202 protein-coding genes, 3 tRNA genes, 1 pseudogene and 2 riboswitches (1 of these 208 cut by a window edge) are annotated in these 225955 nt (G+C 67.2%); of the genes and pseudogenes, 104 read left to right on the top strand and 102 right to left on the bottom strand.

Annotation, left to right across the window (positions count from 1 at the left end; all coding sequences use genetic code 11):
• From gcvP to AC1RCS_RS09165, 6 genes are all read right to left on the bottom strand, one after another.
• Positions 1-83 carry the 5' portion of an aminomethyl-transferring glycine dehydrogenase gene (gene gcvP / locus AC1RCS_RS09190; RefSeq protein WP_492244843.1) on the bottom strand. It extends 2827 nt beyond the left edge of the window, so 83 of the gene's 2910 nt are visible here — the first part of the coding sequence; its start codon is at positions 81-83; its stop codon lies beyond the left edge, outside the window.
• A 69-nt stretch (positions 84-152) separates the two neighbouring features.
• Positions 153-527: a glycine cleavage system protein GcvH gene (gene gcvH, locus AC1RCS_RS09185; RefSeq protein WP_218295223.1), complete on the bottom strand. Its 375-nt coding sequence runs from the start codon at positions 525-527 to the stop codon at positions 153-155.
• An 83-nt stretch (positions 528-610) separates the two neighbouring features.
• Positions 611-1744: a glycine cleavage system aminomethyltransferase GcvT gene (gene gcvT / locus AC1RCS_RS09180; RefSeq protein WP_492244842.1), complete on the bottom strand. Its 1134-nt coding sequence runs from the start codon at positions 1742-1744 to the stop codon at positions 611-613.
• A 46-nt stretch (positions 1745-1790) separates the two neighbouring features.
• Positions 1791-1912: riboswitch (glycine riboswitch) on the bottom strand.
• A gap of 13 nt (positions 1913-1925) precedes the next feature.
• Positions 1926-2024, bottom strand: a riboswitch (glycine riboswitch).
• A 30-nt stretch (positions 2025-2054) separates the two neighbouring features.
• Positions 2055-3350: a TRAP transporter large permease gene (locus tag AC1RCS_RS09175; RefSeq protein ID WP_492244841.1), complete on the bottom strand. Its 1296-nt coding sequence runs from the start codon at positions 3348-3350 to the stop codon at positions 2055-2057.
• Positions 3347-3859, bottom strand: a complete 513-nt coding sequence (locus AC1RCS_RS09170; protein WP_218295220.1) for a TRAP transporter small permease — start codon at positions 3857-3859, stop codon at positions 3347-3349. The genes AC1RCS_RS09175 and AC1RCS_RS09170 overlap by 4 nt, the downstream gene beginning before the upstream one ends.
• Positions 3860-4064: 205 nt before the next feature.
• On the bottom strand, positions 4065-5039 hold the full coding sequence (locus AC1RCS_RS09165) for a TRAP transporter substrate-binding protein (RefSeq protein ID WP_218295219.1): 975 nt from the start codon (positions 5037-5039) through the stop codon (positions 4065-4067).
• Positions 5040-5496: 457 nt separating this feature from the next.
• On the opposite strand from AC1RCS_RS09165, the gene AC1RCS_RS09160 reads away from it, so the two are divergent.
• The 9 genes from AC1RCS_RS09160 to AC1RCS_RS09120 all read left to right on the top strand — a co-directional run bounded on the left by AC1RCS_RS09160 (position 5497) and on the right by AC1RCS_RS09120 (position 17744).
• The gene (locus AC1RCS_RS09160; RefSeq protein WP_218338721.1) at positions 5497-5955 is read left to right on the top strand and encodes an Lrp/AsnC family transcriptional regulator; all 459 of its coding nucleotides are present in this window, start codon (positions 5497-5499) and stop codon (positions 5953-5955) included.
• Between the two features lie 300 nt (positions 5956-6255).
• On the top strand, positions 6256-7194 hold the full coding sequence (locus AC1RCS_RS09155) for a LysR family transcriptional regulator (RefSeq protein WP_492244840.1): 939 nt from the start codon (positions 6256-6258) through the stop codon (positions 7192-7194).
• A gap of 335 nt (positions 7195-7529) precedes the next feature.
• Positions 7530-8330: a putative hydro-lyase gene (locus tag AC1RCS_RS09150; protein ID WP_255594713.1), complete on the top strand. Its 801-nt coding sequence runs from the start codon at positions 7530-7532 to the stop codon at positions 8328-8330.
• 15 nt (positions 8331-8345) lie between these two features.
• Positions 8346-9314 (top strand): TRAP transporter substrate-binding protein, encoded by a 969-nt coding sequence (locus AC1RCS_RS09145; RefSeq protein WP_492244839.1) that lies wholly within the window; start codon positions 8346-8348, stop codon positions 9312-9314.
• A 67-nt stretch (positions 9315-9381) separates the two neighbouring features.
• Positions 9382-9930, top strand: a complete 549-nt coding sequence (locus AC1RCS_RS09140) for a TRAP transporter small permease subunit (RefSeq protein WP_218295339.1) — start codon at positions 9382-9384, stop codon at positions 9928-9930.
• A gap of 11 nt (positions 9931-9941) precedes the next feature.
• Positions 9942-11252 (top strand): TRAP transporter large permease, encoded by a 1311-nt coding sequence (locus tag AC1RCS_RS09135; RefSeq protein ID WP_218295215.1) that lies wholly within the window; start codon positions 9942-9944, stop codon positions 11250-11252.
• An 82-nt stretch (positions 11253-11334) separates the two neighbouring features.
• Positions 11335-12297: a TRAP transporter substrate-binding protein gene (locus tag AC1RCS_RS09130; RefSeq protein ID WP_218295214.1), complete on the top strand. Its 963-nt coding sequence runs from the start codon at positions 11335-11337 to the stop codon at positions 12295-12297.
• An 18-nt stretch (positions 12298-12315) separates the two neighbouring features.
• A complete protein-coding gene (locus AC1RCS_RS09125; protein ID WP_492244838.1) occupies positions 12316-15978 on the top strand; it encodes a hydantoinase B/oxoprolinase family protein in 3663 nt (1220 codons plus the stop codon).
• Between the two features lie 101 nt (positions 15979-16079).
• Complete coding sequence (locus AC1RCS_RS09120; protein WP_218338717.1) at positions 16080-17744, top strand: methyl-accepting chemotaxis protein; 1665 nt, start codon at positions 16080-16082, stop codon at positions 17742-17744.
• A 71-nt stretch (positions 17745-17815) separates the two neighbouring features.
• Here AC1RCS_RS09120 and AC1RCS_RS09115 read toward each other — a convergent pair whose 3' ends face one another.
• Positions 17816-19516: an electron transfer flavoprotein-ubiquinone oxidoreductase gene (locus AC1RCS_RS09115; protein ID WP_492244837.1), complete on the bottom strand. Its 1701-nt coding sequence runs from the start codon at positions 19514-19516 to the stop codon at positions 17816-17818.
• A gap of 140 nt (positions 19517-19656) precedes the next feature.
• Here AC1RCS_RS09115 and AC1RCS_RS09110 point away from each other — a divergent pair, with 140 nt between their 5' ends.
• Both AC1RCS_RS09110 and AC1RCS_RS09105 read left to right on the top strand, forming a co-directional pair.
• Positions 19657-20439, top strand: a complete 783-nt coding sequence (locus AC1RCS_RS09110) for an SDR family oxidoreductase (RefSeq protein WP_218295210.1) — start codon at positions 19657-19659, stop codon at positions 20437-20439.
• A 142-nt stretch (positions 20440-20581) separates the two neighbouring features.
• Positions 20582-21001: an acyl-CoA thioesterase gene (locus tag AC1RCS_RS09105; RefSeq protein ID WP_218338716.1), complete on the top strand. Its 420-nt coding sequence runs from the start codon at positions 20582-20584 to the stop codon at positions 20999-21001.
• Positions 21002-21025: 24 nt separating this feature from the next.
• Here AC1RCS_RS09105 and AC1RCS_RS09100 read toward each other — a convergent pair whose 3' ends face one another.
• Genes AC1RCS_RS09100 through AC1RCS_RS09090 form a run of 3 tightly spaced genes read right to left on the bottom strand, consistent with a single transcriptional unit; the run spans position 21026 to position 23190 of the window.
• A complete protein-coding gene (locus tag AC1RCS_RS09100; RefSeq protein ID WP_492244836.1) occupies positions 21026-21736 on the bottom strand; it encodes a hypothetical protein in 711 nt (236 codons plus the stop codon).
• A 4-nt stretch (positions 21737-21740) separates the two neighbouring features.
• Positions 21741-22322: a peroxidase-related enzyme gene (locus tag AC1RCS_RS09095; protein ID WP_218295207.1), complete on the bottom strand. Its 582-nt coding sequence runs from the start codon at positions 22320-22322 to the stop codon at positions 21741-21743.
• A gap of 52 nt (positions 22323-22374) precedes the next feature.
• The gene (locus AC1RCS_RS09090) at positions 22375-23190 is read right to left on the bottom strand and encodes an IclR family transcriptional regulator (protein ID WP_255594671.1); all 816 of its coding nucleotides are present in this window, start codon (positions 23188-23190) and stop codon (positions 22375-22377) included.
• A 133-nt stretch (positions 23191-23323) separates the two neighbouring features.
• Between AC1RCS_RS09090 and AC1RCS_RS09085 the strand changes: the two genes are divergently transcribed.
• From AC1RCS_RS09085 to AC1RCS_RS09065, 5 genes are all read left to right on the top strand, one after another.
• Positions 23324-24331: a Bug family tripartite tricarboxylate transporter substrate binding protein gene (locus AC1RCS_RS09085; RefSeq protein WP_369643992.1), complete on the top strand. Its 1008-nt coding sequence runs from the start codon at positions 23324-23326 to the stop codon at positions 24329-24331.
• A 272-nt stretch (positions 24332-24603) separates the two neighbouring features.
• Complete coding sequence (locus tag AC1RCS_RS09080) at positions 24604-25290, top strand: RraA family protein (protein WP_492244835.1); 687 nt, start codon at positions 24604-24606, stop codon at positions 25288-25290.
• The gene (locus AC1RCS_RS09075) at positions 25287-26231 is read left to right on the top strand and encodes an NAD(P)-dependent oxidoreductase (protein ID WP_492244834.1); all 945 of its coding nucleotides are present in this window, start codon (positions 25287-25289) and stop codon (positions 26229-26231) included. The genes AC1RCS_RS09080 and AC1RCS_RS09075 overlap by 4 nt, the downstream gene beginning before the upstream one ends.
• Before the next feature lie 275 nt (positions 26232-26506).
• Positions 26507-28717: a catalase/peroxidase HPI gene (gene katG, locus AC1RCS_RS09070; protein ID WP_492244833.1), complete on the top strand. Its 2211-nt coding sequence runs from the start codon at positions 26507-26509 to the stop codon at positions 28715-28717.
• A gap of 119 nt (positions 28718-28836) precedes the next feature.
• Positions 28837-29226, top strand: a complete 390-nt coding sequence (locus AC1RCS_RS09065) for a carboxymuconolactone decarboxylase family protein (RefSeq protein WP_218295202.1) — start codon at positions 28837-28839, stop codon at positions 29224-29226.
• A gap of 4 nt (positions 29227-29230) precedes the next feature.
• On the opposite strand, the gene AC1RCS_RS09060 is transcribed toward AC1RCS_RS09065, so the two are convergent.
• Positions 29231-29773, bottom strand: a complete 543-nt coding sequence (locus tag AC1RCS_RS09060) for a PAS and helix-turn-helix domain-containing protein (RefSeq protein WP_218295201.1) — start codon at positions 29771-29773, stop codon at positions 29231-29233.
• Between the two features lie 77 nt (positions 29774-29850).
• Here AC1RCS_RS09060 and AC1RCS_RS09055 point away from each other — a divergent pair, with 77 nt between their 5' ends.
• Together AC1RCS_RS09055 and AC1RCS_RS09050 are read left to right on the top strand one after the other, a co-directional pair.
• On the top strand, positions 29851-30558 hold the full coding sequence (locus AC1RCS_RS09055) for a CoA transferase subunit A (RefSeq protein ID WP_218295200.1): 708 nt from the start codon (positions 29851-29853) through the stop codon (positions 30556-30558).
• A gap of 2 nt (positions 30559-30560) precedes the next feature.
• Positions 30561-31199 (top strand): 3-oxoacid CoA-transferase subunit B, encoded by a 639-nt coding sequence (locus tag AC1RCS_RS09050; RefSeq protein WP_492244832.1) that lies wholly within the window; start codon positions 30561-30563, stop codon positions 31197-31199.
• A 139-nt stretch (positions 31200-31338) separates the two neighbouring features.
• Here the strand turns inward: AC1RCS_RS09050 and AC1RCS_RS09045 are convergent, their stop codons facing one another.
• From AC1RCS_RS09045 to AC1RCS_RS09020, 6 genes are all read right to left on the bottom strand, one after another.
• Positions 31339-31632, bottom strand: coding sequence for a DUF4148 domain-containing protein (locus AC1RCS_RS09045; RefSeq protein ID WP_218338710.1), 294 nt, complete (start codon positions 31630-31632; stop codon positions 31339-31341).
• A gap of 281 nt (positions 31633-31913) precedes the next feature.
• On the bottom strand, positions 31914-32756 hold the full coding sequence (locus AC1RCS_RS09040; protein ID WP_218295197.1) for a class I fructose-bisphosphate aldolase: 843 nt from the start codon (positions 32754-32756) through the stop codon (positions 31914-31916).
• Between the two features lie 50 nt (positions 32757-32806).
• Positions 32807-33814: an aldo/keto reductase gene (locus AC1RCS_RS09035; RefSeq protein ID WP_218295196.1), complete on the bottom strand. Its 1008-nt coding sequence runs from the start codon at positions 33812-33814 to the stop codon at positions 32807-32809.
• A complete protein-coding gene (locus AC1RCS_RS09030; RefSeq protein ID WP_492244831.1) occupies positions 33811-34845 on the bottom strand; it encodes an ABC transporter permease in 1035 nt (344 codons plus the stop codon). Before AC1RCS_RS09030 ends, AC1RCS_RS09035 begins: the two co-directional genes overlap by 4 nt.
• Positions 34842-36362 carry a sugar ABC transporter ATP-binding protein gene (locus tag AC1RCS_RS09025; protein WP_492244997.1) on the bottom strand — a complete coding sequence of 507 codons (1521 nt, stop codon included), beginning with the start codon at positions 36360-36362 and terminating at the stop codon, positions 34842-34844. Before AC1RCS_RS09025 ends, AC1RCS_RS09030 begins: the two co-directional genes overlap by 4 nt.
• Before the next feature lie 11 nt (positions 36363-36373).
• Entirely contained in the window at positions 36374-37420 is a 1047-nt protein-coding gene (locus AC1RCS_RS09020) for a substrate-binding domain-containing protein (protein WP_218295194.1), read from the bottom strand.
• Between the two features lie 181 nt (positions 37421-37601).
• On the opposite strand from AC1RCS_RS09020, the gene AC1RCS_RS09015 reads away from it, so the two are divergent.
• Genes AC1RCS_RS09015 through AC1RCS_RS09005 form a run of 3 tightly spaced genes read left to right on the top strand, consistent with a single transcriptional unit; the run spans position 37602 to position 41675 of the window.
• A complete protein-coding gene (locus AC1RCS_RS09015; RefSeq protein ID WP_492244830.1) occupies positions 37602-39146 on the top strand; it encodes an FGGY family carbohydrate kinase in 1545 nt (514 codons plus the stop codon).
• Entirely contained in the window at positions 39143-40918 is a 1776-nt protein-coding gene (locus AC1RCS_RS09010) for a glycerol-3-phosphate dehydrogenase/oxidase (protein ID WP_492244829.1), read from the top strand. Before AC1RCS_RS09015 ends, AC1RCS_RS09010 begins: the two co-directional genes overlap by 4 nt.
• Position 40919: 1 nt before the next feature.
• Positions 40920-41675 (top strand): GntR family transcriptional regulator, encoded by a 756-nt coding sequence (locus AC1RCS_RS09005; RefSeq protein ID WP_218295192.1) that lies wholly within the window; start codon positions 40920-40922, stop codon positions 41673-41675.
• 130 nt (positions 41676-41805) lie between these two features.
• On the opposite strand, the gene AC1RCS_RS09000 is transcribed toward AC1RCS_RS09005, so the two are convergent.
• Both AC1RCS_RS09000 and AC1RCS_RS08995 read right to left on the bottom strand, forming a co-directional pair.
• Entirely contained in the window at positions 41806-42102 is a 297-nt protein-coding gene (locus tag AC1RCS_RS09000; protein ID WP_218298038.1) for a DUF4148 domain-containing protein, read from the bottom strand.
• Positions 42103-42194: 92 nt separating this feature from the next.
• On the bottom strand, positions 42195-42482 hold the full coding sequence (locus AC1RCS_RS08995) for a DUF4148 domain-containing protein (protein WP_492255560.1): 288 nt from the start codon (positions 42480-42482) through the stop codon (positions 42195-42197).
• A gap of 473 nt (positions 42483-42955) precedes the next feature.
• On the opposite strand from AC1RCS_RS08995, the gene AC1RCS_RS08990 reads away from it, so the two are divergent.
• Positions 42956-44266, top strand: a complete 1311-nt coding sequence (locus AC1RCS_RS08990; RefSeq protein WP_218295190.1) for an HD-GYP domain-containing protein — start codon at positions 42956-42958, stop codon at positions 44264-44266.
• Positions 44267-44332: 66 nt separating this feature from the next.
• Here the strand turns inward: AC1RCS_RS08990 and AC1RCS_RS08985 are convergent, their stop codons facing one another.
• A complete protein-coding gene (locus AC1RCS_RS08985; RefSeq protein WP_218295189.1) occupies positions 44333-44953 on the bottom strand; it encodes an IPTL-CTERM sorting domain-containing protein in 621 nt (206 codons plus the stop codon).
• Between the two features lie 167 nt (positions 44954-45120).
• Here AC1RCS_RS08985 and imuA point away from each other — a divergent pair, with 167 nt between their 5' ends.
• Genes imuA through AC1RCS_RS08970 form a run of 3 tightly spaced genes read left to right on the top strand, consistent with a single transcriptional unit; the run spans position 45121 to position 50805 of the window.
• A complete protein-coding gene (gene imuA / locus AC1RCS_RS08980) occupies positions 45121-45999 on the top strand; it encodes a translesion DNA synthesis-associated protein ImuA (RefSeq protein ID WP_492245923.1) in 879 nt (292 codons plus the stop codon).
• Positions 45962-47485: a DNA polymerase Y subunit UmuC family protein gene (locus AC1RCS_RS08975; RefSeq protein ID WP_492245924.1), complete on the top strand. Its 1524-nt coding sequence runs from the start codon at positions 45962-45964 to the stop codon at positions 47483-47485. Before imuA ends, AC1RCS_RS08975 begins: the two co-directional genes overlap by 38 nt.
• 20 nt (positions 47486-47505) lie before the next feature.
• Positions 47506-50805 (top strand): error-prone DNA polymerase, encoded by a 3300-nt coding sequence (locus tag AC1RCS_RS08970; RefSeq protein WP_492245925.1) that lies wholly within the window; start codon positions 47506-47508, stop codon positions 50803-50805.
• Between the two features lie 53 nt (positions 50806-50858).
• Here the strand turns inward: AC1RCS_RS08970 and AC1RCS_RS08965 are convergent, their stop codons facing one another.
• Positions 50859-53231: an AsmA family protein gene (locus AC1RCS_RS08965; protein ID WP_492245926.1), complete on the bottom strand. Its 2373-nt coding sequence runs from the start codon at positions 53229-53231 to the stop codon at positions 50859-50861.
• A 300-nt stretch (positions 53232-53531) separates the two neighbouring features.
• Here AC1RCS_RS08965 and AC1RCS_RS08960 point away from each other — a divergent pair, with 300 nt between their 5' ends.
• A complete protein-coding gene (locus AC1RCS_RS08960; protein WP_218338701.1) occupies positions 53532-54446 on the top strand; it encodes a pseudouridine synthase in 915 nt (304 codons plus the stop codon).
• Between the two features lie 101 nt (positions 54447-54547).
• Here the strand turns inward: AC1RCS_RS08960 and AC1RCS_RS08955 are convergent.
• Positions 54548-54621, bottom strand: a tRNA-Gly gene (locus tag AC1RCS_RS08955).
• A gap of 166 nt (positions 54622-54787) precedes the next feature.
• Here AC1RCS_RS08955 and AC1RCS_RS08950 point away from each other — a divergent pair.
• Positions 54788-55753 carry a sulfurtransferase gene (locus AC1RCS_RS08950; RefSeq protein WP_492245927.1) on the top strand — a complete coding sequence of 322 codons (966 nt, stop codon included), beginning with the start codon at positions 54788-54790 and terminating at the stop codon, positions 55751-55753.
• 173 nt (positions 55754-55926) lie between these two features.
• Positions 55927-57153 (top strand): YeeE/YedE family protein, encoded by a 1227-nt coding sequence (locus tag AC1RCS_RS08945; RefSeq protein ID WP_492245928.1) that lies wholly within the window; start codon positions 55927-55929, stop codon positions 57151-57153.
• Positions 57154-57236: 83 nt separating this feature from the next.
• Here the strand turns inward: AC1RCS_RS08945 and AC1RCS_RS08940 are convergent, their stop codons facing one another.
• The 6 genes from AC1RCS_RS08940 to gabT all read right to left on the bottom strand — a co-directional run bounded on the left by AC1RCS_RS08940 (position 57237) and on the right by gabT (position 64601).
• Complete coding sequence (locus AC1RCS_RS08940) at positions 57237-58727, bottom strand: NAD-dependent succinate-semialdehyde dehydrogenase (RefSeq protein ID WP_304505089.1); 1491 nt, start codon at positions 58725-58727, stop codon at positions 57237-57239.
• Positions 58728-58911: 184 nt separating this feature from the next.
• On the bottom strand, positions 58912-59733 hold the full coding sequence (locus AC1RCS_RS08935; protein ID WP_218338699.1) for an ABC transporter permease: 822 nt from the start codon (positions 59731-59733) through the stop codon (positions 58912-58914).
• A 21-nt stretch (positions 59734-59754) separates the two neighbouring features.
• Entirely contained in the window at positions 59755-61020 is a 1266-nt protein-coding gene (locus AC1RCS_RS08930) for an ABC transporter permease (RefSeq protein ID WP_218295183.1), read from the bottom strand.
• 34 nt (positions 61021-61054) lie between these two features.
• Positions 61055-62086, bottom strand: coding sequence for an ABC transporter substrate-binding protein (locus tag AC1RCS_RS08925; RefSeq protein WP_218338697.1), 1032 nt, complete (start codon positions 62084-62086; stop codon positions 61055-61057).
• A 78-nt stretch (positions 62087-62164) separates the two neighbouring features.
• Complete coding sequence (locus AC1RCS_RS08920) at positions 62165-63265, bottom strand: ABC transporter ATP-binding protein (protein WP_218295181.1); 1101 nt, start codon at positions 63263-63265, stop codon at positions 62165-62167.
• Between the two features lie 43 nt (positions 63266-63308).
• Positions 63309-64601, bottom strand: coding sequence for a 4-aminobutyrate--2-oxoglutarate transaminase (gene gabT / locus AC1RCS_RS08915; RefSeq protein WP_218338696.1), 1293 nt, complete (start codon positions 64599-64601; stop codon positions 63309-63311).
• A 188-nt stretch (positions 64602-64789) separates the two neighbouring features.
• Between gabT and AC1RCS_RS08910 the strand changes: the two genes are divergently transcribed.
• Positions 64790-66208 carry an aminotransferase-like domain-containing protein gene (locus AC1RCS_RS08910; protein ID WP_218295179.1) on the top strand — a complete coding sequence of 473 codons (1419 nt, stop codon included), beginning with the start codon at positions 64790-64792 and terminating at the stop codon, positions 66206-66208.
• 84 nt (positions 66209-66292) lie between these two features.
• Positions 66293-66382: transfer RNA gene (locus AC1RCS_RS08905), tRNA-Ser, on the top strand.
• A 195-nt stretch (positions 66383-66577) separates the two neighbouring features.
• Here AC1RCS_RS08905 and AC1RCS_RS08900 read toward each other — a convergent pair.
• Both AC1RCS_RS08900 and AC1RCS_RS08895 read right to left on the bottom strand, forming a co-directional pair.
• Positions 66578-67510 carry an alpha/beta fold hydrolase gene (locus tag AC1RCS_RS08900; RefSeq protein ID WP_492245929.1) on the bottom strand — a complete coding sequence of 311 codons (933 nt, stop codon included), beginning with the start codon at positions 67508-67510 and terminating at the stop codon, positions 66578-66580.
• Between the two features lie 209 nt (positions 67511-67719).
• On the bottom strand, positions 67720-68652 hold the full coding sequence (locus AC1RCS_RS08895; protein ID WP_492245930.1) for a helix-turn-helix transcriptional regulator: 933 nt from the start codon (positions 68650-68652) through the stop codon (positions 67720-67722).
• Between the two features lie 147 nt (positions 68653-68799).
• Here AC1RCS_RS08895 and AC1RCS_RS08890 point away from each other — a divergent pair, with 147 nt between their 5' ends.
• The 3 genes from AC1RCS_RS08890 (at position 68800) to AC1RCS_RS08880 (ending at position 72261) form a co-directional block, all read left to right on the top strand.
• On the top strand, positions 68800-69276 hold the full coding sequence (locus AC1RCS_RS08890; RefSeq protein WP_492245931.1) for a DUF3237 domain-containing protein: 477 nt from the start codon (positions 68800-68802) through the stop codon (positions 69274-69276).
• Between the two features lie 68 nt (positions 69277-69344).
• Positions 69345-70364: a Bug family tripartite tricarboxylate transporter substrate binding protein gene (locus AC1RCS_RS08885; RefSeq protein WP_492245932.1), complete on the top strand. Its 1020-nt coding sequence runs from the start codon at positions 69345-69347 to the stop codon at positions 70362-70364.
• A gap of 187 nt (positions 70365-70551) precedes the next feature.
• Positions 70552-72261, top strand: a complete 1710-nt coding sequence (locus AC1RCS_RS08880) for a tannase/feruloyl esterase family alpha/beta hydrolase (RefSeq protein ID WP_492245933.1) — start codon at positions 70552-70554, stop codon at positions 72259-72261.
• A 16-nt stretch (positions 72262-72277) separates the two neighbouring features.
• On the opposite strand, the gene AC1RCS_RS08875 is transcribed toward AC1RCS_RS08880, so the two are convergent.
• On the bottom strand, positions 72278-72778 hold the full coding sequence (locus tag AC1RCS_RS08875) for a hypothetical protein (RefSeq protein ID WP_218295063.1): 501 nt from the start codon (positions 72776-72778) through the stop codon (positions 72278-72280).
• 80 nt (positions 72779-72858) lie between these two features.
• Positions 72859-73110, bottom strand: a complete 252-nt coding sequence (locus tag AC1RCS_RS08870) for a GlsB/YeaQ/YmgE family stress response membrane protein (protein ID WP_218295062.1) — start codon at positions 73108-73110, stop codon at positions 72859-72861.
• Between the two features lie 257 nt (positions 73111-73367).
• On the opposite strand from AC1RCS_RS08870, the gene AC1RCS_RS08865 reads away from it, so the two are divergent.
• Entirely contained in the window at positions 73368-73754 is a 387-nt protein-coding gene (locus tag AC1RCS_RS08865; protein WP_218295061.1) for a hypothetical protein, read from the top strand.
• Between the two features lie 63 nt (positions 73755-73817).
• Here AC1RCS_RS08865 and AC1RCS_RS08860 read toward each other — a convergent pair whose 3' ends face one another.
• Positions 73818-74393 carry a C40 family peptidase gene (locus tag AC1RCS_RS08860; protein WP_218295060.1) on the bottom strand — a complete coding sequence of 192 codons (576 nt, stop codon included), beginning with the start codon at positions 74391-74393 and terminating at the stop codon, positions 73818-73820.
• A 218-nt stretch (positions 74394-74611) separates the two neighbouring features.
• Here AC1RCS_RS08860 and AC1RCS_RS08855 point away from each other — a divergent pair, with 218 nt between their 5' ends.
• Together AC1RCS_RS08855 and AC1RCS_RS08850 are read left to right on the top strand one after the other, a co-directional pair.
• The gene (locus AC1RCS_RS08855; RefSeq protein ID WP_492245934.1) at positions 74612-75751 is read left to right on the top strand and encodes a PQQ-dependent sugar dehydrogenase; all 1140 of its coding nucleotides are present in this window, start codon (positions 74612-74614) and stop codon (positions 75749-75751) included.
• Positions 75752-75825: 74 nt separating this feature from the next.
• Complete coding sequence (locus AC1RCS_RS08850; protein ID WP_218295058.1) at positions 75826-76431, top strand: isochorismatase family protein; 606 nt, start codon at positions 75826-75828, stop codon at positions 76429-76431.
• A 118-nt stretch (positions 76432-76549) separates the two neighbouring features.
• Here AC1RCS_RS08850 and chrA read toward each other — a convergent pair whose 3' ends face one another.
• The gene (gene chrA / locus AC1RCS_RS08845) at positions 76550-77926 is read right to left on the bottom strand and encodes a chromate efflux transporter (protein ID WP_218338611.1); all 1377 of its coding nucleotides are present in this window, start codon (positions 77924-77926) and stop codon (positions 76550-76552) included.
• 338 nt (positions 77927-78264) lie between these two features.
• On the opposite strand from chrA, the gene AC1RCS_RS08840 reads away from it, so the two are divergent.
• Positions 78265-80160 carry a propionate--CoA ligase gene (locus AC1RCS_RS08840; protein ID WP_492245935.1) on the top strand — a complete coding sequence of 632 codons (1896 nt, stop codon included), beginning with the start codon at positions 78265-78267 and terminating at the stop codon, positions 80158-80160.
• 215 nt (positions 80161-80375) lie between these two features.
• A complete protein-coding gene (locus tag AC1RCS_RS08835; RefSeq protein WP_492245936.1) occupies positions 80376-81542 on the top strand; it encodes a pyridoxal phosphate-dependent aminotransferase in 1167 nt (388 codons plus the stop codon).
• 96 nt (positions 81543-81638) lie between these two features.
• Here the strand turns inward: AC1RCS_RS08835 and AC1RCS_RS08830 are convergent, their stop codons facing one another.
• The 4 genes from AC1RCS_RS08830 to AC1RCS_RS08815 all read right to left on the bottom strand — a co-directional run bounded on the left by AC1RCS_RS08830 (position 81639) and on the right by AC1RCS_RS08815 (position 88810).
• A complete protein-coding gene (locus AC1RCS_RS08830) occupies positions 81639-85493 on the bottom strand; it encodes a sensor domain-containing protein (protein WP_492245937.1) in 3855 nt (1284 codons plus the stop codon).
• A gap of 163 nt (positions 85494-85656) precedes the next feature.
• Complete coding sequence (locus AC1RCS_RS08825; protein ID WP_218295053.1) at positions 85657-86592, bottom strand: DMT family transporter; 936 nt, start codon at positions 86590-86592, stop codon at positions 85657-85659.
• Entirely contained in the window at positions 86589-87158 is a 570-nt protein-coding gene (locus AC1RCS_RS08820) for a methylated-DNA--[protein]-cysteine S-methyltransferase (protein WP_492245938.1), read from the bottom strand. The genes AC1RCS_RS08825 and AC1RCS_RS08820 overlap by 4 nt, the downstream gene beginning before the upstream one ends.
• A 62-nt stretch (positions 87159-87220) precedes the next feature.
• Positions 87221-88810, bottom strand: coding sequence for a DNA-3-methyladenine glycosylase 2 family protein (locus AC1RCS_RS08815; protein ID WP_492245939.1), 1590 nt, complete (start codon positions 88808-88810; stop codon positions 87221-87223).
• Positions 88811-88954: 144 nt separating this feature from the next.
• Here AC1RCS_RS08815 and AC1RCS_RS08810 point away from each other — a divergent pair, with 144 nt between their 5' ends.
• From AC1RCS_RS08810 to AC1RCS_RS08800, 3 genes are all read left to right on the top strand, one after another.
• A complete protein-coding gene (locus tag AC1RCS_RS08810) occupies positions 88955-90343 on the top strand; it encodes a phosphomannomutase/phosphoglucomutase (protein WP_492245997.1) in 1389 nt (462 codons plus the stop codon).
• 75 nt (positions 90344-90418) lie between these two features.
• Positions 90419-91204: a carbon-nitrogen hydrolase family protein gene (locus AC1RCS_RS08805; protein ID WP_492245940.1), complete on the top strand. Its 786-nt coding sequence runs from the start codon at positions 90419-90421 to the stop codon at positions 91202-91204.
• A complete protein-coding gene (locus AC1RCS_RS08800) occupies positions 91201-92562 on the top strand; it encodes a 3-deoxy-D-manno-octulosonic acid transferase (RefSeq protein WP_492245941.1) in 1362 nt (453 codons plus the stop codon). Before AC1RCS_RS08805 ends, AC1RCS_RS08800 begins: the two co-directional genes overlap by 4 nt.
• Here the strand turns inward: AC1RCS_RS08800 and AC1RCS_RS08795 are convergent.
• From AC1RCS_RS08795 to AC1RCS_RS08770, 6 genes are all read right to left on the bottom strand, one after another.
• Positions 92555-93889, bottom strand: coding sequence for a TolC family outer membrane protein (locus tag AC1RCS_RS08795; RefSeq protein WP_492245942.1), 1335 nt, complete (start codon positions 93887-93889; stop codon positions 92555-92557). The two genes, AC1RCS_RS08800 and AC1RCS_RS08795, sit on opposite strands and share 8 nt — an antisense overlap.
• 84 nt (positions 93890-93973) lie before the next feature.
• Entirely contained in the window at positions 93974-94315 is a 342-nt protein-coding gene (locus tag AC1RCS_RS08790; protein ID WP_218295047.1) for a rhodanese-like domain-containing protein, read from the bottom strand.
• A gap of 47 nt (positions 94316-94362) precedes the next feature.
• Positions 94363-95076 carry a protein-L-isoaspartate O-methyltransferase family protein gene (locus AC1RCS_RS08785; protein WP_218295046.1) on the bottom strand — a complete coding sequence of 238 codons (714 nt, stop codon included), beginning with the start codon at positions 95074-95076 and terminating at the stop codon, positions 94363-94365.
• A 25-nt stretch (positions 95077-95101) separates the two neighbouring features.
• On the bottom strand, positions 95102-98302 hold the full coding sequence (locus AC1RCS_RS08780) for an efflux RND transporter permease subunit (protein WP_369642438.1): 3201 nt from the start codon (positions 98300-98302) through the stop codon (positions 95102-95104).
• A 15-nt stretch (positions 98303-98317) separates the two neighbouring features.
• Positions 98318-99484, bottom strand: a complete 1167-nt coding sequence (locus AC1RCS_RS08775) for an efflux RND transporter periplasmic adaptor subunit (protein WP_492245943.1) — start codon at positions 99482-99484, stop codon at positions 98318-98320.
• Positions 99485-99486: 2 nt separating this feature from the next.
• Complete coding sequence (locus tag AC1RCS_RS08770) at positions 99487-100209, bottom strand: TetR/AcrR family transcriptional regulator (RefSeq protein WP_218295043.1); 723 nt, start codon at positions 100207-100209, stop codon at positions 99487-99489.
• A gap of 93 nt (positions 100210-100302) precedes the next feature.
• Between AC1RCS_RS08770 and msrA the strand changes: the two genes are divergently transcribed.
• On the top strand, positions 100303-100842 hold the full coding sequence (msrA, locus tag AC1RCS_RS08765) for a peptide-methionine (S)-S-oxide reductase MsrA (protein ID WP_218295042.1): 540 nt from the start codon (positions 100303-100305) through the stop codon (positions 100840-100842).
• A gap of 32 nt (positions 100843-100874) precedes the next feature.
• On the opposite strand, the gene AC1RCS_RS08760 is transcribed toward msrA, so the two are convergent.
• The gene (locus tag AC1RCS_RS08760; RefSeq protein ID WP_492245944.1) at positions 100875-101849 is read right to left on the bottom strand and encodes a class I SAM-dependent methyltransferase; all 975 of its coding nucleotides are present in this window, start codon (positions 101847-101849) and stop codon (positions 100875-100877) included.
• Positions 101850-102012: 163 nt separating this feature from the next.
• On the opposite strand from AC1RCS_RS08760, the gene AC1RCS_RS08755 reads away from it, so the two are divergent.
• From AC1RCS_RS08755 to AC1RCS_RS08690, 14 genes and pseudogenes are all read left to right on the top strand, one after another.
• Positions 102013-102849 carry a DUF6597 domain-containing transcriptional factor gene (locus AC1RCS_RS08755; protein ID WP_492245945.1) on the top strand — a complete coding sequence of 279 codons (837 nt, stop codon included), beginning with the start codon at positions 102013-102015 and terminating at the stop codon, positions 102847-102849.
• 219 nt (positions 102850-103068) lie between these two features.
• The gene (locus AC1RCS_RS08750) at positions 103069-103494 is read left to right on the top strand and encodes a Fur family transcriptional regulator (protein ID WP_218295321.1); all 426 of its coding nucleotides are present in this window, start codon (positions 103069-103071) and stop codon (positions 103492-103494) included.
• Positions 103491-104171: an ABC transporter ATP-binding protein gene (locus AC1RCS_RS08745; protein WP_218295039.1), complete on the top strand. Its 681-nt coding sequence runs from the start codon at positions 103491-103493 to the stop codon at positions 104169-104171. Before AC1RCS_RS08750 ends, AC1RCS_RS08745 begins: the two co-directional genes overlap by 4 nt.
• Positions 104168-105406, top strand: a complete 1239-nt coding sequence (locus AC1RCS_RS08740; RefSeq protein ID WP_492245946.1) for an ABC transporter permease — start codon at positions 104168-104170, stop codon at positions 105404-105406. The genes AC1RCS_RS08745 and AC1RCS_RS08740 overlap by 4 nt, the downstream gene beginning before the upstream one ends.
• Before the next feature lie 37 nt (positions 105407-105443).
• Positions 105444-105698 (top strand): hypothetical protein, encoded by a 255-nt coding sequence (locus tag AC1RCS_RS08735; RefSeq protein ID WP_218295037.1) that lies wholly within the window; start codon positions 105444-105446, stop codon positions 105696-105698.
• 221 nt (positions 105699-105919) lie between these two features.
• Entirely contained in the window at positions 105920-106516 is a 597-nt protein-coding gene (locus tag AC1RCS_RS08730; protein WP_218338597.1) for a DUF3299 domain-containing protein, read from the top strand.
• A gap of 56 nt (positions 106517-106572) precedes the next feature.
• On the top strand, positions 106573-107076 hold the full coding sequence (locus tag AC1RCS_RS08725; RefSeq protein WP_492245947.1) for a hypothetical protein: 504 nt from the start codon (positions 106573-106575) through the stop codon (positions 107074-107076).
• 259 nt (positions 107077-107335) lie between these two features.
• The gene (locus tag AC1RCS_RS08720) at positions 107336-109465 is read left to right on the top strand and encodes a TonB-dependent receptor domain-containing protein (protein WP_492245948.1); all 2130 of its coding nucleotides are present in this window, start codon (positions 107336-107338) and stop codon (positions 109463-109465) included.
• Positions 109466-109625: 160 nt separating this feature from the next.
• Positions 109626-111809, top strand: a complete 2184-nt coding sequence (locus tag AC1RCS_RS08715; RefSeq protein WP_492245949.1) for a TonB-dependent receptor — start codon at positions 109626-109628, stop codon at positions 111807-111809.
• Complete coding sequence (locus AC1RCS_RS08710; protein WP_218338594.1) at positions 111809-112546, top strand: ABC transporter ATP-binding protein; 738 nt, start codon at positions 111809-111811, stop codon at positions 112544-112546. The genes AC1RCS_RS08715 and AC1RCS_RS08710 overlap by 1 nt, the downstream gene beginning before the upstream one ends.
• The gene (locus tag AC1RCS_RS08705) at positions 112543-113946 is read left to right on the top strand and encodes a DUF3526 domain-containing protein (protein WP_492245950.1); all 1404 of its coding nucleotides are present in this window, start codon (positions 112543-112545) and stop codon (positions 113944-113946) included. The genes AC1RCS_RS08710 and AC1RCS_RS08705 overlap by 4 nt, the downstream gene beginning before the upstream one ends.
• Before the next feature lie 35 nt (positions 113947-113981).
• Positions 113982-115286, top strand: coding sequence for a DUF3526 domain-containing protein (locus tag AC1RCS_RS08700; RefSeq protein ID WP_492245951.1), 1305 nt, complete (start codon positions 113982-113984; stop codon positions 115284-115286).
• A 97-nt stretch (positions 115287-115383) separates the two neighbouring features.
• Positions 115384-115506 (top strand): annotated as a pseudogene (locus AC1RCS_RS08695) (IS481 family transposase); the annotation flags it as partial.
• 340 nt (positions 115507-115846) lie between these two features.
• Complete coding sequence (locus AC1RCS_RS08690; RefSeq protein WP_492245952.1) at positions 115847-117469, top strand: PAS domain-containing protein; 1623 nt, start codon at positions 115847-115849, stop codon at positions 117467-117469.
• A 694-nt stretch (positions 117470-118163) separates the two neighbouring features.
• Here AC1RCS_RS08690 and AC1RCS_RS08685 read toward each other — a convergent pair.
• A complete protein-coding gene (locus AC1RCS_RS08685) occupies positions 118164-118700 on the bottom strand; it encodes a hypothetical protein (RefSeq protein WP_492246000.1) in 537 nt (178 codons plus the stop codon).
• Here AC1RCS_RS08685 and AC1RCS_RS08680 point away from each other — a divergent pair.
• From AC1RCS_RS08680 to AC1RCS_RS08655, 6 genes are all read left to right on the top strand, one after another.
• Positions 118675-118755: a hypothetical protein gene (locus AC1RCS_RS08680; protein WP_492255611.1), complete on the top strand. Its 81-nt coding sequence runs from the start codon at positions 118675-118677 to the stop codon at positions 118753-118755. The two genes, AC1RCS_RS08685 and AC1RCS_RS08680, sit on opposite strands and share 26 nt — an antisense overlap.
• Before the next feature lie 77 nt (positions 118756-118832).
• Complete coding sequence (locus tag AC1RCS_RS08675) at positions 118833-119231, top strand: hypothetical protein (RefSeq protein ID WP_492245953.1); 399 nt, start codon at positions 118833-118835, stop codon at positions 119229-119231.
• Positions 119232-119402: 171 nt separating this feature from the next.
• Positions 119403-120119: a response regulator transcription factor gene (locus tag AC1RCS_RS08670; RefSeq protein WP_218295027.1), complete on the top strand. Its 717-nt coding sequence runs from the start codon at positions 119403-119405 to the stop codon at positions 120117-120119.
• On the top strand, positions 120116-121486 hold the full coding sequence (locus tag AC1RCS_RS08665) for a sensor histidine kinase (protein ID WP_492245954.1): 1371 nt from the start codon (positions 120116-120118) through the stop codon (positions 121484-121486). The genes AC1RCS_RS08670 and AC1RCS_RS08665 overlap by 4 nt, the downstream gene beginning before the upstream one ends.
• Before the next feature lie 140 nt (positions 121487-121626).
• Positions 121627-122700, top strand: a complete 1074-nt coding sequence (locus AC1RCS_RS08660; protein WP_218295026.1) for an ABC transporter ATP-binding protein — start codon at positions 121627-121629, stop codon at positions 122698-122700.
• A gap of 7 nt (positions 122701-122707) precedes the next feature.
• Complete coding sequence (locus tag AC1RCS_RS08655) at positions 122708-123400, top strand: HAD family hydrolase (protein WP_492245955.1); 693 nt, start codon at positions 122708-122710, stop codon at positions 123398-123400.
• A 25-nt stretch (positions 123401-123425) separates the two neighbouring features.
• On the opposite strand, the gene AC1RCS_RS08650 is transcribed toward AC1RCS_RS08655, so the two are convergent.
• Positions 123426-123968, bottom strand: a complete 543-nt coding sequence (locus AC1RCS_RS08650) for a DUF1697 domain-containing protein (protein ID WP_492245956.1) — start codon at positions 123966-123968, stop codon at positions 123426-123428.
• Between the two features lie 228 nt (positions 123969-124196).
• Here AC1RCS_RS08650 and AC1RCS_RS08645 point away from each other — a divergent pair, with 228 nt between their 5' ends.
• Positions 124197-125168, top strand: a complete 972-nt coding sequence (locus AC1RCS_RS08645) for an AEC family transporter (protein ID WP_492245957.1) — start codon at positions 124197-124199, stop codon at positions 125166-125168.
• A gap of 33 nt (positions 125169-125201) precedes the next feature.
• Here the strand turns inward: AC1RCS_RS08645 and AC1RCS_RS08640 are convergent, their stop codons facing one another.
• Together AC1RCS_RS08640 and pdxH are read right to left on the bottom strand one after the other, a co-directional pair.
• Positions 125202-125597, bottom strand: coding sequence for a VOC family protein (locus AC1RCS_RS08640; RefSeq protein WP_492245958.1), 396 nt, complete (start codon positions 125595-125597; stop codon positions 125202-125204).
• A gap of 41 nt (positions 125598-125638) precedes the next feature.
• Entirely contained in the window at positions 125639-126277 is a 639-nt protein-coding gene (gene pdxH / locus AC1RCS_RS08635; protein WP_492245959.1) for a pyridoxamine 5'-phosphate oxidase, read from the bottom strand.
• A 93-nt stretch (positions 126278-126370) separates the two neighbouring features.
• Between pdxH and AC1RCS_RS08630 the strand changes: the two genes are divergently transcribed.
• The 5 genes from AC1RCS_RS08630 to AC1RCS_RS08610 all read left to right on the top strand — a co-directional run bounded on the left by AC1RCS_RS08630 (position 126371) and on the right by AC1RCS_RS08610 (position 130698).
• Positions 126371-126943, top strand: coding sequence for a TetR/AcrR family transcriptional regulator (locus AC1RCS_RS08630; protein ID WP_192425053.1), 573 nt, complete (start codon positions 126371-126373; stop codon positions 126941-126943).
• A gap of 183 nt (positions 126944-127126) precedes the next feature.
• Positions 127127-127588 carry a (2Fe-2S)-binding protein gene (locus AC1RCS_RS08625; protein ID WP_192425055.1) on the top strand — a complete coding sequence of 154 codons (462 nt, stop codon included), beginning with the start codon at positions 127127-127129 and terminating at the stop codon, positions 127586-127588.
• A gap of 15 nt (positions 127589-127603) precedes the next feature.
• A complete protein-coding gene (locus tag AC1RCS_RS08620; RefSeq protein ID WP_492245960.1) occupies positions 127604-129898 on the top strand; it encodes a xanthine dehydrogenase family protein molybdopterin-binding subunit in 2295 nt (764 codons plus the stop codon).
• A 38-nt stretch (positions 129899-129936) separates the two neighbouring features.
• Positions 129937-130065, top strand: coding sequence for a hypothetical protein (locus AC1RCS_RS08615; protein WP_492245961.1), 129 nt, complete (start codon positions 129937-129939; stop codon positions 130063-130065).
• 69 nt (positions 130066-130134) lie between these two features.
• Positions 130135-130698 carry an NTP transferase domain-containing protein gene (locus AC1RCS_RS08610; RefSeq protein WP_218295318.1) on the top strand — a complete coding sequence of 188 codons (564 nt, stop codon included), beginning with the start codon at positions 130135-130137 and terminating at the stop codon, positions 130696-130698.
• Between the two features lie 100 nt (positions 130699-130798).
• Here AC1RCS_RS08610 and AC1RCS_RS08605 read toward each other — a convergent pair whose 3' ends face one another.
• Positions 130799-131329 carry a superoxide dismutase family protein gene (locus AC1RCS_RS08605; RefSeq protein ID WP_218295017.1) on the bottom strand — a complete coding sequence of 177 codons (531 nt, stop codon included), beginning with the start codon at positions 131327-131329 and terminating at the stop codon, positions 130799-130801.
• A gap of 95 nt (positions 131330-131424) precedes the next feature.
• Positions 131425-132012, bottom strand: a complete 588-nt coding sequence (locus AC1RCS_RS08600; protein WP_218295016.1) for a gamma-glutamylcyclotransferase — start codon at positions 132010-132012, stop codon at positions 131425-131427.
• Positions 132013-132117: 105 nt separating this feature from the next.
• Between AC1RCS_RS08600 and AC1RCS_RS08595 the strand changes: the two genes are divergently transcribed.
• Positions 132118-132636 (top strand): OmpA family protein, encoded by a 519-nt coding sequence (locus tag AC1RCS_RS08595; RefSeq protein ID WP_218338581.1) that lies wholly within the window; start codon positions 132118-132120, stop codon positions 132634-132636.
• Positions 132637-132767: 131 nt separating this feature from the next.
• On the opposite strand, the gene gloA is transcribed toward AC1RCS_RS08595, so the two are convergent.
• Together gloA and AC1RCS_RS08585 are read right to left on the bottom strand one after the other, a co-directional pair.
• Positions 132768-133181 (bottom strand): lactoylglutathione lyase, encoded by a 414-nt coding sequence (gene gloA, locus AC1RCS_RS08590; RefSeq protein ID WP_010458830.1) that lies wholly within the window; start codon positions 133179-133181, stop codon positions 132768-132770.
• Entirely contained in the window at positions 133178-133729 is a 552-nt protein-coding gene (locus AC1RCS_RS08585; protein ID WP_218295014.1) for a PaaI family thioesterase, read from the bottom strand. Before AC1RCS_RS08585 ends, gloA begins: the two co-directional genes overlap by 4 nt.
• Positions 133730-133808: 79 nt before the next feature.
• Here AC1RCS_RS08585 and AC1RCS_RS08580 point away from each other — a divergent pair, with 79 nt between their 5' ends.
• The 4 genes from AC1RCS_RS08580 to AC1RCS_RS08565 are packed head-to-tail and all read left to right on the top strand — an operon-like array spanning position 133809 to position 137567.
• Positions 133809-134300, top strand: a complete 492-nt coding sequence (locus AC1RCS_RS08580) for a MarR family winged helix-turn-helix transcriptional regulator (RefSeq protein ID WP_218295013.1) — start codon at positions 133809-133811, stop codon at positions 134298-134300.
• Positions 134290-135606 (top strand): MFS transporter, encoded by a 1317-nt coding sequence (locus tag AC1RCS_RS08575; RefSeq protein WP_492245962.1) that lies wholly within the window; start codon positions 134290-134292, stop codon positions 135604-135606. Before AC1RCS_RS08580 ends, AC1RCS_RS08575 begins: the two co-directional genes overlap by 11 nt.
• Positions 135607-135652: 46 nt before the next feature.
• Positions 135653-136159, top strand: coding sequence for a MaoC family dehydratase (locus tag AC1RCS_RS08570; RefSeq protein WP_218338579.1), 507 nt, complete (start codon positions 135653-135655; stop codon positions 136157-136159).
• The gene (locus tag AC1RCS_RS08565; protein ID WP_492245963.1) at positions 136143-137567 is read left to right on the top strand and encodes an MATE family efflux transporter; all 1425 of its coding nucleotides are present in this window, start codon (positions 136143-136145) and stop codon (positions 137565-137567) included. The genes AC1RCS_RS08570 and AC1RCS_RS08565 overlap by 17 nt, the downstream gene beginning before the upstream one ends.
• 75 nt (positions 137568-137642) lie before the next feature.
• Here the strand turns inward: AC1RCS_RS08565 and AC1RCS_RS08560 are convergent, their stop codons facing one another.
• From AC1RCS_RS08560 to AC1RCS_RS08540, 5 genes are all read right to left on the bottom strand, one after another.
• Positions 137643-138446 carry an SDR family NAD(P)-dependent oxidoreductase gene (locus AC1RCS_RS08560; protein ID WP_492245964.1) on the bottom strand — a complete coding sequence of 268 codons (804 nt, stop codon included), beginning with the start codon at positions 138444-138446 and terminating at the stop codon, positions 137643-137645.
• Between the two features lie 196 nt (positions 138447-138642).
• The gene (locus tag AC1RCS_RS08555; protein WP_218338576.1) at positions 138643-139083 is read right to left on the bottom strand and encodes a response regulator; all 441 of its coding nucleotides are present in this window, start codon (positions 139081-139083) and stop codon (positions 138643-138645) included.
• Positions 139070-140596 carry a sensor histidine kinase, YfiR-like protein-associated gene (locus AC1RCS_RS08550; protein ID WP_492245965.1) on the bottom strand — a complete coding sequence of 509 codons (1527 nt, stop codon included), beginning with the start codon at positions 140594-140596 and terminating at the stop codon, positions 139070-139072. Before AC1RCS_RS08550 ends, AC1RCS_RS08555 begins: the two co-directional genes overlap by 14 nt.
• The gene (locus AC1RCS_RS08545) at positions 140597-141172 is read right to left on the bottom strand and encodes a TOL_0243 family YfiR-like periplasmic protein (protein ID WP_218295007.1); all 576 of its coding nucleotides are present in this window, start codon (positions 141170-141172) and stop codon (positions 140597-140599) included.
• Positions 141169-143043: a TOL_0244 family TonB-dependent receptor gene (locus AC1RCS_RS08540; RefSeq protein WP_492245966.1), complete on the bottom strand. Its 1875-nt coding sequence runs from the start codon at positions 143041-143043 to the stop codon at positions 141169-141171. The genes AC1RCS_RS08545 and AC1RCS_RS08540 overlap by 4 nt, the downstream gene beginning before the upstream one ends.
• A gap of 247 nt (positions 143044-143290) precedes the next feature.
• Here AC1RCS_RS08540 and AC1RCS_RS08535 point away from each other — a divergent pair, with 247 nt between their 5' ends.
• Positions 143291-146311 carry an EAL domain-containing protein gene (locus tag AC1RCS_RS08535; protein ID WP_492245967.1) on the top strand — a complete coding sequence of 1007 codons (3021 nt, stop codon included), beginning with the start codon at positions 143291-143293 and terminating at the stop codon, positions 146309-146311.
• A gap of 55 nt (positions 146312-146366) precedes the next feature.
• Here AC1RCS_RS08535 and AC1RCS_RS08530 read toward each other — a convergent pair whose 3' ends face one another.
• The 7 genes from AC1RCS_RS08530 to AC1RCS_RS08500 all read right to left on the bottom strand — a co-directional run bounded on the left by AC1RCS_RS08530 (position 146367) and on the right by AC1RCS_RS08500 (position 154047).
• Entirely contained in the window at positions 146367-146900 is a 534-nt protein-coding gene (locus tag AC1RCS_RS08530; protein WP_218295004.1) for a response regulator, read from the bottom strand.
• A 16-nt stretch (positions 146901-146916) separates the two neighbouring features.
• On the bottom strand, positions 146917-148254 hold the full coding sequence (nosR, locus tag AC1RCS_RS08525) for a response regulator c-di-GMP phosphodiesterase, NosR family (protein ID WP_492245968.1): 1338 nt from the start codon (positions 148252-148254) through the stop codon (positions 146917-146919).
• Between the two features lie 3 nt (positions 148255-148257).
• Positions 148258-149175, bottom strand: a complete 918-nt coding sequence (locus AC1RCS_RS08520) for an ATP-binding protein (protein ID WP_218295315.1) — start codon at positions 149173-149175, stop codon at positions 148258-148260.
• A gap of 50 nt (positions 149176-149225) precedes the next feature.
• On the bottom strand, positions 149226-150068 hold the full coding sequence (locus AC1RCS_RS08515; protein ID WP_218295003.1) for an HDOD domain-containing protein: 843 nt from the start codon (positions 150066-150068) through the stop codon (positions 149226-149228).
• Positions 150065-150394, bottom strand: coding sequence for a hypothetical protein (locus AC1RCS_RS08510; protein ID WP_218338568.1), 330 nt, complete (start codon positions 150392-150394; stop codon positions 150065-150067). The genes AC1RCS_RS08515 and AC1RCS_RS08510 overlap by 4 nt, the downstream gene beginning before the upstream one ends.
• Positions 150395-150409: 15 nt before the next feature.
• Positions 150410-153340 (bottom strand): EAL domain-containing protein, encoded by a 2931-nt coding sequence (locus AC1RCS_RS08505; RefSeq protein ID WP_492245969.1) that lies wholly within the window; start codon positions 153338-153340, stop codon positions 150410-150412.
• Between the two features lie 362 nt (positions 153341-153702).
• Positions 153703-154047 carry an ArsR/SmtB family transcription factor gene (locus tag AC1RCS_RS08500; RefSeq protein WP_218295000.1) on the bottom strand — a complete coding sequence of 115 codons (345 nt, stop codon included), beginning with the start codon at positions 154045-154047 and terminating at the stop codon, positions 153703-153705.
• Between the two features lie 279 nt (positions 154048-154326).
• Here AC1RCS_RS08500 and AC1RCS_RS08495 point away from each other — a divergent pair, with 279 nt between their 5' ends.
• Genes AC1RCS_RS08495 through AC1RCS_RS08485 form a run of 3 tightly spaced genes read left to right on the top strand, consistent with a single transcriptional unit; the run spans position 154327 to position 159143 of the window.
• Positions 154327-154857, top strand: coding sequence for a putative pterin-binding protein (locus AC1RCS_RS08495; protein ID WP_492245970.1), 531 nt, complete (start codon positions 154327-154329; stop codon positions 154855-154857).
• 31 nt (positions 154858-154888) lie between these two features.
• Positions 154889-157963 (top strand): hybrid sensor histidine kinase/response regulator, encoded by a 3075-nt coding sequence (locus AC1RCS_RS08490; protein ID WP_492245971.1) that lies wholly within the window; start codon positions 154889-154891, stop codon positions 157961-157963.
• The gene (locus tag AC1RCS_RS08485) at positions 157956-159143 is read left to right on the top strand and encodes a response regulator (protein WP_218294998.1); all 1188 of its coding nucleotides are present in this window, start codon (positions 157956-157958) and stop codon (positions 159141-159143) included. The genes AC1RCS_RS08490 and AC1RCS_RS08485 overlap by 8 nt, the downstream gene beginning before the upstream one ends.
• Here AC1RCS_RS08485 and bioB read toward each other — a convergent pair.
• The 8 genes from bioB to scpA all read right to left on the bottom strand — a co-directional run bounded on the left by bioB (position 159140) and on the right by scpA (position 169080).
• Positions 159140-160231: a biotin synthase BioB gene (gene bioB, locus AC1RCS_RS08480; RefSeq protein WP_492245972.1), complete on the bottom strand. Its 1092-nt coding sequence runs from the start codon at positions 160229-160231 to the stop codon at positions 159140-159142. The two genes, AC1RCS_RS08485 and bioB, sit on opposite strands and share 4 nt — an antisense overlap.
• A 409-nt stretch (positions 160232-160640) precedes the next feature.
• Positions 160641-161111 (bottom strand): VOC family protein, encoded by a 471-nt coding sequence (locus tag AC1RCS_RS08475; protein WP_492245973.1) that lies wholly within the window; start codon positions 161109-161111, stop codon positions 160641-160643.
• 158 nt (positions 161112-161269) lie between these two features.
• Positions 161270-163318, bottom strand: a complete 2049-nt coding sequence (locus AC1RCS_RS08470; RefSeq protein ID WP_492245974.1) for an acetyl-CoA carboxylase biotin carboxylase subunit — start codon at positions 163316-163318, stop codon at positions 161270-161272.
• Between the two features lie 23 nt (positions 163319-163341).
• Complete coding sequence (locus AC1RCS_RS08465; protein ID WP_218294994.1) at positions 163342-163797, bottom strand: PH domain-containing protein; 456 nt, start codon at positions 163795-163797, stop codon at positions 163342-163344.
• 22 nt (positions 163798-163819) lie between these two features.
• Positions 163820-165352, bottom strand: coding sequence for an acyl-CoA carboxylase subunit beta (locus AC1RCS_RS08460; protein WP_492245975.1), 1533 nt, complete (start codon positions 165350-165352; stop codon positions 163820-163822).
• Between the two features lie 37 nt (positions 165353-165389).
• A complete protein-coding gene (meaB, locus tag AC1RCS_RS08455; protein WP_218294993.1) occupies positions 165390-166406 on the bottom strand; it encodes a methylmalonyl Co-A mutase-associated GTPase MeaB in 1017 nt (338 codons plus the stop codon).
• Positions 166403-166831, bottom strand: a complete 429-nt coding sequence (locus AC1RCS_RS08450) for a GNAT family N-acetyltransferase (protein ID WP_218294992.1) — start codon at positions 166829-166831, stop codon at positions 166403-166405. Before AC1RCS_RS08450 ends, meaB begins: the two co-directional genes overlap by 4 nt.
• A gap of 77 nt (positions 166832-166908) precedes the next feature.
• On the bottom strand, positions 166909-169080 hold the full coding sequence (gene scpA, locus AC1RCS_RS08445) for a methylmalonyl-CoA mutase (RefSeq protein WP_492245976.1): 2172 nt from the start codon (positions 169078-169080) through the stop codon (positions 166909-166911).
• A gap of 129 nt (positions 169081-169209) precedes the next feature.
• Here scpA and AC1RCS_RS08440 point away from each other — a divergent pair, with 129 nt between their 5' ends.
• Complete coding sequence (locus AC1RCS_RS08440) at positions 169210-169845, top strand: GntR family transcriptional regulator (RefSeq protein ID WP_218338561.1); 636 nt, start codon at positions 169210-169212, stop codon at positions 169843-169845.
• Positions 169846-169957: 112 nt separating this feature from the next.
• On the opposite strand, the gene AC1RCS_RS08435 is transcribed toward AC1RCS_RS08440, so the two are convergent.
• The 5 genes from AC1RCS_RS08435 to nirB all read right to left on the bottom strand — a co-directional run bounded on the left by AC1RCS_RS08435 (position 169958) and on the right by nirB (position 177630).
• Positions 169958-171712, bottom strand: coding sequence for a bifunctional protein-serine/threonine kinase/phosphatase (locus AC1RCS_RS08435; RefSeq protein WP_492245977.1), 1755 nt, complete (start codon positions 171710-171712; stop codon positions 169958-169960).
• Positions 171713-171856: 144 nt separating this feature from the next.
• Complete coding sequence (locus AC1RCS_RS08430; RefSeq protein ID WP_369642346.1) at positions 171857-172666, bottom strand: formate/nitrite transporter family protein; 810 nt, start codon at positions 172664-172666, stop codon at positions 171857-171859.
• A gap of 390 nt (positions 172667-173056) precedes the next feature.
• The gene (locus tag AC1RCS_RS08425) at positions 173057-174367 is read right to left on the bottom strand and encodes a nitrate regulatory protein (RefSeq protein WP_218297534.1); all 1311 of its coding nucleotides are present in this window, start codon (positions 174365-174367) and stop codon (positions 173057-173059) included.
• Between the two features lie 165 nt (positions 174368-174532).
• A complete protein-coding gene (gene nirD / locus AC1RCS_RS08420) occupies positions 174533-174889 on the bottom strand; it encodes a nitrite reductase small subunit NirD (protein ID WP_369642344.1) in 357 nt (118 codons plus the stop codon).
• Positions 174890-175095: 206 nt separating this feature from the next.
• Positions 175096-177630: a nitrite reductase large subunit NirB gene (gene nirB / locus AC1RCS_RS08415; protein WP_492245978.1), complete on the bottom strand. Its 2535-nt coding sequence runs from the start codon at positions 177628-177630 to the stop codon at positions 175096-175098.
• 620 nt (positions 177631-178250) lie between these two features.
• On the opposite strand from nirB, the gene AC1RCS_RS08410 reads away from it, so the two are divergent.
• Positions 178251-178454, top strand: a complete 204-nt coding sequence (locus AC1RCS_RS08410; protein ID WP_218338793.1) for a hypothetical protein — start codon at positions 178251-178253, stop codon at positions 178452-178454.
• A 180-nt stretch (positions 178455-178634) separates the two neighbouring features.
• Here the strand turns inward: AC1RCS_RS08410 and AC1RCS_RS08405 are convergent, their stop codons facing one another.
• From AC1RCS_RS08405 to AC1RCS_RS08355, 11 genes are all read right to left on the bottom strand, one after another.
• Positions 178635-178934 carry a single-stranded DNA-binding protein gene (locus tag AC1RCS_RS08405; protein ID WP_218297538.1) on the bottom strand — a complete coding sequence of 100 codons (300 nt, stop codon included), beginning with the start codon at positions 178932-178934 and terminating at the stop codon, positions 178635-178637.
• 245 nt (positions 178935-179179) lie between these two features.
• Positions 179180-179256: transfer RNA gene (locus AC1RCS_RS08400), tRNA-Pro, on the bottom strand.
• Between the two features lie 30 nt (positions 179257-179286).
• Positions 179287-179721: a MerR family transcriptional regulator gene (locus tag AC1RCS_RS08395; protein ID WP_218297539.1), complete on the bottom strand. Its 435-nt coding sequence runs from the start codon at positions 179719-179721 to the stop codon at positions 179287-179289.
• Between the two features lie 97 nt (positions 179722-179818).
• Positions 179819-180145 carry an integration host factor subunit alpha gene (locus AC1RCS_RS08390; protein ID WP_218297540.1) on the bottom strand — a complete coding sequence of 109 codons (327 nt, stop codon included), beginning with the start codon at positions 180143-180145 and terminating at the stop codon, positions 179819-179821.
• 23 nt (positions 180146-180168) lie between these two features.
• Positions 180169-182616 (bottom strand): phenylalanine--tRNA ligase subunit beta, encoded by a 2448-nt coding sequence (pheT, locus tag AC1RCS_RS08385; protein WP_492245979.1) that lies wholly within the window; start codon positions 182614-182616, stop codon positions 180169-180171.
• A gap of 128 nt (positions 182617-182744) precedes the next feature.
• Positions 182745-183797, bottom strand: a complete 1053-nt coding sequence (gene pheS / locus AC1RCS_RS08380; protein WP_218297542.1) for a phenylalanine--tRNA ligase subunit alpha — start codon at positions 183795-183797, stop codon at positions 182745-182747.
• A gap of 101 nt (positions 183798-183898) precedes the next feature.
• Positions 183899-184258, bottom strand: coding sequence for a 50S ribosomal protein L20 (gene rplT, locus AC1RCS_RS08375; protein ID WP_492245980.1), 360 nt, complete (start codon positions 184256-184258; stop codon positions 183899-183901).
• Between the two features lie 24 nt (positions 184259-184282).
• The gene (gene rpmI, locus AC1RCS_RS08370) at positions 184283-184486 is read right to left on the bottom strand and encodes a 50S ribosomal protein L35 (protein ID WP_056645539.1); all 204 of its coding nucleotides are present in this window, start codon (positions 184484-184486) and stop codon (positions 184283-184285) included.
• 184 nt (positions 184487-184670) lie between these two features.
• A complete protein-coding gene (gene infC, locus AC1RCS_RS08365; protein ID WP_370627732.1) occupies positions 184671-185279 on the bottom strand; it encodes a translation initiation factor IF-3 in 609 nt (202 codons plus the stop codon).
• Positions 185280-185359: 80 nt separating this feature from the next.
• On the bottom strand, positions 185360-187279 hold the full coding sequence (gene thrS, locus AC1RCS_RS08360) for a threonine--tRNA ligase (RefSeq protein WP_218338795.1): 1920 nt from the start codon (positions 187277-187279) through the stop codon (positions 185360-185362).
• A 785-nt stretch (positions 187280-188064) separates the two neighbouring features.
• The gene (locus AC1RCS_RS08355; RefSeq protein ID WP_492245981.1) at positions 188065-188988 is read right to left on the bottom strand and encodes a LysR family transcriptional regulator; all 924 of its coding nucleotides are present in this window, start codon (positions 188986-188988) and stop codon (positions 188065-188067) included.
• Between the two features lie 444 nt (positions 188989-189432).
• Between AC1RCS_RS08355 and AC1RCS_RS08350 the strand changes: the two genes are divergently transcribed.
• The 11 genes from AC1RCS_RS08350 (at position 189433) to mmsB (ending at position 199420) form a co-directional block, all read left to right on the top strand.
• On the top strand, positions 189433-190269 hold the full coding sequence (locus AC1RCS_RS08350) for a hypothetical protein (protein ID WP_218294910.1): 837 nt from the start codon (positions 189433-189435) through the stop codon (positions 190267-190269).
• A complete protein-coding gene (locus AC1RCS_RS08345) occupies positions 190266-191114 on the top strand; it encodes an aspartyl/asparaginyl beta-hydroxylase domain-containing protein (protein WP_492245982.1) in 849 nt (282 codons plus the stop codon). Before AC1RCS_RS08350 ends, AC1RCS_RS08345 begins: the two co-directional genes overlap by 4 nt.
• Complete coding sequence (locus tag AC1RCS_RS08340) at positions 191102-192130, top strand: sulfotransferase family protein (protein WP_492245983.1); 1029 nt, start codon at positions 191102-191104, stop codon at positions 192128-192130. Before AC1RCS_RS08345 ends, AC1RCS_RS08340 begins: the two co-directional genes overlap by 13 nt.
• The gene (locus AC1RCS_RS08335; protein WP_492245984.1) at positions 192127-193317 is read left to right on the top strand and encodes a type 1 periplasmic-binding domain-containing protein; all 1191 of its coding nucleotides are present in this window, start codon (positions 192127-192129) and stop codon (positions 193315-193317) included. Before AC1RCS_RS08340 ends, AC1RCS_RS08335 begins: the two co-directional genes overlap by 4 nt.
• 12 nt (positions 193318-193329) lie before the next feature.
• Positions 193330-193872, top strand: a complete 543-nt coding sequence (locus AC1RCS_RS08330) for a phage tail protein (RefSeq protein WP_218294906.1) — start codon at positions 193330-193332, stop codon at positions 193870-193872.
• Positions 193873-194150: 278 nt separating this feature from the next.
• Positions 194151-195674: a CoA-acylating methylmalonate-semialdehyde dehydrogenase gene (locus AC1RCS_RS08325; RefSeq protein ID WP_492245985.1), complete on the top strand. Its 1524-nt coding sequence runs from the start codon at positions 194151-194153 to the stop codon at positions 195672-195674.
• A gap of 198 nt (positions 195675-195872) precedes the next feature.
• On the top strand, positions 195873-196253 hold the full coding sequence (locus AC1RCS_RS08320) for a lysozyme inhibitor LprI family protein (RefSeq protein ID WP_492245999.1): 381 nt from the start codon (positions 195873-195875) through the stop codon (positions 196251-196253).
• A 45-nt stretch (positions 196254-196298) separates the two neighbouring features.
• Positions 196299-197465 carry an acyl-CoA dehydrogenase family protein gene (locus AC1RCS_RS08315; RefSeq protein WP_369642527.1) on the top strand — a complete coding sequence of 389 codons (1167 nt, stop codon included), beginning with the start codon at positions 196299-196301 and terminating at the stop codon, positions 197463-197465.
• A gap of 71 nt (positions 197466-197536) precedes the next feature.
• Positions 197537-198001 carry a TfoX/Sxy family protein gene (locus AC1RCS_RS08310; protein ID WP_369642528.1) on the top strand — a complete coding sequence of 155 codons (465 nt, stop codon included), beginning with the start codon at positions 197537-197539 and terminating at the stop codon, positions 197999-198001.
• Between the two features lie 30 nt (positions 198002-198031).
• Positions 198032-198421 carry a DUF488 domain-containing protein gene (locus AC1RCS_RS08305; RefSeq protein ID WP_218294902.1) on the top strand — a complete coding sequence of 130 codons (390 nt, stop codon included), beginning with the start codon at positions 198032-198034 and terminating at the stop codon, positions 198419-198421.
• 105 nt (positions 198422-198526) lie between these two features.
• Positions 198527-199420 carry a 3-hydroxyisobutyrate dehydrogenase gene (gene mmsB / locus AC1RCS_RS08300; protein ID WP_492245986.1) on the top strand — a complete coding sequence of 298 codons (894 nt, stop codon included), beginning with the start codon at positions 198527-198529 and terminating at the stop codon, positions 199418-199420.
• A gap of 50 nt (positions 199421-199470) precedes the next feature.
• Here mmsB and AC1RCS_RS08295 read toward each other — a convergent pair whose 3' ends face one another.
• The 4 genes from AC1RCS_RS08295 to icd all read right to left on the bottom strand — a co-directional run bounded on the left by AC1RCS_RS08295 (position 199471) and on the right by icd (position 206961).
• On the bottom strand, positions 199471-203112 hold the full coding sequence (locus tag AC1RCS_RS08295) for an EAL domain-containing protein (RefSeq protein WP_218338507.1): 3642 nt from the start codon (positions 203110-203112) through the stop codon (positions 199471-199473).
• 18 nt (positions 203113-203130) lie between these two features.
• Positions 203131-203526, bottom strand: coding sequence for a response regulator (locus tag AC1RCS_RS08290; RefSeq protein ID WP_218294899.1), 396 nt, complete (start codon positions 203524-203526; stop codon positions 203131-203133).
• Positions 203523-205373 carry a PAS domain S-box protein gene (locus AC1RCS_RS08285; RefSeq protein ID WP_218338506.1) on the bottom strand — a complete coding sequence of 617 codons (1851 nt, stop codon included), beginning with the start codon at positions 205371-205373 and terminating at the stop codon, positions 203523-203525. Before AC1RCS_RS08285 ends, AC1RCS_RS08290 begins: the two co-directional genes overlap by 4 nt.
• Positions 205374-205698: 325 nt before the next feature.
• Positions 205699-206961, bottom strand: a complete 1263-nt coding sequence (icd, locus tag AC1RCS_RS08280; RefSeq protein WP_492245987.1) for an NADP-dependent isocitrate dehydrogenase — start codon at positions 206959-206961, stop codon at positions 205699-205701.
• 193 nt (positions 206962-207154) lie between these two features.
• Here icd and AC1RCS_RS08275 point away from each other — a divergent pair, with 193 nt between their 5' ends.
• Positions 207155-207385, top strand: a complete 231-nt coding sequence (locus tag AC1RCS_RS08275; RefSeq protein ID WP_218294896.1) for a hypothetical protein — start codon at positions 207155-207157, stop codon at positions 207383-207385.
• A gap of 208 nt (positions 207386-207593) precedes the next feature.
• On the top strand, positions 207594-208118 hold the full coding sequence (locus AC1RCS_RS08270) for a DUF192 domain-containing protein (RefSeq protein ID WP_492245988.1): 525 nt from the start codon (positions 207594-207596) through the stop codon (positions 208116-208118).
• Positions 208119-208220: 102 nt separating this feature from the next.
• Here the strand turns inward: AC1RCS_RS08270 and AC1RCS_RS08265 are convergent, their stop codons facing one another.
• Both AC1RCS_RS08265 and xseA read right to left on the bottom strand, forming a co-directional pair.
• Positions 208221-208802, bottom strand: coding sequence for a superoxide dismutase (locus AC1RCS_RS08265; protein ID WP_218338504.1), 582 nt, complete (start codon positions 208800-208802; stop codon positions 208221-208223).
• Between the two features lie 181 nt (positions 208803-208983).
• Positions 208984-210309: an exodeoxyribonuclease VII large subunit gene (gene xseA, locus AC1RCS_RS08260; protein WP_492245989.1), complete on the bottom strand. Its 1326-nt coding sequence runs from the start codon at positions 210307-210309 to the stop codon at positions 208984-208986.
• Positions 210310-210422: 113 nt separating this feature from the next.
• Between xseA and AC1RCS_RS08255 the strand changes: the two genes are divergently transcribed.
• The 7 genes from AC1RCS_RS08255 to adk all read left to right on the top strand — a co-directional run bounded on the left by AC1RCS_RS08255 (position 210423) and on the right by adk (position 214947).
• Positions 210423-210599 carry a hypothetical protein gene (locus tag AC1RCS_RS08255; RefSeq protein ID WP_218294892.1) on the top strand — a complete coding sequence of 59 codons (177 nt, stop codon included), beginning with the start codon at positions 210423-210425 and terminating at the stop codon, positions 210597-210599.
• A 62-nt stretch (positions 210600-210661) separates the two neighbouring features.
• Complete coding sequence (locus tag AC1RCS_RS08250) at positions 210662-211306, top strand: MotA/TolQ/ExbB proton channel family protein (protein ID WP_218294891.1); 645 nt, start codon at positions 210662-210664, stop codon at positions 211304-211306.
• A 172-nt stretch (positions 211307-211478) separates the two neighbouring features.
• Complete coding sequence (locus AC1RCS_RS08245; RefSeq protein WP_218294890.1) at positions 211479-211913, top strand: ExbD/TolR family protein; 435 nt, start codon at positions 211479-211481, stop codon at positions 211911-211913.
• 6 nt (positions 211914-211919) lie between these two features.
• Positions 211920-212966, top strand: a complete 1047-nt coding sequence (gene lpxK, locus AC1RCS_RS08240) for a tetraacyldisaccharide 4'-kinase (protein WP_492245990.1) — start codon at positions 211920-211922, stop codon at positions 212964-212966.
• Between the two features lie 80 nt (positions 212967-213046).
• Entirely contained in the window at positions 213047-213229 is a 183-nt protein-coding gene (locus AC1RCS_RS08235) for a Trm112 family protein (RefSeq protein WP_056062396.1), read from the top strand.
• On the top strand, positions 213226-214053 hold the full coding sequence (gene kdsB / locus AC1RCS_RS08230; protein ID WP_492245991.1) for a 3-deoxy-manno-octulosonate cytidylyltransferase: 828 nt from the start codon (positions 213226-213228) through the stop codon (positions 214051-214053). The genes AC1RCS_RS08235 and kdsB overlap by 4 nt, the downstream gene beginning before the upstream one ends.
• A gap of 237 nt (positions 214054-214290) precedes the next feature.
• On the top strand, positions 214291-214947 hold the full coding sequence (gene adk / locus AC1RCS_RS08225) for an adenylate kinase (protein ID WP_218338501.1): 657 nt from the start codon (positions 214291-214293) through the stop codon (positions 214945-214947).
• Positions 214948-215098: 151 nt separating this feature from the next.
• Here adk and AC1RCS_RS08220 read toward each other — a convergent pair whose 3' ends face one another.
• From AC1RCS_RS08220 to AC1RCS_RS08210, 3 genes are read right to left on the bottom strand one after another with little or no spacing between them, the layout of a single operon-like run.
• Positions 215099-215569 (bottom strand): DUF6152 family protein, encoded by a 471-nt coding sequence (locus AC1RCS_RS08220; protein ID WP_218294887.1) that lies wholly within the window; start codon positions 215567-215569, stop codon positions 215099-215101.
• A 19-nt stretch (positions 215570-215588) separates the two neighbouring features.
• Positions 215589-216008 (bottom strand): hypothetical protein, encoded by a 420-nt coding sequence (locus tag AC1RCS_RS08215; RefSeq protein WP_218295306.1) that lies wholly within the window; start codon positions 216006-216008, stop codon positions 215589-215591.
• Between the two features lie 19 nt (positions 216009-216027).
• A complete protein-coding gene (locus tag AC1RCS_RS08210) occupies positions 216028-216984 on the bottom strand; it encodes an asparaginase (RefSeq protein ID WP_492245992.1) in 957 nt (318 codons plus the stop codon).
• An 83-nt stretch (positions 216985-217067) separates the two neighbouring features.
• On the opposite strand from AC1RCS_RS08210, the gene lexA reads away from it, so the two are divergent.
• The 3 genes from lexA to AC1RCS_RS08195 all read left to right on the top strand — a co-directional run bounded on the left by lexA (position 217068) and on the right by AC1RCS_RS08195 (position 219667).
• Complete coding sequence (gene lexA / locus AC1RCS_RS08205; protein ID WP_218294885.1) at positions 217068-217742, top strand: transcriptional repressor LexA; 675 nt, start codon at positions 217068-217070, stop codon at positions 217740-217742.
• A 156-nt stretch (positions 217743-217898) separates the two neighbouring features.
• The gene (locus AC1RCS_RS08200; RefSeq protein ID WP_492245993.1) at positions 217899-218396 is read left to right on the top strand and encodes a hypothetical protein; all 498 of its coding nucleotides are present in this window, start codon (positions 217899-217901) and stop codon (positions 218394-218396) included.
• A gap of 263 nt (positions 218397-218659) precedes the next feature.
• A complete protein-coding gene (locus AC1RCS_RS08195; protein WP_218294883.1) occupies positions 218660-219667 on the top strand; it encodes a D-2-hydroxyacid dehydrogenase family protein in 1008 nt (335 codons plus the stop codon).
• A 133-nt stretch (positions 219668-219800) separates the two neighbouring features.
• On the opposite strand, the gene AC1RCS_RS08190 is transcribed toward AC1RCS_RS08195, so the two are convergent.
• The 4 genes from AC1RCS_RS08190 to AC1RCS_RS08175 form a co-directional block, all read right to left on the bottom strand.
• Entirely contained in the window at positions 219801-220928 is a 1128-nt protein-coding gene (locus tag AC1RCS_RS08190; protein WP_218294882.1) for a branched-chain amino acid ABC transporter substrate-binding protein, read from the bottom strand.
• Positions 220929-221058: 130 nt separating this feature from the next.
• Complete coding sequence (locus AC1RCS_RS08185) at positions 221059-221631, bottom strand: hypothetical protein (RefSeq protein WP_492245994.1); 573 nt, start codon at positions 221629-221631, stop codon at positions 221059-221061.
• Complete coding sequence (locus AC1RCS_RS08180) at positions 221631-222065, bottom strand: DNA polymerase III subunit chi (RefSeq protein ID WP_492245995.1); 435 nt, start codon at positions 222063-222065, stop codon at positions 221631-221633. Before AC1RCS_RS08180 ends, AC1RCS_RS08185 begins: the two co-directional genes overlap by 1 nt.
• Before the next feature lie 7 nt (positions 222066-222072).
• Positions 222073-223602, bottom strand: coding sequence for a leucyl aminopeptidase (locus AC1RCS_RS08175; protein WP_369642536.1), 1530 nt, complete (start codon positions 223600-223602; stop codon positions 222073-222075).
• A gap of 73 nt (positions 223603-223675) precedes the next feature.
• Here AC1RCS_RS08175 and lptF point away from each other — a divergent pair, with 73 nt between their 5' ends.
• The gene (gene lptF, locus AC1RCS_RS08170; RefSeq protein ID WP_218294878.1) at positions 223676-224779 is read left to right on the top strand and encodes an LPS export ABC transporter permease LptF; all 1104 of its coding nucleotides are present in this window, start codon (positions 223676-223678) and stop codon (positions 224777-224779) included.
• Entirely contained in the window at positions 224776-225882 is a 1107-nt protein-coding gene (lptG, locus tag AC1RCS_RS08165) for an LPS export ABC transporter permease LptG (protein WP_492245996.1), read from the top strand. The genes lptF and lptG overlap by 4 nt, the downstream gene beginning before the upstream one ends.
• The last annotated feature ends 73 nt before the right edge of the window (positions 225883-225955 follow it).

Here is a 225955-nt window from a genome sequence, read left to right as displayed (position 1 = left end):
GCGTCGATGCCAATATGGCGGGGCAGGAATTCGGTGGCGTTCTCGAGCGCGGCGAGGGTGGGCAGGGGGGCTTGGGAGGTCATCGGCGGCGGCACAGTGCAAGGAAACACATTGGCCCGGCGGGGAGGTGCCGGGCCGCGGGCATCGGAGGGTCAGGCGTTCTTGGCGAACTCGGCGTAGGCGGGTTCGTCCATGAGCGCATCGAACTGCAGCATGTCCGTCACATGGACCTTGAAGAACCAGCCGGCACCCATGGGATCGCTGTTGGCCAGCGAGGGGTCGGCGCGCAGTGCTTCGTTCACTTCGACGACTTCGCCGGTGACAGGCATGTACACGTCGGCCGCGGCCTTCACGGACTCGACCACGCCGGCCACGTCACCCTGGGTGAAGGTCGTGCCGACCTCGGGGAGGTCCACGAAGACCACGTCGCCCAGGGCGTCCTGGGCATGCAGCGTGATGCCCACGGTGGCGGCTTCGTGGTCGGAGATGTCGATCCACTCGTGGTCCTTGGAATACTTGATGGTCATGGGGGAAGCTCCAAAAAAGGGGAAAACAGAAAAAGTGCCGATGCCAGCCGCCACTTTAGCCGGGCTGGGGCGGTTGCAGAGGGTCAGCCGCGGTGGTAGCGCGCAGGCGTGAACGGCATGGACACCACCTCCATGGGCACGGCCTTGCCGCGCACGATGGCGTTGACGCGCGTGCCGATGGCGGCAAAGGCTGGCGCCACGTAGCCCATGGCCACCGGCTTGTCCACGGTGGGCCCCAGCAGGCCGCTGGTCACTTCGCCGATCTTTTGACCGTCGGGGCCTTGCAGTTCGGTGTGCTCGCGCACGGGCACGCGTTCCAGCGCGACCAGGCCCACGCGCTTGCGCTGCAGGCTGGCGGGGTTGTCGATCTGCGACAGCACCTTGTCGGCACCGGGGAAGCCGCCCGCGCGCGCGCCGCCGGTGCGGCGCACCTTCTGGATGGCCCAGTTCAGCGCCGCCTCGGGTGGGGTGGTCGTGGTGTCGATGTCGTTGCCGTACAGGCACAGGCCGGCTTCCAGGCGCAGCGAGTTGCGGGCGCCCAGCCCGATGGGCTTGACCTCGGGCTGGGCCAGCAGCGCGCGCGCCAGGGTTTCGGCCTGGGACGCGGGCACCGAGATCTCGAAGCCGTCCTCCCCGGTGTAGCCGCTGCGGGTCACGAAGCAGTCGCAGCCCGCAATGGAAAAGTCGCCACCCGTCATGAATACCAGCTTTTCGACGCCGGGTGCCAGGCGCGCCAGGGCGGTGACTGCCTGCGGGCCTTGCAGCGCCAGCAGGGCGTGGTCGGGCATGGGGATGACGTCGCAGCGCTGGCCGATGCGTGCCTGGATGTGCGCGATGTCGCCTACCTTGCAGGCGCCGTTGACGATGACGAACAGGGTGTCATTGCCCTGATTGAAGAACATCAGGTCGTCGATGACCGTGCCTTCGTCGGTGAGCAGCAGGCCGTAGCGCTGCTTGCCTACGGGCAGGTCGATCACGTCGACGGGCATCAGGGTTTCGAACGCGGCAGCGGCGCCGGGGCCGACAAGCTTGAGCTGGCCCATGTGCGAGACGTCGAACAAACCCGCCGCGTTGCGCGTGTGCAGGTGCTCGGCCATCAGGCCGGCAGGGTACTGCACGGGCATGGAGTAACCCGCAAACGGCACCATGCGGGCGCCCAGCTCGGTGTGCAGGGCGTTGAGGGGGGTGGTCAGCAGCGGGGCGGTAGGGGTGGTCAAGGCGGACTCCGGGGCAAATGGTGGCCGCGGCCCTATGGGTCGCGGGATTTGCCCTGCTGTCCGCTTTACCTGAGAGATTCACCGCAGCGCCCTGGCTGGCCGCGCGGCTTGCTCCTTCGGTGGATGGGTGCCGTGCTGCACGGTCCATCTCTCTCCAGCAAGGGAACGCCCGCATCACTGCGGGCGGTTGCCAGTCCTTTTGCCTGAGCGTTCGGCTGCTGCCTGCGCCTTCGGCGGCCCCTTTCGTTGATGGGAAGGGGCTCTCTCCTGACGGCCGCCAGTATATCCGCTGGAAGAAGCCGCGCAGACGCTATTTGATGAACCCGAGCACCTTCGGCAGCCAGGTCGACAGCTGCGGGATGAAGGTCAGCACCACCAGCACCACGCCATGCGCCCAGAGGAAGGGCACCAGCTCGCGCACCAGCTGCGACATCGGTACGCGCGAGACGTTGCAGGTGACGAACAGCAGCCCGCCCACGGGCGGCGTGATCATGCCCAGCGTGAGGTTGTAGATCACCACCATCGCGAAGTGGATGGGGTCGATTCCCAGCTTCACGGCCACGGGCGCGAGGATGGGCGCCAGCACCATCACGCCCGGCAGCGGCTCGATGAAGATGCCGAACAGCAGCAGGAAGATGTTCACGATGATGAGGAACATCCACGGCGAGAGGTTCATGCCCACCAGCCAGTCGGCCATCTGCTGCGGAATGCCCTCGATGGTCAGGATCCACGCGAACGCGGCCGACAGCCCGATGATGATCAGCACCGAGGCCGACAGCAGGGCCGAGCGTGCCAGGATGTCGGGCAGCGCCTTCCACTGCAGCGTGCGGTAGACGAACTTGCCGCACACCAGCGCATAGAACACCGCCACCACCGAGGCCTCGGTGGGCGTGAACCAGCCGGCGCGCATGCCGCCCAGGATCACCACCGGCAGCAAAATGGCGGGCAGCGCCTTCCAGGTGGTCTGCAGGATATCGGCCAGCGGCGGCATCCGGCCGTCGCCCTTGTAGTTGCGCTTCTTGGAGACGTGGAAGTTCACGACGCACATGGCCACCGCGATCAGCAGGCCCGGCAGCAGGCCGGCCACGAACAGCGCACCCACCGACACCGTTTCATCCTGCAGCGCATAGATGATCATGATGATGGACGGCGGGATGATGGGCCCGACGATGGCCGTCGAGGCCGTGAGAGCCGCCGCGTACGAACGGTCGTAGCCGGCCTTGTCCATCATGCGGATCAGCATCGACCCCGGCCCCGCCGCATCGGCCAGCGCCGAGCCCGAGATGCCTGAGAAGAAGGTCAGCGAGACCACGTTGGTGTAGCCCAGCCCGCCGCGCTTGTGGCCCACGAACTGCCCGGCAAACCTCAGCAGCACCTCGGTCAGCGAGCCGCCGCTCATGAGTTCGGCCGCGAGGATGAAGAAGGGCACGGCCATCAACGGAAAGCTGTCGATGCCGGTGAAGGTCTCCTTGAGCAGCACCATCAGCGGGTAGCTCTCGGCCAGGATCAGCGTGGCCGCGGTGGCCAGGCCCAGCGCAAACGCCACGGGCACGCCCATGGCCAGGAACAGGCAGGCCGAAACGATGAGGATGATGGACGCGCTCATAGGGAGGCACTCGCATTCGCATCGAAGTGTTCATCGGCCGCAAAGTTGCGGTCGAGCACGTAGCCGCGCACGATGAACAAAAAGTGCACGATCAGCAGCACGCCGCCGATCAGCATGGCGCTGTAGATGTAGGCGAACGGGATCTGCGTCACGGCCGTCATCTGGAACATGGTGCGCTGCATGTACAGCCAGCCGTACCAGACCATGAAGCCGAAGAAGGCGAACAGCAAGGCCGCGACCACGGCACGCAGGGCGATGGCGCCCGCGCGGGGCAGGGCATCCTGCAGGTTCTCCACCGCGATGTGGCCGCCATAGCGCAGCACGGGGCCGGCGCCCAGGAAGGTCAGCCAGATCATCATGTGGCGCGACACCTCCTCGGCCCATTCGAGCGAGTTGTGGGTGACGTAGCGCATCACCACGTTGGTGAAGATGATGATGGACATGGCCGCCAGCAGCAGGATCAATGCCCAGCGGTTGGCGGCCAGAAAATAGCGTTCGAAGGTTTTCACGGGACGGTCTTGGACAAGGGCGTGCAGGGTCAAAGCAAAAGCGCCCGGCGCCTTGTGTGGGCCGGGCGATGCGGGGCGCGGGTCAAGAGCGGCTCACACAGCCCAGCGAAGCGGTCCTGGTTAGGCGTTGCGTCGCAGACAGTACAACCAGTACGGCAAGACGCAACAACGACGCCAGGAGGGCTGTGCGAGTCGCTCAAAAGAGTTAACGAACGTCCTGGATCTTCTTGATGTTGTCGGCGCCGAACTCCTTGGCGTAGCCCACATAGGCGGGCTTGAGGGCTTCGCGGAAGGCGGCGCCGTCCACCGTCTTGGTGACCTTCATGCCTTGCTGCTCCAGCAGGGCGATGCCGTTGTTCTCGTCGTCGTTGACCTTCTTGCGCTGGGCCACCGAGGCGCTCTTGGCGGCGTCGGTGAAGACCTTCTTGTCCGCGTCGTTGAGCTTGTTCCACACCTTGGGCGAGAGCAGCAGCAGCGCCGGCGAGTACACGTGGCCCGTGAGCGACAGGTGCTTTTGCACCTGCGAGAACTTGGCCGACAGGATCACGGGGATGGGGTTCTCCTGGCCGTCCACCGTGCCCTGCTGCATGGCGCCGAACAGCTCGGGGAAGGCCATGGGCGTGGGCAGGATGCCGAAGGTGCGGTAGCCGTCCATGTGCACCTTGTTCTCCATGGTGCGCATCTTCAGGCCCTTGGCGTCCTCGGGCTTGACGATGTCGCGCTTGCTGTTGGTCATGTGGCGGAAACCGTTCTCCGTCCAGGCCAGCGCGATGATGCCCTTGCTCGGGAACTTGGTCAGGATGTCCTGGCCGATGGGGCCGTCCATCACCTTGCGCGCATGGTCGTAGTCGCGGAACAGGAAGGGGATGTCCACGATCTTCACTTCGGGCACGAAATTGCCCACGGGGCCGGTGGAGGTGTTCACCAGGTCCTGCGTACCGAGCTGGATGGCCTCGATCTGCTCGCGCTCGCCGCCCAGCGCGGAGTTGGGGAAGTACTGGCACTTGTAGCGCCCCTGCGTGCCCTTCTCGACTTCGTCGCAGAAGACCTTGGAGCCCACGCCGTAGTGCGAATCGGGCGCCGTGGCGTAGCCGATCTTGAGCGTGGTGGTCTGCGCGCTGGCGGTGGCCATCAAGCCGAGCGCAAGGCCCAGGCCCGCAGCGAGGGAAGTCAATTGCATGGTGTCTCCTGTGAGTATGTTTCTTGCCGCGCCCCCTTGCACGCACCAGCGGAAAGGGTGCTGGCAGCATGGGTTGGCGGTCCTGAAAATTATGGCGCTGCAGCATGGCCCCGAGCATCGGGGTTTGTGCTGGTAAGCGTGCTTATTAACGCGCTGGAAGGAGGCAATCGTCGCCGGGGCGACAAAGGCAGGCTGCTGGCCTGGGCCAGGCAAGGGGGAGGGGGAAGGGGGGCAGCCGGGCGGCCGGGCGGCCGCGAAGGTAGGTGCTTGCTTGTCAAGCGCCCCGGTCTGGCGGTAACCAGTCCGGGGCCCTGTCAGTTTGTGCGCTCCGGTAAGAGCGCCTTGATGTCCAAAGTATGCGCTGCGAGGCGCAGCAGTTCTTTCCATGTTTCGCTTGAATTTTCAAATTTGCAGAAAAATTTGCTGCATATGATGATATTCATGAATAATTGTGGCCATGGATCGTCTTGACAGAAAAATTCTCGCTGTGCTTCAGGGCAACGCCCGTGCCAGCCTGCAGGAGATCGGCCAGGCGGTGGGCCTGAGCGCTTCGCCGTGCTGGGGCCGCATCAAGAAGATGGAGGAGGCCGGTGTCATCCAGGGCTACACCGTGCGCATCAACCCGCAGTCGCTGGACCTGGCGGACACGGTGCTCGTGCAGGTCACGCTGGACAGCCATTCGGACAACACGCTTGAAAAGTTTGGCGAAACGCTGGCCAGCATTCCCGAGGTGATCGAGGCGCATCTGGTCTCCGGCGACTATGACTATCTGCTGCGCATCGTGGTCAAGGACACGCGCGACTACGAGCGCCTGCTGCGCGAGAAGCTCTACAAGATCAAGGGCATACGCCACAGCCGCTCGAGCTTCGTGCTGCGCACGCTCAAGAAGGCAGACCTGCCACTGTTTGCGGGCTGATTCGCCTCAGCGTGGCGCTGCAGTGCAGAGGGAGGGGTTCGGACATCGATGGTCCTGATCCGTGTCGTCCATGCACCGCGCTGGCGGCGCGCACGGCGCGCCATGCCCTGGGTCACCAGGCGTTGCCCCGTGGCCTCTTTTTTCCTGCCGGCAAAAAGTGCTGTGGAGTCGGCCGTTGCAGAATGGCGCCGTTTTTGCACCGGACGGCATGACGCCACCCAGCCTGGCGCGCTCCTGCGCACCACGGCGGTGCGCGCGCCCCGTCAGCCATTCGTCAGTGATGCCCTGGGACCCCTCGCCATGAACCTGCGTTTCGTCGAAGCCTTCTACTGGGTGGCCTCCCTCAAAAGTGTCACGCGCGCCGCGGAAAAGCTGTTTCTCACGCAGTCGGCCATGTCCAGCCGCATCGCCGCGCTGGAGGAGGAGCTGGGTGTGTTGCTGCTGGACCGGCGCGACAAGCACTTCAAGCTCACCGTGGCCGGCACACGGTTTCTGACCTACGCCAAGCGCATGCTGGAGCTGCAGCGCCAGCTCAAGACCGAGATGGGATCGGGCGGGCCGCTGGAGGTGTCGATCCGGCTGGGCGCCATCGAATCGGTGCTGCACTCCTGGCTCATTCCATGGGTGGAGCAGCTGCGCAAGGACAACCCCTTGCTGGAGCTCGAGCTCACGGTCGAGTCCACGCCCGTGCTGCTCGATCAGATCCGGCGGGGCTCGCTCGACGTCGTGTTCGCGGCGCTGCCTGCATCGGCCGACGGCATGCGCAGCCAGGCGGTGACGCCCATGGAGATGGTGTTCGTGGGCAACGGCAATATCCACCGCAAGCGCCACTATGTGCTCGATGATTTTGCCGACACGGACATCCTCACCTTCCAGCGCGGCTCGCAGCCGCACGTGTACCTGCTCGACACCTTTCGCAATGCGCAGGTGGAGCCGCGCCGCGTGCACACGGTGTCGTCCATTTCGGCGATGGTGCAGCTGGTGCAGGGCGGCTTCGGCGTGGCCACGCTGCCGCGCCTGGCGGTGGAACGCATGCTGGCGTTTCCAGACCTGCGCGCCCTGGCGTGCGACACCGTGCTCAAGCCCCTGCCCATCCACGTGAGCTACCGCGAGGATCCTTCCTCGCCCGCGATGGAAGCCATCGTTCGCTCCTCGATCGACTTCATCGAGAACATCCAGCCGGGGCCCAAGGGGCCCACCCGCACTCCCCGCAAAAGAAGCAGCGCCCCGCGGTCCTGAGAGGCACAGGGCACCCGAGCACAGGCGTGCCACTTCACGGCCCAGGGCCATGCATCTGCGGATGCCGCAGTGCCTCGGTGTCGCCATCGCAACCGTCCCCGTGGCGGGCGCTCCACAACACCCTGGGGTTAACCCTGAAGCGGATATCAGGGTAATCCCTTGGCACCAACTTGGTTCCCCTTGCCCCAATGAAGTGCATCGAAAAAATCGATGACCTGAGCAAAATTTTTTGAATTTGCCAGCGCCTGCCACCCCCCAACACAATCCGCCCAACGCCAGACGAATGGCATTTCCCACGACAAGGAAACACGGTGGATTCAGTTCAAGAAAAAGCGCTGGCGGTTTTTGGGTCCGAGGGCATCGACGACCCCGTCCATGTGCGCAGCGTGATCCGGCGAGGCGGCTGGGCATCACACACCAGCGGCCTGGCCCATGGCCGGGTGCAGGGCAACCTGGTGATCCTGCCTGAAGTGCAAGCGGGCGACTTCCTGCGCTTTTGCCAGCGCAACCCCAAGCCCTGCCCGGTGCTGGCGGTGAGCGAGCCCGGCCAGTTCGCGCTGCCCACGCTCGGGGGCGGCATCGACATCCGCAGCGATGTGCCGCAGTACCGCGTCTGGCGCCACGGCGAGCTCACGCAGGAGGTGCCAGACATCGCCGACCTGTGGCGCCCCGACCTCGTGACCTTCATCCTCGGCTGCTCGTTCTCGTTCGAGTCCGCGCTGCAGGAGGCCGGCATCAGCCTGCGCCACATCAACGAAGGCAAGAACGTGGCGATGTACCGCACGAACATTGCCACGCAGCCGGCAGGGCCCTTCGGGGGCGCCATGGTGGTCTCCATGCGGCCCATGCCTGCGGCCGACGTGATCCGTGCGGTGCAGGTCACATCGCGCTTTCCCAACGTGCATGGCGCGCCGGTGCACATCGGCGACCCTGCGCTCATCGGCATTGCGGACATCGCAGAACCCGACTACGGCGACGCCGTGCCGCTGATGCCCGGCGAGATCCCTGTCTTCTGGGCCTGCGGCGTCACGCCACAGTCCGCCATCCTGAACGCCCAGCCCGCGTTCTGCATCACCCATTCCCCAGGGTGCATGTTGGTCACCGACCTTCTCAATCACCACCTCGCCAGCTTTTAACCAAGGAGTTTCCCCATGAAGAAAATGATGTTCGGCCTGTGCGCCGCGGCCGCCGCATGCCTGGCCCATGCCGAGACCAGGTGGGACCTGCCCTCGGGCTATGCCGTCAACACCTTCCAGGTGCAGAACCTGCAGCAGTTCGTGCAGGACGTGGGCAAGGCCAGCGGCGGCAAGCTCAAGATCACGGTGCACCCCAACGCATCGCTGTTCAAGGCCAATGAAATCAAGCGCACCGTGCAGTCCGGGCAGGTGGCGATCGGCGAGTTCATCCTTTCCGGCGCTGCCAACGAGGCGGCGGTCTACGGTGTGGACTCCATTCCGTTCCTTGCCACGAGCTATGCGGACTCCAAGCGCCTGGACCAGGCCTCGCGCCCGCTGCTGGTCAAGACGCTGGGGGCACAGGGCATGAAGCTGCTCTACACCGTGCCATGGCCGGCGCAGAGCCTGTATTCGGTGAAGCCTGTCACGGCCCTCAAGGACCTCAAGGGCACCAAGATGCGGGCCTACAACCCGGCCACGTCGGTCATCGCCAACCTCATCGGCGCGCAGCCGGTGACGATCCAGCTGGCCGAGCTGTCGGCGGCGCTGGCCACGGGCACCGTGGACAACTTCCTCACCTCCAGCGCCAGCGGCGTGGACAGTAAGCTCTACGAAAGCGTGAAGTACTTCTACGGCGTGGCGGCCTGGCTGCCGCGCAATGCCGTGGTGGTGAACCAGAAGGCCTTCGACAGCCTGGACAAGGCCAACCAGGACGCGGTGCTGGCGCAGGCCGCGATTGCCGAGCAGCGCGGCTGGGCGCTGAGCGAGCAAAAGGACCAGGAGTACCTCAAGGAACTGGCCGCCAAGGGCATGCAGGTGGACGTGAGCGCCGAGAACCTCAAGAAGGAGCTCAAGACCGTGGGTGAGCGCATGACGGCCGACTGGATCAAGACCGCGGGCGATGACGGCAAGGCTGTCATCGATGCCTACAACGGCAAGAAGTGAGCAGGCCGCCATGTCCCTCATGCCTCCTACATCGGCCATTGCGGGCGATGCGCCCCCGGCCCTGGCCATGCCCCCGCACGTGCTGCGGCGCGCGCTGGACGGCGCGTACCTGGCCGCCGGCGCCGTCGGGGCTGCCTGCATCGCCGTTATCTGCGTGCTGATGGTGGTCCAGTCGCTCGGGCGCCAGTTCGGCTTTCCGACCGGCGCCATCAACGACGTGGTGGCTTGGCTGTGTGCCGCAGCGGCCTTCCTGACCATGGCCCATGCCTTCAAGCACGGCGATTTCGTGCGCGTGACGCTGGTGCTGGAGAAGCTGTCTCCCGCCACGCGCCGCAAGTACGAAGTAGCCTGCCTGACCGTCGCGGCCGTGGCCATCGGCTACCTCACCTGGTGGGCCTGTGTCTTCACCTACGAAAGCTGGCAGTTCAAGGAACTGGCCCAGGGCCTGTGGGCGATTCCCATCTGGATCCCGCAGATGAGCTTTGCGCTGGGCTCCGTGCTCTTTCTCGTCGCCGTGGTCGATGAGTGGTGGATCGTGGTGCAGGGCGGCGTGCCTACCTTTGTGCGGCTGGTGGAAGAGCGCCACGCCAAGGGCGACTTTTCTTCGGATCTTTAAGGAGCATCCCCATGGACATTCTTTCCATCGGCGCCTTCCTGCTGTTGCTCATGCTGCTCATGCTGTCCGGCGGTGTCTGGATCGCCATGACGCTGGCCATCTGCGGCTGGGTCGGCCAGGCCTTCTTCACCAGCAGCCAGCCCGGGCTGAACCTCTTTTCGGCCTTCTGGGAGAGCAACGCGAGCTGGGAGCTGGCGGCGCTTCCCCTGTTCATCTGGATGGGGGAGATCCTGTTTCGCACCCGGCTGAGCGAGGACATGTTCAGCGGCCTCGCCCCCTGGCTGAGCCGTGTGCCCGGCCGGCTGTTCCACACCACCATCCTGGGCTGCGGCATCTTCGGCTCGGTGTCGGGTTCGTCGGCGGCCACCTGCGCCACCATCGCCAAGGTCTCGCTGCCTGCGCTCAAGAAGCGCGGTTACAACGAGAGCATCGCGATCGGTTCGCTGGCCACGGCAGGCACGCTCGGTATCCTGATTCCGCCGTCCATCACCATGGTGGTGTACGCCGTGGCGGCCGATGCCTCCATCATCCGCATCTTCCTGGCGGGCTTCTTGCCCGGCTTGCTGCTGATGCTGCTGTTCTCGGGCTACATCGCCTGGTGGTCCGTGCGCAACAAGCAGCTCATGCCTGCCGACGAGCCGCCCACCACCTTCCGCGAAAAGCTGTATCTGTCGCGCAACCTGATTCCCTGTGCGCTGCTGATCGTGTTCATCTGCTGGTCCCTGGTGGCCGGCTGGGCGACGGCCACCGAGTGCGCGGCCTACGGTGTGGTGGGTGCCCTGGCACTGGCCGCATGGTGCAGGGCGCTGACCTGGCAGAACTTCAAGGAAGGCCTGGCGGGCTCGGCGCGCACCAGCTGCATGATCATGTTCATCCTGGCGGGCGCCGCGTTCCTCACCAAGACCATGGCCTTTACCGGCATACCGCGCGAGCTGGCCGAATGGGTCGATTCGATGCACCTGTCGCCCTACGCGCTGATCGCCTGCCTGGTGGGCGTGTACCTGGTGCTGGGCACCGCGCTCGACGGCATCAGCATGATCGTGCTGACCGCTGCGGTCGTGATGCCCATGGTCGAGAAGGCCGGGTTCGATCTCATCTGGTTCGGCATCTTCGTGATCCTGCTGGTCGAGATCGCCGAGGTCACGCCGCCCGTCGGGTTCAATCTCTTCGTGCTGCAGAACATGACCGGCAAGGACAGCAACCTGATCGCCAAGGCGGCCATACCGTTCTTCCTGTGCCTGGTGGTGTGCATCGGCCTGATCACGGTCTTCCCGCAGATCGTCACCATCGTCCCTGACCTCGTGATGGGCCAGCCGAAGTAGCAACCGCGGCCTGCGTCGGCCCGTTTTCCCCTGTGTCTGCCGGCCCCCGCGCCGGCCCCTCATCCCCCAACAGGAGCTTGCCATGAAGATGGTCTTGCTGGCCGCGCTCGCCGTGGCCCCGGCGCTGCACGCCCAGACACAGTGGAAGCTGGCCACCGGCTACCGGGTGGAGTCGTTCCACACGCGCAACATCGTCCAGTTTGCGCAGGATGTGGAGCGCGCATCCTCAGGCGCCCTGCGCATCGAGGTGCACGCCAACAACACGCTGGCCAGGCTGGCGGACATTCCGGCCGCAGTGCAGGGCGGCAAGGCCCAGGCGGGCGAGACCATCATGACCAGCCTGGTGGCAGACATGCCCATCGCCGGGGCCGATGCCGTGCCCTTCGTGGTGCACAGCTATGCCGATGCGCGCCGCCTGTGGGACCTGCAGCGGCCTCTGATCGACACGCACCTTGCGGCCAAGGGCATCAAGGCGCTGTACGCCGTGCCCTGGCCGCCGCAGGGGCTCCTGAGCGTTGCACCCGTGCGCTCATCGGCCGATTTCAAGGGCACCCGCATGCGCACGTACAACCCCGCCACGGTGCGCATCGCGCAAATGCTGGGTGCCACGCCGGTGGATGTGCCCATGGTCGACGTCAACAAGGCGCTGTCGGCGGGCAAGCTCGACTCCATGATCACCTCGGCCCTGACCGGGGTGGAAAACCAGGTCTGGGGCCAGATCCGGCAGTACTACGGCATCAACGCCTGGTTTCCCAAGAACATCGTTTTTGTCAACCAGCAGGCCTTCGATGCGCTGCCCGCCAGCGTGCGCGAGGCGGTGGTCCAGGCCGCCGCGCAGGCCGAGGCGCGCGGCTGGGCCCTGAGCGCGGCGGTGGCCGAAGAGTCGGTGGCCGAACTTCAGCGCAGGGGCATCAAGGTGGACCGCGCCCCTGCCGAGCTGGACTCCGAACTCCGGCGCCTGGGAGAACGCTTCTCCCGCGAGTGGGTGCAGTCCGTCGGCAATGAGGCCAACAAGATTTTCATTCCGTACTACTTTCAACGTTAACCAGTGAGTCTCATCACCATGCAAGTTCCCTCTACAGTGACCACCGCACCGGCTGGCAACCGCTGGCAGTTCTGGATCGACCGGGGCGGCACTTTCACCGACATCGTGGCCAAGCGGCCCGATGGGTCGCTCACCACCCACAAGCTGCTGTCCGAAAACCCCGAGCAGTACAAGGACGCGGCGGTGGCGGGCATACGGCACCTGCTGGGGCTGAAACCCGGCGAGCCGGTCACGCCAGCGCAAGTGGAGTGCGTGAAGATGGGCACCACGGTGGCCACCAACGCGCTGCTGGAGCGCAAGGGCGAGCCCACGCTGCTGGTCACCACGCGCGGCTTTCGCGACGCGCTGCGCATCGCGTACCAGAACCGCCCACGCCTCTTCGACCGCCACATCCAGCTGCCCGAGCTGCTGTACAGCGACGTGATCGAGGCCCGCGAGCGCATGGGCGCCCGGGGGGACGTGCTGCAGCTGCTGGATGAAGCCACGCTCCGGGGCGACCTGCTGGCCGCCTATGGGCGCGGCCTGCGCAGCGTGGCCATCGTGTTCATGCACGGCTACCGCTACGCGCAGCACGAAAAGGCGGCGCAGCGCATCGCCCTGTCGGTGGGGTTCACGCAGATCAGCACATCGCATGAAACCAGCCCCATGATGAAGTTCGTGAGCCGGGGCGATACCACCGTGGTGGATGCGTACCTGTCGCCCATCCTGCGCCGCTATGTGGACCAGGTGGCCAGCCAGATGCCAGGGGTCAAGCTGTTCTTCATGCAGTCGTCGGGCGGGCTGACCGATGCGGGCACCTTCCAGGGCAAGGACGCGATCCTGTCCGGCCCCGCGGGCGGCATCGTGGGCATGGCGCGCACCGCCGGGCTGGCGGGGCACGCCAAGGTGATCGGCTTCGACATGGGCGGCACCTCCACCGACGTGAGCCACTACGCGGGGGAGTTCGAGCGCGAGTTCGAGACTCATGTGGCGGGTGTACGCATGCGCGCGCCCATGATGAGCATCCACACGGTGGCGGCCGGCGGCGGCTCGGTGCTGGCGTACGACGGCTCGCGGTTCCGCGTGGGCCCGGAGAGCGCGGGTGCCAACCCCGGCCCCGTCAGCTACCGCCGGGGTGGCCCGCTGGCCGTGACGGACGCGAACGTGATGGTCGGCAAGGTGCAGCCACGCTACTTCCCCAGCGTGTTCGGCCCGGCCGCCAATGAGACGCTGGACGCCGACGCGGTGCGCGAACGTTTTCAGGACATCGCCACGCAGACCCGGCGCAAGCCCGAGGAAGTGGCCGAAGGCTTCATCCAGATCGCCGTGCAGCAGATGGCCAACGCGATCAAGAAGATCAGCGTGGCGCGCGGCTACGACGTCACGCGCTACACGCTGCAATGCTTTGGCGGCGCGGGCGGCCAGCATGCTTGTTTGGTGGCCGATGCCCTGGGCATGACGCGGGTGTTCGTGCACCCGCTGGCGGGCGTGCTCAGTGCCTACGGCATGGGCCTGGCGGACCAGAACGTGATCCGCGAGCAGGCGGTGGAGATGCCGCTGGCCGCCGAGGTGCTGCCTCTGATCGCCGAGCGCCTGGACACGCTGGGCTCTGCCGCCCAGGCCGAGCTGGAGCGCCAGCAGGTCAGTGCCAACCCGGTGCAGGTGCGCCACAACGTGCATGTGCGCTACGAAGGCACCGACTCCGCGCTGGTCGTGCCCTTTGGCGACATGGCGGCCATCCAGTCCGCCTTCGAAGCGGCGTACCGCCAGCGCTTTGCCTTCCTGATGGTGGGCAAGGGCCTGGTGGTGGAGGCCGTGTCGGTCGAGGCGGTGATCGCCGGCGATGCGCCCGCAGAGCCGCGCCTGCCGGTGCACGCCCACCGCAAGCACCCGCTGCGCGAAACGGTGAAGATGTATTCGGGCAGCGAGTGGCACGACGCAGCCCTGGTGGTGCGCGAGGACCTGCGCCCCGGCGACGTGGTCCCCGGCCCCGCGATCATTGCCGAGAAGAACACCACCACCGTGGTGGAGCCGGGCTGGTCGGCGCGCCTGACCGACCTGGACCACCTGGTGCTGGACCGCGTGACCGCGCGCAAGGTGCAGTACGCCGCCGGCACCACGGTGGACCCGGTGCTGCTGGAGGTGTTCAACAACCTGTTCATGAACATCGCCGAGCAGATGGGCCTGCAGCTGCAGAACACCGCGTACTCGGTGAACATCAAGGAGCGGCTGGACTTCAGCTGCGCGCTGTTCGATGCCACCGGCAACCTGATCGCCAACGCGCCGCACATGCCGGTGCACCTGGGTTCGATGGGCGAGAGCATCAAGACCGTGATCCGCGAGAACACCGGCAAGATGCACCCCGGCGATGTGTTCATGCTCAACGACCCCTACCATGGCGGCACCCATCTGCCCGATGTGACGGTGATCACGCCGGTGTACGTGGCCGAAGGCGCGGAGCCCACGTTCTACGTCGGCAGCCGGGGCCACCATGCGGACATCGGCGGCACCACGCCGGGCTCCATGCCGCCGTTTTCCACGCGCATCGACGAAGAGGGCGTGCAGATCAACAACGTGAAGCTGGTGGACCGCGGCATCTTCCTGGAAGAGGAGGTGCGCACCCTGCTGGCCACGGGCGGCGGCACCACGGCGTACCCGAGCCGCAACCCAGAGCAGAACCTGGCCGACCTGCGCGCGCAGATCGCGGCCAACGAAAAGGGCGTGCAGGAGCTCGCGAAGATGGTGGAGCAGTTCGGCCTTCCCGTCGTGCAGGCCTACATGCGCCATGTGCAGGACAACGCCGAAGAATCGGTGCGCCGCGTGATCACGCAGCTCAAGGACGGGCAGTTCACCCTGCCGCTCGACAACGGCGCGCAGATCAGCGTATCGGTCAAGGTCAACGTGGCCGAGCGCAGCGCGGTGATCGACTTCGCGGGCACCAGCGCGCAGCAGACCAACAACTTCAACGCGCCGCGTGCAGTGTGCATGGCCGCGGTGCTGTACGTGTTCCGCACGCTGGTGGACGACGACATTCCGCTCAATGCCGGGTGCTTGAAGCCCTTGCAGGTCCTCATCCCGCAGGGCTCCATGCTCAACCCCAACCCGCCGGCCTCGGTGGTGGCGGGCAATGTGGAGACCTCCACCTGCATCACCAATGCGCTGTTCGGCGCCTTGGGCGTGATGGCGGGCAGCCAGCCCACCATGAACAACTTCACCTTTGGCAACGCGCAGTACCAGTACTACGAAACCATCGCCGGCGGCAGCGGCGCGGGCGCGGTGTTCGATGCCTCGGGCCGCACGGTGCGCGGGTTCGACGGCACCAGCGTGGTCCAGACCCACATGACCAACTCGCGCCTGACCGACCCCGAGGTGCTGGAGTTCCGCTTCCCGGTGGTACTCGACAGCTACGAGATCCAGCGCGGGTCCGGCGGCGCCGGGCGCTGGGCCGGCGGCGATGGCGGCGTGCGGCGCGTGCGCTTTCTGCAGGCCATGACCGCCAGCATCCTGTCCAACGGCCGGCTCAATCCCGCCTTTGGCATGGCAGGCGGCCAGCCGGGCCGTGCCGGGTCCAACCGGGTGCTGCGCGCCAATGGCCAGGTTGAGGAACTGGGCCACATCGGCGCCGCGCTCATGGAGCCGGGCGATGTGTTCGAGATCTCCACGCCCGGCGGCGGCGGCTATGGGGAATGTGCGGCGCATTGAGCCGGGGCAGGAACGCCGCGGCCAGGGGCAGGCACGGCGCTTGCGTTCCTGCACGCCAGCCGCCCCCGTGGGGCGCATGTTGAACCAGGGAAGGGATTTTCATGAGCTATCTGCCTGCCACCACCGCGTCGGCATTGCCCGCCCAGGCAAGGGCTTCGCCACGGGCCCAGGCGTCGGCGCGCACCGCCGGCGGCGGCGGCACCGCGGCGCCCCCCCGGCGGCGCAACCTGAGCGTGGGCCAGAAGCTCGCCACCAGCTTTGGCCTGCTGGGCTGCGCGGTGGCCCTGCTGGGTGCGATGACCTGGATGACAGGCGAGGGCACCCGCCGCCAGGCCGCTCTGCTTGCGGGTGAGCAGCTGCCCATCGAGCGCTCGGTGCGCGACTGGAAGACGCAGTCCGTCACCATCGGCCAGATCGCGCTGCGCGCCACGGTGTCGTCCGACGTTTTCCCCCTGGTGGCCGAGCTGCGCAAGCAGCTGGCGGATGAAGACGCCATGCGCGGGCGCATCGAGGCGGCGCTGGCCGGTGCTTCCACCGCCGAGCACACCAAGCCCCTGTGGGCGGCGGCCCAGGCGCAGCGCCAGCAGTACGCGGCACTGCGCGACACGCTGGTGCAGAACGCCCTGGAGTCCAAGGTGATCAGCCAGAAGGAGCTGCAGGACCATGCCGCAGCGCTCACGCGCTACCTGCAGGCGATCGACCTGTTGCTCGATGCGTCGGAGCAGTCATCGCTGGCGGCGGCCGACACCATGGTCGCCGACGCATTGCGCGCGCAATGGATCAGCGCCATCGCCGTGCTGGTGGTGGTGGGCCTGTCGGGGTTGTTCGGGTGGCTGCTGCGGCGCTCCATCGTGCTGCCGCTGCGCCAGGCGTGCGAGGCCGCCGCGCAGGTGGCGAACGGCGATCTCACGGTGCACCTGGAGACCCGCCGCACGGACGAGATCGGGCAGTTGCTCACCGCGCTCAACGCCATGGTCGAGTCCTTGCACTATGTGGTGACCGAGGTGCGCGATGCGGGCGATTCCATCCACGTGGCCAGCTCCGAGGTGGCGGCGGGCAACACCGACCTGAGCGCGCGCACCGAGCATGCGGCCAGCAGCCTGCAGCAGACGGCGGAGAGCATTGCCCAGCTGGCGCAGATGGTGGCGGCCAATGCCGACAGCACCGGTCAGGCCCATGCGCTGGCGCGCAATGCCAAGGGGGTGGCCAGCAAAGGTGGCGAGGTGGTCGGCCAGGTGGTCACGACGATGGAAGAGATCAATGCCAGCAGCCAGAAGATCGCCGACATCGTGGGCATCATCGACGGCATCGCGTTCCAGACCAACATCCTGGCGTTGAACGCGGCGGTGGAGGCGGCCCGTGCCGGTGAGCAGGGCCGCGGATTCGCCGTGGTGGCCAGCGAGGTGCGGGGCCTGGCCGGGCGCAGCGCCAACGCGGCGCGCGAGATCAAGGCGCTGATCGCCGACAGCGTGGACAAGGTGAGCGACGGCGCGAGGCTGGTGGTGACCGCGGGCTCCACCATGGACGACATCGTCCGCAGCGTGGAGCGCGTGACCGCGCTGATGTCCGAGATCAACGAGGCCAGCACCGAACAGAGCACGCAGATCGGCCAGGTGAGCCAGGCGGTGGACCAGCTCGACCACATGACGCAGCAGAACGCCGCGCTGGTGGAAGAGGGCGCGGCGGCCGCGCAGAGCCTCCAGGACCAGGCGCACCGGCTGGCGCAGGCCATGGGGCAGTTCCAGCTCGTCCGTGCAGCGGTTTGATTTTGGAAAATCCAATAAAAAAGGGCCTGCAGCGCAGGCCCATCAAGCGCAAGGCGCTATGATTTTTATAGTTACATGCCCGAGTAGTTGGGGCCGCCGCCGCCCTCGGGCGTGACCCACACGATGTTCTGCGTCGGGTCCTTGATGTCGCAGGTCTTGCAGTGCACGCAGTTCTGCGCGTTGATCTGCAGGCGCTGCGCACCGCCGTCCTTGGCGGTGTCGGGCACGAACTCGTACACACCCGCCGGGCAGTAGCGGGCCTCGGGGCCGGCGTACTTGGCCAGGTTGATGTTGACCGGCACGCTCGCATCCTTGAGCGTCAGGTGGGCGGGCTGGTTTTCTTCGTGGTTGGTGTTGCTGATGAAGACGCTGGAGAGGCGATCGAAGGTCAGCTTGCCGTCGGGCTTGGGGTAGACGATGGGCTTGCACTCGGCCGCGGGCTTCAAGTAGGCATGGTCGGGCTTGTCGCGGTGCAGCGTCCAGGGGATGTGGCCGCGCAGCACGAACTGCTCGAAACCGTTCATCAGCGTGGCCGTGGTCAGGCCGTACTTGAACCAGTTCTTGAAGTTGCGGTCCTTGTTCAGCTCGGTGTAGAGCCAGCTGGCCTCGAATGCCTCGGGGTAGGCCTTGAGTTCGTCGTGCTGGCGGCCGGCCACGATGGCGTCGTAGGCAGCCTCCGCGGCCAGCATGCCGGTCTTGATGGCGGCGTGGCTGCCCTTGATGCGGCCCACGTTCAGGTAGCCCGCGTTGCAGCCCACGAGCGCGCCGCCCGGGAAGATGGTCTTGGGCAGGGCGTTGATGCCGCTGGCGTTGATGGCGCGCGCGCCATACGACAGGCGCTTGGCGGTGATCTCGCCCTTGTCGTTCTCGAAGTAGTAGCGGACGTTCGGGTGCGTCTTCCAGCGCTGGAATTCCTCGAACGGGCTGAGGTAGGGGTTCTGGTAGCCCAGGCCGGTCACGAAACCGAGCGCGACCTTGTTGTCGTCCAGGTGGTACAGGAATGCGCCGCCGTAGGTGTCGTTCTCCATGGGCCAGCCGGCGGTGTGCATCACGAAGCCGGGCTGGTGCTTCTTGGGGTCGATCTCCCACAGCTCCTTCACGCCGATGCCGAAGCTTTGCGGGTCGCGGTCTGCGTCCAGCTTGTAGCGCGCGATCAGCTGGCGGCCCAGGTGGCCGCGTGCGCCTTCGGCGAACACGGTGTACTTGCCCAGCAGTTCCATGCCCAGCTGGAAGTTCTCGGTGGGCTCGCCGTCCTTGCCGACACCCATGTTGCCGGTGGCCACGCCCTTGACGGAACCGTTGTCGTTGTAGAGCACCTCGGCGGCCGCGAAGCCGGGGAAGATCTCCACGCCCAGCGCCTCGGCCTGCTCGGCCATCCACTTGGTCACGTCGCCCAGGCGAACGATGTAGTTACCGTGGTTCTGCGCGAACGGCGGCAGGAAGACGTTGGGGACACGAAAGCCCGACTTTTCCGACAGGAAGATGTAGGCGTCATCGGTCACCGGCTGGTTCAGCGGGGCGCCGCGCTTTTTCCAGTCGGGGATCAGCTCGGAGAGCGCCTTGGGGTCCATGATGGCGCCCGAGAGGATGTGCGCGCCGGGCTCGGAGCCTTTTTCCAGCACCACCACCGAGACATCCTGGCCTTTTTCAGCGGCCAGCTGCTTCAGGCGGATCGCGGTGGCCAGGCCGCCGGGGCCGCCGCCAACGACCACCACGTCGTATTCCATCGATTCACGGGGACCATACTGGGCGATGATTTCTTCGTTTGTCATGGGCTTCTCGTCGGGCGTTTGATAATGGGCTATTTTCTACAGAGCAGGGTGCAATGCCCTGTCTGGCTGGCGACTGATTGTATTCACGGAATAGAGACAATCGAACGACCGTTCTATTTTGATCAGTGGGGAAACTCTAAATGGCTTACAGCATCGACTTGTCCGGCCGCGTGGCCTTCATCACGGGCGCCTCCAGCGGCCTGGGCGCGCAGTTCGCCCGCACGCTGGCCCGCGCCGGCGCCGGGGTGGTGCTGGCCAGCCGCCGGGTCGAAAAGCTCAAGGAACTGCGCGCACGCATCGAAGGCGAGGGCGGCGATGCCCATGTGATCGAACTCGACGTGACGGACCATGCCTCGATCAAGTCCGCCGTGGCGCATGCCGAGACGGAGATGGGCTCCATCGACATCCTCGTGAACAACTCGGGCGTGAGCACCACGCAGCGCATCCAGGACGTGACGCCCGAGGACTACGACTTCATCTTCGACACCAACGTGAAGGGTGCGTTCTTCGTCGCGCAGGAGGTGGGCAAGCGCATGCTGGCCCGCTCGCGCGGCGCCGCGCCAGGCAGCTTCACGGGCGGGCGCATCATCAACATCGCCTCGATGGCCGGACTCAAGGTGCTGCCGCAGATCGGCGCCTACTGCATGAGCAAGGCCGCCGTGGTGCAGATGACCAAGGCCATGGCCATGGAGTGGGGCAAGTTCGGCATCAACGTGAACGCGATCTGCCCCGGCTACATCGACACCGAGATCAACCACCACCACTGGAACACCGAGCAGGGCAAGAAGCTCATCGACATGCTGCCCCGCAAGCGCGTGGGCAACGCGCAAGACCTGGATGCGCTGCTGGTGATGCTGGCCAGCGACCAGAGCCATTTCATCAACGGCGCGGTCATTGCGGCGGACGACGGTTTTGCGGTATAGGTTCCCCCTGAGTCGCTGCGCGCCTTCTCCCTGAGGGAGACTCCACCCCGCGGTCTGGCAGGGCCAGTTCCACGGTGGCACGGGTGTTGGGTGGGGCGCGCCAGCTGCGTAGGCCGTGATCGTGCAAACAACTGAGTCAACGATGAAGATCGAAATCCCTGAGGTCAAGAAACTCGTCCATGAAATGCGCTTTCCCGTGCGCTGGGGCGACATGGACGCCATGGGCCATGTGAACAACACCGTGTATTTCCGCTACCTGGAAACGGCGCGCATCGACTGGATGGTGTCCGTGGGCTGCAACCCCGACCCGCACGGGCAGGGTCCGGTGATCGTCAACGCCTTCTGCAACTTCTACCGCCAGCTCGAATACCCGGCCGACGTGCTGCTCAAGCTCTATGTGAGCGATCCGGGCCGCACCACGTTCGAGACCTGGGGCACGATGGAGCGGGCGGACCAGCCGGGCGTGGTCTGCGCCGCGGGCGGCGCCACGACGATCTGGGTGGATTTTCCGCAGCAGAAGGCCACGGAACTGCCTGACTGGATGCGGGCGCTGGTCAGCTGAGGCGGTGGCGGACGGCCCGCGGGCTCAATCGGCCGGCAGCGCGATGCAGTGGGCCAGCGCCGCGCCGCGCTCCTGCGCTGCGCCCAGCAGCAGCACCCGCCGCAACTCGGGCAGGTAGCGGACCGCGGTCTGTGGTGCGCTGTAGCCATTGGTGTCGGACAGGCTTTCCTGCATGCGCAGCATCCGGCCCGTTGGCCGGTGTTCGATGGCCAGGGTGCGCACGCCCGTATAGAAAGTGCTGTCGATGCGGCCTTCGGTGCCGAAGAAGCCGCCGCCCACGCGGGCCTTGCGGTGCGTGCCCTGGAACGCGGTGGCGATGCGCAGCTGGCCGTCGCGGCTGATGCAACTGCCCTCGAATGCGGCCGCGCAGTCCATGGGCAGCGGGTTCTGCCGCACCATGACGGGCTGCACGGCCGGTGCCTGCAGCGCTGCGACGGGCACCGGTTCCAGGTGGGCGCAGTCCGTGTCAGGCACCACCTTCCATGCCGTGGCGCCGGGGGAGTCCGCGATCTGCAGCCGTGGTATGCCCACGCCCGCGCCCAGGTAGTAGGCCGGTGCCGCGTCCCCGCTGCGGTAGAGCGTGGACGACAGCAGCGGCGACAGCGCGCCGGGGGGCACGGCCAAGGGCAGTGGGTGCACGGCCAGCGTTCCGGCGGGAGGCCCGAACCCGGCGCACCGCGCCGCACCCGCCGTGAAGGCGAGCGCCAGCAGCAAGACCCCGGGCGCGGCGCGCATGGCGTCAGGCGGCCGGCTTGGCCTTGGGCACGCGGCCCATCAGGTAGAACTCGGGATTGGGCAGCATGCCCGCGAAGCTGGCCATGCGGTTGGACAGGCCGAAGAACGCGGTGATGGCCGCGATGTCCCAGATGTCCTCGTCGTCGAAGCCGTGGGCGTGCAGCGCGGCGAAGTCGGCATCCTCGATCTCGTGCGAGCGTTCGCAGACCTTCATCGCGAAGTCGAGCATGGCGCGCTGGCGCGGCGTGATGTCGGCCTTGCGGTGGTTGACCGCCACCTGGTCGGCCAGGAAAGGCTTCTTTTCGTAGATGCGCAGGATGGCGCCATGCGCCACCACGCAGTACAGGCACTGGTTGGCGGCGCTGGTGGTGGTGACGATCATCTCGCGCTCGCCCTTGGTGAGGCTGCCTTCTTCCTTGAGCATGAGCGCATCGTGGTACGCAAAAAACGCGCGCCACTCGGCCGGGCGCCGGGCAAACGCCAGGAACACGTTGGGGATGAAGCCAGCCTTCTCCTGCACTTCGAGGATGCGGACGCGGATGTCTTCGGGCAGGCTGTCGAGCGAGGGCACAGGGTAGCGGGTCACAGGGGTCTCCTTGTCGATTTTTCAGTAGGTGGCAGGCATCAGTATCCGGGATTCAGGGATGCCACTGCGTGGCGCGCACGGGGCTTTGCGCGGGCGCTGCCGTGTTGCCCGCCAGCGCATACGACAGCTGCGTCGCGGCGCCGATCACCGTCTGGGCCAGGGCTTCGAGCTTTTCGGCCGGCAGGCGCGATGCGGGGCCGGAGATGCACACCGAGCCCATCAGGCGCCAGTGCATGCCGAACACCGGCGCCGACACCGTGGCCACGCCTTGCTCGCGTTCGCCGATGGACCAGTGGTAGCCCTTCCTGCGGATGTCTTCATAGGCCTTGCCTGGCTCGCCCGAGAACGCCAGGATCACGCGGCCCGGCGAGCCCTTGTCGAGCGGCAGGCCTTCGCCCATGCGGGCGTGGTGGCGCAGCGCCTGGGGGCCCTCCACGCGCACCAGGCAGGTCCGCACGTTCCCCTCGCGCACGTAGAAAGCCGCGCTTTCGCCCGTGGCGTGGGTCAGTTCGCGCAGCGCGGGCTCCAGCACGTTCTGCACGTCAAAGCCCGCCTGGTAGCGCGCGCCCAGCCAGCCCGCGGCCGGGCCCAGGCGCCAGTCGCCGTCCTCGCGCTGCACCATGAAGCCCGACTGCGCCAGCGTGCGCGCCAGGCGCAGCACCGTGGTCTTGTGCAGGCCGCAGCGGCGGCTCAGCTCGGCCAGCGGCAGGCTGGACTCGCCCAGGGCAAAGGCCTCCAGCACCTGCAGGGCCCGGGTGACGGCGATGACGCCCCCGGAGGGCTCGGCCTCGCCTGCGGAGGCCGGTGCGGCAGGCTGGGGCGCGCGGGGCAGCGGAGGGTGTGCGGGCTGGCGGGGGCTGTTGCTCATGGTGCCATTCGTTTCACTGTATGCAACTGCATTGTATGGGTTGAAACGTCTGCGTAAAGTCGCGGCCACGGCGCCGGGCCCTCGCAGGTTCTGCGGACCGGCGTGAAGCACCACCATAAACGGAGACAAATCCATGCCAGCTTTTTCATCGCTTTCGCGTGCCGTCGGCGCGCACCTGTGCCATGCGGTGCTGGGCCTTGCCGCCCTGGCCGCACCCGCAGGCGCAGCCCTGGCGCAGGCCGCTTACCCGAACAAGCCCATCCGCCTGATCGTGCCGTTCCCGCCCGGCGGCGGCACCGACATGATCGCGCGCACCGTGGCGCAAAAGCTCACGGACCAGAACAAGTGGAATGTGATCGTGGACAACCGCCCCGGCGCGGGCGGCAACCTGGGCGTGGACGCCGCGGCCAAGTCGGCCCCCGATGGCTACACGCTGGTCATGGGCCAGACCAGCAACCTGGCCATCAACCCCACGCTGTACCCCAAGCTGCCCTACGACCCCATCAAGGACCTGGTGCCCGTGGCGCTGGTGTCGTCGTCGCCCATCGTGATCGCCGCGCCGGCCAATTCGCCCTACAAGACCTTTGCCGATGTGGTGGCTGCATCCAAGGGCAAGCCCGATGCACTCACGCTGGGCTACTCGGGCAACGGCACGGTGGCCCACCTGGCCGGCGAGCTGGCCGAGAACGCGGCGGGCATCAAGCTGCGCCACATCCCCTACAAGGGCGCGGCCCAGGCCATGACCGACCTGGTGGGCGGGCAGATCGATCTGTACATGTCCTCCGTGCCCACGCTGCTGGGCCAGGTGCGCAACGGCAAGCTCAAGGTGTTGGCCATCACGTCGGCCAAGCGCTCGTCGCAATTGCCGGACGTGCCCACGCTGGCCGAGTCCGGCTACAAGGGCTTCGAGGCCGTGACCTGGTTCGGGATCCTGGCGCCCGCCGGCACGCCCGCACCCATCGTGGCGCAGCTGAACAAGGCCATCAACCAGGCGCTGCAGCATGCCGAGGTGGCCGACAAGCTGCGCTCCGAAGGTGGCGACGTGCTGGGCGGCCCGGCCGATCAGTTCGGCCAGCTGCTGCGCACCGAGGTTCCGCGCTGGGGCAAGATCGTCAAGGACTCGGGCGCCAGCCTGGACTGATACGGCTTGCCTTCAACAGGCCTGTCTCCTTGGGGAGCTTTGCCGTGTACCGCACTGCCTGCGGCTCCCCGCCCAGCGATCCGTTGAAATGCCAAGCGCGCCCCACGCCCGGGCCCCACACGTCGCCCGTCCATCTTTTTCCAACCGCATTGCCTGCAGCCGCTCCACGTCCGCGGTCGCGCTGCGGCATGGGCATTGCGCAGCTGACACCGTGCCACCGCCGCAGCCGCGCAGGCCCCACCGTTTTTCGTGCTCTCTACAAGGAATTCACCATGAGCCAACCCCCCGACATCATCCGTGACATCGACCGCGTGAGCGCCGAGGTCGTGCACAAAGCCGCGACCTTCCAGGCCGCCATCCTGGCCGACGTGGCGGGCCGCCGCGGCACGATGCATGGCCGCGTGGCCCCGGTGCACCAGGGCATGAAGGTGGCCGGCCCGGCCTTCACCGTGGAAGTGCGCCCCGGCGACAACCTCATGATCCACGCCGCCATCGCGCTGGCCCAGCCGGGCGACGTGCTGGTGATCGACGGCAAGGGCGACCTGACCGCCGCCCTCATGGGCACGCTGATGCTCAGCGCCTGCAAGAAGCGCGGCCTGGCCGGCGTGATCGTGGACGCGGCCATCCGCGACAAGCTCGAGATCCTGGAACTGGACTTCCCCGTGTTCAGCGCGGGCTTCAACCCCGCCGGGCCCACCAAGTACGTGCCCGGCCGCATCAACCACCCCATCTCCGCCGGCGGCGCCACGGTGAACCCCGGCGACCTGGTGGTGGGCGATGCCGACGGCGTGGTCGTGATCGAGCGCGCCAAGGCCCCCGGCATGATGGCCCTGGCCGACAAGAAGGTGGCCGACGAGGCCGCCCGCATCGACGCCATCGCCCGGGGCGACACGGCCTCCAAGTGGCTGCCCGCCGCGCTGCGTGCGGCAGGTGTCCTCCAGGAAGGGGAGTCGCTGTGAGCACCAACCCCACCATCATCGTCACGGGCGCCGACCTGGCGCAGCAGGCGCTCGGCCTGCTCACCGGCTACGAAGTCATCTACGCTGGCAAGACGCCGACCGAAGACGACATGGTCGCCCTGGCCAGGCAACACGACCCCGTGGCCATCATCGTGCGCTACGGCAAGGTGGGCCCGGCCGTGATGGACGCGGCGCCTTCGCTCAAGGTGATCTCCAAACACGGCAGCGGCACCGACACCATCGACAAGGTGGCGGCCCAGGCGCGCGGCATCGAGGTGGTGGCTGCCGTGGGCGCCAATGCCGCGGCCGTGGCCGAGCAGGCGCTGGCGCTGCTGCTGGCCTGTGCCAAGTCGGTGGTGCAGCTGGATGCACGCATGCACGCCGGTCACTGGGACAAGGCCACGCACAAGAGCCTGGAACTGGGCGGTCGCACCGTGGGCCTGGTGGGCCTGGGCGCCATTGGCCTGCGCTTTGCCAAGATGGCCGACGCCCTGGGCATGCGCGTGATCGGTTTCGACCCGTTCGCCAAGAACCTGCCCGGCTACGTGCAGAGCGTTCCGCTCGAAACGATCTGGCGCGAGGCCGATGCCGTGTCCCTGCACTGCCCGCTGACCGACGAGAACCGCGGCATGCTGAACGCCGCCACGCTCTCACAGTGCAAGCGCGGCGTCATCGTGGTGAACACCGCCCGCGGCCGCCTCATCGACGAAGCCGCGCTGCTGGCGGCCGTGCGCTCGGGCCAGGTGATGGCGGCGGGCCTGGACAGTTTTGCAGTGGAGCCCATGGTGGCCGGCCACCCGTTCCAGGGCGAGAAGAATTTCATCCTCAGCCCGCACATCGGCGGCGTGACGAGCGACGCCTACGTGAACATGGGCGTGGGCGCGGCCCAGAACCTGCTCGCCGTGCTGGCCCGTGAGGCGGCAGCCGCCCCAGCCGCGTAGCCAGGGCGGGGGACATGCTCGTGAGCACAATTTTCAAGCAAAAATGGCCTCTAGCGCTTACCTGCAAAGCGCTGGAAGCTACGCTATTGATAGCGCCTGCAGCATGCTTGGCGCAGGCTGGCGACTACCCATCCAAGCCCGTGAAGCTACCGGCCTTTGTGGTTTGATAAATATTGACTATCAATCGAATTCAATCGATTCAATTTACGTGTCATGGATTGCTTCCTACCATTGGTCTCGCCAAGTGCCTGAACCGCTTACACAAGGAGAGACCCATGACGACAGAAGCCCAATGCCCTTTCGACCACGGTAAGGCCGCCGCGCCCAAGGGCCGTGGCAACGCGGACTGGTGGCCCAACCAGCTCAACCTGCGCCCGCTCAACCAGAGCTCTCCGCTCGTCGACCCCATGGGCGACGGCTTCAATTACGCCGAAGAATTCAAGAGCCTGGACCTGGCCGCCGTGAAGGCCGACCTGCACGCGCTGATGACCGACTCGCAGGACTGGTGGCCGGCCGACTTCGGCCACTATGGCCCGCTGTTCATCCGCATGGCCTGGCACAGCGCCGGCACCTACCGCCTGGCCGACGGCCGCGGTGGCGCGGGGGCCGGGCAGCAGCGTTTTGCGCCGCTCAACAGCTGGCCCGACAACGCCAACCTGGACAAGGCGCGGCGCCTCCTGTGGCCCATCAAGCAGAAGTATGGCCGCAAGATCTCCTGGGCCGACCTGATGATCCTCACCGGCAATGTGGCGCTCGAGTCCATGGGCTTCAAGACCTTCGGCTTCGGCGGCGGCCGCCCCGACGTGTGGGAACCCGATGAAAACGTGTACTGGGGCGCAGAGACCACCTGGCTGGGCGGCGACAAGCGCTACAGCGGCGAGCGCGACCTGGCCAAGCCCCTGGCCGCCGTGCAGATGGGCCTGATCTATGTGAACCCCGAGGGTCCCAACGGTAACCCCGACCCGATCGCGGCGGCGCGCGACATCCGCGACACCTTTGCCCGCATGGCCATGGACGATGAAGAGACCGTGGCGCTGATCGCCGGCGGCCACACCTTCGGCAAGACCCACGGCGCGGGCGACGCGGCCCTGGTGGGCAAGGAGCCCGAAGGCGGCGGCATCGAGGACCAGGGCTTCGGCTGGATCAGCAAGCACGGCAGCGGCTTTGGCGGCGACGCCATCACCAGCGGCCTGGAAGTGACGTGGACCACCACGCCCACGCAATGGAGCAACAACTTCTTCGAGAACCTGTTCGGCTTCGAGTGGGAACTGACCAAGAGCCCGGCTGGCGCGCACCAGTGGACGGCCAAGGGCGCCGAGGCGACGATTCCCGATGCGCACGATCCCTCGAAGAAGCGCGTGCCCACCATGCTCACCACCGACCTGTCGCTGCGCTTCGATCCGGCCTACGAGAAGATCTCGCGCCGCTTCCTCGCGCACCCCGAGCAGTTCGCCGACGCGTTTGCGCGCGCCTGGTTCAAGCTCACGCACCGTGACATGGGCCCCCGCGTGCGCTACCTCGGCCCTGAGGTACCGGCCGAAGTGCTGATCTGGCAGGACCCGATTCCCGAGGTGGACCACGCGCTGGTGGACGCGCAGGACGTGACCGTGCTCAAGGCCAAGATCCTGGCGTCGGGCCTGTCGGTTGCGGAGCTGGTGTCCATCGCCTGGGCCTCGGCCTCCACCTACCGCGGGGGCGACAAGCGCGGCGGGGCCAACGGTGCCCGTGTGCGCCTGGCACCGCAGAAGGACTGGGAAGTGAACCAGCCTGCCCAACTGGCCAAGGTGCTGGGCAAGCTCGAAGCGATCCAGCAGGACTTCAATGCCGCGCAGAGCGGCGGCAAGAAGGTCTCGCTGGCCGACCTGATCGTGCTGGGCGGTGCTGCGGCCATCGAGTCGGCCGCCCGCAGCGCAGGCCAGGAAGTGGTCGTGCCTTTCACGCCAGGCCGCATGGACGCCTCACAGGAGCAGACCGATGTGCCTTCGTTCGAGGTCATGGAGCCGCTGGCCGATGGCTTTCGCAACTATGTGCGCCCCGGCCTCGAAGGCGCGGTGGCCGAGCTGCTGATCGACCGCGCCAACCAGCTCACGCTGACCGGCCCCGAGATGACCGTGCTGGTGGGCGGCCTGCGCGCCCTGGGCGCCAATGCAGGGCAGGGCGGGCACGGCGTGTTCACGCAGCGTCCCGGTGTGCTCACGAACGATTTCTTCGTGAACCTGCTGGACATGCGCACCCGGTGGCAGAAATCGGCCTCCGAGGCCGGCGTGCTGGAGGGCGTGGACCGTGCGAGTGGCGCTCCGAAGTGGACGGGCACGGTGGCCGACCTCGTGTTCGGCTCCAACTCGCAGCTGCGCGCGCTGGCCGAGGTGTATGGCAGCAGCGATGCGCAGGCGGTGTTCGTGCAGGACTTCGTGAAGGCATGGACCAAGGTCATGAACCTGGACCGCTTTGATCTCGCGCCCGCGGCACATCCAGCACAGGCCTGAGCCCCCCGGACTGACGACGCCACCGGCCTGGCCTCCTTGGGGAAGGGCTGGTGGCGTTGTGCTTTTCGGGCGGGCAGGGCGGCTACCATGGCGGCCCCAAACCGAACCGGAGAGCCCGCATGACGCAACCCCCATCCTCCAAGGATTTCGACAAAGGCCTGGCCACGCGCAAGCAGGTCATGGGCGAGGACTTCGTGGCCAATGCCTTTGGCAATGCCACGGAGTTCACCCAGCCGATCCAGGAGTTCATCACCCGCAATGCCTGGGGCGATGTCTGGCAGCGCCCGGGGCTGGACATGAAGACGCGCAGCCTGATCACCGTGGCGTTCCTCACCGCGCTGGGCAAGCAGCACGAGCTCAAGGGCCATGTGCGCGGTGCACTCAACAACGGCGCCACGGCGGCCGAGATCCAGGAGGTGCTGCTGCATGCCAGCATCTACTGCGGACTGCCCACCGCCGTGGAGGCTTTCCGCACGGCCGCCGACGTGATCGACGGGCCGAAAAAATAAGGCTTCAGCCCGCCAGGAGCTTGTGCACGAGATCGGCTGCGGTCGACGCGTTGTACTTGCGCATGAGGCGGGCGCGGTAGATCTCCACCGTGCGGTGGCTGATCTCCAGCGTGCGGCCGATCTCCTTGGAGGTCAGGCCTTCCAGCAGGCGTGCCGCCACTTCGCGTTCGCGGCCTGTCAGCTCCGCTTTCACGGGGCGCTGGGAACTCAGGTCCTCGAAGCTCCAGATGCCCGATTCATGCGGTGCATTGCGATTGAGCGCGCGCCCCGACACATGGCACCAGAAGACCTCGCCGTTGGCGCGCTTCATGATGCGGTTGTCGGCGTAGTGGCCCTTGGCGTTCAGGATGGGCTCCATGTGGGCGCCCAGGCGCTCATACTCGTCGGCGCTCGGATAAAGTACCTGGAAGGACTGGCCGATCAGCACCTCGCGCGAGGCGCCGAACATCTCGCAGACCTGCCGATTGCAATCGACCATGGTGCGGTTGCGTGACAGCACCAGGCCCACGGGAGCCATGTCGAAAGCGAGTCGGTAATCAACGTCCATAGTGCAAATCTTTAGGGGATACTACTTATTCGGGTACGTAGTATCGTAGCGCATCCAAAATTCACAAGGAGATCGTGGTGAACAAGATATTCCCCTCCGCGGCCGAGGCCCTCCGGGGTGTGGTTGCAGACGGCCAGCTCATGGCTGTGGGCGGTTTCGGGTTGTGTGGCATTCCGGAGGCGCTGATCGATGCGCTGCGCGATTCGGGTGCCAAGAATCTCACCGTGATCTCCAACAATGCGGGCGTCGACGGCTTTGGCCTGGGCAAGCTGCTCGAGACCCGCCAGATCAAGAAAATGATCTCTTCGTACGTGGGCGAGAACAAGGAGTTCGAACGCCAGTACCTCGCGGGCGAACTGGAACTGGAGTTCACGCCCCAGGGCACGCTGGCCGAGAAGCTGCGCGCCGGCGGCGCGGGCATTCCGGCCTTCTTCACCAAGACCGGCGTGGGCACCATCGTTGCGGACGGCAAGGAGCTGCGCGAGTTCGACGGCGAAACCTATGTGATGGAGCGCTCCCTGGTACCCGAGGTGTCGCTCATCAAGGCGGATGTGGCGGACAAGTCCGGCAACCTGCGCTTCAACCTCACCGCGCGCAACTTCAATCCCGCCGCGGCCACGGCCGGCAAGGTCTGCATCGTGGAGGTGGAGCGCATCGTGGAAACGGGCGAGCTCGCGCCCGATGACGTCCATCTGCCCGGCATCTACGTGCACCGGATCGTGCTCAACGCCAACCCTGAAAAGCGCATCGAAAAACGCACCATCACCGAGAAAGCAGGAGCCTGACCATGCCGTGGACCCAAGACCAGATGGCCGCACGCGCGGCGCAAGAACTCGAAGACGGCTTCTATGTGAACCTGGGGATCGGCATCCCCACGCTGGTGGCCAATTTCACGGGCGACAAGGAAGTGTGGCTGCAGTCCGAGAACGGCATGCTGGGCATCGGCCCTTTCCCTACCGACGACAAGGTGGACCCCGACCTCATCAATGCCGGCAAGCAGACCGTCACCACGATCAAGGGCTCGTCGATCTTTGGCAGCGACCAGTCGTTCGCCATGATCCGCGGCGGCAAGATCAACCTGTCCATCCTGGGTGCCATGCAGGTCAGCGAGAAGGGCGACCTGGCCAACTGGATGATCCCTGGCAAGATGGTCAAGGGCATGGGCGGCGCCATGGACCTGGTGGCTGGCGTCAAGCGCGTGATCGTGCTCATGGAGCATGTGGCCAAGAAGAAGGACGGCACTGAAGACCTCAAAATCCTGCCCCAGTGCACGCTGCCCCTGACGGGCGTGGGCGTGGTCGACCGCATCATCACCGACCTGGCCGTGCTGGACGTGACGCCCGAAGGCCTCAAAGTCATTGAACTGGCACCCGGCGTCACCTTCGAAGCCCTGCAGGGCAAGACGGGCGTGACGCTGCTGCCGTAAGGCGTTGCTTCATGCGCCGCCGCATGCGGCGGCGGGTTGACCCTTCAGGCATGCAAGACAAAAAGGCCGGAGCCCTTCACGGGGCTCCGGCCTTTTGCGTGGCGGCTGCGGTGCGCCTGCACCGCATGGCGGTGGCCTTTTACATCGCGCCGATTTCACCAGCGGGGATCTGGCCGGTGCGCACGGCTTCAGCAGCCTGGGCACGCACGGCGGCGCGGTCGGCGGTGGATTGGTAGGTCACCACGCGCGAACCTGCGGGTTCGATGGAGCGGGTCTGGGCCACGGTGGCGGCTTCGGCGGCCACTTCGGCGCGGGTGCGGTTCGTCTCGAACTTCGTGGCGAACTGCGAGGCATCGGCCTCGTCGGCCTGGGCACCGAAAGAAGCGAAAGCAGCCACGGCGGCGATGGAGAGGAAGCGGGCGGTCTTGTTCATGATGAAATCCTTCAGGAAGAAAAAAGCGTCTCAGAAAAACCGGGACAAAAACCATTTCTGAACCGGGTTCGGTGAGTCGCCTTGCGGGTTCGGCTCATCGATGGGATGAACTGTACGTGGATGGGGCGCGAAGAAAAACCATCGGGTCGCAAACTAACTGTTCCAGTTTTGGCAACAGTTGACGGGCGCATGGCGGCACACGCCGCGTCCTGCGCCGGGGCAACAAAAAAGGGCCTGTGGGCGTCTGGCGACCACAGGCCCTCCGGTTTCAGGGATTCATCTCACGCCGCTGTGTAGAGCTCCCAGGCCTCGGATGCGCTCGCGCCGCGGTGGATCATCGCCATCAGTGCGTTGACCACCGCCGACGGGTTGGCGTGCTGGTACACGTTCCGGCCATAGACCATGCCCACGGCCCCCTGGTCCAGCAGCACGCGCGAGCGCGCGAACACCTGCTGCAGGTCTTCGCGGCCGCCGCCGCGCACCAGCACCGGGCAGCGCGCTGCCTGCACCACGCGGTGGAATTCGGCGGGGTCGGTGGTGGGGTCGGCCTTCACGATGTCGGCGCCCATCTCGCGCGCCAGGCGCACCAGGGTCACGATCTTCTCGGCGTCGCCATCGACCATGTAGCCGCCTTGCTCGCTGTGCGGGCGCATCACCAGCGGCTCGATCATCAGCGGCATGCCGTAGCGGTCGCAGTCGGCGCGCACGCGCGCGATGTTCTGCACGCACTGGCGAAACAGGTCGGGTTCATTGGGCAGCATGAACAGGTTGACCACCACGCAGGCGGCATCGCGCTGCACGGCCGGCAGCACCGGGTCGTGCTCGTTCTGCAGCACGGCCCACATCACGCGGTGGGCGGTGGCGTTGTAGGGGTTGCCCATGTCGATGCGCATCACCAGCGCCGGCTTGCTGCGGCCCGGGCGGTCCTGCAGCAGGTCGGCCTGGCCGTAGTTGAGCTGGATGGCGTCGGGCGCGGCGGCCACGAGCTTGTCCATCACGCCGGGCATGTCCTCCAGCCCGTTGAGGAACGAGGGTTCGTTGCACACGCCGTGGTCCAGGGCGATGTCCAGGCAGCGCCCGTGGGTCAGCAGGCGGTTCAGGCGTGCGGTCTTGTCCTTCGACATACGAAGAGGTCCTTGGTTGGTGGGAGTAAGAAAAAGGGGGAAGAGGTTCGTCAGGCCAGCGCCTTCAGGTGCCGGGCGGCGGCCGTGTCGATGCGCAACACGGCCTCCTCGGGCAGGTCCAGCGCGCCGGCGGTGGCGTTCTCGGTGGCCTGTGCCCGCGTGCGTGCACCGCACAGCGCCACCGATACATTGCCGCTGGCCAGCGTCCAGGCGATCATCAGCTGACCGAAGGAGCAGCCCAGTGGCCGGCGCACTGGTTCGAGTTCGTCGAAGAAGGCCTTGAGCCTGGCGCGGTTGGCCGCGCTGAAACGCGGGTTGCTCGCGCGCTGGTCGTCGCCCGTGAATTCGCGCGCCGGGTCGATGGGGCCGGCGAGCAGGCCCAGCGCCAGCGAGGAGTAGCCCAGCATGGCCACGTTATGGCGGCTGCACAGGGGCAGCAGCGTCTGCTCGATCTCGCGGTCGATCAGGCTGTAGCGCTCCTGCGCCGCGTCCACGGGGCCGTACTGCAGGTACTCGGCCAGCGTCTCGGGGCTCGCGTTGCTCACACCGATGGCGCGGATCTTGCCCTGCTGCTTGAGCGTGAGCAGGGCGTCCATGGTCTCCTCGACCGGCGTGGTGGCGTCCTGCCAGTGGGTGATGTACAGGTCGATGTAGTCGGTCTGCAGGCGTTTCAAGCTCTCCTCGGCCTCGTGGAAGATCGATTCGCGGCCCAGGTGGCGGTACACGGGGTGGCCGTCTTCGTCGAAGAAGTGCGTGCCCTTTTGCGTGTGCCACACCAGGCCGCACTTGGTGGCGATCACCGCCTCGTGGCGGCGGCCCTTGAGGGCGGCGCCAACGATGTTTTCGGAGGCGCCCAGGCCATAGGCCGGCGCGGTGTCGATCAGCGTCACCCCGGCGTCGAGCGAGGCGGCTATGGCGTCGGTGGCGGCGGCACTGTCCTGGCCGCCCCACATCCATCCGCCCATGGCCCAGGTACCGAGGCCGATGGCCGAGCACTGGATGCCCGACGGGCCCAGGGTGGTGGTCTTCATCGCTGCGTTCATCATCACGGCATTCATCGTTGGGTCTTTCGGGTGTTCATGAGGTGGTCGATGGTCACGGCGGCCAGCAGGATCAGGCCCTTGATCACGTCCTGCCAGTACGGCGAAACGTCCAGCAGGATCAGCGAGCTGGTCACCACCGAGAGCAGGGCCAGGCCCAGCACGGCACCGAGCACCGTGCCCGAGCCGCCCTTCAGGCTGGCGCCGCCGATCACGGCCGCGGCGATCACGTTGAGCTCCATGCCCACGCCGAAGGTGGGCGTGGCCGCGCCGAAGCGCGCGGTGTAGATCACCCCGGCCAGGCCGGCGGATGCGGCGCACAGCACCGTCACCCAGAACTTCACGTGGCCCACGCGGATGCCCGAGTACAGCGCCGCCTTCTCGTTGCTGCCGGTGTAGAACACGCGGCGCATCAGGCTCGCGCGGCGCAGCACGAAATCGCTGACCACCACGATGAAAAGGAAGATCAGGATCACCGCCGGGATGCCGAACAGCGTACCCTGGCCGATGAACTTGAACGAGGCCGGCAGCGAGAACAGCGACTGGGGCGTGCCCTGGGTGAGCGCCAGGCACAGGCCGCGCACGATGACCATGAAGGCCAGCGAGGCGATGAAGTGGTTGAGCCCGATGCGCACCACGCAGCCGCCGATCATGGCGCCGATGAGCGCGCTGGCGGCGATCGCGATGAGCCCGGCCGTCCAGGGATCGAACCCCATCAGGAACAGCTTGCCCGTGACCACCATCGCAAAGCACACCACCGAGCCCACCGACAGGTCGATGCCGCCCACGATGAGCAGGATGGTCATGCCCACGACCACGATGCCTTCGATGGAGAAGGACAGCAGCATGGCGCGGATGTTGTCCCAGGTCAGGAAGTAGGGCGACGCGAAGCTCATGCCCACGCACAGCGCGAGGATGATGACCAGAAGGCCCATCTCGCGCATGCTGGTGAGCTTGGGGGCGCCGGGCTTGCCCGGCCTCCCGGGCGCCTCGCGCGGCGGCTGCAGGCCGGCGACGGAGCCGGCGTCCAATTGTGCGGGGTGATTCATGCGATTTCCTCTTGCTGTCGTTCCAGTCCCGAGGCCAGCCGCAGCAGGGCCTCTTCCGTCATGTCCTTGCCTTGCACCTCGCCCGCCACGCGCCCGTCGCGGATCACCAGGGCCCGGTCGCACAGGCCGATGATCTCGGGCAGCTCCGAGGAGATCACCACCACGCCCACGCCCTGGCAGGCCAGGTCGCGCAGGATGTGGTGGATCTCCGACTTGGCGCCCACGTCCACGCCGCGCGTGGGCTCGTCCATCAGCAGCACCGACGGGTTGGTGGCCAGCAGTTTGGCGATGGCCACCTTCTGCTGGTTGCCGCCCGACAGGCTCGCCACCTCGATCTGCACGCCGTCGGACTTGAGCTTCAGGCGCGCGCCCAGCTCCTGCGCCAGCCGGTGCTCGGTCGCACGCTGCAGCAGGCCCAGGCGCGAGCTCACGCGCGCCAGCGCCATGGACGCGATGTTCTGCGCGATCGGCAGGTCCAGGTACACGCCTGCGGCCTTGCGGTCCTCGCTGAGGTAGGCGATGCCTTCGCGCAGCGCGTCGCTGTACTTGCGGATGGCAAGCTGCTTGCCGTTGAGGCGCACGCTGCCGCCAGTGGCGGGGCGCAGGCCGCACAGGGTCTGCGCCAGCTCGCTGCGGCCGGCGCCCATGAGCCCGGCGATGCCCAGGATCTCGCCGCGCCGCACGGTGAAAGAGACTCCGTGCACGCGCTCGCCGTCGGCCAGGTCGCTCACTTCGAGCACGTGCTCGCCGGGGTCTGCGTCCTGCTGCTTGGGCGGGTAGTAGTTGCCCAGGTCGCGCCCGACCATGCGCCGCACCAGGCCGTCGGCATCGAGCTCGGCCAGCGGCCCCGAATGTACGTTGCGGCCATCGCGCAGCACCGTCACGCGGGTGCAGTGCGCAAAGATCTCGGCCATGCGGTGGCTGATGTAGATGATGGCTATGCCCTGGTCCTTGAGGTCGTGCAGCACCCGAAAGAGGGCGGCCGACTCGTTGTCCGTGAGCGCGGCGGTCGGTTCGTCCAGGATCAGCACCTTGCAGTCAAGCGTGAGCGCCTTGGCGATCTCGATCAGTTGCTGGCTGCAGATGGGCAGGTCCCCCACGCAGGCGGCGGGGTCGATGTCCTGGCCCAGCCGCTGGAGCACCTTGGCGGCGCGCGCGTTGAGGTCGGCGTAGTCCATCCACGCCTGCCGGCCGGCATTGATCTCGGGCATGAAGATGTTCTCGGCCACGGTGGCGTCGGCGCACAGGGCGATCTCCTGGTGCACCAGGCCGATACCCAGGCGCATGGCCTGGGCCGGACCATCGATGGCCACCACGCGGCCGTCCAGCAGGATCTCGCCTGCGTCCGGCTGGTGGATGCCATCGATGATGTTCATCAGCGTGGACTTGCCCGCGCCGTTCTCGCCGCACAGGGCGTGGATCTCGCCCGCCTGCAGCGAGAAGTCCACGCCCGAGAGCGCATGCGAAGCGCCGAAGCGCTTGCAGATGCCGCGCAGCGCGAGCAGGGGAGCGCCCATGGTGGTGGTGCTCACTCGCTGATGCCCTTGGTGCCGCGGCGCGCGAGGTACTTGTCCCAGTAGAAGTCGTCGGCGTTGGCCTTGCTGACCACGGCCAGGCCGTTGTCCAGGAAGGGCACGGCCATGGGGTTGGTGCCGTTGCGCTTGGCGTCATTCATCGGGTCGATGAGGCCGGGGTTCTTGGCCAGGAACAGCATCATCATGCCCATGTAGCCCTGCATGCCCTGGTTGGGGTTGATGGCGCCGAACACGTCGCCGGACTTGATCATGTCCAGGATCTTGGCGTTCACGTCGCAGCACATCACCTTGATGTTCTTCTTGGTCTCCACCTTGGCCTGGGCCGCACCGAGCGCCGAGTTGGCCTCGGGCATGAACAGGGCGCCCAGGTTGGGGTTGGCCTGCGCCAGGCTCTGCACGGCCTGGTAGGCCTTGTTCGGGTCCTGGTTGCTCGCGGCGCGGCCCACCAGCTTCATGCCCGGGTGCTTGGTCTTCATGCGGTTGATGAAGGCGGCGATGCGGCGGTCGTGGTTGTCCTGGCCGGGGTTTTCCAGCACGGCGAACTCGCCCTTGCCGCCCAACGATGCGGCGATCGCGTCGGCGGCCTGCGCGCCTTCGCGGTCATTGTCCGAGGTGATGAACGAGGTGCGCTTGGAGTTGGGCGAGTCGGCCGCGAAGGTGACGACCGGGATGCCCATGGCTGCTGCGCGGTTGATGGGCTCGATGAACGGGTCGGGGTTCATGGGGTGCAGCAGGATGCCGGCGGGCTTGCGTGCCAGCTCCTGCTCGAACGAGGCCAGCTGCTTGTTCACGTCGTACTCGGGGGTGCCGGTGTAGCGGGTGCGGACACCCAGCGTGCGGCCCAACTGCTTCATCATCTCGTAGACCGGAAACCAGTACTCCACGCCCGAGACCATCACGTTCATCACGTAGACGTCGCTGGGGTTGCCGCGCAGGCCACCCGCGGCGGCGGGGGTTGCTGCAGGTTGCTGCGCGAACGCGCTGGTGCCGGCCAGGCCGATACCGGCGGCGGCTGCGGACTTCAGGAAATTACGCCTCATTGATGTCTCCTCTTGTTGAACGGAGCAGCGTGTGATTGCTGCTTTCTCCAGGGCTGTGATGGGGTGCTTGGTGTCACGACTGTTGTTATGACAGGTAGAATGTAATCTTGGATCGAAGCGCCAGATAGTTAGGGGAAACACTACTGGATATGCCGGCTGGTTCGGTGGAAGCTGTTATGACATGAAGACCCAACTACTGATTGGCATCGACCTCGGGTCGAGCAGCCTCAAAGCCCTGGCCCTGGAGGCCGCGAGCGGCCGCACCGTCGCCCTGTCCCGCATGCCCCTGCAGCACGACCGCCTGCCCGGTGGTGGCTGCGAAGTGGGGGCATCCATGATCCGCTCGGCCCTGTCCACCGTGCTGCGCGATGTGGCGCACCAGCTCGGCGACCGCGTGGCCGATGTCCGTGCCATCGGCTGCACGGGGCATGGAGCGGGCCTGTATGCGCTGGATGCCCGCAATGAACTGGCCGGCGGCCGCGCCGTGGCCTCGACCGACCAGCGCGCCGGCGCGCGGGCCGAGTCCCTGGCAAGCAGCCATGGCCTGCAACTGCGCGCCGAGGTCGGCTGCCAGCCCTGGCCGGGCCAGCCCACCGTGATCGCGGCCGAGTTGCTGGGCAGCGACGCTGTGCGCAGCGGTGCCTTGCAACGCCTCATGTTCGCCAAGGACTACGTGGGCTTTCTGCTCACGGGCGAGATCGCCACCGACGCCAGCGACGCCAGCACGGCGGGCCTGCTCTCGGTGGCCACCGGCACATGGTCGCCGCTGGCCTTTGCGGCCTCGGGCGTCGCCGATCTTTCACCGAAGGCCTTCGGGCCGCTGGTGGACAGCGGCGAGGTGATCGGCACGCTGCACACTTCGGCGGCCGAGGCGCACGGCCTGCCAGCGGGCATCCCGGTGGCCATGGGCGCCATCGACCTGCTGGCGTCGATGACCGCCATCCGTGCCGAGGAGCGCGGCCGCGCCGTCTCGGTGTTGGGCACCTGGTGCGTCAATGCCGTCATCGGCCCGGTGGTGGAACCCCGGCCCGACGTGGTGGCCGTCGTGAATTTCGGGCCGAGCGACCGGCGCCTGTACATGGAGAACAGCCCCTCGTCGATGGCTAATATCGGCTGGCTGGCCGGGGTGCTCGGCCTGCCCGATGCGCGGGCCGTGGTCGACCTGGCGATGTCGGTGCCGTTCGGGGCCGGAGGACTGCGCTTTCTGCCTTTCGTGAACGGCGGTGCGGGCGTCTCGGCCGGCTTTGTCGGCCTTCAGAGCCACCACACACGCGGCGACATGGCGCGTGCCGTGGTCGATGCGGTCGCGGCGCTGCATGCACGCCATACGGCGCGCCTGGCGGCCGGCGGGCTGCCGGTGTCGGCCTCCACCGTGCTCGGTGGCGGCGCCAGCGACACGCGCCTGGTGCGCCTGCTCGCGGGCCTGCTCGGGCACCCGGTGGAGCGCTGCGCCGACGACGAGACCGGCGCGCGCGGCGCGGCGATCTACGCGGCGATGTCGCAAGGCATCGACACCCACCCCTTGCGCGCGCCCTGCGACACGGTCGAACCCGATGCCAGCCAGGCGCGGGCCCATGCGGACTTCAATGCCAACTTCAACGAACTGATAGCCACCATGTCCCCTGTATTCGGCCATCTGGCGGGCACATCGCCGGGCATTGCTGCGCCGCTGCCAGCGCTTGCGCCCACCCCCACACCCGCGCAGCGCGTGGAGGCCTTGCCATGAGCACGCCTGCACCATTGCCTTTCGTGCGTCCGGCCGCCGTGTCGGGGCACCATTTTTCGACCGTGATCGTGGGCGCCGGCATCAACGGCGTGGGCGTGTTCCGCGACCTCTCGCTGCAGGGCGTGGACTGCCTCATCGTGGACAAGGGCGACTTCAGTGCGGGTGCCAGCAGCGCGCCCTCGCGCATGATCCACGGCGGCCTGCGCTACCTGGAAAGCGGCAGCTTCTCGCTGGTGGCCGAGGCCACGCGCGAGCGCAACCTGCTGCTGCGCAACGCGCCGCACCTGGTGCAGCCGCTCAAGACCGTGGTGCCGCTGTCGAGCTTCTTCGGCGGGCTGATGAGCAGCGCGCTCAAGTTCCTGGGCCGCACGCCGCCCCAGCGCACGCGCGGCCTGCTGGCCGTGGCCACCGGGCTGCGCCTGTACGACCTGCTGGGCCGGCGCCAGCGCGTGATGCCCAACCACCGCATCAGCCGCGTGCAGCCGGCCGACCGCCTGCTGTTCCGGGCGGCCGTGCGCTGGACGGCGACCTTCTTCGACGCCTGGATCAGCCACCCCGAATGGCTGGTGCTGGAGCTGGTGCGCGACGCCTGCCGCGACCAGCCCCGCTCGGCGGCCGTCAACCACTGCCGCGTGACGGGCTGCGCGGGCAAGACCCTCACGCTGCGCGACGAAGTCACGGGCGAGGTGGTGCAGGTGACGGCCGACACGGTGGTCAATGCCAGCGGCGCCTGGCTGGACCGCAGTACCGAACTGCTGGGCGGCCCCGGCCCGCGCGTGATGGGCACCAAGGGCTCGCACCTGGTGCTCGACCACCCCCTGCTGCGCGACGCGCTGGGCGGGCGCATGGCCTATTTCGAGGCGCTGGACGGGCGCGTGTGCATCGTCTACCCCTTCCTGGACCGGGTGCTGGTGGGCTCCACCGACATTCCGGTGGACGACCCCGACCAGATCGCCACCGAACCTGCCGAGGTGGACTACCTGCTGGAGGTGCTGGGCGAGGTGTTTCCCAACCTCTCCTTCGGCCGCGGTAACGTGGTCTACACCTATGTGGGCGTGCGGCCGCTGGCGCGCTCGGACGCCGACAAGCCGGGGCAGATCTCGCGCGACCATTCGGTGGTGATCGATGCACCGTCCCCATCGCGCGATATCCCGGTCGTGGGCCTGGTGGGGGGCAAGTGGACCACCTTTCGCGCGCTGGCCGAGGAGGCCACCGACGAGGTGCTGCGCCTGTTGGGGCGCGGGCGCACGGCCTCGACCCGGCAGCTGCCCATTGGCGGCGGCACTGACATGCCGCAGGGCGGGCCGGCGACCGAGCGCTTCATCGACCGCATCGCCCAGGATTCCAGCCTGGGCCGTGTCCGCGCCCAGGCACTGCTGCGCCGCTACGGCACCCAGGCCCTGGGCATGGCCCCGCATTTCAAGGTGGCGGGGGACCTGCCGCTGCAGCATGCACCCGATTACTCGGCGGCGGAGGTGGCCTGGCTGTGCACCGACACCGGCGTGATCCACCTCGACGACCTGGTGATCCGGCGCACGCTGCTGGCCATCCGCGGCCTCGTCACGGACGCGGCGCTGGCCGAAATGGCGGGCATCGCCGCACGGGCGCTGGGCTGGGATGCGGGGCGCGAACGGCAGGAACTGCACAATTGCACCACCGCACTGCGCGAACGCCATGGCGTGCGCCTGGCTCCCGCAGTCCCTGATCACACCGATGCAGCGCCGGCTTTCCATGCATCATTGACCATCCACCCGGCCCTGAGCCCGTCCTGACGTGAATTCACCGACCGAACTCCAGCCCCTGCTCGACCGCAACTCCGAATCGCCCCTGTGGGCGCAGTTCCGCGATGCCCTGCGCCTGCAGATACTGCAGGGCGAACTGGCCATCGGGGCCAAGCTGCCCTCCGAGGCCGAGCTCGGCGAGCAGTTCGGCATCTCGCGCATCGTGGTGCGCGAGGCGCTGGCCGACCTGGTGCGCAACAACCTGATCTACAAGATCAAGGGCCGCGGCGCGTTTGTCGCGGCGCGCGAGCGCGACGAGGATTTCGTTTCCACCGTGCTCGGCTTCTCCGACGAGATGGAGCGCAAGGGCCGTTCGGTGCGCACCCAGGTCCTTGGTCAGCAGTTGCGCGCACCCACGCCGCAGGAGATCAGCGCGCTGGGCCTCACGGACGACACCCAGGTGGTGGCCTTGAAACGGCTGCGCAGCGTGGACGGCGAGCTGCGCCTGCTGGTGGAAACCGTGGTGCCCGCCGACCTGGCGCCCGGCCTGCACCGCATGCGCCTGGACGATCGCTCGCTCTACGACGTGTTGCGCCGCCAGTACGGCGTGCGGCTGGTGCGCGCCGAGCGCTGGATCGACGCCGTGCTGCCCGACGCCGAGACCTGCGAACTGCTGCAGCTGGCAAGCCCCGAGCCGCTGCTGCGCATCGAGTCCATCGCCTATGGCGCCAACGGCCGCCGCCTGGAGTACTACAACGCCTTGCACCGCTGCAAGTCGAGCCGCCTGCACGTGCAGACAACGACATGATGACCCCCTGAGGCGCGGGCAGTCTCTCCAGGCAAAACGGGCTCCCGCAGGAGCCCGTTTGTCATTCATGCCTTCATGGCAACCACCGCGCGGAAGGAACGGGGGGCATGGCCGCCCCGCCGCACGGCAATTACATGGCGTTGCCGATTTCGCCCGCCGAGATCTGGCCGGTGCGCACGGCTTCAGCAGCCTGGGCACGCACGGCGGCGCGGTCGGCGGTGGACTTGTAGGTCACCACGCGCGAACCTGCGGGCTCGATGGAGCGGGTCTGGGCCACGGTGGCGGCTTCGGCGGCCACTTCGGCGCGGGTGCGGTTCGTCTCGAACTTCGTGGCGAACTGCGAAGCATCGGCTTCATCAGCCTGGGCACCGAAAGAAGCGAAAGCGGCCACGGCGGCGATGGAGAGGAAACGTGCGGTCTTGTTCATGGTGAAACTCCGGTGAAATTCAAAAAAATGAGGGCGATGTACTGGGAAATACGCAGCAGGAGAGGGCCTGGATTCAGCGAATCAAACGCTGATCAACCACGCTCGCCCGAAGGGATCTGGCCGGTGCGCACGGCATCGGCGGCCTGGGCACGCACGGCGGCGCGGTCGGCGGTGGATTGGTAGGTCACCACACGCGAACCTGCGGGCTCGATGGAGCGGGTCTGGGCCACGGTGGCGGCTTCGGCGGCCACTTCGGCGCGGGTGCGGTTCGTCTCGAACTTCGTGGCGAACTGCGAGGCATCGGCTTCGTCGGCCTGGGCACTGAAAGAAGCGAAAGCAGCCACGGCGGCGATGGAGAGGAAGCGGGCGGTCTTGTTCATGATGAAATCCTTCAGGAAGAAAAAAGCGTCTCAGAAAAACCGGGACAAAAACCATTTCTGAACCGGGTTCGGTGAGTCGCCTTGCGGGTTCGGCTCATCGATGGGATGAACTGTACGTGGATGGGGCGCGAAGAAAAACCACCGGGTCGCAAACTAACTGTTCCGGTATTGGAAACAATGAGGGTGTGATCAGGCAGGGTTTACCCATATTTTTGTGGCAGCAATGGGGTTTTGGCGCCTCGAATCCTGGCGAGTAGGGCGTTTTTCAGGAACGATGGGAAACCGGGGCAATGCCCATGCCAAGGACGGCTGGCGCGAGTTCCGCCTACGTGGCGCCCCCAGGATTGCGCCCGGCATCCGCGTACTGCCGCCAGGCGCTTGATCTGCATCAAGGTACCGCATGCCCAAGGCGGCCGGGGCGATACACAGGGAGGGAACGTCATATAGTCCAAGGTAACCCTTTGTGTTCTTGCATGACAGACTCTCTTGTACCTGCGGGCATCGACACCGCGGACAGCCCCCACTACCTGCGCGCGTTGACCGACATGGCCGATCGGCGCATGGTGGTCGCTGACGCCGCCATCTATACTGACAACGGCATCAAGCTGGTCGAGAAGGGGGCCCGCATCGATGGCCGCCTGTACGACCGCCTGGTGCAGCACAAGCTGCGCGAGCCGATTGACCGGCACCTGTCCATCGACAATCCCGTGGATGTGCCTGCCTTGCTGGCTGCGGGGCAGGCCTTGGTGGAGCGGGAGGTGCTGCCCCGGCTGCTGGCCGAAACGCTGGGTTCGGCTGCCCGGCTGCTGGCGCCGCTGCGCTCGCTGCCCTTGCCTCCCTCCATGGCCTGCAAACTCACCGTGATGCGCGAGCAGCGGCCTGAACTTTTCCAGCACAGCCTGCAGATGATGACCGTGGCCGTGTTTCTGGCCATCAAGAGCGAGCTGGGCGAGCGCGACTGCGCCAACCTCGCCGCCGCAGCCTTGCTGCACGACCTGGGCGTGCTGCACATGGACCCGGCCTGGAGCGATCCCGACCACAAGGTCGTTGGCGTGCAGCGCAAGCACCTGGTGGCGCACCCCATCACCGCCATGCTCATGATCCGCGACACCCAGGCCTACCCCCGGCCGGTGGAGGTGGCGGTGCTGGAACACCACGAGCGCATGGATGGCAGCGGCTATCCGCGCGGGCTGGCGGGTGCGGATATCTCGGTGCTGGGCCGCATCCTGCTGCTGGCCGAAGTGGTGGCTGCGTTCTACGAGAAATACGACGACATGCCCGCGCAGCGCCTGTCACTGGTGCTGCGGCTGAACCATCGCAAGTTCCCATCGGCGCTGGTGGCGCATCTCCTGCCCCTGCTGCAGGAGGAGGTCGCCCGCGACTCCGCGCTCATGCCCCTGGGCAACGATGCCCCACGCCAGATGGACCTTCTCGCCGAGGCCTTTGCCTGCTGGGACCAGCTCAAGGCCGCATTGCCCCCCGGAACCAGCGCGAAGACGCTGCCGGGGAGCGCCCTCGCATTTGTCGATGCCCGCCTGCTGGCCCTTCAGAAAGCCCTGACGGAAGCTGGTTCGCACCCCCAGCAGCAGGGCGAGTTCATGGCGCAGCTGCGGGGCGACACCATGGGCATGGCCGAAGTGGCCCTGGTGGGGCGCGAGGCGCTGTGGCAGCTCCAGAGCATCCTGAATGCCAGCCACCGCCGTTGGCCGCAACTGGCGCAGCGCGCCACGCCCGCGGATGGGGCGGTGGCGGATTGGTGTGATTGGGCCCTCCGAAAGCTCTGAGAACCTGCTCAGGATTTTTTCGGGGGCGCGCAAGCGCCTTGCCGGGGCCCGTGAGTCAACGTGTTTTCAGGCCGCCTTGTTGCGGCGCCGCGGGAGGCGATGGCGCATCGCCCATCCCGCCATGAGGGCCGAGAGGATCGCCAGGCCCCATTCGGACAGCGTTGGAATGGAGGCCGGGGCGGCGGGTGGCGCGATGCCCACGTGGACCGTGAACGAATCGGCGGTGGGGCCCGCGCCCCAGGTCCAGGTGTAGGAGCCTGGCGTGAGCCCCAGGCTGGCCAGCGAGGTCCCCGTCCAGGTGGCCGAGGAAGCGAGCGCCGATCCGGAGACGTAGCCCAGGGGGGCGAAGACAAACCCCGGTGCCATCATGCCGTCCAGTCCCACCATGTCGCCCGACGATGTATCGGCGAGGACAGGGCCTCCCGCCCCCAGCATGGGAGGCCCGGAGACGCCCATGTAGGCCTCCACCGTCCCGGCCGTGCCGGTGAAAATCAGCGCAGCCGAGGGGATGACCACGGAGAAAAGAGGCCCGTTGCCGGCCGGGGTGAGGGCTGCCATGTTCATGCGGCCGCTGCCGCTGGCGACCACATTGCCGCCACTTTCGAAAACGTAGACCGCATAGGCGGCGAACGTGTTGCCCGACAGGAGAAGCAGCAGGGCGACTGCTGCCGACTGGATTGCCTTCATTGAACGACTCCCTCTGTTTCCTTTTGCGGTCCATTGTAGGGAGCGCGGCGTGTGCCGCACAGCTCTGAATGGCAGGGCCTTCCCGGGCCTTTCCGAGGTTTTCATGCTGTTGGCAAAATACTGGTTATATTTACAGTATTCGTGTTTTCGGACCCTCTCTTCCCACCATGCCTGCGCAACGCCACTCCCTGCGGGTTGTCGCCTCCGATCTGCCATTTGCCGTGCCTGGCGTCTGGCACGCGGACGGGCTGGTGGGCACGGGCCAGCACCAGGCGCAACCCACGGGGTATGCGCTGCTGGATGCGCAGCTACCGGGTGGAGGGTGGCCTGTCGGGGCGCTGAGCGAGGTGTTGCAGCCTTTGGCGGGCCTGCATGAATGGCAGCTGGTGCTGCCCGCCCTGGCCCAGGCCACGGCCGCGCGGCATGGGGCCGTGGTCGTGGTGGCGCCCCCGTGCGAGCCTTTTGGCCCGGCGCTCCAGGCCCAGGGGCTGCCCCCCGGGCGGCTGGGCCTGGTGCGGGCGGATACGGCCATGTCGGCGCTGTGGGCCGCCGAGCAGGCGCTGCGGTGCCGGGATGTGCTGGCCGTCATGGCCTGGCTGCCGCAGGCACAGCCGGCGGCCTTGCGCCGGCTGCAGCTGGCCGCGGCCCAGCAACAGCAGCTGCTGTGGGTGTTTCGGCCCGTCAGCGCGGCCCCCCAGGCGTCGCCAGCCTTGCTGCGGCTGCAAGTCCAGGGCATGCCCATGCCCGCGGGCACGCCCGTGTTCCCCGGGATGCAGGTGCACATTCTCAAGCGCCGGGGGCCGCCCCTGGCGCAGGGGCTGCCATTGCCCGGATGCCACCTTCTGCTGGCGCAGGTGCTGGCGGCGCAGGCCGAACGGCGGCGTGCTGCCCAGGCCGCGGCGGTGGGCATGATGGAGGAAGGCCGGGGCGCATTGGCCGTTGCACTCCCCGCCGGGGGCGCCGTGCCGCGTCGGGCGCCCGCGCCCGCATCGCCAGGGGGGAGGGGGCATGCACTGGATCGCGCTGCCATGGCCACGGCCGGATGAGGGGGAGGGCGGTTCCACGGCGCTGGCAGGAGCCGCCGTGGCGATGGAGCCGTCGGCGGGCTGGTGGGCGCTGCGTTTTACACCGCGCGTGGCGCTGGTGGACGATGAGGCCGTGCTGCTGGAAGTGTCCTCCACCGAACGGCTTTGGGGCGGGCGCGATGTCTTGCTGGCGCAGGTGCTGCAGGCCTGGGCCGTGGCGGCTTCCACCTCGGGCGGGCAAGGAGAGCCTGTTTTTTCTGAAGGAAGTAGGCCCTGTGCGCAGCCGCCGTGGGGCTGCGGCCCCACGGCGCTGGTGGCGCACGGCTTTCTGAGACTGGCCCTGGCGGGCCGGGCGCCGCCTGCGCAGGGGCCGCCAGGGCTGCCCTTGCATACGCTGACCGCCTTGCGCCCGCATGTGGCCAGCCTGGAGCGCATGGGCTGCCGCACCTGGGGGGCGCTGCGTGCGCTGCCGCGCCCGGGGGTCTCGCGGCGTTTTGGCGCGGGGGTGCTGCGGGCCCTGGACCAGGCCTTTGGCGATGCCCCCGAAGCGCATGCGTGGCTGGAACTGCCCGAACAGTTCGCGCTGACCCTGGAGCTGCCCGCGCTGGCGGCGTCGGCCGATGCGCTGCTCTGGAGCGCCCACCGTGGCATCGCGGCCCTGTATGGCTGGCTGCAGGCACGCCAGCAAGGTGTGCTGGGGCTGGAGCTGGCGTGGCGCCACGACCTGCGGCGCATCGACGGCGTGGTGATCGCGCCCGTGCAGGCGCTGCAGGTGCGCACGGCGCAGGCCACGCAGGACATGGCGCATCTGCGGCGGCTCCTGGCGGAAAACCTGGCGCGGACCACGCTGGCCGCGCCAGCGAACCAGATCACGCTGCGCCTGCTGGATGCGGCCCCGCTGGCGCACCGCAGCGCCAGCCTCCTGCCGCCGGATGGCCGTGGGGGCAGCGACCCGGGCCTGCCGGGTGGCGTGCAAGGCGAGGCCTTGCACCAGCTGCTCGAGCGCCTGTCCGCCCGGCTGGGGGCCGAGCATGTGCAGGCGCCGGTGCTGCAGGCCGACCACCGCCCCGAGCGCATGCAGCAGTGGCGCCCGGCGGCCGAGGTGCTGCGCGTGGCGGCGCCCCCCCGCCCCGCGGCCCGGGGTGCATCCGCCAGCGCTTCCGGCGCGGCCCTGGACGCCACGCCCGGCGGGCTGCTGCAGCCCACCTGGCTGCTGAACCCGCCACGGCGCCTGGCCGTGCAGGGCAACCGCCCGTGCCACCACGGCCTGCTGCGCCTGCTGGCCGGTCCCCACCGTTTCGAGGCGGGCTGGTGGTCCGGGGCCGGCAGCGACGATGCAGACCCGGCCCATCCCTGCGCCGGCCTGGCCTTGCGCGACTACTTCGTCGCGCACAACGATGTGGCGGGGCTGGTGTGGGTGTTTCGCGAGCGCCTGGCATCCGTGCCGGAGGGCGCGCAGGCCGCGGCGCGCCCCCACCGCTGGTTCCTGCATGGAATCTTCGGGTGATGGCGCCAGGGAGTTTCACGATGTCTTCGCCCATGCCAGGGAATGCCGCTGTGGCCGGGTTGCCGGACTACGCCGAGCTGCATTGCCTGTCCAACTTCAGCTTTCAGCGCGGGGCATCGCACCCGCAGGAACTCGTGGCGCGTGCGCTGGAACTGGGCTACCGGGCGCTGGCACTGACCGATGAATGCTCCGTCGCGGGCGTGGTGCGGGCCTGGGAGGCGGCCCTGGAATGCGGCTTGCACCTCATCGTGGGCAGCGAGTTTGTGTGGGGCGATCTGCGGGTGGTGGTGCTGGCGCGGGATGCCGAGGGCTGGGGCAACCTGTGCGAGTTCATCACCGCCGCCCGCGCGGCCGCGCCCAAGGGGCAGTACCACGTGGGCGCGGCCAGCCCATGGGCGGCTTTGAAGGGGTGCGAATTGTTGCTGTCCCCCTGCCGGCATGGCTTTGATGCTTCTGATTTGATAGTTGTCAGCGCTTGCCTATCCAGCGCCAAAGGCCAATTTGGCTCATATTTTGACGGCCATCTCTGGCTGGCGGTCGAGCTGCACCTGGCTCCGGACGACAGCCTGTGGCTGGCCACGCTGCAGCGTGCGGGCGCGGCGCTGGGCTTGCCACTGGTGGCAGCGGGCGATGTGCACATGCACGCCCGTTCGCGCAAGCCGCTGCAGGACGTGATCACCGCCGTGCGCCTGGGCTGCAGCGTGGGTGAATGTGGTTTTGCGCTGCAGCCCAATGCCGAGCGCCACCTGCGCCGGCGCGTGCGGCTGGCGGGCATCTACCCGCCCGAGTTGCTGGACGCCACGCTCACGGTGGCGAGGCGCTGCGCTTTCCGCCTGGATGAAATCAAGTACCAGTACCCGCTGGAGACCGTGCCCGCCGGCATGACGCCCGCACAGGCCCTGGCCTGGCTGGTGGATGCGGGCGTGCGAGGTGAATACCCGCAAGGCGCGCCAGAGAAGGTGTGGGTGCAGATCCGCAAGGAGCTGGATCTGATCGCGCACTGCCAGTACGAGATGTACTTCCTCACGGTGCATGACATCGTGCGCTACGCGCGCAGCCAGGGGATCCTGTGCCAGGGGCGCGGTTCGGCGGCGAACTCGGTGGTCTGCTACATGCTGGGCATCACGGCCGTCCCGCCCGAGAACACCAACCTGCTGTTCGAGCGCTTCATCAGCAAAGAGCGCAAAGAGCCGCCCGACATCGACGTGGACTTCGAGCACGACCGGCGCGAGGAGGTCATCCAGTACATCTACGAAAAATACGGCCGCGAGCGCGCCGCCATTGCTGCCGTGGTCACCACCTACCGCACGCGCAGTGCCCTGCGCGATGTGGGCAAGGCACTGGGCGTGGCGCCGGCCTTGGTCGATGCCTTCGCCAAGGACCACCACTGGTTTGACGAACAGTTCGCCACCGACCGGCTGCAGGAACTGGCTGAAAGCCTGGGCGCACCGCTGCACCGGCACACGGCCCAGCTGTGGCTGGAACTGGCGGCGGACCTGAAAGGCTTTCCGCGCCACCTGAGCCAGCATGTGGGCGGTTTCGTGCTCACGCATGGCAAGCTCACGCGCCTGGTGCCGGTGGAGCCGGCGAGCATGGAGGATCGTTCCGTCATCCAGTGGGACAAGGACGACCTGGACACCATGGGCTTGCTCAAGGTCGATGTGCTGGCCCTGGGCATGCTCAGTGCCTTGCGCCGCTGCCTGGATCTGCGCGATGCCTTGCGGGGTGAGCGCTGGGATCTCAAGGGCATCCCCCGCGAAGACCCTGCCACCTACGACATGATCTGCGCCGCCGACACCGTGGGCGTGTTCCAGATCGAGAGCCGCGCGCAGATGAGCATGCTGCCGCGCCTGCGGCCGCGCAAGTTCTACGACCTGGTGGTGGAGGTGGCCATCGTGCGGCCCGGGCCCATCCAGGGTGGCATGGTGCATCCGTACCTGAAGGCGCGAGAGGTCGAGCGGCAGATGCGCAGTGCGGGCAGCACGGAGCCTTTTCCGTTGGAGTACCCGGAGCTGCGCAACGCGCTCGAACGCACGCTGGGTGTGCCCATCTTCCAGGAACAGGTGATGCAGATCTCCATCGATGCCGCCGGTTTCACGCCGGGCCAAGCCGATGACCTGCGCCGCTCAATGGCGGCCTGGAAGCGCAAGGGGGGCGTGCACCGGTTTGAAAAGCCGTTGAAAGACGGCATGGTCGCCCGTGGTTATGCCGCCGAATTCGCCGACCGCATCTTCCAGCAGATGCTGGGCTTCGGCGAATACGGCTTTCCCGAAAGCCACGCCCACAGCTTTGCCTTGCTGGCCTATGCCAGCAGCTGGCTCAAATGCCACGAGCCCGCGTGTTTTCTGGCCGCGCTGCTCAACTCGCTGCCCATGGGTTTCTACACCGCCTCACAACTGGTGCAGGACGCGCGCCGCCACGGCGTGCGCGTGCTGCCCATCGACGTGACCCTCAGCCACCACGATTGCACGCTGGAAGGTCCGGCCGAATACTTGCGACCTGCCAAGGGGCTGCCCACGCCGCTGCTACCGCAGCCTGCTGTGCGCCTCGGCCTGCGGCTGGTGGGCAGCCTGCAGGAAGAGGCTGCCAAACGCCTGGTGCAAGTCCGCGTCGCAGGCCCTGCCTTTGCCAATACCGAAGACCTGGCCCTGCGGGCCCGCCTGAGCCCGCAGGACCTGCAGGCCCTGGCCGCTGCCGATGCCCTGGCCAGCCTTTCGGGCCACCGGCGCCAGCAGATGTGGGACGCTGCCGCGCACCACCCCGCCCCCGCGTTGCTGCGCGATGTGCCCGTGCACGAAGCGCCGCTTGCCTTGCCAGCCGCGCCCGAAGGGGAGGAAATCCTGTTCGACTACGCCGCCACCGGCCTCACGCTGCGCCGCCACCCGCTGGCCCTGCTGCGCCCGCGCCTGGACCGCTGGCGCCTGCTGAGCGCGCTGCAATTGAATGCCGTGCCCCATGGCCGCAAGGTGCGCGCCTGCGGCATCGTCACCGTGCGCCAACGCCCCGGCACGGCCAAGGGCACGATGTTCGTCACGCTCGAAGACGAGACCGGCCCCGTGAATGTGATCGTGTGGCCCGCGCTGGTGGACACCTGGCGCAACGCGCTGCTGCGCTCGCAGTTGCTGGCGGTGGAAGGCATGTGGCAGTGCAGCGTGCCGGAAGGCGGCGGCGCGCCCGCCCCGGGTTCCATTCCGCCATCGTCCCCGCAGGCGCCGGCACCCACGGTGGTGCGCCACCTGGTGGCCCAGCGTTTCAAGGACCTGACCCCGCTGCTCGGCCGCATGGCCCATGCGCTGCAGGGGAGCCGCGATTTCCATTGATGAAGGAGGGTGGCCCCCCTGACCCGCAATTGAGCGGGCGCCGTCCGGTCAGGTCAGCGCGCGGGCGATGCTTTGCTGGCGGCCTGCCGCGCGGGTTGCGAGGCGGTGCCCGCGGCCCCCTGGGCGCCGGGCCTGACGGGTTCCCTGGCGAGATCCAGCAGGGGCTTGCAATGCGTGTCGTCGTCGGCCGCGGGCACGGTGATGGGCACCAGCGCCAACGCGGCGGGAGCCACGGCCGCTGCCACCACCGCCGCGCCCGCGCGCAGCAGCAGCGGGCCGGCTTCCACGCCGACCTTCGGGTCGCCGAACGTGCCTTTCACGTACAAGGGCGAGCGCAGCGAGAAGAACTTCCATTGCAGCGACTCGGGCTTGATGCGCAGGTTCATCTCCTCGGTGCCCAGGTCGATGGTGCCGGTGGCCTCGACGATCGCGTCTTCGGTGCTCATCTTCACCACGCGCGTGGTCGCCAGGCCGTCCACCACCGTGAAATCGGCCACCGCGCAGCGCAGGTGCACTTCCTTGTTTTCACCAAAGAGCTTGCCCACGATGATGCTGCCCACGTTCAGCGCGGCCAGGTCCAGCATCTGCTTGCTCAGCGTGCCGTCCCGCACGTACAGGCGCATCTCGCCCGTGCCCTGGCCCAGCAATCCGGCCAGGCTGTTGCCGCGGCTCTCCAGTGCGATGGCGCCGTCCATGTGGCCAAAACTCTTCTGCATGAGCTGCACCTTGGGGAACAGCGCCGAAAGCTGCAAGCCCTGCACGGTGCCGCGTATCTGCGCCTTCAAGGGCGCGGCGCGCCCGTCGATGCTCACCTGCGATTCGATCTTGCCCTGCGCCACGCCAAACGTGAGGGGCGCGAGCTTGAGCTGCGCGTTTTCCATCACCGCCCGCACGCTCAGGTCTTCCAGCGGCAGGCTCTCGGGGCGGATGATGTGGCGGCCCTTGAACACGATGTCCATGTCCATGGCATTCCAGCGCTCGGCCGCGAACTTGGAGTCCGGCAGCACCTTGCCACGCTGGTCGCGGCCACGGTGCGTGTTGTCGGGCTTGGTGGTCCCGATGGTCGGCCCCAGGTCCGCCAGGCGCAGCTGGTTGGACGCCATCGTCCCGGTGAGCCGTGGGCGCGGCTTGCCCGACGTGTACTTGAGCGACCCCTGAAGATCGCTCTGGCCCACCTTGCCTCGGAAGCCGTTGTATTCCCAGACCGCCCGTTCGGGCTCCAGGCTCCCGGTCAGCCGGCCGGTGGTCTCGAAGGGCGGGGTGTTGGGCAGCACCAGCCCGGTCAGGTCGTACAGGTCGGCCATGCTGCCGCCCTTGAGCCGGACCTGGAAGTCCAGGCCGGACAATGCGCCCGGGTTGGCCAGAATTCCTTGCGCCGACAGCGACACGCTGCCGGCGCTGGCGTCGATCTGAAGGGGGTAGTTCACCACCTTGTTGCGCAGGCTGATGACCTGGCCCGCTCGCCCCTGGCCCCTGACCTGCGCCTTGGCATACCGGCCCTGCAGTTCGAAGCGCAGGCCATAGGGCACCGGCCCCGCCGCCGCACCGGGCGTTTCGGACGCCGCCCGCGCAGCGGGCGCTGCCCCGGAGGCAGCGGCGCTCGCGGATGCGGACGCCCGCGCCAGCGCGGGCTGCGCCGGGGCCGATGCGGCGGCGGAGGTGCCGGATGGCGTGGCCGCCGGCCCGCCGGGGAGCACCGGCTCGGTGGTGTCAATGCGGGCCTGCAGGTCCAGGTCCTTCATGCCGTCGGCATAGGCCAGGACGCCCTGGTGGACCACCAGCCGGTCCACGTCGAAGCTCCATCCGCTCCTGGGCCCGTCCTTGCGCTCGAAGGTCCAGTTGCTCGCACCGCTGGCCGTGCGGGCCAGCGCCACCTGGGGGCCGGTGAGCGCCACGGTGTCGATGGAAAGATGCCGCCCCAGCAGGGGCAGCAGGCGCACGGTGGCGGTCGCGCTGCCGATGCGGGCCATGGTGGCTGGGCTGCCGTCGGTCTTGCCGGCCGTCTCGGCCGGGCCGGCTGCGCCTTTTGAAACCGCTTTGCCATTGGCACGCTGGAAGGGGGGCGTGAATCCGGAGGGGTTGTCCATGACCAGGCGTTCGGCCTTCACCGTGACGCCCGGCACCCAGCGCTGCCACCCTTCTTCCAGGGGCTGGGGCCAGCGCCATTGCGCGGACAAGTCACCTTCGATCGCAAAGTGCCGGCCCGTGGCTTCGCTCACTTTTTCATTGACCCAGGGCTTTGCGCGGTTCCAGTCGATCCAGGCGAGCAGGACCCCCAGCAGCACCAGCACCATCGCCACCAGCCCGACGGCCCACAAGGTCCACACCACAAGGCGCCTCCCGATGCCGGGTGCAGGCCGCTGGCGGGCCTGGGCCACGGCGGGGCTAGGCATGTCGGTGGAAGGCGCGGCAGGTGTGGATGGCATGAAGGCAGTCGGCGGGCAGCGTGGGGGTGGAGTGGGGCTGTTGGGCGTGTTTTCAGCGGTAAGCGCATCCGGCCCAGGGGGAGCGGTGTGCGCGTCCACGGGGCCTTTTGGCGTTCATGCTAGCCCGCATCGGCGCGTATCGCAGCAGCACGGGCGCAACTGCCGCCCTTGTCCTACAGGGGCAAGAACCCCGCATGCCCGTGGGCCCCGGCGGGTCCGCGCAAGGTCAAGGGGGCTGCCTTCTCGGGCGCAGACGGGTTGTGCGGCATCGAAGGAGAGGGTTCATAAAATGTGCTCACCATGCACAACCCCCGCCATACCCATGCCCCTGCCGTGCGCGATGGCGTGGGGCCCAGCTGCGTGGTGCTGCCCAGCCAGGGGCAGGGCAGCATGCTCGACTTCCTGGCGCGGCGGCTCCCGGCGGTGGCCCGTGAGGAGTGGCTGCGGCGCATGCAGGCGGGCGACGTGGTGGATGAGCGCGGCGACCCAGTGGCGCCCGCTCGCCCTTTTGAAGGCGGCCTCAGGCTGTACTACTACCGCAGCCTGCCCGCGGAGCCCGCGCTGCCCTTCACGGAAACGGTGCTTTACCAGGACGAGCACCTGGTAGTGGCCGACAAGCCGCATTTCATGCCCGTGACACCGTCCGGCCGCTACCTTCACAACACGCTGCTCGTGCGGCTAAAACGCCAGCTGGGCCTGCCGGAGCTTTCGCCCCTGCACCGCATCGACCGGGACACCGCGGGCCTGGTGCTGCTGTCGGTGCACCAGCGCACGCGCGGGGCCTACCAGGCGCTGTTCCGCGACCGCCAGATCACCAAGCACTACGACGCGATCGCCCCCTGGCGCGCGGATGTCGCCTTTCCGCGGGAGCACATCAGCCGGCTGGAGGAAAGCCCGCAGTTCTTTCGCATGCAGGAAGTCCCTGGCGAGCCCAACAGCCACACGCGCATCGAGGTGCTGGACGTGGCAGGCGCGAGCGGGTGGGCGCGCTACCGCCTGTCGCCGGTCACGGGCAAGCGCCACCAGCTGCGGGTGCACATGGCGGCCCTGGGGCTGCCGCTGCGCAACGACCCGTTCTACCCGGTCGTGAACGATCCGCCCGAGGGCGACTATTCACGGCCGCTGCAGCTTCTGGCGCGCTCGCTGGAGTTCGTGGACCCGCTGTCGGGTGCGCGGCGGGTGTTCGAGAGCGGGCAGCGGCTGGGCCTGCCCTGAGGGCTGGGTTTTAAAGAGACGCCGCCAAGGTACAGCAGGGCTTGCGGGTGACGCAAATAAAAAAACCTGCCATGCAGCAATGCAGGGCAGGTTTCAGAATCTGGAGCGGGTGAAGGGAATCGAACCCTCGTATGAAGCTTGGGAAGCTGCCGTTCTACCATTGAACTACACCCGCGAAGCCTGCAATTATAGGCAGCATCCGCCCGGTTCCCGACGGGCGCCTGGTGCAAACGCGCAAAACGCATATGCATAGCCGATCTTGTTGGTTGGTCTGATGCACTGCGGGCTCTAAATTCCTTTCACCTGCAGCGCGGCGCAGGCTCTTCACCGAAAGGACGCGAATGACAATGCAACGCAATTCCTCAATGCCATCAGGCTGGCGTGCCTGGCTTCGCGCCTGCGTGGCAGGAAGCACGGTGCTCTTTTGCAAAGCGCTGTGGGCCGCCACTCCCATTCCCGCTGGCCCCCTGGTGACCACTGAATGGCTCGCGCAGAACCTCGACAACCAGCAGGTGCGCATCGTCGAGGTGAGCGTGAACCCGGGCCTGTACGAGCGGGGCCATGTGCCTGGGGCGGTCAATTTCTCGTGGCATCAGGACCTCAACGACCGCGTGCGGCGCGACATCGTGGGCAAGGAAGGCTTCGAGGCGCTGCTGTCCAGGGCTGGCGTGTCGCCCGAGACCACGGTGGTGCTGTATGGCGACACCAACAACTGGTTTGCGGCCTGGGGAGCCTGGGTGTTCGACATCTACGGCGTGAAGAACGTCAAGCTGCTCGACGGCGGGCGCAAGAAGTGGGAGGCCGAGAACCTGCCCCTGAACAACCGCGTGCCCGAGTTCGCCGCCAGCAGCTACAAGGTGGGCCAGGTCAATACCCAGCTGCGCGCACGCCTGGCGGACGCGCTGGCCGCCGCCGAGGGCAAGAGCAATGCGAAGCTGGTGGATATCCGCTCGGCGGATGAATACACCGGCAAGATCTTCGCGCCTGCCGGTGTGCCGGAGCTCAGCATCCGCGCGGGCCACATTCCAGGCGCGGCCAACGTGCCATGGGGGCAGGCGGTGAGGGAGGACGGTACCTTCAAGTCCGCCGACGAGCTCAGGAAGCTCTATGCCAGCGCGGGCGTGGACGGCAGCCGGCCCATCATCACCTACTGCCGCATCGGCGAGCGCTCCAGCCACACCTGGTTCGCGCTGTCCAGGATCCTCGGCTACAGGGTGAAGAACTACGACGGCTCCTGGACGGAATATGGCAACTCGGTGGGCGTTCCCATCACGAATCCGGCGGGCACCGTCTGGGCGGCCAAATGAGCCGCGGGCCGTGCCGCGCCCGCGATTGAGGGGGTGAATGAAGCGGCGATCGGGAGACGGCGAAAGGCCACGATTTTTTGGTAGGGGTCTCCTTTACAGCCCGCTTCGTGCGGGCTTTTTTTCTCGGTGCCCGCGATGGCCGCGCGGGCCACACAGCGAACCATCGACGACCCATGAGCCTTCCATTGCGCACTGTTCCAGCCACTTCCTCCTATATCGCGCTGGCGCTGCTGGCCGCCCTGCTGGCGGCCGTCCCGTGGCTGCAGGGCCAGGCGGGCGGGCGCACGCTGGTGTTTGCGCTGGCCTGTGGCGCGGTGCTTGGCGTCGTGCTGCAGCGTTCGCGCTTTTGTTTTTACTGCCACGCGCGCGACTGGTTCGAAGACCGCAACCCGCGCGGGCTGCTGGCCATCGTGCTGGCGCTGGCCGTGGGCGTGTTGGGCCATACCGTGGTGTTGGGCGGCTGGCTGCCCGTGCCGCAGCCGGGCAAGCTGCCGCCGGACATGCACATCGGCCCGGTGAGCTGGGTGCTGGTGGCGGCGGGGCTTTCGTTTGGCGCGGGGATGGTGGTCTCGGGCTCCTGCATCAGCGCGCACTGGTACCGGTTCGCCGAGGGCTCGGCGGTGTCGCCCTTCGCGCTGCTGGGCTCCGCGCTGGGTTTCATCGCGGGCTTCAGGACCTGGAATGCGCTGTACAGCTGGAGCGTGGCCGATGCGCCCGTGGTGTGGCTGCCCGCGCACCTGGGGTATGGGGGCGCGCTGCTGGTGCAATGGGGCGCTCTGGCGCTGGTGGGCGCCTGGCTGTGGCGTGGCTTTGCGCAGGAGGGCGCGGCGGGCGATGCACCCGGGGTGGTGAAGCCCGTGCCCGGCCTGGGCACCGTGTGGCGCAACCTGTGGACCGGGCGCTGGCACTACTGGGTGGGTGGCCTGGCCGTGGGGCTGATCGGCACGTTTGCCATCGTGCGCATGCGGCCCCTGGGCGTGACGGCCACGCTGGGCAGCGCGGCGCGCCAGTGGGCGCAAGGGCAGGGGTGGATTCCCGATCGGCTCGATGGGCTCGACGGCTTCGCGGGCTGCGCCACCTTGCCGCAAGCCACCTGGCTCACGCCCAATGCCTTGCTGCTGGCAGGGCTGGTGGCGGGGTCCTTTGTCGCGGCGCTGGCCAGCCGCCAGATGGCCCCCCGCTGGCCCACCTGGCGCGATGCCGCCCGGGGGCTGTCGGGCGGCGTGTTGCTGGGCTGGGGCGCGATGACGGGGCTGGGCTGCACCATGGGCACGCTGCTGTCGGGCGGCATGGCCGGAGCGCTGTCAGGCTGGGTGTTTGGGGCGGCGGTGTTCTTCGCGGTATGGGCGGGCCTGCGCGCGAAGGCCGCCCCGTGGCGCCAGGGATGGGGGGCGAATTAGTGCATTTTTGGCCGCCAGCGCTTATCCAGAAAGCGCGGGCAGCTATCAAAAACATATCAAAAAGGTACCCGGCCCGGGGCCGGTCACTCCTGGATATCGCCCAGGCACAGGTACTTGATCTCCACATAGTCGTCCATGCCGTGGTGCGAGCCTTCGCGGCCCAGGCCCGACTGCTTGACACCGCCAAAGGGCACGTGCTCGGTGGCCAGAATGCCCACGTTGGCGCCGACCATGCCGTATTCCAGCGCCTCGGTCACACGGAAGATGCGGCCCACGTCGCGGCTGTAGAAGTAGCTGGCCAGGCCGAACTCGGTGTGGTTGGCCGCGTCGATGGCCTCCTGCTCGGTCTTGAACTTGAAGACCGGGGCGAAGGGGCCAAAGGTTTCCTCGCGCGCGCACAGCATGTCGGCCGTGGCGTTGGCCACCACCGTGGGCTCGAAGAACTGGCCCGAGCCCAGGCTGGTCAGGCGCTGGCCGCCGGCCACCACCTGGCCGCCCTTGGCAATGGCATCGTCCACGTGGCGCTGCACCTTGGCCAGCGCGGCTTCCTCGATCAGCGGGCCCTGGTTCACGCCGGCCTCGAAGCCGTTGCCCACCTTGGCTGTCTTGACCTTGGCGGCGAACTTGGCCACGAACTCGTCGTACACGCCTTCCTGCACGTAGAAGCGGTTGGTGCACACACAGGTCTGGCCCGCGTTGCGGTACTTGCTGGCGAACGCGCCTTCCACGGCGCTGTCGATGTCCGCATCGTCGAACACCAGGAAGGGCGCGTTGCCGCCCAGTTCCAGCGACATCTTCTTGACCGTGGGGGCCGACTGCGCCATCAGGATGCGGCCCACCTCGGTGCTGCCGGTGAAGCTGATGTGGCGCACCACGTCGCTCGCGCACAGCACCTTGCCGATGGCGATCGAGTTGTCGCTGTCGGCGGGCAGGATGTTGAACACCCCAGCCGGGATGCCCGCACGCAGGGCCAGCTCGGCGGCGGCCAGGGCCGTGAGCGGTGTGAGCTCGGCGGGCTTGATGACCACGGGGCAGCCGGCGGCCAGGGCGGGCGCCACCTTGCGCGTGATCATGGCCAGCGGAAAGTTCCAGGGCGTGATCGCGGCGCACACGCCGATGGGCTGCTTGAGCACCATCAGGCGGCGGCTGTTGTCGAACTGGGGCAGCACCTCGCCGTTCACGCGTTTGGCCTCTTCGGCGAACCATTCCACAAAGCTGGCGCCATAGGCGACCTCGCCCTTGGCTTCGGCCAGCGGCTTGCCTTGTTCGGCGGTCATGATGCGGCCCAGGTCGTCCTGGTTGGCCATCAGCAGGTCGAACCACTTGCGCAGGATGATGCTGCGCTCCTTGGCGGTCTTGGTCTTCCAGGGGCCCCAGGCGGCATTGGCGGCGGCAATCGCGGCTTCGGCATCGGCGGGGCCCAGGTTGGCCACGTCGGCCAGCTTGAGGCCGGTGGCCGGGTCGTTCACGTCGAAGCGGCTGCCGCCCGCCACCCACCGGCCGTTGACGAGGCCGTCGGTCTTGAGCAGGCTGGGGTCGTTGAGCAAGGCGAGGGGCGAGGTCTTCATGTCCATGAGGTTTCTCCAGATGCAGTGGGTTGATGAGCGGTAGGCAAGGGCTCGCCGCCGGCAAAGGCGGGCAGGGCGGCGGGTGCCTGAAACTGGCGCAGCGGGCAGGCTATCACGGGTGAAATGGCCCACTGTCGCCAGTGTTTCAGTTTTTCAGGAAGGCTGGGATGCAGGCCGTTTTCACCGTGGCTCAGCCCCTGCGCGTGCGCAGCCACTCCAGCGCCAGGAGCAGGCTGGTGGTGAAGAGGATGAGCAGCGTGGCCACGGCGGCGATGGTGGGCGAGATGTTCTCGCGGATGCCGTTGAACATCTGGCGTGGCAGCGTGGACTGGTCGGCGCCGGCCAGAAAGAGCGTGACCACCACTTCGTCGAACGACGTGGCGAACGCGAACAGCGCCCCCGAGATCACCCCCGGCGCGATCACCGGCAGCGTGACGCGAAAGAAGGTGTTGAAAGGCGTTTCCCCCAGGCTCAGCGACGCGCGCACCAGGTTGTGGTTGAAGCCCGCGAGCGTGGCCAGCACGGTGGTCAGCACGAACGGCGCCCCCAGCGCCGCGTGCACGATGATCAGGCCGGCATAGCTGTCCGCCAGGCCCAGCGGCGCGAAGTACAGGTAGGTGGCCACGCCCACCACGATGATGGGCACCACCATGGGCGCGATCAGGATGCCCATGAGCAGGCCCTTGAAGCGGAAATCCGCCCGTGACAGCCCCACCGCCGCCAGGGTGCCCAGGGCCGTGGCGATCAGCGTGGCCGCGGGCGCCACGATGAAGCTGTTGCGCGTGGCGCGGGCCCACTCGGGCGAATCGAACAGGTGGCGGTACCACTTGAGCGACCAGCCGTGGATGGGGTAGGCCAGGAACGAACTCTCGGAGAACGACAACGGCACCATCACCAGGATGGGGGCCAGCAGAAACACCAGCACGGCCACGCACAGGGCGCGCACGGCCCACCAGCCGAGCTTGTCGGCCCAGGTGGCGTACAGGGGGAATTGGGGGAGCAAATGGCGCATGGTGAGGGTCTTCAGAAGTGTTTAGCCCAGGCTCAGCTCTGCCTTGCCAATGCGGCGGTACACGCCGTACAGCAGCAGCGTGGCGGCCAGCAGCAGGGCGCCCAGCGCACAGGCCATGCCCCAGTTCACTTCCACGTTGGTGTAGCGGGCGATGTAGTAGCTCAGCATCTGGTCGTCGGCGCCGCCCAGCAGCGCGGGGGTGACGTAGTAGCCGATGGCCAGGATGAACACCAGCAGCGCACCCGCGCCCACACCCGGGTAGGTTTGCGGCACGTACACGCGAAAGAACGCGGCGATGGGCGAGCTGCCCAGCGACACCGCCGCGCGCAGGTAGGTGGGGGGCACGCTTTTCATCACGCTGTACAGCGGCAGCACCATGAACGGCAGCAGGATGTGCACCATCGCAATCACCACGCCCGTGCGGTTGAACAGCAGCGCCAGTGGCTGCTCGATGAGGCCCAGGCCCATCAAACCGCGATTGACCAGGCCTTCGGACTGCAGCAGCACGATCCAGGCGGCCACCCGCACCAGGATCGAGGTCCAGAACGGCACCAGCACCAGGATCATCAGCACATTGGCCTGGCGCGCGGGCAGCGAGGCCAGCCACCAGGCCAGCGGGTAGCCCAGCAGCAGGCAGAACAGCGTCACCACAAAGCTGATGTGGAAGGTGCGCAGCAAAATGCCGCCAAACGCGCGCTGCTCCTCGGGCATGCGCTCGACCTGGCCCAGCGCGTCGCGCTGCAGGTCCACCGAGGCGAGCAGGTAGTCGGGCGTCCAGCGCGCGCCGTTCTTGGCGATGGCGCGCCAGAAAGGTGCTTCGCCCCAGCGCGCGTCCTTGCCGAGCAGTTGGTCGCGGATGGATTCGGGTGTGCCCTGCATGGGCAGGGCGCGGAAGGCGCCCATCACCATCGAGCGCGCGCCGGGCACTTCCGAGTTCAGCCTGCGCGCCAGCGCGCCAGCGTCAGAGCTGTCGGGCAGGCGGGCCAGGTCCTTCATGAGCGCGGCGTAGGCAGCGGGGCCCGGTGCCTCATGGCGGTCCCAGCCATGCAAGGCCTCGATGGTGGCGGGCAGCGTGTTGGCCACCTCGGGGTTCTCCACCCCGCGCTGCAGCAGCGCGGCAATGGGGACCAGCAGCGTGAGCAGCAAGAACACCAGCAAGGGCAGGGTCAGGGCAAAGGCGCGCCATTTGCGCCGCGCTTCGGCACGCGACAGCGCCTTGCGCAGTGCGCCGGGTGCGTGGGCGTCCAGCGCAAGCGCGGCGGGGGCGATGGCAGAAGAGGCTTGCATGGTGTTTTGCGCTCCGAGGGTGCGGGTTACTGACTTACTGGGTGGCCCAGGCGGCGAAGCGCTTCTCCAGCGCTTCGCCCTGGTCGGCCCAGAAGCTCACGCCGAACTGGATGGCTTCCTTGGCGTTGGCGGCCGATGTGGGCAGGTCGTCCAGCACCTTCCTGTCCAGCTTGGCGAGGGCCGTGGTGTTGGCCGGGCCGTAGGCGATGTTCTGCGCGTAGGCGGCCTGGCTGGTGGTCTGCAGGGTGTGGGCAATGAACTTGACCGCAGCCTCCTTGTTCGGCGTGCCCTTGGGGATGGCCCAGTAATCCAGGTCATAGATGCCGCCGGGCCAGTAGATCTTGAGGTTGCGGCCCTCGCGGTTGGCCGCGTCGATGCGGCCGTTGAACACGGTGGTCAGCACCACGTCGCCCGCCACGAGGAACTGCGGTGCCTGGGCACCGGCTTCCCACCATTGGATGTGGGGCTTGAGTTCGGTCAGCTTCTTGAAGGCGCGGTCGGCGCCGTCCTTGGTGGCGAGCACCTTGTACACGTCGGCGGGCTTCACGCCATCGGCCATCAGCGCGAATTCGAGGTTGTAGCGCGCGCCCTTGCGCATGCCGCGCTTGCCGGGGATCTTCCTGGTGTCCCAGAAGTCGGCCCAGCTGGTGGGGGCGGTCTTGAGCCTGTCGCCGTTGTAGGCCATGACGGTGGACCACACGAAGATGCCCACGGCGCAGTCGGACACGGCGGCGGGCAGCAGGTCGGCCTTGCTCACGATCTTGCTGTAGTCGAGCTTTTCATACAGGCCCTCGTCGCAGCCACGCGCCGCGTCGGGCGATTCGAGCTCCACCACGTCCCAGGTCACCTTCCTGGCCTCGACCATGGCCTTGACCTTGGCCTGCTCGCCGTTGTATTCCACGGCGACGATCTTGTTGCCCAGCTTTTCGTAGGGCTCGTAGAAGGCCTTCTTCTGGGCGTTGGCGTTGGCGCCACCGAAGTTCACGACGGTGAGTTGCTGCTGCGCGAAGCTGGGCAGTGCCAGGCAGGCGGCCAGGGAGGCGCAGGCGATGAGGCTTTTTTTCATGGTGCAGTTTTTCCTTGGGTTGTGGAGGAACGGGGACTCGGGGACAGGGCTCGGAAAAGGGGGGTGTGGGGACAGTGCTCAAACGGCATAGATGCGCGTGGAGGCCGGTGGAAACTCCAGCAGCACGGCATCGCCCGGCTGCGGATGCATGCCCGTGCCGGTGGGGTTCAGGGGCAGTTTCACCACGGCCTGCTCCTGGCCGTGGCCCAGGTCGCACATCAGGCGCTGGTGGTCGCCGTAGTAAATGGTGCGCGCCACGGTCGCCGGGACGGCCGAGCCCCTGGGGTAGTGCGAGTGCGGGTGCAGCACGATGCGCTCGGGCCGCACGCAGGCCTGCACGGGGGCGCCCCGGGCGGTCTGGTTCACGTTGACACCGGGCAGCAGGTGGCCGCCCGGCAGCTGGATGGCCGTCTCGGCGCCCGCGCCCTGCAGGGTGCCGGTGAGCACCGTGCTGTCGCCCACGAAACCGGCCACGAAGCGGTTGGCGGGGGTTTCATACAGCGCCTCCACGCTGGCCAGCTGCTGGATGACGCCTTCGTTGAACACGGCCACGCGGTCGCTCATGGTCAGCGCCTCGCCCTGGTCGTGGGTCACGTACACGAAGGTCACGCCCAGCTGGCGGTGCAGCTCCTTCAGCTCGATCTGCATGTGTTCGCGCAGCTGCTTGTCCAGGGCGCCCAACGGCTCATCCATCAGCACGAGCTGGGGGTTGAACACCAGGGCGCGGGCCAGGGCCACGCGTTGCTGCTGCCCCCCTGACAGACGCGCGGGCAGGCGGTCGGCCATGCCGGTCAGGCGCACCATGTCCAGGGCCTTCTTCACGCGGTCGGCCTGCTCGGCCCTGGGCACCTTGCGCACGGTGAGCGGGTAGGCCACGTTCTGCCCCACGGTGAGGTGCGGGAACAGCGCGTAGTTCTGGAACACCATGCCGAAGTTGCGCTTGTGGGGCGGCGTGCCGGTGATCTGCTTGCCATCGAGCAGGATGTCGCCCGCGGTGGGGGACTCAAACCCCGCCAGCATCATCAGCGTGGTGGTCTTGCCCGAGCCCGAGGGCCCCAGCAGGCTCAGGAACTCGCCGCGCTGGATGTCCAGGTCCAGCGCGCGCACCACCAGTTGTTCTCCGTCGTACGTCTTTTGCACGCCGCTGAAGCGGACCAGGGGCTCTGCCGATGGGTTCATGGTTGGGGGCACCTTGTAAGCAGAATGAACGCCGGGCCGCATGTCAGCCCAGCGCGGCAAAGCTGTCGGCCAGGATGGCCAGGCCCTCGTCGAGCAACTCGTTGGAGGCGGTCAGCGGCACCAGGATGCGGATCACGTTGCCGTAGGTTCCGCACGACAGCAGGATGAGCCCGCGCTGGGCGGCCTCGGCGACGACTTTCTTGGTCAGCGCGGCGTCGGGGCGGTGGACATCGCCGTTCTCGAACAGCTCGATGGCCACCATCGCGCCCAGCCCGCGCACGTCGCCGATGGCGGGTACTTTGGCGGCCATGCCTTTCAGCGCCCTGACCAGCAGCGCGCCCATGTCCTGGCTGCGGGCCAGCAGGTTTTCTTTCTCAAAGGCTTCGATCACGGCCAGCGCTGCGGCGCAGGCGACGGGGCTGCCCGCGTAGGTGCCGCCCAGGCCACCGGCCGCCGGGGCGTCGATGACGTCGGCGCGGCCCACCACCCCCGACAGCGGAAAGCCGCCCGCCAGCGATTTCGCGGTGGTGATGAGGTCCGGCGCCACGGGCCACTGCTCGCACGCAAACCAGGTGCCGGTGCGGCCTGCGCCGGTCTGCACTTCGTCGGCGATCAGCAGGATGCCATGGCGGTCTGCCAGGGCCTTGAGTCCGGTGATGAATTCGGGTGGCGCCACGTAGAAGCCGCCTTCGCCCTGCACGGGCTCAAGAATGAAGGCCGCCACACGCTCGGGCTCGATGTCGTTCTTGAAGATCAGCTCCACCGAGTGCAGCGCCTGCTCCACGCTGATGCCATGCAGTGCGTTGGGGAAGAGGGCGTGGTACACCTCGCCGGGGAAGGGGCCAAACCCCGTCTTGTACGGCACCACTTTGCCGGTCAGGCCCAGCGTGAGGTTGGTGCGGCCGTGGTAGCCGCCCGTGAAGGCGATCACGCCGGGGCGCCGGGTGTGGGCGCGGGCGATCTTGATGGCGTTTTCCACGGCCTCGGCGCCGGTGGTGAGCAGCAGGCTCTTCTTGGCAAACGCACCCGGGGCCAGGGTGTTCAGGCGCTCGCACACTTCCACGTAGGGCTCGTACGCCACCACCTGGAAGCAGGTGTGGGTGTACAGGTCGAGCTGTGCCTTCACGGCGGCGATCACACCCGCGTGCAGGTGGCCGGTGTTGAGCACGGCGATGCCGCCGGCGAAGTCGATGAAGCGGCGGCCCTCCACATCCCACAGTTCGGCGTTGCGGGCCTTCTGGACGAAGATGTCGTGGGCCTGGCCGACGCCCCGGGCCACGGCGGCATGGCGGCGGGCGAGGAGGGCGGCGTTGGTGAAGTGGCGGTCTTGCTGCATGGCGGTGGGCGGTGGTGTGAACACGGAATGAAGGAATGGGCGAATTCTGGAAGCCGCGCCGCGCACCGTCCATGTACAGCGGGGTGCGGTTTTGCGCGCACTGTGCAGGTCTAGAATCCTGTACAGGCAATCCCTGATCTGGTGTGCGCCAAGTCGGTGCACAATTCGCCCCCTTTTTGGCTCTCCTGATGCTCACTCTCAGCCCGGACCTCCAGACTCCCCTGGTCAGCCAGATCGTCGATGGTCTTCGGGGTCTCATCGCCGGGCAGGTGCTCAAGCCCGGCAGCAAACTGCCCTCCATCCGTGCCTTTGCCGCCGCCCATGGCGTGAGCGTGTTCACCGTGGTCGAGGCCTACGACCGCCTGGTGGCGCAAGGCTGGCTGGTGTCGCGCGCCAATGCGGGTTTCTTCGTGAAGCGCCGCAGCGAAGAAGGCGCCGTGCCCGGCGCCGGGCCTCAGGAGCGGCCGGTGCCCCGTTTTGACGCACGCTGGTACCTCAAGCAGATCTTTGAAAACCGCAACCTGCCCATGAAACCGGGCTGCGGCTGGCTGCCGCACGACTGGCTGTTCGGCGATGCCGTGCGCCGCAGCATGCGCCAGCTGTCTTCCGACGGCCCCGAGCTCGACGGCTATGGCCTGCCGCATGGCCACATGGCGCTGCGCATGGTGGTGGCCGAGTCGCTGGCCGAGCACCATCTGGCGGTGGACGCCGACCAGGTGCTGCTCACGCAGGGCTCCAGCCAGGCGCTCGACCTCGTGGCGCGGCGCCTCGTCAAACCCGGCGATGTGGTGCTGGTGGATGACCCCGGCTATCCCAACCTGCTGTTCATGCTGCGCTTCGCGGGCGCGCACCCGGTAGGGGTGCCGCGCACGGCGGGGGGCTATGACCTGCTCGCGCTGGAAGCCCTGCTGGCCGCGCACAAGCCCACGGTGTTCTTCACGCAGCCGCGCCTGCAGAGCCCGACCTGCTCGGTGGCCTCGGTGGCGCATCTGCACCGCCTGCTGCAGTTGGCCGAGCAGCATGGTTTCATGCTGGTCGAGAACGACATCTATGCCGATATGGACACCGGCGTGCGCCCCTCGCTCGCCAGCCTGGACCAGTTGCGCCGGGTGATCTACCTGGGCAGCTTCTCCAAGACCATCTCGCCGAACCTGCGCACGGGCTTCGTGGCGGCGCGGGGCGACCTGCTGGACGAGCTGGTGCAGCTCAAGATGATCTCGGGGCTCACATCGTCCGAGATCACCGAGCGCATCACCTTCGGCGTGGTGACGGATGGCCGCTGGCGCAAGCACCTCAAGTCCCTGCGCGAGCGCCTGGCCGAGGCGCACGGTGTGGTGGGGCGGCGGTTGCTGAACCTGGGCTTCGAGCTCTTCCATGAGCCCGAGGCGGGCATGTACCTGTGGGCCCGCCACCCCGATCTGCCCGACAGCGCGGAGCTGTCGAAGGAGGCCACGGGCGCGGGCATCATGCTCGGCCCGGGCCAGTTGTTCCTGGTGGAGCCGCGCCCCACGGGCTGGCTGCGCTTCAACGTGTCGTTCAGCCAGGACGAGCGCATGTGGCGCTTCCTGGAGCAGCGCATCCTGCTGGGGCAGCAGGTGGCGGAGTAGCGGGGCCAGGAAGGCAGGCTTTTTTGAACAAACATCGCGTTTAGCCCGAACATGCGATTTCCTGTGGCTATAATCGAAGGCTTCGGAGAGGTGGATGAGCGGTTTAAGTCGCACGCCTGGAAAGCGTGTGTGGGCTAATCCCCACCGCGGGTTCGAATCCCGCCCTCTCCGCCAGTCAGTAAGCAAACAAGCGCCTTTCGGGGCGCTTTTTTGTTTTTATCCACCATCGTTTCTACCATCCGGTTTGCGATTGGGCTGGACGCGCTGGAACGTCATTGGACATTCCAGCGTGGAAGATGGGAGAAGCAGCAGCACCGCCAAGACTTGGTGAGTCTCTGCGACTTTTCATGGCGCCAAGACTCCACGCGATCAGCGTGCTGAACGGCTCACCGCTTCCTGCACCGCAGGTAGCACATCTTCGTAGTTGAACCCGTTCTGCACCTTCAGCGCCGGAGCGGCCACCCGCTTGTTGAGCCATTCGCGCAAGCTCTGCCCTTCGCCCTGGCGCACCAGCGGATCATGGCTGTTGCCGGGGTAGCGGAACTCGGTGAGGTTCTCGGGGTTGTTTTTGAATTTTTCCTGAAATCCCACGGCCGGGTGTTGCTTGCTGCCCCCAGCCCAGGGGTCCTCGTCTTCGATGGAAGACCACATGGGCAGCCGCGTGTCCCACTTCCACAGGTGTTCGTACTGCCGGTTCACGCTCTGCTTGTGACAGATGCCTCCAGCGACCTGCGGATCGGCGCGGTCCCAGTGGTAGGTGGTGCGGCAGCCTTCGCTGTGGCCGCTCAAGAAAATGGGCAGATTCGAGTGGGCCTTGAACCAGCGGATGACTTCCGCAATGTCGTCGCCCCGCGCATCAAGCCGTGCCGGGTTGATCGCCTGGTACACGCCCTCACGGGCACGTTCTGCCGCGCGCTTGAGCATTTCCTCAGAGGAACCACCGGGACAACCCAGCTTGTTGCCCTCACGGGTCACGAACTCGGGAGTGATGACCGCGAAACCTTCCCGGTAGTAGAACTGGGCCACGGTGGTTTCCCAACCCCACATGCCGCCGCAGCCGTGATTGTGGATGATGAGTCCGCGCAAGCTGGGATGGCGCGGCAGCAGCGCGGTGAATTTGTCGCGGTACACGGCACCGAACAGCGGCAGGTAGAAGACGCTACGGTCGAGTACCGTCCGGGTCTGGGCCTTGTCGTAGGCAGGCACGTGACGGCTTTGCTGGGCATGGGCGTTCTGCATAAAAAGGGGCTGCACGATCAGCAAGCCGACGGCACCCCAAAGTGCGCTTTTGCAGGTGGGCATAACTCGAATTCTCCCTGTGGTGTGATTGGTTGTGGATTGGTGGGACATCAAGCGGTTTTCGAGGCGCTGGTTTGTTTGAGGGGGGTGTTCCTTCTCTTGAGCGCGAGCGTGTGTGCGAGGCGCTTGTAGGCTCGCCGAACGTTTGTTCAGTGAATGCGGCGCGCAGGGAGTGTGAGACGTGTTTCAACAGTTCACCGGAATCTACACTTTTACCCGCCCAGCACCCGCGCAAACAGCTCGTTGCGAAAGTGGATGCCCAGGCGCGCGAAGGCGCGGTTGCGGTAGGTCTTGACGGTGGGCACGCTCAGGCCCAGGTCGCTGGCGATGCCCTCGTGCGTCATGCCCTGCAGCAGCCGGGCACACACGTCCAGTTCGCGGTCGGTCAGCTCGGCCTGCAGACGCACCAGGCGCATGCGCAGCACCGGCAGCCCATCGGCGGCCAGCGGGGCGAGTGCGGCGCCGGCTGGCAGGAGTGCGGGGGCGCCCGATGTATTCACGGTCAACGTTGCCGGGCCTGGGCGGCTGTCCTCTGTTCGCCAGGCAGCCGTGGCTGTGGGTGGAAACGGGTGCGACAGAACAATGTGTTTGCGCGTGAGGGCCAGCAGCACGGGCGCCACGGACTCGAACGCGCCGATCTGCCGGTCGCTGAACGCCCGCTGGTGCTGGTGGCGGTAGAAGTTGACGGCGAACACCGAGCCATCGCTTTCGTATTCGACCACCGACACGCGCTCGGCCACGCCGTGGGCCTCATACACCCGGGCACGGTGTTCGCCCTCCACCTCGGTGGCCGTGACGTGGCACAGCCGCGTCTCGGGCTGGGCAAACGGTGCTTCATCAAAAGCCCGGCCCCAGGTGCTATCGCTGCGGTAGGGGCCCGAGAGGTACGCCCACCAGCAATCCTGCGTGGTGTCGGGCACGCCCCGGCTGGCCGACATGAACAGCGTGGGCTTGCAGCGGTGGCCCGTGCGGTACACCGACCACGAGGCCGCAGGCAGCACGGGCTCCAGGTCCTGCAGAAGCTTCTTGGCAAAGCCGTTGCCGCCCAGGCGGTGAACCATGCTCGCCAGGGTCTCGCTGGCGGGGTTTTGCAGCACCTGCCGGCCGGGTGCTTTCTGCAAGGAAGGGGGGAGCCACTGCCGCATGGGAAAAGTCGGAAATTGGAGTGTTCGTTGCCGAAAGCGTGGAGTGTGCGCTGAAAACGCCCCCGATTCCGTCGCCGAAAGCCCGGGTTATCCCGTCATCCTCTGGGATGACAGGCTTGGGTGGCAACGGGACTTACGCTAGGTCCCATGCCTGATCTCATCCCCTTGCCCGACCCGCAATTCCGATTTTTTGCCGACCTGCGCGTGGAGGTCGGCACCCCCCAGGAAGTGGGCCACACCGTGCACGGGCTGCGCCGGCTGATTCCCATCCTGGGCGGCAGCGCCTCTGGCGACGGCTGGCGCGCACGGGTGCTGCCCGGCGGTGCGGACTTCCAGCTCATCGTGAACGACCGGCTGTCCGAGCTGGACGCCCGCTACGTGCTCGAAACCGATGGTGGCGATCTCATCTACGTACAAAACCGGGCCGTGCGCTCCGGCTCGGCCGAGCTGATCGCCCGCCTGGTGCGCGGCGAGGCGGTGGACCCGGCGCAAGTCTATTTCCGCTGCAGCCCGAGCTTCGAGACGGCGTCACCGGCGCTCTCCTGGATCGCCGAGCGCATGTTCGTCGGTACCGGCGCGCGCTACCCGGACGCCGTGGCCATGCGCTTTTTTGAGCTGCGCTAGCGTCCGGCACACCGGGCAATTTCTGAATTTTTGAATCTTCCCAACGTACAAGAAACCTGGAGACATCCATGAAGACCACTGCCAAGCCCACCTCTTTCGTCGCCACGCCACGCCGCGCCCTTCTGGCCGCCGCCATGCTCGCAGGGCTGATGCCCTGGGCCGGAGCCCAGGCGCAGGGGGCAGCCACGTACCCCAGCAAGCCCGTGCGCATCATCGTGGGCTTTCCGGCGGGCACGGGGCCGGACATCGTGGCGCGCCTGCTGGCACAAAAGCTGTCCGAGGGCTGGGGCAACACGGGCGTGATCGTGGACAACAAGCCCGGCGCGGGCGGGCTGATCGCGGCGGGCGAAGCGGCGCGTGCCGCGCCCGACGGCTACACGCTGATGCTGGGTGAAACGGGCCAGCTCAGCATTGCGCCCAGCAGCTACAACAAGCTGCCCTACGACCCGGCCAAGGACTTCACGGCCGTGAGCCAGGTGGTCACCTCCGACTTCGTGCTGCTGGTCAATCCACAGAAGGTGCCGGCGCGCAACGTGAAGGAGTTCGTGGACTGGACCAAGCAGCAAAAGGGCCTGTTCCTGGCCACCTTCGGCGCGGGCACGCCCGGCCACTTTGGCGCCTTCATGTTCGGCGATGCGGTCAAGCTCAAGCCCGAGCCGGTGCACTACAAGAACACGGCCGATGCGCTGGGCGGGCTGTTCAGCGGCGACGTGCAGGGGGTGTTCGCCAGCGTGGGCCTGGCCGCCCCCAACGTGAAGGCCGGCAAGCTGGCCGCGCTGGGCACCACGGGCGCCACCCGCACCAACACGCTGCCGGACGTGCCCACCATCAAGGAGCAGGGCTACGCCAACCTGGAGTTCTCCTCGTGGTTCGGCATCGTGGCACCCGCCAAGACGCCGCCGGAGATCATCGCCAGGCTCAATGCCGACATCGTCAAGGCCGTGCAGTCGCCCGAGGGCCGGGCCAAGATGGAGGAGGCGGGTTTCCGCGTGACGGGCACGAGCCAGCAGGACTTTGCCCGCACCATCGCCGCCGACACGGTCACCTGGGGCAAGGCCGTGGCCGCCACGGGCTTCAAGGCGGATTGATGGGCTGACAGCGCGGCAGAGCGGTTGACGCCGCTCAGGCCCCACCCAGGCCACCTCCAGCACTCCTGCACCTGCGCACGCGGGCGGCCGGCGCCACGGCGCAGCCGCGCCCTGTCAGCGCTGCGCCCTGCATCCCCGGCGCCACACAGCACAAACACCCCACCCACCACCTCAGGAGACATACGCCATGCCTTTTGCCCATGCCTCGCGGGCCTTGCCACCCGCCTCCACGGCCGCACGCCCATCCCGGCTGCGCCGCCAGGCCGTCCCCGCCGCGCTTGCCATGCCCTTGTTGATGGCGGCCTGCGGCGGCGGCAATGGCGATGCCTCGGCCCAGCCCGCCACCCCGGCGGCGGCCTGCGCTGCGCTGCCCAGCCAGGCGGGCCTCGCGGCCACCACGCTCACGGCGAGCTACGTGGCGGCGGACACCAGGCGGCCGGGCGGCGCCAGCACCGGCGCCTTCCTGCCCGGCCACTGCGTGGTCACGGGCAGCATCAACCCCCGCGTGGGCGTCGATGGGAAGAACTACGCCATCGGCTTCCAGCTGAGCCTGCCGGACCAATGGAACGGGCGTTTCCTGTTCATCGGTGGCGGCGGCAATGACGGCATCCTGCGCGACACCTCCCTCAGCTCCAGCATCTCGGGCGGCACGCCGTCGCCGCTGGGGCAGGGCTTCGCGGTGGTCTCCACCGACGCGGGGCACAGCGGCACGTCGGCCAGCTTCGGGGCGGACCCGCAGGCGCGCATCGACCATGCCTACAACTCCTACGACAAGACGGCCGTGGCCGCCAAGTCGCTGATCTCGACCCTTTATGGCCGCAGGCCCGACCATTCGTACTTCTCGGGCTGCTCGGGCGGCGGGCGCCAGGGCATGATGTTCTCGCAGCGGTTCCCGGACTACTTCGACGCCATCACCGCCGGCGCGCCCGCCATGCGCGTGTCGAGCGGCGCCACGGTGGCGGCGATGTGGAACACCATTCAGTTCAACGCCATCGCCCCGCAGGACGCGGCGGGCAAGCGCATCCTGTCGCAGGCCTTCAGCAATGCCGACCTCCAGCTGGTGGCCAACGGCGTGAAGGCGTCGTGCGATGCCGCCGATGGCGTGGCCGACGGCATGGTGAACAACGTCAAGGCCTGCCAGTTCGACCCCGCCGTGCTCCAGTGCCGCGGCGGCAAGCAGGCCGACTGCCTGAGCAGCGCCCAGGTAGGGGCGCTCAAGAGCGTGTTCGCGGGCCCGCGCAACTCGGCCGGCCAGGCGCTGTATGCGGGCCAGCCGTGGGACCCGGGCCTGGCCGCCCCGGGCTGGCGCAGCTGGACGCTGGGCAGCTCCACCACCGCCACGCCGGATGCGCGCTACATCACGCTGATGGTGGATGCCCTGGTCAACGAATTCCTCACCCCGCCGGACCTCACGTTCAACCCGCTGACGTTCAACTTCGACACCGACCCCGCGCGCATGGAGGCCTACTCGGCCATCTACGACACGTACCGCGACGACAAGCTCGCCGCGTTCAAGCAGCGCGGCGGCAAGATGCTGTTCATCCATGGCATGTCCGACCCGATCTTCTCGGCGCTGGACACCCTGGACTACTACGAGCGCCTGGCGTCCCACCACGGAGGTATCGCGGCCACGCAGGGTTTCGCGCGCACGTTCCTGGTGCCCGGCATGAACCACTGCTCGGGCGGCCCGGCCACGGACAATTTCGATTCGATCCAGGCCATGGTGGACTGGGTGGAGAAGGGCGTGGCACCCGAGACCCTTGCCGCCAAGGCACTGCCTGCCAGCACCGACATGCCCAATCGCACACGGCCCTTGTGTGCCTACCCGAAGTTCGCCAAATACAAGGGCTCGGGCAGCGTGGAGGATGCCAGCAGCTTCGTCTGCGCGGCGGAGTAAGCGAGGTCAGGCCACGCTAGGTGCGGGCGGGGGCGGGCAGCTGCAGGCCGACCTCCCGCACCACGCGCACGCAGTCGCGCAGGTGCTGCTCGCCCAGGTAGCGCAGCGTGGCATAGCCGATGCCCGCGGCCACCGCCTGGCCCGCCAGCGGCACGTACTTCGCCGCCTGCTTGGCGGTCAGGCGCACGCCCACGGTCTGAGTGGCCCGGATGACCAGCTCGCGCGTGACCAGCTTGCCGATCAGCACGGAGCCCACGAGGGCCACGGCCTTCTGCACCTGCTCGCGCTTGTGCGGATCGAGCTGGTCGATCTGCTGCGCGGACAGGCCGAACTCGGCGTTGATCTGCGGAAGCAGGCGGGACAGCAGCGCCGCGTCCACGGCCCAGTCGAGCCCTGGCACGGGCAGGGAACTGGCGGCCGCCGCGACCAATGCGCGCCGATGCAGCAATTTGCGGCTGCGCTGCACGGCAGCGGTGAGGGCCGCGTTGCCGGCCGCCATTTGCAAGGAAGTGGGCATGGGCGGGTTGTACCTGATGCGGTGGTGGTTGGCAAAGGGCAACGCCCGTGGCCGCGCAAGGAGATTCTTCAGCAGCCGTTTCAGGTTTTTCCCTTGACGAGGGTGAACGCGGCCAGAAGCAGCATGGCCCCCACGACCGACGCGATCCAGCCAGCGGCTTCCCCTTGTGCATACCAGCCCATCGCCAAACCCAGATAGGTGGCGAGAAACGAGCCCGCCACCCCCAGCAGCGCGGTCAATATCCATCCGAGTTTGTCCTCCCCGGGTTTCAGGGCACGGGCCAGAAGCCCGACCATCAAACCCACCAGCAATGTTCCTAGCAATGTTCCCATGATGTTTCCCCTGCATGCTGCGACGCGATCTGCCCACTCTAAGGAGCGCGCGCGCGGCCAGCTTGTCGGACAACGCGCACTGTGCGCGTCCCATTGCGGGGCGCGGGTTCCCGACACGGGTGAGGGTGGAAAGCGAGGTCCGGCGTCATGAAGGGGTCGGCTGTGGGTCCCGTCCGACACCACGGCGCGGCGGGTACTTGCCGCCTGCGGGACCGGCGGCGCCATACAGTGAAGCGTCTCCACTGAAAGGAAGACCGATGACAACAAATTTCAAGACCCGTTCCTTCCCCCTGGTGTTTGTGGCGGTGCTCGCGCTGGGGGCGGCATTGGCGGGGCCCACGACCGCCGCGGCCCAAAGTGGCGACGAGGCCTCGCTGTCCCGCGGCGCGGTACCGGACACCACGCCCCAGCAGCGCTACCAGACCGCCATCCGCGAAGCCGGCGGTGGGTTGAAGGTGAGCCTGGAGGAATGCCGGGCCATGCCCTCGGCGGACCGCCGCAGCTGCGAATCCCAGGCACGCGCCACGTACCAGGCAGACATGGCCAAGGCCAAGGCCATGCTGCGCGACCCGTCGATAGGCCCGGTGAATGTGGTGGGGGGTCCGATCCGCAGCACCGAGACGGTGTACGAGATCAAACGCTAGCCGCAGGCAGGGAGCCTGCAAGGGGACATCGTGGCCGGGCGGGTGAGCGGCGCGGCGTGGTTGCTATTTGGCTTGCGCGAGGTCGTCGCTGCCCGAGCCCGCGACGCGGCGGGCGCCGTTGAAGCGGCGTGCCCAGTAAGCCACGCCCATGTCTTCCACGCGGATTTCGGCGCCGCTGCGGGGAGCGTGGATGAACTTGTTGTCCCCCACGTAGATGCCCACATGGCTGAAGTTGCGGCGCATGGTGTTGAAGAACACCAGATCCCCGGGCTGAAGTTCCTTCTTGTCAATGACCTGGGTGGCGGCAGCCTGCTGGTCGGCCCGGCGGGGTAGCAGCAGGCCCACGGTCTGCTCGTACATGGCCCGCACGAAGCCGCTGCAGTCGAAGCCGGTTTCCGCGCTGTTTCCTCCCCGCTTGTACGGTACGCCCAGGAATCCCATGGCGTTCACCACGAGCCCGGACGCGCGGTCCGCCACCGTATGGGCCTTGTCGGCCACCCGGTGGCTCACGTCCTCCAGCCGCGTGAGCAGACCTTTGTCGGTGATGAACCGGTCCATATCGTCGGGGTTTGCCGCTTGCGGCGCAGCCTGGGCAGAGGTTGCGCAGACCAGGAGGAGGGTGCAAAGCCATCGGGACATGGGGGCGAAGGGTACCACGGTATGCTTACTTATCAAAAATAATCACCTGTGCAAGCTGTTGATTTCGTTCAAGTAAATCCCGAACAGGGATTTACAGGAGGGAATCCTCGGCTGCACCGCCGTGGAGGGCCGCCGTGCCAGGCCTGGCCGGGCGGCGGCTCTGGGCGTATGGTGTTTATCTTTTTCAGGAGCGCCACGAGATGGAATGGACACGGAAAATGCCCCTTTCGCGGGCCGCGCGGGCGTGCCTGGCGGCGCTTTGGGCCGTGGCGGGCGCCCACCATGGCGGTGTTTCCGCCCAGGGCACGCCGCCGGGCGTGTCCGTGGCAACCGTGGCACGGGGGCTGGAACACCCCTGGGCCGTGGCCTTCCTGCCCGAAGGGCAGTTTCTCGTCACCGAGCGGCGGGGCCGGATGCGGGTGGTCAGCGCGGGCGGGCAGGTGGGGCCCGCGCTGGCGGGCGTGCCGGCCGTCGCCGCGGGCGGGCAGGGCGGCTTGCTGGACGTGGTGACCGATGCCGACTTCGCCCGCAACCGCCGCATCTTCTTCTGCTTTTCGGAGCCCGCCCCGGGTGGCGCGTCCGGCAACAGCACGGCGCTGGCACGGGCCACGCTGTCCGCGGATGCGCGCAGCCTGCAGGAGGTCAAGGTCCTCTTCAGCCAGCAGCCCAAGGTGGACAGCGCCCAGCATTTCGGCTGCCGCATCGTGCAGGCGGCGGACGGCAACCTGTTCCTGGCGCTGGGCGAGCGCTACCAGCGCAAGGACGATGCGCAAAGGCTCGACAACCACCACGGCAAGATCGTGCGCATCACCCCGGACGGCGCGGTGCCGGCCGACAACCCGTTTCGCCAGCGCGCGGGCGCCTTGCCGGAGATCTGGAGCTACGGCCACCGCAATCCCCAGGGCGCCACCCTGGGCCCTGACGGCCAGCTGTGGATGCACGAGCACGGCCCCCAGGGGGGCGATGAGATCAACCTGCCCCGGCCCGGCCGCAACTACGGCTGGCCCGTGATCACCTACGGCGAGAACTACGGGGGCGGCAAGATGGGCGAAGGCACCGCCAAGGCGGGCATGGAGCAGCCGCTGCACTACTGGGTGCCGTCGATTGCGCCCTCGGGCATGGCGTTCCTCACCAGCGTGCGCTACGGCGCGGCGTGGCAGGGAAGCCTGTTCGTGGGGTCTCTCAAGTTCGGCACCCTGCACCGGCTGGAAGTCGCCCCGGGCAAGGTCTTGCGCGAGGAAAAGCTGCTGCAGGGCCAGGGCGAACGCATCCGCGACGTGCGCCAGGGGCCAGACGGCCTGATCTACCTGCTGACCGACAGCCCGCAGGGCCAGCTGCTGCGCCTGCAGCCCCCCTGATCGGCGGGCACGCCGGCGGGGCTGCGACAATGCCCCACTTCCAGAGAATCCGGCCGCCCGGAGCGGTCCACACCATGCTGCTTGACGCCACTGAATCCCAACTCGTCCTGGTCGACTACCAGGAGCGCCTGATGCCCGCGATCTTCGAGGGCCCTGCCGTGCTGGCCAATGCCCGCCGCCTGGCCGAGATCGCACGCATGCTGGAGGTGCCCGTGTGGGGCACGGAGCAGAATCCCTCGCGCCTGGGCGCCAATGATGCCGCGCTGCGCGCCCTGTGCCAGAAAACGCTGGCCAAGATGCATTTCAGCGCGGCCGAGGAAGGCCTGGGCGAATGGCTGCGCCCGCCCGCGAAGCCCCAGGGCGGCAACGCGCGCAGCCTGCCCAAGCACCTGCAGAAACCCGCCACCGCACAAGGCGCCGAGCGCGGCACCATCGTCATCGCCGGGTGCGAGGCGCACGTCTGCCTGCTGCAGACCGCGCTGGACCTGATCGACGACGAATTCGAGGTCTGGGTCGTGACCGATGCCTGCGGCTCGCGCACGGAGCGCAACCGCGACGCGGCCTTCGACCGCCTGGCCGGCGCGGGGGCGGAACTGGTGACGACCGAGATGGTGGCGTTTGAATGGCTGGGCAGCTGCGAGCACCCGGCCTTCAAGGATGTGCTCGGTCTGATCAAGTAGCCCGGCATCAGGCCTTTTGGGGCGCTGGCGCTTTCCCTTCACGCGCCGGAAGCTATAAAAAACATAGCAAATCAGCGGCGCCGAAGCCGGGGGCGCGCGAGCCTCCCATGGGCTCAGGTCACAGCCACGGCTTGAGAAGTGTCACCGCGAGCCCGACCGCCGCGCAGCCGCCGAGCAATGGCAGCACGCCGGCCTTGAAGCGGAACAACGCCACCCCCGCTCCCAGGGCAATCACGGCGGAGATCGCATCGAACGCGCCGCCAAAGCCCTGGGGCCACAGCAGGTGGTAGGCAAAGAACAGCGCCAGGTTCAGGATCACGCCCACCACGGCGGCGGTGATGGCGGACAGCGGCGCGGTGAAGCCCAGCCTGCCATGGGTGGCCTCCACCATCGGGCCGCCGGCCAGGATGAAGATGAACGATGGCAGGAAGGTGACGAAGGTCACCACCACGGCCGCAGCCGCCGCGCCCGCGAACAGCGCATCGGGCCCCCACACCTGCTGCAGCCAGCCTCCCACGAAACCGACGAAGGCCACCACCATGATGAGCGGACCCGGAGTGGTCTCGCCCAGCGCCAGGCCATCGATCATCTGCGGGCCATTGAGCCACTGGTAGTGCTCGACCGCGCCCTGGTACACATAGGGCAGCACGGCGTAGGCGCCGCCAAACGTCAGCAGCGCGGCCTTGGTGAAGAACCAGCCCATCTGGGTGAGCGTGCCTTCCCAGCCCTGCGTGGCCACGAGCACCGCCATGGCCGCCAGCCACAGGGCCAGGCCCGCCCCCAGCACCCTGGCCAGGTGGCCGCGCGAGAAGCGGGCGTGCGCCGGCGTCGGGGTGTCGTCGTCGATCAGGGCCGGTCCGTAGCCCCTGGCCGCGCCCGCATGCCCGCCCCCCAGGGCGAACACCGCCGGCCAGCGCCGGGCACCGAAGTGGCCGATGAGGCCCGCCGCCAGGACGATGGCGGGGAAGGGGGCGTGGAACGCAAAAATCGCCACGAAGGACGCAGCCGCGATGCCCCACATCCACCGGTTCCTGAGCGCGCGGGTACCGATGCGGTGCGCGGCATGCAGCACCAGCGCCGTCACGGCGGGCTTGATGCCATAGAAGACGCCCGCCACCGCCGGCACATCGCCAAAACGCAGGTACACCCACGACAGCGCCACCAGAATGAACAGCGAGGGCAGCACGAACAGCGCACCCGCCACGATGCCGCCCCAGGTGCGGTGCATGAGCCAGCCGATGTAGGTCGCCAGCTGCTGGGCCTCGGGGCCGGGCAGCAGCATGCAGTAGTTGAGCGCGTGCAGAAAGCGCTGTTCGCTGATCCAGCGCCGCCGCTCCACCAGTTCGGTGTGCATGATCGCGATCTGTCCGGCGGGCCCGCCAAAGCTGATGAAGCCCAGCTTGAGCCAGAAGCGGAAAGCCTCGGCGAAAGGAACCGGGGCAGGGCTGGTGGCGGCCGTCTCGTCCGGCGGCGGGGCAGGGTGCGCGGAGGTCATGGCATGAAAGTTCTGGGCGGGACGTCTCGATGGGGGTTGCGCGCTGCATGCGCGAATGCATGCAGCGCGCGAGTATCCGCCCAACCCATGACGGTCCGGGGCCCACCGTTGTTTCCGCGCCGCCATTCGGTGGCGCGCCGTCCCTGCCGCCGAGGGGTTCTTCCTGCGCCCTGACCCCTGCGCACAGCGGATGGGAGGGGCCTGGATGGGAGGGTGCACAGGGCGTGGCGCGGTGTTCCCTGCCGGTGCGTCAGTTTGCCGCAAGCCCGTCATGAATAATTATGAATTCAAAACCTGCCATCCAGGCGGGCCGGAAGAGATGCCGAGGAGACACCACGATGAGCCGCTACGCCGATTTCTACCGCCAGTCCATTGATCACCGCGACGCCTTCTGGGCCGAGCAGGCCCGGCTGATCGACTGGCAGACCCCGCCCCTGCAGGTGTGCGACTACAGCAACCCGCCGTTTGCCCGGTGGTTCGTGGGCGGCACCACCAACCTGTGCCACAACGCGGTCGACCGCCACCTCGCCACGCGCGCCAGCCAGCCCGCGCTGGTGGCCATCTCCACCGAAACCGGCACAGAGCGCAGCTACAGCTTTGCCGAGCTGCACGCCGAGGTGCAGCGCATGGCGGCCGTGCTGCTGTCGCTGGGCGTGAAGAAGGGCGACCGCGTGCTCATCTACATGCCCATGATCGCCGAGGCGGCGTTCGCCATGCTGGCCTGCGTGCGCATTGGCGCGCTGCATTCGGTGGTGTTTGGCGGTTTTGCCTCGGGCTCGCTGGCCTCGCGCATCGAGGACGCCGAACCCGTGGCCGTGGTCAGCGCCGATGCGGGCTCGCGCGGCGGCAAGGTCGTGCCCTACAAGCCGCTGCTGGACGAGGCCATCGCGCTCTCCAGGCACAAGCCCGCCGCCGTGCTCATGGTCAACCGGGGCCTGGCGCCGATGCACCTGCAGCCCGGCCGCGACCACGACTGGGCGCCGCTGCGCGAAAAACACCTGGCCACCGTGGTCCCCTGCGAATGGGTCGAGTCCACGCACCCCAGCTACACGCTCTACACCAGCGGCACCACGGGCAAGCCGAAGGGCGTGCAGCGCGACACCGGTGGCTACACGGTGGCGCTGGCGGCCAGCATGAAGCACATCTTTGACGCGAAGGCGGGGGAGGTGTATTTCGCGACCAGCGACATCGGCTGGGTGGTGGGGCACAGCTACATCATCTACGGCCCGCTCATCGCGGGCATGACCACCATCATGTATGAGGGCCTGCCCACGCGCCCCGACGCGGGCGTGTGGTGGAGCATTGTCGAGAAGTACCAGGTCACCCACATGTTCTCGGCGCCCACGGCGGTGCGGGTGCTCAAGAAGCAGGACCCTGCCTACCTGGCCAGATACAGCGTGAAAAGCCTCAAGGCCCTGTGGCTGGCCGGCGAGCCGCTCGATGAGCCCACGGCCCAGTGGATCAGCGACGCGCTCTCGGTGCCCATCATCGACAACTACTGGCAGACCGAAACCGGCTGGCCCATCCTGACGCTGGCCAATGGCGTGGAACCCCAAACCACGCGCTTCGGCAGCCCGGGCAAGGCGATGTACGGCTATGACGTGAAGCTCATCGACGAAGCCACGGGCCAGGAGCTGGGGGGCGAGAACCAGAAGGGCGTGGTCGCCATCGAGGGCCCGCTGCCCCCCGGCTGCATGCAGACCGTGTGGCGCGACGACGCGCGATTCGTCAACACCTACTGGAAGAGCATCCCTGGCCGGCTGATCTACAGCACCTTCGACTGGGGCATCCGCGATGCCGATGGCTACCACTTCATCCTGGGCCGTACCGACGACGTGATCAACGTCGCGGGCCACCGCCTGGGCACGCGCGAGATCGAGGAGAGCATTGCCGCGCACCCCAACATCGCCGAAGTGGCCGTGGTGGGCGTGGCGGATGCGCTCAAGGGCCAGGTGGCCATGGCCTTTGCCGTGGCCCGCGATGCGAGCGGACTCGACACCGATGCCGCGCGCCTGAAGCTCGAGGGCGAGGTCATGAAGCAGGTGGACAGCCAGCTGGGCGCCGTGGCGAGGCCCTCGCGCGTGTACTTCGTGAGCGTGCTGCCCAAGACGCGCAGCGGCAAGCTGTTGCGGCGGGCGTTGCAGGCGGTGGCCGAGCGCAGGGATCCGGGGGACCTGACGACGATGGAGGATCCGGCGGCGCTGCAGCAGGTGCGGGAACTGGTGGGGGAGTGAACGGGCTCGACGGTTCTTCTGGTTGTTTGGGCTGAGCTTGTCGGAGCCTGGGTTTGTGTGCTGATCTGGCTGTGTGCCTGGGCTGAGGGCGGAGGCCGGGGCGACATCCCGGCTTCCGCCCCTGCACCCGAGCCGCCTCCCATCAAGGCGCCGCCCCGCTCCAGCTGGCGCTATGCTCGACCATCGCCACTCCTGCGCTTTCCAAGGACCACCCCATGCGCCTCGCCGTAGAAAACCTCGAAGCCTCCAAGATCCGTGAAGTCGCCAACGCCGGCATGGGCCGGGCCGACGTCCTGGCCTTCTGGTTCGGCGAAAGCGACGAGGTCACGCCCGAGCCCGTGCGCCAGGCGGCCATCGAGTCCTTGCAGCGGGGCGAGACCTTCTACTCCCACAACCTCGGCCTGCCCGAGCTGCGCCAGGCGATAGCCGCCTACGCCAGCGCGCTGCATGGCCCCATCGGTGCGGAACGGATCGCCGTGACCTCGGGGGGCGTGAGCGCGCTGATGGTGGCCATGCAGGCGCTGCTCGATGCGGGGGACGAGGTCGTGGCCGTCACGCCCGTGTGGCCCAACCTCACGGCCCAGCCCGCCGTGCTGGGTGCCCGTGTGCGGTGCGTGCCGCTGCGCGCCGAGGGCGGTGCCTGGACGCTGGACCTGCAGGTGCTGCTCGACGCCATCACGCCGGCCACACGACTGCTCATCGTCAACGCACCCAACAACCCCACGGGCTGGACGCTCACGCGCGCGGAGCAGCAGGCCATCCTGGACCATTGCCGGCGCACCGGCACCTGGGTGCTGGCGGACGAAGTGTACGAACGCCTGTACTACGAGGCGACCCCCCACGGCTGCGCGCCGAGTTTCCTGGACATCGCCGCGCCCGAGGACCGGCTCATCGTGGTGCAGAGCTTTTCCAAGAGCTTCCTGATGACCGGCTGGCGCCTGGGCTGGCTCGTGCTGCCGCCCGCGCTGGTGGACGCCGTGGGCAAGCTGATCGAATTCAACACCTCCTGCGCCAGCGTGTTCACCCAGCGCGCGGGCCTGGCGGCGCTGGAGCATGCGGGCGAGATCACGCCGCCCCTGGTGGCGCGCATGCGCCGCTGCCGCGACACGCTGCTGCCCCGCCTGGCCGCGCTGCCGCAGGTGGAGGTGGCCAGCCCGCTCGGCGGCATGTACGCCTTCTTCCGCCTGCACGGCTTTGACGATTCGCTGGCGGTCGCCCAGCGGCTGGTGAGCGAGGCCGGCCTGGGCCTGGCGCCGGGCAATGCGTTCGCGCCCGAGGCCCAGGGCTGGCTGCGCTGGTGTTTTGCCTCCAGGGACCCCGCGCGGCTGGAGGCGGGCGTGGAGCGCCTGCAGGCCTGGCTGGCGGGGTCCAGCCGGGGTTGATGGAGGGCAGAGTGCACGTGGCAGCAGCGTGCCCGGTGTAGTTTGCTATATTTATAATAGCTGCATGCGCTTGCCTGAAAAGCGCTTGCGCGGTTTTTACCTGAAACTTCCCTGGGCCTGCCGCTGCCAGCCCGATGGCAGCTGCCACCGGGCCGCCCAGCCGGTGAAGTCCGCCAGCGGCATGGGCCGCGCGATGCAATAGCCCTGCGCCTGGGTGCAGCCCAGCTGCAGCAGCATCTGTCCCTGCTCGATGGTTTCCACGCCTTCGGCGATCACGCGGTAGCCAAACGAACGCGCCAGGCCGATCACGCCCTGCACGATGGCCAAATCGCCCGGATCGCCCATCATGCCGTGCACGAAGCTCTGGTCGATCTTGAGCGTGTCCATGGGCAGGCGGCGCAGGTAGGTCAGCGACGAGTAGCCGGTGCCGAAGTCGTCCAGCGACACCACCACACCCAGCCCACGCAGCGCGGTCAGGGTGTGCGCCACGGCCGCCAGGTCGTACAGCGCGGCGCTTTCGGTGATCTCGATTTCCACCAGGTGCCCGGGCACGCCGGGGTGGCGCGCGATGCACCGGGCCATCCAGTCGGCGAAGTCGGGGCGCTGCAGGTGCTGGGCGGCGATGTTGACGCTCAGCGGCAGGGCCATGCCGCGCGCCTGCAGCTCTTCCAGGATGGAGAGCGCGGCCTCGACCACCCATTCGCCGAACCCGATCTCCAGCTCGGTCCCCTCCAGCAGCGGCAGGAATTCGCCGGGCGGCACCAGGCCGCGCTGCGGGTGCTGCCAGCGCGCGAGGGCTTCGGCGCCCACCACGGCGCCGCTTTTCATGTCCACCTTGGGCTGCAGGTACAGGGTGAACTGGGCATCGGCCAGCGCGTCGCGCAGGTGGCGCCCCTGCGCGCGCAGCAGCTGCAGGGCGCGCTCCTGGGCGGCATCGAACTGGTGGAAGCGGTTGCGCCCGGCCTGCTTGGCGGCGTACATGGCCTGGTCGGCATGGCGCAGCAGGGCATCGGCATCGGCGTCGTCCTGCGGGAACACCGTGTAGCCGATGCTGGCCGTGACCACCACGCGCTCGGCGTCGAGCGTGTAGGGGGCCGAGATGCTTTCCATCACGCGGTGGAGCATGGCTTCGCAACCGTTGGCCGAGTCCAGCCCGGGCATGAGGATCACGAACTCGTCGCCCCCCAGGCGGGCCACGCAGTCGAGCAGACGCAGCGCGCGCGTAAGCCGGCCGGCCACCACCACCAGGAGGCGGTCGCCCGCGCCGTGGCCCAGCCGGTCGTTCACGGGCTTGAAGCCGTCCAGGTCCAGGTAGGCCACGCCCAGCTGCGTGCCGTTTGCACGCGCCTGGTCCATGCATTCCTGCAGCTTGCGCGCCAGCAGCACGCGGTTGGGCAGGCCGGTGAGGGCATCGAACAGCGCCAGCCGCTGCAGCAGCACTTCCTGTTCGCGCTGGGGCGTCACGTCGATCGCCACGCCCAGCATGCGTTCGGGGCGGCCCATGGCGTCAAGGCCGACGATCTTGCCCAGGTTGCGCACCCAGCGCACGGCATCGTCGCCGGCCTCGCTCTGGTTGACGCGCCAGGTGGCGTCAAACGGCGTGCCGGGGTGGGCGGTGTGGCGGGCGACCTCGGTGGTGATGCGGTCGATGTCGTCGGGGGCGATGCCGCTGGTCCACTGCGTGGCGCCGAAGGGGCCCTGCGATGCGGGCAGGCCGCGCATCGCGCGCCAGCGGCTGTCCCCCGTGACGGTGCCGGTCTGCAGGTTCCAGTCCCACAGGCCCAGCGACGCGGCCGAGATGGTGAGCGAGAGCAGCGCCTCGCGTTCGCGCACCTGCTCTTCCTCGCGCTTGCGGTCGGTGATGTCGTGCACCGAGAACAGCCAGCAGGGTTCGCCGTCGAATTCGGTCGCCCGCATGGACTGCAGCACGGTGCGCGGCGGGCCGCCGCGCACGTTCAGCTTCACCTCGTAGCTGTTGAGCTGGCCGGAGCGCGCCACCGCATCCATGAGGCGCTGGCGGTCGTCGGCGGTGAAGATGCCCAGCTCGATGGCGGTGCGGCCGATGGCCTCCTCGCGCGGGATGCCCAGCATCTCCACCCAGGCGGGGTTGATGTCCACGTAGCGCCCGTCCATGCGGCGCGACAGGCCCATGGGGTAGGGCATGAGGTGAAAGATGCGCGAGAAGCGCTCCTCGGACTGGCGCAGGCGCTGCTCGGCGCGCTTGGCCTCGTCGATGTCCTGCATCACGCCGCGCACGCGGGTGACCCGGCCGTTCTCGATGACGGGCTCGCCCCGCGCGCGCACCCAGACCAGCCGCCCGTCGGTGTGCAGCACCTCCATCTCCATGCTCCACTCGGCGCGCTCGAGGATGCTCTGGCGGAAACGGTCGCGCAGGGGTTCCCGGTAGGCGGGGGCCACGTGGCGGTCGATGTAGTCGTGCGGCAGCGGGGAGCCAGGCGCCAGGCCATGGATGTCGAAGCACACGTCCGACCAGTAGACCAGGCCCTTGCCGCGCTCGTCCTCCCAGGCGCCCAGACGGGCCAGGCGGCCCGCCTGCTGCAGCAGGCTGTTGAGGGCGCGCAGTTCGTCGCTGGCGCGGTGGGCTTCGGTCATGTCGTGGAAAACGAAGACAAAACAGTTTTCGCCATCCACAAGCACGGAGCGTGCCGACATCAGCCCCGGTATGCGGATTCCGTCGCGCTGGGCCACCAGGGGCAGGCGGTCCACCTTGCCCTCGCGGCGGAAGGTGTCCACCAGCCGTGCGCGCTCCTGCTCGGAGGCCCAGATCTTCAGCTCGGAGGACGTGCGCCCGATCACCTCGTCGCGCGGGCGGCCCAGCACCTCGCAAAAGGCAGGGTTCACGTCGATGTAGCGCCCGTCGGAGATGCGCGAGATGCCCGCGGGATCGGGGAGCGTCTGGTAGAAGGTGGTGTACTTGGCCTCCGAGGAGCGCAGAGCGTCCTCCACCTCGCGGTGGGCCGTGATGTCCACGTCCATGCCGATCAGGCTGAGCGGGCGCCCGCCCGCATCGCGGCGGGCCACGGCGCCGCGCGACATCAGCCAGCGCCACTGGCCGCGCGTGTCCATCACGCGGAATTCGGCTTCGTACGTCTCGTCCAGCCCGTCCATGGCCCGCGCCAGCCGGGCGGCGTTGCGCTGGGCGTCGGCGGGGTGGCGCAGCGCATACCAGCGCTCCCACAGGCCCTGGGCGTCCGCGTCGTCGCAGCTGATGCCAAACGCCTCGTAGAACCGGCCGTGGCAGCGGAACTGGCGCTGGACCACGTCCCATTCCCACCGGCCTCCGCCCAGGGAGTCCATGGCCAGCTGCAACTGCTGTTCGCGCTGCACCAGGGCTTGCTGGGTGCTGGTGCGCGCCAGCTCCGCGCGGGCCTTGCTGGCCAGAAGCAGGCGGCCCACGCCCAGCATCAGAACGCCCGCGCCATGGTGCCAGGGAAGGCTCGTCGGCCACGGGGCCCCGGCCGGCGGCGCGAGGTTCGCGAGCCAGAGGCAGGCCGATACCACCAGGGGCAGGGTGATGGCCAGGCCCACCAGCGCGATCCATGCCGCCGGGCGCAGGGGCAGGCGCCGGGCCATGCGCCGCCACAGCCATGCCAGCAGCCACGTGGCGCCCAGCACCAGCACGGCGGGCGGGGCGGCGGAGGGGGCCGTCGCGACCACGGCCAGCAGCGCCACCAGGGCGGTGACGGCGGCCGGCAGGCCGCCGAAATAAAGTCCCATGAAGGCGGCCACGGTGGGATAGGCCACCAGCCTCAGCTCGGGCGCATTCCAGTGCAGCGCGGTGAACGACACCGCCGACACCGCGCCGCCCGCCATGCCCAGCAGCCAGAGCGTGCGCCGCGATGGCCGCAGCGCCTCCTGGGGCGGGAGCCACTCCAGCACCAGGAGCAGCGTCATCAGCACCGTGCCGGCCAGGAGCGTGTTGTTACCCATGGCGGAGCGCGCTGCAAAGGCAGGGCCAGGGGGCCGGGACGGCTTCAGCGCAAACCGCTGCCCGCGCCGACCGGCCCGGGTGGTGTGCGGCGGCGCGGTGCCCCGCGCCGTCCAACGCAAGACTCAGATCGCAGCGGCCCGGGGAAAAAACCATTCCCCGAGTTTATGGCTGTTCCGGCGCCGTCCGGCCCGGCCGCAGTGTCCTGATAAGCCCCGTTGACAGCATCGTGCCGCACACGATGACGAGCGCGCAGCCCAGCATCCACGGCGTGATGCGCTCGCCCAGGAAGATCGCGCCATACAGCACCGCGAACACGGGCGCGATGAAGGTCACGGCCAGTGCCCGGCTGGGCCCCGCGCTGGCGATGAGGCGAAAGTACAGGATGTAGGCGATGCCCGTGCACAGCACCGCGATGGCGACGATGCAGCCCCAGGCGCGGGGGCCCGGCATCTGCGCCGGCCACAGCCACAGGGTGGGCACGGCCAGGCCCAGCGCCGCGCCCAGCTGGCTGCCCGTGGCGGTGGCCAGGGGCGGAATGCCCGTGAGGAAACGGCGCGCAAAGCTGGCCGACAGGCCGTAGAAGGACGATGCCAGCAGGCACGCCGCGATCGCCCATTCGGCGCTGTCGCTCTTGAAACCCGTGCCGGCCGGCGCGCGCCACGCGAGCAGCGCCACGCCCACGAAGCCCAGGGCCAGGCCCGCCCAGCGCAGGCGGTTGATGCGGTCGCCCAGCCAGAGCCAGGCCACCAGCGCGCCGAACAGGGGCACGGTGGCATTCAGGATCGAGGTCAGGCCCGTGGCGAGGTGCAGCACCGCCCAGGAAAACAGCGCGAACGGAATCGCCGAATTGATGACCCCGGCGAACATGATGGGCCGCCAGTGCCTGCGCAGCGCGGGCCCATGGCCCTGGCGCAGCATGATGGGCCACAGGAACACCGTGGCCAGCGCCACGCGCAGCCCGGCGGTGGGCAGCGGGCCGAACTCGGACGCCCCCAGCCGCATGAAAAGAAACGAGGCGCCCCAGAGCGCCGCCAGCAGGATGAATTCGCCGATCCAGGTGGTGACAGGTTGGGTTCCCGGGCTGTTCGGGCTGTTCATTCATGGCCTTTCTCTGGGGGCAGGGCGCCCGCCGGCACGGGCGGCCGCGGGGGCGCGAAGAGCGCATTCTCCATGGTCAGCAGGGCCGTCTTGCGGTCCAGCCCGCCCGCGTAGCCTGTCAGGCTGCCGTCCGCGCCCAGCACGCGGTGGCAGGGCACCACCACGCTCAGCGGGTTGCGCCCCACGGCCGCGCCCACGGCGCGCACGGCCAGCGGCCGGCCCAGTTGCTGGCTCAGGCGCCCATAGCTGGTGGTGCCGCCGCGGCCGATGGCCAGCAGGGCGCGCCACACCGCCTGCTGGAACGGCGTGCCGCCCGAGAGATCCAGCGGCAGATCGAAGTCCTGCCGATCGCCCCGCAGGTACTGCTGCAGCTGGCTGGCGGCGGCCTGCAGCACGGGATGGCCGGCCGCCTCGGCCCAGGCGTGCCCGCCATGGAGAAAGCTGGCGGGTTCGTGGCGCTGGCCTTCGAACCAGACGCCGCAGAGGCCGGCGGGCGATGCGGCCAGGCGCACCGGCCCAAGGGCGGTGCTGGCCCGTGCCTGCACGGTGTGGGGGTGGTATTGCATGGGGAATCTCGGTGATTTTGAATAAAACAAGCCGCCAGCGCTTGCTGGATCAGCGCGAAAAGCTATTGTTTTGATAGTGTTTCAGGCGCCGGGATGGCGGGCTCCGCCGTGCCCGCCGCCCAGGCGCGCAGCACCGCATAGCTGCGCCACGGGCGCCACGCCTCGGACGCCGCGCTGGCGGCGCGCGCCGGGTTTTTCTGGCCCTGGACACCCAGCGCCTTGTGCAGCGCCACGTCGGCGGCAGGGAAGGCATCGGGCCAGCGCAGCACGCGCATGGCGATGTACTGCGCCGTCCAGTCGCCAATGCCGGGCAGGGCGCACAGGGCGGCCGTGGTCGCGGCCACATCGACGCCGGCATGCAGGGCCAGGCCCCCGCTGTCCACGGCGCGGGCCAGCGCCACGATGGCGGCCTGGCGCTGGCGCACGATGCCCAGCTGGCCCAGGGTGTCGCCGTCGGCCACGGCGAGCGTGGCGGCCGTGGGAAACAGCCGGTTCAGCCCGGGCCAGGGCGTGGCGATGGGCTCGCCCAGCCGCTCCACCAGCCGCTGCCCCAGCGTGCGCGCGGCCGCCACGGTGATCTGCTGGCCCAGCACGGCGCGCACGGCCAGCTCGAAGCCGTCGAACGCACCGGGCACGCGCAGGCCGTCGCCGTCCGGGAAGTGCGGGTGCAGCACGGCGTTGATGGCCGCCGGGTCGGCGTCCAGGTCCAGCATGGCGCGCACGCGGCGGATCACGAGCGGCAGCACCGGGTACAGGCTGTCGCTGGTCTGCAGCAGCACCTGGTGGCGGACCACGTCGAAGCGCGCGCTGAACCAGCCGGTGGTCTCCTGCGCCATGCCGGTGCAGGCGGACGGCAGGCGCACGGAGCGGCGCAGCGTGGCCTCGTGGGGCAGCACCCATTCGACGCCGTGGAACTGCCGCCGCTCGAAGAACGCGAGCAGCGCCGCCACGTCGAAGGGCGGGCGCCAGGCCAGGCGCAAGGTGCTGCCGGTGCCGGACGCGTCCGCCTTGAGGGGGCCCGCGCCGCTGCGCCGCAGCTGGGTGGGATTGAGCCCGTAGTGCCCCGCGAACGCCGCATTGAAGCGCCGCACGCTCGCGAAGCCGCTGGCCAGCGCCACCTGCGTGACCGGCATCGGGGTGTCGGTGAGCAGCTGCTTGGCCGTGAGCAGCCGCCGGGTCTGCAGGTACTGCAGGGGCGACACGCCCAGCGCGGCCTCGAAGATGCGGCGCAGGTGGCGGTCGCTCACGCCCAGGCGTTCGGCCAGCCGGGCGACGGTGGCGCCGCTGTCGCCCCGCGTGGGCCGGGCCGGCCAGAGGTCGGGCGCATCCAGCAGCCGCACGGCCTGCTGCACCAGGATGCCGCTGGCATCCTGCACCGACCACACCAGCGCCTGCGGCGCCAGCTCCGGCCGGCAGCGCAGGCAGGGCCTGAAGCCCGCGCTCTCGGCCTGGGCGGCAAGGCTGAAGAAGCGGCAGTTCTCGCGGCGCGGCGTGCGCACGGCGCACACCGGGCGGCAGTAGATGCCGGTGGAGGTCACGCCGGTGAAGAAGCGTCCGTCAAAGCGCGCGTCCCGGGCCAGCACGGCGAGATAGCGGCCCTCGTCCGAGGCCATGTCGGTGTCCGTGGAGGAGGGCAGGTGTGGCGAGGTCATGGCGGGATGATAGGCCCCGGCGGCGCGCGCACTGGCCGTTTTCGGACATGTGCCTCGGCGCCCCCGGGCGGCGTGCGCAAGGAGGCGGAAGGGGCCGCCTACAATGCTGCGGACGTTTCAACCCTCTTCGTGAAAGGCCCCTACGTGCAGCCCACGCCCGCCATTTTCAAAGCCTACGACATCCGCGGCATCGTGCCGTCCACCCTGAATGAAGAAGTGGCCCTGGGCCTGGGCCGGGCCTTTGGCACCGCCGCCCGCGCCGAAGGGCAGACCACGGTGGCCGTGGGGCGCGACGGGCGCCTGTCGGGCCCGGCCATGTCGGCCGCGCTGATCCAGGGGCTGGTGGAGGCGGGCATCGAGGTGATCGACGTGGGCCTGGTGACCACGCCACTGCTCTACTTTGCAGCCAGCACGCTGTGCGCGAGCGGTATCCAGGTCACGGGCAGCCACAACCCCAAGGACTACAACGGCTTCAAGATGGTGCTCAATGGCCGCGCCATCTACGGCGAGGAGATCCAGGGCCTGCGCCGCACCATGGAGCAGGAAAGCTGGCAGCTGCTGCCCGGCGGTTCGGTGCGCCACGTGGACGTGCTGCCGGCCTACACCGCGCGCATCGTGGGCGACATCAAGCTGGCCCGCCCGCTCAAGGTCGTGGTGGACTGCGGCAACGGCATCGCCGGTGCGTCGGCGCCGGCCATCTTCCGCGCGCTGGGCTGCGAGGTGATCGAGCTCTTTTCCGAGGTGGACGGCAACTTCCCCAACCACCACCCCGACCCGAGCAAGCCGGAGAACCTGCGCGACCTGATCGACGCCCTGAAGGCCAGCGATGCAGAACTGGGCCTGGCCTTCGACGGCGATGGCGACCGCTTAGGGATAGTGACCAAGGACGGCACCAACATCTTCCCCGACCGCCAGATGATGCTTTTCGCGCAGGACGTGCTCTCGCGCGTGCCCGGCGGCGAGATCATCTTCGACGTGAAGTGCACCCAGCGCCTGGCGCCCGCCATTGCGGCCGCCGGCGGCGTGCCGGTGATGTTCAAGACCGGTCATTCGCTCATCAAGGCCCGCATGAAGGAGACCAACTCCCCGCTGGGCGGCGAGATGAGCGGCCACATCTTCTTCAAGGAGCGCTGGTACGGCTTCGACGACGGCACCTATGCGGGCTGCCGCCTGCTGGAGATCCTGAGCAGGAGCAGCGACCCGAGCGCCGTGCTCAACGCACTGCCCACGAGTTTCTCCACCCCCGAGCTGAACGTAGCCTGCGCCGAGGGTGAGCCGCACCGCCTGACGGCCGAATTGCAGGCCCTGGCCGCCGGCACCTTCGCGGCGCCCGCCACGGTCAGCACCATCGACGGGCTGCGCGTGGACTGGCCGGACGGCTTTGGCCTGATCCGTGCCAGCAACACCACGCCCGTGCTGGTGCTGCGCTTCGAAGGCCACACGAGCGAGGCGCTGGCGCGCATCGAATCGGCCATGCTGGCCCTGCTGCACCGCGTGAAGCCTGGTGCGCACGTGGGGGCCGCGAGCCATTGAGCCGGGCGCGATGATGCCCACACGGCGCATTCGCCCCGCCGAACTTTCCCTGACCCTTTCGCCCATCCGCCGACCGTGAATTCGCACCTGTCCACCCCCCTGCGCATCGCTGCCGCGCAGTCGCCGTCCGTGCCCGGGGACGTGGCGCGCAACGTGCAGACGCACCTGGCCTTCGCGCGGGTGGCGGCGCACCACGGGGTGCAGGTGCTGGTGTTTCCGGAGCTGTCGCTCACGGGCTACGAGCCGGCGGTGCTGGCCGCCCAGGTGCTGGATGCCGACCATGGCGTGCTGGCGCCGCTGCGGCAGGCGGCGCGCGACCACGGCATGGCGCTGGTGGTGGGCGCGCCCGCGGCCCCCGTGGCGCCGGGCGCGCTGCTGCCCTCCATCGGCGCATGGGTGCTGGGCGCCGATGGCAGCGCGGCGCTGTACCGCAAGCGCCATCTGCATGCCAGCGAAGCGTCATTCGCCAGCGCGGGAATGGACGACGCGCAGGTGCACCTGCTCGCCGGCGAACCCACGGGGCTGGCCATCTGCGCCGACATCACCCACCCCGAGCATGCGCGCGCCGCGCACGGGGCGGGCGCGGTGCTCTATGCCGCCAGCGCGCTGATTTCCGAAAAAGGCTACGGGCCCGAGTCGGACCTGCTGCGCGGCTATGCGCGGGACCACGGCATGGCCGTGCTCCTGGCCAACTACAGCGGGGCCTCGGGCGGCTACGCCAGCGCCGGCCGCAGCGCGGTCTGGGAGCCCGGGGACGGGTGCGTGGCCGCGGCCACGCACGACCGGCCTTGCCTGGTCTGGGCCGCGCGCGGCGACAGCGGCTGGAGCGGCGGCGTGCTGGACCTGCCCCTTCCGGTATGAACGCCGCGCGGGCCCTGTATTCGCTGGTGACCTGGTGCGCGCAGCCGCTGCTGCGCCGCAAGCTGCGCCGCCGCGCGGTGGCCGAGCCCGGCTATGGGCATGCGGTGGGCGAGCGGTTTGGCCGCTACCCGGCGCCCATGGACAGCCTCATGCCGCACAGCAGCTCCGACCCGCTCGGCCGCTTTGTCTGGATCCATGCCGTATCCCTGGGCGAAACCCGCGCCGCCGGCATCCTGCTCGGGCAGCTGCGCGAACAGCTGCCGGGCATGCGCCTGCTGCTCACCCACGGCACGGCCACGGGGCGGGCCGAGGGCGAGCGGCTGCTGCACCCCGGTGACGTGCAGGTGTGGCAACCGTGGGATACGCCGGGCGCGGTCGCACGTTTCCTGCGCAAGTTCCGCCCGGCCATCGGCATCCTCATGGAGACGGAGGTCTGGCCCAACCTGGTGGCCGGCTGCCAGCGGCGCGGCGTGCCCCTGGTGCTGGCCAATGCGCGCTTCAACGCCACGTCGCTGCGCAAGGCCCAGCGGCTGGCGCCGCTGGCGCGCCCGGCCTATGGCGGCCTCGCCGCCGTCTGGGCCCAGACCGAGGACGACGCGGCCCGCCTGCGGGCCATCGGCGCCCCGGTGCGCGGCGTGTTTGGCAACCTCAAGTTCGATGTGGTGCCCGACGCCGCCCAGACCGCCCAGGGCCGCGCCTGGCGCGCGCGCACGGGACGCCCCGTGGTCCTGCTGGCCAGCAGCCGTGAGGGCGAGGAGGCGATGTGGCTGGAAAATTTCAAGCAAAAACAGGCTCCAGCGCTTGCTGACAAAGCGCCAGCAGCTATCAATAGCGAAGCAGGTAACGTGCAGTGGCTCATCGTGCCGCGCCACCCGCAGCGTTTTGACGAGGTGCACCAGCTGCTCCAGCGCGCCGGGCTCGGCGTGTCGCGCCGCAGCACCTGGGCGGCCGGGCCCGAGGCGGCCGATGTGTGGCTGGGCGATTCGCTGGGCGAGATGGCGCTGTACTACGGCCTGGCCGACGTGGCCTTGCTGGGGGGCAGCTTTGCGCCGCTGGGCGGCCAGAACCTCATCGAGGCCGCCGCGGGCGGGTGCCCGGTGGTGCTGGGGCCGCACACCTTCAATTTTGCGGAGGCGGCCGAGCTGGCCTGCGCGGCGGGCGCCGCGCAGCGCGTGCCCGACATGGCCGCCGGCATCGCGTGCGCTGCGGCGCTGGCACTGGACGCCGGCCGCCAGCGGGCCGCCAGCGAACGTGCGGGCCGCTTCGCCAGCGACCACCGTGGGGCCGCGCTGGCAACGGCCCGGGCGGTGCGCGCGATCGTGCAGCCCGCCGGGGCTTCCCTGTCTCCCTCTACTTGACGAGCAGCGCGTTGATCGCCTCGACGTCCTGCTGCGTCAGCGTGCCCACCGCCTGGCGCAGCTTGAGCGTGCCCAGCAGCACGTTGTAGCGGGCCTGGGCCAGGTCGCGCTTGGTCTGGAAGAGCTGGCTCTGGGCGTTCAGCACGTCGATGTTGATGCGCACCCCCACCTGGTAGCCCAGCTTGTTCGCGTCCAGCGCGCTCTGGCTGGAGGCCTCGGCCGCTTCCAGGGCCTGCACCTGGCCCTGGCCGGACTGCACGCCAAAGAAGGCAGCACGCGTGGCCTGGGCCACGTTGCGGCGGGTGGTTTCCAGGTCGGCCGTGGCCTTTTCTTCCAGCGCCAGGGTTTCCCTGATGCGGTTTTGCACCGAGAAGCCGGCGAACAGCGGCAGGTTGAACGCCACGCCCACGCTGGCGCTGTTGGTGCGGTTGTTCACGCCGGGCGACGTGATGGTGCCGTTCGGGTTGCGCGTGATGTTGTATCCCGCCTGCAGGTCCACCGTGGGCAGATGGCCGGTTTCGGCCTTCCTGGTTTCCAGGCGGGCGATGTCCAGCGCGATCGCGGCCTGGCGCACGCCGGGCTGCTGGTCGCGCGCGGTATCCACCCAGGTGGTCACGTTGTCGGGCTGCACGGAGGGCAGCGGCACGGGCAGCGCCAGGGGCTTGGGGGTGGTGCCTGTGATGCCCACGAGCTGGTCCAGCGCCAGGCGCTTCACCCGCAGGTCGTTTTCGGCGGCGATTTCCTGCGCCACCACCAGGTCGTAGCGGGCCTGGGCTTCGCGCGAGTCGGTGACGGTGGTGGTGCCCACCTCGAAGTTGCGCTTGGCGGAGGCAAGCTGTTCCGACACTGCAGCCTTTTGCGCCTGCACGAAGGCCAGGGTGTCCTGCGCCGCCAGCACGTCAAAGTAAGCCTGGCTCACACGCACCAGCAGGTCCTGCGTGGCCGCATCCAGCTGCGCCTGGGCGACATCCACGCCACGCTGGCCCTGTTCGAGGGTGATGCGGTTGGCGGGGCGGTACAGCGGCTGCGAGGCCTGCACGCCCAGCGTCTGCGTGGTGCCGGTGTTTTCCACCGGCGGGCGGCTCAGCTCCACATTGGCGCGGCTGAGCCCGGCCGTGAGCCCGGCGCTGGGCAGCAGGCCCGCGCGGGCCTGGTCGGCGCGGCGGGCCGCCGCATCGAGCTGGGCGCGGGCCGATTGCCACGCCGTGTCATAGGTGCGGGCCGATTCCACCAGTTCCAGCAGGCTCTGGGCTTGCGCCGGGGCACACAGTGCCGCGCCGAGCGCCAGGGACAGAAGGGACAGGGAGAGGGGCCGTAGCGGTGTCATGGAGGTCCTTCGGAAAAGAGTCTGCGTGTCGAAAATGGGGCAAAACAGGCGCGGTGGCTGCGGGCGGTCCGGCCGCCGCCGTCGTCAATAGCGGGGCACGGCGGGGTCGCTTTCCTGCGACCAGGCGTCGATGCCGCCGGTGATGTTGGCCACCTGCTCAAAACCGTGGTGCTGCAGGAAGGCCGCCACGCGCAGGCTGCGGGCGCCGTGGTGGCACAGGCAGGCGATGGGGCGGGCGGGGTTCAGCTCGGCCAGGCGCCCGGACAGCTCGCCCATGGGGATGGCGGCCAGCTCGAAGCCGTCCGCACGCACGCTGGCGGTCTGCAGCTCCCAGGGCTCGCGCACGTCCAGCACCAGGGGCTGGCCGCCTTCGGGGGCGGCGGCGAACCAGGCGGACAGCTGGGCGGGACGGACGTGATCGATCATGCAGGACTCCGAAGGGGACTCAGGATGCAAGGCTCGGGGAGCCGGGGTCAGAACGTGAAGCCGGACGGCTCGGGGAAGTTCACGAGGCGCGGCGCGATGGTGTCCCAGGGCGACACCGTCTCGAAACGGTCGCCGGCGCGGCGGGTCACGGTGAAGCGCATGACGGGTTCGCCGCCGACGATGGCGCCCAGGCGGCCGCCATCGCGCAGGTGCGACAGCAGGGCCGTGGGGACTTCGGCGACCGAGCCGCTGAGCACGATCACGTCGAACGGGCCATCGGGGATGGCATCGCGGGCGCCGTCGCCCTGGCGCACGTCGGCATTCTGGATGCCCGCGTCGCGCAGGTTCTCGCGGGCCATCTCGGCCAGCTCGGGGTTGATCTCGAGGGACACCACGCGCTCGGCGCGGTGGGCGAGCAGGGCGGCCATGTAGCCGGAGCCCGCGCCGATCTCCAGCACGCGGTCGGTGGGCTTGATTTGCAGGTCCTGCAGGATGCGCGCCTCGACGCGCGGCTGCAGCATGCTGTGGCCCAGGCGCACGGCCTCTTCGGCGTCATTGCCGAGCAGGGGCACTTCAATGTCCATGAACGCCATGTTGCGGTAGGCCGGAGGCACGAAATCTTCGCGGCGAACGATCGCCAGCAGGTCCAGCACGTCGGCGTCCAGCACGTTCCAGGGACGGATCTGCTGCTCGATCATGTTGTAGCGGGCCTGGGCGACGGGGTCGCTGGTATTGGCGGACGTGTTCAGAGGCATGTTCATGGGATTTCTCCAGGGGAGGCGTGGGTCAGGACAAACCCTCGATTTTAGAGGCCCCGGCCAGGGGGCGGCCGCGGCCCATGCGGCGAAGGGCCCATTGCGCCAGATCGTCCATGTAGCAATACACCACCGGCACCACCACCAGCGTGAGCAGCGAAGAGGTGATCACCCCCCCGATCACCGCCTGGCCCATGGGCGCGCGCTGCTCGGAACCCTCGGACAGCGCGAACGCGAGCGGCACCATGCCGAAGATCATGGCCAGCGTGGTCATGAGGATGGGGCGCAGCCGCACACGCGCGGCCAGCAGCAGGGCGTCCGCCCGGGGCAGGCCGGGCACGGTGCGGCCTTCGTCGTTCACGTGTTCCTCGCGGGCGCGGATCGCGAAGTCCACCAGCAGGATGGCGTTCTTGGTCACGAGGCCCATGAGCATCACCACGCCGATGATGGAGAACATCGACAGCGTGGAGCGGAACATCAGGAGCGCCAGCACCACGCCGATGAGCGTGAGCGGCAGCGAGGTCATGAGCGCCAGCGGCTGCAAAAAGCTCTTGAACTGGCTCGCCAGGATCATGTAGATGAAGATGATGGCCATGGCCAGGGCCGAGATGGCATAGCCGAAGGACTCGGCCATGTTCTTGGTGGAGCCGCCGAACTGGTAGCGGTAGCCGGGAGGGAAGCTCACGCTCTCGAGCGCCTTCTTGATGTCGTTGGACACCTCGCCGGCCGAGCGCTGGGCCACGTTGGCGTTCACGGCCACCTCGCGGGTCAGGTCGCGCCGGTTGATCTGGTTGGCGCCGGTGGATTCGGTCACGCGGGCCACCTGGTTCAGGCGCACGATGCGCGTGGTTCCGTCGGCGGCCGTCAGAGCGAAGGGCAGGCGCTCCAGGTCTGCGGGGGCGGTGCGGGCCTCGGGGGCCAGGCGCACATTCACGTCATACGTCTGGTCGTCCGGCGCGCGCCAGTTGCCCACGGTGGTGCCCGCCACCAGCGTGCGCAGCGAGGCGGCCATGGGGGCCACGGCCAGGCCGAGGTCGGAGGCGGCCTCGCGGCGCACATCGAGGGCGATCACCGGCTTGTCGGGCTTGGCGCTGGTGTCCAGGTCCACCAGGCCCGGGATGTCGCGGATCTTGTCCGTGACGATCCTGGTCAGGCGCTCCAGCTCCTGCAGGTCGGGGCCCTGCAGCGAGAACTCCACCTGCTTCTGGCCGCCCACGGCATCGAGCAGGCCCACGTGGGTCACCGTGATGCCGGGCACCTGCTTCAGGCGCTCGCGCAGCACGTCCGACATCTGGTCCACGCTGCGGCTGCGGTCCTTGCGGTCCACCAGGCGCACGTACAGATTGGCGTACATCTTGCCTTGCGCGCTGCCGGTGTTGATGGTGGCCAGGGTGTAGCGCACTTCCGGCATCTCGCGCAGGATGCCTTCCACCTGCCGGGCCTTGGCCTCGGTCGCTTCCAGCGAGGAGCCCACCGGCGTGTAGAAATTGACGGTGGTTTCGGAGAAGTCGGCCTTGGGCACGAACTCGGTGCCCAGCAGCGGCACCATGAAAATGCTCAGCACGAAGATGGCCAGCGCAATGCCCATGGTGGCCAGCTTGTGCACCAGCGACCAGCGCAGGATGCGCTGGTAGCCTTCGGCCAGCGCATCGGTGGCCCGGTCGAACCAGCCCGTGACGCGGCCGATGGTCTTGTCGTAGAACGTGACCGGCTCGGTGCGCTGCCCGTGGGCGTGGATGCTCGGGTCGTGCCAGATGCTCGACAGCATGGGGTCGAGCGTGAAGCTCACGAACATCGAGATCATCACCGCCGCGACGATGGTGATGCCGAACTCGTGAAAGAACTTGCCGATGATGCCGCCCATGAAGCCGATGGGCATGAACACCGCCACGATGGACAGCGTGGTGGCCAGCACGGCCAGGCCGATCTCCTGCGTGCCGTCCATCGCCGCGTCGTAAGCGCCCTTGCCCATCTGCACGTGGCGCACGATGTTCTCGCGCACCACGATGGCATCGTCGATCAGCAGGCCCACGCACAGGCTCAGCGCCATCAGCGTGATCATGTTGATGGTGAAGCCGAACATGTTCATGAACAGGAAGGTGCCGATGAGCGCGATGGGCAAGGTGAGGCCCGTGATCACCGTGGAGCGCCAGGAGTTCAGGAACAGGAAGACGATGAGCACCGTGAGGATGGCGCCCTCGATCAGCGTCTGGCGCACGTTGTTCACCGCCACGCGGATGGGGCGGGCGCTGTCGCCGATGGTCTCCAGCCGCACGCCGGGCGGCAACTGGCTCTTGAGTTCGGCCACGGCGGCGGTCAGGCCGTCCACCACCTCGATGGTGTTCTCGCCCTGCGACTTCTGCACCGACAGCAGCAGCGTGCGCTGGCCGTTGTACAGGGCCAGGCTTTCGACTTCCTGCGCGCCGTCGTTCACGCGGGCCACCTGGTCCAGGCGGACGGGCGCACCGTTCTTGCGGGCGACGATGATCCTGCCGAAGTCCTCGGGGCGCTGCATGCGTGCGTCGATCTGCACCACGCGCTCCTGCGCGAGGGACCGGATGGAGCCCACGGGCAGGTCCTGGTTCTCGTTGCGCACGGCGCTGGCCACCTGGTCGGGCGTCACGCCGAAGGCTTCGAGCGCCTGCGGGTTCAGGTAGATGTTGATCTCGCGCTTGGTGGCGCCCACCAGGTTCACGGCGCCCACGCCGCGCACGTTCTCCAGGCGCTTCTTCAGCGTCTGCTCGGCCCAGGTGGTCAGCTCCACGGCACTGCGGGCCGTGGCGCCCGCCGTGTCGTCCGGCAGCACGGCCAGCGACCACACGGCCCGGCTGGCGGGGTCGAAGCGCAGCACGCGCGGCTCCTTGACCTCGGTGCGCAGCAGGGGGCGCACGGTGGCCACCTTCTCGCGCACGTCCTCGGCGGCCTTGCGGCCGTCGATGTGCAGCTGGAACTCGATGATGACGACGGCCGTGCCCTCATAGCTGCGCGAGGTGAGGGCGTTGATGCCGGCGATCGAGTTGACGCCTTCCTCGATCTTCTTGGTGACTTCGCTTTCGACGATTTCCGGCGACGCACCGGGATAGTCCACGGTGACCACCACCACCGGGAAGTCGATGTTGGGGAATTGATCGACCTTCAGGCGCTGGTACGAGAACAGGCCCAGCACCACGATGGCGAGCATCACCATGGTGGCGAACACGGGGTTCTTGAGGCTGACTTTGGTGAACCACATGGCGGTGCGGCGCGGTCAGGGGGCGGTGCGGGGCACGGAGGCCGGGGCGGCGGGCGCGGCAGCCGCCACGGCGGTGCCCTCGCGCAGCTGTCCGATGCGGCCGGCGATCACGGGTGTGCCTTCGGCCACGCCCTCGATGGCGACCCAGGTCTGGCCGCTCAGCACCGACCGCGCACCGGTCTTGACCTCCACGTAGGCCACGCGGCCGTCCTTGAGCGTCTGCAGGTAGGGCGCGGGCTTGTCGGTGCGCACGGCATCCAGCGGCACGGCCAGCACCTCGGCGCGGCCGGTGTCGAGCGTGCCCTGCACGAACAGGCCCTGGCGCAGCGGCGTTTCGCCCCGGGCCTGCTCCACCCGCAGGTAGACGGGCACCGTGCGGCTGCCGGCCTGTGCGCTGGGGTTGATGCGCGCCACGGTGGCGGGCACGGGCACGGCCGAGCCTTCCATGGTGAGCTGGGCCTTCTGGCCCACGCGCACGGCCAGCGAATCGGCGGGGCTCAGCAGCGCCTCCAGCTCCAGGCGGGAGAGGTCCACCACCTCGATGATGCGGGCGTCCACGGCCACGCGCTCGCCGGGCTGGGCCAGGCGCTGGGCCACCAGCCCGGTGATCGGGCTCTTGAGCACGGTGTCGTCGAGCGCCTTGCGCGCCACGTCGGCGGCCGAGACGGCGGCCTGGTGGCTCGACTGCGCCGCCTCCAGGCTGGCCTGCGAGGTGACCAGCGCCGTGGGCGAAATGAAACCCTGGTCCACCAGCGCGCGGTTGTTGGCGTATTGCCGCTGGTTGATGTCCACCTGGGACTTGGCGGCATCGGCCTGCTGCTGCGCCTGGCGCAGCCGTGCGCGGGCTTCGGTGGGGTCGATGCGGGCGATTTCCTGGCCGGCCCTGACGCTGTCGCCCTCGCGCAGGATGAGGCCCTGCAGTTCCCCGCCCACGCGGGCCTTGACCATGGCCGACTCGACCGCCCGCAGCGAACCCGACACCGGCACTTCCAGCGTGAGGCTCTGGCGCCGCACGGTGACGATCTCGTCCGCGGCCAGCTGCAGCGGCGCCTGCGCCTTCTGGGCGCTGGCCTCGCTCAGCGCCTTCTGCTGCGCCTGGCGGGCCGCCATGGCGCGCCACGCGCCGCCGCCCAGCAACACAACGACGATGGCTGCCGCCACCCAGGGAATCCAGCGTTTCATGGTCAGGCGCCGCGCACGGGCGGAGAAGAAGAAGGGGAGGAGGAGGGAGGGGCGCACGGGGGTGCATCGGGCCGCACGAGCAGCCCATGCAGCACGTTGTCGATCTGCGCCTGGATGAACAGCTCGGGCTGCAGGCCCAGGCCGTCGGGGATGCAGACCGCCAGCGAGTGTTTCCACATCATCAGGAAGATCATGGGGGCCAGCACCACGTGCACGATGTAGTCGAGCGCCACCGGCCGGAACTCGCCGCGCTCGATGCCGCGCTGGATGATGCGGCGGATCAGCCCCTGGCCCGGCTGGATCACTTCCTGCTGGTAGAACTGCATGATCTCGGGGAAGTTCTGGGCTTCGCTGAACATCAGCTTGGTGATGCCCGAGGCCTTGGTGGAGCCGATGCGCTCCCACCACACCTCGTAGCAATAGCGCAGCAGCTCGGCGGTGGTGCCTTCGAAGGTCTCCAGCTCCTGCGTCCACTCCTCGAAGCGGCCGGCGATGTTGTGCCGCACCACGGCCTTGAAGAGTTCTTCCTTGCTGGGGAAATACAGGAACAGCGTGCCCTTGGAAACCCCGGCACGCGCCGCCACCTCATCCACACGGGTCGCGGCGAAGCCCTTCTCGACAAAAAGGTCCAGCGCCGCTTCCAGCAGCTCGCCAGGACGGGCTTCCTTGCGGCGCTCGCGCTTGGTGCCCGGGGGGGCGGAAGAGGGGTTGGGCGTGGGGGACAAGGGAAATTCTGTTAATGACTGACCGGTTAGTAATGTAGCAAGCACCTGCCGGAGCGTCAATTCATAATCGCAAAGCACAACCAAAGGACCACCATGACCTTGCAAACCATCACTCTGGGCGGCGGCTGCTTCTGGTGCACCGAGGCCGTGTTCGACCGCGTGCGGGGCATCACCGACGTGGAGAGCGGCTATACCAACGGCCACACGCTGAACCCCAGCTACGAGCAGATCTGCCGGGGCGACACCGGGCATGCCGAGGTGGTGCGCCTGACGTTCGACGCCGACGAGATCAGTCTGGAGGAGATCCTGGAGATCTTCTTCCATACCCACGACCCGACCACCCTCAACCGCCAGGGCAACGACGTGGGCACGCAGTACCGCAGCGGCATCTACTACGACAACCCCGCGCACGGCGACATCGCCCACGGCATGATCCGCCAGATGTCGCAGGACAAGCTGTTCGGCGCGCCCATCACCACCGAGGTGAAGCCGCTGGCCAACTACAGCGCGGCCGAGGCCTACCACCAGGACTACTTCGCGAACAACCCGAACCAGGGCTACTGCGCCTTCGTGGTGGGCCCCAAGGTGGACAAGTTCCGCAAGACCTTCGCCCGCTATCTCAAGCCTGCGTGACGGCGCGGCCGTGACGCAGGCCGCGGCGGTGGTCACCGGGCCGCCGCGGGGGCCCGCGCACCCACACGCACCCGCACGACGCCACCCAGCAGCCCGCCCAGCACCCGCTGGCGCGGCGTGCTGGGCCGGTGGGCCAGCAGCGTGCTGCGGATCATGGCGGGCGTGATGAACTCGGGGGGCTCGAAGCCATGGCCCGCCAGCAGGGCCCGCAGCTCGGCATCGCGCAGGAAACACCGCCAGGGCTCGCCCATGCGGCCGAAACGCCGCGCCATCAGGCCCAGCGCCAGCTTGCGACCCCATTGCAGCGCCCCCGGGCGGCGCACGTAGTCAAACACCAGCACGCTCCCCGGCGCCGCCCCGGCACCGATGCGCGCGAGCGTGGCCTGCACGGCCGAGGGGGCGAGGTACATCGTCACGCCCAGCCAGGAGAACACCGTGCGCTGGCCCGCGTCCAGGCCCTGGGCCGCCAGCTGCTCCATGAAATCCTGGCGCTCGAAGTCCACCGGCACATAGGCAGCCCCCGGGGGCATGCGCAAGCCCGCCGAAGCGGCCAGGCCCCGCTTCCATGCCTGGGTGGACGGGTGGTCCACCTCGAACACGCGCGCCAGGCCGCGCGGCCATTCACCGCGCAAGGCAAAGGTGTCCAGGCCCGCGCCCAGCACCACGTACTGGGTGGCCCCGGCGGCCACGGCCTCGCGCAGCGTGTCTTCGGCAATGCGGCTGCGCACCGCCAGCGCGCCGCGCATGGCCTGCGAAAAGCTCCCCGCGTCCCTCGCAAGGCCTTGCGGGCCATCGCCCTCAAGCGCCTGCCGCACCTGCGCGGCCCCGGCGGGGCCCAGGATGTCCAGCGCCAGCGGGTCGGCGAAGATCTCGCCGCCCTCGATCAACTGGTGCCGGGCGCGCGCGATGCCGCACAGCAGGGCGGTATGGCTGGGCCGGGCCGATGCCAGCAGCGGCTGCTGCGGGGTGGAGGGGGCAGGTGCGGCGGAGCGGGGTGTGGGTGTCATGGTGCGGGTGATTCTGGCGCGCACCGGCGGTGCCGTCTTGAACGTTTTCGCCAGGCGCGGCGTGCCGCAGGCCTGGCGCCTGGTGGTCCAGCGTTGGGATCCGGGGCGGACCTGTTTACGATGCGGGCCTGTGCGAATCCGGTTCCAGCTCCCTTTTGCCACCGTGGTCCTGCCGCCTGCGCCGCTGGCGGGGTGCATCCGCGCGTACATCACCAAGGACACCACGCGCCGGGCGCACGGCACGACGCAAGGCCCACAGCTCAACCGCTATCCGGCCTCGGTGTACTGCGGCATCGCCTGGTACCTGGAGGGCAGCTCCGAGCAGCTCGGCCCCGGCCAGCAGGCGGTGCGGGCGCTGCCGGCCACGCTGCTGCTGGGGCCCCAGACCCGGCCGCTGGTGACCCGCAACCCCGGCCCGGTGCGCACCTTTGGCGTGGTCTTCCATCCGCAGGCATTCCACCGGCTCACGGGCCTGGACATCAGCACCCTGGTGGACGGACTGCTGCCCGTGCAGGACGTTCTGTCGCCCGCCTGGCTCGCGCTGTGCGACGGCGTGCGCGCGGCCGCCAGCGATGCGCAACGGATGGCGCTGCTGGAGGACTTCGTGGCCAGCCAGGAACCTGCGCATGCCGAGGCCCCTGCGGCGGGCGCCGCCGCGGCCGTGCGGTGGATGCGCGAATTGCAGGCCCACGCTGCCGCCCGGGGCCTGGGGGGCAGCCTGCGCAGCCTGGAGCGCCACGTGCGGACCTGGGCCGGCCAGTCGCTGCGGCGCCTTGGCTGGCTGTCGCGGGCGGAAACCGCGCTCACGCGGGCCCGGCTGGAGAGCGAACAGTCGGGGCACGCGCCACGCTGGCACGACGTGGCGCTGGGCGCGGGCTACGCCGACCAGGCCCACCTGTGCCGCGAGACGCAGCGCGTCACGGGCCAAAGCCCCTCCGAGCTGGCCCGGCGCGTGCAGGCCGAGGACGAAAGCTACTGGCTTTACCGCCTCTGGTCCTGAGGCCTCGCGCCCCGGGACGGTGCTGGCGCGGCGGCCAGAAGGCACTGAAGGGGCGGGATGGCCCGTGCCCACGGGCGGTGATTGCCGCCGCGGGGTGCCGGCTGCCTGCATAATGCAAGCTGATTGCGTTACAGGCGCCGCCGCCCCGCACCCGCCATGCCCACACCCCGCCGCTCCCCCGCCACAGTGCCCGCCGCCACCTGGACCTTGCCCGCCGGCATGCGCGCCACCCGTGCCACGCGGGCACTGGCGGCGCTGTACGCGGCGCGCCCCGAGGCTGCGTTGTCCGAGGCAGAGGTGGAAGCCGCGCTGGCTGGCGCTGGCGCCCCCGTCAACAAGGTCACCGTCTACCGCATGCTCGACCGGTTTGCCGCCGCGGGCCTGCTGCACAAGCAGGTGGATGCCGCCCGCGTCACGCGCTACGCGCTCGCGCCGCAGGGCGACGACGGCGCGGCGCCGCGCTTTGAATGCGATGACTGCCACCGCCAGTTCCGCCTGTCGCAGGGCTCGGCCAAGGTACGGACCGCGCTCAGGCAGGTGCTGCAGGCACTGGCCACGGCGGGGCATGAGAGCCTGGCGGTGGACATCGCGGTGCGCGGCCGCTGCGCGGGCTGCGCGCACCCTGCCGAGGGCGCCGCCGCATGATCCGCACCCGGGGCCTTTCCTATGCCTACCCCGGCGGCGACGCGCCGCTGCGCTTCCCCGATGTGGATCTGCGCCAGGGCGGCACGCTGCTGCTGCGGGGGCGCTCGGGCACCGGCAAGTCCACCTGGCTGTCGCTCATCGCCGGCCTGCGGGGTGCCAGCGGCGGCGATCTGTTCGTGGCGGGCACCCAGTTGGGCACGCAGCGGGGCGCCGAGATTGACGCCTGGCGCGCGCGCAGCATCGGCTTTTTGCCGCAGAAGCTGTACCTCTCCAGCGCGCTCACGGTGGCCGACAACCTGGCGCTGGTCTACTTTGCCGCCGGGCTGCCGCGCGACGATGCCGCCATCACCCGTGCCTTGGCGCAGGTGGGCGTGGCCGAACTCGCCACGCGCCGGCCGCACCAGCTCTCGGGCGGGCAGGCGCAGCGCGTCGCGCTGGCGCGGGCCGTGCTGCTGTCGCCCGAGCTGCTGCTGGCCGACGAGCCCACGGCCAGCCTGGACGACGAGGCCGCCGCCGATGCGCTGGACTTGCTGCGGCAAAGCGCCGCCGCCTGCGATGCCAGCCTGGTGATTGCCACGCACGACCAGCGCGTGGTGCAGGCCCTGGCCAGCGCGCAGATGCTGGATTTGAACGAAATTGGCCCCGGGCGCTTGCAGGACAAGCGCGAAAAGCTATGAATTCAGTAGCAATCAAGCTGGCCCGCCTGTCCTGGCGCTACCTGTGGTCGCGCCCCCTGGCGGCCGTGCTCAACCTGCTGGTGCTCACGCTGGGCCTGGCGGCCATCACGCTGGTGCTGCTGGTGGCCACGCAGCTGGACAAGGCGTTCGAGCGCGACCTCGCGGGCATCGACCTCGTGGTGGGCGCCAAGGGCAGCCCGCTGCAGCTCATCCTGGCGGGGGTGTTCCACATCGACGTGCCCACGGGCAACATTCCGCTGCAGGAGGTGCAGGCGCTGCAGAAGAACCCGCTGGTGGCGCAGGTCATCCCGCTCAGCCTGGGCGACAGCTACCAGGGTTTTCGCATCGTGGGCACCACGCCCGACTACGTGGCGCACTACGAGGCCGCGCTGGCCGAAGGCGCGCTGTGGCGCCAGCCCATGGATGCGGTGCTGGGCGCCACCGTGGTGCGCGGCATTGCCAGGGCCGGCCATGGCGGTGCGCCGCTGGTGGGCGCCACCTTTGTGGGCAGCCACGGGCTGGGCGGGGGAGGGCACGCGCACGGCGACCACCCCTACCGCGTGAGCGGTGTGCTGGCGCCTTGCGGCTGCGTGCTCGACCGGCTCATCCTCACCAGCACCGAATCCGTCTGGATGGTGCACGAGAGCGCCATGGCCACCGATGACGAGGACCTGGAACTGCTGAAGGACGACCGCGAGGTCACCGTGGCCCTGGTGCGCTACCGCACGCCGCTCGCCGCCGTCACGCTGCCGCGCCGGATCAATGCCGACACGGGCATGCAGGCGGCCGCGCCCGCCATCGAGGTCACGCGCCTGCTGCGCCTGCTGGGCGTGGGCGCCGATGTGCTGCGCGCCTTTGGCGGCGTGCTGCTGGCCGTGGCGGCCCTCAGCGTGTTCATCGCGCTGTGGAACGCGGTGCGCGAACGCCGCGCCGACCTGGCCATGCTGCGCATGCTGGGCGCGCCGCCGGGCCGCGTGGCCGGGCTGGTGCTGTGGGAGGCCCTGTGGCTGGCCGCCATGGCCTGCGCCCTGGGCCTGCTGCTGGGCCACGGCCTGGCCCACGCGCTGGGCTGGGCACTGCAGGCACAGGGCCTGCTGCCCGTCAGCGGCCTGGTGTGGCTGCCCGCGGAGGCCGGCGTGCCGCTGCTGGCCGCCGGCGTGGCGGCCCTGGCGGCGTTGCTGCCAGCGATGCAGGCCTACCGCACCGAGGTCGCGGACCTGCTGAGCCAACCCTGAATTTCCATTTCCGACCCACCGATTCGAAAGGTTCACCATGAAGAAGCTCTTCACCGCCCTGGCCCTGGCGCCCCTGCTGCTGGCGGGCGCGCTGGCGCATGCCCAGGGCGCGCATTCCGACAAGGAAACCAAGGCCGATGCCGAGCGCCACCGCGCCATGGCCGCCGCGCACGAGGCCGCCGCCAAGTGCCTGGAGGCCGGCAAGGGCCACGACACCTGCCAGAAGGAACTCCAGGCCGCGTGCAAGGGTCTGGGCATTGGCAAATACTGCGGCATGCGCCACATGCACTAAAGCTCCCCCCTGAGGCGCTGCGCGCCTTCCCCCCTGAGGGGGGACGCCCCGGTGGCCCTGCGGAGCCGGTTCCACGGGGGCACTGGCAGGGGGGCGCGCCGGTTTTGTCGGGCGCAGCCGCAAATAAGGTCGGGTGGAGTCAAGTGGTTCCTCGACGGCGTTGATGCGGTCATGGAACAGTTGGCCCTGTGCGCACGGGGCGTTCACGGAAGGGGATTTTTATGCACCATCGTTTGTTGCCTCGGTTTGTGCCCGGGCGCTCTGTCGCTCTGCCTTTGGCGCTGGCGTTGGGTGTCGGCATCTCCGGCACCGCCCTGGCACAGGGCCAGCCTTCCGCGGCGCCTGCGCTCAGTTCGCCCTTGCCGGCGGGGGCTGGGGGTGCGCCGGTGGCGGGTGTGCCGTCGGGCTCCGGTGCGGGCTACCACAGCCCGAACAGTCCCATCGCGCCGCTGCCGCAGCGCAATGACGTGATCCCCTGGTCGGTGCTGACCGACCTGACCAAGAAAACGACCAAGGACGGCATCCTGCCCGTGTTCAACGACGCGCAAAAGGGCATGGACAAGACCACGCAGCGCATCCAGGGCTTCATGATGCCGCTGGACGCCAAGGCCACGCAGACGCACTTCCTGCTCACCTCGGTGCCGCTGACCTGCTCGTTCTGCCTGCCCGGCGGGCCCGAGAGCATGGTCGAGGTCAAGGCCAAGACGCCCGTGCGCTATTCGCTGGAGCCCGTGGTGGTCGAAGGCAGGTTCACCGTGCTCCACAACGACCAGTACGGCCTGTACTACCGCGTGGTCGAGGCCGTGCCGGTGAAATAATCGCAGGTTGCCGGCGCTTTGCCTGTCCGCGCCGCCCCCGCCCCCTATTTTTTACCGTGACCTCCGCCTTCCGCCCCCGACCAGCCACGCGGCCACATGCCCTGCGCGGCGCGGGGCAGGGTGCGCGCGGGCAAAAGCGGGGGAGTCGCCGCCTGCCGTCGCAGGTGGTGCGGCTGGCGCTGGCCTGGCTGCTGCTGGCCCTGGTGGCCGTGCCCACGCTCGGTCGCCTGCACCAGGTGGTGCACGGCGGCGCGCTGGACCGGGTGCATGCGGGGCAGGCGCTGTCTTCCGCCGCATCCGCGGCGTCCATTGCACCAGGGGCCGCCCCTTCGGCGAGCGGCCACGGCCACGGCCTGCTGCTGCCGCTGCTCCTGGGCCACCACGCTCCCGTCGATTGCCTCGTGCTCGACCAGCTCGCGCTGGGCGATGCCCTGCACAGCGCTCCCCTGGCGCTGCCCCATGCGGTGCCGGCGCAAGCACCGTCCACCGACCCCGCGGGGCGCGTCGCCGTCGCGCATGTCGCGCTGTTCCAGGCGCGCGGCCCGCCCGGCCGGGCCTGAAGCACCACGCCCCGGGCCTTTTCCACGCGCCGGCCGCCCCCGCCTCTGCCGCAGGGCCGCGAACGCCGCCGGAGCAGGTTCCCCCACGGCGCACCCCGTGCTTCGTTTACATCAAAACTCCTGATTTCATAGCTGCCAGCGCTTGACCATCAAGCGCTGGAGGCATTTTTTATTCATGGCTTCCCGCCCCGTGGCGTGAAGCCGCGCGCTGCTCGCCTGGCCTGGCCGGCGCGGCGCGCCCCCTGTTGCAAGCATCACCATGATCCACACCTCCTTTGCCCCTTGCGCGCCAGCGCGGCGCGCCCGTCCAGCCCTCCACCCCGTGGCCCTGGCCGCCATGCTGGCGCTGTCGGGCGCGGGCAGCGCCCACGCGCAGGCCGCGCCCGCCGCCGCCGGCCCCGCCACCGAGGCAGCGCCCAGCCTGCCGTCCGTCACCGTGTCGGCCAGCGGCCTGCAACTGGGCGCCAGCGACATGACCACGCCCGTCACCGTGCTGGAGGGCGACGAGCTCGTGCGCCGCCGCGAGGCCACGCTGGGCGAGACGCTCAACAGCGAGCCCGGCATCACCAGCAGCCACTTCGGCGCCGGTGCCAGCCGCCCCATCATCCGCGGCATGGACGGCCCGCGCGTCAAGGTGCTGAGCGACGGCGCCGAGCTGCACGACGCCTCCACCATCAGCCCCGACCACGCCGTGGTCTCCGAGCCCTTGCTCGCCACGCAGATCGAGGTGCTGCGCGGCCCCTCGGCCCTGGTCTACGGCAACGGCGCCGTCGGCGGCGTGGTCAACGTGCTGGACGGCAAGATCCCCACCGCCATCCCGCAAAAGGGCTACGAAGGCAGCGCCGAGCTGCGCGCCAACACCGGCGCGGGCGAAGGGGCGGGGGCCTTCTCGCTGACCGGCGGCGCGGGCAACCTGGCCGTGCACGTGGAAGGCGTGGCGCGCGACGCGGGCGACTACCGCGTGGGCAAGGGCTGGGCCCCCGAGGGCGAGCCCGCCCGCAAGGTGCTGGGCAGCTTCAACCGCACGAACACCGGCAGCGTCGGCCTGTCGTGGGTGGGTGAGCAGGGCTACCTGGGCGCCGCCTACACGCGCCAGAGCGCCAAGTACGGCCTGCCGGGCCACAACCACAGCTTCGAGGGCTGCCACACCCATGGCGACCACCTGCACTGCGGCGCCCACGCGGGTGAAGGGGAAGACGGCCACGACCACGGCGCCGAAGAGCATGGCGACGTGCCCGTGGTGGACCTGCGCAGCGAGCGCTTCGACATCCGGGGCGAGCTGCGCAACCCCTTCGCCGGCTTCTCGGCGCTGCGCCTGCGCGCCGGCGTCACCGACTATGTGCACGACGAGGTCGAGGACGGCGCCATCAGCACCACCTTCAAGAACAAGGCCTACGACACGCGCATCGAACTGCAGCACGAGCCATTGGCCGGGTTCAAGGGCGTCGTCGGCCTGCAGACCTCGCAGCGCAAGTTCAGCGCCGAGGGCGAAGAGGCCTATGTGCAGCCCACGGTCACCCGCAAGCTGGGTTTCTTCGCGCTGGAGGAATACCGCGTGGGGGACTGGCGCTTCGAAGCCGCCCTGCGCCACGACCGCCAGACCGCCGAGGCCCAGGCCAGCGGCATCGAGCGCAGCCACAACGGCACGTCGGCATCGCTGGGCGCGGTGTGGAAATTCACGCCCGGCTACCAGGTAGGCACCTCGTTCACCCGCGCCAGCCGCGCGCCGTCGGCCGAAGAGCTGTACGCCCAGGGCCTGCACATGGCCACCAGCACCTATGAGCGCGGCAACGCCGACCTGCGCTCCGAGATCTCGCAGAACATCGATGTGAGCCTGAGGAAGACCAGCGGCGACACCACCTTTGGCGTGAGCATCTTCCGCAACCGCATCAACAACTACATCTACGGCCGCACGCTGGATGCGGTGGACGGGCTGCAACTGCTGCAGTACAGCCAGGCCGACGCCACCTTCACCGGCATCGAAGGCCAGGTGCGCCAGCGCCTGAACCGCAACCTGGGTATCACCCTGTTCGGCGACACCGTGCGCGCCCGGCTCAACGACGGCGGCGGCCTGCTGCCCCGCATCCCCGCCACGCGCGCGGGCATCCGCCTGGACGGCAACTGGCAAGCCTGGGAAGGTCAGGTCGAATGGGTGCAGGTGGCCCGCCAGAACGGCGTGGCGGAGTTCGAAACCGCGACGCCGGGCTACGGCATGCTGAACCTGGGGGTGAGCTACAACGGCCAGTTCAGCAGCGGCACGCCGTGGCAGGTGTATCTGAAGGCGAACAACCTGACGGACCGCCTGGCGTATGCACACACCAGCTTCATCAAGAACGCGGCGCCGCTGATGGGGCGCAACGTGACGGTAGGGGTGAAGGTGGCTTTCTAAAAGCTGGCCGCATTGCGCGGCCTGCCCAGCCCCATTCACTCACTCGCTCACGTACTTCCAAGCGCACTCTGACTGCCGCCGATCCCTCGGCGGTTGGGCAGCGCGTGCGCGCGCTCGTACTCGTGCCCGTACCCCAAATCGTCCGTTGACGAAACCCGCCATGAACCCAACCCGTTTTTCCCCTTCTCCATCGCGCAGCCGTGCTGCGCTCAACCGCAAGCCCGTTGCCAAGCTCACTGCTGCCGCACTGGCGGCGGCACTGGTGCCGTGGGCCCATGCACAGACATCACAGGAACCTGCCGCAGCTTCCGCATCAGAAGCAATCACCCAGCCCGCACGCGCTCTTCCGGCAGTGGACGTGCTGGGCACGACCGCCGCCGCCACGCGCACGCCCGGCGAACGCGCTGCCGTCACGCTCCAGCCAGGCGCACTCCCCGCAACGGTGCAGCAACTCAACCAGGACGACATTGCCAACACCAATGTTGGCCGCGATATTTCCAACATCTTTCGCCGCGTGCCCGGCGTGCTGGCCAACAACATCGACCAGGGCGAAACCGGCAACGGATTTCGCATGCGCGGGTTTGCCACCCAGGGCACGCACGGCGCCGATACCGCCGTGTATGTTGACGGTGTGCCGCAGAACATTCCGTCCAGCCAGGGTGGGGCAGGGCACGGCCCGGTGTTTCTGGAATGGCTCCACGCCGACCTGATCGACGGCGTGGACGTCATCAAAGGTCCTATCTCTGCCTTGTATGGCGACCAGAACCGCGCAGGCGCTGTTGACATCCGCACCCGCAACGGCGGCAGTGCCACGCCGTCTAGCGTCAGTATCAGCGCCGAGCGCCATGGCCTGCGCCGCAGTACCCTGGTGCTGTCCAGCACCATTCCCACCAGCTTTTCCACCATCGACTCGCTGTGGATGGCCGATGTGTACCACAACGATGGCTACCGCTATGCGTCCCGCACCGGCCGCGACACGTTGTTCTGGAAGCTGTCTACCCAGCACCAAGGCGCCCGCTACAGCCTGCGCGTGATGCGCTACGTGGCCGACTTTGATGCGCCTGGGTATCTGCTGCTGCCCGCGCTGGAAGCTGGGCTGGACCCACGCTCCACCCAATCGAACAACGCCGGCTTCGGGAATGCGCGGCGTACCAGCCTGGTGTTCAACCGCGCCCCGGCCGAAGGTGAGGCGGGATGGTATGCCACGGCCTATGCGGAAAGCCTTAATCGCAAACGCGGCATCACGGCCAACGCCACCCACCATACGGTGGGCGTGGACGACCGGGACATCTTTGGCGCGCGCGTGCTGCACAACACCACGTTTGGCAACGCCGCCATTGCCTTCGGCGCCGAGCTGCGCAAGGACCGTGGCGACGCCTACCGCCAGATCTACGTCAACCGCGCACCATCGGCCAGCTACGTCAATGCGCAAGACCTGGACCTGCTGACCTACGGGCTGTTTGCGCAGGGCCAGTGGCGCGTGACCGATACCCTCAAACTGAGCGCCGGTGCGCGCTACGACCGGTTTGACTACGACATCGCCAACCTCAAGCTGCCCGCGGCCAGCACCGGCTACGACAAGGGCGTGTTCACGCCCAAGCTGGGCGCGTCGTGGTCGCTCACACCGCAGGTGGAGTTGTTTGCCAACGTGGCCGAAGGCATGCGGTCGCCTTCGGCCGAGCAGATCAGCAGCAGCGGCGCCACTGGCCCGCTGGGTGCGACAGGCGGTGTCATCAGCCAGATCGCGCCTAGCAAGGTGCGTTCGTTCGACTTGGGCTTCACCGCATCGCCTGCCAGCGGCTGGACAGTGTCGGGCGTGGGGTACGCCATTCAGAATTCCGACGAAATCGTGGGTCAGGCCGATGGCTCTTTCAAATCGGTGGGCGAGACCACGCGCAAAGGGCTGGAGCTGGAAGCCCGCTGGCGCGCCAGCAGCGCCACCAGCGTGTACGCCAGCAGCGGCAAGATCCTGGAGGCCAAGGTGGACAACCCGGCACCCAATACCGGTGCAAAGCTCACGGTGCCTGCCACGCAACTCAAGGCCGGGGCCCAGCACAAGCTGCGGCTGGGCGAAGGCCAGCTCACACTCAATGCAGATGCCTACCTGATCGCGGACATGCCGTACTACGTAGGCACGCCCGCCACGCAAGAGCGCACCATGCCTCTGTACACGCGCTATGACCTGCGCGCCACGTACGACTGGAAGCAGACGCAGCTGTCGCTGTACGCCACCTTCCAGCCCCACCGCTACGGCACCGAAATCGCCTACGGCAGTGCCGCAGGGCTGATGATGTCGCCCCTTCCCCGCAGCACGTTTGGCGCCACGCTGCGCTACTTCTTCTGATGGAAGCCGCGGCCATTCTTGAGACCCGCGCCCTCACCATCCGACGGGGCGACCAGGTCTCGCTGCAGGCGCTCAACCTAGCGGTCACGGCGGGCAGCGTGTATGCGCTGCTGGGCGGCAACGGCGCGGGCAAAACCACCACGCTGAACGCGCTGCTGGGTTTTGTTCCCGCCGCGTCGGGCCAGGCACTGGTCAACGGGGTGGACGCCTCGCTGCAGCCGCAGCAGGCACGCGCTCACCTGGCGTATCTGCCCGAGAACGTGGCGCTGTACCCCTACCTGTCGGGGGTGGAGAACCTGCGCTACTTCTGCAAGCTGTCAGACATTGCACTCGACAGCGCGCAAGCGCACGACCTGCTCACAGCGTCGGGCCTGGCACCCGATGCACAGGGCCGCCGGGTTGGCGGGTATTCCAAGGGCATGCGGCAAAAGGTAGGCCTGGCGATTGCCAAAGCGCGCCGTGCCCGTGCCATGCTGCTGGACGAGCCCACCTCCGGGCTGGACCCTGCTGCTGCCAACGAGTTTGCGCAAAGCGTGCTCCAGGCCAAGCAGGGCGGTATGGCCGTGCTGATGGCCACACACGACCTGTTCAATGCCATTCAGGTGGCTGACCGCATCGGCATCCTTCGCGAAGGGCGCCTGGTGGCGGAGTTTGCCGCGCACGACATCGCCCACAACGAGCTGGAGCGCATCTACCTGCAGCATGCGCGCGGCGTGGTGGAGGACACCGCACCATGATCGCATCCATCGCCGCCAAGGAGATGCGCGCGTTGCTGCGCGACGGGCGCTTGTCGGGACTCGGGCTGGTGCTGGTACTGCTGTTGGCGGCCGTGCTGGTGTCGGCCGTGCACCAGCGCCAGGTGGCAGAACAGGAGCGCCATCAGGTCGAGGCCGCCGCGCGTGCGCAGTGGGATCACCAGGGCGACCGCAACCCCCACCGTGCAGCGCACTTCGGGCTGTATGCGTTCAAGCCTCAACTGCCACTGGCCAGCGTAGACCCTGGCATCCATGCGCGCACCGGTCAGGCGCTGTGGCTGGAGCCGCACAAGCGCAACATGGCGCAGCACGCACCCGCCGCTGACGCCGCCCCGTCCATGGGCCTGGGCGACTTCACCCCGGCGTTTGTGCTGCTGGCGCTGGTGCCATTGCTGCTCGCCGTGCTGGGCCATGGCTCTGTCACGCAAGAACGGGAGCAGGGCACCCTGCGCATGCTGCATGCGTGTGGAATGCGCGGCGTGCCGCTGGTACTGGGCAAGTGGCTGGGGCTGTGTGCCAGCGTGGCCCTGGTGCTGGCACCCGCTGCGCTGGTTGCAGGCTGGCTGCTGGCTGCACGGCAGGGTGCGGCTGAGGCCGCAATGCTGCTGGCGGCGCTCGGTGCGTACTACGCCACCTGGGCGGCCGTCACGGTCGGGGTGTCGTCCAGGTGTCGCACTTCGCGCGGCGCGCTGCTGGTGTTGCTGGCGCTGTGGGTGGGCTGGGTGTTCATCGTGCCGCGCCTGGCGGCGTCCACGGTCGAGGCGCTGGCGCCACTGCCCACGGGCGAGGCGTTCTGGGCCGGTATCCAGCGCGACATTGACCAGGGCCTGCCGGGGGAGGGCAGCGCCGCCCAGCGCATGAAGGCGTTTGACGCACAACTGCTGGCCGACAACGGCGTGGCGCGCCTGGAAGACCTGCCCTTTGGCGCCAATGCCAAGCGCCGCCTGTTCAGGGATGCGTATGCCACCAAGGTGTACGCACTCCATTTCGGCCAGTTGTGGGACACGCAGGCACAGCAGCAATACCTGCTGCGATGGCTGACCGCCGTATCGCCCTACGCCCCGATGCGGGCCGTGACCAGCGCACTGGCGGGCACCGACCTGGCCCACCAGCAGCACTTTGAAGAAGCCGCCGAGCAATACCGCGAGCGCTTCACCACCCTGGTGGACGAATGGGACCTGCAAGCTACCCAGGGGGTCACTTCGTTCGAGAGCCGCTACGCAGGCAACGCGCTGTGGCAGGCGATTCCGGAATGGACTTACACACCACCCGGCATCGGCTTTGCGCTGCGCCACAGCGCCGCTGACTGGGCTGCCCTGGCGGCCTGGCTGCTGGCGGCCCTGACGGCACTCTGCCTGGGCGCCAGGAGGCTGAACCCTTGACGGCCCTTGTCACCTCTACAACCACAACCCGTCGCATGCCATATCCACGCCTCATCCATTGGCAGGCCGAGGGCCTGCGCTTGTACCGCCAACCCGTGGCGTGGTGGGCGCTGGCTGCGCTTTTGCTGGTGCTGTTGGCCTCTGCCACCGTGGCGGGCCTGGACGCCCGAGCCTGGCGCCAAGCCGCAGCGCAGGACGAAACCGCATTCGCCGACAAACTGCACGCCCAGCAACTGCGCCTGCAGGCCAGCCCCGCACCCAGCGCGGCCAGTGCCACCGCCACCTACCAGCTGGGCCGCAGCGATCTGGGCGTCACCCGCATGCCGGTAGAGGCAGGCCTGGCGCTGGGCGTGCAGCGGCTGCAGGTCTTGCCGTCGCGCACCAAGGCGTCGCTCGACACCCGGCATGTCGATTCGCGCGACCCGGGTCCGCTGCGCAACCCTTTGCTCACGGACACCGGTTTGCCCGGCCTGCCAGCCATGGTGGCGCTGCTGCTGCCGCTGGTGGCCCTGGTGCTGTGCGCCGGGCTGCTGCAGGAAGAGCGTGAGCAGGGCCGGCTGGGCCTGCTGCGGGTGCAGTCGCACTACGGCATCGGCCCCATCCTGCTCGCCGCTCTGGGCTGCAGGCTGCTGGCGCTGTGGATGGTTGCGGTGGCAGCCACCATGCCGGCGCTGCTGCTGGACCCTGGTGCCACCGCTGCGGTCGCCTTGCAGTGGGCTGCCGCGCTGGGCGCGTTCTGCGCGTTGTGGGTGGCACTGGGCGGCATCTTGTCGTGCCTGCCCATCAGCGGCGCCACCAGCATACTGGCTGCGCTGGGGCTGTGGCTGGCGTTGACGTTTGCCGTGCCCGCGGGTCTGGTGTTGCTGGCGCAAAAAGCCGCGCCCCTGCCATCGCGCCTGTCAGCCGTGGTGGCCCTGCGCGACGCACAGCACCAGGCCGAGGACAACGAGCAGGCGCTGGCCGAAGCCTGGTACGACGAACACCCGCACATCCCCGCGCAACAGCCCGCTGCATGGCCCGCCAGCTTTGTAGTGCGCGTGCTGGACCAGGACGAAACGCTGCAGCCCTTGGTGGAACAGTTCCGCCAAAGCCGTGTACGGCAAGCCCAACAGGTGTCGGCATGGTCATGGCTGTCACCCGGCCTGGCGCTGGCGCTATATGGCGAACGGCTCGCCGGCACAGATGTGGACAGCCACACGCGCTACCAGCAGCAGGTGGACGCATTTGAGCAGCGGTGGAGAGCGTTCTTGGTGCCGCGCGTGATGAGCAAACAGGGAATGCGGGTCGAAGAACTGCGGCAGCTGCCTCGGTTTGAAGAACCACATGGCCACCCTGGCTAGATGTGAGGATTCAATAGGTTGTATCCGGTGTTCATCCGGATTGGGTTGAGAAACTGCAAGTCGCCAAACACCCAGTCGACTCAGGACACCCAACCGAATGAACATCCATAAGCGCGCCCGACTTACGTTTGCCCGTCGCCTGGAGATGGTCCAGCAGATGACGCTGCAGGGCCTGAGCGCTGCACAAGCCGCTGCTGTACAAGGTGTCCGACCGCCCACAGCCAGTTCAGCAGCGGTGCGCCGTGGCAGTCGCACCCTCAAGGCCGACAACCGGACGGGTTGGCTGGCCTACGCACCTACATCCTTTGTCAAGACTGCCGGGCCGTTGGTAAGGCGCAATCTGACGGTGGGCGTGAACGTGGCGTTCTGACGGGCGATGCCGTCGTGATGTGCACGAGCGCCCGCAGGGGGAGGGCGTTGCTGGCTTGCACCCTATCGCTGCACCAAACCACCGAAACAACGGGGCCGCAAGTGCCATAAACCCGTGCCATACTTGATCTTACGTGGTTGATTTTGCTATCCGTTGGATGTATTTGCCCCCCTTTTTGCAACAGCCCTGCATGCCCACCACTCCCACGCCGTCCGCAAAGCTGCTGCAACTGTTACCCGAGGCGGTGGTGCAAACCGATGCGCTGTGGGAGATCACTTATCTGAATCCGGCGTGGCACAAGCTCACCGGCCATTCGGTGGCGGCGGCGCTCGGCAGGTCTTTGCTTGAATTCGTGCATCCCGACGACATCGGCACCATGCGCTCGGGCATGCCGGTGTTCCGCTTGCGCTTTGCCGACGCGGACTATCGCTGGGTGCGTCTGCAGCTCCACCCGGAGACGGATGCGGCGGATCGGGTGATCAGCCGCCAGGGTGTCCTGATCGAGATCACCGAGGTCACCGAGCAGGTGCTGGTGGAAATTCGCCAGCGCTTTCTGCGCTTGCTGGAAACCATTGATGGAGTGGTTTGGGAAGCTGAAATCGGCGTGGGCAATACCTTTCTGAGCCCGCAGGTCGAACGGTTGTTCGGCTACTCCGTGGAGGAGTGGCGGGCCGACCCCGGCTTCTGGCGGGCGCATGTGCATCCCGATGATCTGGAGGCGGCCTTGGTGATCGACGATGCCGCCTACAACGCCACGCACAGCCATGCCTACGAGATGAGCTACAGGCTGATTGCCAAGTCTGGCAAGGTGGTATGGGTGCGCGATCTGTGCCGTGCAGTGGTCGAGCCGGGGCGGCCGAACCGCATGATCGGCCTGATGATCGACGTCACCCAGCAGAAGAACACCGAACTCGAGTTGTTGCGCTCCGAAAACCGCTATTCGCTGGCGACGCGCGGATCCAATGACGGCATCTGGTATTGGGACTTGCGAACGGATGCCCTGCATGTGTCCGGGCGTTTTCTCCAGATCGTCGGGCTGGGTAGCGCCGATATTGTGCATAGCGGAGGCTGGCGCTTTCTCGAGCAGCTCATCGATCCCGAGGATCGCGGGCGCGTGCAGGAGGCCTACCGCAGGCACCTATCGGGGAACAGCCCGAACTTTTCGGTGGATTTCCGCGCTTTCCACGGGGCGGGGCGGCTGGTGTGGGTCAATTGGCGCGGGCTCGCCGAGTTCGAAGACGGCGTTGCGGTGCGCATGGCGGGCTCCTTGAGCGATCTGGCCGAACGTGGCAGTTCCTACGATGCGCTGACCAACTTGCCCGGCCGGCCGTTGTTCCGCGATCGCCTCGCTCATCTCATCGCGCTGCACCAGAACGAGGTGGCGAACGGTGGTGGCATGCCGACACGCGATGGAGCCACGATGTTCGCCGTGCTGCTGCTGGATCTCAACAGTTTCAAGGCCGTCAATGACAGCTACGGGCACCACGTGGGCGACCAGCTATTGCAACAGGTGGCACGGCGGCTCGAATCCTGCGTGCGGACGGGGGATCTGGTCGCACGCATGGGTGGCGACGAGTTCAATGTGCTGCTGGAGTCCATTGATCCCGCTGAAGCCAGCCAACGCGCGGAGCAGATTGCCGCCGCCCTGGAAGTGCCATACGTGATTGGCAGGCACACCGTGATCAGTGGTGCGAGTATCGGATTGGCCAGCAGCGCATCCACGCTGGCGACGGTCGACGACTACCTGCGCGCTGCAGACACCGCCATGTACCGGGCCAAAAGTCAGTCATTGGGCGTGTGCGTGTTTCCATAAAGCGTGCCGGGGACAATTGCCTGCGAGGCTGTCGCATGGCTTGCCTTCCTCATCCCCTTCTGGTTTTCGGTGGTTTCGCTGGGGTGCTTCCAATGTGGAACCAGGGGGGTTACTGCTGGTCGATGTGCTGCCTCCGATGGAGGCCGGCAATCGAACATGTTTTTGGACTTCTGCGCTTGTTCATCAAGCGCTGGCAGCTATCGTAAATATAGCAATCGATGACACCCCGGCCTCGCGTTGACCGTGGCAGGCCTTGACGGATGGGGCACGCTTGGCGCCAGCCAACCCAAGGGGCCTTGCCTTGATCAGGACGAAAAACGGGCTCTCCAGAGCTTGGCGCGCTGGCACCTGAACACCGGCACTTCAGCGACGAATTCAAAGATGCCGGTTAGAAGACCGGTCACGGTGCCTGGAGCAAAGGCGGGTCAAGCGGGATACGCCGGGCCCGGATCCAGGGCGCAACCGCGCGGCCCGCACGGGTAACATGCTGAGGCGCCGAGGCTGGCATGGGCGGCGCTTGGCGCAGTCAAGGGGGACCCAGTGCCCGGGACGGCGCAACGTGCTCACCAACCGTGGAAACCAAAATGTTCAAAAAGATCGTCTGGAAGTGGCTGGGATCGCTTGCTTGTTTGCTGGGCGCTGCGGGGGCGGCTCAAGCGCAGTCCACCACCTACGTGGCCACCGCGGCGGGCAACTACACGGGTTTCACAAACTTCACGGTGTGCGGCACGCCACTGTGCCAGAACTTCACCACGGCGATGAACACGTCTGGCTCGTTCACGACCACCGCGCCGCTGGCCGCCAACCTGGCGTCTGCACAGTTGGGCGCCTTGGTCTCGGCCTTCAGTTTTTCAGATGGCCTCACCACGTACACCCATGCAGACCCGAACGTCCGGGTCTGGAACTTCCGCGTCACGACCGATGCGAGCGGCGCGATCACGGGTGTGAACATTCTGATCCAGCGCTGGATTTCTGGCACGGCTCCCCACGGCATCGGTGACCGGTTTTCCTTCTTTGAGACCAGCACCACATCAGCAAGGCACAACATGTTCTGCAGCGGGATCGCCGTTTCCACCGCAGGCGTGGCAGATTCATGCGGCTTCGCCGGCAGCGATACCAGCACCTCTTCTGCAATCCCTGTTTCGCTGGTGTGGTCTGCCGCGGTGGCGGCTTCTTCCATACCAACCCTTTCCGAGTGGGCGTTGATGGCCATGGCGGTGTGGATGGCCATGGTGGCCTTGCAGCGGCTGCAGCGCCGTGACGGCAAGCGCCACGGGCAGCGCTGACGTCACCGGCCTGCCAGCTCAAGCTGCCGCCGGCGCACGCCGCACCATCCCGCCAACCCCTTGCGCGAGGTGCCCGGTTGCTGGATTTCATCTTCGTGCTGCCGACGTTCGTCCGGGCCTGCGGGCCGATTCAGGCCACTGCCGAAGGTGCCCGGCAGGCCTTCTTTTCTTTCGGAACGCAGATGAACCGCGAAGCACTTCATGGGCTGCTGGTGAACACGCTGGGGCTGGTGCCCCAGCCGTTGGCGAACGCCGTGTCGTGCACCTACTTTCACCAGAAGGTGGAATGGCATCCGGCGCGCAGCACCCGGGTGTTCCGCGTCCTCTTCGATGCCGGCGGGGAGCCCGACCGCATCCAGCTGTGCGCGTCCTCCGACAACAACAACACGGTGCTGATCGGCCGCCCGTTCAGCGCCCGGGCTTTGACGGAACTGGCGGTTCAGGAAATAAGGCGGATCGAGGCGCGGACGGCCTAGAGAAGGGACAGGGCGCGGCGGGCAGCACAGGCCCTTGTGCGGGCTGGCGGGGTTTCACCCACCGTGGGCCGCGCCCGCCCGCGCCGCGCTCCGCACGCTTTCGACTTGCTTTCACCCGGCCTCCGTAGAAGCACAGTGGCCGGCCCCCCGGCGGGAGGGCATGATCGCGGGATGAAACTGCTGTTGGTGGAGGACGATTTTGACCTGGCCGGCGCCCTGAGCCGCAGCCTGGTGGCGCGCGGCTTCGAGGTGCTGTGCTGCGCGGATGGCAAGGAGGCCCTGGCCGCGGCGCGGCGCACGGCCTTCGACGTGATCACGCTCGACCTGTCGCTGCCGGGCCTGGACGGGCTGGAGGTGCTGCGGCGCCTGCGCGACGGCGGCAGCACCACGCCCGTGCTGGCGCTGACGGCCCGCGCCGCGGTGACCGACCGCGTGGCCGGGCTGGAGGCCGGGGCCGACGACTACCTGGCCAAGCCCTTCGACCTGGACGAGCTGGTGGCGCGCCTGCGGGCCCTGACGCGGCGGGTGGGGCGCGACGGGCAGCTGCGCTGCGGCGCGCTCTACCGCGACCCGGCCAGCGGCGTGTTCTACAACGAGGCGCTGCCGCTGGACCTGTCGCAGCGCGAAGCCGAGCTGCTGCGGCTCCTGATGTCGCGCATCGACCGCGTGGTGAGCAAGGAAGAGCTGCGCACGCAGGTGTTCGCCGACACGGGCGAGCAGGTGCAGGCCGACGCGGTGGAGGTGGTGGTGCACCGCCTGCGCAAGAAACTGGTGGGCACCAATGCCGAGATCGTGACCCTGCGCGGCGTGGGCTACCTGCTGTGCGACGCCGACAGCATGGCCGCGCAAAAGGGCGACAAATCGGACAAGGGCGGGGTACCCCGGTGAGTGTGCGCAGGTGGTGGCGGCCGTGGCGCCCCCGGGGCGGTTCGCTGCACCGGCTGCTGCTGGTGTGGCTGCTGGTTCCACTGTGGGCGCTGGTGGCGCTGATCACCCTGGTGCAGGTGGCACAGCAGGTGCGGCACGATGCCGCCGCGCAGGACGAGGCACTGCGCGCGGCGCTGGCGGACTGGCCCGTGGCGCCCCCCGACACACTGCCCACGGCGCACGGCTCCACGCCGGTCTGGTATCGCGAAAGCAACCTGGATGGCGAGCGCCTGGCCGGCAGCGTCGCCCTGCCGCGCGTGCCCCCCGCCGAAGCCGCGCGGGGCCCGGGCAATGTGCATTTCTACCTGGCGCAGGCCGGGGACCAGCTGGTGCGCGTGGGGGTCACGCTGCATCCGCCCCCGGCTGCGCAAGGAGGGCAGGGCGCCGCCCCCATGGTGGTGCGCCAGGTGGCCCGCCCCTGGAGCGAACGCGCGCCCCGGCTGCCCAGCCTGGCCGTCGGCGGGGCGGGCGTGGGCGGGATGTACCTGCTGGCGCTGGCCATGACGGCCATGGTGGTGGTGGTGGCGCGCGTGGCATCGGGCTGGCTGCTCCATGCCGATGTGTCGCTTACCCGGCCGGGCGCCGGGAACCCGGGCCACGGCGACGAAGGCCCCTCGGAGCTGGCGCCCGCCGTGCGGCACTTTGGCGAGCTGCAGCAAAGCCAGAGCCGCTGGATCGACGAGCAGCGGCGCTTTCTGGCCGATGCCACGCACCAGCTGCGCACCCCCATGGCGGTGCTGCGCACGCAGCTGCAGTCGGCCATTTCCGGCGACGTGCTGGTCGCCGATGCGCTGCACCAGATGTTGCACACGGTGGACCGGGCCTCCGGCCTGGCCAACCAGCTGCTGAGCCTGAGCAAGGTGGAGCAGCTCAAGCGTGTGGGCGAGCTGCCCGGCGTGGACCTGAACGCCATCGCGCGCGAGGCCGTCATGGAGCTGGCGCCGCTGATCGCCGCCAAGCGCCTGGATTTCGCGCTCGAGGGCCCCGAGGCGCTGTGGGCCCCCGGCGACGCCGCCCTGCTGGGCGAGCTCATGCGCAACCTGCTGGCCAACGCCATCCACCACACGCCCGCGCACGGGCGGCTGGGCGTGCTGCTGCGCGACAGCACTGGCCACAAGGAGGTGCTGGTGTGGGACGAAGGCCCGGGCATCGACGACGCCGTGCGCCAGCGGCTGTTCCAGCCGTTTTCCGCCGGCAAGGGCGGCGTGGGCCTGGGGCTGTCGATCTGCCGCCAGATCGCCGAGGCCATGGGCGCCGAGGTCACGCTGTTCAACCGCCTCGACCAGGGCCAGGTCATCGGCGTGGACGCCCTGCTGGCCTGGGGCTGAGCGCATGCCGTCCCACCCATGCCGGCTTTCGGTTTTTTTCACCCGCCAGTCCCGGACCTGGCATCGCATCCCGGCAAAGTGCTCGCGCGGCTCCAGCAGGACTTTGAACAGGCTTTCGGACACCTTCACGCATGCCCACCATGACGAACCCCGATTCCCACGGCATTGAATTCCAGGGCGTGAGCAAGCGCTATGGCCCCGGCAGCCATGACCCGCTGGCCGTGGACCACATCAGCTTCACCGTGCCGCGCGGCACGCTCACCACCATCCTGGGCCCTTCGGGCTGCGGCAAGACGACCACGCTGCGCATGATCGCCGGGCTCGAGTCCCCGACCTCGGGGCGCATCCTCATCGAAGGCCAGGATGTGACCGCCCTTGGCCCCGCGCAGCGCAATGTGAGCCTGGTGTTCCAGAGCTATGCGCTGTTTCCGCACATGAACGTCATCGACAACGTGTGCTATGGCCTCGCCATGTCGGACATGAAGAAGGGGCCGGCCCGCGAGAAGGCGCGCGCCATGCTCGACACCGTGGGCCTGCACGGCCTGGACCTGCGCAGGCCCCACGAGCTCTCGGGCGGGCAGCAGCAGCGCGTGGCGCTGGCCCGGGCGCTGGCGCTGGAGCCGGCGGTGCTGCTGTTCGACGAGCCGCTGTCCAACCTGGACGCACGCCTGCGCCGCTCCATGCGCGAGGAAATCCGCACGCTGCAGCAGCGCCTGCGGCTGACGGTGGCCTACGTCACCCACGACCAGAGCGAGGCCCTGGCGGTCAGCGACCAGATCGTGGTGATGAACAAGGGCGCCATCGCCCAGCGCGGCGCGCCCAGCGAGCTGTACGAGCAGCCCGCGTCCGAGTTCGTGGCGGGCTTCATGGGCGAGGCCATGCTGTTCGAGGGCCGCAACCACGCCGGCGGCCCGGCGGGCGCCAGCCATGCCGAGTTCGGCCCGCTGCGCGTGCCGTCTCCCGCCTCGCTGGCCTCCGGCCCGGTGAAGATCGCGGTGCGGCCCGAGGCCTGGGTCATCGGGCCCGCCACCGCCACCGGCGTGGCCGCGCGGCTGACCAAGCGCACCTACCTGGGTAGCATCATGGAATACACCTTCGCCAGCGCGCTGGGCGAGATTTTCGTGGTCTCGCCCCTGGTGAAGTCGCCCTTGGACGTGGGCGCCCCCGTGAGCCTGACGCTGGCGGACCACGGGGTGTCCGTGGTGGCGGGGTGAGCGCACGATGGAGCACTGCGCCGTAGCGATTTTCGATCTGGACAACTGCCTGCTCGACGCACGGGCCGTGGGGCCGCTGTTCGAGCCCGCGTTCGAGGCCATCCGGCAGGCCAACCAGGGGGCGCTGGCCCCCGCCATGCTGGAGCAGGCCCTGTACCAATGCTGGTTCACGGCGTTTGACCTGGTGGCCGAGCGCTACCGCTTCACCCTGGCCATGCGCGCGGCGGGCTGGCGGCAGTTCAGCCAATTGCAGGTGCGCGCCCCGCTGCACGGCTACCCCGACATCGGCCTGCTGCCGCGCATTCCCCTGCGGCGCTACCTGGTCACCAGCGGCTTTCGGCGCCTGCAGGACAGCAAGATCGACGCCCTGGGCATCCGGCCCTGGTTTGAACAGGTGTTCATCGATGCGGTGGACGACCGCCCCGCGAGCGATGGCGCACCGCACGGCAAGCAGCCGATTTTCGAGCAGATCCTGGCGCGCGAAGGCTGCGCACCCCGGCACGCGCTGGTGATCGGCGACAACCCCTTGTCCGAACTCGCGGCCGGGCGCGCGCTGGGGGCCACCACCGTGCAGACCGTGCGGCCCGGCGTGCGGCCCTGGGAGCTGGCCGACCACCAGGTGCAGGGGCTGGAGGGCGTGCTGCAGCTGCTGTCGCCGCGCGGCCCGCCGCACACGGGCGAAGGGCCGGCAAGGGCCTGAGCGCGGGCGCGGGCCCCTGGCCTTGTCAGCCGTGCTTGCGCACCAGCCGGGCCACCGTGCCCCAGGTGCGCGTGGTGGCCGGCAGGCCGAGCTGCTGCTCGGCAAAGACGTTCGGGTTTCCCATGGTCTTGCCGACAAGGTGGTTGTACGACAGGGCCTCGGAGCCGGTGTAGAGCAGCACGCGCACGTCCTCGCGGGCATTGCAGGTGGGCAGCGGGGGCAGCAGCTTCGCGCCGTCGTGCAGGAAGGTCACGTAGAAGTCGTAGATGGGCGGCGCCTTGGCCATGCCCTCGAACGGATCGCGCGCCAGCAGCGTGTGCAGATAGGCCATGCTGCGCAGAAACACGGGTTCATCGAATCCATGCCCGCCGCGCAGCGACCGCTGCACCGTGCGGACAATCCCCTGCGCGGGCCGCACGCCGCGCGCGCTGAAGGCGACCGTGCCATTGGTCTGGAACGAGGCGGCCTCATCGGCGCCAGCTTGCAAGAACGCGCTTTCCAGCGCCATGCGCGACGGTGCATGGCCATGGCCGAGGTTCAGGTTGCGGAAGAAGGCGGCGAACTTCATGGACGCAGGGGGCAGGGCGGTGTTCCAGAATACAGGAGGGCGCCAGGCCCGGCGGGCGGGTCCGCGCAGACGGACGCTGCCTTGCACGCGCATTGAATCAGGCCAAAATGCCATCTGGCGCTGTATCCACTTGCGCCGCCAGCTATCGAAAATATAGCACCCCGGAGCCCGGGGCCCGCCGGCCAGGCGCACAATACGCGCCCACCTGTCCGCCGTTGGTTTCTGATCTTGAACTCCGCCGTCTTCACCTCGCTGATCCCCGTCATCCTGTTCATCGCCCTCGGCTTCTACGTGGGGCAGCGCGGCTGGATACGGGCGGCCGCGGTGAAGGACCTGGCCAACCTGGTGTTCATGGTGCTCACGCCCGCGCTGCTGTTCCGCACCATGAGCACGGTGCGCATCCAGGACCTCGACTTCGGCCCCGTGGGCATCTACTTCGTGGCGTTTGGCATCGTGTATGCGGCCACGCTGGCGCTGCAGGGCTTCAACACCCTGGCGGCGGCGCGGGCCCTGGCCAACACCTTCAGCAACACGCTCATGATCGGCGTGCCGCTGGTGGGCCTGGTGTTTGGCGACGCGGGCCTGGTCACGCTGTTCACGCTGATCTCGGTGCACTCGCTGATCCTGCTGACCGCCGCCACCGTGGTGTTCGAACTCGCGGCGGCGCGCGAGCATGCGGCCGCGGACGGCGGCGGTGGCGGGGCGCACCAGCCCCTGTGGCGCACGGTGCTGCAGGCCATGCGCAACGGCATCGTGCACCCCGTGCCGCTGCCCATCATCGCGGGCCTGCTGTTCGCGCAGACCGGGCTGGTGGTGCCGCAGGTGGTGGACAAGCCCCTGCTGCTGCTGGGCCAGGCCCTGGGGCCCATCGCGCTGCTGCTGGTGGGCGTGACGCTCGCCTTCACCAGGGTGGGACGCCATTTCAGGGCCGCGATGCGCATCGCCCTGGTCAAGTGCGTGGCGCACCCCCTCGTGCTGGCAGCGCTGGGCTGGGCGCTGGGCCTGTCGGGCCTGCCGCTGGCCGTGATGATCGTGGCGGCCTCGCTGCCCGTGGGCGCCAACGTGTTTCTGTTCGCGCAGCGCTATGGCGTGGCCGAGGACGAGGTGACGGCGAGCGTGGCGGTGTCCACCGCGCTGGGCCTGGTGACGATGCCGGTGGTGATCCTGGCGGTGACGCGCTGGGTGGTGGCAGTGCCGTAAACGCGGCCTGCGAAGGCGATCGGGCGCGGTGGCTCAGGCGTCCTCGGGGACGTGGCAGGCCACGCAGAGCTTGTTGCCGTCGGGATCCCGGAAATACGCGCCGTAGTAGTGGGCGTGGTACTGCGGGCGCAGGCCCGGCGGGCCGTCGCAATGGCCGCCATGGGCCAAGGCCGCGGCGTGCACGGCATCCACCTGCGCGCGGCTGCGGGCGGCAAAAGCCGTCATCTGGCCATTGCCCGGCGCGTGCGCGCCTTCAAAGGGGATGCCGATGAGAAAGAGGGGGCGGGGGTCGGGGCTGCTCTGCCAGCCGGCCCAGGGGCGGGATGGGTCTACAAAGCGCTGAGCGACGCCCAGGGCAGCCATCAGCGGCTGGTAGAAGGCCAGGGCGCGGTCGAAATCCGTCACGCCCACGAAGATGTGCGAAAACATGCTGCTCCTTGTCGGTGCTGGTGCCGCCGGGCAGGAGAGGTTCAGGGCGCCAGGCGCTCCCGCACCCACTCCCCCGCATCCATCCGATACCGCAGCCGGTCATGCAGGCGGCTCTTGCGCCCCTGCCAGAACTCCCACTGGTCCGGCTTCAGGCGGTACCCGCCCCAGTGCGGCGGGCGGGGCGGTTTCAGCAAGAACTGCGCGCCGTACCTGGCGGCATTGGCCACCAGCACGCCCCGGCCAGAGATCACCTGGCTTTGCGGACTGGCCCAGGCGCCGATGCGCGAGTCGAGCGGACGGCTGTTGAAATACGCGTCGCTTTCTTCGTCGCTGACTTTCTCCACAATGCCTTCGATGCGCACCACGCGTTCCAGCTCCACCCAGTGGAACTGCACGGCCGCATAGGGATTGCCCGCGATCTGGCGGCCCTTGCGGCTGTCATAGTTGGTGAACCAGACGATGCCGCGCTCGTCGTAGCCCTTGATGAGCACGATGCGGGTGCTGGGGCGCAGGTCGCTGCCCACGGTGGCCAGGGTCATGGCGTTGGGCTCGGGCACTTCGGCGCTGATGGCTTCCTGGAGCCACTGGTCAAACTGCTGCAGGGGGGCGGCGTGCGAGGCGTCTTCGTTGAGTTCAGCGCGCTCGTAGCTCTTGCGAAGGTCGGCGATGGAGGTGGTCATGGGCACGATTGTGCACGCCGGTTTTGTGGCGTCGCGGGGCCTTCCGTGGCCCCGGTTGTTGCCGAATGGATATTCGCTTATATTGACACACCGATGAAACCCAAAGACGACGAAAAACAGCGCGCCATTGCCCAGGCCACCTTCGAGCTGGTGGCCCAGACGGGCCTGAGCGGCCTGACCCTGGCCGACATCGCCCGCGCAGCGGGCATTGCCACCAGCACGCTGTATGTGTATTACCCGTCCAAGGATGAACTCATCAGCCAGCTCTACCAGGATGCCAAGACGGTCACGGCCGCCCGCATCATGGAAGGCATCGCGCCCGGCATGCCCTACCGCGCCCGCGTGCGGCGCGCCTGGGGCAACCTGCTGCGGCACCGGCTGGACCAATATGCCGAGGTGGTGTTCCAGGAGCAGTACTACAACTCGCCCTGGTTCACCGAGGGCAACCGCGAATTCTCGACCCGCCTGATGGCCGGTTTTTTTGCGCTCATGGAAGAGGGCCAGCAGCAGGAGATCTTGAAGGCCGTGCCGATACCGCTGCTCACCGCCAGCCTGGTGGGGTCGGTGCGCGAGACGGGCAACCTGATCCGCACCAAGGTGCTGCCCGACGAAGACGCCGTGCACCAGATGGCTTTTGGCCTGTGCTGGGACGCCTTGAAGGCCTGAGCGGGAGACAGCGATGCTTTTTTGCCGCCCGGGGTTGATCTTTTAATCGAATTCATATTCTCTTAAAAATGCCACGCACCACGCTCCAACCCCTTCACGGCCGATGGCGTCGCTGACGCCGCCCCCCTGTCTCCTTGACCGCGCCCGCAACACAACAACACCTTCCCCACGGAGAACCCCGCGATGCCCACCCTCAACATCAATGGCAAAGACACGGCTGTGGATGCCGATGAATCCACCCCCATCCTCTGGGCCCTGCGCGACACGCTGGGCATGACCGGCACCAAGTTCGGCTGCGGCCAGGCCCTGTGCGGGGCCTGCACGGTGCACCTGAACGGCGCGCCGGTGCGCTCGTGCATCACGCCGATCTCGGCCGCTGCGGGGCAGAAGATCACCACCATCGAGGCCGTCACGGCCAGCGACAAGGTGGGCAAGGCCGTGCACGCCGCCTGGGTGAAACACGACGTGGCGCAATGCGGCTACTGCCAGAGCGGCCAGATCATGAGCGCCACCGCCTTGCTCAAGGGCAAGAAGAAGCCGAGCGACGCCGACATCGACGCCGCCATGTCGGGCAATGTGTGCCGCTGCGGCACCTATGTGCGCATTCGCGCGGCCATCCATGACGCTGCCAAGACCCTGGCTTGATTGAAGGAGAACACCATGCACTTCGACGCACAGGCCCTGCAGGGCCAGGCCCATGTTTTCATGCCAAAACACCTTCTGGCGCTTATGGATAAAGCGCAAGCAGCTACCAATTCAGGAGTAAACGATGCAATGGAAGGCATCGGAGGTCTCGCACGGCGCACCTTCCTCAAGGTGTCGGCGGCTTCGGGCTTTGCCCTGGGCGCGTTTCCGCTGGTGGCCACAGCGCAGGGCGCCGGGGCCGCCGCCGCACCCACAGGCCTCAAGCCGTTCGAGCAGCCCTCGGCCTTTGTCCGCATCGACGCCGATGGCACGGTCACCGTCACTATCAACCGCCTGGACTTCGGCCAGGGCGTGCAGACCGGCCTGCCCATGATCCTGGCCGAGGAGCTGGACGCCGACTGGAGCAAGGTGCGCAGCGTGCACGGCGATGCCAACCAGGCCTATGCCGACCCGATGATGGGCATGCACCTCACGGGCGGCTCCAACTCCATCAAGAACTCGTACACCCAGTACCGCGAGTTGGGCGCCCGCACCCGCGCCATGCTGGTCTCGGCCGCCGCGGCGCAGTGGGGCGTGGATGCCTCGGCACTGCGCACCAGCAACGGCTTCGTCGTCGGCCCTGGCGGCAAGAAGCTGGGCTACGGCGCGCTGGCCGAAGCGGCCATGAAGCAGCCCGTGCCCGAAAAGGTCACCCTGAAGGACCCCAAGCAGTTCCGCCTCATCGGCAAGCCCACGGGCCGGCTCGATGCCAAGGCCAAATCGAGCGGCCAGCAGGACTACGGCATCGACGTGCGCCTGCCCGGCATGCTGACGGCCGTGGTGGCCCGCCCGCCCGTGTTCGGCGCCAAGCTGAAGTCGCTGGACGACAGCGCCGCCAAGGCCATCAAGGGCGTGAAGGCCGTGCTGCGCGTGCCCACCGACCGGGGCGGCGAGGGCGTGGCCATCGTGGCCGATGGTTACTGGCCCGCCAAGCAAGGGCGCGATGCGCTGAAGGTGGAATGGGACACCAGCGCGGTGGGCAAGCCCGACACCACGGCACTGCTGGCGCAGTACCGCGAGCTGGCCGCCAAGCCCGGCAACGTGGCCATGCAGGCCGACATGGCGCCGCTGGCGGGTGCGGCCCACAAGATCAGCGCCGAGTTCGTCTTCCCGTATCTGGCGCACGCGCCCATGGAACCGCTCAACTGCACGGTGAAGCTCGATGGCGATAAGGCCGAGCTGTGGATGGGCACGCAGATGCCCGGCCTGGACGCCATGGCCGCTGCCAGGACGCTGGGCCTGCAGCCGCAGAACATCAAGGTGAACACGCAGATGGCCGGTGGCGGCTTTGGCCGCCGCGCCATCCCCACCAGCGACTACGTGGTGGAGGCCTGCGGCGTGGCCAAGGCGGCGCGCACGGCGGGCATCACCGCGCCGGTGCGCACCCTGTGGAGCCGCGAGGACGACATCAAGGGCGGCTACTACCGTCCCATGCACGTGCACCGCGCCGAGATCGGGTTCGACGCACAGGGCAAGATCCTGGCGTGGGACCACACCATCGTGGGCCAGTCCATCACCAAGGGCTCACCGTTCGAGGCCTTCATGGTCAAGAACGGCATCGACGCCACGACCACCGAGGGCATGGGCGAGCCGTACAACGTGCCCATGAAGCTGTCGGTGCACCACCCCGACGTGAACGTGCCCGTGCTGTGGTGGCGCAGCGTGGGCTCCACCCACACGGCCTACGCCATGGAAACCCTCATCGACGAAGTGGCGCGCACCACGAAGCAAGACCCCGTGGCCTACCGCATGGCCCTGATGGGCGACAAGCACCCGCGCCACAAGGCCGCGCTGCAGCTGGCCGTGGCCCAGTCGGGCTACGGCAGGAAGAAGCTGGCGGCCGGCCGCGCCTGGGGCGTGGCGGTGCATGAATCGTTCGAGTCGGTGGTCGCCTATGTGGTCGAGGCCTCCGTCAAGGACGGCACGCCCAAGCTGCACACGATCACGGCCGGCGTGCACTGCAACCTGGCGGTCAACCCCAAGAGCGTGGAAGCCCAGGTGCAGGGCGCGGCGCTGATGGGCCTGTCGATGTGCCTGCCCGGCGGCGCCATCACGCTCAAGGACGGTGTGGTGGAGCAGAGCAATTTTGGCGACTTTGCCGTGCCGCGCATCACCGACATGCCGCAGGTGACGGTGCACATCGTGCCCAGTGCCGACCCACCCAAGGGCATGGGCGAGCCTGGCCTGCCACCGCTGGCGCCGGCGTTCGCCAACGCCATCGCGCAACTCACGGGCAAGACCCCGCGCGAGCTGCCGTTCAAGCTCGCCTGACGGCGTTGGCGCTCGGGGAGGGCAGGGAAGGAGGGGGCATGCCATCACCGGCACGCGCCCTGCTGGTGCACGAGATGGCGGCGCCAGTGCTGTTCCAGCTGTCGGGCGCCGCCAGCTTCATCCGCAGCCACCACTTGGTGGTGGACGGCGGCTACACGCTGGCCTGAGGCGCGCGGCGGCCGCGTTGCCGTAGCATGCTGGCGATGTCCACCCCGCACCTCGCCGATACACCCCCCATGAAACCGGACGGGCCGCCGGTGCCCGTCGTGCTGGTGCTGGCCTCCGGCCGGGGCGCGCGTTTCGCGGCCTCCGGCGGCCAGGTGCACAAGCTGCGCGCGCTGCTGGCCGGGCTGCCGGTGCTGGAGCACACCCTGAACGCCGTGCGTGCCAGCGGGCTCGCCTGGCACCTCGAGGACGCGGGCCATCCAGGCATGGGCGATTCGATCGCGGCGGCCGTGCGCGCCACGGCGGGGGCGGGCGGCTGGCTGGTGCTGCCCGGCGACCTGCCGCTGGTCCAGCCCGCGACGCTGCGCACCATGGCGGCGGCCCTGGGGCGCTGCGCGGTGGCCATTCCGCTGTTCCACGGAGAGCGCGGCCATCCGGTGGCTTTTGCCGCGCCGTGCCTGCCGGATCTGCTGGCGCTCTCCGGCGAACAGGGCGCTGCCGGCGTGGTGCGCCAGCAGGCGCTGCGGGGCGGGGTCCGGACCGTGGACGTGCAGGACGAAGGCACGGTGACGGACATCGACACGGTGCAGGACCTCGCGCGGGCCGAGCGCATCCTGGCCGCGCGCCGGGCCTGACACCCGCAAAGGAAACGACCCGCTGGCCGAGGTCGCGGCGAGCGGGTCGTGTGCCGGACGCGCCCTGCCGGCGCGCCGTCTTTTCCTTTTTCAGCGGTCTCTACTTCGCTGCGATGACCGCGCAGGCCAGGCGCGGGCCGGCGTTGCCCGTGGGCTGGGTCTTGTAGTCGTCGGGGTCGCGGTGCACGATCAGGCCCTTGCCCACGATGTCGTTGGCCGTGCTGCCCACGCGGATCGTGCGCGACTCGAAGCTGAAGGTGGCCACGCCGTTGGCATCCGCCTTCAGGCTGGGCAGGTCACCCGTGTGGTGCTCGCCCGCGCCGTGGTGGCCGTGCGGCTTGCCGCCCGGGTTGAAGTGGCCGCCGGCGCTCATGCCGTCGCCGCTGGAGCAGTCGCCCTTTTCATGGATATGGAAACCGTGTTCGGCGCCCGGCTTGAGCCCGCGGACCTCGCCCGACACCTTCACCACGTCGCCGGACTGGGCAAACGCCACCGTGCCCGAGGTGGTGCTGCCGCGCGTGGGCTCCAGCTTGGCCGTGGCAGACGGGCCCGACGAATAGGCGGCGCAGCCCGCCAGGGCCAGCACGGCGATGGACGAGAGCCCGAAGGCCCAACGATTCCTTTGCTTCATCAAATACTCCTTGAACGTTAAGAGACGGTGCATCATGCGGACGCCCTGCGCGCTGGTGCAAGACAGGGAGCAGGTTCGCCCGCCAAAAGTGTGCACTATTTGTGGGTCAGCGCAAGCAGCCTGGCGAGCGCGCGGTCGTGGATGCCGTGTTTGCGCAGTTCCTCGTACGTGGCCTGGGCATAGTCGCGCGTGGTGCCAAAACGGCCGCAGGCCTGCGCGAAGATGCGGCGGTACTCGTCGTCGGGCAGCTCCCCCGTGTGGTTGGGGCTTTTTCGTGACAAAGTGAAAGCGAGCGCGGACACGGTCCCCTGGGGCGTGCGGCAGGGCAGCCAGCGCGGGTCGTACACGGCGGTGACCATCTCGCGCTGCCACAGGTTGATGAGCACCTGCCGGGCATGCGCCTTGTCCACGCGGAAGACCATGCCCCGGCAGCTGCCGCCCGACAGCATGCCGAACACCAGGCCCGGGCATTCCGGCGTGCCGCGGTTGATGCGGCTCCACATCCGGAGCGCCCGGTGCCAGCCGTGCACCTTGGCGGCGCGGCGCTCGGCGTAGTCGAAATCCGGACGCCAGATGAGCGAGCCGTAGCCAAAGATCCACAGGTCGTCGTGGCCACCCCATTCCTTGAGCGCGCGCTCCAGCATGGGGGCCGGGTCGCGAAGGGGCGCGGGAAGATTCGTCATGCGATCACTCTACAATCGAAAGCTTTGCTTCAGCGCCCTGGGGACTTGCGCCGCGAGGTTCCAGGGCCGCCACACCTTCTTTTTTCATCACTTCGGGGATCTCCAATGTCTAGTTCTGACGACGATAGCCAACAACGTTTCGCCCTGGGTTTCCTGTTCGCCCTGATCGCACTGGTGATCTCCGTGGTGGTGGGCACCGTGGTGGTCAAGCGTGTCGGCGCTTCCGGCGCCGTCAAGCCCGCGCCCGCCACGGCCGTTGCAGCCAGCGCGCCCGCCGTGGTCGCCGCCGCTGACGTGGCCAGCGTCCGGGTGGAAAACGGCGTGGTGAAGTTCTACTTTGCCAGCGCCAAGGCCGACCTTGCCGCAGGCGCCAACGAAGCCCTGGCCGACGTGGTCAAGGGCGTGGCCGAAGGCAAGAAGGCCGTGATCTCGGGCTTTCACGACGCCACGGGCGACGCCGCCCTGAATGCCGAGCTGGCCAAGCAACGCGCCTTTGCAGTGCGCGATGCGCTCAAGGGCCTGGGCGTGGCGGAAGACAAGATCGAGCTGAAGAAGCCCGAAGAAACCACCGCCACCGGCAGCAACGCCGAAGCGCGCCGCGTGGAAGTGGCCCTGGGCGCCTAGTCCCTGTGCAGTGACCTCCAGCAGGTCGCCCCATGAAAAAACCCGGCAGTGCCGGGTTTTTTTTATGGGTTCAAATTTGCCTCTAGCGCTTATCCATCATGCGCCAGCAGCTATATATTTGATAGTTATTATTAGCGCAAGCCTGCGCCACCAGTCCCCTCGGCGCGCTGTATCAATTCAATCTTGTAGCCATCGGGATCCGTCACAAACGCGATGACCGTGGTGCCGCCTTTGACGGGACCCGCTTCGCGCGTGACGTTGCCGCCCGAGGCCTTGATCTTCTCGCACGCGGCGTACGCATCGGGCACGCCCAGCGCGATGTGGCCATAGGCGGTGCCCATCTCGTAGCTCTCGGTGCCCCAGTTGTAGGTCAGCTCGATCTCGGCCTGGCCGGGGTTGCCGCCGTCAAAGCCCAGGAAGGCCAGCGAGTACTTGTACTCGGGGTTCTCGGACTGGCGCAGCAGTTGCATGCCGAGCACCTGGGTATAGAAATCAATCGAGCGTTGAAGGTTGCCAACGCGCAGCATCGTGTGGAGGAATTTCATCCCTTCGATTGTGCAGGCATGTCAAAAACCAGGCAGGTGGTGGTGGCGTGGGCATACAGCGTGCCGTCGGGCCCCACCAGGCGGGCCTCGGCCGTGGCCAGCTGGCGCCCGCAGTGGATCACGCGGCCTTCGGCGCGCACGCGCTGCACCTTGGGCGTGAGCGCCTTGACGAGGTTCACGCCCAGCTCGGCCGTGGTGTAGCCGCGCCCCGGCTGCATGCGCGTGTGCACGGCGCAGCCCAGGGCCGAGTCGAGCAGGGTGGCGAACCAGCCCCCGTGTACGGTGCCCATGGGGTTCAGGTGGGCCGCGCCAGGGGTTCCCTGGAAGATGGCCAGGCCTTCGCCCACCTCCATCAGCTGGAAGTCCAGCGTGCGGGCGATGGGAGGGTAGGGCAGTTCACCGCGCAGCATGGCCTGCATCATCTGCAGGCCGTTCAGGCCGGCGACCTGGTCGGGGCGCGAGACCCCCGCACCCACGCCGGCCTCCAGGCGGGCTGCGATTTCACGCTCTTGCGCGAGCCATTGCTCGAGTTGGTTGTTCTGGGTCATGCGATACCTCGGAAGGGAATGGGGTTGATAGGCCAGCCGTCTAGTTGCATATGCAATTATTGCAGATACAATTGATCGCATGCAAGCTGAAATCACCCCCGCAAACGCGCCTGCCGCCGTGCCGCCCCAGGGCTGCACCAACTTCAAGCTGCGCCAGCTGATGCGGCGCGTGGCGCACCACTATGACACCGAGATGGCCCGGTGCGGGCTCAAGACCACGCAGTACTCGCTGCTGTCGCACGTGCTCAAGCTCGGGCCCATCCGTCCGGGCGACCTCGCGGTGGAAATGAAGATGGATGCCTCCACGCTCACCCGCAACCTGCGGCCCCTGGTGGATGCCGGCTGGGTCACGCTGGAGGCGGGGGCCGATGCGCGCAGCCGGCTGGTGCACATCACCGACGCGGGGCGCGACAAGCGTGCGCAGGCCCAGCGCTGCTGGAAAGTGGCGCAGCTGTCCCTCAACGACACCCTGGGCGCGGAGCGCGTGAACGCCCTGCATGCGCTGGTGGACGACTCCCTGGCTTTGCTGGCCAGCATGCAGGAAAAGCAGGAGCACGGCGATGACGAATGACACCCAACCTTCCCGCAACCTGGGCGGCGGCAACGTGTTCGCGGCGCCCGCCGCTCCTGCCACCCCGGGCTCACCGGGCGCACGGGGCACACCGATCGCGCTGTGGCTCGTGCTGCTGGCCGCTGCGGGCGCGTTCGCCCTCACCATGGGCACGCGCCAGACCATGGGCCTGTTCCTGTCGGCGCTCAACACGTCCACCGCGCTGGGCATTGGCAGCATCAGCCTGGCCTTTGCGTTCGGCCAGCTCTGGTGGGGCCTGACCCAGCCGTTTGCGGGAGCCGTGGCCGACCGCATCGGCACGGGCCGCGTGATCCTGCTGGGCGTGGCGCTGGTGGCGCTGGGCACCTTCATCACGCCCTACATGACCACCACGGTCGGGTTGATTTTTGCGATTGGCGTGTTGGCCGCCGGCGGCGCGGGCATGGCCGGGCCGTCGGTGCTGATGGCGGCCACCGCGCGGCTGGTACCCGCCCACAAGCGCGGGCTGGCCAGCGGCATCGTCAACGCGGGCGGGTCGTTCGGGCAGTTCGTGATGGCGCCCATTGCCATTGGCCTGACCGCCGCGGTGGGCTGGGCCAGTGCCATGCAGTGGCTGGGTGTGCTGGTGCTGCTGGCGCTGCCTGCGGTGTGGGTGCTCCGGGGCAATTCGAACGCCTTGGCCGCGCAGGCCGCCGCCGCATCCGGCCAGAAGGCACTGACGGCGCGCGAGGCCATCGCGCAGGCGCTGGCCACGCCGAGCTACCGGTATCTGGCGGCGGGCTTTCTGGTGTGCGGCTTTCACGTGGCGTTCCTGGCCACGCACCTGCCGGGCGTCATCGCCGCATGTGGCCTGCCGCCTGAGATCGGCGGGTGGTCGCTGGCCATGATCGGCTTGTTCAACATTGTCGGCAGCCTGGCCATGGGCTGGGCCGTGGGGCGCTGGCGCATGAAGTCGTTGCTGTCGCTGCTGTATGCCACGCGCGGCCTGGCGGTGCTGATCTTCTTGCTGGCGCCCAAGACGCCCGCCGTGGTGCTGGTCTTTGCCGCCGTGATGGGGGTGACGTTTCTCTCCACCGTGCCCCCCACGGTGGGGCTGGTGGCCAAGATGTTCGGCACGGCCAACATGGCCATGCTGTTTGGCATCGTGATGCTGGCGCACCAGATTGGCGGATTCTTCGGTGCCTACCTGGGCGGTACCGTCTTCCAGGCCACCGGCAGCTATGACTGGGTCTGGTACATCGACATCGTGCTGGCCGTGGGCGCGGCCCTGGTCAACCTGCCGATCCGCGAAGCCCGCCTGGTGCGCCCCGCGCCCGCCGCCGCATGACCACGACAACATCCCCCGCCATCCCCTCATCTCCCCATTTGTTGCCATGACCGCTCACCCTGTTTCCACCGCATCCGCCCCCACCGGAATGCAGCCCGTGTACCTGGACGACCTGGCCGTGGGCGACCAGTTCAGAAGCGGCGAACACGCCATGGACGAAGCGCAGATCAAGGCCTTTGCCGCCCAGTTCGACCCGCAGCCCTTTCACATGGACGATGCCGCCGCCCGCGCCACGCTGTTCGGCGGTCTGGCCGCAAGCGGCTGGCATACGGCGTCCGTGACCATGCGCCTGCAGGTCACCACCGGCCTGCCGATCGCGGGCGGCATCATCGGCGCGGGCGCCGAGGTGAGCTGGCCCCGGCCCACGCGCGCCACCGACGTGCTGCACGTGGTGAGCGAGGTGCTGGAGATCCAGCCCTCCAAATCCAGGCCCGACCGTGGCATGGTCACCGTGCGCAGCGAAACCCGCAACCAGCACGGCGATGTGCTGCAGCTGTCCACCGTGCGCATCGTGGTGCCGCGCAGGCCTGCGGCCGATGGGGCAGGGGCCTGATGTGACCGAACCCCTGAACCCACGCACCCGCATGCTGCTGGAGGCGCCGATCGCGCCCACGCTGCTGCGGCTGGCGGCGCCCAATGTGCTGGTCATGCTGGCGCAGGCGGGCGTCGGGCTGATCGAGACCTACTTTGTCGGCAAGCTGGGCACCGATGCGCTGGCGGGCATGGCCCTGGTGTTCCCGGTGGTCATGCTGATGCAGATGACCTCGGCCGGCGCCATGGGCGGCGGCATCGCGTCGGCCATCGCCCGCGCCCTGGGCGCCCGGCGGCGGGACGATGCCGATGCGCTGGTGCTGCATGCGCTCGCCATTGCGGCGGTGTTTTCGCTGGTCTTTACCGTGGGCGTGGTGGGAGGAGGGCGCTGGCTCTACACCCGCATGGGCGGCACGGGCGGCGCGCTGGATGCCGCGCTGGTCTATTCCAACTGGGTGTTCGCGGGCGCGTTTCTGGTGTGGCTGTTCAACACCCTGTCGGCCGTGATCCGGGGTACCGGCAACATGGCCGTGCCGGCCTATGTCACGGTGCTGGGCGCCTTCGTGCTGGTGCCGTTGTCGCCACTGTTCATCTTTGGCTGGGGCCCCATGCCCGGCCTGGGCATCGCTGGCGGGGCCATCGCGCTGATGGCGTACTACCTGATTGGCAGCGCGGTGCTGGCAGCCTACCTGTGGTCGCCGCGCAGCCTGCTGCGGCCATCGTTGGCGCACATCCGGTTCCGCTGGACTCTGTTCAAGGACATCCTGCGGGTCGGGCTGGTGGGCACGGTCTCCACCGTCGCCACCAACCTGGCGATCGGCGTCACCACGGCGCTGGTGGGCGGCTTCGGCACGGCGGCCATCGCGGGCTACGGCACCGCGTCGCGCCTGGAATTCCTGCTGGTGCCCTTGGTCTTCGGCCTGGGTGCACCGCTGGTGGCCATGGTGGGCACCTGCATTGGCGCGGGCCAGCGTGAGCGGGCCTTGCGCGCCACCTGGATCGGTGCCGGCATGGCATTTGTGATGGCCGAGGCGATTGGCTTGTGGGCGGCTGCGTTTCCCAACGCGTGGCTGTCCTTGTTCAACAGCGATCAGGCCATGCTGGAGGCCGGCGCGCTGTATCTGCGCACCGTCGGCCCGGTGTACGGCTTTTTCGGCCTGGGCCTGGTGCTGTACTTTGCCTCGCAAGGGGCAGGGCGCCTGCTCTGGCCCGTCATCGGCAACATCACGCGCCTGGCGGTGGCGGTGACGGGCGGCTGGCTGGCGCTGCGCTGGGGCGGCGGCTTGGCGGCGGTGTTCGCCGCACAGGGCGTGGCGCTGGTGCTGTATGGCGTGGTCAACGCCTGGGCGATTGCAGGCGGCGCCTGGTTCGGCCCGGTCGGCTGGCCGCGCAGCATGGCGGGCCTGCTGCGGCGCATGCCGCAGGCTTGAAAATTGAATAAAAATTGCCGCCAGCGCATATACATCAAGCGCTGACAGCTATCAATTCAATAGCAATTCGGCGCGTCAGACCGGAACGGTGTAGTTCAGCGTCATGCGCCCGCCATCCACGGTCACGATCTCGCCGGTCACATAGCTGGCGGCATCGCTGGCCAGCCAGGCCACCACATCGGCAATCTCCGACGGCTCGCCCAGCCGCTTCATGGGGGTGCGGCTCATGATCTTCTGCTTGGCCTCGTCGCTGGTCAGCACGGCCTTGGCGGCCAGCTCGGTGGCGATCGTGCCGGGGGCCACGGCGTTCACGCGAATATTCTTGTCGGCCAGCGCCAGGGCCATCACGCGCGTGAGCTGGTTCACGCCGCCTTTGCTCACGTTGTAGCTGGCGATATTGGGGATGGTGAGCACGCCATTGACCGAGCTCATGTTGACGATGGCGCCGCCGCCCGAGACCACCATGGCGCGCGCTACGGCCTGTGCGACAAGAAACGAGCCTTTCAGGTTGACCCGCAGCACGGCATCGAAATCGGCCTCGGTCACGTCCAGAAAATCCGCCGCGCGAAAGATGCCCGCGTTGTTCACCAGCACGTCGATGCGCCCGTGGGCCGCCAGGGTCCGGGCCACCAGCGCATCCACCTGCGCCTTGTCGCCCACATCGCAGCGCACATACAGCGCGCCCAGTTCCTGCGCCAGCCCCTGGCCGCGCGCATCGTCCACATCCGCGACGACCGTTTTGGCGCCCTCGGCGGCAAACCGCCGCACGCAGGCCTCGCCAATGCCCTGGGCGCCGCCAGTGACGATGCAGACCCGGCTCTGGTGGCCGAAGTGGATGGAAGAAGACGGAGTGGATGGGGTCGTGCTGGGGAGGGTCATGGAGAGGATGGTAGCGGCTGATGGCGGCACGGATCTGGCGGGGTTTGGTGGCTCCCCTATGATTTTATACGATGTATATTATGTTAAATAACAAATATCATTGAGCGCGCTTGAGTTCGAGCATCCCTTCGCGGCACGCTCTGCGCAACCCCGCGCTCTCCTTGGATGAAAGATCCCGGATGACCGCCCGGGCCAGCTACGGCGTGCGGTTGACGGTCAGCCAATACGACCCGGCCTGACAGACCACATCCGCCATCTCGTCAAAGTCCATGGGCTTGACCACATAGCTGTTGACCCCCAGGTCATAGGACAGTGTCAGGTCCCGCTCTTCCTGGGACGACGTCAGTATCACCACGGGAATGCGGCGCGTGCGCTGGTCCTCCTTGATGGCGCGCAGCACCTCCATGCCATCCACCCGCGGCATCTTCAGATCCAGCAGCACCAGCTTCGGGCTGGTTTCATCGTGCTGTTGCGAATACTCGCCAAGCCGAAACAGGTAGTTGATGGCCTGTTCGCCATCCTTGACCCACAGCATCTTGTTGGCAAATCCCCGCTTCTTCAGGGCGCGGATCGCCAGCTCCGCGTCGTTGGGACTGTCCTCTACCAGGAGGATGTCGATTTCTTCAAACAGCTCCATCGCGGCTCTCCCGTGGGACAGTGAAATAAAACGTCGCGCCTTCGCCCAGGTTGCCATCGGCCCAGACGCGGCCTCCGTGGCGGTGGACTATCCGCTGGACCAAGGCGAGACCTACGCCCGTTCCCGGAAATTCGCTGGTGTCGTGCAGGCGCTGAAAAACGCCGAACAGCTTGGCCTTGTACTTTGGATTGAATCCGGCACCATTGTCACGCACAAAGAAAATGTGTTCCTGATCGTCCGTGATGGCACCGATTTCAATGCGTGGATTTTCCTGTTTCGAGCTGAATTTGAGGGCGTTCGACAACAGATTGGTCCACACCTGTCCGAGGAGCACGCGGTCTCCCGTCGCCACGGGCATGGCGCCGATGTGAAGCTGGACGCGGCTGAAATCCTCGCGCTCCTTGAGCGCATTCCAGGTGGCCAGCACCAGCACCCCCATCTCCACGTCACTCACCTTGAGCGCACGCCGCCCCAGCCGAGAAAAGGCGAGCAGGTCGTCGATGAGCACGCCCATGCGCCGCCCCTCGTTCTGGATGATCTGGATTTTCCGCCGGGCCTCGTCGTCCAGGTTCGCGCCGTGGTCTTCCATCAGCGCCTCGGAGAAGCCAACGATCCACCGCAGGGGCGCGCGCAGGTCATGCGACACCGAGTAGCTGAAGCTCTCCAGTTCCTGGTTGGCGGTTTCCAGCTGCAAGGTGCGCTGGGACACCCGCTGTTCCAGCTCCGCGTTGAGCTGGCGCACGTCCTGGTCGGCGCGCCGGCGCTCCTGCGCTTCGCGCTCCAGGGCCCTGTTGGCCGTTTCCAGGTCTTCGGCGCGCCGGCCGATCTCCGACAGCATGTCGTTGAACGCATCCGCCAGATAGCCCAGCTCGTCCTTCGTCGTCTTCTGCACGCGCAGTGAAAAGTCCTTGCGCTCCGTCACCTGGCGCGCCACGTTCGTGACGGCGAGGATGGGCTTGGTCAGGGCCGACTGAAGCCATGCCGACATGCCTGCCGCCACCAGCAGGCTCAGCCCCATGACGCTCGCGAGGATGCCCAGGTAGCCCCGAAACCGTTGCGCCAGTTCGTAGTCCGCGCTCATGTAGACCGTTCCGACGATCTCCTTGTTTTCGAGAATCCGCTTGAAAACGACCAGTTCGCCGTCTTGCAGTCGCACGCCGTCGGCTTCGGGCAATGCAGGGACCTTGTGCTCGGCATGGGCACCCGCACCGCGGTACTGGGCCACCATCTTTCCGCGGGCGTTGTAAATGGCGGCTGCCCGGATCTGGCGCCGGGTTTCCAGCAGGGACAGGTTTTCCTCTGCGGATTTGTGGTCGTCAAACGCCAGGGCGGGGCCTGTCGCGCGCCCCAGGATTTCGGCCTGCGTCAGCAGGTCACTGGTCACGTTCTGCTTGTAGGCCTGGAGTTCATACAGGGCGAGCGCGGTTCCCGCCACCGACAGCGACACGAAGGTTGCCGCGAGCATCGCCAACGCGAACTTGTGGCGCAGCGAGCGTGCTATGGCGTTGAGCATCTAGCGCCCTTCGGCGTGGACTCTCTGGGCCACCGCGAGCAAGCGGGAGCTGAGGCGCAGCCCGCTTTTTTCCACGGGCGCCAGCGCAACCTCGAAACGCACATGGCGATCCACCAGCAGAAAATTGATCATGCCGCCCAGCGCAAGGCCTGCGGGCTCCTCGGTGACTACCAGGATGGGCTGCGCCTGCAATGTGCCCCGCACGGGTTTCAGGCGGGCGGCGTCCCCCTTGCCCACAAACAGGATCGCCACGTCCTCCAGCGGGTCTCCGGCCTTAAGCCGGCTCACCACGATGCTGCGCGAATGGATCTTGCGCCCCTGGACGATCTGCACCAGTTCATCTGCAATGGGATCGGCCCCCAGCACGCCGATCGTGAATGGCGTCTCCACGCTGCCCAGAAAGCCTTCGGGCCAATCCACATACCCGGCAAACTTGTACAGGAACGCGGCCTTGATCTGCGACTCGTCGTTCGGCCAGTCCGGCTGGGCGGCGCAGGGCCCGCAGGCCAGGCCGACCAGGAGCACCCACAGCGCCACCCCTCGCTCCAGCCGCCACGGCGATCTCCAGGTGTTCACAGAGACCACCTGACTCGCAACGCCACGTTGCGCGGAATTTCCCTGCGGTTCAGTGCCGCATTGAATTCCGGGTGGGATCCGTCGAACAGGTTCTGGCCCACGATCGACAGTTCAACGCCAGGCCGCACCGTCCAGCCAAAACGCAGATCGACGGCCGTGTACGCAGGCACGGCGGGGTCCGGCAAGGCCCCTACCCTGCGCACGATGACATCGAGCTCCTGGCGGTGGGGCAGATTGAGCCCGGCACGCAGCATCCACTGGTGGCGGGGATCATTGCCCAGCGCGCGGGGCCCCTCGGGGTCCGAGCTGCCCGGCCGGACCCGAAGGTTCTTGCGCAGCAAGGACAGCCCGCCCGCAAGGCGCAGATGGCGTGCCGCATGCCATTCACCCCAGGCTTCCAGGCCCCAGGTCTTTCCCTCGATCATGTTCTGCACCTGTGCCCCGGGAGGACGCTGACCGCTGCGCAATTTGTCCCAATGGTGCTGAAAGGCGGTGACGGAGTAGGAGAGCGAGGCCGAGGGCTGGGAGCGGTAGCCCAGCTCCAGCACCTTGGCGATTTCCGACTGGAAATCCGGGCCTCCGGCGATCAGAAATGGGGGGTTCGGGGGCAGGCGTATGTCGCGGTCCAGGCGTGCCGGGGCCCGTACCGCCCGCGACACGGCGCCCCACCAGAGCTGCTGCGGGCTCGGTTTCCATTCGAAGCGCGCACTCGGAAGCGACTCCATCCCCGTGAAGTCATTCTTCTCCAGTTTGGTGCCAAGCGTCAGGTTGAGGCGGTCGGTCAGCTTGAATTCATCCTGCACAAACACATTGGCCCAGCGCAGCGAAGCTGCTGCTGGCGTGAATCCAAATATCACGCCAGGGCGGATGTCGTCCCGGGCCTGCCTGTATCCCCCGCCCCACAGCAGCCGGTGGGCTCCCAGGGGCACGCCATGCTGGAACTCCACATCCAGAACCCGCTGCCGCGGCTGGTAGAGGAAGGCATCCTTGCGGTCCGTATAGTCGTAGTAGGCCTGCAGGCGAACGTCCTGCCCTGCCGGAAGTTTTCGCGTCAAGCGCCCAAGAACGTTGCCCCCCGACGCCTCGACCCGCCCCAGGTCAAAGCGGCCAAACAGGCCACGGCTGTCGGTGGCCCCAGCGTATACGTCGCCCTGAAAGGTCAGTTCGCTGCCATTGTCCACCCAGTCCGCGCGCCATCCCATTTGCCCGCGCGAACGTCCATCCGTTGCCGCGGCACTTCCGGTCTGTACCACGGGCCGGGTCGCGTCGCCCTTGGCGTAGACACGGAACGTCCCCCCTCCTCCCAGCACGCCGCCATATCGGAACGATGCGTCCCGGCCCTGATTGCCGGCACCCACGGCGACAAGCCCGCCCTGGGTGCTGGCGGAGGATTTCGTGATCACGTTGATCACGCCATTGACGGCGTTGGCGCCCCACAAGGTACCTCCCGGTCCACTGATGACCTCTATCCGGTCAACATCTTCCAGCATGACGTCCTGTTGGTCCCAGAACACCCCGGAGAAAAACGGCGTGTAGACCGTGCGGCCGTCGATCAACACCAGCAGCTTGTTGCCAATGGCATTGTTGAAACCGCGCGCGCTGATCGCGTACTGGCTCGCGTCCAGGCGGGCCACCTGGAGATTGGGCGCCAGCCGCAATGCCTCGGGCAGCGTGGAGGCGCCGGAGCGGCGGATGCTGTCGGAGGTGATCACAAAGATGGCGGCGGAAGCATCCCCGAGGAACTCGGGGTGCCGGGCCGCGGAGGTGATCTGGATGCTTGCCAGTTCTTCCAGTGAGAGTTCGGCAAGCGCGGAGGCTTTGTTATCCTGGGCCTGGATCGGCGACAGGGACAGGGCCAGCAATCCTGCCAAGCATGCTCTGGGTTGAATCACCGCCTGCCTCCCCGGGTTTGTGGATGCCAAGCCGTCAGCGCCGACTTGGAAACAATGGTAGGTTGAAAACCGGGTATTGCCTACCGTTCAACGGCGGCCGCGCACGCGAACCGCGCAAATTAAGAATCTCTTGATACCTGGGGTGCAGCCCCCTAGACTCGTCTCCACACGGCAGTGTTCCACAGGGGTGTCCCTGTGGCAGGAGGAATATTTGCAAGTGGTCCCCTTGAATATCCTGATGGTCGAGGATGAGCCCAACGACGCGGAACTCGTAGCGCACGCGTTGCGGCGCGCGGCGTTCAACTTCACGAGCCGCCGCGCGGACACCGAGGAGCGGCTGCGCCATGAGCTGCGGGTGGATGTGCCGGACATCATCCTGTCCGACTTCAGCATGCCGCGCTTCAGTGGCCTCGATGCCCTGTCGGTGGCCAGGGAGGTGTGTCCGGACGTCCCGTTCATCTTCGTGTCGGGAACCATCGGGGAAGAGAACGCCATCAATGCCCTCAAGAGCGGGGCGACGGACTACATCCTCAAGCATGACCTGGGGCGGCTGGCCCCCGCGGTCCGCCGCGCCCTCAATGACGCCCTGTCGGCACGCGAGCAAAAGCGCACGCAGGAGGCGCTAAGGCACAGCGAATTGCGGTTTCGGCTGGCGGCCTCCACCGGCGATGTGTGGGACTGGAATGTCGACACGGGCATCGCGCAAATCTCCGCGCAATGGAAATTTCGCCTGGGCTACCAGGACCATGAAATAGAAAATACCGCGGCGGCGTGGCTGGGCCTGCTGGAGCCGTCCGACCGCCAGATGGTGCTGGACGCTTTCGCTGCCCACATCAGGCAGCAGGTTCCCTACGACGTCGAATACCGGGCACTCGCCAAGGATGGCTCCTACCGCTGGTCGCATGCCAAAGGACAAGCCGTCTGGGATGAAAGCGGCAAGGCAACCTATATGGCGGGCTCCGTGGTGGACATCACCGAGCGCAAGAATGCGGAGCTCAAGGTCAAGCGTCTCAACAGGATCTATGCGGTATTGAGCAGCATCAACTCGCTGATCGTGCGGACGCAGGATCGCAAAGAGCTGTTTCACGAGGCCTGCCAGATCGCCGTCAATGCAGGGGGTTTTCGCCTGGCCTGGATCGGCATCGCTGACATGGAAGAGCAGCATGTGGCCGCGGCGGCCTGGGCAGGGGCCGGAGAAGATTACATCGAGCACATTCCCATGGGGCTGAATGTTCTCGAACGTGAGAACCACGGCCTGGTGGGCGAATGCGTCGGGAGCTCGGAAACCATCCTGGTTCAGGACGTCAGAACCGACCCGAGAATTGTCCTGAGGGACGAGGCAATCAACAGGGGATTTCAGAGCTTTGGCCTGTTCCCGCTGTCGGTGAACAAGAAAGTCATCGGACTGATGGCACTGTATGCGTCCGAGAGAGATTTCTTTGATGATGCCGAAATCCAGCTTCTGCAAGAACTGGCCTCTGACATTGCCTTCTCGCTGGACCATCTTGAAAAATCCGAGCGGCTCAACTACCTGGCCTACTACGATGCACTGACGGGGCTTCCCAATAGAAGCCTGTTGCAGGACCGCCTGGACCAGCTGATTCAAGGCGCCGCCAGCACTGCGGAGGACGCGGCGTCTGTGGCCTTGGTCTGGATGAACATCGACCGGTTCAAGAATATCAACGATACCCTGGGCAGGCATGCGGGAGACGCGGTGATCCAGGCGGTGGCCAGGCGGCTGGTGGAAGCCCTGGGCTCCAACGACAAGATTGCCAGAATGGGTGCCGATCATTTCGGCATCATTGCGACCTATCGCAGTGTTCCCGCGGAAATAGCGCATCTTTTGTCGGAAAAGATATTCCCCTTGATGGACCGTCCATTCGTTGTGGAGGGGAAAGAGCTGTACCTGACTTTTCGCACAGGCATATCCCTCTATCCGGACGATGGGCGGGAGGCGGACATGCTGTTTGCGCATGCGGAAGCCGCATCGCGCGAGGCCGGTGCGGCCAAGGGACGGTATCAGTTCTATACCGCCTCGATGAATACCCGTGTGCACAGCCAGCTGAGCATAGAAAGCAAGCTGCACAGGGCCTTGGAGAACGACGAGTTCGTTCTGCACTACCAGCCCAAGGTCGCGCTCCTTGACGGAAAAATCACCGGCATGGAGGCACTCATTCGCTGGAATGACCCCGAGTCAGGATTGGTTCCACCTTCGGTTTTCATTCCCATCCTCGAAGAAACGGGAATGATCATCGATGTGGGCCAATGGGTTCTGGAAAGAGCCATTCGCGACCATGACAAGTGGCGCAGCCAAGGATTGACACCTCCAAGGATCGCCGTGAATGTTTCAGCCGTCCAGATGCGGCGGTCCGATTTCTCGAAGATCCTCGGCCTTTGCCTTAAAGGCAGCAAGGGCGGTGAAGTCCCCATCGATATCGAGATCACGGAAAGCCTCTTCATGGAGGATATTGACGTGAACATCCAGCGCCTCCACGACATCCGTGAAATGGGTGTCCGCCTGGCGATCGATGATTTTGGGACGGGCTATTCTTCGCTGGCCTATCTGAAGCGGTTTCCCATCGATTATTTGAAAATCGACCAGAGTTTCGTCAAAGAGGTCATCTACGACCCCGATGCCGCTGCGATCTGCACTGCGATCATCGACCTGGCCCACAATCTCAAGCTCAAGGTCATTGCCGAAGGCGTGGAAACAGAGGCGCAAATGAGCTATCTGCATCGCAAGAAGTGCGATGAAATCCAGGGGTACTATTTCAGCAGGCCGGTACCTGCCGAGGATTTTGGACGCCTGCTGGCCGATGGCGTCACCCTCAGGATTCCCCAAAAATCCGCAGAACCCCCCAAGAGAATTCTGATCGTGGACGATGAACCAGGAATACTGGCTTCGATGCGGCGTCTGTTGCGGCGTGATGGGTATGAAATATTGACCGCCAACAGTGCAAAAGATGGTTTCGACATCCTGGCGCAACAAGAAGTGCAGGTCATTCTTTCGGACCAGCGCATGCCCGAGATGTCTGGAACGGAATTTCTCTCCCGGGCGCGGGAACTCTACCCCGAAACCATCCGGATTGTTCTTTCAGGGTATACCGATCTGGAATCCATTTCGGACGCGATCAACCGAGGCGCCATCTATAAATTTCTGACGAAGCCCTGGGACGACGATCTGCTGCGGGAAAATATCCGCGAAGCATTCAGGCACCATGACGCTGCCCAGCGCAAAGGCGCTTGAATGGCGCAAACCGCCCCGGGGATTTTGAAGGCCCAGGGCTGTGGGGCCGCGGTCCTTAGCTGTCCGGCCCCAGGACTTCTCCATTCGGCCCCCATGTCACATGGGTCAGTCCCGGCTCCAGAGCCTCCAATCGGCGGCGTTCCAGTTCCGTGGCGCTGAGTTGGCCAAACTCGTGACGCCCGACATCGGCCAGATCGTTCTCGTGGCGAAGCTGATCGGCCCGCTCCAGGGCCGAGCGCACATGCCCGAGAAGGTCTTTCTCATCCCAAGGTTTCAGCAGGTAGCGGAAGACTTCCGCATCATTGACCGCCCGCATCAGGTTTTCCGAATCTGACGATGCGCTCAGCACCATCCGCACCGCCCTGGGCTGAATGGTCCGCACGAGGCTCAGAAACTCCACGCCGGTCATCAGGGGCATCCGGTAGTCCGAAATCACCACATCGAAAACGGCCTCTCTCAGCTTGGCCAATGCCACTTCCGGTTCCACCGTTTCTTCAATGCGCAGATCAGCCCCGAGTCCCGCTCGCAGGCTCCGCTTTATCGCCGCCAGGACATGGGGCTCGTCATCCAGTAGGAGAATTCTCTGCATGCCTGAGTCCTTCGTATTACGGTTTGATCGGCAGGATCATTTCAATACCGTCCCGTCCCTCGCGCAACCTCAGCCGCTTGATCAGCTCGGCCGTCAGCACGTGGTCCGCCGCGAGCAGCACGGCGCCTTCGGTGGACAGGAGGTCCCGCGCCAAGATCATTCCCGGCCGCAGCTGTACGGTGCGCAACATGCGCGGGGGCGTTTCCGCGCCGGGCGCAGCCTTCAGCAGCATTTGCAGGAAGACATCGACGACTTCGGGGTGGAACTGGGTCCCCCTGCCCCGCGCGATCATCGACCTGGCATCCGCGGCATTCAAGGGCGTGGAGCTGAGGTGGCCGATTTGCAGGTCGTCATACGTGTCCGCCACGGCGAGAATGCACGCGCCCATGGGAATCATCTCCCCCACCAGGCCATCCGGATAGCCCAGGCCGTCGTGCCGCTCATGGTGGCTTCGGATGATGTTGGCCACCGCCTGCATGTCGTCAAGCGCCATGAGCGCCTGCTCCCCGAGCACGGCGTGACGGCGGTACTGGACGGTTTCTTCCTCGGATAGCTTGGGAACAGGCCGGGCCAGCAGGGTATCGGGCAAGGCGATCTGGCCGATGTCGTGCATCAAGCCGGCGATGAACGCGTCCTGCTGGTCCGCCTCGCTCATGTTCATGGCGCGCGCGGTGCGGCGGGCCAGGTCCGCCACGCGCCGTGAATGGCCGGAGAGCTGCCCTCCCCTCCACTCCATCAGGTTGGAGAACACCTTGATGGAAGTGAGGTAGTTTTTCTTGATCTTCTGGCTCAGCTGGAGCAACTCACTGGTGCGCGCAGCAACCTTTTCCTCCAGGGTCTCATTGAGCTCCATCAATGCCTGGTTCTTGGACCTGAGAAGGGCCTCCAGGCGGTCCTTTTCATGCTCCAGGGCATGGCGCTCGAACACCTGGTGGGCCGTCGCAAGCACTTCCCCGTCATCCCAGGGCTTGGTGATGTACCGATAGACTTCACCGCTGTTGATGGCCGCGATGGTGGATCCGATGTCCGCGTACCCCGTCAACAGGATTCGCGTCGTTCGGGGCCAGCGCTGGCGCACCTGCTCCAGCAACTGGGCGCCGCTCATTCCTGGCATCCGCATGTCGGAGAAGATCAGGTCCACGGGTTCCTGCTCCATCTGGGCAATCGCCTCGGCACCGCTGGTGGCGGTCGTTACCTGGTATCCACTGCCCCGGAACAGGCGCTTGAGCGAAGCCACGATGTTGGGCTCGTCGTCCACGCACAGAATTCGCCAGACGCGTGCATCCTCCTGCGGTTGGCCGACCTCCGGAGACAAGGTCGGAAGAGCGGCCGTGAGGTCGATATCGGCGTTCACCCCTTACGCCTCCGCTGCGTGGCGTATCGGCAGCGTGACGCGAAAGCGCGTCCCGACACCCGGTTCGCTGAAGACATCGATGCTTCCCAGGTGCTTCTTGACGATTCCGTACGAAAGCGAAAGGCCCAGCCCGGTGCCCTTGCCGACCGCCTTGGTGGTGAAGAACGGATCGAAGATGCGCCCCAGATTCTCCTTGGCGATGCCCTCGCCCGTGTCCTGGATCTCCACCCACACCCGTGAGTCGTCGGCGCCGGTGAGGATGGTGATGGTGCCCCTGTCCGCCTGAATGGCATGGGCGGCATTGACCAGGAGGTTCATGAAGACCTGGTTGAGTTCGGAGGGGAGGCATTCGATGTCGGGAAGCTCCCCATATGCCTTGACAACGTCCGCCTTGTATTTGATTTCGTTGTTGACGATGTTCAGGGTGGAATCGATGCCGTGGTGCAGATCGGCCAGCACCCACTTCTGGGAGGTGTCTACCCTCGAGAAGTCCTTGAGGTTCTGAACGATGTTGCGCACGCGGGTAATGCCGTCTTTCGATTCCGCCATCAAGGAGGGAATGTCTTCCTTCAGGAAATCCAGTTCTATTTTTTCGCGCAATGCCTTGAGGCGCACCGCCACCGGGGTATCACCGAGCGCAGACTCCGCCTCTTCATAGGCCGCGAGCATCTGGAACAGGTCGCTCAGATAGCGCTCCAGGGTGCCGAAATTGGAGAATATGAATCCAATGGGGTTGTTGATTTCGTGGGCGACACCCGCGGCCAGCTGCCCGATGGATGCCATCCTTTCCGACTGCATCAGCTTGTCCTGCGCATCCGAGAGCTTTGCATTGAGCTGCGTCAACTCTTCGTTGGATCGCAGCAGCTCCTTGACCCTGTCTTCCGTGGTGTCAGGGGACGACACTGCCGACGGCGTGTCCATGGTGCTTTCGCGAAGTAGTGGGTCGTGAGAATTCATGTAGGGCACCTCTTTCAGGCCAGGAGTGCGTGGCAGACAACCTCATGCTGCTCTGCCACCGCATCGAAAACTGCCATGTAGTCACCGTCGGCCAGTGCCAGTCTGCCCCAGGCATCCAGGGCCAGCAAGGGCACCATATCGTTTTCCTTGTGAGAAAGATCCAGGCCGTGCGCAATGTTGTCGGCGACATGCACGAGGTCCGTCAGGCACAGGCCGCTGGCAGGCGGCGGGCGGTGGTGGCATGAAATGGCCGCAACAATCTCCGGCGCAAAATGCCAATGCTCCGCGATCACCCCGCCGACCTCGGCATGGTCAACACCAAAATAGTGGCGCTCCGCGGCATGCATCAGGCAATCGTGTTCCAGCTGGTAAGCAATGGCCTGGGCATACTCGTCCTCGTAGGAGCTCACGAGCACCAGCCGCCCAATGTCATGCACCAGCCCCAGGGTGAACGCCGCATCCTCGTCCAATCGCGTGCGCTGCGCCAAGGCTCTGGCGGTGAGTGCCGTGCCGATCGCATGGCGCCAGAACGCATCAAAGTCGAACCCTTGGCAGCGGGAGTTCGCAAAACCGCCCACCAATCCCGCGGCCGTGGCCACGCTGCGCAGGGTGCGAAGCCCGAGAATCGCGGTGGCCTCTGCGATGGAGGTGACCTGGCGAGGAAGGCCATAGAAGGAAGAGTTCGCCAGCCGAAGCGTCTTGGCGGCGATGGCCTGGTCGTGCGATATCTTCACGGCCAGCTGTTCGGCGGAAACATGGCTGTCCCCAAAGGACTGGATCAGTTCCAGCACCACCGCGGGCAGCGCCGGCAGCTCATGGACACTGCGCAATATGGCATCTGCGGTGAGCTGCTTCATGGTGTCTCCGCGGAGCGATATCGCAGGATCAGATGAAACAGCGGATTGAGCTGGCCGGCTCGCATGGCAGGCCGGAACAGATGCAGCAGGCGTTTTTCCGTATGCGCCTGCTGTGTGGCTGGATCCAGCTTGTCGACAATGCCCGAAACACCTTCCGGCGGATTGACGAAGACGGTGTCGATTCCCCGCTGCTGCAGGCTGTTCAGGATCCCGCGCGTGATGGGCGTCCCCGCCGGGAGCAGAAGCTGTCCGTGCGCGTCCAGCACCGGCTGGGCCAGGAGCATCCCCTCCGGGGTCCATTCAATCGAGGTGGAAAGAGCTTGCATGGGAGTCCGTAGGTGTCAGGCCGCGCTGCTGGGAACCAGGACCAGCAGCCGCCCCCGTGAATGATTTTCCCCTCCCACCGATCTGCACACCACGCGAAACGCCCCGCCGGCAACCTGGACATCGTGGTAGCTCTGGTCCGCGAAATGCCATACCTTGCGAAGATCCTCCGGCAGGACCTGCTCCGCGTCCTGCCCGAGCAAAGCCGCCGTGGTGCCAAACAGCGCTTCGGCATCCGCGTTCACAAACGCCACCATGCCTTCCAGGTCGATCCCGATGACGGCGGCCGGAATATTGTCCAGCACCTCCCGCGCAACGCTCAGGCTACTCTCTTCACGGTGGATCTGCTCCCGCTGGTTCGCCAGCAGCTGTTGCAGGCGGTCATTGACCGCGCTGAGCTCCTCATTGGCACTGAGCACCGCATTGGCCAGGCGCCGATTCTCATCCGCCATCTCCTTCTGGGAGAACGCTTCCGCGACGTGGCTGCGAAGCCTCTCGTCATCCCAGGGCTTGGTGAGGAACTTGTAGATGGCCCCTTCATTGATGGCATCCGTGATGGATTGCAGTTCGGTATAGCCGGACAGAACCATGCGGATGGTGTCGGGATACAGCTCCTTGGCCCGGCGCAGAAACTCCACCCCCGTCATGCCGGGCATGCGCTGATCCGAAACGATCACGTCCACCGAATTCTCGGCCATCCGCTGCAAGCCCTGCGCGCCGCTGTTGGCGGTCACGATGTGATAGCCATCGCGGCGCAACAACCTGCGCAGCGCCGAAACGATGCTGTCCTCGTCATCGACCAGCAGCAGCGTGCGCCGGTGGGTGCGGCGCAGCAGCAGGTGCTCCGGCAGCGCCTGGCTTTTGCTCAGCAACGCGCTCATGTCGTCGGCGCAGACGGGTCCGCTGAAGTAGAAACCCTGCATCTGGTCGCAGCGGTTGGCGATGAGCAGCGCCAGCTGGCCTTCGGTTTCCACGCCTTCCGCCAACACCTTCATCTGCAGACTGTGCGCCATGTTGATGATGGCGCGCGTGATGGACACGTCCTGCGATGCCGCCGTGACGTCGTGGACGAACGAACGGTCCACCTTCACGACATCGATGGGCAGTGTGCGCAGGTAGCTCAGGCTGGAATAGCCCGTCCCGAAATCATCGAGCGAGATCTCGATGCCCAGCGCCTTCAGGTCGCCCAGAATCCGCGCGATGCGCGTGCTTTCGCCCATCAGGGCGCCTTCGGTAATCTCCAGTCCCAGCAGCCGGGGATCAAGGCCGGTTTCAATGAGCACCTTTTGTATCCGCTGGACCAGATCAGGCTGCTGGAGCTGGCGGGCCGAGAGGTTGACGGCAATCCGGAAGCTGGCGTGCCCGGCACGCTGCCACTCCAGCGCCTGGCGGCAGGCAGCGCGAAGCACCCATTCGCCGATGGGCACGATAAGGCCGGTTTCCTCGGCGACGCGTATATAGCTGGACCTGGGTATCAGGGTGCCGTCCGGGGAGTTCCACTCCAGGAAGGCCTCGGCGCCAATGACGGTTCCACTGACCAGTTCCAGCTTGGGCTGATAGTGCAGATCAAGCTCATTGCGCTCCAGGGCCCGGCGCAGCCCGGACTCCATGGCGAGCCTGGAGATGGCCTTGGAGTGCATGCCGGAGCTGAACACGCAGATCTGGTTCTTGCCCAGTTCATGGGCACGGTACATGGCCGCCTGAGCCTGCTGAAGCAGCTTTTCCGGGTCCTCGCCGTGCGCCGGGTACAGGGATATTCCGATGTCGCACGTCACCTTGATTTCGTTGTCGCCAATCGCGACGGGCAGCGACAGCGCATCCACCAGCGAGGCCGCGACGGTGCGCGCCAACTGCTCGTCCACATTGCCCTCGCGCGCCAGCACCAGCGAAAACTCGCCACTGCCAAAGTGCGCCAGCAGGTCATCCTCGAACGCCTGGGGTTGCAGCCGCGTTCCCACCTCCATGAGCAGTTGGTCCCCTGCCGCGTAGCCCAGCGATTCACTCACGAGCTTGAGCCGGTCGATCTCCACGCTCAGGACGGCAATCTGCCGCCCTTCCCGCGCCGCCTCGCGCATCCTCGTATCAAGATACTCCGTCAACGCGCTGCGGTTGGGCAATCCGGTCACTTCATCCGTGTTCGCAAGCTTGTCCAGCCGCTGCTCCGCCGCGCGCTGCAGCGTGATGTCCTGCAGGAGCGTGACCGTCCTGACCACCCGGCCCTCGTCGTCGGCGTCGGCCAGCACGCGGTGCAGCACCGTGCGCAAACTGCCGTCCGAATGAACGATGCGGTGCTGGAACTCGCAGACATCGTCAGGTGACACGCCTTCGCTGATCGCCTGCACATACGGCCGTTCCACAGCGGGAACCCGGGCCAGCAGCCAGTCCTTTCCGGCCGGAGCGTCCGTCTGGGGGATTCCGAAGATGGCGTGCATGCCGGACGACAGGGTGACGGTGCCTGACACCAGATCCATCTCGGCGGAGCCGATGCGGGCGAGTTCCTCGGCATTGCTGAACAACTGAGCGCGTTGCTGCGCGTAGCGGGTCGCCGTTCGAATGGCGCTGACATCGTGCAGCGTGACCAGATCCGCCGCTTCCTCCCCCAGAAAGATCCGCACGCCCCATACCTGGGCATTGAACTTCTCGCCATTCTTTCGCAGGCATTCGATCTCATAGGCTTTGCCGGGGACTCCGGCGACCCGCGCATTGGCCTGCTCGCGCACCATGTCCCGGTGCTCTGGCGCGCACAGCAGCATGGGATCCATGCTTTCCAGCATTTCCTCCTTGGTGTAGCCGAAAAGCTCCACGAGCTTGGGGTTCACGAAGAGGAATCTGCCCTTGCGAATCACAAATACGGCCGCTTGCACCTGCTCCACCAGCCGCTGGTAGTCGGCATCGGACAGATGAACCTCCGTGTCGAAGGGGGTGCCTTCGACTGTGTGGGTACTCATTGCAGAAAGCCTTTGCCGCCGGGGAAAGGGACGCAACCGAGTTCGTTCAACGGCGTCGGGTATTTGCGACTCAAAGGGGGACCCTCGACTCTGAAATTGGCCATGCGTTGCGAAGAATGAAGCAAGGCCGGCCGTGAGCCGGATGCCTCCTCATTGATCAGTGCCCAAGGGCCGCAATAGCCCGCTGCGGCGCACAAGGCTTGCTGGCAACTTTACCCATCTCGTTGCCGCTTGTCACGATATTGCGATCAATGCACCACGAGGGTATTCCCAGCAACGCGAAGGCGCTTTGCGCGGAGAATATGCGCCGGTGCCGCGGCCCCTTGCACGCCATTTTTTGCGCCGGACGCGGTAGGCGCCCGTCAACCCGGCGGGATGGAGGGAGCCCCTGGCGGGGCGGCGCAGAATTGCTCGAACAGCACGTCCAAGACCGCCAGGGCCTGCGGACTGGCGATCTCATAGTAGATGTGTTTCCCTTCCCGGCGCGTGTTCACCAGGCGTTCTTCGCGCAGTACGCCCAGTTGCTGGGACAGGGTCGGCTGGGAAACGCCCACCAGTGCTTCCAGCTCCCCCACCCTTTTCTCGCCTTGCGTGAGCTGGCACAGGAGGAGAAGGCGGTCGGGGTTGGACAGCACTTTCATCAGGCGGCAGGCAGCGTCGGAAGCGCGGCGAAGTCGGTCGAGGTCGCTCGCGGTGTCGATGGGCATGGTCATCGCTGTGGTTTCGATTCAGGTGTCATGGGTTGCGAGGGAACAAGTCTGCGCCAGCGCAGGACATCATCGCCGGCCCGGGTTTCCGCAGCGCCTTCGGATTTTGATGCTTCAGAGCGCGCCTTCAGCCCGGCAGCCTCGCGGGCGGCGGGTGCAGCGCGTGCCGCGGCCGCCCAAAAACGATACCCCTCACACTGAAACAACAGGCACCGGCCACAAATCAGTTTACATTTTGAGCGACGGTCTGTAAGACTGTTGCAAAAAAAGGGGGTCGACATGCTCTCCAGGTTTTCGGCGGCACGTTGCGTTGCCTGCTGGGTGAAAGTGGCGGTTCTGGTCGGACTCGCGCTGGCAGGGCCCGCGACCCATGCGCTGGACAAGCCCACGGGTCCCGTGGTCCTCACCATCGAGGGGGCGATCAGCCAGGCGAACAACGGTTCGCAGGCCCAGTTCGACATGGCGATGCTGGAAAAGCTGCCCCAGCACAGCTTCTCCACCCAGACGCCGTGGTATCCCAGCGCGGTCTCCTTCACCGGCCCGCTCCTGCGGGATGTCCTGGCGGCGGTCGGGGCGAAGGGGACGAGCATCACGGCCGTGGCGCTGAACGACTACAAGACGGAGATTCCCGTGGATGACGCCACGCGCCACGACGTGATCATCGCCCGCCTCATGAACAACCGCCCCATGCGCGTGCGCGAGAAAGGCCCGCTTTTCATCATCTACCCGTTCGATACCAAGGCGGAATTGCGCAGCGAGCTGTACTACAACCGCGCGGCCTGGCAGCTGAACGTGCTGCGCATCCGCTAGCGTCTGGGCCCTTGATCCCCAGCACCACGCCATGCTGCGCAGCAAACACCTTCTGCGGCTGATCATTGCGGGCCTGGTGGTGGCGTATGTGGCGATCGCCGGCGTGCAGTACCACCAGTACCGCAGCGTGGAAGCGGTCATGCGCCGGGGTGACGTCAACGCGCTGTGGTCGTTCCTGCAGCTCAGTGTCGAATACGAGAAGCTCGACCACGCGCTGCACCAGTTCGAGATCGATCCCGCCAGCATGCCCCCCGACCGCCTGGAGCTGCGCTACGACCTGTTCCTGAGCCGTTTCAGCGCACTGGAGAGCGGTACCGCCCGCACCCTGATGCAGGGAGAGCCCATCTACGGCAACGCCCTCGACGCATTGCAGAACTTTGTCGCCGCGGGAGACAGCCATTTTGGACAGAGTGTCGACGCGGCCTCCCGCCACGCGAACATGAAGCTCTTGCGGGTGGAGCTGAACAGGCTTCGCGACATCATCCAGGAACTGTCGCTGCAGGCATCGCGCATCTCGGCCCTGCTGGGCGACCGGCGCAATGCGGAAGTGAAGCGCCAGACACTGCTGACCACCGGGTTGACGGCATTCCAGGCCATCCTGACCTTCCTGCTCGCGTTCGCGATGGCCCGGCAGTTTCTCAAGCGCGAAAAGGCCAGATCCCTCGCCCTCGCAGCACAAGACGAACTGGTGGACGCCCTCAGGCGCAACGAGGAGGCGCTGGAAGCCCGCGTGGCCCAGCGCACGGAGCAGCTGCAGCAGGTCAACGCGGCATTGCGGGAACACGAAGATGAACTGGTGGTGGCCCAGGCCAAGGCCGAGGATGCATCGCGCATGAAATCCGACTTCCTGGCCAACATGAGCCATGAGATCCGCACGCCCATGAACGCCGTGATCGGCATGAGCCATCTGGCCCTGGGAACGGAGCTGACCGCACGCCAGCGCGACTACATCGAGAAGATCCAGCGGTCGGGCCAGCACCTGCTGGGCCTGATCAACGACATCCTGGATTTCAGCAAGATCGAGGCGGGCAAGCTCGAGGTCGAGGTGGTGGATTTCGACCTGCATGGCGTGCTCGACAACGTGGCCAACCTGCTGAGCGACAAATGCGCCGCCAAGGGCCTGGAGCTGATGTTCGATGTGGACTCGCACCTGCCCGCCGACCTGCGGGGAGATCCGCTGCGGCTGGGGCAGATCCTCGTCAACTACGCCAACAATGCGGTCAAGTTCACGGACGAGGGCGAGATCATCGTGCGGGTCCGCGAGGCGGCGCGGGATGCCCAGGGCGTGCTGCTGCGCTTCGAGGTGCAGGACACCGGCATTGGCCTCACCGAGGAACAGCAATCAAGGCTGTTTCGCTCTTTCGAGCAGGCCGACACTTCCACCACGCGAAAGTACGGCGGTACCGGGCTGGGGCTGGCCATCTCCAAGAAGCTGGCCGGCCTGATGGGCGGGGACGTGGGGGTGCAAAGCCTGCCCGGCCGGGGGAGCACGTTCTGGTTCACGGCGCGGCTCGGCCTGGGAGACTCCACCCAGCGCCCGCTGCTGCCGGAGCCCGACCTGCGTGGGCGCCGGGTGCTGGTGGTGGACGACAGCGAACAGGCGCGGCAGATCCTCGCGGAGCTGCTGTCCAGCATGAGTTTTTCGGTGACGCTCGCCAGCTCAGGGGCCCAGGCCGTGGAACTGGCACGCGCCGCCGGCGAGGCTGGGCGGCCCTGTGAAATCGCCTTTCTCGACTGGAAAATGCCCGGCATGGACGGGTTCGAAACCGCCCGCCAGCTCGCACGGCTGCCCCACCCTCCCCGCCCCGTCATCGTCACCGCGCATGGCCGCGACGATGTGCTGGACGAACTCACCCGCACGGGCGTCGGGCTGATGCTGACCAAGCCGGTGAACCCATCACAGCTGTTCGATGCCGCCATGCGGGCATTGGGCGGAACACAACGGGTGGACGAAGCGCGGCGCCTGCCGCCCCCGGCGCGGGGCGCAGGCCTGGACTCGATCCGGGGTGCGCGCGTGCTGCTGGTGGATGACAACGACCTGAACCAGCAGGTGGGCCGCGAACTGCTGGCCAGTGCCGGGCTGGTGGTGGATGCGGCCGCCAACGGCCAGGAAGCGCTCGACATGCTGGCCCGCGGCGCCTACGACATCGTGCTCATGGACATGCAGATGCCGGTGATGGACGGCCTCACGGCCACCCGCCGGCTGCGTGAGAACCCAGCCTGGGCGCGCCTGCCCGTGCTGGCGATGACGGCCAACGCAATGAGTGGCGACCGCGAACAGTGCCTGAACGCCGGCATGAACGGCCACATCGCCAAGCCCATCGACCCGGAGGCCCTGTTTGCCGCGCTGCGGCAGTGGATTGCACTGCCCCACACGGGGGGCACCGGCGATGCAGCGCTTGCAGCGCGGCCCACGGCGGATGCGCCCGCCGCGGCAATGGCGCCGGCAGCCGACCCCCTGGCACACATCGAAGGCCTCCATACGGCCGCCGGGTTGCGGCGGGTGCTGGGCAAACGCGCCGCCTACGAAAGCCTGCTGCGCAAGTTCGTGGTCGGCCAGGCCCACGCCGTGCCGGAGACGCGCGCCCATCTGGCGGAAGGCCAGCCGCAGGCGGCTCGGCGCGCCATGCACACGCTGAAAGGCTCGGCAGGCACCATTGGCGCGGTGGGCCTGGCCGAACTGGCGCATGCCGCGGAACAGGCCATCGCTCAGAACGCGCAGGCCGGCCCCCTGGAGGCCCTGCTGCAGCCGGTGGAAGCTGCCTGCCAGGCGCTGGTGACGGCCCTGCAGGAAGCCCTGCCTCCCGAGCCCGACGCCGCCACCAGCGCGGCCGCCGCGCCCCCTGGGTCACCACACGCGCTCATGGATGCGGCGCACGCCCGCGACCTCCTGGCACGCCTGGACGCCTTGCTGGCGGACAGCGACTCGGAAGCCGTGGAGCTGTTCAGGGACTCCGGCCCCAGCCTGCAGGCCCGGCTGGGGCCCGCCGCCTATGCCGACATGAAGCGGCTGCTGGAGAACTATCTCTTCGCCGACGCACTCGCGGTGCTGCGCCAGGCGTGGATTCCCGACGCACGACACACGGAGGACCCAGTTCATGAATAGTCCATTGGAATCAAGCGGCGGCAAATGCACGGTGCTGGTGGTGGATGACACGCCCGGCAATCTCTCCTTGATGAGCGACCTCCTGCGGCCGGACTACAAGGTCAAGCTGGCCCCCAGCGGCGAGCGCGCGCTGCAGATCGTGGCGGCCGAAAAACCCGACCTGATCCTGCTGGACATCATGATGCCGGACATGGACGGCTACGAGGTGCTGCGGCGCCTGCAGTTCAACCCCGACACCGAGGCCATTCCGGTGATTTTCCTCACGGCCATGAGCGCCACCGACGACGAGACGGTGGGACTGGAGCTGGGCGCCGTGGACTACATCACCAAGCCCGTCAACCCCGCCATCACCATGGCCCGGGTGCGCAACCATCTGCAGCTCAAGCGCGCGCGGGACCTGCTGGCCCACCACAACCACTTTCTGGAGCAGGAGGTGGCCAACCGCACGCGTGCCCTGGCCGAACTGCAGGACGCCACCATCCGTGCCATGGCATCGCTGGCGGAAACGCGCGACAACGAGACAGGCAACCACATCCGGCGCACGCAACACTATGTGGAAGCGCTGGCCCGCAAGCTGCAAAACCACCCGCGCTTTCGCGATGAGCTCACGGAGGATGCCATCGAGGTGATCTTCAAGTCCGCCCCCCTGCACGACATCGGCAAGGTGGGCATACCCGACCGCATCCTGCTCAAGCCGGGCAAGCTCACGCCCGAAGAATTCGAGATCATGAAGACCCACACCACGCTGGGGCGCGACGCCATCGTGGCGGCCGAAAGCGAAACCACGCAGGACAACCCCTTCTTCCGCTACGCCAAGGAGATCGCCTACAGCCACCAGGAAAAGTGGGACGGCTCAGGCTATCCCGAGGGGCTGGTGGGCAACACCATTCCCCTGTCGGCACGGCTGATGGCGGTGGCCGACGTGTATGACGCGCTCATCTCCGAGCGGGTCTACAAGCCCGCCTACTCCCACGAGCACGCGGTCGAGATCATCCGCGACGGCCGGGGCAGCCACTTCGATCCCGACATGGTGGACGCCTTCCTGTCGCTCTCCGAGGAGTTCCGGCGCATTGCCCAGCGTTTCGCCGACGGAGAGCACGCGCTGCAGGCCCAGATCGACCGCATGGCCAGCGACCTGACCGAGGAAGACCGCCTGGTGCCAGGCGGCCAGGGCGCCTAGCCGCAGATGCCCTCTTCATGCGGGTGGTGGCAAGGAGATTGCACGCTGCCACCGTCCTCCTGCGCTGCCATCGCCGCCGTCCGGTGGCCGTCCAGTCCCAGCTTGGCGAGCAGCCGCACGTCGGCATCCACATCCGGGTTGCCCGTCACCAGCAGCTTGTCGCCATAGAAGATCGAATTGGCCCCGGCCAGGAAACACAGTGCCTGCACGGCTTCGCCCATCTGCTGGCGCCCCGCGGACAGGCGCACGCGGGCCTTGGGCATGGTGATGCGGGCGACGGCGATCATGCGCACGAAGTCCAGCGGGTCGATGGGCTCGCTGTCGGCCAGCGGCGTGCCCGGCACGCGAACCAGGCTGTTGATGGGCACGGACTCGGGGTACGGGCTGAGGTTGGCCAGCTGCGCGATGAGCCCCGCGCGGTGCACGGGCGCCTCGCCCATGCCCACGATGCCGCCGCAGCACACGCTGATGCCCGCGCTGCGCACGTGCTGCAGGGTGTCGAGCCGATCCTGGTAGGCGCGGGTGCTGACCACGTCGGTGTAGTACTCGGGCGCGGTGTCGAGGTTGTGGTTGTAGTAGTCCAGGCCCGCATCCTTGAGCGCCTGCGCCTGGTGCGATTCGAGCATGCCCAGCGTGGCGCAGGTCTGCAGGCCCAGGCCCTTCACGGCGCCGATCAGGGCGCTGACCTTCTCGATGTCCCGGTCCTTCGGGGCGCGCCATGCCGCACCCATGCAGAACCGCGTGGCGCCGGCGTCCTTCGCGGCCTGGGCAGCCCGCACCACCTCGTCCACCTCCATCAGCTTGTCGGCCTTCACACCGGTGTCGAACTCGGCGGCCTGCGGGCAGTAGCCACAGTTCTCGGGGCAGCCTCCGGTCTTCACCGACAGCAGCGTGGCCAGTTCGATGTCTCCCTCGGGCCAGTGCTGGCGATGCACCGTCTGCGCTTCGAAAAGAAGGTCCATCAGCGGCCTGTCGAGCAGCGCCTGGATGGCGTCCACGCTCCAGGGGCCTTGCGGCGCTGGCGGCGCGGGCCGGCGATGCAGCTGAACGGTCTGGGTGGCCGCGGTGGCGGAGGTCATGGAAGTCATGGCGATCGGTTCCCTTCAAGTCATCTGCTCCATGGCGGCACGGGGTCGCCATCGGCAGGGGTTACACAGCGCGCGCGGCCTGGGCCAGGAGGTGGTCCGGCCGGTGCGCGGCGACGTGGGCGGATTCTGGAGGAGAAAAAGGCACAAACGCACGCCGAAGGGTCACAAAAAGTGCCAACAAAAGTACGTCGCCAACAGCCCCCAAGTCCTTGTTTTTTTGTGTGCAGAACACGGGATTTTCAGCGCATTTGACGGCAGGTTGGCGCGTGGTGGAACGCGACCATCGCGATGCAACCGCAACGCGGCGCTATCTGTGCCCATCTGCCGCCCCGCGTGGCCCAGGGGCGCCTGACGATGGGCGACGTTGGCGCATGCCGTCGCCCCCGCACCATCGGCAGCCAGCCGTTGTTCAGCCCAGCGCCGCGATCACCTCGGCCGGCGCCTGCACCAGCTCGATCAGAACGCCTTCGCCAGCGATCGGAAACTCGTCGTTGCTCTTGGGGTGCAGGAAGGTGATGTCATAGCCCGCAGCGCCCTTGCGGATGCCGCCGGGCGCAAAGCGCACGCCTTTGGCAGTGAGCCATTCGACCGCCATGGGCAGGTCGTCGATCCACAGGCCGATGTGGTTGAGCGGCGTGGTGTGCACGGCGGGCTTCTTGTCGATGTCCAGCGGCTGCATGATGTCCACCTCCACCTTCCAGGCGCCCCGCCCCATCGCGAGGATGTCTTCATCCACGTTCTCGCGCTCGCTCTGGAACGTGCCCGTCTGCGTGAGGCCCAGCATGTCCACCCACAGAGTCTTCATGCGTGCCTTGTCCGTGCCGCCGATGGCGACCTGCTGAATACCCAGGACTTTGAAGGGCCGGTCTTTTGCCGTCATGATTTGCTCCTTGATTGATAGCTATCGACGCAGTTTGTATTCGTGGAGGGCGCAGCTCGAGCGCGGCACCTCCCCTCCCGAGCAGCACACGCAAGACCACGGTCATCGCGGTGTGTGGCCAGGCCAGCGTGTTGCGCGGACCGGGGCGCTCGGCGGCATCACTGGAACTCAATGATCACGTCGTCCACCGCCAGCGACTCGCCCTTGCCCGCCACCACCTTGCCCACTACGCCATCCTGCGCGGCAAAGAGGATGTTCTCCATCTTCATGGCCTCGATCACGGCCAGTTTTTCACCGGCCTGCACCTTCTGGCCGGGCTGCACCGCCACATCCACCAGCAGGCCGGGCATGGGCGAAAGCAGGAACCTGGACAGGTCCGGCGGCGCCTTGAAGGGCATCAGCTTGTGCAAGCGTGCACCGAGGGGTGACAGCACGAGCGCATCGATCTGCGTGCCGTTGTGCGCGATGCGCAGGGCCAGCGGGTTCTTGCCCACGCCGCGCTCCACCCGCGCGGTAAACCCGGCGCCATTGCACTGGCCTTGCACCCGGATCTGGCCCAGCGTGGCGGCGCTGCTGATCTGGTAGCTCTTGCCGTCCACGGCCACCACGCTGGAGCCCGACTTGTCCTGGAAGTCGGTGACCGAGACCGCATGGTGCTCGTTCTGCCCCTCGGCCCCCAGCGTGACCACCACGAACTGCTCGCCCACCTTCACCTCGTGCCCTGCCAGCTGGCCGCTGATGCCCGAGGCGCGCGCACGGTAGCGGCGGTTCATGAAAGCGGCCAGCGCCACCAGGAACAGCGGGTCCTCGTGTGGCACGTCCTCGGAGTGGAAGCCCTTGCCGTAATGTTCGGCGATGAAGCCGGTGTTGAACTCGCCGGTCACGAATTTAGGGTGGGCCAGCAGGGCCGCCTGGAACGGAATGTTGCTGCTGATGCCCCGGATCACGAAGCCGTTGAGCGCCGCGCGCATCTTGGCGATCGCATGGTCGCGGTCGGTGCCGTGCACGATGAGCTTGGCGATCATCGAGTCGTAGTACATCGGGATCTCGCCGCCCTCATACACCCCTGTGTCCACGCGCACGCCCAGCTTCTTGTCGGTGTCGCCCTGGAACATGCTCTGCTCCGGCGGCTGAAAACGCACCAGGCGGCCGGTCGATGGCAGGAAGTTGCGGAACGGGTCCTCGGCGTTGATGCGGCACTCGATGGCCCAGCCGTCGCGCTTCACGTCGGCTTGCGCGAGCGGCAGCTTCTCGCCTGCGGCCACGCGGATCATCAGCTCCACCAGGTCCAGGCCGGTGATGCATTCCGTCACCGGGTGCTCCACCTGCAGGCGGGTGTTCATTTCGAGGAAGTAGAAGTCCTGGTCCTTGCCGACCACGAACTCCACCGTGCCCGCGCTCTGGTACTTGACCGCCTTGGCCAGCTGCACCGCCTGCTCGCCCATGGCCTTGCGGGTAGCATCGCTGATGAAGGGCGACGGCGCCTCTTCAATCACCTTCTGGTGGCGCCGCTGGATGGAGCATTCGCGCTCGTTCAGGTAGATCACGTTGCCGTGGCTGTCGCCCAGCACCTGGATCTCAATGTGGCGCGGCTCCTGCACGAACTTCTCGATGAAGATGCGGTCGTCGCCAAAGCTGTTGCGGGCTTCGTTCTGGCAGCTGGTGAAGCCTTCAAACGCTTCCTTGTCGTTGAACGCCACGCGCAGGCCCTTTCCGCCGCCCCCGGCCGAGGCCTTGATCATCACGGGGTAGCCGATGCCCTTGGCGATTTCCACCGCCTGCTCGGGGCCGCTGATGGCGTCGTTGTAGCCCGGGATGGTGTTGACCTTGGCCTCGTTGGCCAGCTTCTTGGAGGCGATCTTGTCGCCCATGGCCGCGATCGAATGCGCCTTGGGGCCGATGAAGGCAATGCCTTCGTCCTCGCAGCGCTTGGCGAAGGCTTCGTTCTCCGACAGGAAGCCGTAGCCGGGGTGCACGGCTTGCGCGCCGGTCTGCTTGCAGGCGGCAATGATCTTGTCGGCCAGCAGGTACGACTCGCGCGAGGGCGCGGCGCCGATGTGCACGGCCTCGTCGGCCAGCTTGACGTGGCGCGCTTCCTTGTCGGCGTCGGAGTAGACGGCGACGGTGGCGATGCCCATTTTCTTGGCCGTTGCAATCACTCGGCAGGCAATTTCGCCACGGTTGGCGATCAGGATTTTGGTGAACATAACAAGTTCCTCAAAAGGAAATTTCAAAAACCAGTAACTAGGACGGAAGGACAGCGCTGAAGTAACGTGTCAATGAAGCGCTGCTTTTCACGCGGCGACACCAAAACGCTTCGACCCGCTCCATAGCGAATGCATAAGCGGTCCAGCGACAGGGCGGGCGAGGAAATCCAACTGCGCGATGGCGAGACCTCGCATACATCGCCCAAGGCTATGCGCCAGCGGAACGGACCACTGCGAACCAGCAACTCCTCAGCCGTGAATGTGTAGTTGGTGTCAAGCGCCACCCACGCCGGCAGTACCAGCGCAAAGGCCAAGATGACCGCCACCAGCGCAAGCACCGGTGGCGTGGCGCCCGAATTCAGCACCAACGGCCCAGTAAGCCCTGCTACTGCGGTTATCGCCGTCAACGCAGCGAGCGGGCCGATGGCGACAAGCCATGAGTCCACTCTGGAGGGGAAGAACGCGCGGGTCTGTGCCATTTGCCTGCTGCCGATGCCCTGCTTACAGCGGGATGTTCCCATGCTTGCGCCATGGGTTTTCCAGCTTCTTGTCGCGCAGCATGACCAGCGACCGGCAGATGCGCTTGCGTGTCTCGTGCGGCAGGATCACGTCGTCGATAAAGCCACGTGCGCCGGCCACAAACGGGTTGGCAAAACGCTGTTTGTATTCCGCCTCGCGTGCGGCCAGCTTCACGGGGTCGTTCTTGTCTTCGCGGAAGATGATTTCCACGGCACCCTTGGCGCCCATCACCGCGATCTCGGCGTTGGGCCAGGCCAGGTTCACGTCGCCGCGCAGGTGCTTGGAGCTCATCACGTCGTACGCACCGCCGTAGGCCTTGCGGGTGATGACGGTGATCTTGGGTACGGTGCACTCGGCATACGCGTACAGCAGCTTGGCGCCATGCTTGATGATACCGCCGTATTCCTGGCTGGTACCGGGCATGAAGCCGGGCACGTCCACAAACGTGACCACGGGGATATTGAAAGCGTCACAGAACCGCACAAAACGCGCGGCCTTGATGGAGCTCTTGATGTCCAGGCAGCCCGCCAGCACCAGCGGCTGGTTGGCCACGATGCCCACGGTCTGGCCTTCCATGCGGGCGAAGCCGATCAGGATGTTCTTGGCGTACTCGGGCTGCAGCTCGAAGAAATCCCCGTCGTCCACGGTCTTGAGGATCAGCTCCTTCATGTCGTAGGGCTTGTTGGGGTTCTCGGGCACCAGCGTGTCCAGGCTCCGGTCCATGCGCTCGGCCGGGTCGTTGCTGGGGCGCACCGGGGCTTTTTCACGGTTGTTGAGCGGCAGGTAGTTGTACAGGCGGCGCAGCATCATCAGCGCCTCCACGTCGTTCTCGAACGCCATGTCGGCCACACCGCTCTTGGTGGTGTGCGTCACGGCACCGCCCAGTTCCTCGGCCGTCACTTCTTCGTGCGTCACGGTCTTCACGACTTCGGGGCCGGTGACGAACATGTACGAGCTGTCCTTGACCATGAAGATGAAGTCCGTCATGGCGGGCGAGTACACGGCGCCGCCGGCGCTCGGGCCCATGATCATGCTGATCTGAGGAATCACGCCGCTGGCGAGCACGTTCTTCTGGAACACGTCGGCATAGCCACCGAGGGACGCCACACCTTCCTGGATGCGCGCGCCGCCCGAGTCGTTGAGGCCGATGACCGGTGCGCCGACCTTCATGGCCTGGTCCATCACCTTGCAGATCTTTTCGGCGTGGGTTTCGCTCAAAGCACCGCCGAACACCGTGAAGTCCTGGCTGAACACGAACACCAGGCGGCCATTGATCATGCCGTAGCCCGTCACCACACCGTCGCCGGGGATCTTGTTGTCCTCCATGCCGAAGTCGGTGCAGCGGTGCTCGACGAACATGTCCCATTCCTCGAACGTGCCGTCGTCCAGCAGCAGCTCGATGCGCTCGCGCGCCGTGAGCTTGCCCTTGGCGTGCTGCGCATCGATGCGCTTTTGCCCGCCGCCCAGGCGTGCCAGCGCACGCTTTTTCTCCAGTTGATCCAGGATGTCTTGCATGGTCGTCCTTTGGTGAATTCGGTGGTTTGTTTACTATTTATTTGATAGCTGCTTGCGCTGTACTGGATTGCGCCAGCAGCAGATTTCGTGCTGCAGTCGATGCCGCGATGCGCCCGGCGGCCACATCGGCCTGCATCTGGGGCAGCAGCTCCCTGACCTGCGGGTGCTGGCGAAACGCGAGCTTGAGGCCCGCGTCGATGCGCTCCCACATCCAGGCGAGCGATTGTTTTTCGCGCCGCGCTGCCAGGCGGCCGTTGGTGGACTGCATGTCGCGAAACAGCGCCACGGTGGTCCAGAAAGCATCCACCCCCTGCCCCAGCAGAGCGCTGATCTGCAGCACGCGCGGTTGCCACAGCGCGCCGTGCGTCGCGTGGTCAGGGTTGCCGTGCATGCCGAGCAGGCGCAGGCTGGAGGTGATCTGCGCCTCGGCGCGCGTGGCGGCGTTCTTGTCGATGTCTGCCTTGTTGATGACCACCAGGTCGGCAATCTCCATCACGCCCTTCTTGATGGCCTGCAGGTCGTCGCCCGCGTTGGGCAGTTGCATGAGCACGAACATGTCCGTCATGCCCGCCACCGCGATCTCGCTCTGGCCCACGCCCACGGTTTCGACGATGACCACGTCGTAGCCCGCGGCCTCGCAGACCAGCATGGCCTCGCGCGTCTTCTCTGCCACGCCGCCCAGCGTGCCGCTGGAGGGGCTGGGGCGGATGTAGGCCTTCTCGTGCACCGACAGGTGTTCCATGCGCGTCTTGTCACCCAGGATGGAACCGCCCGAGACGGTGCTGGACGGGTCGATGGTGAGCACGGCCACGCGGTGGCCCTGGCCGATCAGGTACAGGCCGAGCGCTTCGATGAAGGTGGACTTGCCCACGCCGGGCACGCCGCTGATACCCAGGCGAAACGCCTTGCCGGTATGGGGCAGCAGCTGCGTGAGCAATTCATCCGCCTGGGCGCGGTGGTCCGCCCGCGTCGATTCGAGCAGGGTGATGGCCTTGGACATCGCGCGGCGCTGCGTGGGGCCGGGCTGGCCAAGCACACCTGGATAGAGGTTCATGGCGACATCCTCGCGGCGGCCTTCTCGAATGCGGGGCTCCACCGGTACTCCAGGTCGAACTCCTGCTCCTCCACCAGTTGAAAGCCATTGCGCACGTAAAAGCGGTTGGCGCCACTGCCGCGCAAGGCGCCCAGGGTGATGTCCTGGCCCAGCGCCCTGCCCTGTGCCTTGGCCCACTCCAGGGCCCACGCCCCGGCGCCCCGGCCCTGGCGACCGGGTCGGACGTACAGGTGGTGCAGCCTCATGCGTGCGGGGTCCGCATACGGGAGCAGCGTGAGGTAACCAATGCGCTCGTCACCTGCCACGATGTGCCGCATATAGGCCGGCACAAAGGCATCGCGAAGCCTTTCCCGCACCCGCACGGGGTCAAAGCGTCCCAATCGCTCCAGGCTTTCGCGCATGGCCTCTGCACGCAGGTCGGCCATGGACTCAAAGTCTGCTTGCGCAACGCTTTCAAAGCCAAACATGGGATGGCGAAAAGGCTCGGAAGGAAAAGGCGAACTCAAGCGGTAACCGCCTTGCGAATCTGCTCCAGCACATCCTTGGCGCTGGCCGGAATCGGCGTGCCCGGGCCGTAGATGCCCTTCACGCCCGCTTCGTACAGGTGCTCATAGTCCTGCGCCGGGATCACCCCGCCCACGAACACGATGATGTCGTCCGCGCCCTGGTCCTTGAGGGACTGGATGATGGCGGGCACCAGTGTCTTGTGGCCGGCGGCCAGCGTGCTCACGCCCACGGCGTGCACGTCGTTTTCAATCGCCTGGCGCGCGCACTCCTCGGGCGTCTGGAACAGCGGGCCCATGTCCACGTCGAAGCCCAGGTCGGCAAACGCGGTGGCCACCACCTTGGCGCCCCGGTCGTGGCCGTCCTGGCCCAGCTTGGCGATCATCACGCGCGGGCGGCGGCCTTCCTTTTCGGCAAATTCGTTGATCTCGGTCTTGAGTTTGTCCCAGCCTTCGGCCGAGTCATAGGCTGCTGCGTACACACCGGTCACCTTTTGCGTATCGGCGCGGTGGCGCCCAAAAACCTTCTCGAGCGCATCCGACACCTCGCCCACCGTGGCGCGCAGGCGCACCGCCTTGATGGCCAGGTCGAGCAGGTTGCCTTCGCCGCTTTCTGCTGCGGAAGCAAGAGCATCCAGCGCTTGCTGTACAAGGTCTGGATCGCGTTTTGCACGGATATTTTTCAGGCGCTCGATCTGCCCGTCTCGCACCTTGACGTTGTCGATCTGCAGGATATCGACCGGGTCTTCCTTGGCCAGCCTGTACTTGTTGACACCCACGATCACGTCCTTGCCGCTGTCGATGCGCGCCTGCTTCTCGGCGGCGGCGGCCTCGATCTTGAGCTTGGCCCAGCCGCTGTCCACGGCCTGGGTCATGCCGCCCATGGCCTCGACCTCCTCGATGATCTTCCAGGCGGCATCGGCCATGTCCTGGGTCAGCTTTTCCATCATGTAGCTGCCGGCCCAGGGGTCCACCACGTTCGTGATGTGCGTCTCTTCCTGGATGATGAGCTGCGTGTTGCGCGCGATGCGCGAGGAAAATTCGGTGGGCAGCGCGATGGCCTCGTCCAGCGCGTTGGTGTGCAGGCTCTGCGTGCCGCCAAACACGGCCGCCATGGCCTCGATGGTGGTGCGCACGATGTTGTTGTAGGGGTCCTGCTCCGTCAGGCTCCAGCCGCTGGTCTGGCAGTGCGTGCGCAGCATCAGGCTCTTGGGGTTCTTGGCGCCGGTCTCTTTCATGATGCGGCACCACAGCAGGCGCGCCGCGCGCATCTTGGCCACTTCCAGGTAGAAGTTCATGCCGATCGCCCAGAAGAAGCTCAGGCGGCCGGCGAACTCGTCCACGTCCATGCCCTTGGCGATGGCGGTCTTCACGTATTCCTTGCCGTCGGCCAGCGTGAAGGCCAGCTCCAGCGCCTGGTTGGCGCCAGCTTCCTGCATGTGGTAGCCGCTGATCGAGATCGAGTTGAACTTCGGCATGTTCCTGGCCGTGTACTCGATGATGTCGCCAATGATCTTCATCGAAGGCTTGGGCGGGTAGATGTAGGTGTTGCGCACCATGAACTCTTTCAGAATGTCGTTCTGAATCGTTCCGGAGAGCTTGTCCTGGCTCACGCCCTGTTCTTCCGCCGCCACCACGTAGCCCGCCAGCACCGGCAGCACGGCGCCGTTCATGGTCATCGAGACCGACACCTTGTCCAGCGGAATCTGGTCGAACAGGATCTTCATGTCCTCCACCGAGTCGATGGCCACGCCGGCCTTGCCCACGTCGCCCGTCACGCGGGGATGGTCGCTGTCATAGCCCCGGTGCGTGGCCAGGTCGAACGCCACCGACACGCCCTGCCCGCCTGCGGCCAACGCCTTGCGGTAGAAGGCGTTGGATTCCTCGGCGGTGGAAAAGCCCGCGTACTGGCGGATGGTCCAGGGGCGCACCGCGTACATGGTGGCCTGGGGGCCGCGCAGGTAGGGCTCGAAGCCGGGCAAGGTGTTGGCGTATGGCAGGCCGGCCGTGTCCTGCGCGGTGTACAGCGGCTTGACGGTGATGCCGTCGGGCGTGACCCAGTTGAGGGCGCCGACGTCGCCACCCGGTGCCGACTTGGCGGCGGCCTTGGCCCAGGCTTCGAGCGAAGACGCGGCGAATTCGGGAGTGTGGTTGGGGGGGGTGTCACTCATGGCGAAAACTTCTCCGAAGATGGCGTTGCAGGCGTAAAACGGCGCGGGGACGGTTCCCGATGTGGCGGCGAGTTTACATCATTCATAATTATTGATTCAAAATATTCCTCTGAGCTTACAATCCGCCCCATGTCTGCCCTTACCCTCACGCCGCGTGCCCTCTACGAAGAAGTCGCCGAGCAATTGCGCCAGCGCATCTTCCGCCGTGAGCTGGAGCCCGGCAGCTGGATCGACGAACTCAAGATCGCCGAGGAATTCGGCATCAGCCGCACCCCCCTGCGCGAGGCGCTCAAGGTGCTGGCGGCCGAAGGCCTGGTCACGATGAAGGTGCGCCGTGGCGCCTATGTGACCGAAATGTCCGAGAAGGACCTGCGCGATGTCTACCACCTGCTGAGCCTGCTGGAGAGCGACGCGGCCGGCGTGGTGGCCGCCACCGCCACCGCGGCGCAACTCCAGGCGCTGCAGGACCTGCATGCCGAACTGGAGGCGGCCGCCGGCGAACGTGAACGGTTCTTTGCCGTGAACGAGCGTTTTCACATGCTGCTGCTGGAGCTGGCCGACAACCGCTGGCGCAGCCAGATGGTGGCCGACCTGCGCAAGGTGATGAAGCTCAACCGCCACAACTCGCTGCTCAAGCAGGGGCGGATCGAGGACTCGCTGAACGAGCACCGCGCCATCCTGGCGGCGATGGTGGCGCGCGATGCCCAGGCCACGGCCCGCGCCATGCAGGCCCATTTCGCCCACGGCCTGGAAGCCGCGACCTGAGAGCGCCTATTGCAACGCCCCAGGCGGCTTTGCGCCACCGCATGGTGGCATGCGGTCGCGGCATCACCATGTGGGTTCCGCCACATCTTGCCGCAGCGAGCAGCCAAGCCGCTCAGCGCCCAAAAACACGCAACCCGGCCAGCAAGAGCACGGCCAGCGCCAGCACCAGCGTGGCGGTCTGCCAGAAAACGACCGGATTGCGCTCCACCAGCGGTGCCGCCCTGCGGCGCTGGAACCGCAGCCCTGGGGACTGCAGGTCGTGGATGAACTCCGACACCGCCTCCTGGCGCCTGGCCGGATCGGGGTGCAAGGCCTTCTGCAGCACGGCATCCAGCCAATCCGGCAGGTCGGCCCGCAAGTGGCGGACCGGCACGTACCGCAGCCGTTTCACGTCACCCGCCGAGCGGATGCGCACCACCTGCAGGCCATACGGCAGCTGCCCGGACAGCATCTGGTACGTGAGCACCGCCAGCGAGAACAGGTCGGAACGCGCGCTGCCCCCCATGCCCGCAAAATACTCCGGGGCGGTGTACTGCAAGGTGCCGGCAATGGATGAGCCCATGTCCAGGCCGTGCGCTTCCTCGGCCAGGCCAGCGACCAGCGTGGAGCCGAAGTCGATGATCCGGGCGGTTCCCGTGCGGTCAATCATCACGTTCTCCGGCCGCAGGTCCTGGTGCAGCATCTCCTTGCCATGGAAGGCCTGCAGTCCCTTCGCCACTTGCGCCACCAGGCTGCGCACCGCGTCGAGATCCGGGCGGGGATGGTCGATCATCCACTGCGCCAGGGTCTGGCCCTCCACGAATTCCATGGCCACGTAGACATGCTGGCGCGGCCGGTCGCTGGTGTGTGGCCGGAGCACATGGGGGCTATGAATACGCCGCGCCACCCACTCTTCCAGCAGGAAGCTGTTGAGATAGCCGGCGTCATCGCGCAACGCCGTCGATGGGGTCTTCAGCACCACCTGCTGCCCCGTCGCGTCGTCCACCGCGAGGTGCACGTGGCTGCGCGCGCTCGCGTGCAGTTCGCGCACCATGGTGTAGCCTTCGAAACGCATCCTGGGCGACAGCGGCGGCGCGAGCGCGAGGCCTTCGCGCAGCGCATGCAGGCGGTGGGCTTCAGGATCGGGCAGCGCATCGATGCGCAGGATCTGCACGGTCATGTCGTCATCGGCGCCGCGGGCCTGCGCACCCTCCACGAGATCTTGCGCGGCCTGATCGAAGTCCCCGGGAAACCGCGCCAGCGCCGCATGCACTGCGGCTGCATCGAAATGCGTGTACGCACCGTCGGTGGCCAGCACGTAGAGGGCCCCCACATCGGCCGGCAGGCAGCAATAATCGATCTCGACATGGGCACTCGTGCCAAGCGCGCGGCCCAGAAACGATTCGGCCGACGACAGGTGGACACGGTGGTCCTGCGTCAGTTGCTCGAGCGACTGCCCGTGAAGGCGATAGATGCGCGCATCCCCCACATGCAGCACATGGACGTCGCGGCCTTTCAGGATCAGCGCGCTGAAGGTGGTCACATAGCCGCGGTCCTTGTCGAAACGCGCGTGGCTGCGCATGGTCTGTGCATGCAGCCACGCATTGGTGGCACTCAGAACGCGCTGGGCCGAGCGGCGCACCGACCAGGCGTCGGAGGTGGCGTAGTAGTCGTCCAGGAAACTGCGCACCGAGGCCGCGCTGGCCTCCTGACTGACCGTGCTGGACCCTATGCCATCGGCCAGGGCGACGACGATCCCCTTGGAGCCGCGCAGCGGCTCGCCGGGCAACATGGCACCATGGAAGTCCTGGTTGACGCCCTTGCGCCCCGCCCGCGAGTGCTGGCCCAGCGTGACGCGCAGCCCGCCCGGATCCGTGCCGTGGCCCATCAGCGGTCCATGGCGCTGCACGCCACCGCCAGCCCATGCAACCGGCGCGGCCCACCCGCCAGCCGCCGCGCGGGGGCCGCCCCGCCGCGCTGGCGGCGTCCCCATGCCCGCAGCGCGCAGCGGCGAAGTCGCTCAGGGAGAAGCTCAGACATGGCGCTTGGGCGCGGTCTTGTAGTGCGTGGAATACAGCGTAGCACCGACGAAGGTCAGGCCTCCGACCAGATTGCCGAGCACCGTGGGAAGCTCGTTCCAGATCAGATAGTCCATCAGCGTGAACTTGCCGCCCAGCATCAGGCCGGTGGGAAACAGGAACATGTTGACGATGGAATGCTCGAAACCCATGTAGAAGAAGATCATGACCGGCATCCACATGCCGATAGCCTTGCCCGAGACCGTGGTGGACATCATCGCGGCGACCACGCCGGTGGAGACCATCCAGTTGCACATCACGGCACGCACGAACAGCGTGAGCATGCCGGCAGCGCCATGGGCGGCATAGCCCACCGTGCGGCCCTCGCCGATGTGGCCGAGCTTCTCGCCGACGGCATTGGGCGCCTCGCTGAAGCCGAAGGTGAAGATGATGGCCATGAAGACCGCCACCGTCAGTGCGCCCGCGAAGTTGCCCACGAACACCAGGCCCCAGTTGCGCAGCACGCCCGCCCAGGTGGCACCTGGGCGCTTGTCGAACACCGCCAGCGGTGCGAGCGTGAACACGCCCGTCAGCAGGTCGAAACCCATCAGGTACAGCATGATGAAGCCCACGGGGAACAGCATGGCGCCGACCAGCGGGTTGCCGGTGTTGACCGTGACGGTCACGGCAAACGCGGCCGCCAGCGCCAGGATGGCGCCGGCCATGTAGGAGCGGATCAGCGTGTCGCGGGTGGACATCAGGAGCTTGGATTCACCGGAGTCGACCATCTTGGTCACGAACTCGGCAGGGGCAAGGTAGGCCATTGAATTTCCTTTGGGACGGGAGACTATTGACAGCGTCCCGGACGGCGGGCCGGCGGAACGCGCAAGGAGGAAAAAAGAAAACGGCGTCCGCTGCGCCGTCCTCCAGTCATCTGGAGGAGACGCAAGGGACGCCGTTATCCTTGGATGCGCGATTCCTTTGCCCGCGGAAGACCACGGACGGTGGGTTGGCAAGCCGCCTTTAGCCGACAACCACTTCTCTCCATGCAAGTTCCATACCCCTGATGGAATGGTGCATCGGAGCGTGGCCCGTCCCTCTCTGGCGCATGCGCGGCGACCATCGCAAGAAATGAGCCTCCACTCGGTGCGGCACCGGCACCACAGTGGGTCACCAGTGCCTGCCCGCCCCGTTGCGGGGCACCGCGACGCTATCTATGAGGACTTGGCGCCTGACAGCGCAGACTGCGCAAAGGCGAGATCGGGCAGGGACAGCGTGGCCTCCGCCACCTCGAGCAGCCGGCGGTTCTGGTCCATCGAGGTTTTCTGCAACACGCGGAAGGCGACTTCCTCGTTCATGCCCAGGCGGGCCATCAGCACCCCCTTGGCGCGCTCGATCACCTTGCGTTCGTTCAGCGTGCGGCGCGCCGCCTCCAGCTCGGCCTCCATGCTGGCCATGCGCGCCGACTGGGCCTGCAGCAGTTCCAGCAGCGAAGCCGATTCGGCCCCGTGCGTGCCGGCCGCCGCCTCCGGCACGGACGTGGGTGCAATCGCGATGTCGAAGAACCGGTCCACCGCGTGCGTGCGCTGCGGCGGGTTGTCGCGCAGGCCGCGCAGCAGGCCCCTGGAGTCCTGCAGGTCCTGCTGCGCTTCGAGGATGCGAGCCTCGCAGTCCTCGCGCAGACGCTGGACCAGTTCGACCTGCAGTTGCCACAGCGCGTTGATGCGCTCCGTGCACACGTCGAACCAGGCGTCGCTCAGGTTGCTGTCCAGGGCGGCGCCGGGGCGCACCACGCACAGCGTGCGCCGCAGCCGCTCCAGCTGGGCCATGCCGGGGGCAAGCTGCTGCTGCTCCCAGCGTCCACGCAGGGCCGGATCGGCAAACTCGGAAAACACGCGCAAGCTGCGCTCCTGCGCGTCGATGAGGTGCAGCACCCGCTGCTGGTGCGCGTCGCTGCCCTGGCCGGAGGCATAGAGCAGCGCGCCCATGGCGCGCTCCTGGCCCGCCTCTTCCTGCGCCTGCACCAGGTGCAGCAAAGCCACCAGCTGGCGCGATACGCTGGGCAGCCCCGCCGCATCGGCCACATGGAAGACCAGCTCGATCAGACCCGCGATCAGGTGGCTGAACGCAGCGATCGAGTCGTGTGCGGTCATCGCCTGCTTGTCGATCTGGCTGCGCAGCGCGGGCAGAGAATCAAGCCCCAGGAGGGCCCACGCCATGAGCGACAAGGCCTTGGCCGTCGCGCCCTGTTCGGGTTCCACATGCTGGGCAAATTCCTGGCGCAGTCGCGCCTCCAGTGGCAGCACCTCCTGGATGATCCGGCTGCGCATGTCGGCAAAACGCTGGGCATTGGACGCCAGGTAGGCGCCCGATGCGCCGCGCTCGCGCTGCAGACCTTCTATCAGCTGGCCGATCGTGTCCACCAGAACGGCCCGGCTGGCGAGGTGGCGCACCGCGTCGATCTCCAGCTGGCGCGAGCGCAGCACAAGGGTCGAAACGGTCAGGGACGCGGCCTGGTCGGGCATGCGGGAACTCCAGAAAATCGATACGAGGGAATGCTAACCCCAGAACCTGCCGCGCACCCGCCAAGCCTCCAGGGGCCTGCGCGGAACGCGATGCAATGCACTTCCGCACAACCCGGCCCGAAGAGTTGCCGGGACACGGCCTCAAGAGACCTCAAGGGCAGGCCCTCAGGCCATTGCAATGCTGATGCGCCCACCCTCGGCGCGCACGCCGTGCGCCCGCACCGAATGCTCGGGCGCCTCCAGGCATTCGCCCGTGCGCAGGTCGAAATGGTTCTTGTACAGCGGCGAGGCGACGACGACGCGCTCGCCCAGGTTGCCGATCAGCCCGCGCGAGAGCACGCTGGCGCCCGACTTCGGGTCCACGTTGTCGATGGCGAAGAACTGGTCGCTGCCGGTGCGGAACACCGCCACATGGCGGTTGGCCACCAGGGCGCAGACGCCGGTGCTGGGCAGGATGTCGTCGACCGCGCAGATGTCGGTCCAGGCAAGGGGGTCGGTACTGTTCATGGGAAGTGCGCTCATGGGAGTTCTCCGTTATTGATTCATTGCGCTACAGGTTGCCCGCAGCGCGCGCAACTGGCGCAGCCGACACCAGTGCCCCACGCAAGGGCCGCCCCGCCGCGAAGGCGGCGTATCCAGCGCATGCGCTGGGGGCGTCCCCCTCCCGGACTCGCACAGCGCATCGAGAGAAGGGTGAAGGCGCGAAGCGACTCAGGGGGTGCTTCATGTCAGGCGGCCTGGCGGATGGGGATGACCTTGGCGCCGCGCTCCTCCGCGCGGGCCGGGCGGATCTGGCCGCGCTCCTCGACGAAGAGCACGTTCTCGTCGGCCTTGTCGCTGTTCACGAACGAGCGGAAGCGCTTGCGCGTCTCGGGGTCGCTCACGGCGGTCTTCCATTCGCACTGGTAGGTATCGACCACGTTCTGCATCTGCGATTCGAGCTCGGCGCACAGACCCAGGCTGTCCTTTTGCAAGACATCCTTGAGGTAGTCGAGGCCACCTTCGAGGTTCTCGCGCCAGGTGCTGGTGCGCTGCAGCCGGTCGGCCGTGCGCACGTAGAACATCAGCACCCGGTCGATCATGCGCACCAGGTCTTCCTTGGACAGGTCGGACGCGAACAGCTCGGCATGGCGCGGCTTCATGCCGCCGTTGCCGCAGATGTAGAGGTTCCAGCCCTTTTCGGTGGCGATGATGCCGATGTCCTTGCCCTGCGCCTCGGCGCATTCGCGCGTGCAGCCCGAGACGCCGAACTTGATCTTGTGCGGAGCACGCAGGCCCTTGTAGCGGTTCTCCAGCTCCACGGCCAGGCCCACGCTGTCGCCCACGCCATAGCGGCACCAGGTCGAGCCCACGCAGCTCTTGACCGTGCGCAGCGACTTGCCGTAGGCATGGCCGGACTCGAACCCGGCGGTGATCAGCTCTTCCCAGATCAGCGGCAACTGCTCCAGGCGCGCCCCGAACATGTCCACCCGCGCACCGCCGGTGACCTTGGTGTACAGGCCGTACTTTTTGGCCACCTGGCCCACGGCGATCAGGCCGTCGGGCGTGACCTCGCCACCGGGCATGCGCGGCACCACCGAGTAGGTGCCGTCCTTCTGGATGTTACCCAGGTAGTAGTCATTGCTGTCCTGCAGGCCGGCCAGCTCCTTCTTGAGCACGAACTCGTTCCAGCACGAGGCGAATACGCTGGCCGCCACGGGCTTGCAGATGTCGCAGCCCATGCCCTTGCCGTGCTGGGCCAGCAGTTCGCCGAAGCTCCTGATGTTGCCCACGCGCACCAGGTGGTAGATCTCCTGGCGCGAGTACGCGAAGTGCTCGCAGATGTGGTTGTTCACGGCCATGCCGCGGCGCGCCATCTCAGCTTTCATGACCTGGGTGACCAGGGGCACGCAGCCGCCGCAGGTGGCACCGGCCTTGGTGCAGGCCTTCATCTCTGCGATGGTGCAGGCGCCATTGCCCACGGCTTCGCAGATGCCGGCCTTGGTGACGTTGTTGCACGAGCAGATCTGTGCCGTGTCGGGCAGGGCATCCACGCCCAGGCCGGGTTTGGCCTTGCCATCGCTGGACGGGAAGATCAGGAACTCGGGGTCCTCGGGCAGCGTGATGCCGTTCAGGGCCATCTGCAGCAGCGTGCCGTATTCGGTGGCGTCGCCAATCAGCACGGCGCCCAGCAGTTGCTTGCCGTCTTCGCTGATGACGATCTTCTTGTAGACCTGGCGGCGCTCGTCCACGTATTGGCAGGTGCGGCTGTGCGGCGTTTTCGCATGAGCGTCGCCGATGCTGGCCACGTCCACGCCCATGAGCTTGAGCTTGGTGCTCATGTCGGCACCGACGAAGGCAGCGTCGGTCTCGCCTGCGATGTGGCGGGCGGCCACGCGCGCCATGTCGTAGCCGGGGGCCACCAGGCCGAAGGTCTGCTCGTTCCACGAGGCGCATTCGCCGATGGCGTAGACATCGTGGTCGCTGGTGCGGCAGGCACTGTCGATGGCCACGCCACCGCGCGGGCCGATGGCCAGCAGGCTCTGGCGCGCCAGTTCGTCCCGCGGGCGGATGCCGGCGGAGAACACGATCATGTCGGTCTCCAGGTAGGTGCCGTCGGCAAACACCATGCGGTGGCGCGCGCGGGCGCCATCGGTGATCTCCTGCGTGTTGCGGCCGGTGTGCACCTGCACGCCCAGCTCCTCGATCTTGGCGCGCAGCACGCGGCCGCCGCCCTCGTCCACCTGCACAGCCATGAGCCGGGGGGCGAACTCGACCACGTGGGTTTCAAGTCCCATGTCGCTCAAGGCCTTGGCGCATTCCAGGCCCAGCAGGCCGCCACCCACGACCACGCCGGTCTTGGATTTGGCGCCCGAGGCCTGCATGGCCTCCAGGTCTTCGATGGTGCGGTAGACGAAGCAGTGGTCGCGGTCGCGCCCCGGCACCTGGGGCACGAAGGGGTTGGAGCCGGTGGCCAGCACCAGCTTGTCGTAGTGGAGCACCTCGCCGTCGACCGTGGTCACGGTGCGAATGCGGCGGTCCACCGATGCGGCCCGCGCCGCCAGGCGCAGGGTGAAGCCGGTGCGCTCGAAGAAGCCGGGCTCGACCAGGGAGAGTTGCTCGGCCGTGGTGCCGCTGAAGAAGGCGGAGAGGTGCACCCGGTCGTAGGCGGGGCGTGGCTCCTCGCACAGCACGGTGACCTCGACGCCGGTCATGCCGGTCTCGGCCAGGCTTTCGAGGAACTTGTGGCCGACCATGCCGTGGCCGATGAGAACGATTTTCATGCTAGTGATCCTGCAATGGACCGAGCCGCCCGGAGGGCAAGTGCAGGGATGCTGTGCATCGGCAGCCCCGAGGGAGGCAACCAGTGCACCTCACCCTCCGCAACGGCACGGGTGTGGATTGGAACGACCCCACGAGAGGCTCATAGCCTCGCTCGTCCGGGGGTTCCGCCATCATTAGCGGAGGGTGTTGGTCGGTCCGACGGCAGCTTTACCGGCAGACATGCAACGGTAGATAGCAATATCCATGCCGCCCTTTCAGCCCCTGCGGCCACATCGCGCTCGCCAGGAGCGGGCAAGCGGGTTGGCATCAGCAACCCGGCCGGCACGGAGTCGCATCAATGCGGTGCAAACCATCACCAAATCAGGGCATCGCCTCAGGTTGGGACAAATTGCCGCAGGCAGACCGCGTCGGAATGCCCCAGGGACAGCCAGGAGTTCTGGTACCTGGAAGGCGTGCCGTGTGCTGGTTTGTTGCCATTCTTTCGTTTTCAAACGTGGCCGCCTCATGCAGACTGAGACGATGCAGTCCGGCCGGTCAGGACACCTGTTCAGTGCTCCTGAAAGGATGGCCAGCCAGGGCAGGAATCCCAGAGCTTTTTTCCTATATAAGGACTACCAACATGAGCGTGGAACGCAGAGGCAGCGCGGACAGGCGCAGCGGAAAGGACCGCCGGCAAGTGGAAAAAGGGCCGCCCACCAACTATGAACGCAGGCGCACGGTCGAAGCGCGGCAACCCGAGCTGACGGAACTGCACCTGAGCGAAGAAGAACTCAAGGCACTGGGATTCGCGCAGGACCAGCCAGCACCCAAAAAACCAACCTGATCGCTGCGACCTGGCAGCAGCCACGTTTTCAATGCTGTTTCGTGCGCGGCAGGGTATTCGTCGCAAGCACCGCTCAGGCAGGCGGCCGGACTCGCCCGCCCTCTCCTCTTGCACCGCCCGTTGGCACGTCACGCCGTGGCGAGCGCGAGCCGCAGAATCAGTTTTGCATCGCCTTGTTTTTTATTCGCCGTGCAGCGTGAGCAGGCGGTGCGCGACCATGTCCAGCGCGGGCCGCGTGTTTCCCTGCTTGTCCGTCCAGACTCTTGGCGTGATGCTTCCTGCCAGCGCCACAGAGTCTCCATCGCGCAGGGCGTGCATGGAGGCGCAGACCCCTGCCTCAAATGCAATCACGTTGACGAACAGCGTCTCGCCATCCGCCGTGCTTGCTCGCACCTTGGAGACGGTAAAAGGCTTCCCGGCCTTGTCAGTACGCCGCTCGGCCTCGCCATACAGCCTGCCGGCCACCAGTCCATCGATCATGAGAGTCCTTTGCGGGGCGAGCCGCTACTTTGGTTTTGGCGGGGGCAACCGCAACACGGGCTGACCACATGTCAGCACTACCTCGACAGGGAGCCTGCTGATCAGCGGGGGCTCGGTATCGCCACCATGCCTGCACAGCACGCAGCAGCAAGCCGCCTTTCATTTCACCCCAGGCCGTGTTGCATGTTTTTCCGCGACCAAGCAAAAAAGCCCAGAACCTTTCGGTTCTGGGCTTTTGCTAACAATGGTCGGCGTGGCGGGATTCGAACTCGCGACCCCTTGCACCCCATGCAAGTGCGCTACCAGGCTGCGCTACACGCCGACAAGACTTAGATTATATGCAGAAAAAAGGTCAACCCAGAGAAAGTAGCGCCCGAATTTCAAATAATTCTTTGCGCACCGCATTGGAGTCCAGCGTGATGCCCATCGCATCGATGGAAAGATCGCGTGCGCTGTCCACCAGCATGCTGGGCATCTCGGAATCAAACCCGTTCATCGCGCCGTCGGCCCCTGCCTCGTCGCGGGCGGGATGCGCAAGCTCCTGCAGGCGATTGCGCGCGCCACTGATGGTGAACCCCTGGTCATACAGCAGATCCCGGATGCGGCGGATCATGAGCACTTCATGATGCTGGTAGTAGCGCCGGTTGCCACGCCGCTTCATGGGGCGCAGTTGAGTGAACTCCTGCTCCCAGTAACGCAATACATGGGGCTTGACGCCACAAAGCTCCGCGACCTCACCAATCGTGAAGTAGCGCTTGGCGGGGATCGAAGGAAGGGGGGTGCCCATGGGTGGTGGATTCAAACCGGTCAGCCAGCTAGCGTACTGCAGACGCGCACGGACCGCCAGTCATCGGCAACATTCTGGTCACAAAAACGGCACAAATTCACGATCCGGCAGCCGTCTGGATCTGTTCCTTGAGTTTGCTGCTGGCGTGAAACGTCACCACGCGGCGTGCCTTGATCGGAATGGCCTCGCCCGTGCGCGGGTTGCGCCCGGGCCGTGGTGCCTTGGTGCGAATCTGGAAGTTGCCGAAACCCGACAACTTCACATCCTTGCCCTCCACCAGGCTCTGCGAGATCAGGTCGAAGAATGCGTCGATCATGTCCTTGGACTCGCGCTTATTCAAGCCAATCTGGTCAAACAGCAGATCGGCCAGTTGTGCCTTGGTCAGCGCTGGCGTTTCCAGGCTTTCGACGGCGAATTCGATCATGGCGTCAGCTCCCTTGAACATCATCAGACACGCAGCCGTGCACCCATGCGCTGGGCCAATTGCCCCACCACCGCTTGAACAGCGGCATCGATCTCGGCCTCGGTGAGCGTCGCCTCGTCGCTGCCCAGAGTCAGGCGCACCGCCAGGCTCTTCTCCCCGGGAGCCAGGCCACCGGCGGGTGCCTCTTCGCCCGCACGCAGCGCCTTGGGCCGGTAAACGTCGAACAGCACGGCCGAACGCAGCATTGCGCCGGGCACCGCTTGCTGGACCGCCGCCATGACCTCGGCATGGGTGACCCGCTCAGCGACCACCACCGCCAGATCACGTTCGACGGACTGGTGCTTGGCCACGGACTTGAACTGGGGCACTGCACGCTGCAATACGGCATCCAGTTCGAGTTCAAACATCACCGGCGCTTGCGGGAGCTCCCACGATTGGCGCCACTGCGGGTGCAGCTCGCCCACGAAACCCACGGCCTGCCCATTGAGGAGCACCCGCGCGCAACGGCCGGGGTGCATCGCAGGATGGACGGCCGGCTCGAACGTGGCTTGCAGCGGCGCCAGCAAGGCCTCGAGATCGCCCTTCACATCGAAGAAGTCGATCGACTGCTCCTTGCGGCCCCACTGGAGCGCATCGTTGGGTCCATAAGCCAGACCGGCCACGCGCATGGGCTGGTGAAAGCCTTCCACCGTGGTGTCGCTGTTGGCCACGCTGGCATCCCGCAGGAACACACGGCCCAGCTCGAACACGCGCACGCGCTCGGCGCGGCGATCCAGGTTGAACTTGAGCACCTGCAGCAGAGAGCCCAGCAGGCTCGAGCGCATCACGCTCATCTGGCTGGCGATGGGGTTGAGCAGCTTGATGGGCTGCGCGTTGGCCGCCAGCTCCCGCTCCCAGCGCTCTTCCACGAAGCTGAAATTGATGGTTTCCTGGTAACCCAGCCCCGCCAGCGTACGGCGCACGGCGAACGGGCTGCGCGTGGCCTCGACCGGCAGCTTGGGGGTGATGGGGGCCAGCGGCGGCGTCGTGGGCAGGTTGTTGTAACCCACCATGCGCGCAACCTCTTCGATCAAGTCTTCTTCGATGGTGATGTCGAAGCGGTAGGCCGGTGGCGCCACGGTGAGAGTGCCATCGCCTTCCGTGAACGGCAGGCCCAGGCGCCTGAACACGTCAGCGCACTGCACCTGCGTGAGCGGCATGCCGATGACCTTGGCCGCGCGCGCCACGCGCAGCGTGACGGGCTGGGGCACGGGCAGGTTCACGCGCTGGTCGTCCATCGGGCCGCAGGCCGTCTCGGGCGTGCCGCAGATGTCGATCACCAGCTGGGTGATGCGCTCGATGTGCTCCACCGTCAGCGCAGGGTCCACGCCGCGCTCGAAGCGGTGGCCCGCATCGGTCGAGAAGTTGTAGCGGCGCGAACGCCCGGCCACTGCCTTGGGCCACCAGAAGGCAGCCTCGATGTAGATGTGCTTGGTGTCGTCTGAGACAGCGGTGGCGTCGCCGCCCATGATGCCGGCGAGCGACTCGACCTGCTGGCTGTCGGCGATCACGCCGACCTTTTCGTCGACGGTGATGGTGTTGCCGTTGAGCAGCTTGAGCGACTCGCCCGCCTTGCCCCAGCGCACATCCAGCCCGCCATGGATCTTGTCCAGGTCGAAGATGTGCGAGGGACGGCCCAGCTCGAACATCACGTAGTTGGAGATGTCCACCAGCGGCGACACTCCACGCTGGCCGCAGCGCGCCAGGCGGTCGAGCATCCACTGCGGCGTGGTGGCGCGGGTGTTCACGTTGCGCACCACGCGGCCGCTGAAACGGCCGCACAGGTCAGGGGCACTGATCTTCACGGCCAGGGTGTCCGGGACTTTGGAGGCCACTGCCGGGAAGGCCGGCTGCGAGAGGGGCACGCCGGTCAGCGCGGAGACTTCGCGGGCGATGCCGTACACGCTCAGGCAGTGCGCCAGGTTGGGCGTGAGCTTGAGCGTGAACAACGTGTCGTCCAGGTTCAGGTGCTCGCGGATGTCCTGGCCCACGGGCGCGGAGGCATCAAGTTCGAGCAGGCCGCCGTGGTCTTCCGACAGCTTGAGCTCGCGCGCCGAGCACAGCATGCCCTGGCTTTCCACACCGCGCAGCTTGCCGACCTTGATCAGGAAAGGCTTGCCGTCGTCGCCCGGCGGCAGCTCGGCGCCCACCAGGGCGCAGGGCACCTTGATGCCCACGCGCGCATTGGGTGCGCCGCACACGATGTTGAGCAGGGCGCCCTGCCCCACGTCCACCTGGCACACGCGCAGGCGGTCGGCATCGGGATGCTGCACGGCTTCCTTGATCTCGCCCACAACGATCTTCGCGAACGGCGGCGCCACGGGGCGCAGCTCCTCCACCTCCAGGCCGGCCATGGTCAGCGTCTCGGCCAGCTCGGCGGTCGAAAGGGGTGGGTTGCAGAACTCACGCAACCAGGATTCAGGGAATTGCATAGTCGAACTCTTGTACGGGGTCGTATACGGAAACTACCCTGCGCGGCCTCTCGGGACACATGCGCCAGGGTGAAAACGGCTGGGCGGACCGCCGGGCTGCCCGAATGGCAGCCGTCCGGCCCTGCTGGTTACTGGAACTGCGACAGAAAACGGATGTCGCCGTCAAAAAACAGGCGCAGGTCGTTCACGCCATAGCGCAGCATGGTCAGGCGGTCGGGGCCCATGCCGAAGGCAAAGCCGATGTATTTTTCGGGGTCCAGACCCATGTTGCGCACCACGTTCGGGTGCACCTGGCCCGAGCCCGCCACCTCCAGCCAGCGGCCGGCCAGGGGGCCGGTCTGGAACTGGATGTCGATCTCGGCGCTGGGCTCCGTGAAAGGAAAAAAGCTCGGGCGAAAGCGCAGAACCAGGTCGTCGCTTTCAAAGAAGGTGCGGCAAAACGCCGTGAAGATCACCTTCAGGTCCTTGAAGCTCACGTTCTCGCCGATCCACAGGCCTTCGCACTGGTGGAACATGGGCGAGTGCGTGGCATCGCTGTCCACGCGGTAGGTGCGTCCCGGCGCGATGACGCGGATCTCGGGCATGGGCTGGCCGGCGTCGAGCAGCGCGCGGTGCTTCTTCACATGCTGCACCGCGTGGCGGATCTGCATGGGGCTCGTGTGCGTGCGCAGCAGGTTGGGCGCCTCGGGGGTGCCGCCTTCCACGTAGAAGGTGTCGTGCATGGAACGCGCGGGGTGGTCTTCCGGCGTGTTCAGTGCGGTGAAGTTGAACCAGTCGGTCTCGATCTCGGGGCCCTGGGCCACGTCGAAACCCATGGAGCCGAAGATGCCCTCGATGCGCTCGAGCGTGAGCGACACGGGGTGCAGGCCGCCCTGCCCGCGCTGGCGCCCTGGCAGGCTCACGTCCAGGGCCTCTGCCTTGAGCTGGACCTGCAGTTCCGCATCGGCCAATGCCTGGCGGCGCGCGGTGAGCGCGGCCTCGATGGCCTGCTTGGCGACGTTGATGGCGGCGCCGCGGGACTTCTTCTCATCCACCGACAGCTGCGCCATGCCCTTCATGAGCTCGGTCACGCGACCCGACTTGCCCAGGAACTGCGCCTTGGCATTTTCCAGATCAGCAGGGGTGGCGCTTTGGGCAAACAGTTGCGTCGCGCTCTCGACCAGGGAATCCAACTCGTTCATATCGACTCTTGAAAATGAACAAGGGCTAGCGCCTTTTCAAGCCCTAGCCCTTGCTGTTATTGCGCAAGCAGCTATCAAAAAGATAGCCACTCATCGTGAACTCAAGCAGCCAGCTTGGCCTTGACTTGGCTTACGATGCTGCCAAAGGCAGCCTTGTCGTGCACTGCGAGGTCGGCCAGCATCTTGCGGTCGATCTCGATGGATGCCTTCTTCAGGCCGTTGGCGAACTGGCTGTAGGTCAGGCCCAGTTCACGGGCAGCGGCGTTGATACGGGCGATCCACAGCTGGCGGAACACGCGCTTCTTGGTGCGGCGGTCACGGTAGGCATATTGCCCAGCCTTCATTACCGCCTGTTTGGCGATGCGGAAGACGTTACCGCGGCGACCACGGAAGCCCTTGGCGAGGGCGAGAACTTTCTTGTGACGGGCACGGGCCGTTACACCACGTTTGACGCGAGGCATGTGAGTACTCCTTGTTCGTCGTTATTAAAGGCCAGCACCGGGCAGCATTTGTGCGATAGAGCCCATGTTGGTCTCATGCACAGCAACTGCACCACGCAGGTGGCGCTTGTTCTTGGTGGTCTTCTTGGTCAAGATGTGACGCTTGAAGGCTTGACCGCGCTTGACGGTGCCACCGGGACGAACGCGGAAACGTTTTTTCGCGCTGCTCTTGGTCTTCATTTTGGGCATGTGAATGCTCCTTTTCGTTGTGCTCGTGAGGCGTTTGCAAACCGATCTGCAAACTTGTTGGCCCCGAGCCACTTTTTCAACCGGTATTCACCGGCTGTGCGGCAGTGCCTTCGCACTGCCTATCGCCGGAAGTGTCCCTTGCGGGCCACCTCTGGCAAATCTCTGTCTCTTCTGCGCGGGCCGCTCAGGCCGCACTGCCCGAAGGCGTGCTTTCAGCGGCTGCCGGCTTGGCTGCAGCAGGCTTCTTCTTGCCCGGCGCGATCATCATGATCATCTGGCGGCCTTCCAGTTTGGGAAACTGCTCGATGATGATGGAATCGGCCAGCTCATCGCGAATGCGGTTGAGCAGCGCCAGACCCAGTTCCTGGTGGGTGATTTCACGGCCGCGGAAACGCAGCGTGATCTTGCACTTGTCACCATCGGCCAGGAAGCGGCGGATGTTGCGCATCTTGATGTTGTAGTCGCCATCGTCCGTGCCCGGACGGAATTTGACTTCCTTGATCTCGATCACCGTCTGCTTGGCCTTCGCCTCCGCAGCGCGCTTTTGCTCCTGGTACTTGAACTTGCCGTAGTCCATCAGGCGGCACACCGGTGGGTTCGCTGTGGCAGCGATTTCCACCAGATCCACATCCAGCTCGCCTGCCATGCGCAGGGCTTCCATGAGGCTGACCACGCCCAAAGGCTCATTCTCTGGCCCGGACAGACGGACTTCCGGGGCCATGATTTCACGGTTCAGGCGGTGCTTGCGCTCTTCACGGTGGCGACGATCACGAAATTCAGTAGCGATGGCTATCTTCCTTCAATCAAAATACTACAAGAAATGTAGCTACAACCGCACAGCTGGCATGCGACAAAGCACGTTTTGAATCAAACTCAGGCTTTGGTGGCGATGTCCTGGGCGATCAGCTCAGCGAACGCTTCGATGGACATCACTCCGAGGTCACGATTGCCCCGGCCGCGTACTGCAACGGCGCCTGCGGCCTTTTCCTTGTCGCCCGCGACGAGGATGTATGGCAGCTTTTGCAACGAATGCTCACGTATTTTATACGTAATCTTCTCATTGCGCAGATCGACCGCCACCCTAAGGTCTTGATTCGGCAGCGCTTTTTGCAGCTTTGCAGCAATTTCGCGACAGTAATCGGCCTGCGCATCGGTGATGTTGAGCACCGAAACCTGCACGGGCGCAAGCCACACCGGGAATGCGCCCGCATAGTGCTCGATCAGCATTCCGATGAAGCGCTCCATGCTGCCCACCGTGGCGCGGTGCAGCATCAACGGGCGCTTGCGGCTGCCGTCTTCGGCCACGTACTCGGCGTCCAGGCGCTCGGGCAGGTTGGGGTCGATCTGCATCGTGCCGCACTGCCATTGCCGGCCCAGCGCGTCCTTGAGCGTGTACTCGATCTTGGGCCCGTAGAAGGCGCCCTCGCCTTCGGCGATCTCGAACTCGCAGCCCGAATGGCGCAGGCCATCCATCAGTGCCTTCTCGGCGCGGTCCCACGATTCATCGGTACCGATGCGCGCCTCGGGCCGCGTGGCCACCTTGTAGATGATGTCGGTGAAGCCGAAGTCCTTGTAGACCTTCTGCACCAGCGCCGTGTAGTTGGCGCACTCTTCCAGCACCTGTTCTTCGGTGCAGAAGATGTGGCCGTCGTCCTGCGTGAAGCCGCGCACGCGCATGATGCCGTGCAGGCCGCCCGTGGGCTCGTTGCGGTGGCAGGCACCGAACTCGCCGTAGCGCAGCGGCAGGTCGCGGTAGCTCTTGATGCCCTGCTTGTAGATCAGGATGTGGCCGGGGCAGTTCATCGGCTTGAGCGCGTACTCGCGCTTTTCCGATTCGGTGGTGAACATGTTGTCGCGGTACTTGTCCCAGTGGCCCGTTTTCTCCCACAGGCTCTTGTCCAGGATCTGCGGCCCCTTGACCTCCTGGTAGCCGTTGTTGCGGTACACGCGGCGCATGTACTGCTCCACCTCCTGCCACAGCGCCCAGCCCTTGGGGTGCCAGAACACCGTGCCCGGCGAATGCTCGTCCATGTGGAACAGGTCCAGTTCGCGGCCAAGCTTGCGGTGGTCGCGCTTCTCGGCCTCTTCCAGCATCGTGAGGTATTGCTGCAGCTCCTCCTTGGAGGTCCAGGCCGTGCCATAGATGCGCTGCAGCATCTCGTTGCGGTGGTCGCCGCGCCAGTAGGCGCCTGCCACCTTCATGAGCTTGAAGAACTTGAGCTTGCCCGTGCTGGGCACGTGGGGGCCACGGCACAGGTCTTCGAAATTGCCTTCGCGGTACAGGCTCACATCTTCATTGCTGGGGATGCTGGCAATGATCTCGGCCTTGTAGTGCTCCCCCAGGCCCTTGAAGTAGGCCACGGCTTCGTCGCGCGGCAGCACGCGCCGCACCACGGGCTCGTCCTTGGCGGCCAGCTCGGCCATGCGCTTTTCGATGGCCACCAGGTCTTCAGGCGTGAAAGGACGCTTGTACGAGAAGTCGTAGAAGAAGCCGTTTTCGATCACCGGGCCGATGGTCACCTGCGCCTCGGGGAACAATTCCTTGACGGCATAGGCCAGCAAGTGGGCCGTGGAGTGGCGGATGACTTCCAGCCCATCGGCATCCTTGGCCGTCACGATCGCCAGCGGGCTGTCGGCCGTGATCTGGTAGCTGGTGTCCACCACCTTGTCGCCAATCTTGCCGGCCAGGGCGGCTTTGGCCAGGCCCGAACCAATGGATGCGGCCACTTCGGCCACCGTGACCGGACCCGGGAATTCGCGCTGCGAGCCGTCGGGAAGCGTGATGTGAATCATGGGATAACTCTTTCTTTTCGATCAGTGCAATGGGTGCGGGCACGCGCCAGGCCCAAAAACAAAAAAGCGCGGAACGGGTCCGCGCTTTCTGGAGGAGGTGTGCAATCTCGTGCAGGCGCGAACAGCCAGCCTCAACGGCCGGTCAACATCTCCGATGTAGTTCGCGGTGTCATAACCAGATTGCCTTTCTCGCTCTTGTGCAGTGAATTTGTTTGCATTTTACCTTGCGGCCGGCAAAAAGAGCCTGGCACTTGTGCGCAAAACACTTCTGAACCTTTTTTGATCGCTTTTACGCCACATTCAGGCAACCCAACCGGAGTTGCAGCGGGTCAGTTGCGGCTCCCAATGGGTCTCGCGCCCCGGCAACCACTGACCGACATCTCTCGCAGGCCTATCAGAGTGGTCCAACGGCACTCTCTATATGAAGAGGTTGCATACCAAAGCACCGTGCGCATCTCTTGAGGACTCCAAACCCACATGCTCTCGTCAAAGGATGTGGCCCCGGTGCCTCCAGAGGCCGCAGATCTCCCCGGGCGCCTTGCCGCAGCCCCGCGAACAGATCCACCGCGTCCGGCCAGCCCGCGATCTGCGGATGGCCGTTGAGCCGCGCGAGCAGCCGTGCCGTGATCAGGCCGCGGCCGCCCAGTCTCACTATCCGGTACTTGGCCATCACAGGTCTCCTTCATCGGCGATGCCGCCGTGCCAGGGCCCCGCGGTGCAATCACCGGTGCCGGGACACGCGGCACTGCAAAAAATTCATGAAAAGCGCCCGTAAGGCTTTTTCATCAAGCGCCAGTAGCTCCCAAATCAATAGCACCAATAGAAGGCAGCAGCAACCCTTGCCGGGCCGCCACGGCCTCGCGCAAGAACGCCCAGGTGGCCTGCATGCGCGCCACGTGCTTGTTCTCGGCGGGCATCGACATCCAGAACGTGCGCTGGAACCGCGCCACCCCGGGCAGCACCGGGACCAGCGAGGGATCTTGGGCCGCCACGAACGCGGGCAGCACCGCCAGCCCGGCACCGGCGCGCGCCGCCTCGTACTGCGCGAGGATGCTCGTGCTGCGCAGCACGAAATGCGCGGGGCGGTGCAGCTCGTCGAGGATCTGCAGTTCCTTGCTGAACAGCAGGTCGTCCACATAGCTGATGAAGGTGTGGCCGCGCAGGTCGTCGGCCGTGTGGACGGGCGCATGGCCGGCGAGGTAGCCGCGCGCGCCGTAGAGCTGCAACACATAGTCGGTGAGCTTGACCACCAGCACCGCGCCCCGCACGGGGCGCTCCAGGGAGATCACGATGTCCGCCTCGCGCCGCGACAGGTGCACCAGGCGGGGCAGCGCCAGAAGGTCCACCACCAGGCCCGGGTGGTTCTGTGCGAAGCGGGCCAGCTGCGGCGCGAGGATCAGGTTGCCAAAACCCTCGGTGGTGCCGATGCGCACCAGGCCGTGCAGCCCTTGCCGCACACCAGGCGCCGCACTCTCCACCGCGAGGAACGCGGCCTCCATGGCCTCCACCTTGGGCATCAGCTGCCGCCCTGCTTCCGTGAGGCGGTGGCCCCCGGCTTCACGGGCGAAGAGGGCCGATCCCACCTGTTTCTCCAACGCCTGCAGGCGGCGCGACACGGTGGTGTGCTCCACGCCCAGGCGGCGTGCGGCGCCCACCAGCGTGCCGGCGCGCGCGAGCTCCAGAAAGTAGCGGAAATGATCCCAATCCATGGGCCGATTGTGGCGCCCTCGGAGCCCGTCGCCAGGAAGAAGAGAATGCGACGCCTGCACGCCCCCGGGCTCGCCCTCCTCCTTTCCTGCACCAGGCGCCTTTCGCTGTAAACGCGATGATTGTTAAAAATTTACACTCTGTGTTTTTTGTTGCACACTCCAGCCGCGCCCGGCACCGAGCAGCGGGACCGCGCACAGCCACAAGAGCCCAGGAATTCCCCAAGGCCGCCGATACACAGGGAGGACAGGATGAATGCATTCATGCAGCCCCCCGCGGCTGCCCGCCAGAAACAAGCCCCTGCCGGGCTTCTCCGCGCCAGCCTCCGCGCCCCGGGCCCATTCCTTGCAGCTTTCGGGAAGCCGCGCACGGCGGGCTTCCTTTCCGCGCATCCCGGGCCACGCCCCGCTTTCCTTGCCTCCCCGCTTCCTTAGCCTCAGACATCTATGACACGCACCACTCTCTCATACAAGTCGCTTTGGGCCGGCCAGGCCTGCCTGGCGTTGGCCACCCTGGGTGCCCATGCGGCGGATGTGAGCATCACGCCGCCTGTCGGTGGCGGCTTTGTGATCAAAGGCCCCTCCAACACCGACAGGCTGCGCGTGCAAGGCTCCGGCGAAGTGCTGGTCCCCAGCCTGTCGGGCACGCCCAATACGAACACCAGCGTCCTGTGCTTTGACGGCCCGTCCGGGCGGCTGGGGCAATGCGCCCCCGGCGTGGCGTCCGGAGCCACGGGAGCGACCGGCCCGACCGGCGCGACGGGAGCCATCGGAACGACCGGCGCCACCGGCCCGGCAGGCACCACGGGCGCTACCGGGGCCGCCGGCCCCACTGGCGCGACCGGCGCGACCGGAACGGCAGGCCCCGCCGGCGCCACGGGCGCGGCGGGTAGCAACGGCGCTCCGGGCGTGGCGGGAGCCACCGGCCCCACGGGCGCCACAGGCCCTGCGGGCGCCACGGGTGCCACGGGCGCGACCGGCCTCCCAGGCCCTGCGGGCTCGCTCAGTGTCAATGTGCGGACCGCAACCGGCACCGGCACCACGGACAGTTGCAATGCGACCGCCTGCTGCCTGCCCGGGGAGAAGGTTGTAGGGGGAGGGTACGAGGGTGCCAGCGGGGCTGGCGGGATCGATACGGGCGGCGTGTTCATCGCCGCCAACTACCCCACGGCGGGCGGCGCTTGCGGCGCTTCGGTGCAAAGTTGGAGCATCCGGCTTCTGAACTCCTACCGCGTTCCCACCCTGACGTCGGCCTGCATCGCCTACGCCATCTGCGCGCAATGACGCCTCTGGAATCACCTGCGCAAGCACAGCCCCAGGGCCTGATGGTGCAGGGCATGCAAACAGCCCGGCTGCCCTGGCGGTTCGACGCCGCTGCGGCCCTGGCCGAAGTCAACGCCCTGCCCTCCTCGCTGTGGCGCACCCATTTCAACGAAGGCCGCCACGATGGCGGCTGGCAGGCCCTCGCGCTGCGTTCCGCGCCCGAGGCCCCCATCGATGTCGTTCCTGTTGATGTGCCGGCATCGGGCTATGCCGACACGCCCGCGCTGGAACAGTGCCCCACGCTGCGCGCCATGCTGGACACCATGGCCTTGCCCTGGAAGTCCGTGCGGCTCATGCAATTGCTGCCGGGCTGCGAAATCAAGGAGCACACCGATGCCGGCGTGTGCGCGGCGCGGGGCGAGGCCCGCCTGCACGTGCCGCTGCAGACGGGCGAGCAGGTGTTCTTCCATGTCGATGGCGAGCGCATCCCGCTGCGGGCTGGCGAGTGCTGGTACGTCGACGTATCGCGCCCGCACCGGGTTCGCAACCGTGGCAGCCAGACCCGGGTCCACCTGGTGGCGGACACCTCGGTGGACATGCGCCTGTTCGAGGCCTTCCGCGCCAGCGATGCCGGCGAGCCCCTGCCCGACCCCAGCGACCCGTGGAGCCAGTTCATCCGGTTTCGCGACTTCGTGGGAGCGGATGCGGAACACTCCGCAAGGCTCAGCGCCATCACCAACACCGCCGAGTTCGTGCAGGAATCGGTGCGCATGGGGCAGGACGCCGGCTTTCAATTTGACGCATCGGATGTAGAGTCGGCCATGAAGGCCGGGCGCCGCGCGTGGGTGGAACAATGGATTCTGTGAACTTCAGCGGCTGGCGCCCGATCCGTTTTTACATCGCCAAGGGCCAGGTGATGGTGGACTGGATCCGCATGCTCGACGAGCCGCTGCACGAGCCCTTCTTCCAGCACGGCATCCAGAGCCAGATGCAGCACCCCTTCCATCTGGCGTTCCGGCGCCAGACGCCGCTTCACGACCTGCTGGCCTGGCATGAACGGTCGCCGGGCCTGGACCCCTCGCTCGTCATCTTCCACGTGTCGCGCTGTGGCTCCACGCTCATCACGCAGGCGCTGGCGGAAAGCCCGCACCATCTGCAACTGTCGGAGCCCGCTCCGGTGGACTTTCTGCTGCGCCAGGCCCTGCCCGGCGGGTGGCTGGACAGGACCCAGGTCGTCCGTGCGTTGCGGGCGTGGGCCAGTGCCTGGGGGCAGCGCTGCGACGATGCCAGCCCGGGGCTCGAGTCCTTCAGCATCAAGCTGGACGCCTGGAACACAGACAAGGCCCCGCTCGTGGCGGAAGCCTGGCCCGAAACGCCCTGGGTATTCCTGACCCGGGAACCCCTGGCGGTGCTGGTCTCGCAGATGCGAGAACGCGCCTTCTTCCTTGTGCCGGGCACGCTGGGCGCATGCCTGGACGGTCTCAGCGTCCATGAACTGGCCGTCATGCACCCTGAGCTTTACTGCGCGCGCGTGCTGGGGAACATCTATGCGGCCATGACCCAGGAGTTCGACCCCGCACGCACACTGCTGCTCGACCACGCCGAACTGCCCGGCGCCATTGAAACCCGGGTGCTCTCCCACATGGGCTGGAATGCCTCGGCGACCGATCAAGAGCGGATGCGCGAACGTGTCACACGGCACGGCAAGCGCCCCCATCAAGTCTATGTTTCAGACACGGAATCCAAACACAGCATGGCAAGCGATCATCTTCAATCCCTGACCGCGCAATGGATCGCCCCTCACTACCTGAGGCTTCAGGACCTGCGCCAGTCCCACCATCCTGCAGCCTCCCCGCATCTCGCCGAGGAGGCACTGCCATGATCGCCCCCCTGCATCGACGCCATTTCCTGGCCGCGGGCAGTGCGGTGGCGGCCACCGGCGTCCAGCTCTCGACGCCTGTTCTCGCGTCCGCCGGCCCGTCAAGCCCCCATTGGCACATCCTGGGCATCGCGCCCATGTCGGAAAAGCTGCCGCAGCTTGCACACGACTACCGGCACGGCGTGGAGCTGGGCCTGGCGCAGGCTGGCGCCTCGCAGGTCGGGCTGACCTGGCTGTCGGCAGGCCCCTTGCCTGGAGCCCCTGCCAAGGCCATCGGGTCCGCACTGCAGGACGGCAAGATCGATGCCGTGATGGGGTGGATACCCCCTTTGCTAGCGAAAAAGGTGTCTGCCTTGACGGAGAAGGCCGGTGTGCCCCTCTGGATCAGCGACAGCGGCGCCGACATCGCCACTCCCTCGGAACAGCACCCCCTGCAGGTTCGCCACAGCCTCGAACTGTGCACCATGGCATCCGCGCTGGCCGACAAGGTGCACGCGCAATGTGGTCCACGCGCTTTCCTGTCGATGGGCTGGCACGAATCGGGGTATGACTTTGTCCAGGCCTTCCAGCACCGCTGGCGCTCATTGGGTGGGCAGATCGTGGGCCGCCACATTGCAGGCGCTCCAGGGCGTTCACCGGAATTTGATGATCTGAAGCAGGCGATTGTTTCGCAGCAACCGGATGCGGTGATTGCATTGTTCTCCGGCCCCCAGGCGCACCGTTTCAGCCAATGGTGGCAAGCCCAGCCGGCCTTGCTGCGCACCCAACTGGCCGGGTTCCCATGGCTTTCCGATGGCACCTCGGGCGTTCGTCCATGGACCGTGGCAAGCTGGCCCACCGCAGACATCGCAGAGACTGGTTGGAAGACTCGATTCGCACAGGCAGGCCTTGCGTGGACCGCCGCTGCGCTGCTGGGTGCAGAGGCCGGCGCCAGCCTGGGCAGCGCCCTGGCGGCCGCTCCCCCGGGAACCAGCACCAAGGACGTCTGGGCGGCATTGACGAGCAAACCGCTGGCGGGCCCTCGCGGACAACGGTACTGGGCCAGTTCCGCCAGCGACAGCGCAGGGCCGTTGTGGGAGCGCTCGACCTCCGTCACCGGCACCTGGCTCCAACGCCACCAGGCTTACTCCCACCTCGGTGCGTCCGCTGCCGCCCAGGGTGGATGGATCACTGGCTACTTTTTGACTTGATGAGGAATCGCTATGAGTGAACCGTTTATTGCCGAAATCAAAATGTTCGCTGGCAATTTCGCCCCCCGTGGGTGGGCTTTCTGCCAGGGTCAAATTATGAGCATTGCCCAAAATACGGCCTTGTTTTCCCTGCTGGGCACCACCTACGGCGGCAATGGACAAACCACCTTTGCCTTGCCAGACCTGCGTGGCCGGGCTCCCGTCGGCACAGGCCAAGGGCCGGGACTTCCCGAAGTCACCATGGGTGAAATTGGCGGCAGCCCCACCCACACGCTGATCAGCACGGAAATGCCGGCACACACCCATGCAGCGCCCACCATTCCTGCATCCACCACCCTGGGCACCCTGCAGGCACCCGGTCCCGGGGCGATGCCGGCAGCGTCCAATCAGCGCAATGCCCAATATGCTGCCAGCGGCACTGCCGATACCCAATTGCCCATGAGCAGCGCGACGACCGGTATTGCAGGTGGCAGTCAACCGTTTTCCATCATGCCCCCGTATTTGGGGATGAACTACATCATTGCCGTGGAGGGCATATACCCGTCCAGAAACTGAATGGACCAACCCGCCACGGAGCGGCGGAAAAAAGGGGCCGACGGCAGCGTTTGCCCCTTTTTGCATTTCTGCTTCACTGAACAAAAAACCGCACCCTGAGGACAGGAGCCTTCGGCTGCTCATCCCCTGATCCGCTGGGGTTCGGGCTTGCTGTTTTCATGTGCAAATAAGCACATACACATTGCAGAGCAACGCCTTGTAATTACATATTTGCACGCATAACATGCACGGGTTGGCCTGCACCGCGGGCCGTTTGCACCCCCCCCGGAGACAAAACCATGAACGCACCCACCCGCGTGGCCGCACTGGCCCCCACCGTCAAGCTGCTGATCGGCGGCCAGTTCGTCGAGTCCAAGACCACCGAGTGGCGCGACGTGGTGAACCCCGCCACGCAAGAGGTGCTGGCCCGCGTGCCCTTTGCCACGGCCGAAGAAATCAATGCCGCCGTGGCCTCGGCCAAGGAAGCGTTCAAGACCTGGAAGAAGACGCCCATCGGCACGCGCGCCCGCATCTTCCTCAAGTACCAGCAGCTCATCCGAGAAAACATGGCCGAGCTGGCCGCCATCCTCACGGCCGAACAAGGCAAGACCTTGCCCGACGCCGAAGGCGACGTGTTCCGTGGCCTGGAAGTGGTGGAACACGCTGCCAGCATCGGCAACCTGCAGCTGGGCGAGCTGGCCAACAACGTGGCCGGTGGCGTCGATACCTACACCCTGCTGCAGCCCCTGGGCGTGTGCGCGGGCATCACGCCCTTCAACTTCCCGGCCATGATCCCGCTGTGGATGTTCCCCATGGCGATTGCCACGGGCAACACCTTCGTGCTCAAGCCCTCCGAGCAGGACCCCATGGTGACCATGCGCCTGGTGGAGCTGGCGCTCGAAGCCGGCATTCCACCCGGTGTGCTCAACGTGATCCACGGCGGCGAAATGGCCGTGAACGCGATCTGCGACCACAAGGACATCAAGGCCGTATCGTTCGTGGGCTCCACCAAGGTGGGCACCCATGTGTACAACCGCGCCACCCTGGCCGGCAAGCGCGCGCAATGCATGATGGGCGCCAAGAACCACGCGATCATCCTGCCCGACGCGAACAAGGAACAGTCGCTCAACGCCATCGCCGGTGCCGCATTTGGCGCCGCCGGCCAGCGCTGCATGGCCCTGCCCGTGGTGGTGCTGGTGGGCGAGGCGCAAAAGTGGATTCCCGATCTGGTGGCCAAGGCCAAGACGCTCAAGGTCAACGGCGGCACTGAAAAGGGCACGGACGTGGGCCCGCTCGTTTCCTGTGCGGCGCTCTCGCGTGTGGAAGGCCTGATCGAACGCGGCATCGCCGATGGCGCCACGCTGGAGCTGGACGGCCGCAAGCCCACGGTGCCCGGCTATGAAAAGGGCAACTTCGTGGGCCCGACGATCTTCTCGAACGTGAAGCCCGGCATGGCCATCTACGACCAGGAAATCTTCGGCCCCGTGCTGGCCCTGGTGCCCGCCGCCGACATCGACGAAGCAATCGAGTTCATCAACAGCAACCCCAACGGCAACGGCACCGCCATCTTCACGCAGTCGGGTGCGGCTGCACGCAAGTTCCAGGAAGAGATCGATGTGGGCCAGGTCGGCATCAACGTGCCAATCCCCGTGCCAGTGCCGCTGTTCTCGTTCACGGGTTCGCGCGCGTCCAAGCTGGGCGACCTGGGCCCTTACGGCAAGCAGGTCGTCATGTTCTACACGCAGACCAAGACGGTGACGGCCCGCTGGTTTGATGACAGCACCACGTCGCATGGTGTGAACACGACGATTAGCTTGAAGTGACATCCCCCTGAGGCGCTGCGCGCCTTCCCCCTTCTCTTCTCTTGCATCGCTGCGCGATGCGGAAGGGGGACGCCACCCGTGCGGCGGGGCGGCCCTTGCACGGCGGCACTGGCCTTAGGCCGCGCCAGTCGTGACCACTGTGGTCGATGGTAAAAGCGGGGCATGCAAATTGATCTGACAATGATGCGGGGATGGGCCATGGTCTTCGGTGCGGCTTGCGTGATGCTGGTGGGAGCTGATGCCCACGCGCAGGCCGGTGCCGCCTGCAAGCCCGGCGGCAGCGTGGACGAAACCAATGCCTGCGCCGTGCAGGCCTTTCAGGCGGCAGACACGCAGATCGCGATCCTCTACGGTGATGTGATGCGCGCGCTGTCGGCCCACGAGCGGCCCCAGCTGCGGCAGGAGCACACGGCCTGGCAGCGCAAACGCACCACGCGCTGCAAGCAGGCCACGCGCAGTGCCGAGTCGCAGCCCCAGTGGCCGCGCCTGTACCACGAGTGTCTGACGACGGAGACCGAGACCCGCCGCAAGGGCCTGATGCGCTGGCTGACGCTGGACCACCCATCCGCCAGGCCCTGAACCGGGCGCCCAGAACAACAAGAACCGACGACGAGACAGAACACCATGGACTTTGAACTCACCGAAGAACAACGCGCCTTTGCCCAGACGGCCCGCGACTTTGCGCAAGCCGAGTTCGCGCCCCACGCGGCGTTGTGGGACGCCGAGGGCATCTTCCCGAAGGAAGCCATCGCCAAGGCGGGCGAGCTGGGCTTTTGTGGCCTGTATGCACCCGAGAACGCCGGTGGCCTCGCCCTGCCCCGCCTGGACGCCACCCTGGTGTTCGAGGAAATGGCCGCCATCGACCCCAGCACCACCGCCTTCATCACCATCCACAACATGGCCACCTGGATGCTGGGCACCTGGGCCACCCCCGTCGTGCGCGACCACTGGGGGCCGCTGTTGACCACGGGCGAGAAGCTCGCGTCCTACTGCCTCACCGAGCCCGGCGCAGGCTCCGACGCCGCCTCGCTCAAGACGCGTGCCGAACTGGTGGGCCACGACTACGTCATCAACGGCAGCAAGGCCTTCATCAGCGGCGCAGGCAGCACCGACGTGCTGGTGCTCATGGCGCGCACGGGCGACGCGAATTCGGGCGCTAGCGGCGTCAGCGCCTTTGCCGTGCCAGCCGATGCACCCGGCATCACCTACGGCAAGAAGGAACACAAGATGGGCTGGAACAGCCAGCCCACGCGCACCATCAGCTTCGACAACGTGCGCATCCCGGCCGACCACCTGCTGGGCCGCGAGGGCGAAGGCTTCAAGATCGCGATGAAGGGCCTGGACGGCGGCCGCATCAACATCGCCACCTGCTCGGTGGGCGCGGCGCAAGGCGCGCTCAACGCCGCGCAGCAATACATGCAGGACCGCAAGCAGTTTGGCAAACCCATCGCCAGCTTCCAGGCCCTGCAGTTCAAGCTGGCCGACATGGCGACGGAACTCGTGGCCGCGCGCCAGATGGTGCGCCTGGCCGCCAGCAAGCTGGACGCGGGGGCCCGCGACGCCTCCACCTACTGCGCCATGGCCAAGCGCTTCGCCACCGACGCGGGCTTCACCGTCATCAACGACGCCCTGCAGTTGCACGGCGGCTATGGCTACATCCGCGAATACCCGCTGGAGCGCCTGCTGCGCGACGCGCGCGTGCACCAGATCCTGGAAGGCACGAACGAAATCATGCGCGTGATCATTGCGCGGCGCATGCTGGACGGGGATGCGACGGAGGCCATCCGCTAGGCAAAAACTCCTGTTTTTATAGCTGCCAGCGCTTATCCATCAAGCGCTAGCGGCCTATTTAACCTGAAACCATGCCCGCCCGCCCCCTCTCCGACGAAACCCTGCACCTGATCGACGCCGTGCGCACGGCGCTCGCGCACCGCAGCGACGTGGAGGAGCGCCCGCTGTTCGGCACCCATGCGTTTTTTGTGGACGGCAAGATGTGTGTCGCCGTCAAGGGCGAGGAACTGCTGGTGCGCCTGCCGCCGGAGCGCCATGGCGAGGTGCAGGAGATGCAGAACACCCGCGAGCTGTCGCCCGGCGGCGGCATGAAGGGCTACTTCTGGGTGGAGCCCAATGGCTACGCCACTCGCGCACAGTGGAACCATTGGCTCGAAGCAGCCCTGGCCTACAACCCGCTGGCCAAGGCATCGCCGCGCAAGAAGAAAACAACCAACACCCCGGCCGCGGCCAGGAAAGCGCCCGCCAGCACCGGCACCCAGCCGAAGAAAAAAACCGCCGCGAAGAAGCACAGCATCTTCGAAGCCGACGACTGATCTGCCCCACCCTCCCTGGAGCCCACCACCATGCCCCTTCGCATCGTCCGCCTCGGCACCCCGCGCGCCGCCGGGGAAGGCACCCGCATCGGCACCGTGCGCCGCCCGCCGCGTGGCGTGCCCAAGACCGAGTTCGCCAGCCGCGACTACTACGACGTGTGGTACCCCCTGCTGTCCCCCACGGCCGAACTCATGGCCCAGGGCCAGCAGGCGCAGACGGACAAGGAGTGGGAAGCGTTCGTCAAGCAGTTCCGCAAGGAACTGGCCCAGCCCGAGGCCAGCCGCACGCTGGACCTGCTGGCCGCGCTCTCGCGCCACGCCGCGATGTCGCTGGGCTGCTACTGCGAGGACGAATCGCGTTGCCACCGCTCGGTGCTGCGCGCGGAGCTGAAAGCCCGCGGCGCAGACTTCGCCGAGTGATTTTCAAGCCTTTTCGGCCGGTAGCCCTTTGAAACAAGCGCTGGCAGCTATCAATTTCATACCAACCCGATTCACCACCACAACGACATCCAGGAGAAACACACCATGAAGATTGCATTCATCGGCCTCGGCAACATGGGCGGCCCCATGGCCCTGAACCTGCACAAGGCGGGCCACGACGTGGGCGCCTTCGACCTCTCCAAGCCGGCCTGCGACAAGCTCGCCGCCGATGGCGTGCGCATCGCGACGGACGCCGGCACCTGCGTGCAAGGGGCCGAGGTCGTCATCAGCATGCTGCCCGCCAGCCAGCACGTGGAAACGCTCTATCTGGGCAGCGACCGGCAACCCGGCCTGCTGCCGCTGCTGGCCGAGGGCACGCTGGTGATCGACTGCTCGACCATCGCCGCAGCCACGTCGCGCAAGGTGGCCGAGGCCGCCAAGGCACGGGGCATGGACTTCATCGACGCGCCCGTCTCGGGCGGCACGGGTGGCGCCATCGCCGGCACGCTGACCTTCATGGTGGGCGGCGACACCCCGGCACTGGAACGCGCGCGCCCCGTGCTCGAGAAGATGGGCGCCAACATCTTTCACGCCGGTGCCGTGGGCGCGGGCCAGACGGCCAAGATCTGCAACAACATGCTGCTGGGCATCCTGATGGCCGGCACCAGCGAGGCGATTGCCCTGGGCGTGGCCAATGGCTTGGACCCGAAGGTGCTCTCCGAGATCATGCGCCGCAGCTCGGGCGGCAACTGGGCGCTGGAGAAGTACAACCCCATGCCCGGCGTGATGGAGACCGCGCCGGCGAGCAAGGGCTATGCGGGCGGCTTCGGCACCGACCTCATGCTCAAGGACCTGGGGCTGGCGCAGGAGAACGCCGCGGCCGTGAAGGCCTCCACCCCGCTCGGCGGCCTGGCGCGCAGCCTGTATGCCGCGCACAGCCTGGCGGGCCATGGCGCGCTGGATTTCTCCAGCATCATCAAGTTGGTGCAAAAACACTGACACCACGCGGCGGCGCGGCGGCGGGGCCCGCCACGGGACCGCCGCCGGACTCAATGCGCGGGCACGCCGGCGGAACCCGCCAGGAACTGGGCCTCGAACACGTCCGCGGGCAGGGGCCGGCTGAGCAGGTAGCCCTGGATCTCGTCGCAGCCCAGCAGTGCGAGCCGGCGGCACTGGTCGTCCGTCTCGACCCCCTCGGCCACCACCTTGAGCCCCAGCGAGTGCCCCATGTTGATGATGGTGGACACCAGCGCCTGCCCCTGGGCTCCGGTGTCCATGCCCAGGATGAAGGAGCGGTCGATCTTGAGCGTGTCGGCCGGCAGCGTGGCCAGGTAGCTCAGCGATGAGAACCCGGTGCCGAAATCGTCGATGGCGATCGTGATGTCCATCTCGCGCAGGGCGTGCAGGCTGCGCCTGCTGTGCTCCACGTCCTCCATCACCATGCTTTCGGTGATCTCCAGCTCCAGCCCGCTGCCCGCCCCCGGGTCCAGGGCCAGGGCCTCGCGCACCTCGGCCACGAAGTTGCGGTGCCGCAGCTGCAGGAACGACACATTGACCGCCACGCGCAGCGGCGCGTGGCCCGCCTGCCGCCAGCGCCGGTTGTCCGCCAGCGCCTGGCGAAGGGCCCAGCGGCCCACGTCGTAGATCAGGCCGGTCTCCTCCAGGATGGGAATGAAGAGCCCCGGTGGCACCAGGCCCCGGTGCGGATCGTTCCAGCGGATCAGCGCCTCGGCGCCCGCCACGACGCCGCTGGCCAGGCATTGCTTGGGCTGGTAGTGCAAAACAAACTGGCCCTGCTCCAGCGCTTCGCGCAGGCGGCCTTCCAGGCTCAGCGCCTCGGCCACGCGGGTGTTCATTTCAGAGGTGTAGAACAGCAGGCTGTCGGCCGATGCCTTGGCCTTGCCGACCGCGGCCTCGGCGTTGCGCAGCAGCGCTTCGGCATCCACGCCGTCCATGGGGTACAGGGCCACCCCTGCCTTGGCGGCCATGCGCAGCTCGGTCTGCCCCAGCAGGAAGGGCGCATCAAAGCAGCTGCGCATGAGATGGTCCACCACCAGCGCCACGGCCCCGGCATCGCGGGCGCCGGCCACGGCCATGCCGAAACTGTTGATCCCGATGCGCGCCACGCCGTGCACATCGGCCGCCGCATGCTGCAGCCGCTGCGCCACCTGCTTGAGAAGCTCGTCCCCCATCTGCCGCCCCAGCGTGTCATTGACGAACCGGAACCGGCTGATGTCCATCAGCGCGATCCCGAGCAGCGGCCGCGGCCCTTCGCGGGGCCGCAGGTGCTGGCCGGCGCGCTCCAGGAAAAGCGTGCGGTTGGGCAGGCCGGTGATCTCGTCGTAGTAGGCCAGGTAGCTCAGCCGGTCTTCCTTGTCGAGGTGGTCGAGCGCGAAGCCGATGTCGCCGGCCAGCTCGGTCAGCAGCTTCATCTCGGCCTCGTCGAAAAACCCCACCTCTTCGGAAAACAGGGCCAGCACCCCCACCACCTCGTGGGCCACGACCAGCGGCAGCATGGCCAGCGACGCCACGCCACGCTGCGCCAGCAGGCCGGGCAGCAAGATCCGGGGGTCGCCCACCACGTCGTCGCACACGGCGGGCAGCCCGGTGCGAACCACCTCCGCGCTCAGGCTCTCGCCCGGGGTGGGCTTGTCGTGCAGCCGCAGCCGGTCCCGGATGTGCGCGAGGAAGTCCTCTCCCGCGCCAGAGAGCGCCACCGGCACCAGCTGCTGGCGGGCCGCGTCCACCTTGCCCAGCCACGCGATCTTGAACTGCCCTTCCTCCACGGCGATGCGGCAGGCCTCGTGAAACAGCTCCTCGCGCTTGCGCACGCGCACGATCAGCGTGTTGATGCCGCTGAGCATGGCGTACACGCGGTTGAGCCGCTTGATCTTGTGCTCGGCCTCCTTGCGCTCGGTGATGTCCTCCCCGAGCGCGGCCACGCCGGTCACCTGGCCGCCCGCCGACCGCAGCACGGTGTTGTTCCAGTGCACCAGCCTGCGCTCGCCGCCGCGGGTGATGATTTCGTTGTCGTAGTGCCAGGCAGAAGGGCGGTCGGCCAGCAGGTCGGCGAACACGTCGCGCACATCCACCTGCTCGGGCGGCACGAACAGCGAGAACCAGTTCTGGCCGGACACCTCGTCGCGCCGCCACCCGGTCAGGCGCAGCAGGTAGTCGTTGCAATAGGTGATGCGCCCCTCGCAGTCGAGCATCAGCGAGATCATCTCCACCTTGTCCAGCATGTCGTTGAAGCGGCGGTCGCTCTCGCGCAGTTCCTCCTCCGCGCGCTTTTGCACGCTGATGTCCTGGATGGTGTTGAACCAGCGGACGGTGTCGCTGCCCACGCCATCGTCGGCCAGCAAAGGCTCCATGACCTGGCGCAGGTGGATCACCGCGCCGTCTGCGCGCACGAGGCGGTAGTTGAAATCCAGGCGCACGCCCTCGGTGGCAGCCTCCAGCGCGCGCTCACGGAACAAGGGCTGGTCGTCCGGATACACGAGGGCCAGCCATTCGCGCGCGGACCGGGGCATCGCCGACGGCTCCACGCCCAGCATCTGGGGGCAGGTGTCGGGCCAGCTCTCGAACACGCCGTCCTGGCTGCTGATCACATGGGTGATCTTGGCCAGCACCTGCGCGCGGTGCAGGCCCGCCTCGCTGGCCCGGAGCTCTTCGATGACCCGCTTGCGCTCGATCACCTCGAACTGAAGCTGGTCGGCATGGCGCTGCACCTCCGCGTACAGGCTTCCGTTCTCGTAGATGCGCCCCACCTGGGCCCCCAGGATGGACAGGATCTTCTCGTCCTCGGCGCTGAACTCGTGCGACCCGGGCTTGTTGGCCAGGCAGATCCAGCCATAGGAGAACGACAGCGATGTGATGGGCGCGATCAGGCCGCAGTGCAGCGCCGGATAGCCCGCCGGCAAGCCCACCTCGCGGGGGTCGCCGCTGGCGTTGGCCACCCGCCGCGCCCGCCGCTCGGCGCGCACACTGCCCAGCAGGCCGTGCGACACCACGGGCAGGTCCAGCACCCCCGTCGCGGCGGCATCGATGCCACTGGTGCAGACCAGGGCCGCATGGCCATCCTTGCGCACGGCGCACAGCACCACGTACTGCGCGCCCACCAGGTCCCGCGCACCCCGGCAGACGCTGGCCAGCAGCACCTGCGGGTCGCGCTCGGACGCCAGCTGCAGGTTCAAGTCGGTCAGCGCCGCCAGCCGGCGGTTCATGGCTTCCAGCTCGGCCACGTTGCCGGTGAGCTTGTCCGCCATGAGCTGCAGGTGCCGCGTCTGGAAGCTGTGCTCCAGCGGGAGCACGGGCTGTGGCGGAACCTGCGACAGCGCCTGCTCGATGGCCGCGATGATGTCCTGCGGCTCGCAGGGTTTCACCAGCACCTGGGCGACCCCGCAGGCCAGGGCCAGGTTGCGCGCCTCCTGCTCGCGGAAATGCGCGCTGTAGAAAATCACCTGCGTGGCGGCGAGCTGGGGGTCGGCACGCAACTGCCGCACGAACTCATAGCCGTCCATCGTGGGCATCAGGATGTCGGAGATCACCAGCTGCGGGCGTTCTGCCCGCACCACGTCCAGCGCCTGGGCGCCGTCCGCCGCCTCCAGCGCCTGGTGGCCGCTGTGTCCTATGAGCGTGGCCACCAGCGCCCTGTTGGCCGGAAGGTCATCCACGACAAGGATCTTGGCCATGCTGCCGCCGTAGCTGCTTCAGGCCGCCGCAGGCGGCGCGTGGAACGAGGAGCCCAGAAATGCTTCGACCTGCTTCACGAAGGTCTCGGGCGTGATGGGCTTGGAAAGGTGCTCGTCGAAACCCACGTCGAGCGCCTTTTCGCGGTCGCCCGGCATGGAGAATGCCGTAACGGCCACCAGCGGCACCACGCGCCACGCGTGGTGGGAGCGCAGGCTCTGCGCCACCTCGTAGCCGTTCATGACGGGCATCTGCAGGTCGCACAGGATCAGGTCGGGCGATTCCGCCAGCGCGAGCCCCATGCCCAGCGCGCCATTCTCGGCGGCCAGCACGCGGTGGCCCGCGGCCTCCAGCAGGTAGGTGACGAGCTCCCGGCTCGCGTCATCGTCCTCGATGACGAGGATGGTGGCTTTCATGCGCTGGTCTCCTGGAATTCCACGGTGAACGTGCTGCCCTGCCCTTCGGTGCTTTCAAAGCCGACGCTGCCGCCCAGCGCCTCGGCCAGCTTGCGGCTCAGGTGCAGGCCCAGGCCCGTGCCTTCGTGGTGGCGCCGGTCGGCGGTCTCCACGCGCGAGAACGCCTCGAACAGCCGGGACTGCTCCTGCGGCGCGATCCCGGGCCCCGTGTCCCGCACCCGGACCTGCACGGTGCGGCCTTGCGGCGACAGCGTCTCTTCCAGCACCACCTCCACGGACCCCTCCGGCGTGAACTTGATGGCATTGCCCACCAGATTGATGAGTATCTGGCTGAACGCCCGGCGGTCGGTGTGCAGGGTGACGGCCTGGGCGGGCGCGCGCACGCTGAACGCCAGCCCCTTGCGCCCGGCCTCCTGCTCCAGCGTGGCCGCGACTTCCGCGACGATGCTCCGGCAGTCGAGCGCCTCGATGTTGAGCGACACCTTGTTGGCGCTGAGCTTGGCCACATCCAGCAGGTCATTGATGAGGGAAAGAAGGTGCCGCGCCCCCGTCTGCACGATGCGCAATTGCTTGTCCTGCTCGGGATTGAGCGGGCCCGGCAGCTTCATCAGCAATGTGCCCGTGAAACCGATGATGGCGTTGAGCGGGGTTCGCAGTTCGTGGGACATGCTGGCCAGGAAGCGGTCTTTGACCAAGGCCGCATTTTCAAGCTCCAGGTTCTTGTCGCGCAAGACCCGCTCGATCCGCTTGCGCTCGGTCACGTCGCGGATCGCGCTCGAGACGAAAAGGCCTTCCTCCGTCTGCAGCGGGCTCAGGCTGATCTCGACCGGGAACTCGGAGCCGTCCTTGCGCAGTCCGTACAGATCAAGGCCCGCCCCCATGGAGCGGGTGCGTGGCTCGACGAAGAAGCGGTGGCGGTGCTCGGGATGCCGGGCATTGAAACGTTCGGGCACGAGCAATTCGATCTTCTGGCCCAGCAACTCGGTGCGGCTCCAGCCGAACAGCTTCACGGCCTGGGAATTGACCAGCACGATGCTGCCATCCCGGTCGACGATGACCATGGCGTCGGGCGCGGCTTCGAGCAGGTCCTTGAACTTCTGGTCGGCCCGCTTGCGGTCGGTGATGTCGCGGATGGCGCTCATCACCATCTCGCCTTCCTCGGTGTGGATCGGGCTCAGGCTGATCTCCACCGGAAACTCGGTGCCCCCCTTGCGCAGGCCATACAGCTCCAGGCCCGCTCCCATCGTGCGCGTGCGCGGTGCCCCGAAGAAGCCGCTTCGGTGCCCCAGGTGCGCGCCCCGGTAGCGGTGGGGCAGAAGCACTTCCACCGCCTGCCCCAGCAGCTCGGCCCGCTCGTAGCCGAACACGCGCTCGGCCTGCGAATTCACCAGCACGATGCGGCCGGTCACATTGACCATCACGATGGCATCCGGCGTGGATTCGAGCAGGTCGCGAAACCGTGCCTCCAGCAACTTGGCCTCGCGCTGGACCTTGAGCTGGGTGACATCCTTCTTGCTGGACAGGAAGTACAGCAGCTGCCCGCCGTCATCGCGCACCGCCTTGGTGGAGACATTCACGTGCACGAGCGAGCCGTCCTTGCGGCGGCGCACCGACTCGTGCACCGCCGTCACGCCGCGCAATGCCTCGGCGCGGATCTCGTCTTCCTCATGGGCCCGCCCCTCGGGAACGATCAGATCCATCAGGGATCGGCCCTGCACCTCGGCCAGCGCGTAGCCAAAGATCGCTTCGGCGGCGGGGTTCCAGTTGAGCACCATGCCCTCGGGCGACAGCACCAGCAGCGCATCGGGGTTTTGCTCCCAGTACGCGGCGGAAAAATCAGATGCCATGCAGCCCTCCCTGTGTGAGGCCATCTCTCTGCGCAGCGCGCCCAACGCGCACAGACGGCAGCGGCCTTCGCCCTCATTGCCCTCGCCAATGGCTGATCCCATCTTAGGCGGGAAATCTCCAAATAGCCAACACTCAACTGCCCCGCGGATCACCCGCCCCGGCCGCCTGGGCGCGGGCCGCCCCGGGACCGCGCGGCCCAAGCCGCGATGCGCCCTCCCCGACCCATCTTCGCCATCCGCCGTGGGAGGCCGAAAAAACAAAAACCCCTGAAATCCTCACGGAAATCAGGGGCTCCATCCGTGCCGCGCGGCGCGCCGGCGGCGGTCAGTCCATCGCGTCGATCATCACCTGGCCAAAACCGGAACAGCTCACCTGCGTGGCGCCATCCATCAGGCGCGCGAAATCGTAGGTCACCTTCTTGGAGGCGATCGACTTTTCCAGCGAGCGGATGATCAGGTTGGCAGCGTCGATCCAGCCCATGTGGCGCAGCATCATCTCGGCCGAGAGGATCTCTGAGCCCGGGTTCACGTAGTCCTTGCCGGCGTACTTGGGCGCCGTGCCGTGCGTGGCCTCGAAGCAGGCCACCGAATCGGACATGTTGGCCCCGGGCGCGATCCCGATGCCACCGACCTGGGCCGCCAGCGCGTCCGAGATGTAGTCGCCGTTGAGGTTGAGCGTGGCCACCACCGAGTATTCGGCGGGGCGCAGCAGGATCTGCTGCAGGAAGGCATCGGCGATGCTGTCCTTGATGGTGATGTCCTTGCCCGACTTGGGGTTCTTGAGCTTGCACCACGGGCCGCCATCGATCAGCTGCGCGCCGAACTCCTTTTGCGCCAGGGCATAGGCCCAGTCACGGAATCCGCCTTCGGTGTACTTCATGATGTTGCCCTTGTGCACGATGGTCACGCTGGGCTTGTCGTTGTCGATGGCGTACTGGATGGCCTTGCGCACCAGGCGCTCGGTGCCCTCGCGCGACACGGGCTTGACGCCAATGCCCGAGGTGTTGGGGAAACGGATTTTCTTCACGCCCATCTCGTCCTGCAGGAACTTGATGAGTTTCTTGGCCTTGTCGGACTCGGCCTCGAACTCGATGCCGGCATAGATGTCCTCCGAGTTCTCGCGGAAGATCACCATGTTGGTCTTCTCGGGCTCCTTGAGCGGCGAAGGCACGCCCTTGAAATACTGCACGGGGCGCAGGCAGACGTACAGGTCCAGCTCCTGGCGCAGCGCCACGTTCAGCGAGCGGATGCCGCCGCCCACGGGCGTGGTCAGCGGGCCCTTGATGGAAACCACATACTCGCGCAGCACCTGCAGGGTCTCTTCGGGCAGCCACACGTCGGGGCCATACACCTTGGTGGATTTCTCGCCGGCGTAGACCTCCATCCAGTGGATCTTCTTCTTGCCGCCATAGGCCTTGGCCACCGCGGCATCCACCACCTTGATCATCACCGGCGTGATGTCCAGGCCCGTGCCGTCGCCTTCGATGAAAGGGATGATGGGCTGGTCCGGCACGTTCAGCGACATGTCGGCGTTGACGGTGATTTTCTCGCCTTCGGCGGGCACCTTGATGTGCTGGTAGCTGGTCATGGGCGGGTGTCTCCTGGGGTGGCTGAAACAGGATTCAGCGAATTGGGCAAAGCGCTCTGAAGCCGGTCAATTCTAATGACAAATATTTCTGGCCAAGACCCTGTCAACGCGGCTGCCGCTGCTATCGTTGGGGGTGGAGCCATGCGGGGTTTCGCATGGCCCTCAACCCTTGTTCACACTGGAAACGGCACATATGAAAAAACTCCTCGCTGTACTGGTGGCTGGTCTGTTTGCTGCGGGTGCTTTCGCACAGCAAGCGCCAGCAACCGCTCCCGCCCCTGCTGCCCCCGCAGCCCCCATGGCTGCGCCCGCCGCAGCTCCCGCACCGGTAGCCAAGACCCACAAGGCCGCCACCACGGCCAAGAAGAAGACGCACAGCACCAAGAAGGTCGCCAAGAAGAAAACCACCAAGAAGGTGGCCTGAAACGCCGGGCGCCAGGCCCGCGCGGGGCCAGGGCCCGCCGCTTCAAGATCGCCCGCTGCCGCGGGCGTTTTTGTTGATGGGGGCCGTGCAATGCCCCGTTGTGCCGCCATGCCGGCATGTTTGCGCTAATCTGCCATCGTCCGCAGCGTGATTTTTCCGCTGCCCGTTCATTGCCATCGTCCGTGTTGCCTTCATGAAAGCCCTGCCCATGACCGATCTTCACCCGGCCCGCGCCCCGCAGGCCCGCACCGCCCGCGTGATGTCCTTCGCGCGCCGCGCCGCCCTGGCCGCCGCCGCCCTGGTGGCCGCCACCGCCCTGCTGCATGCAGGCGGGGTTGCCGCCCAGGAAGGACCGCAGCTGAATCTGCGGCGCGTCGAACTGACGGCGGGCATGCACCGCATCGACGCCCAGGTCGCCCTTGCACCCCAGGAACGCCAGACCGGCCTCATGCACCGCAAGGAGATGCCGCAGCACGAAGGCATGCTGTTCGTGTTCGAGCAGCCGGCACAGCAGTGCTTCTGGATGAAAAACACCCTGCTGCCCCTCACCGCGGCTTTCGTGGAGGATGACGGCACCATCGTGAACCTGGCGGACATGAAGCCGCAGACACTGGACTCCCACTGCTCCGCCAAGCCCGTGCGCTATGTGCTGGAAATGAACCAGGGCTGGTTTGCCCAGAAGGGCATCAAGGCAGGGGCCAAACTCTCGGGCGCGCTGTTTCGCCGCCCCTAGGTCCGCCCCTGGGCCAGAGGGACCGCAAAGAAAAACGGCCCCGCGGGGCCGTTTTTTCTTGTCCGCGGCAGGTGGCTGCCGCGGCACCGCGCAAGCAATCCGTCAGGCGAAGTTGGCTTCCGCGAACTTCCAGTTCACCAGGCTGGAGAGGAAGGTCTCCACGAACTTGGGGCGCATGTTGCGGTAGTCGATGTAGTACGCGTGTTCCCACACGTCCACCGTCAGCAGTGCCTTGTCGGCCGTGGTCAGCGGCGTGCCGGCGGCGCCGGTGTTCACGATGTCCACGCTGCCGTCGGCCTTCTTCACCAGCCAGGTCCAGCCCGAGCCGAAGTTGCCCACGGCGCTCTTGACGAAGGCTTCCTTGAAGGCGGCGTAGCTGCCCCACTTGGCGTTGATGGCCGCAGCCAGCGCGCCGGAGGGCTCACCGCCACCCTGGGGTGCCATGCAGTTCCAGAAGAAGGTGTGGTTCCAGATCTGGGCGGCGTTGTTGTAGATGCCGCCGCTGGACTTCTTGACGATCTCTTCGAGCGTCATGGATTCGAATTCAGTGCCCTTTTGCAGGTTGTTGAGGTTCACCACATAGGCGTTGTGGTGCTTGCCGTGGTGGTACTCCAGGGTTTCCTGGCTGTAGTGCGGCGCCAGGGCGTCGATGGCGTAAGGCAGCGGGGGAAGGGTATGTTCCATGGTGGTTTCCTCGTGGTTTGAAATTCTGGGATGCCATCTGCACCGCGATCTTTCCTGAGCAATGCAGTCGGACACAGCACAAAGGGGGCATTGTAGGAAGATCAGGTGACCTGTGCAGCGTGAGGCCACACGGATCGGTGCCGAAGCGCCACAACCCGCCACTGTCCTACAGGCACCCCCGTCAGAGCAGGCGCGGCTGGGACACCGTCACATCCACCACGCCGTCGGCCAGCGTGGCGCGCAAGGCGTCGCCGGGGTGCGCCTGCCGCGCGCTGGTCACGGCCTGGCCTCCGGTATCGGTCAGCAGCGCGTACCCGCGCTGCAGCACCAGGCGCGGGTCTAGCAACTCCAGCCGCAGGGCCGCGCGGTCCAGGCGGTCCGACTGCCGCGCGGCGCAGCGCTGCAGCTTGTTGGGCAAATCGGCCTCCAGCGCTTTCTGCGTCTGCGCCAGGCGCTGCAATTTCAGGAGCACTCCATGCCGCATGCGCTGGGCCAGGCGCGCCAATTGCATCTGCTGGCGCACCACCAGGCCGGACGGGCGGCCCAGCCGCGCCGCCGCCTGGTCCAGCCGCTGGTGGCGTGCATCGAGCTGGCGCTGCACCGCGTCGCCGATGCGCTCGCCCAGCAGGCCCAGGGCGCCCAGCCACACGTCGCGGGGCTGGGCCACCAGCTCGGCGGCCGCGGTGGGCGTGGGCGCGCGCAGGTCGGCGCAGAAGTCGGCGATGGTGAAGTCCGTTTCATGCCCCACGCCGCTGACCAGCGGCACGGGGCTGCGCACGATGGTGCGGGCCAGTTGCTCGTCGTTGAAGGCCCAGAGGTCTTCGATGGAACCCCCGCCCCGCACCAGCAGGATGACGTCGATCGGCGGGTTGCGGGTCAGATCAGCCCCTGGCGCTTGTCCAGCTTGCGCCAGCAGATACAATTTTGATAGCGCCGCCACCAGCGACGCCGGTGCGGCGCCCCCTTGCACCTGCGCGGGCACCAGCACCACCGGGATGTGCGGCACGCGCCGGCGCAAGGCGGTGACGACGTCGTGCAGGGCCGCCGCCCCCGTGGAGGTGACCAGGCCGATGCCGCGCGGCTGCAGGGGCAGCGGACGCTTGCGGTCGCCGCTGAAAAGGCCTTCGGCCTCCAGTTGGGCCTTCAGGCGCAGGAACTGCTCGAACAGCGCCCCCTGCCCCGCCCGCTGCATGCTTTCCACGATGAACTGCAGGTCGCCACGCGCTTCGTACACGCCAAGACGGCCGCGCACTTCCACCAATTCGCCATCGCGTGGAGAAAAGTCAAGCAGGCTGGCCGCGCGGCGAAACATGGCACAGCGCAACTGGCCATTCGCGTCCTTGACCGAGAAGTAGCAATGACCGCTGGAAGCGCGCGAGAAGCCCGTGATCTCCCCGCGCACCGCGACAGGATTGAACCGCGCCTCCAGCGCATCAGCAATGGCGCGGCATAGCGCGCCAACTTCCCAAACGCGCGGCGCCGCCGCGAGGCCCGGGCGCTCAAACATGAGATACGGCGGGCTTCCGCGGCGCGCTCCAGGGGCGAGTACTCCACAGAACCGCCCGAGCGACCCAGGACGGCAGCGCGCCCGGCAAAACTGGCCGCAAAACACGGTTGCACGTGCAAGTTATTGATTTATATGATTTTTTCACTGCGCAATTTTTCATCAATCTGTTGCAAGCACGGCGGGACGCCACTTTGCGCGGCGCACGAACCGGGTTTCCCACAAAGTTATCCACAGTTTTTGTGGGTGACACCGCCGATGCGGTGGCCACCCGGCAAGGTAACTGTTTGTGACGCGGAGACGGCAGGAAGCTGGGCCATAATCGCCGATTGCTTTCATCTGCGCGGAGAGAGATTTGCTGTCCATCATACAAGCCGCAGGCTGGCCGATCTGGCCCCTGATTGCGTGTTCCATCCTGGGAATGGCGCTGATTTTCGAACGGTTCGTGGCCCTCAAGACGGCCCGCGTCGCTCCTCCGAAATTGCTCGATGAAGCCATCACGGTGTCCTCCAAGGCCGTGCCCACCCCCGACGTGGTGAACCAGCTCGCGCAGAACTCCGCCCTGGGCGAGGTGCTCGCCAGCGGCCTGCGCACCCTCAACAGCAACCCCCAGTGCAGCGAGACCGACCTGCGCTCGGCCATGGAAGGCGCCGGCCGGGCCGTGGCCCACCGGCTGGAGAAGTACCTCGCGGCGCTGGCCACCATCGCATCGGCCGCGCCCCTGCTGGGCCTGCTGGGGACCGTGATCGGCATGATCGAGATCTTCGGCTCGCAGGCCGGCAGCGGCGGCGTGGGCCAGGCCATGGGCGGCGGCAACCCCGCGCAGCTGGCGCATGGCATCTCGGTGGCGCTGTACAACACGGCCTTCGGCCTGATCGTGGCGATCCCGGCGCTGATCTTCTGGCGCTACTTCCGCGCCCGCGTCGATGCCTATCTGCTCACGCTGGAGCTGGCTTCCGAGCAGTTCGTCCGCCACATCCTGCGCCTGAGGAAGAAGTGAACTCCCCCCTGAGGCGCGGCCGCGCCCTTCCCTGCTTCTCGCAGCGCCATGCACCGCGGGCAGGGGAACGCCGCCCGTGCGGTGGGGCGGCCCTTGCGCCACGCCCGCCCGCGTTGAGGCCGCCGGTTTCCAAACTTCGCGGGCAACGCGTACCGCCCATTAGATCGTCGACATGAATTTTCGCCCCCGCGCCAAGGAAGAGCCGGAGATCAACCTGATCCCGTTCATCGACGTGCTGCTGGTGATCCTCATCTTCCTGATGCTGACCACCACCTACAGCAAGTTCACGGAGCTGCAGCTCACCCTGCCGGTGGCCGACGCCGAGCAGCAGCGCGACCACCCCAAGGAAGTGATCGTCTCGGTGGCCGCCGACGGCCGCTATGCCGTCAACAAGAACGGCGTGGACGGAAAGAGCGTGGACGCCATCGCGCAGGCCCTGCGCGGCGCCGCCACCGCCGGGCGCGACAGTGTCGTGATCATCAGCGCCGACGCCATGTCGCCGCACCAGTCCGTGGTCTCGGTGATGGAGGCGGCGCGCCGCGTGGGCCTCACGCAGATCACGTTTGCCACGCAGTCGTCGGCCGCGGCGCGCAGCACCGGCCGCTGACACGGCATGGCTGGCCCCGGGCCGCAGCCGCCCCCCCGGTCCGCGGCGCGCGGCGGCGCCCCTTCCCCGGCCTCCGGGCTGCAGAAGATCTGGCAGGCACGCGGCCCGGCCGCCTGGGCGCTGTGGCCCGTCTCCCTGCTGTACCGGGCGCTGGTGGCCCTGCGCCGGGGGCTTTACCGCGCTGGCGTGCTCAAGGCCGAACACCCGGGCCGTCCCGTCGTCGTGGTGGGCAATGTGATCGCCGGAGGCGCCGGAAAGACGCCCGTGGTCATCGCCGTGGTGAAACACCTGCAGGCTCGCGGCCTGCGCCCCGGGGTGATCTCGCGCGGCTATGGCCGCAGCACCACCGATTGCCGGGCGGTGGCGCCCGACAGCCCCGCCCGCGAGGTGGGCGATGAGCCCGCGCTGATCGCGCGCAGCTGCGGGGTGCCGGTTTTCGTCGCGCCGCGCCGCATCGCCGCGGCCCGCGCCCTGCTGGCGGCGCACCCGCACACCGACGTGATCGTCTGCGACGACGGGCTGCAGCACCTGGCCCTGGCGCGCGATGTGGAGGTTTGCATCTTCAACGACCAGGGCGTCGGCAACGGCTTCCTCCTGCCTGCGGGCCCGCTGCGCGAGCCCTGGCCGCGGCCGGTGGACCTGGTGCTCCATGCGGGTGGCGTGCCGCCCCGGGGAGACTTCGAGGCCTATGCGCTGCAACGGCGCCTGGCCCCCTGGGCCGTGCGCTCGGACGGCACCCGCGTGCCCTTATCCAGCCTGCGGGGGCAGCCTTTGCACGCGGTGGCGGCCGTCGCACGCCCCGGGGACTTCTTTGCGATGCTGCAGGCCCAGGCGTTGCAACTGGCGCACGCGCAGGCCCTGCCGGATCACTATGATTTTGATAGCTGGAACCGCTCACCAGATAACCACTACACGCTGATCTGCACTGAAAAAGATGCCGTCAAGCTGTGGCCCCGCCACCCGGACGCACTGGCCGTGCCCCTGCAACTGCACATGGATCCAGCCTTTTTCGCGGCCCTGGATGCGCGCCTGCCGGCACCGGGTGGTCTTTAGCGCGCACCGGCGGTCCCGCGGGGCTGGCCGCCGCTATCATCGCTGCCTGCCCGAACGAACCTCCCGGAAGCACCGCCACCATGGATCCCAAACTGCTTGAACTGCTGGTCTGCCCTGTCACCAAAGGCCCGCTGACCTACGACCGCGAGGCGCAGGAACTTGTCTCCCGCAGCGCGCGGCTGGCCTACCCGGTGCGCGACGGCATCCCGGTGCTGCTCGAAAACGAAGCCCGCACGCTCACCGACGAGGAACTGGAGCAGTGAGCGCTGTGCCCGCCCCCGGCGCCGTGGCACCGGACAGCCGCTTCACGGTGCTGATCCCGGCCCGCATGGCATCGAGCCGGCTGCCCGACAAACCCCTGGCCGATATCGCCGGCCTGCCCATGGTGGTGCGGGTCGCCCGCCGCGCGGCCCAGAGCGCCGCCACCCGGGTCGTGGTGGCCGCCGACGACAGCCGCATCCTGCAGGCCTGCGCGGCCCACGGCGTGGAGGCGATCCTGACCCGCGCCGACCATGCCAGCGGCAGCGACCGGCTGGCAGAGGCCTGCGTCCAGCTGGGGCTGGATGGCGCCGACATCGTCGTCAACGTGCAGGGGGATGAACCCCTGATGGACCCCGGCCTCATCCATGCCGTGGCGCAACTGCTGCCGGCCCGCCCCGAGGCCAGCATGGGCACGGCCGCGCACGCCATTGCGTCGCAAGCCGACTACGCCAACCCCAACGTGGTGAAGGTGGTGCTGGACGCGCGGGGCCTGGCGCACTACTTCAGCCGGGCGCCCATCCCCTTCGCCCGCGACCATGCCGCAACGCCCTGGTGGCAAGGCGCCGCCCAGGCGGCCGCACCCGGCGTCGCCGCCCTGGCGGGGTTCGCGCCTTTGCGGCATGTGGGCATCTACAGCTATCGTGCCGGCTTCCTGCGGGAATTTCCGGCGCTGGCGCCAGCCCCCACCGAAGCCGTGGAAGCGCTGGAGCAGCTGCGCGCGCTGTGGCACGGCCACCGCATCGCGGTGCACCTGGCCAGCACCGCCCCGGGGCCTGGCGTGGACACCCCCGAGGATCTGGAGCGGGTCCGCAGCCTTTTCCGCTGACGGACGGCCCGGCGGCCCCGTGGCGCGGGGACCTGCCCGCACCACCGTGCAGGGCACTATCCGCACCGCGACACCCTGGCCGCCGCGCGGTACGGCGTGTAAGTCAGCGCAAGGTGGTCGCATGCTATCCTCGCCCGCAACGAGAGCACCGCATCCCGGGCGCACAGAACGGCTTCAGGCGCCCTTCGAACGTCCCCGCCAGCGGCGCCAACCGATTTCTAACCTTCGAGGACTTCCATGAGACTGATTCTGTTGGGCGCGCCTGGCGCCGGAAAGGGCACGCAAGCCACGTTCATCTGCCAGAAATACGGCATCCCGCAAATCTCCACCGGCGACATGCTGCGGGCGGCGGTGAAGGCGGGCACGCCCTTGGGCCTGCAGGCCAAGGCCGTGATGGATTCGGGTGCCCTGGTCAGCGACGACATCATCATCGGTCTCGTGAAGGAACGCATCACGCAGGCGGACTGCGCCAACGGCTTCCTGTTCGACGGCTTTCCCCGCACCATTCCCCAGGCCGACGCCATGAAGGCGGCGGGCGTCAAGCTCGACTACGTGCTCGAAATCGATGTGCCTTTTGACGCCATCATCGAACGCATGAGCGGCCGCCGCTCGCACCCTGCCAGCGGCCGCACCTACCACGTCAAGTTCAACCCCCCCAAGGTGGAAGGCAAGGACGACCTGACGGGCGAGGAACTGATCCAGCGCGAAGACGACAAGGAAGAAACCGTCAAGAAGCGCCTGCAGGTCTACAGCGACCAGACGCGCCCCCTGGTGGACTACTACAGCAGCTGGGCCCAGGCCGAGCCCGACGCCGCCCCCAAGTACCGCGCCATCAGCGGCACGGGCAGCGTGGAAGAAATCACCGCGCGCGCGCTCCAGGCGCTGGCCAGCTGAGCGCGAGGGTCACGCCCCAGGACCAGCGACGCCATGGGGCACCAGGGCGTCGCTTTTCTTTTGGGAGGTGCCGGTGGCCCCGTCAGGCGCGCCGTGGCACCAGCGGGCCAGACCCTCATGGCCCCGGCCTTGCCACCCATCCTGGTTTTGTTCAGGCCGGACTGGAGCGCAGGCCGTAGGCCTTGCCGTCCACGAAAAGGTATTCCGCGCGCAGCACCGCATCGCCCTTCTCATCGCGCAGGGTGAAGCCCACCACCGACAGGTCCGTGCCGGGCTTGATCTCCTGCACCTGCCAGGCCTGCATGCGTGTCAGGGGCGCCAGCTCGATCTCCCAGCGGCGGTCCTTGCGGGTGGGCAGCACCGCCTTGGCCAGCAAGGCCTTGCCGTCCACGGGCGAGGCCTGGGCGGGCACCGCGCGCTGCGCCAGGTCCGCGGGAAGCCGCAGCTGCGCGGGAAGCTCCAGCTCCAGCTCGGCATGGGGGTTTTGCCAGCGCACCTTGCGCACCGTGCCTTCCAGATAGATGGGGCGCTCGGCATCAAAACTGCTCCAGCCATGGTGGGCGCGCGCCCAGAGCGGAACCATCGCAGTGGCCAGGAGCAGGCGGCGGCGTTGCAGACTCATCGGTTCTCTCCTTGTCAGGTCACAGATAGGCGATCCAGCGGCCACAGACCACCACGGCCAGCCAGATCAGCGTGGACGCCAGCATCTGCACCCGGGCCAGGGCGTCCAGGCGCGCCAGCGATCCACGCCCATGGAACCACGCGGCGTTGCAGCCCGCAAGCATTAACAGCAGCATCTTCAAGGTGAATGCGCGGCTGGCGAGCAGCTCGGAAGGCTGGGTGGCGAACATCAGCAGGCCCGATGCCGCCGCCAGGCCAAAGCCGCACAATGCCAGCGACAGGCTGAGCCGCGCAAGGTCCTTGACGGGCAGCGCCGCCCCCCGGCCAAACACGCGCAACTCCAGCAGCACCAGGTTGCCCAACAGCAGGGCAATGCCAACGATGTGCACCACTTCCAGCGCCGGGTAGGCCCAGGCGTGTGTCTTGAGGGCTGCAAACAACACCGGACAGCCTTCGCGCTCAGCGCATCAGGTCCAGCATCAGCGAGATCCGGGCCTTCAGGGGCGGCAGCCCGCCGGAATCAGGCAGCAGGTCACCAGGCTTGGGCAGCACCCGCCCCTCGGCGCAGCGCGTGGACCGGGCCACCCGCACGCCCACCTCCTGCGCGCGCAGCAATGCGGCTTCCAGAAGGTGGTGGATGGTGCCGTTGCCGGTGCATGCCACCACCAGCCCCTGGACGCCGTCACGCACCAGCGCATCCACCATGGCGCCCGTGGCGCCCGCGTGGCTCATGATCACCTCCACGCGGGGCCAGGCCGCTGCATTTGCTATATTTTGCAGAGCACCCCACGCATGCTTGGCGGGCGGTATCGGCCAATCCTGCGCAAGGCGAATGGCGCCCTCCTCCACCCACCCCAAAGGCCCGGCCTCGCCCGAACTGAGCGCATGGACACGGTACGGATGCACCTTCTGGACCTGCTGTGCGCCGTGGACCTCGCCAGCGGCCACTGCGAGCACGCCGCGGGCACCCGCAGCCACCGCGACCGCCACGGCATCCAGGAGATTTTGCGGCCCGTCGGGCGTGAGCGCCGTGGCCGGGCGCATGGCACAGGTCAGCACCACGGGTTTCAGCCGGGTATCCAGCACCTGGTTCAGGAACCAGGCCGTCTCCTCCAGCGTATCGGTGCCGTGGGTGATGACCACCCCGCGCACGGAGGCGTCCTGGAGGTGGTGGGCGCAGCGCAGCGCCAGGGCCTGCCACACCCCGCCATCCATGTCCTTGCTGTCGATCTGAGCCACCTGCTCCGCCACGAGCATGCCACCGGCCGCCTCCTGCAATCCGGGGACCGCTACCAGCAGCTGCTCCACCCCGACCTGCGCGGCGGTGTACCCGATGTTGTCGCCCGCCTGTGCCGACGTGCCGGCAATGGTTCCTCCAGTGCCCAAAACCACAATTTTTTGCCCACTCACTTGCATACTCCGAAAAACTGGTGAAAAATACAGTTACTGGATTAAAAAACAGTTGTCCGTCACTGTAGCCGCCTCCACCGGAAACCACCATGCTCGACAACCCGAAACTCACGGCCCGCCAGCAACAGATCCTGGACCTCATCCAGACCGCCATTGCACGCACAGGGGCGCCTCCCACCCGCGCCGAAATCGCGGCTGAACTGGGCTTCAAGTCGGCCAATGCGGCAGAAGAACATCTGCAGGCCCTCGCACGCAAGGGCGTGATCGAACTGGTGAGCGGCACATCGCGGGGCATCCGGTTGCGCAGCGACACGCTGCGCTCCATCAATGCAGCGCGCGGCAGCCAGTTCCACCTGCCCATTCCCGGGCTCTCCCAGCTGGTCCTGCCCCTGGTGGGGCGTGTGGCGGCGGGTTCGCCCATTCTCGCGCAGGAACACGTCGACCAGACCTACAGCGTGGAAAACAGCCTGTTCCAGCACAAGCCCGACTACCTGCTCAAGGTGCGTGGCATGTCCATGCGCGATGCCGGCATCATGGATGGCGACCTGCTGGCCGTGCAGTCCACCCGCGAGGCGCGCAACGGCCAGATCATCGTGGCCCGCCTGGGAGACGACGTGACGGTCAAGCGCCTGCGGCGCACCGCCACGGCCATCGAGCTGCTGCCTGAAAACCCGGACTACCCGGTCATCGTGGTACAGCCTGGCGAACCTTTCGAAATCGAAGGTCTCGCGGTAGGCCTCATTCGCAACACCATGCTGATGTAGCCGGTCCCGGCTGCTGGTCCATTCACTACCGCATTGCAGGTGGCGGGCGTTTGGTGTGCCGGGCAAACCGGCACGCCAGCCCTGCGGTGCGGGTTCAATTTGCAATCCTGCCTATGTCCAACCCCCGACCTTCGGAGTTTTCACATGGGAATTGCCTTGACCACCTTTTCCGCCTTCTCCGTGCCGCTGCGCTCGCTGACGCGCTGGTTTCACTCGACCGCCGCGCTCGCGATGCCGTCTGCGGCAGGTTCGCCCCCACCCCGTTCCCACCACGATGGCACGGACCGCAGCGACGGCCGGGGCACGGCCGGCTCCAGGAGCATCCACCGCCCGCAGGGTCTCCCTGGCCCACGTCCGCTGCGCGGCAACTGGCCCTTCACGGTCAACACGCCCCAGACGCCCCCCGCCGAAGGCCCCGGGCGGCAGGCCGCCACCCGCAGAGCACCGCCCGCGATGCCGGTACCGCCCGCAGGAAGCCGCAGCGCCTGCGCAGCACCGCGGCCCACCGATGGATCGGGCCGCCGGACCGCCAAGGTCTTGCGCAGGATCTCAGCCCCCGGCACAGGCCGGCTGGTGATCGCCGGCAGGATGGCCGACGTGTGCGCGGAACTGGACCGCATGGTGGCCTGCGAGGGAGCCCTTCAGGCCTCTTGAGACCAAGATACTTCCTTCATCACGGGCCAACGGCGCCAACGGCACGGTCCTCGTTGGCGTGTGGCGTTCCTTCTCGAAAGAGATGGATCTGCGGGCGTGAGAAAAACGGCCGGGGAGCGATGGCACGGCCCCGCCCCGTCCTGCCATGGGCGGCAGCGTTTTGCGGGATGCGCCAACACTCCGTCACCAAAAGCCTCGTACTTTGATGCCCCAGGACGGCGGCCCGGTGAATGCCGGTTGCGCCACCAAGGCACAATATCGGGATGAACATTGTGATCCTCGACGACTACCAGGACGCAGTCCGCAAGCTGCACTGCGCATCCCGGCTCGACGCGTACACCGCCAAGGTCTACACCAACACCGTCAAAGGACTTGGGCAGCTTTCTGTCCGCTTGAAGGATGCCGACATCATCGTTCTGGTGCGGGAGCGCACACAGATCACGCGCCAACTGGTGGAAAAGCTTCCCCGCCTCAAACTGATCGCGCAAACCGGCAAGATCGGCAGTCACATCGACGTGACGGCGTGCACGGAGCGGGGCATTGCCGTGGCCGAGGGCATAGGGTCCCCGGTGGCCCCGGCCGAACTGACCTGGGCCCTCGTGATGGCAGCCATGCGCAGGCTGCCGCAGTACATCGCCAACCTCAAGCACGGCGCCTGGCAGCAGTCCGGGCTGAAGACCGCATCCATGCCCGCCAACTTCGGCCTTGGCAACGTGCTGCGCGGCAAAACGCTGGGCATCTGGGGATATGGCCGCATCGGACAGCTCGTGGCTGGCTACGGACGCGCTTTCGGCATGAACGTGCGCATCTGGGGCCGCGAAGCGTCCCGCGCCCAGGCCTTGACGGACGGCTACCAGGCCGCGACCACGCGCGAGGAGTTCTTCTCGCAGTGTGACGTGATCTCGCTGCACCTGCGCCTCAACGATGAAACGCGCGGCATCGTCTCGCTGGAAGACCTGTCTTGCATGAAGCCCACCTCCCTTCTCGTCAACACATCGCGGGCCGAATTGATCGAGCCCGACGCGCTGATCGCAGCGTTGAACCGGGGCCGTCCCGGCATGGCGGCGGTCGATGTGTTCGAGAGCGAACCCATCCTTCAGGGCCACGCCTTGCTGCGGCTGGAGAATTGCATCTGCACGCCCCACATTGGCTATGTCGAGCAGGACAGCTATGAGCTGTACTTTGGCGCGGCATTCGACAACGTGGTGAATTTCATCAAGGGCACGCCCACCAATATCGTGAATCCAGGCTCGCTTCAGGTAAGACGCTAGCCAGCAGGGCAACAACCGGGCCGCTTGCGCCATCGACGGCGCGGGTGCCCAATAAAAAAGGCTTCCCGAGGGAAGCCTTTTTTTGAGCCCTGCAGGGCACAGGGGCCCTGCAGCGCGGTACCGCGCTGACTAATTACAGCGGGGTCTTCTTGCCGTCCTTGTAGACGTACAGGGTGATGGCGGGGTTCTTCATTTCGCCGTTGGGTTCGAAGGCGATGGTGGAGGTCACACCCTTGAAGCTGGCCTTGGCCAGTTCGTTCACGTACACCTTGGGGTCCACGGAGTTGGCACGCTTCATGGCGTCCACCAGCAGGAACGTGGCGTCATAGGTGTAGGGGCTGTACACCTGGAACTGGTTGGGGTACTTGGCGTCGTACTTGGCCTTCCAGGCCGTGCCGCCAGGCATCTTGGCCAGCGAAGAACCGCCTTCGGCACAGATCACGTTACCCAGGGTCTTGGCACCGGCGGCCAGCTTGGCGATTTCCGACGTGCAGACGCCATCACCACCAAAGTACTTCACGTTGCCCATGCCCAGCTGTTCCATCTGGCGCAGCATGGGGCCGGCTTGTGGGTCCATGCCGCCGTAGAACACGGCATCAGGGTTCTTGGACTTGATGGCGGTCAGGATGGCCATGAAGTCGGTGGCCTTGTCGGTCGTGAACTGCTCGTCCACCACCTTCATGCCCTTGGCCGTGGCCGTCTTCTTGAACACGTCTGCCACGCCTTGGCCGTAAGCGGTACGGTCGTCGATGATGGCAACGGTCTTGAGCTTGAGCGTGTCGACCGCGTAGAAAGCCAAGCCAGCGCCCAGGGCGTTGTCGTTGGCGATGATGCGGAAGGTGGTCTTGTAGCCTGGCTTGGTCAGGTTGGGGTTGGTCGCAGCGCCCGTCACCATCGGAATGCCGCAGTCGTTGTAGACCTTGGATGCTGGGATGGTGGTACCGGAGTTGAGGTGACCGACAACGCCTGCGACCTTGGAGTCGCACAGCTTTTGTGCAGCGGCCGTGCCCTGCTTTGGATCGGCTGCATCGTCTTCGGCCTGCAGTTCGAACTTGATCTTCTTGCCGCCGATGGTGACGCCTTGAGCGTTCAGCTCTTCAATGGCCATGCGGGCGCCATTTTCGTTGTCCTTGCCGTAGTGGGCTTGGGCACCGGAAACCGGAGCCACGTGGCCGATCTTGACCACCTGCTCTTGTGCAGAGGCCACACCAGCAGCAGCCGCGATAGCAGCAACCACGGTCAGTTTCAACTTCAATTGCATATCAATCTCCAGTAAAGATAAACGCTGAGAATATTCTTGTGTCTCAACGCAGGCGAACATATCGCAATTTACGGGCCAGATCATTAGGGAACACGATTAAAAGCGAGAGAAACCACAGGGGAATACCCTGTCATCCCTTTGGCACCGAGGACGTCCCGCTGGCCAGCTCATCCGCCACCGCCTCGTACACAGCGTGCCGGACCACCGATTCAATTTCTTCGCGCAGCCGTGGCAGCACCGATCGTGTCTGCTCCTGCACCACCGTGGCGATCGCTTCGCGCAAACGTTGATCCAGCACAACGTCCACGCGCTGCATGACCCTGTGCACCATGTATTCCTCCATGCCCTCCGGCAATGGTCGGGTCAGCGCAACCGGACTCACGGCCCCCACGGACACGGGCGGCGCCACGGTGCCCGCTGCCGGAGCATTGCGGGCCGGCGCGGGCACGATGCCCGGCGGAGCGGCGGGCCTTGGCGGGGCCACGGCGGGCCGATGGGCGCCATGCACGAAGGAACCCGGTGGCTGCGCCGCCTGGTGCACGGCGTTCGCCGCCGGCCGCGCCTCGGGCAGCATGGAGGGATGCATGACCGTGGTGCGCGATGGTGCAGCGGCCGCGGCCTGCGATGGAGCGGAATCCGGCGCCCGCACCACTTCGGTGAGGGTGGGGACAAAGCGCGGAGGCGTCTTGGGGGGCAGCGCCATCAGCCGGCTTTCAGCACCAGGTCGTGGCGGGTGATCTCATACCCGCGCGAGGCATAGTGGCGCCAGCGCGACCTCGCCTCGCCGCGATCGGCCTCATCCTGCGCGCTCACCACCTCGACCAGGCGATCAAACCGGCCAAACCCTTCCGGCACTTCGGCGTGCAGGTTCAACAGCACCTCGTGGTGCGCGGCGGAACGCGCGTCGGCCGTCAGCAGCACGGGCGATGCATGGACCAGTTCTTCGTCGGCACCGCCCAGGCAATGGGCCACAAAATCCAGCGGCGCCAGCACCCAGAGCATGCGGTCCAGCACCGCCAGCGTCTCGGCCGGTGCTGCAATCACCAGCCGTGCACCGCTGCGCTGCACCTTGCGCGCAAAGCGGCATGCATAGGCCAGCTTGTCCGGCGCATTGAAGTGAAACGCGACCTCGGTCATGGCGAGATCAGCCGAGCTTGGCGCGCGGCGCCTTCACCGTCGCCGGCCTGGGGGAGGCCGCACGCGCGGCCGAAGAGGCCTTGGAGGCGGGCTTGGTGTTGGCCGCCTGCCCCAGAAGGTAATGCACCAGCAGCCCGACCGGCCGCCCCGTGGCCCCCTTGGCGGCCCCACCCTTCCAGGCCGTCCCCGCGATATCCAGATGGGCCCAGGGCAGGTCACCCACATATTTCTGCAGGAACTTGGCCGCGGTGATGGAACCGCCCGCGCGGCCCGCCACGTTCCCCATGTCCGCGAAATTGCTTTTGAGGCCATCCGCGTAATCGTCGTCCAGCGGCATGCGCCAGCAGGGGTCCTGCGCGGACTCCCCGGCCTCCTGCAGCGCGGCTGCGAGGGAATCGTTGTTGGCAAACAGCCCGCTGCGCACGCCACCCAGCGCAATCACGCACGCGCCGGTCAACGTGGCGATGTCCACCACGGCGGCGGGCTTGAAGCGGGACGCATAAGTGAGCGCATCACAGAGCACCAGCCGGCCTTCGGCGTCGGTGTTGAGGATCTCGATGGTCTGGCCGCTCATGCTCGTGACCACGTCGCCGGGCTTGACAGCACGGCCGTCGGGCATGTTCTCGCAGGCGGGGATCAGCCCCACCACGTTGATGGCGGGTTGCAGCTCGCCCAGCGCGCGGAACGTTCCCAGCACGCTGGCGGCGCCGCACATGTCGAACTTCATCTCGTCCATCTCCGGCGCGGGCTTGATCGAGATGCCCCCCGTGTCGAACGTGATGCCCTTGCCCACCAGCACGACAGGCGCCTGGTCCTTGGCCGCGCCGCTGTAGCGCAGCTCGATGAACCGCAAAGGCTCCTCGGACCCCCTCGCCACGGCGAGGAAGGCGCCCATTCCCAGGCGGGCCACCTCGGCCGGGCCATGGACCTTGCACTGGATGCGGGGCAGCTTGGCCAGTGTCTTGGCCGCATCGGCGAGCAGGCTGGGCGTGGCGTGGTTGGCGGGGCGGTTGCCCCATTCCCGCGCGAACTCGACCCCGGCGACCAGTGCCACGCCGGCATCGAAATCCTCGCGCACCTCGGGGACGCTGTGCACGCCCACCACGCAGCGGTTCAGGCTGCGCGCCTCCACCTTTGTCTTGGTGGTCGTATAGACGTAGCTCGCTTCGGCCACGGCCTGCACGGCGGCACTGACGGCCGCTGGCTGCGCAGCACCCGCAAAACAGAGCGCCACCCGCTTGGTCTGCGGCGCCTTGATGGCCGATCCCACCGCCTGCAGGGCCTGGCGCGTGGCGCGGGCCGCGCCGTCGCCCTGCCCGACCAGAACCACCCGGCGGGCGGCAACGGCAGGCACCTGGTACAGCTGCAGGTGCTTGCCTGCCTTGGTGGACAGATCTCCGTTCTTGAGCGCCAGCGCCGCCAGGGCAGACAGCGCATCCTTGCCGGGCTTGAAGCCCTCGGGAAGCAGGACGACCAGCAGGTCGCATTTTTCCGAAGCTGCCGCAGCAAGGTCAAGGGTCTTGAGATCAAAGTTCATAATCGGTGTTTTCCTTTTGAGCGTGCTATGCACTTTGACATGCACGCAAAAGTGCATAGCGCGCTCCTAGCCAATGTTATTCGATTCATCCATCCGCAAGGAGCTGGCGCGCAGCTTCGGCGCGACCCTCGTGGTGCTGGTGACCGTGGTCATGACCATGATGCTCATCCGCACCCTGGGCCAGGCATCGCGGGGCAGCGTGAGCCCTTCCGATGTCATGCTGGTCATGGGGTTCACGGTGCTGGGCCAGTTGCCCACCATCCTGAGCCTGAGCCTCTTCATCGCCGTGGTCGGGACGCTGTCGCGCATGTACCGAGACAGTGAAATGGTCATCTGGTTCGCCAGCGGCCGCGGCCTGGTCAGCCTGCTGCGGCCCTTGCTGCGTTTTGCCTGGCCGGTGATGGTCATCATCGCCGTGCTGTCGCTGCTGGTCTGGCCCTGGGCCAATTCCCAGATCCAGGAACTCAAGACGCGCTATGAACAGCGCAGCGACATCGACCGCATCGCACCCGGCGAGTTCCAGGAATCCTCCAATGGCAGCCGGGTGTTCTTCATCGACAAGGACAGCCCGGACACCCAGGCCGGCAACAACATCTTCATCGCCGCCACCGACGGTGCCCGCGAATCCGTCACCTCCGCGCGCAGCGCCCGGCTGGAGACACGGGGCGGCGAGCGCATGGCCGTGCTGAGCGAGGGCCAGCGGCTGGAGACCTCACGCGACAAACCCGGCGTGAAAATCAGCGAGTTCGTCGAATACGGCACCCGCATTGGCTCCGCGCCCGCGGGCTCGGCCGAAGAGCTCTCCGTCAAGACCCGCGCCACGCACGAGCTGCTCATGCAGCCCCTGCCCGCCTACAGGGCCGAGCTGGGCTGGCGCCTGGGGCTGGCGCTGGCGGCGCTCAACTTCGTGGTGCTGGGGCTGGCCGTGGCCAGCGTCAACCCGCGCGCCGCGCGCAGCACCAGCCTGGTGTTCGCGCTCTTTGCCTTCATCGTGTACTACAACCTCATGACGCTGGGGCAAAGCTGGGTGGGCGCAGGCCGGCTCGGCCTGGTGAGCTTCATGGTGCTGCTGCACGGCGGCATGCTGCTCATGTCGCTGCTGGTACTGGCCGCGCGCCACAACCACTGGACGCTGCGGCGGCTTTGGCAGCCCACGCCGCCAGGGAGCCCCGCATGAAAACCATCCGCCGCCTGATCCACCGCGAAGCCCTGTTCGCGGTCGCTTTCGTCACCGCCGGGTTTCTGGCGCTGTTCTTCTTCTTTGACCTGGTGGACGAACTGCGCTGGGTGGGCCGCACCGGCGCCGAGGGTTACCAGCTCTCGCACGCGTTCCTGTTCGTGGTGCTGAGCATTCCCAGCCACCTGTACGAGCTGCTGCCCATCACGGTGCTCATCGGCACCATCTTCGTGATGGCGCGACTCGCCCAAAGCTCCGAGTTCACCATCATGCGCACGAGCGGCATGGGCCCCTGGCGTGCCTTGCGCACGCTGGTGGCACTGGGCGGCTTCTTCGTGCTTCTGACCTTCGCCGTGGGCGACTACATCGCGCCGCTGACCGACCGCGCCGCCCAGCTGGTCAAGGTGCGGTACCTCGGGCGCCTGACCACGGGCGCCACCGGCGCCTGGCTCAAGGAGCGCCAGGACGACCACTCCTATGCGGTGAACGTGCGCGCGCTCACGACCAACGGCGGCATGCTGGACGTGCGCATCTTCGAGTTCGATGCCAAGGGCCGGCTGGCATCGCAGACACGGGCGGCGGCGGGCCAGTTTGGGCCGGATGGCGCGTGGAATCTGGAGAAGGTGCAGCGCAGCCGCTTCGAGCAGCGCAGCGGCGACGAAGCGCGCGTGGAGCACCTGGATGCCCCCACCCTGCAATGGTCCACCCGCATCAGCGCCGACATGGTGGCCGCCTCGCTGCTCAAACCCGACCGCATGGCCACCATCGACCTGTTCCAGTACATCCGCCACCTCGACGCCAACGGCCAGTCCGCCCAGCGCTACGAGATCGAGTTCTGGCGCAAGGTGTTCTATCCCCTCAGCTGCCTGGTGATGGTGGTGCTGGCCCTGCCTTTTGCCTACCTGCACTTCCGCTCGGGCGGCATCGCGGGCTATGTGTTTGGCGGCGTCATGGCCGGCATCAGCTTCTTCCTGCTGAACAACGTGTTTGGCTATGCGGGCAACCTGCAGAACTGGTCGCCGTGGCTCACTGCGGCCGCGCCCGGGCTGATCTACTCCGTGCTTTCGCTCGCGGCTTTTGGATGGCTGGTGCTCCGGCGCTAGCTGTGATGTCTCAATAGGTTGTTCATCCGTCTCGGATTTGGGAAGCTGTGGTTACCAGGCCAAGCCACTCAAG

The sequence above is a fragment of the Acidovorax sp. GW823-FHT01C06 genome (genome assembly GCF_058798375.1).
This window is presented reverse-complemented; position numbering and strand designations above follow the sequence as displayed.

Bases quoted from the DNA above. Each gene is read 5' to 3' on its own strand.
- gcvH (WP_218295223.1), bottom strand. From the start codon at position 527: ATGACCATCAAGTATTCCAAGGACCACGAGTGGATCGACATCTCCGAC.
- AC1RCS_RS09175 (WP_492244841.1), bottom strand. From the start codon at position 3,350: ATGAGCGCGTCCATCATCCTCATCGTTTCGGCCTGCCTGTTCCTGGCC.
- AC1RCS_RS09165 (WP_218295219.1), bottom strand. From the start codon at position 5,039: ATGCAATTGACTTCCCTCGCTGCGGGCCTGGGCCTTGCGCTCGGCTTG.
- AC1RCS_RS09160 (WP_218338721.1), top strand. From the start codon at position 5,497: ATGGATCGTCTTGACAGAAAAATTCTCGCTGTGCTTCAGGGCAACGCC.
- AC1RCS_RS09155 (WP_492244840.1), top strand. From the start codon at position 6,256: ATGAACCTGCGTTTCGTCGAAGCCTTCTACTGGGTGGCCTCCCTCAAA.
- AC1RCS_RS09145 (WP_492244839.1), top strand. From the start codon at position 8,346: ATGAAGAAAATGATGTTCGGCCTGTGCGCCGCGGCCGCCGCATGCCTG.
- AC1RCS_RS09140 (WP_218295339.1), top strand. From the start codon at position 9,382: ATGCCCCCGCACGTGCTGCGGCGCGCGCTGGACGGCGCGTACCTGGCC.
- AC1RCS_RS09135 (WP_218295215.1), top strand. From the start codon at position 9,942: ATGGACATTCTTTCCATCGGCGCCTTCCTGCTGTTGCTCATGCTGCTC.
- AC1RCS_RS09130 (WP_218295214.1), top strand. From the start codon at position 11,335: ATGAAGATGGTCTTGCTGGCCGCGCTCGCCGTGGCCCCGGCGCTGCAC.
- AC1RCS_RS09125 (WP_492244838.1), top strand. From the start codon at position 12,316: ATGCAAGTTCCCTCTACAGTGACCACCGCACCGGCTGGCAACCGCTGG.
- AC1RCS_RS09120 (WP_218338717.1), top strand. From the start codon at position 16,080: ATGAGCTATCTGCCTGCCACCACCGCGTCGGCATTGCCCGCCCAGGCA.
- AC1RCS_RS09115 (WP_492244837.1), bottom strand. From the start codon at position 19,516: ATGACAAACGAAGAAATCATCGCCCAGTATGGTCCCCGTGAATCGATG.
- AC1RCS_RS09110 (WP_218295210.1), top strand. From the start codon at position 19,657: ATGGCTTACAGCATCGACTTGTCCGGCCGCGTGGCCTTCATCACGGGC.
- AC1RCS_RS09105 (WP_218338716.1), top strand. From the start codon at position 20,582: ATGAAGATCGAAATCCCTGAGGTCAAGAAACTCGTCCATGAAATGCGC.
- AC1RCS_RS09100 (WP_492244836.1), bottom strand. From the start codon at position 21,736: ATGCGCGCCGCGCCCGGGGTCTTGCTGCTGGCGCTCGCCTTCACGGCG.
- AC1RCS_RS09090 (WP_255594671.1), bottom strand. From the start codon at position 23,190: ATGAGCAACAGCCCCCGCCAGCCCGCACACCCTCCGCTGCCCCGCGCG.
- AC1RCS_RS09085 (WP_369643992.1), top strand. From the start codon at position 23,324: ATGCCAGCTTTTTCATCGCTTTCGCGTGCCGTCGGCGCGCACCTGTGC.
- AC1RCS_RS09080 (WP_492244835.1), top strand. From the start codon at position 24,604: ATGAGCCAACCCCCCGACATCATCCGTGACATCGACCGCGTGAGCGCC.
- katG (WP_492244833.1), top strand. From the start codon at position 26,507: ATGACGACAGAAGCCCAATGCCCTTTCGACCACGGTAAGGCCGCCGCG.
- AC1RCS_RS09065 (WP_218295202.1), top strand. From the start codon at position 28,837: ATGACGCAACCCCCATCCTCCAAGGATTTCGACAAAGGCCTGGCCACG.
- AC1RCS_RS09060 (WP_218295201.1), bottom strand. From the start codon at position 29,773: ATGGACGTTGATTACCGACTCGCTTTCGACATGGCTCCCGTGGGCCTG.
- AC1RCS_RS09050 (WP_492244832.1), top strand. From the start codon at position 30,561: ATGCCGTGGACCCAAGACCAGATGGCCGCACGCGCGGCGCAAGAACTC.
- AC1RCS_RS09045 (WP_218338710.1), bottom strand. From the start codon at position 31,632: ATGAACAAGACCGCCCGCTTCCTCTCCATCGCCGCCGTGGCTGCTTTC.
- AC1RCS_RS09040 (WP_218295197.1), bottom strand. From the start codon at position 32,756: ATGTCGAAGGACAAGACCGCACGCCTGAACCGCCTGCTGACCCACGGG.
- AC1RCS_RS09035 (WP_218295196.1), bottom strand. From the start codon at position 33,814: ATGAATGCCGTGATGATGAACGCAGCGATGAAGACCACCACCCTGGGC.
- AC1RCS_RS09030 (WP_492244831.1), bottom strand. From the start codon at position 34,845: ATGAATCACCCCGCACAATTGGACGCCGGCTCCGTCGCCGGCCTGCAG.
- AC1RCS_RS09025 (WP_492244997.1), bottom strand. From the start codon at position 36,362: ATGGGCGCTCCCCTGCTCGCGCTGCGCGGCATCTGCAAGCGCTTCGGC.
- AC1RCS_RS09020 (WP_218295194.1), bottom strand. From the start codon at position 37,420: ATGAGGCGTAATTTCCTGAAGTCCGCAGCCGCCGCCGGTATCGGCCTG.
- AC1RCS_RS09015 (WP_492244830.1), top strand. From the start codon at position 37,602: ATGAAGACCCAACTACTGATTGGCATCGACCTCGGGTCGAGCAGCCTC.
- AC1RCS_RS09010 (WP_492244829.1), top strand. From the start codon at position 39,143: ATGAGCACGCCTGCACCATTGCCTTTCGTGCGTCCGGCCGCCGTGTCG.
- AC1RCS_RS09000 (WP_218298038.1), bottom strand. From the start codon at position 42,102: ATGAACAAGACCGCACGTTTCCTCTCCATCGCCGCCGTGGCCGCTTTC.
- AC1RCS_RS08995 (WP_492255560.1), bottom strand. From the start codon at position 42,482: ATGAACAAGACCGCCCGCTTCCTCTCCATCGCCGCCGTGGCTGCTTTC.
- AC1RCS_RS08990 (WP_218295190.1), top strand. From the start codon at position 42,956: ATGACAGACTCTCTTGTACCTGCGGGCATCGACACCGCGGACAGCCCC.
- AC1RCS_RS08985 (WP_218295189.1), bottom strand. From the start codon at position 44,953: ATGAAGGCAATCCAGTCGGCAGCAGTCGCCCTGCTGCTTCTCCTGTCG.
- imuA (WP_492245923.1), top strand. From the start codon at position 45,121: ATGCCTGCGCAACGCCACTCCCTGCGGGTTGTCGCCTCCGATCTGCCA.
- AC1RCS_RS08975 (WP_492245924.1), top strand. From the start codon at position 45,962: ATGCACTGGATCGCGCTGCCATGGCCACGGCCGGATGAGGGGGAGGGC.
- AC1RCS_RS08970 (WP_492245925.1), top strand. From the start codon at position 47,506: ATGTCTTCGCCCATGCCAGGGAATGCCGCTGTGGCCGGGTTGCCGGAC.
- AC1RCS_RS08965 (WP_492245926.1), bottom strand. From the start codon at position 53,231: ATGCCATCCACACCTGCCGCGCCTTCCACCGACATGCCTAGCCCCGCC.
- AC1RCS_RS08960 (WP_218338701.1), top strand. From the start codon at position 53,532: ATGCACAACCCCCGCCATACCCATGCCCCTGCCGTGCGCGATGGCGTG.
- AC1RCS_RS08950 (WP_492245927.1), top strand. From the start codon at position 54,788: ATGACAATGCAACGCAATTCCTCAATGCCATCAGGCTGGCGTGCCTGG.
- AC1RCS_RS08945 (WP_492245928.1), top strand. From the start codon at position 55,927: ATGAGCCTTCCATTGCGCACTGTTCCAGCCACTTCCTCCTATATCGCG.
- AC1RCS_RS08940 (WP_304505089.1), bottom strand. From the start codon at position 58,727: ATGGACATGAAGACCTCGCCCCTCGCCTTGCTCAACGACCCCAGCCTG.
- AC1RCS_RS08935 (WP_218338699.1), bottom strand. From the start codon at position 59,733: ATGCGCCATTTGCTCCCCCAATTCCCCCTGTACGCCACCTGGGCCGAC.
- AC1RCS_RS08930 (WP_218295183.1), bottom strand. From the start codon at position 61,020: ATGCAAGCCTCTTCTGCCATCGCCCCCGCCGCGCTTGCGCTGGACGCC.
- AC1RCS_RS08925 (WP_218338697.1), bottom strand. From the start codon at position 62,086: ATGAAAAAAAGCCTCATCGCCTGCGCCTCCCTGGCCGCCTGCCTGGCA.
- AC1RCS_RS08920 (WP_218295181.1), bottom strand. From the start codon at position 63,265: ATGAACCCATCGGCAGAGCCCCTGGTCCGCTTCAGCGGCGTGCAAAAG.
- gabT (WP_218338696.1), bottom strand. From the start codon at position 64,601: ATGCAGCAAGACCGCCACTTCACCAACGCCGCCCTCCTCGCCCGCCGC.
- AC1RCS_RS08910 (WP_218295179.1), top strand. From the start codon at position 64,790: ATGCTCACTCTCAGCCCGGACCTCCAGACTCCCCTGGTCAGCCAGATC.
- AC1RCS_RS08900 (WP_492245929.1), bottom strand. From the start codon at position 67,510: ATGCCCACCTGCAAAAGCGCACTTTGGGGTGCCGTCGGCTTGCTGATC.
- AC1RCS_RS08895 (WP_492245930.1), bottom strand. From the start codon at position 68,652: ATGCGGCAGTGGCTCCCCCCTTCCTTGCAGAAAGCACCCGGCCGGCAG.
- AC1RCS_RS08890 (WP_492245931.1), top strand. From the start codon at position 68,800: ATGCCTGATCTCATCCCCTTGCCCGACCCGCAATTCCGATTTTTTGCC.
- AC1RCS_RS08885 (WP_492245932.1), top strand. From the start codon at position 69,345: ATGAAGACCACTGCCAAGCCCACCTCTTTCGTCGCCACGCCACGCCGC.
- AC1RCS_RS08880 (WP_492245933.1), top strand. From the start codon at position 70,552: ATGCCTTTTGCCCATGCCTCGCGGGCCTTGCCACCCGCCTCCACGGCC.
- AC1RCS_RS08875 (WP_218295063.1), bottom strand. From the start codon at position 72,778: ATGCCCACTTCCTTGCAAATGGCGGCCGGCAACGCGGCCCTCACCGCT.
- AC1RCS_RS08870 (WP_218295062.1), bottom strand. From the start codon at position 73,110: ATGGGAACATTGCTAGGAACATTGCTGGTGGGTTTGATGGTCGGGCTT.
- AC1RCS_RS08865 (WP_218295061.1), top strand. From the start codon at position 73,368: ATGACAACAAATTTCAAGACCCGTTCCTTCCCCCTGGTGTTTGTGGCG.
- AC1RCS_RS08860 (WP_218295060.1), bottom strand. From the start codon at position 74,393: ATGTCCCGATGGCTTTGCACCCTCCTCCTGGTCTGCGCAACCTCTGCC.
- AC1RCS_RS08855 (WP_492245934.1), top strand. From the start codon at position 74,612: ATGCCCCTTTCGCGGGCCGCGCGGGCGTGCCTGGCGGCGCTTTGGGCC.
- AC1RCS_RS08850 (WP_218295058.1), top strand. From the start codon at position 75,826: ATGCTGCTTGACGCCACTGAATCCCAACTCGTCCTGGTCGACTACCAG.
- chrA (WP_218338611.1), bottom strand. From the start codon at position 77,926: ATGACCTCCGCGCACCCTGCCCCGCCGCCGGACGAGACGGCCGCCACC.
- AC1RCS_RS08840 (WP_492245935.1), top strand. From the start codon at position 78,265: ATGAGCCGCTACGCCGATTTCTACCGCCAGTCCATTGATCACCGCGAC.
- AC1RCS_RS08835 (WP_492245936.1), top strand. From the start codon at position 80,376: ATGCGCCTCGCCGTAGAAAACCTCGAAGCCTCCAAGATCCGTGAAGTC.
- AC1RCS_RS08830 (WP_492245937.1), bottom strand. From the start codon at position 85,493: ATGGGTAACAACACGCTCCTGGCCGGCACGGTGCTGATGACGCTGCTC.
- AC1RCS_RS08825 (WP_218295053.1), bottom strand. From the start codon at position 86,592: ATGAACAGCCCGAACAGCCCGGGAACCCAACCTGTCACCACCTGGATC.
- AC1RCS_RS08820 (WP_492245938.1), bottom strand. From the start codon at position 87,158: ATGCAATACCACCCCCACACCGTGCAGGCACGGGCCAGCACCGCCCTT.
- AC1RCS_RS08815 (WP_492245939.1), bottom strand. From the start codon at position 88,810: ATGACCTCGCCACACCTGCCCTCCTCCACGGACACCGACATGGCCTCG.
- AC1RCS_RS08800 (WP_492245941.1), top strand. From the start codon at position 91,201: ATGAACGCCGCGCGGGCCCTGTATTCGCTGGTGACCTGGTGCGCGCAG.
- AC1RCS_RS08795 (WP_492245942.1), bottom strand. From the start codon at position 93,889: ATGACACCGCTACGGCCCCTCTCCCTGTCCCTTCTGTCCCTGGCGCTC.
- AC1RCS_RS08790 (WP_218295047.1), bottom strand. From the start codon at position 94,315: ATGATCGATCACGTCCGTCCCGCCCAGCTGTCCGCCTGGTTCGCCGCC.
- AC1RCS_RS08785 (WP_218295046.1), bottom strand. From the start codon at position 95,076: ATGAACATGCCTCTGAACACGTCCGCCAATACCAGCGACCCCGTCGCC.
- AC1RCS_RS08780 (WP_369642438.1), bottom strand. From the start codon at position 98,302: ATGTGGTTCACCAAAGTCAGCCTCAAGAACCCCGTGTTCGCCACCATG.
- AC1RCS_RS08775 (WP_492245943.1), bottom strand. From the start codon at position 99,484: ATGAAACGCTGGATTCCCTGGGTGGCGGCAGCCATCGTCGTTGTGTTG.
- msrA (WP_218295042.1), top strand. From the start codon at position 100,303: ATGACCTTGCAAACCATCACTCTGGGCGGCGGCTGCTTCTGGTGCACC.
- AC1RCS_RS08760 (WP_492245944.1), bottom strand. From the start codon at position 101,849: ATGACACCCACACCCCGCTCCGCCGCACCTGCCCCCTCCACCCCGCAG.
- AC1RCS_RS08750 (WP_218295321.1), top strand. From the start codon at position 103,069: ATGCGCGCCACCCGTGCCACGCGGGCACTGGCGGCGCTGTACGCGGCG.
- AC1RCS_RS08745 (WP_218295039.1), top strand. From the start codon at position 103,491: ATGATCCGCACCCGGGGCCTTTCCTATGCCTACCCCGGCGGCGACGCG.
- AC1RCS_RS08740 (WP_492245946.1), top strand. From the start codon at position 104,168: ATGAATTCAGTAGCAATCAAGCTGGCCCGCCTGTCCTGGCGCTACCTG.
- AC1RCS_RS08735 (WP_218295037.1), top strand. From the start codon at position 105,444: ATGAAGAAGCTCTTCACCGCCCTGGCCCTGGCGCCCCTGCTGCTGGCG.
- AC1RCS_RS08730 (WP_218338597.1), top strand. From the start codon at position 105,920: ATGCACCATCGTTTGTTGCCTCGGTTTGTGCCCGGGCGCTCTGTCGCT.
- AC1RCS_RS08720 (WP_492245948.1), top strand. From the start codon at position 107,336: ATGATCCACACCTCCTTTGCCCCTTGCGCGCCAGCGCGGCGCGCCCGT.
- AC1RCS_RS08715 (WP_492245949.1), top strand. From the start codon at position 109,626: ATGAACCCAACCCGTTTTTCCCCTTCTCCATCGCGCAGCCGTGCTGCG.
- AC1RCS_RS08710 (WP_218338594.1), top strand. From the start codon at position 111,809: ATGGAAGCCGCGGCCATTCTTGAGACCCGCGCCCTCACCATCCGACGG.
- AC1RCS_RS08705 (WP_492245950.1), top strand. From the start codon at position 112,543: ATGATCGCATCCATCGCCGCCAAGGAGATGCGCGCGTTGCTGCGCGAC.
- AC1RCS_RS08700 (WP_492245951.1), top strand. From the start codon at position 113,982: ATGCCATATCCACGCCTCATCCATTGGCAGGCCGAGGGCCTGCGCTTG.
- AC1RCS_RS08690 (WP_492245952.1), top strand. From the start codon at position 115,847: ATGCCCACCACTCCCACGCCGTCCGCAAAGCTGCTGCAACTGTTACCC.
- AC1RCS_RS08680 (WP_492255611.1), top strand. From the start codon at position 118,675: ATGGCCATGGCGGTGTGGATGGCCATGGTGGCCTTGCAGCGGCTGCAG.
- AC1RCS_RS08685 (WP_492246000.1), bottom strand. From the start codon at position 118,700: ATGGCCATCCACACCGCCATGGCCATCAACGCCCACTCGGAAAGGGTT.
- AC1RCS_RS08670 (WP_218295027.1), top strand. From the start codon at position 119,403: ATGAAACTGCTGTTGGTGGAGGACGATTTTGACCTGGCCGGCGCCCTG.
- AC1RCS_RS08660 (WP_218295026.1), top strand. From the start codon at position 121,627: ATGACGAACCCCGATTCCCACGGCATTGAATTCCAGGGCGTGAGCAAG.
- AC1RCS_RS08655 (WP_492245955.1), top strand. From the start codon at position 122,708: ATGGAGCACTGCGCCGTAGCGATTTTCGATCTGGACAACTGCCTGCTC.
- AC1RCS_RS08650 (WP_492245956.1), bottom strand. From the start codon at position 123,968: ATGAAGTTCGCCGCCTTCTTCCGCAACCTGAACCTCGGCCATGGCCAT.
- AC1RCS_RS08640 (WP_492245958.1), bottom strand. From the start codon at position 125,597: ATGTTTTCGCACATCTTCGTGGGCGTGACGGATTTCGACCGCGCCCTG.
- pdxH (WP_492245959.1), bottom strand. From the start codon at position 126,277: ATGACCACCTCCATCGCCGACCTTCGCAAGAGCTACGAGCGCGCTGAA.
- AC1RCS_RS08630 (WP_192425053.1), top strand. From the start codon at position 126,371: ATGAAACCCAAAGACGACGAAAAACAGCGCGCCATTGCCCAGGCCACC.
- AC1RCS_RS08625 (WP_192425055.1), top strand. From the start codon at position 127,127: ATGCCCACCCTCAACATCAATGGCAAAGACACGGCTGTGGATGCCGAT.
- AC1RCS_RS08620 (WP_492245960.1), top strand. From the start codon at position 127,604: ATGCACTTCGACGCACAGGCCCTGCAGGGCCAGGCCCATGTTTTCATG.
- AC1RCS_RS08615 (WP_492245961.1), top strand. From the start codon at position 129,937: ATGCCATCACCGGCACGCGCCCTGCTGGTGCACGAGATGGCGGCGCCA.
- AC1RCS_RS08610 (WP_218295318.1), top strand. From the start codon at position 130,135: ATGAAACCGGACGGGCCGCCGGTGCCCGTCGTGCTGGTGCTGGCCTCC.
- AC1RCS_RS08605 (WP_218295017.1), bottom strand. From the start codon at position 131,329: ATGAAGCAAAGGAATCGTTGGGCCTTCGGGCTCTCGTCCATCGCCGTG.
- AC1RCS_RS08600 (WP_218295016.1), bottom strand. From the start codon at position 132,012: ATGACGAATCTTCCCGCGCCCCTTCGCGACCCGGCCCCCATGCTGGAG.
- AC1RCS_RS08595 (WP_218338581.1), top strand. From the start codon at position 132,118: ATGTCTAGTTCTGACGACGATAGCCAACAACGTTTCGCCCTGGGTTTC.
- gloA (WP_010458830.1), bottom strand. From the start codon at position 133,181: ATGAAATTCCTCCACACGATGCTGCGCGTTGGCAACCTTCAACGCTCG.
- AC1RCS_RS08585 (WP_218295014.1), bottom strand. From the start codon at position 133,729: ATGACCCAGAACAACCAACTCGAGCAATGGCTCGCGCAAGAGCGTGAA.
- AC1RCS_RS08580 (WP_218295013.1), top strand. From the start codon at position 133,809: ATGCAAGCTGAAATCACCCCCGCAAACGCGCCTGCCGCCGTGCCGCCC.
- AC1RCS_RS08575 (WP_492245962.1), top strand. From the start codon at position 134,290: ATGACGAATGACACCCAACCTTCCCGCAACCTGGGCGGCGGCAACGTG.
- AC1RCS_RS08570 (WP_218338579.1), top strand. From the start codon at position 135,653: ATGACCGCTCACCCTGTTTCCACCGCATCCGCCCCCACCGGAATGCAG.
- AC1RCS_RS08565 (WP_492245963.1), top strand. From the start codon at position 136,143: ATGGGGCAGGGGCCTGATGTGACCGAACCCCTGAACCCACGCACCCGC.
- AC1RCS_RS08560 (WP_492245964.1), bottom strand. From the start codon at position 138,446: ATGACCCTCCCCAGCACGACCCCATCCACTCCGTCTTCTTCCATCCAC.
- AC1RCS_RS08555 (WP_218338576.1), bottom strand. From the start codon at position 139,083: ATGGAGCTGTTTGAAGAAATCGACATCCTCCTGGTAGAGGACAGTCCC.
- AC1RCS_RS08550 (WP_492245965.1), bottom strand. From the start codon at position 140,596: ATGCTCAACGCCATAGCACGCTCGCTGCGCCACAAGTTCGCGTTGGCG.
- AC1RCS_RS08530 (WP_218295004.1), bottom strand. From the start codon at position 146,900: ATGCAGAGAATTCTCCTACTGGATGACGAGCCCCATGTCCTGGCGGCG.
- AC1RCS_RS08520 (WP_218295315.1), bottom strand. From the start codon at position 149,175: ATGGACACGCCGTCGGCAGTGTCGTCCCCTGACACCACGGAAGACAGG.
- AC1RCS_RS08515 (WP_218295003.1), bottom strand. From the start codon at position 150,068: ATGAAGCAGCTCACCGCAGATGCCATATTGCGCAGTGTCCATGAGCTG.
- AC1RCS_RS08510 (WP_218338568.1), bottom strand. From the start codon at position 150,394: ATGCAAGCTCTTTCCACCTCGATTGAATGGACCCCGGAGGGGATGCTC.
- AC1RCS_RS08505 (WP_492245969.1), bottom strand. From the start codon at position 153,340: ATGAGTACCCACACAGTCGAAGGCACCCCCTTCGACACGGAGGTTCAT.
- AC1RCS_RS08500 (WP_218295000.1), bottom strand. From the start codon at position 154,047: ATGCCCATCGACACCGCGAGCGACCTCGACCGACTTCGCCGCGCTTCC.
- AC1RCS_RS08495 (WP_492245970.1), top strand. From the start codon at position 154,327: ATGCTCTCCAGGTTTTCGGCGGCACGTTGCGTTGCCTGCTGGGTGAAA.
- AC1RCS_RS08490 (WP_492245971.1), top strand. From the start codon at position 154,889: ATGCTGCGCAGCAAACACCTTCTGCGGCTGATCATTGCGGGCCTGGTG.
- AC1RCS_RS08485 (WP_218294998.1), top strand. From the start codon at position 157,956: ATGAATAGTCCATTGGAATCAAGCGGCGGCAAATGCACGGTGCTGGTG.
- bioB (WP_492245972.1), bottom strand. From the start codon at position 160,231: ATGACTTCCATGACCTCCGCCACCGCGGCCACCCAGACCGTTCAGCTG.
- AC1RCS_RS08475 (WP_492245973.1), bottom strand. From the start codon at position 161,111: ATGACGGCAAAAGACCGGCCCTTCAAAGTCCTGGGTATTCAGCAGGTC.
- AC1RCS_RS08470 (WP_492245974.1), bottom strand. From the start codon at position 163,318: ATGTTCACCAAAATCCTGATCGCCAACCGTGGCGAAATTGCCTGCCGA.
- AC1RCS_RS08465 (WP_218294994.1), bottom strand. From the start codon at position 163,797: ATGGCACAGACCCGCGCGTTCTTCCCCTCCAGAGTGGACTCATGGCTT.
- AC1RCS_RS08460 (WP_492245975.1), bottom strand. From the start codon at position 165,352: ATGCAAGACATCCTGGATCAACTGGAGAAAAAGCGTGCGCTGGCACGC.
- meaB (WP_218294993.1), bottom strand. From the start codon at position 166,406: ATGAACCTCTATCCAGGTGTGCTTGGCCAGCCCGGCCCCACGCAGCGC.
- AC1RCS_RS08450 (WP_218294992.1), bottom strand. From the start codon at position 166,831: ATGGCCGACCTGCGTGCAGAGGCCATGCGCGAAAGCCTGGAGCGATTG.
- scpA (WP_492245976.1), bottom strand. From the start codon at position 169,080: ATGAGTGACACCCCCCCCAACCACACTCCCGAATTCGCCGCGTCTTCG.
- AC1RCS_RS08440 (WP_218338561.1), top strand. From the start codon at position 169,210: ATGTCTGCCCTTACCCTCACGCCGCGTGCCCTCTACGAAGAAGTCGCC.
- AC1RCS_RS08435 (WP_492245977.1), bottom strand. From the start codon at position 171,712: ATGGGCCACGGCACGGATCCGGGCGGGCTGCGCGTCACGCTGGGCCAG.
- AC1RCS_RS08430 (WP_369642346.1), bottom strand. From the start codon at position 172,666: ATGGCCTACCTTGCCCCTGCCGAGTTCGTGACCAAGATGGTCGACTCC.
- AC1RCS_RS08425 (WP_218297534.1), bottom strand. From the start codon at position 174,367: ATGCCCGACCAGGCCGCGTCCCTGACCGTTTCGACCCTTGTGCTGCGC.
- nirD (WP_369642344.1), bottom strand. From the start codon at position 174,889: ATGAGCGCACTTCCCATGAACAGTACCGACCCCCTTGCCTGGACCGAC.
- nirB (WP_492245978.1), bottom strand. From the start codon at position 177,630: ATGAAAATCGTTCTCATCGGCCACGGCATGGTCGGCCACAAGTTCCTC.
- AC1RCS_RS08410 (WP_218338793.1), top strand. From the start codon at position 178,251: ATGAGCGTGGAACGCAGAGGCAGCGCGGACAGGCGCAGCGGAAAGGAC.
- AC1RCS_RS08405 (WP_218297538.1), bottom strand. From the start codon at position 178,934: ATGATCGATGGACTGGTGGCCGGCAGGCTGTATGGCGAGGCCGAGCGG.
- AC1RCS_RS08395 (WP_218297539.1), bottom strand. From the start codon at position 179,721: ATGGGCACCCCCCTTCCTTCGATCCCCGCCAAGCGCTACTTCACGATT.
- AC1RCS_RS08390 (WP_218297540.1), bottom strand. From the start codon at position 180,145: ATGATCGAATTCGCCGTCGAAAGCCTGGAAACGCCAGCGCTGACCAAG.
- pheT (WP_492245979.1), bottom strand. From the start codon at position 182,616: ATGCAATTCCCTGAATCCTGGTTGCGTGAGTTCTGCAACCCACCCCTT.
- pheS (WP_218297542.1), bottom strand. From the start codon at position 183,797: ATGAACGAGTTGGATTCCCTGGTCGAGAGCGCGACGCAACTGTTTGCC.
- rplT (WP_492245980.1), bottom strand. From the start codon at position 184,258: ATGCCTCGCGTCAAACGTGGTGTAACGGCCCGTGCCCGTCACAAGAAA.
- rpmI (WP_056645539.1), bottom strand. From the start codon at position 184,486: ATGCCCAAAATGAAGACCAAGAGCAGCGCGAAAAAACGTTTCCGCGTT.
- thrS (WP_218338795.1), bottom strand. From the start codon at position 187,279: ATGATTCACATCACGCTTCCCGACGGCTCGCAGCGCGAATTCCCGGGT.
- AC1RCS_RS08355 (WP_492245981.1), bottom strand. From the start codon at position 188,988: ATGGATTGGGATCATTTCCGCTACTTTCTGGAGCTCGCGCGCGCCGGC.
- AC1RCS_RS08350 (WP_218294910.1), top strand. From the start codon at position 189,433: ATGACACGCACCACTCTCTCATACAAGTCGCTTTGGGCCGGCCAGGCC.
- AC1RCS_RS08345 (WP_492245982.1), top strand. From the start codon at position 190,266: ATGACGCCTCTGGAATCACCTGCGCAAGCACAGCCCCAGGGCCTGATG.
- AC1RCS_RS08340 (WP_492245983.1), top strand. From the start codon at position 191,102: ATGGATTCTGTGAACTTCAGCGGCTGGCGCCCGATCCGTTTTTACATC.
- AC1RCS_RS08335 (WP_492245984.1), top strand. From the start codon at position 192,127: ATGATCGCCCCCCTGCATCGACGCCATTTCCTGGCCGCGGGCAGTGCG.
- AC1RCS_RS08330 (WP_218294906.1), top strand. From the start codon at position 193,330: ATGAGTGAACCGTTTATTGCCGAAATCAAAATGTTCGCTGGCAATTTC.
- AC1RCS_RS08325 (WP_492245985.1), top strand. From the start codon at position 194,151: ATGAACGCACCCACCCGCGTGGCCGCACTGGCCCCCACCGTCAAGCTG.
- AC1RCS_RS08320 (WP_492245999.1), top strand. From the start codon at position 195,873: ATGGTCTTCGGTGCGGCTTGCGTGATGCTGGTGGGAGCTGATGCCCAC.
- AC1RCS_RS08315 (WP_369642527.1), top strand. From the start codon at position 196,299: ATGGACTTTGAACTCACCGAAGAACAACGCGCCTTTGCCCAGACGGCC.
- AC1RCS_RS08310 (WP_369642528.1), top strand. From the start codon at position 197,537: ATGCCCGCCCGCCCCCTCTCCGACGAAACCCTGCACCTGATCGACGCC.
- AC1RCS_RS08305 (WP_218294902.1), top strand. From the start codon at position 198,032: ATGCCCCTTCGCATCGTCCGCCTCGGCACCCCGCGCGCCGCCGGGGAA.
- mmsB (WP_492245986.1), top strand. From the start codon at position 198,527: ATGAAGATTGCATTCATCGGCCTCGGCAACATGGGCGGCCCCATGGCC.
- AC1RCS_RS08295 (WP_218338507.1), bottom strand. From the start codon at position 203,112: ATGGCCAAGATCCTTGTCGTGGATGACCTTCCGGCCAACAGGGCGCTG.
- AC1RCS_RS08290 (WP_218294899.1), bottom strand. From the start codon at position 203,526: ATGAAAGCCACCATCCTCGTCATCGAGGACGATGACGCGAGCCGGGAG.
- AC1RCS_RS08285 (WP_218338506.1), bottom strand. From the start codon at position 205,373: ATGGCATCTGATTTTTCCGCCGCGTACTGGGAGCAAAACCCCGATGCG.
- icd (WP_492245987.1), bottom strand. From the start codon at position 206,961: ATGACCAGCTACCAGCACATCAAGGTGCCCGCCGAAGGCGAGAAAATC.
- AC1RCS_RS08275 (WP_218294896.1), top strand. From the start codon at position 207,155: ATGAAAAAACTCCTCGCTGTACTGGTGGCTGGTCTGTTTGCTGCGGGT.
- AC1RCS_RS08270 (WP_492245988.1), top strand. From the start codon at position 207,594: ATGACCGATCTTCACCCGGCCCGCGCCCCGCAGGCCCGCACCGCCCGC.
- AC1RCS_RS08265 (WP_218338504.1), bottom strand. From the start codon at position 208,802: ATGGAACATACCCTTCCCCCGCTGCCTTACGCCATCGACGCCCTGGCG.
- xseA (WP_492245989.1), bottom strand. From the start codon at position 210,309: ATGTTTGAGCGCCCGGGCCTCGCGGCGGCGCCGCGCGTTTGGGAAGTT.
- AC1RCS_RS08245 (WP_218294890.1), top strand. From the start codon at position 211,479: ATGAATTTTCGCCCCCGCGCCAAGGAAGAGCCGGAGATCAACCTGATC.
- lpxK (WP_492245990.1), top strand. From the start codon at position 211,920: ATGGCTGGCCCCGGGCCGCAGCCGCCCCCCCGGTCCGCGGCGCGCGGC.
- AC1RCS_RS08235 (WP_056062396.1), top strand. From the start codon at position 213,047: ATGGATCCCAAACTGCTTGAACTGCTGGTCTGCCCTGTCACCAAAGGC.
- adk (WP_218338501.1), top strand. From the start codon at position 214,291: ATGAGACTGATTCTGTTGGGCGCGCCTGGCGCCGGAAAGGGCACGCAA.
- AC1RCS_RS08220 (WP_218294887.1), bottom strand. From the start codon at position 215,569: ATGAGTCTGCAACGCCGCCGCCTGCTCCTGGCCACTGCGATGGTTCCG.
- AC1RCS_RS08210 (WP_492245992.1), bottom strand. From the start codon at position 216,984: ATGCAAGTGAGTGGGCAAAAAATTGTGGTTTTGGGCACTGGAGGAACC.
- lexA (WP_218294885.1), top strand. From the start codon at position 217,068: ATGCTCGACAACCCGAAACTCACGGCCCGCCAGCAACAGATCCTGGAC.
- AC1RCS_RS08195 (WP_218294883.1), top strand. From the start codon at position 218,660: ATGAACATTGTGATCCTCGACGACTACCAGGACGCAGTCCGCAAGCTG.
- AC1RCS_RS08190 (WP_218294882.1), bottom strand. From the start codon at position 220,928: ATGCAATTGAAGTTGAAACTGACCGTGGTTGCTGCTATCGCGGCTGCT.
- AC1RCS_RS08185 (WP_492245994.1), bottom strand. From the start codon at position 221,631: ATGGCGCTGCCCCCCAAGACGCCTCCGCGCTTTGTCCCCACCCTCACC.
- AC1RCS_RS08180 (WP_492245995.1), bottom strand. From the start codon at position 222,065: ATGACCGAGGTCGCGTTTCACTTCAATGCGCCGGACAAGCTGGCCTAT.
- AC1RCS_RS08175 (WP_369642536.1), bottom strand. From the start codon at position 223,602: ATGAACTTTGATCTCAAGACCCTTGACCTTGCTGCGGCAGCTTCGGAA.
- lptF (WP_218294878.1), top strand. From the start codon at position 223,676: ATGTTATTCGATTCATCCATCCGCAAGGAGCTGGCGCGCAGCTTCGGC.
- lptG (WP_492245996.1), top strand. From the start codon at position 224,776: ATGAAAACCATCCGCCGCCTGATCCACCGCGAAGCCCTGTTCGCGGTC.